At 64.2% G+C, this 224,271-nt stretch carries 231 protein-coding genes, 3 pseudogenes and 1 riboswitch (1 of these 235 only partly in view); of the genes and pseudogenes, 115 read left to right on the top strand and 119 right to left on the bottom strand.

The window, feature by feature from the left end:
- Positions 1-347, bottom strand: the 5' end (the start) of a protein-coding gene (locus N551_RS0115935; RefSeq protein ID WP_027567769.1) for an ABC transporter substrate-binding protein. Its footprint begins 1,261 nt before the window's first position; 347 of the gene's 1,608 nt are visible here — the first part of the coding sequence; its start codon is at positions 345-347; its stop codon lies off the left edge, out of view.
- A gap of 279 nt (positions 348-626) precedes the next feature.
- Here N551_RS0115935 and N551_RS0115930 point away from each other — a divergent pair, with 279 nt between their 5' ends.
- The 8 genes from N551_RS0115930 (at position 627) to N551_RS0115895 (ending at position 10,746) form a co-directional block, all read left to right on the top strand.
- A complete protein-coding gene (locus N551_RS0115930) occupies positions 627-1,757 on the top strand; it encodes a M20/M25/M40 family metallo-hydrolase (RefSeq protein ID WP_027567768.1) in 1,131 nt (376 codons plus the stop codon).
- Positions 1,758-1,925: 168 nt separating this feature from the next.
- Entirely contained in the window at positions 1,926-2,867 is a 942-nt protein-coding gene (locus N551_RS0115925) for an ABC transporter permease (protein ID WP_007602533.1), read from the top strand.
- Positions 2,868-2,887: 20 nt separating this feature from the next.
- The gene (locus N551_RS0115920) at positions 2,888-3,775 is read left to right on the top strand and encodes an ABC transporter permease (protein WP_007611875.1); all 888 of its coding nucleotides are present in this window, start codon (positions 2,888-2,890) and stop codon (positions 3,773-3,775) included.
- 14 nt (positions 3,776-3,789) lie between these two features.
- On the top strand, positions 3,790-5,439 hold the full coding sequence (locus tag N551_RS0115915) for an ABC transporter ATP-binding protein (RefSeq protein ID WP_027567767.1): 1,650 nt from the start codon (positions 3,790-3,792) through the stop codon (positions 5,437-5,439).
- A 212-nt stretch (positions 5,440-5,651) separates the two neighbouring features.
- A complete protein-coding gene (locus N551_RS0115910) occupies positions 5,652-7,157 on the top strand; it encodes a M81 family metallopeptidase (RefSeq protein WP_027567766.1) in 1,506 nt (501 codons plus the stop codon).
- Positions 7,158-7,170: 13 nt separating this feature from the next.
- Complete coding sequence (locus N551_RS0115905) at positions 7,171-8,343, top strand: M20 aminoacylase family protein (protein WP_027567765.1); 1,173 nt, start codon at positions 7,171-7,173, stop codon at positions 8,341-8,343.
- Complete coding sequence (locus tag N551_RS0115900) at positions 8,336-9,757, top strand: amidase (RefSeq protein WP_027567764.1); 1,422 nt, start codon at positions 8,336-8,338, stop codon at positions 9,755-9,757. Before N551_RS0115905 ends, N551_RS0115900 begins: the two co-directional genes overlap by 8 nt.
- A gap of 98 nt (positions 9,758-9,855) precedes the next feature.
- Positions 9,856-10,746, top strand: a complete 891-nt coding sequence (locus N551_RS0115895; RefSeq protein ID WP_027567763.1) for a crotonase/enoyl-CoA hydratase family protein — start codon at positions 9,856-9,858, stop codon at positions 10,744-10,746.
- Between the two features lie 105 nt (positions 10,747-10,851).
- On the opposite strand, the gene N551_RS0115890 is transcribed toward N551_RS0115895, so the two are convergent.
- On the bottom strand, positions 10,852-11,829 hold the full coding sequence (locus N551_RS0115890; RefSeq protein WP_027567762.1) for an NADPH:quinone oxidoreductase family protein: 978 nt from the start codon (positions 11,827-11,829) through the stop codon (positions 10,852-10,854).
- Positions 11,829-12,437 carry a 2-hydroxychromene-2-carboxylate isomerase gene (locus tag N551_RS0115885; protein ID WP_027567761.1) on the bottom strand — a complete coding sequence of 203 codons (609 nt, stop codon included), beginning with the start codon at positions 12,435-12,437 and terminating at the stop codon, positions 11,829-11,831. Before N551_RS0115885 ends, N551_RS0115890 begins: the two co-directional genes overlap by 1 nt.
- A gap of 110 nt (positions 12,438-12,547) precedes the next feature.
- On the opposite strand from N551_RS0115885, the gene N551_RS0115880 reads away from it, so the two are divergent.
- Positions 12,548-13,570: a methionine synthase gene (locus tag N551_RS0115880; protein ID WP_035961417.1), complete on the top strand. Its 1,023-nt coding sequence runs from the start codon at positions 12,548-12,550 to the stop codon at positions 13,568-13,570.
- 138 nt (positions 13,571-13,708) lie between these two features.
- Here the strand turns inward: N551_RS0115880 and N551_RS0115875 are convergent, their stop codons facing one another.
- The 3 genes from N551_RS0115875 to N551_RS0115865 form a co-directional block, all read right to left on the bottom strand.
- Positions 13,709-14,326 carry a hypothetical protein gene (locus N551_RS0115875; RefSeq protein WP_027567759.1) on the bottom strand — a complete coding sequence of 206 codons (618 nt, stop codon included), beginning with the start codon at positions 14,324-14,326 and terminating at the stop codon, positions 13,709-13,711.
- A gap of 107 nt (positions 14,327-14,433) precedes the next feature.
- Positions 14,434-14,961 carry a xanthine phosphoribosyltransferase gene (gpt, locus tag N551_RS0115870; RefSeq protein WP_007602504.1) on the bottom strand — a complete coding sequence of 176 codons (528 nt, stop codon included), beginning with the start codon at positions 14,959-14,961 and terminating at the stop codon, positions 14,434-14,436.
- Between the two features lie 36 nt (positions 14,962-14,997).
- Positions 14,998-15,735 carry a molybdopterin-binding protein gene (locus N551_RS0115865; protein ID WP_027567758.1) on the bottom strand — a complete coding sequence of 246 codons (738 nt, stop codon included), beginning with the start codon at positions 15,733-15,735 and terminating at the stop codon, positions 14,998-15,000.
- Between the two features lie 277 nt (positions 15,736-16,012).
- Here N551_RS0115865 and N551_RS0115860 point away from each other — a divergent pair, with 277 nt between their 5' ends.
- The 5 genes from N551_RS0115860 (at position 16,013) to N551_RS0115840 (ending at position 20,963) form a co-directional block, all read left to right on the top strand.
- Entirely contained in the window at positions 16,013-17,431 is a 1,419-nt protein-coding gene (locus N551_RS0115860; protein ID WP_027518749.1) for a circularly permuted type 2 ATP-grasp protein, read from the top strand.
- A gap of 4 nt (positions 17,432-17,435) precedes the next feature.
- Positions 17,436-18,380, top strand: a complete 945-nt coding sequence (locus N551_RS0115855; RefSeq protein WP_027567757.1) for an alpha-E domain-containing protein — start codon at positions 17,436-17,438, stop codon at positions 18,378-18,380.
- A gap of 68 nt (positions 18,381-18,448) precedes the next feature.
- Positions 18,449-19,297 carry a transglutaminase family protein gene (locus tag N551_RS0115850; protein ID WP_027567756.1) on the top strand — a complete coding sequence of 283 codons (849 nt, stop codon included), beginning with the start codon at positions 18,449-18,451 and terminating at the stop codon, positions 19,295-19,297.
- Between the two features lie 122 nt (positions 19,298-19,419).
- Positions 19,420-20,178: a proteasome-type protease gene (locus N551_RS0115845; protein WP_027567755.1), complete on the top strand. Its 759-nt coding sequence runs from the start codon at positions 19,420-19,422 to the stop codon at positions 20,176-20,178.
- Between the two features lie 26 nt (positions 20,179-20,204).
- The gene (locus N551_RS0115840; protein ID WP_027567754.1) at positions 20,205-20,963 is read left to right on the top strand and encodes an SDR family oxidoreductase; all 759 of its coding nucleotides are present in this window, start codon (positions 20,205-20,207) and stop codon (positions 20,961-20,963) included.
- 240 nt (positions 20,964-21,203) lie between these two features.
- Here N551_RS0115840 and N551_RS0115835 read toward each other — a convergent pair whose 3' ends face one another.
- Positions 21,204-22,442 (bottom strand): MFS transporter, encoded by a 1,239-nt coding sequence (locus tag N551_RS0115835; protein ID WP_035961439.1) that lies wholly within the window; start codon positions 22,440-22,442, stop codon positions 21,204-21,206.
- Positions 22,443-22,599: 157 nt separating this feature from the next.
- Here N551_RS0115835 and N551_RS0115825 point away from each other — a divergent pair, with 157 nt between their 5' ends.
- Positions 22,600-23,850, top strand: coding sequence for a NupC/NupG family nucleoside CNT transporter (locus N551_RS0115825; RefSeq protein ID WP_027567752.1), 1,251 nt, complete (start codon positions 22,600-22,602; stop codon positions 23,848-23,850).
- Positions 23,851-24,057: 207 nt separating this feature from the next.
- Here N551_RS0115825 and N551_RS0115820 read toward each other — a convergent pair whose 3' ends face one another.
- Both N551_RS0115820 and N551_RS0115815 read right to left on the bottom strand, forming a co-directional pair.
- Complete coding sequence (locus N551_RS0115820) at positions 24,058-25,128, bottom strand: low specificity L-threonine aldolase (RefSeq protein ID WP_027567751.1); 1,071 nt, start codon at positions 25,126-25,128, stop codon at positions 24,058-24,060.
- A 27-nt stretch (positions 25,129-25,155) separates the two neighbouring features.
- Positions 25,156-26,208 (bottom strand): amino acid ABC transporter substrate-binding protein, encoded by a 1,053-nt coding sequence (locus tag N551_RS0115815; RefSeq protein WP_245287782.1) that lies wholly within the window; start codon positions 26,206-26,208, stop codon positions 25,156-25,158.
- Between N551_RS0115815 and N551_RS0115810 the strand changes: the two genes are divergently transcribed.
- Entirely contained in the window at positions 26,191-27,150 is a 960-nt protein-coding gene (locus N551_RS0115810) for a LysR substrate-binding domain-containing protein (protein ID WP_245287781.1), read from the top strand. The two genes, N551_RS0115815 and N551_RS0115810, sit on opposite strands and share 18 nt — an antisense overlap.
- Before the next feature lie 121 nt (positions 27,151-27,271).
- Complete coding sequence (locus N551_RS0115805; RefSeq protein ID WP_027567748.1) at positions 27,272-29,398, top strand: tetratricopeptide repeat protein; 2,127 nt, start codon at positions 27,272-27,274, stop codon at positions 29,396-29,398.
- A 12-nt stretch (positions 29,399-29,410) separates the two neighbouring features.
- Here the strand turns inward: N551_RS0115805 and N551_RS0115800 are convergent, their stop codons facing one another.
- A complete protein-coding gene (locus tag N551_RS0115800) occupies positions 29,411-29,950 on the bottom strand; it encodes a cupin domain-containing protein (protein ID WP_027567747.1) in 540 nt (179 codons plus the stop codon).
- Between the two features lie 102 nt (positions 29,951-30,052).
- Positions 30,053-30,340: an usg protein gene (locus N551_RS0115795; RefSeq protein ID WP_007602477.1), complete on the bottom strand. Its 288-nt coding sequence runs from the start codon at positions 30,338-30,340 to the stop codon at positions 30,053-30,055.
- Between the two features lie 376 nt (positions 30,341-30,716).
- On the opposite strand from N551_RS0115795, the gene N551_RS0115790 reads away from it, so the two are divergent.
- Together N551_RS0115790 and groL are read left to right on the top strand one after the other, a co-directional pair.
- On the top strand, positions 30,717-31,031 hold the full coding sequence (locus N551_RS0115790) for a co-chaperone GroES (protein WP_027518760.1): 315 nt from the start codon (positions 30,717-30,719) through the stop codon (positions 31,029-31,031).
- A gap of 44 nt (positions 31,032-31,075) precedes the next feature.
- Positions 31,076-32,716, top strand: a complete 1,641-nt coding sequence (gene groL, locus N551_RS0115785) for a chaperonin GroEL (protein ID WP_027567746.1) — start codon at positions 31,076-31,078, stop codon at positions 32,714-32,716.
- A 226-nt stretch (positions 32,717-32,942) separates the two neighbouring features.
- Here groL and N551_RS39680 read toward each other — a convergent pair.
- From N551_RS39680 to N551_RS0115775, 3 genes and pseudogenes are all read right to left on the bottom strand, one after another.
- Positions 32,943-32,996: pseudogene (locus N551_RS39680) on the bottom strand (hypothetical protein); the annotation flags it as partial.
- Positions 32,986-33,585 (bottom strand): signal peptidase I, encoded by a 600-nt coding sequence (gene lepB, locus N551_RS35530; RefSeq protein WP_371180063.1) that lies wholly within the window; start codon positions 33,583-33,585, stop codon positions 32,986-32,988. The pseudogene N551_RS39680 and the gene lepB, both read right to left, overlap by 11 nt.
- A gap of 108 nt (positions 33,586-33,693) precedes the next feature.
- Positions 33,694-34,527: a LysR family transcriptional regulator gene (locus N551_RS0115775; protein ID WP_027567745.1), complete on the bottom strand. Its 834-nt coding sequence runs from the start codon at positions 34,525-34,527 to the stop codon at positions 33,694-33,696.
- A 131-nt stretch (positions 34,528-34,658) separates the two neighbouring features.
- Between N551_RS0115775 and N551_RS0115770 the strand changes: the two genes are divergently transcribed.
- The 3 genes from N551_RS0115770 to N551_RS0115760 all read left to right on the top strand — a co-directional run bounded on the left by N551_RS0115770 (position 34,659) and on the right by N551_RS0115760 (position 37,368).
- Entirely contained in the window at positions 34,659-35,252 is a 594-nt protein-coding gene (locus N551_RS0115770) for a cysteine hydrolase family protein (RefSeq protein WP_027567744.1), read from the top strand.
- Between the two features lie 13 nt (positions 35,253-35,265).
- Positions 35,266-35,904 (top strand): glutathione binding-like protein, encoded by a 639-nt coding sequence (locus N551_RS0115765; protein ID WP_027567743.1) that lies wholly within the window; start codon positions 35,266-35,268, stop codon positions 35,902-35,904.
- Between the two features lie 111 nt (positions 35,905-36,015).
- Entirely contained in the window at positions 36,016-37,368 is a 1,353-nt protein-coding gene (locus N551_RS0115760) for a caspase family protein (RefSeq protein ID WP_027567742.1), read from the top strand.
- An 18-nt stretch (positions 37,369-37,386) separates the two neighbouring features.
- On the opposite strand, the gene N551_RS0115755 is transcribed toward N551_RS0115760, so the two are convergent.
- The 7 genes from N551_RS0115755 to N551_RS0115725 all read right to left on the bottom strand — a co-directional run bounded on the left by N551_RS0115755 (position 37,387) and on the right by N551_RS0115725 (position 44,251).
- Positions 37,387-38,823 (bottom strand): NAD-dependent succinate-semialdehyde dehydrogenase, encoded by a 1,437-nt coding sequence (locus N551_RS0115755; protein ID WP_027567741.1) that lies wholly within the window; start codon positions 38,821-38,823, stop codon positions 37,387-37,389.
- A 12-nt stretch (positions 38,824-38,835) separates the two neighbouring features.
- Positions 38,836-39,495 (bottom strand): ATP-binding cassette domain-containing protein, encoded by a 660-nt coding sequence (locus tag N551_RS0115750; protein WP_027567740.1) that lies wholly within the window; start codon positions 39,493-39,495, stop codon positions 38,836-38,838.
- Positions 39,495-40,196, bottom strand: coding sequence for an ABC transporter ATP-binding protein (locus tag N551_RS0115745; protein ID WP_027567739.1), 702 nt, complete (start codon positions 40,194-40,196; stop codon positions 39,495-39,497). Before N551_RS0115745 ends, N551_RS0115750 begins: the two co-directional genes overlap by 1 nt.
- Entirely contained in the window at positions 40,193-40,936 is a 744-nt protein-coding gene (locus tag N551_RS0115740) for an ABC transporter ATP-binding protein (protein ID WP_027567738.1), read from the bottom strand. Before N551_RS0115740 ends, N551_RS0115745 begins: the two co-directional genes overlap by 4 nt.
- Positions 40,933-41,976 carry a branched-chain amino acid ABC transporter permease gene (locus N551_RS0115735; RefSeq protein ID WP_027567737.1) on the bottom strand — a complete coding sequence of 348 codons (1,044 nt, stop codon included), beginning with the start codon at positions 41,974-41,976 and terminating at the stop codon, positions 40,933-40,935. Before N551_RS0115735 ends, N551_RS0115740 begins: the two co-directional genes overlap by 4 nt.
- Before the next feature lie 4 nt (positions 41,977-41,980).
- Entirely contained in the window at positions 41,981-42,901 is a 921-nt protein-coding gene (locus N551_RS0115730) for a branched-chain amino acid ABC transporter permease (protein ID WP_027567736.1), read from the bottom strand.
- A 105-nt stretch (positions 42,902-43,006) separates the two neighbouring features.
- Positions 43,007-44,251, bottom strand: coding sequence for an ABC transporter substrate-binding protein (locus N551_RS0115725; protein ID WP_035961416.1), 1,245 nt, complete (start codon positions 44,249-44,251; stop codon positions 43,007-43,009).
- A 184-nt stretch (positions 44,252-44,435) separates the two neighbouring features.
- Between N551_RS0115725 and N551_RS0115720 the strand changes: the two genes are divergently transcribed.
- Positions 44,436-45,269, top strand: coding sequence for a MurR/RpiR family transcriptional regulator (locus tag N551_RS0115720; protein WP_027567734.1), 834 nt, complete (start codon positions 44,436-44,438; stop codon positions 45,267-45,269).
- A 22-nt stretch (positions 45,270-45,291) separates the two neighbouring features.
- On the top strand, positions 45,292-46,116 hold the full coding sequence (locus tag N551_RS0115715) for an SDR family NAD(P)-dependent oxidoreductase (protein WP_027567733.1): 825 nt from the start codon (positions 45,292-45,294) through the stop codon (positions 46,114-46,116).
- 73 nt (positions 46,117-46,189) lie between these two features.
- On the opposite strand, the gene N551_RS0115710 is transcribed toward N551_RS0115715, so the two are convergent.
- On the bottom strand, positions 46,190-47,263 hold the full coding sequence (locus N551_RS0115710) for a DUF2778 domain-containing protein (protein ID WP_027567732.1): 1,074 nt from the start codon (positions 47,261-47,263) through the stop codon (positions 46,190-46,192).
- Positions 47,264-47,918: 655 nt separating this feature from the next.
- On the opposite strand from N551_RS0115710, the gene N551_RS0115705 reads away from it, so the two are divergent.
- Both N551_RS0115705 and N551_RS0115700 read left to right on the top strand, forming a co-directional pair.
- Positions 47,919-48,443 (top strand): FecR domain-containing protein, encoded by a 525-nt coding sequence (locus N551_RS0115705; protein ID WP_027567731.1) that lies wholly within the window; start codon positions 47,919-47,921, stop codon positions 48,441-48,443.
- Positions 48,444-48,519: 76 nt separating this feature from the next.
- Positions 48,520-50,409, top strand: a complete 1,890-nt coding sequence (locus N551_RS0115700) for a CHASE2 domain-containing protein (RefSeq protein WP_027567730.1) — start codon at positions 48,520-48,522, stop codon at positions 50,407-50,409.
- Between the two features lie 26 nt (positions 50,410-50,435).
- Here N551_RS0115700 and N551_RS0115695 read toward each other — a convergent pair whose 3' ends face one another.
- From N551_RS0115695 to N551_RS0115680, 4 genes are all read right to left on the bottom strand, one after another.
- Positions 50,436-51,938, bottom strand: a complete 1,503-nt coding sequence (locus N551_RS0115695) for a glycosyltransferase family 39 protein (RefSeq protein WP_027567729.1) — start codon at positions 51,936-51,938, stop codon at positions 50,436-50,438.
- A gap of 6 nt (positions 51,939-51,944) precedes the next feature.
- The gene (locus tag N551_RS0115690; protein WP_027567728.1) at positions 51,945-53,078 is read right to left on the bottom strand and encodes a glycosyltransferase family 2 protein; all 1,134 of its coding nucleotides are present in this window, start codon (positions 53,076-53,078) and stop codon (positions 51,945-51,947) included.
- A gap of 289 nt (positions 53,079-53,367) precedes the next feature.
- Positions 53,368-53,571 carry a hypothetical protein gene (locus tag N551_RS0115685; protein ID WP_027518781.1) on the bottom strand — a complete coding sequence of 68 codons (204 nt, stop codon included), beginning with the start codon at positions 53,569-53,571 and terminating at the stop codon, positions 53,368-53,370.
- A gap of 88 nt (positions 53,572-53,659) precedes the next feature.
- A complete protein-coding gene (locus N551_RS0115680; protein WP_027567727.1) occupies positions 53,660-54,040 on the bottom strand; it encodes a hypothetical protein in 381 nt (126 codons plus the stop codon).
- Between the two features lie 117 nt (positions 54,041-54,157).
- On the opposite strand from N551_RS0115680, the gene N551_RS0115675 reads away from it, so the two are divergent.
- Together N551_RS0115675 and N551_RS0115670 are read left to right on the top strand one after the other, a co-directional pair.
- On the top strand, positions 54,158-54,979 hold the full coding sequence (locus tag N551_RS0115675) for a DUF72 domain-containing protein (protein ID WP_027567726.1): 822 nt from the start codon (positions 54,158-54,160) through the stop codon (positions 54,977-54,979).
- 22 nt (positions 54,980-55,001) lie between these two features.
- A complete protein-coding gene (locus tag N551_RS0115670) occupies positions 55,002-55,463 on the top strand; it encodes a DUF488 family protein (protein WP_027567725.1) in 462 nt (153 codons plus the stop codon).
- A 32-nt stretch (positions 55,464-55,495) separates the two neighbouring features.
- Here N551_RS0115670 and N551_RS0115665 read toward each other — a convergent pair whose 3' ends face one another.
- The 6 genes from N551_RS0115665 to N551_RS0115640 form a co-directional block, all read right to left on the bottom strand.
- A complete protein-coding gene (locus tag N551_RS0115665) occupies positions 55,496-56,410 on the bottom strand; it encodes a PhzF family phenazine biosynthesis protein (protein WP_027567724.1) in 915 nt (304 codons plus the stop codon).
- 249 nt (positions 56,411-56,659) lie between these two features.
- Entirely contained in the window at positions 56,660-57,967 is a 1,308-nt protein-coding gene (locus N551_RS0115660; protein ID WP_027567723.1) for an adenylate/guanylate cyclase domain-containing protein, read from the bottom strand.
- A gap of 30 nt (positions 57,968-57,997) precedes the next feature.
- Positions 57,998-59,161 (bottom strand): ABC transporter permease, encoded by a 1,164-nt coding sequence (locus N551_RS0115655; RefSeq protein WP_027567722.1) that lies wholly within the window; start codon positions 59,159-59,161, stop codon positions 57,998-58,000.
- Positions 59,158-60,090 (bottom strand): ABC transporter ATP-binding protein, encoded by a 933-nt coding sequence (locus N551_RS0115650; protein WP_027567721.1) that lies wholly within the window; start codon positions 60,088-60,090, stop codon positions 59,158-59,160. Before N551_RS0115650 ends, N551_RS0115655 begins: the two co-directional genes overlap by 4 nt.
- Positions 60,087-60,875 (bottom strand): HlyD family secretion protein, encoded by a 789-nt coding sequence (locus tag N551_RS0115645; RefSeq protein ID WP_027567720.1) that lies wholly within the window; start codon positions 60,873-60,875, stop codon positions 60,087-60,089. The genes N551_RS0115650 and N551_RS0115645 overlap by 4 nt, the downstream gene beginning before the upstream one ends.
- Entirely contained in the window at positions 60,872-61,540 is a 669-nt protein-coding gene (locus N551_RS0115640; RefSeq protein WP_027567719.1) for a TetR/AcrR family transcriptional regulator, read from the bottom strand. Before N551_RS0115640 ends, N551_RS0115645 begins: the two co-directional genes overlap by 4 nt.
- A gap of 109 nt (positions 61,541-61,649) precedes the next feature.
- Between N551_RS0115640 and N551_RS0115635 the strand changes: the two genes are divergently transcribed.
- The 3 genes from N551_RS0115635 to N551_RS0115625 are packed head-to-tail and all read left to right on the top strand — an operon-like array spanning position 61,650 to position 62,871.
- A complete protein-coding gene (locus tag N551_RS0115635) occupies positions 61,650-61,985 on the top strand; it encodes a helix-turn-helix transcriptional regulator (protein ID WP_007611986.1) in 336 nt (111 codons plus the stop codon).
- Complete coding sequence (locus N551_RS0115630) at positions 61,982-62,446, top strand: SRPBCC domain-containing protein (RefSeq protein WP_027567718.1); 465 nt, start codon at positions 61,982-61,984, stop codon at positions 62,444-62,446. Before N551_RS0115635 ends, N551_RS0115630 begins: the two co-directional genes overlap by 4 nt.
- Positions 62,447-62,457: 11 nt before the next feature.
- Positions 62,458-62,871, top strand: coding sequence for a GFA family protein (locus N551_RS0115625; protein WP_027567717.1), 414 nt, complete (start codon positions 62,458-62,460; stop codon positions 62,869-62,871).
- Positions 62,872-62,914: 43 nt separating this feature from the next.
- On the opposite strand, the gene N551_RS0115620 is transcribed toward N551_RS0115625, so the two are convergent.
- From N551_RS0115620 to N551_RS0115575, 10 genes are all read right to left on the bottom strand, one after another.
- Positions 62,915-63,325 carry a DUF2000 family protein gene (locus N551_RS0115620; RefSeq protein WP_027567716.1) on the bottom strand — a complete coding sequence of 137 codons (411 nt, stop codon included), beginning with the start codon at positions 63,323-63,325 and terminating at the stop codon, positions 62,915-62,917.
- Between the two features lie 63 nt (positions 63,326-63,388).
- Complete coding sequence (locus N551_RS0115615; protein ID WP_007611990.1) at positions 63,389-63,778, bottom strand: DUF4189 domain-containing protein; 390 nt, start codon at positions 63,776-63,778, stop codon at positions 63,389-63,391.
- A 162-nt stretch (positions 63,779-63,940) separates the two neighbouring features.
- Positions 63,941-65,545, bottom strand: coding sequence for an NTP transferase domain-containing protein (locus tag N551_RS0115610; protein ID WP_027567715.1), 1,605 nt, complete (start codon positions 65,543-65,545; stop codon positions 63,941-63,943).
- A complete protein-coding gene (locus N551_RS0115605; RefSeq protein ID WP_027567714.1) occupies positions 65,542-66,243 on the bottom strand; it encodes an XdhC family protein in 702 nt (233 codons plus the stop codon). The genes N551_RS0115610 and N551_RS0115605 overlap by 4 nt, the downstream gene beginning before the upstream one ends.
- 2 nt (positions 66,244-66,245) lie before the next feature.
- Entirely contained in the window at positions 66,246-66,569 is a 324-nt protein-coding gene (locus N551_RS0115600) for an XdhC family protein (RefSeq protein ID WP_007602422.1), read from the bottom strand.
- Positions 66,570-66,578: 9 nt separating this feature from the next.
- Positions 66,579-67,781, bottom strand: coding sequence for a VWA domain-containing protein (locus N551_RS0115595; protein WP_027567713.1), 1,203 nt, complete (start codon positions 67,779-67,781; stop codon positions 66,579-66,581).
- 128 nt (positions 67,782-67,909) lie between these two features.
- On the bottom strand, positions 67,910-68,830 hold the full coding sequence (locus tag N551_RS0115590) for a MoxR family ATPase (protein WP_027567712.1): 921 nt from the start codon (positions 68,828-68,830) through the stop codon (positions 67,910-67,912).
- A gap of 62 nt (positions 68,831-68,892) precedes the next feature.
- Positions 68,893-69,699, bottom strand: a complete 807-nt coding sequence (locus N551_RS0115585) for a xanthine dehydrogenase family protein subunit M (protein WP_027567711.1) — start codon at positions 69,697-69,699, stop codon at positions 68,893-68,895.
- A gap of 33 nt (positions 69,700-69,732) precedes the next feature.
- Positions 69,733-70,218, bottom strand: a complete 486-nt coding sequence (locus tag N551_RS0115580; protein WP_027567710.1) for a (2Fe-2S)-binding protein — start codon at positions 70,216-70,218, stop codon at positions 69,733-69,735.
- A 135-nt stretch (positions 70,219-70,353) separates the two neighbouring features.
- Positions 70,354-70,800: a carbon monoxide dehydrogenase subunit G gene (locus tag N551_RS0115575; RefSeq protein ID WP_018455582.1), complete on the bottom strand. Its 447-nt coding sequence runs from the start codon at positions 70,798-70,800 to the stop codon at positions 70,354-70,356.
- A 183-nt stretch (positions 70,801-70,983) separates the two neighbouring features.
- Here N551_RS0115575 and N551_RS37975 point away from each other — a divergent pair, with 183 nt between their 5' ends.
- From N551_RS37975 to N551_RS0115560, 3 genes are all read left to right on the top strand, one after another.
- Positions 70,984-72,339, top strand: a complete 1,356-nt coding sequence (locus N551_RS37975; RefSeq protein WP_027567709.1) for a 3-carboxy-cis,cis-muconate cycloisomerase — start codon at positions 70,984-70,986, stop codon at positions 72,337-72,339.
- 36 nt (positions 72,340-72,375) lie between these two features.
- Complete coding sequence (gene pcaD, locus N551_RS37970; protein ID WP_027567708.1) at positions 72,376-73,158, top strand: 3-oxoadipate enol-lactonase; 783 nt, start codon at positions 72,376-72,378, stop codon at positions 73,156-73,158.
- 86 nt (positions 73,159-73,244) lie between these two features.
- Positions 73,245-73,637 (top strand): carboxymuconolactone decarboxylase family protein, encoded by a 393-nt coding sequence (locus N551_RS0115560; RefSeq protein ID WP_027567707.1) that lies wholly within the window; start codon positions 73,245-73,247, stop codon positions 73,635-73,637.
- Here the strand turns inward: N551_RS0115560 and N551_RS0115555 are convergent.
- Positions 73,599-74,135 (bottom strand): hypothetical protein, encoded by a 537-nt coding sequence (locus N551_RS0115555; protein WP_027567706.1) that lies wholly within the window; start codon positions 74,133-74,135, stop codon positions 73,599-73,601. The two genes, N551_RS0115560 and N551_RS0115555, sit on opposite strands and share 39 nt — an antisense overlap.
- A gap of 343 nt (positions 74,136-74,478) precedes the next feature.
- Between N551_RS0115555 and N551_RS0115550 the strand changes: the two genes are divergently transcribed.
- The 5 genes from N551_RS0115550 to N551_RS0115530 all read left to right on the top strand — a co-directional run bounded on the left by N551_RS0115550 (position 74,479) and on the right by N551_RS0115530 (position 79,571).
- Positions 74,479-75,396: a branched-chain amino acid ABC transporter permease gene (locus tag N551_RS0115550; RefSeq protein ID WP_007602412.1), complete on the top strand. Its 918-nt coding sequence runs from the start codon at positions 74,479-74,481 to the stop codon at positions 75,394-75,396.
- 11 nt (positions 75,397-75,407) lie between these two features.
- A complete protein-coding gene (gene livM, locus N551_RS0115545) occupies positions 75,408-76,727 on the top strand; it encodes a high-affinity branched-chain amino acid ABC transporter permease LivM (RefSeq protein ID WP_027567705.1) in 1,320 nt (439 codons plus the stop codon).
- Positions 76,724-77,557, top strand: a complete 834-nt coding sequence (locus N551_RS0115540; protein ID WP_027567704.1) for an ABC transporter ATP-binding protein — start codon at positions 76,724-76,726, stop codon at positions 77,555-77,557. The genes livM and N551_RS0115540 overlap by 4 nt, the downstream gene beginning before the upstream one ends.
- Positions 77,554-78,294: an ABC transporter ATP-binding protein gene (locus N551_RS0115535; protein ID WP_027518807.1), complete on the top strand. Its 741-nt coding sequence runs from the start codon at positions 77,554-77,556 to the stop codon at positions 78,292-78,294. The genes N551_RS0115540 and N551_RS0115535 overlap by 4 nt, the downstream gene beginning before the upstream one ends.
- A 158-nt stretch (positions 78,295-78,452) precedes the next feature.
- Complete coding sequence (locus tag N551_RS0115530; protein ID WP_007602405.1) at positions 78,453-79,571, top strand: branched-chain amino acid ABC transporter substrate-binding protein; 1,119 nt, start codon at positions 78,453-78,455, stop codon at positions 79,569-79,571.
- An 83-nt stretch (positions 79,572-79,654) separates the two neighbouring features.
- Here the strand turns inward: N551_RS0115530 and N551_RS0115525 are convergent, their stop codons facing one another.
- Positions 79,655-80,041, bottom strand: coding sequence for a response regulator (locus N551_RS0115525; RefSeq protein ID WP_027567703.1), 387 nt, complete (start codon positions 80,039-80,041; stop codon positions 79,655-79,657).
- A gap of 224 nt (positions 80,042-80,265) precedes the next feature.
- Here N551_RS0115525 and N551_RS0115520 point away from each other — a divergent pair, with 224 nt between their 5' ends.
- From N551_RS0115520 to N551_RS0115510, 3 genes are read left to right on the top strand one after another with little or no spacing between them, the layout of a single operon-like run.
- Positions 80,266-83,091 (top strand): PAS domain S-box protein, encoded by a 2,826-nt coding sequence (locus N551_RS0115520; protein WP_155809720.1) that lies wholly within the window; start codon positions 80,266-80,268, stop codon positions 83,089-83,091.
- A gap of 58 nt (positions 83,092-83,149) precedes the next feature.
- Positions 83,150-84,145, top strand: a complete 996-nt coding sequence (locus tag N551_RS0115515) for a P1 family peptidase (RefSeq protein ID WP_027567701.1) — start codon at positions 83,150-83,152, stop codon at positions 84,143-84,145.
- A 50-nt stretch (positions 84,146-84,195) separates the two neighbouring features.
- Complete coding sequence (locus N551_RS0115510) at positions 84,196-84,408, top strand: KTSC domain-containing protein (protein WP_027567700.1); 213 nt, start codon at positions 84,196-84,198, stop codon at positions 84,406-84,408.
- A 12-nt stretch (positions 84,409-84,420) separates the two neighbouring features.
- Here the strand turns inward: N551_RS0115510 and N551_RS0115505 are convergent, their stop codons facing one another.
- Positions 84,421-85,215, bottom strand: a complete 795-nt coding sequence (locus N551_RS0115505) for an EF-hand domain-containing protein (RefSeq protein ID WP_027567699.1) — start codon at positions 85,213-85,215, stop codon at positions 84,421-84,423.
- A gap of 251 nt (positions 85,216-85,466) precedes the next feature.
- Here N551_RS0115505 and rpe point away from each other — a divergent pair, with 251 nt between their 5' ends.
- From rpe to N551_RS0115490, 4 genes are all read left to right on the top strand, one after another.
- Positions 85,467-86,168, top strand: a complete 702-nt coding sequence (gene rpe / locus N551_RS0115500; protein WP_027567698.1) for a ribulose-phosphate 3-epimerase — start codon at positions 85,467-85,469, stop codon at positions 86,166-86,168.
- Between the two features lie 149 nt (positions 86,169-86,317).
- Complete coding sequence (locus N551_RS38805) at positions 86,318-86,458, top strand: hypothetical protein (RefSeq protein ID WP_162847284.1); 141 nt, start codon at positions 86,318-86,320, stop codon at positions 86,456-86,458.
- 4 nt (positions 86,459-86,462) lie between these two features.
- Entirely contained in the window at positions 86,463-86,639 is a 177-nt protein-coding gene (locus tag N551_RS38800) for a hypothetical protein (RefSeq protein ID WP_197031140.1), read from the top strand.
- A gap of 21 nt (positions 86,640-86,660) precedes the next feature.
- Complete coding sequence (locus N551_RS0115490) at positions 86,661-86,852, top strand: hypothetical protein (protein WP_007602380.1); 192 nt, start codon at positions 86,661-86,663, stop codon at positions 86,850-86,852.
- Positions 86,853-86,876: 24 nt separating this feature from the next.
- On the opposite strand, the gene N551_RS0115485 is transcribed toward N551_RS0115490, so the two are convergent.
- From N551_RS0115485 to N551_RS0115465, 5 genes are all read right to left on the bottom strand, one after another.
- Entirely contained in the window at positions 86,877-88,301 is a 1,425-nt protein-coding gene (locus N551_RS0115485) for a bifunctional serine/threonine-protein kinase/universal stress protein (RefSeq protein ID WP_027567697.1), read from the bottom strand.
- A gap of 5 nt (positions 88,302-88,306) precedes the next feature.
- Positions 88,307-89,047, bottom strand: coding sequence for a metallophosphoesterase (locus N551_RS0115480; RefSeq protein WP_027567696.1), 741 nt, complete (start codon positions 89,045-89,047; stop codon positions 88,307-88,309).
- Between the two features lie 116 nt (positions 89,048-89,163).
- Positions 89,164-89,769: a hypothetical protein gene (locus N551_RS0115475; protein WP_027567695.1), complete on the bottom strand. Its 606-nt coding sequence runs from the start codon at positions 89,767-89,769 to the stop codon at positions 89,164-89,166.
- Entirely contained in the window at positions 89,762-90,448 is a 687-nt protein-coding gene (locus N551_RS0115470; protein WP_027567694.1) for a hypothetical protein, read from the bottom strand. Before N551_RS0115470 ends, N551_RS0115475 begins: the two co-directional genes overlap by 8 nt.
- Positions 90,445-91,245, bottom strand: a complete 801-nt coding sequence (locus N551_RS0115465; RefSeq protein ID WP_027567693.1) for a MotA/TolQ/ExbB proton channel family protein — start codon at positions 91,243-91,245, stop codon at positions 90,445-90,447. The genes N551_RS0115470 and N551_RS0115465 overlap by 4 nt, the downstream gene beginning before the upstream one ends.
- A gap of 179 nt (positions 91,246-91,424) precedes the next feature.
- On the opposite strand from N551_RS0115465, the gene N551_RS0115460 reads away from it, so the two are divergent.
- From N551_RS0115460 to N551_RS0115440, 6 genes and pseudogenes are all read left to right on the top strand, one after another.
- Entirely contained in the window at positions 91,425-92,795 is a 1,371-nt protein-coding gene (locus N551_RS0115460) for a sensor histidine kinase (protein ID WP_027567692.1), read from the top strand.
- A gap of 7 nt (positions 92,796-92,802) precedes the next feature.
- Positions 92,803-93,453 (top strand): response regulator transcription factor, encoded by a 651-nt coding sequence (locus N551_RS0115455; RefSeq protein WP_027567691.1) that lies wholly within the window; start codon positions 92,803-92,805, stop codon positions 93,451-93,453.
- 234 nt (positions 93,454-93,687) lie between these two features.
- Positions 93,688-94,725 carry an MBL fold metallo-hydrolase gene (locus N551_RS0115450; protein ID WP_027567690.1) on the top strand — a complete coding sequence of 346 codons (1,038 nt, stop codon included), beginning with the start codon at positions 93,688-93,690 and terminating at the stop codon, positions 94,723-94,725.
- A 101-nt stretch (positions 94,726-94,826) separates the two neighbouring features.
- Positions 94,827-95,126 carry a hypothetical protein gene (locus N551_RS0115445; RefSeq protein WP_007612080.1) on the top strand — a complete coding sequence of 100 codons (300 nt, stop codon included), beginning with the start codon at positions 94,827-94,829 and terminating at the stop codon, positions 95,124-95,126.
- Positions 95,127-95,221: 95 nt separating this feature from the next.
- Positions 95,222-95,329 (top strand): annotated as a pseudogene (locus N551_RS39285) (DNA-binding response regulator); the annotation flags it as partial.
- Positions 95,330-95,521: 192 nt separating this feature from the next.
- Positions 95,522-96,712, top strand: a complete 1,191-nt coding sequence (locus N551_RS0115440) for a calcium-binding protein (protein WP_027567689.1) — start codon at positions 95,522-95,524, stop codon at positions 96,710-96,712.
- A gap of 141 nt (positions 96,713-96,853) precedes the next feature.
- On the opposite strand, the gene N551_RS0115435 is transcribed toward N551_RS0115440, so the two are convergent.
- Entirely contained in the window at positions 96,854-97,441 is a 588-nt protein-coding gene (locus N551_RS0115435; RefSeq protein WP_027567688.1) for a TetR family transcriptional regulator, read from the bottom strand.
- Positions 97,442-98,024: 583 nt separating this feature from the next.
- Between N551_RS0115435 and purB the strand changes: the two genes are divergently transcribed.
- On the top strand, positions 98,025-99,332 hold the full coding sequence (gene purB, locus N551_RS0115425; RefSeq protein ID WP_027567687.1) for an adenylosuccinate lyase: 1,308 nt from the start codon (positions 98,025-98,027) through the stop codon (positions 99,330-99,332).
- 108 nt (positions 99,333-99,440) lie between these two features.
- Complete coding sequence (locus N551_RS0115420; protein WP_007612084.1) at positions 99,441-100,613, top strand: M20 aminoacylase family protein; 1,173 nt, start codon at positions 99,441-99,443, stop codon at positions 100,611-100,613.
- 106 nt (positions 100,614-100,719) lie between these two features.
- Here the strand turns inward: N551_RS0115420 and N551_RS0115415 are convergent, their stop codons facing one another.
- The 4 genes from N551_RS0115415 to N551_RS0115400 all read right to left on the bottom strand — a co-directional run bounded on the left by N551_RS0115415 (position 100,720) and on the right by N551_RS0115400 (position 107,956).
- On the bottom strand, positions 100,720-102,045 hold the full coding sequence (locus N551_RS0115415; protein WP_027567686.1) for an LVIVD repeat-containing protein: 1,326 nt from the start codon (positions 102,043-102,045) through the stop codon (positions 100,720-100,722).
- A gap of 135 nt (positions 102,046-102,180) precedes the next feature.
- Positions 102,181-103,983 (bottom strand): caspase family protein, encoded by a 1,803-nt coding sequence (locus tag N551_RS35525; RefSeq protein ID WP_035961413.1) that lies wholly within the window; start codon positions 103,981-103,983, stop codon positions 102,181-102,183.
- Positions 103,984-104,022: 39 nt separating this feature from the next.
- Positions 104,023-105,882, bottom strand: coding sequence for a caspase family protein (locus N551_RS0115405; protein WP_027567685.1), 1,860 nt, complete (start codon positions 105,880-105,882; stop codon positions 104,023-104,025).
- 166 nt (positions 105,883-106,048) lie between these two features.
- A complete protein-coding gene (locus tag N551_RS0115400; RefSeq protein WP_027567684.1) occupies positions 106,049-107,956 on the bottom strand; it encodes an acyl-CoA synthetase in 1,908 nt (635 codons plus the stop codon).
- A gap of 260 nt (positions 107,957-108,216) precedes the next feature.
- Between N551_RS0115400 and N551_RS0115390 the strand changes: the two genes are divergently transcribed.
- A complete protein-coding gene (locus N551_RS0115390; protein ID WP_027567683.1) occupies positions 108,217-109,314 on the top strand; it encodes a preprotein translocase subunit SecD in 1,098 nt (365 codons plus the stop codon).
- A gap of 279 nt (positions 109,315-109,593) precedes the next feature.
- Positions 109,594-110,400, top strand: coding sequence for a Crp/Fnr family transcriptional regulator (locus N551_RS0115385; protein WP_027567682.1), 807 nt, complete (start codon positions 109,594-109,596; stop codon positions 110,398-110,400).
- An 18-nt stretch (positions 110,401-110,418) separates the two neighbouring features.
- Here N551_RS0115385 and N551_RS0115380 read toward each other — a convergent pair whose 3' ends face one another.
- Complete coding sequence (locus tag N551_RS0115380; RefSeq protein ID WP_027567681.1) at positions 110,419-111,060, bottom strand: glutathione S-transferase family protein; 642 nt, start codon at positions 111,058-111,060, stop codon at positions 110,419-110,421.
- A 169-nt stretch (positions 111,061-111,229) separates the two neighbouring features.
- Positions 111,230-111,781: a cytochrome b gene (locus tag N551_RS0115375; RefSeq protein WP_027567680.1), complete on the bottom strand. Its 552-nt coding sequence runs from the start codon at positions 111,779-111,781 to the stop codon at positions 111,230-111,232.
- A 173-nt stretch (positions 111,782-111,954) separates the two neighbouring features.
- On the opposite strand from N551_RS0115375, the gene murI reads away from it, so the two are divergent.
- The 7 genes from murI (at position 111,955) to N551_RS0115340 (ending at position 117,153) form a co-directional block, all read left to right on the top strand.
- The gene (gene murI / locus N551_RS0115370) at positions 111,955-112,752 is read left to right on the top strand and encodes a glutamate racemase (protein ID WP_027567679.1); all 798 of its coding nucleotides are present in this window, start codon (positions 111,955-111,957) and stop codon (positions 112,750-112,752) included.
- A gap of 61 nt (positions 112,753-112,813) precedes the next feature.
- Complete coding sequence (locus N551_RS0115365) at positions 112,814-113,587, top strand: HpcH/HpaI aldolase/citrate lyase family protein (RefSeq protein WP_027567678.1); 774 nt, start codon at positions 112,814-112,816, stop codon at positions 113,585-113,587.
- 86 nt (positions 113,588-113,673) lie between these two features.
- The gene (locus N551_RS0115360; protein WP_027518835.1) at positions 113,674-114,057 is read left to right on the top strand and encodes a cupin domain-containing protein; all 384 of its coding nucleotides are present in this window, start codon (positions 113,674-113,676) and stop codon (positions 114,055-114,057) included.
- A 103-nt stretch (positions 114,058-114,160) separates the two neighbouring features.
- Positions 114,161-114,928, top strand: a complete 768-nt coding sequence (locus N551_RS0115355; protein ID WP_027567677.1) for an acyltransferase — start codon at positions 114,161-114,163, stop codon at positions 114,926-114,928.
- 197 nt (positions 114,929-115,125) lie between these two features.
- On the top strand, positions 115,126-115,743 hold the full coding sequence (rpsD, locus tag N551_RS0115350) for a 30S ribosomal protein S4 (protein ID WP_007602315.1): 618 nt from the start codon (positions 115,126-115,128) through the stop codon (positions 115,741-115,743).
- Positions 115,744-115,806: 63 nt separating this feature from the next.
- Positions 115,807-116,022: a hypothetical protein gene (locus tag N551_RS0115345; protein ID WP_245287780.1), complete on the top strand. Its 216-nt coding sequence runs from the start codon at positions 115,807-115,809 to the stop codon at positions 116,020-116,022.
- 63 nt (positions 116,023-116,085) lie between these two features.
- Positions 116,086-117,153, top strand: coding sequence for a low specificity L-threonine aldolase (locus tag N551_RS0115340; protein WP_027567675.1), 1,068 nt, complete (start codon positions 116,086-116,088; stop codon positions 117,151-117,153).
- Here N551_RS0115340 and N551_RS0115335 read toward each other — a convergent pair whose 3' ends face one another.
- Genes N551_RS0115335 through grxD form a run of 4 tightly spaced genes read right to left on the bottom strand, consistent with a single transcriptional unit; the run spans position 117,154 to position 120,632 of the window.
- A complete protein-coding gene (locus N551_RS0115335; RefSeq protein ID WP_027567674.1) occupies positions 117,154-118,416 on the bottom strand; it encodes a serine hydrolase in 1,263 nt (420 codons plus the stop codon).
- Between the two features lies 1 nt (position 118,417).
- Positions 118,418-119,704 carry a serine hydrolase gene (locus N551_RS0115330; RefSeq protein ID WP_027567673.1) on the bottom strand — a complete coding sequence of 429 codons (1,287 nt, stop codon included), beginning with the start codon at positions 119,702-119,704 and terminating at the stop codon, positions 118,418-118,420.
- A 46-nt stretch (positions 119,705-119,750) separates the two neighbouring features.
- On the bottom strand, positions 119,751-120,302 hold the full coding sequence (locus tag N551_RS0115325) for an O-acetyl-ADP-ribose deacetylase (RefSeq protein WP_027567672.1): 552 nt from the start codon (positions 120,300-120,302) through the stop codon (positions 119,751-119,753).
- A gap of 3 nt (positions 120,303-120,305) precedes the next feature.
- Positions 120,306-120,632, bottom strand: coding sequence for a Grx4 family monothiol glutaredoxin (gene grxD, locus N551_RS0115320; protein WP_007612111.1), 327 nt, complete (start codon positions 120,630-120,632; stop codon positions 120,306-120,308).
- A gap of 241 nt (positions 120,633-120,873) precedes the next feature.
- Here grxD and egtB point away from each other — a divergent pair, with 241 nt between their 5' ends.
- The gene (gene egtB, locus N551_RS0115315) at positions 120,874-122,166 is read left to right on the top strand and encodes an ergothioneine biosynthesis protein EgtB (protein WP_027567671.1); all 1,293 of its coding nucleotides are present in this window, start codon (positions 120,874-120,876) and stop codon (positions 122,164-122,166) included.
- Positions 122,167-122,218: 52 nt separating this feature from the next.
- Complete coding sequence (egtD, locus tag N551_RS0115310) at positions 122,219-123,190, top strand: L-histidine N(alpha)-methyltransferase (protein WP_027567670.1); 972 nt, start codon at positions 122,219-122,221, stop codon at positions 123,188-123,190.
- A gap of 25 nt (positions 123,191-123,215) precedes the next feature.
- Here the strand turns inward: egtD and N551_RS0115305 are convergent, their stop codons facing one another.
- Positions 123,216-124,409 carry a low temperature requirement protein A gene (locus N551_RS0115305; RefSeq protein WP_027567669.1) on the bottom strand — a complete coding sequence of 398 codons (1,194 nt, stop codon included), beginning with the start codon at positions 124,407-124,409 and terminating at the stop codon, positions 123,216-123,218.
- 24 nt (positions 124,410-124,433) lie between these two features.
- A complete protein-coding gene (locus N551_RS0115300) occupies positions 124,434-124,670 on the bottom strand; it encodes a BolA/IbaG family iron-sulfur metabolism protein (RefSeq protein ID WP_007602284.1) in 237 nt (78 codons plus the stop codon).
- A gap of 212 nt (positions 124,671-124,882) precedes the next feature.
- On the opposite strand from N551_RS0115300, the gene N551_RS0115295 reads away from it, so the two are divergent.
- A complete protein-coding gene (locus tag N551_RS0115295; protein ID WP_027567668.1) occupies positions 124,883-125,242 on the top strand; it encodes a DUF427 domain-containing protein in 360 nt (119 codons plus the stop codon).
- A gap of 136 nt (positions 125,243-125,378) precedes the next feature.
- On the opposite strand, the gene N551_RS37015 is transcribed toward N551_RS0115295, so the two are convergent.
- A complete protein-coding gene (locus N551_RS37015; protein WP_007602280.1) occupies positions 125,379-125,552 on the bottom strand; it encodes a DUF1328 domain-containing protein in 174 nt (57 codons plus the stop codon).
- Positions 125,553-125,742: 190 nt separating this feature from the next.
- Here N551_RS37015 and N551_RS0115285 point away from each other — a divergent pair, with 190 nt between their 5' ends.
- Positions 125,743-126,921: an acyltransferase gene (locus N551_RS0115285; protein WP_035961412.1), complete on the top strand. Its 1,179-nt coding sequence runs from the start codon at positions 125,743-125,745 to the stop codon at positions 126,919-126,921.
- Positions 126,922-127,045: 124 nt separating this feature from the next.
- On the opposite strand, the gene purL is transcribed toward N551_RS0115285, so the two are convergent.
- Positions 127,046-129,256, bottom strand: a complete 2,211-nt coding sequence (gene purL / locus N551_RS0115280; RefSeq protein WP_027567666.1) for a phosphoribosylformylglycinamidine synthase subunit PurL — start codon at positions 129,254-129,256, stop codon at positions 127,046-127,048.
- Positions 129,257-129,439: 183 nt separating this feature from the next.
- Between purL and N551_RS0115275 the strand changes: the two genes are divergently transcribed.
- Positions 129,440-129,919, top strand: coding sequence for a PaaI family thioesterase (locus N551_RS0115275; protein ID WP_027567665.1), 480 nt, complete (start codon positions 129,440-129,442; stop codon positions 129,917-129,919).
- A 75-nt stretch (positions 129,920-129,994) separates the two neighbouring features.
- A complete protein-coding gene (locus N551_RS0115270; protein ID WP_027567664.1) occupies positions 129,995-130,951 on the top strand; it encodes a DMT family transporter in 957 nt (318 codons plus the stop codon).
- A 3-nt stretch (positions 130,952-130,954) separates the two neighbouring features.
- Here the strand turns inward: N551_RS0115270 and N551_RS0115265 are convergent, their stop codons facing one another.
- Both N551_RS0115265 and purQ read right to left on the bottom strand, forming a co-directional pair.
- Positions 130,955-131,926, bottom strand: coding sequence for a tripartite tricarboxylate transporter substrate binding protein BugD (locus N551_RS0115265; RefSeq protein ID WP_027567663.1), 972 nt, complete (start codon positions 131,924-131,926; stop codon positions 130,955-130,957).
- The gene (gene purQ / locus N551_RS0115260; protein WP_018455524.1) at positions 131,923-132,624 is read right to left on the bottom strand and encodes a phosphoribosylformylglycinamidine synthase subunit PurQ; all 702 of its coding nucleotides are present in this window, start codon (positions 132,622-132,624) and stop codon (positions 131,923-131,925) included. Before purQ ends, N551_RS0115265 begins: the two co-directional genes overlap by 4 nt.
- Positions 132,625-132,789: 165 nt before the next feature.
- On the opposite strand from purQ, the gene N551_RS0115255 reads away from it, so the two are divergent.
- Complete coding sequence (locus tag N551_RS0115255) at positions 132,790-133,806, top strand: magnesium and cobalt transport protein CorA (protein ID WP_018455523.1); 1,017 nt, start codon at positions 132,790-132,792, stop codon at positions 133,804-133,806.
- 10 nt (positions 133,807-133,816) lie between these two features.
- Here the strand turns inward: N551_RS0115255 and purS are convergent, their stop codons facing one another.
- Positions 133,817-134,059, bottom strand: a complete 243-nt coding sequence (gene purS / locus N551_RS0115250; RefSeq protein WP_007602264.1) for a phosphoribosylformylglycinamidine synthase subunit PurS — start codon at positions 134,057-134,059, stop codon at positions 133,817-133,819.
- 12 nt (positions 134,060-134,071) lie between these two features.
- Entirely contained in the window at positions 134,072-134,839 is a 768-nt protein-coding gene (gene purC, locus N551_RS0115245; protein ID WP_171944915.1) for a phosphoribosylaminoimidazolesuccinocarboxamide synthase, read from the bottom strand.
- 309 nt (positions 134,840-135,148) lie between these two features.
- On the opposite strand from purC, the gene N551_RS0115240 reads away from it, so the two are divergent.
- Positions 135,149-135,472, top strand: a complete 324-nt coding sequence (locus N551_RS0115240; RefSeq protein ID WP_027567662.1) for a DUF1476 domain-containing protein — start codon at positions 135,149-135,151, stop codon at positions 135,470-135,472.
- A gap of 52 nt (positions 135,473-135,524) precedes the next feature.
- On the opposite strand, the gene cynS is transcribed toward N551_RS0115240, so the two are convergent.
- The 4 genes from cynS to N551_RS0115220 form a co-directional block, all read right to left on the bottom strand.
- Complete coding sequence (gene cynS / locus N551_RS35520) at positions 135,525-136,007, bottom strand: cyanase (RefSeq protein WP_051462744.1); 483 nt, start codon at positions 136,005-136,007, stop codon at positions 135,525-135,527.
- Between the two features lie 64 nt (positions 136,008-136,071).
- Positions 136,072-137,004, bottom strand: coding sequence for an ABC transporter ATP-binding protein (locus tag N551_RS0115230; protein WP_027567661.1), 933 nt, complete (start codon positions 137,002-137,004; stop codon positions 136,072-136,074).
- 4 nt (positions 137,005-137,008) lie between these two features.
- Complete coding sequence (gene ntrB / locus N551_RS0115225; RefSeq protein ID WP_027567660.1) at positions 137,009-137,851, bottom strand: nitrate ABC transporter permease; 843 nt, start codon at positions 137,849-137,851, stop codon at positions 137,009-137,011.
- A gap of 187 nt (positions 137,852-138,038) precedes the next feature.
- Positions 138,039-139,418, bottom strand: a complete 1,380-nt coding sequence (locus N551_RS0115220; RefSeq protein WP_027567659.1) for a CmpA/NrtA family ABC transporter substrate-binding protein — start codon at positions 139,416-139,418, stop codon at positions 138,039-138,041.
- Positions 139,419-139,577: 159 nt separating this feature from the next.
- Between N551_RS0115220 and N551_RS0115215 the strand changes: the two genes are divergently transcribed.
- Positions 139,578-141,506 (top strand): sigma 54-interacting transcriptional regulator, encoded by a 1,929-nt coding sequence (locus N551_RS0115215; RefSeq protein ID WP_027567658.1) that lies wholly within the window; start codon positions 139,578-139,580, stop codon positions 141,504-141,506.
- 6 nt (positions 141,507-141,512) lie between these two features.
- On the opposite strand, the gene N551_RS0115210 is transcribed toward N551_RS0115215, so the two are convergent.
- From N551_RS0115210 to N551_RS0115200, 3 genes are read right to left on the bottom strand one after another with little or no spacing between them, the layout of a single operon-like run.
- Positions 141,513-142,391: a sulfurtransferase gene (locus tag N551_RS0115210; protein WP_027567657.1), complete on the bottom strand. Its 879-nt coding sequence runs from the start codon at positions 142,389-142,391 to the stop codon at positions 141,513-141,515.
- A gap of 46 nt (positions 142,392-142,437) precedes the next feature.
- Positions 142,438-143,571, bottom strand: a complete 1,134-nt coding sequence (locus N551_RS0115205) for an acyl-CoA dehydrogenase family protein (protein WP_027567656.1) — start codon at positions 143,569-143,571, stop codon at positions 142,438-142,440.
- A 35-nt stretch (positions 143,572-143,606) separates the two neighbouring features.
- Positions 143,607-144,149 (bottom strand): OsmC family protein, encoded by a 543-nt coding sequence (locus tag N551_RS0115200; RefSeq protein ID WP_007612153.1) that lies wholly within the window; start codon positions 144,147-144,149, stop codon positions 143,607-143,609.
- Positions 144,150-144,394: 245 nt separating this feature from the next.
- Here N551_RS0115200 and N551_RS0115195 point away from each other — a divergent pair, with 245 nt between their 5' ends.
- Entirely contained in the window at positions 144,395-145,060 is a 666-nt protein-coding gene (locus N551_RS0115195) for a TetR/AcrR family transcriptional regulator (protein ID WP_027567655.1), read from the top strand.
- 77 nt (positions 145,061-145,137) lie between these two features.
- On the opposite strand, the gene N551_RS0115190 is transcribed toward N551_RS0115195, so the two are convergent.
- The gene (locus N551_RS0115190; RefSeq protein WP_027567654.1) at positions 145,138-146,697 is read right to left on the bottom strand and encodes an alpha/beta fold hydrolase; all 1,560 of its coding nucleotides are present in this window, start codon (positions 146,695-146,697) and stop codon (positions 145,138-145,140) included.
- Positions 146,698-146,844: 147 nt separating this feature from the next.
- Between N551_RS0115190 and mddA the strand changes: the two genes are divergently transcribed.
- The 5 genes from mddA (at position 146,845) to N551_RS0115165 (ending at position 151,946) form a co-directional block, all read left to right on the top strand.
- On the top strand, positions 146,845-147,645 hold the full coding sequence (gene mddA, locus N551_RS0115185; RefSeq protein WP_027567653.1) for a methanethiol S-methyltransferase: 801 nt from the start codon (positions 146,845-146,847) through the stop codon (positions 147,643-147,645).
- A 23-nt stretch (positions 147,646-147,668) separates the two neighbouring features.
- Positions 147,669-148,319 (top strand): helix-turn-helix transcriptional regulator, encoded by a 651-nt coding sequence (locus N551_RS0115180; RefSeq protein WP_051462742.1) that lies wholly within the window; start codon positions 147,669-147,671, stop codon positions 148,317-148,319.
- Entirely contained in the window at positions 148,316-149,293 is a 978-nt protein-coding gene (locus N551_RS0115175; RefSeq protein ID WP_027567651.1) for an NADPH:quinone oxidoreductase family protein, read from the top strand. The genes N551_RS0115180 and N551_RS0115175 overlap by 4 nt, the downstream gene beginning before the upstream one ends.
- A gap of 28 nt (positions 149,294-149,321) precedes the next feature.
- The gene (locus tag N551_RS0115170) at positions 149,322-150,071 is read left to right on the top strand and encodes a hypothetical protein (RefSeq protein WP_027567650.1); all 750 of its coding nucleotides are present in this window, start codon (positions 149,322-149,324) and stop codon (positions 150,069-150,071) included.
- A 171-nt stretch (positions 150,072-150,242) separates the two neighbouring features.
- Positions 150,243-151,946, top strand: coding sequence for an amidohydrolase (locus tag N551_RS0115165; RefSeq protein ID WP_027567649.1), 1,704 nt, complete (start codon positions 150,243-150,245; stop codon positions 151,944-151,946).
- 61 nt (positions 151,947-152,007) lie between these two features.
- Here N551_RS0115165 and N551_RS0115160 read toward each other — a convergent pair whose 3' ends face one another.
- Positions 152,008-153,207: a TrmJ/YjtD family RNA methyltransferase gene (locus N551_RS0115160; RefSeq protein WP_027567648.1), complete on the bottom strand. Its 1,200-nt coding sequence runs from the start codon at positions 153,205-153,207 to the stop codon at positions 152,008-152,010.
- Positions 153,208-153,575: 368 nt separating this feature from the next.
- On the opposite strand from N551_RS0115160, the gene N551_RS0115150 reads away from it, so the two are divergent.
- Together N551_RS0115150 and N551_RS0115145 are read left to right on the top strand one after the other, a co-directional pair.
- Complete coding sequence (locus N551_RS0115150; protein WP_027518867.1) at positions 153,576-154,790, top strand: NADP-dependent isocitrate dehydrogenase; 1,215 nt, start codon at positions 153,576-153,578, stop codon at positions 154,788-154,790.
- Between the two features lie 99 nt (positions 154,791-154,889).
- On the top strand, positions 154,890-155,384 hold the full coding sequence (locus N551_RS0115145) for a DUF3455 domain-containing protein (RefSeq protein WP_027567646.1): 495 nt from the start codon (positions 154,890-154,892) through the stop codon (positions 155,382-155,384).
- Positions 155,385-155,388: 4 nt separating this feature from the next.
- Here N551_RS0115145 and N551_RS0115140 read toward each other — a convergent pair whose 3' ends face one another.
- Positions 155,389-156,615 (bottom strand): cyclic nucleotide-gated ion channel, encoded by a 1,227-nt coding sequence (locus N551_RS0115140; protein WP_027567645.1) that lies wholly within the window; start codon positions 156,613-156,615, stop codon positions 155,389-155,391.
- 4 nt (positions 156,616-156,619) lie between these two features.
- A complete protein-coding gene (gene alaS, locus N551_RS0115135) occupies positions 156,620-159,313 on the bottom strand; it encodes an alanine--tRNA ligase (RefSeq protein ID WP_027567644.1) in 2,694 nt (897 codons plus the stop codon).
- A gap of 222 nt (positions 159,314-159,535) precedes the next feature.
- Positions 159,536-159,624, top strand: a riboswitch (glycine riboswitch).
- 143 nt (positions 159,625-159,767) lie between these two features.
- On the opposite strand from alaS, the gene gcvT reads away from it, so the two are divergent.
- From gcvT to gcvP, 3 genes are all read left to right on the top strand, one after another.
- The gene (gene gcvT, locus N551_RS0115130) at positions 159,768-160,916 is read left to right on the top strand and encodes a glycine cleavage system aminomethyltransferase GcvT (protein WP_027567643.1); all 1,149 of its coding nucleotides are present in this window, start codon (positions 159,768-159,770) and stop codon (positions 160,914-160,916) included.
- An 11-nt stretch (positions 160,917-160,927) separates the two neighbouring features.
- Positions 160,928-161,296: a glycine cleavage system protein GcvH gene (gene gcvH, locus N551_RS0115125; RefSeq protein WP_027567642.1), complete on the top strand. Its 369-nt coding sequence runs from the start codon at positions 160,928-160,930 to the stop codon at positions 161,294-161,296.
- Positions 161,297-161,476: 180 nt separating this feature from the next.
- A complete protein-coding gene (gene gcvP / locus N551_RS0115120; RefSeq protein WP_027567641.1) occupies positions 161,477-164,341 on the top strand; it encodes an aminomethyl-transferring glycine dehydrogenase in 2,865 nt (954 codons plus the stop codon).
- Positions 164,342-164,572: 231 nt separating this feature from the next.
- Here the strand turns inward: gcvP and N551_RS35515 are convergent, their stop codons facing one another.
- The 3 genes from N551_RS35515 to recA form a co-directional block, all read right to left on the bottom strand.
- Complete coding sequence (locus tag N551_RS35515; protein WP_245287779.1) at positions 164,573-165,394, bottom strand: hypothetical protein; 822 nt, start codon at positions 165,392-165,394, stop codon at positions 164,573-164,575.
- Positions 165,395-165,522: 128 nt separating this feature from the next.
- Positions 165,523-166,500: a hypothetical protein gene (locus tag N551_RS35510; protein ID WP_027567640.1), complete on the bottom strand. Its 978-nt coding sequence runs from the start codon at positions 166,498-166,500 to the stop codon at positions 165,523-165,525.
- 98 nt (positions 166,501-166,598) lie between these two features.
- Entirely contained in the window at positions 166,599-167,687 is a 1,089-nt protein-coding gene (recA, locus tag N551_RS0115105) for a recombinase RecA (protein WP_027567639.1), read from the bottom strand.
- Positions 167,688-167,939: 252 nt separating this feature from the next.
- On the opposite strand from recA, the gene N551_RS37960 reads away from it, so the two are divergent.
- A complete protein-coding gene (locus tag N551_RS37960) occupies positions 167,940-168,107 on the top strand; it encodes a hypothetical protein (protein WP_197031139.1) in 168 nt (55 codons plus the stop codon).
- 696 nt (positions 168,108-168,803) lie between these two features.
- Here N551_RS37960 and N551_RS0115090 read toward each other — a convergent pair.
- Positions 168,804-169,085: a DUF2798 domain-containing protein gene (locus N551_RS0115090; protein ID WP_027567638.1), complete on the bottom strand. Its 282-nt coding sequence runs from the start codon at positions 169,083-169,085 to the stop codon at positions 168,804-168,806.
- 297 nt (positions 169,086-169,382) lie between these two features.
- Between N551_RS0115090 and N551_RS0115085 the strand changes: the two genes are divergently transcribed.
- Together N551_RS0115085 and N551_RS0115080 are read left to right on the top strand one after the other, a co-directional pair.
- On the top strand, positions 169,383-169,571 hold the full coding sequence (locus N551_RS0115085) for a hypothetical protein (RefSeq protein ID WP_027567637.1): 189 nt from the start codon (positions 169,383-169,385) through the stop codon (positions 169,569-169,571).
- A gap of 203 nt (positions 169,572-169,774) precedes the next feature.
- The gene (locus N551_RS0115080; RefSeq protein ID WP_027518878.1) at positions 169,775-170,008 is read left to right on the top strand and encodes a hypothetical protein; all 234 of its coding nucleotides are present in this window, start codon (positions 169,775-169,777) and stop codon (positions 170,006-170,008) included.
- A gap of 9 nt (positions 170,009-170,017) precedes the next feature.
- On the opposite strand, the gene N551_RS0115075 is transcribed toward N551_RS0115080, so the two are convergent.
- Complete coding sequence (locus N551_RS0115075) at positions 170,018-170,272, bottom strand: hypothetical protein (RefSeq protein WP_027567636.1); 255 nt, start codon at positions 170,270-170,272, stop codon at positions 170,018-170,020.
- A gap of 104 nt (positions 170,273-170,376) precedes the next feature.
- Positions 170,377-170,688, bottom strand: coding sequence for a hypothetical protein (locus tag N551_RS0115070; protein ID WP_027567635.1), 312 nt, complete (start codon positions 170,686-170,688; stop codon positions 170,377-170,379).
- A 360-nt stretch (positions 170,689-171,048) separates the two neighbouring features.
- Between N551_RS0115070 and N551_RS0115060 the strand changes: the two genes are divergently transcribed.
- Positions 171,049-171,513, top strand: a complete 465-nt coding sequence (locus N551_RS0115060; RefSeq protein ID WP_027567634.1) for a PaaI family thioesterase — start codon at positions 171,049-171,051, stop codon at positions 171,511-171,513.
- A gap of 106 nt (positions 171,514-171,619) precedes the next feature.
- Here N551_RS0115060 and N551_RS0115055 read toward each other — a convergent pair whose 3' ends face one another.
- A complete protein-coding gene (locus tag N551_RS0115055) occupies positions 171,620-171,913 on the bottom strand; it encodes an HdeA/HdeB family chaperone (RefSeq protein WP_027567633.1) in 294 nt (97 codons plus the stop codon).
- A gap of 180 nt (positions 171,914-172,093) precedes the next feature.
- Here N551_RS0115055 and N551_RS0115050 point away from each other — a divergent pair, with 180 nt between their 5' ends.
- On the top strand, positions 172,094-172,336 hold the full coding sequence (locus tag N551_RS0115050) for a PilZ domain-containing protein (RefSeq protein ID WP_027567632.1): 243 nt from the start codon (positions 172,094-172,096) through the stop codon (positions 172,334-172,336).
- A 253-nt stretch (positions 172,337-172,589) separates the two neighbouring features.
- On the opposite strand, the gene N551_RS0115045 is transcribed toward N551_RS0115050, so the two are convergent.
- Positions 172,590-172,823 (bottom strand): hypothetical protein, encoded by a 234-nt coding sequence (locus tag N551_RS0115045; RefSeq protein ID WP_027567631.1) that lies wholly within the window; start codon positions 172,821-172,823, stop codon positions 172,590-172,592.
- Between the two features lie 183 nt (positions 172,824-173,006).
- Here N551_RS0115045 and N551_RS0115040 point away from each other — a divergent pair, with 183 nt between their 5' ends.
- Both N551_RS0115040 and N551_RS0115035 read left to right on the top strand, forming a co-directional pair.
- Positions 173,007-173,411, top strand: a complete 405-nt coding sequence (locus N551_RS0115040; protein WP_027567630.1) for a hypothetical protein — start codon at positions 173,007-173,009, stop codon at positions 173,409-173,411.
- 109 nt (positions 173,412-173,520) lie between these two features.
- Positions 173,521-173,850: a hypothetical protein gene (locus tag N551_RS0115035; RefSeq protein ID WP_035961409.1), complete on the top strand. Its 330-nt coding sequence runs from the start codon at positions 173,521-173,523 to the stop codon at positions 173,848-173,850.
- Between the two features lie 57 nt (positions 173,851-173,907).
- Here N551_RS0115035 and N551_RS0115030 read toward each other — a convergent pair whose 3' ends face one another.
- Both N551_RS0115030 and N551_RS0115025 read right to left on the bottom strand, forming a co-directional pair.
- Positions 173,908-174,375 (bottom strand): DUF6691 family protein, encoded by a 468-nt coding sequence (locus tag N551_RS0115030; RefSeq protein WP_027567628.1) that lies wholly within the window; start codon positions 174,373-174,375, stop codon positions 173,908-173,910.
- Between the two features lie 5 nt (positions 174,376-174,380).
- Entirely contained in the window at positions 174,381-174,809 is a 429-nt protein-coding gene (locus N551_RS0115025; RefSeq protein ID WP_027567627.1) for a YeeE/YedE family protein, read from the bottom strand.
- Between the two features lie 171 nt (positions 174,810-174,980).
- Between N551_RS0115025 and N551_RS0115020 the strand changes: the two genes are divergently transcribed.
- Positions 174,981-176,144: a GNAT family N-acetyltransferase gene (locus N551_RS0115020; RefSeq protein WP_027567626.1), complete on the top strand. Its 1,164-nt coding sequence runs from the start codon at positions 174,981-174,983 to the stop codon at positions 176,142-176,144.
- A gap of 8 nt (positions 176,145-176,152) precedes the next feature.
- Here the strand turns inward: N551_RS0115020 and N551_RS0115015 are convergent, their stop codons facing one another.
- Both N551_RS0115015 and N551_RS0115010 read right to left on the bottom strand, forming a co-directional pair.
- Positions 176,153-176,818, bottom strand: a complete 666-nt coding sequence (locus tag N551_RS0115015) for a DsbA family oxidoreductase (RefSeq protein ID WP_027567625.1) — start codon at positions 176,816-176,818, stop codon at positions 176,153-176,155.
- A gap of 67 nt (positions 176,819-176,885) precedes the next feature.
- Positions 176,886-177,707 carry a helix-turn-helix domain-containing protein gene (locus tag N551_RS0115010; RefSeq protein WP_027567624.1) on the bottom strand — a complete coding sequence of 274 codons (822 nt, stop codon included), beginning with the start codon at positions 177,705-177,707 and terminating at the stop codon, positions 176,886-176,888.
- Positions 177,708-177,808: 101 nt separating this feature from the next.
- On the opposite strand from N551_RS0115010, the gene N551_RS0115005 reads away from it, so the two are divergent.
- Positions 177,809-178,039: a hypothetical protein gene (locus N551_RS0115005; protein ID WP_027567623.1), complete on the top strand. Its 231-nt coding sequence runs from the start codon at positions 177,809-177,811 to the stop codon at positions 178,037-178,039.
- Positions 178,040-178,077: 38 nt separating this feature from the next.
- Positions 178,078-178,476 carry a hypothetical protein gene (locus N551_RS0115000; protein ID WP_018456396.1) on the top strand — a complete coding sequence of 133 codons (399 nt, stop codon included), beginning with the start codon at positions 178,078-178,080 and terminating at the stop codon, positions 178,474-178,476.
- A 143-nt stretch (positions 178,477-178,619) separates the two neighbouring features.
- Here N551_RS0115000 and N551_RS0114995 read toward each other — a convergent pair whose 3' ends face one another.
- Entirely contained in the window at positions 178,620-179,180 is a 561-nt protein-coding gene (locus N551_RS0114995) for an SET domain-containing protein (protein ID WP_027567622.1), read from the bottom strand.
- 165 nt (positions 179,181-179,345) lie between these two features.
- Here N551_RS0114995 and N551_RS0114990 point away from each other — a divergent pair, with 165 nt between their 5' ends.
- Entirely contained in the window at positions 179,346-179,966 is a 621-nt protein-coding gene (locus tag N551_RS0114990) for a hypothetical protein (RefSeq protein ID WP_027567621.1), read from the top strand.
- Between the two features lie 51 nt (positions 179,967-180,017).
- On the opposite strand, the gene N551_RS35505 is transcribed toward N551_RS0114990, so the two are convergent.
- Both N551_RS35505 and N551_RS0114980 read right to left on the bottom strand, forming a co-directional pair.
- Positions 180,018-180,611, bottom strand: coding sequence for a DUF6321 domain-containing protein (locus tag N551_RS35505; protein ID WP_245287778.1), 594 nt, complete (start codon positions 180,609-180,611; stop codon positions 180,018-180,020).
- 49 nt (positions 180,612-180,660) lie between these two features.
- Positions 180,661-181,386, bottom strand: a complete 726-nt coding sequence (locus N551_RS0114980; protein WP_027567620.1) for a TetR/AcrR family transcriptional regulator — start codon at positions 181,384-181,386, stop codon at positions 180,661-180,663.
- 106 nt (positions 181,387-181,492) lie between these two features.
- Between N551_RS0114980 and N551_RS0114975 the strand changes: the two genes are divergently transcribed.
- The 6 genes from N551_RS0114975 to N551_RS0114950 all read left to right on the top strand — a co-directional run bounded on the left by N551_RS0114975 (position 181,493) and on the right by N551_RS0114950 (position 185,754).
- Positions 181,493-182,890: a carotenoid oxygenase family protein gene (locus N551_RS0114975; RefSeq protein ID WP_027567619.1), complete on the top strand. Its 1,398-nt coding sequence runs from the start codon at positions 181,493-181,495 to the stop codon at positions 182,888-182,890.
- 38 nt (positions 182,891-182,928) lie between these two features.
- Positions 182,929-183,198, top strand: coding sequence for a hypothetical protein (locus N551_RS0114970; protein WP_027567618.1), 270 nt, complete (start codon positions 182,929-182,931; stop codon positions 183,196-183,198).
- A gap of 77 nt (positions 183,199-183,275) precedes the next feature.
- A complete protein-coding gene (locus tag N551_RS0114965; protein WP_027567617.1) occupies positions 183,276-183,851 on the top strand; it encodes a hypothetical protein in 576 nt (191 codons plus the stop codon).
- Positions 183,852-183,863: 12 nt separating this feature from the next.
- A complete protein-coding gene (locus tag N551_RS0114960; protein WP_027567616.1) occupies positions 183,864-184,418 on the top strand; it encodes an inner membrane-spanning protein YciB in 555 nt (184 codons plus the stop codon).
- A gap of 104 nt (positions 184,419-184,522) precedes the next feature.
- Entirely contained in the window at positions 184,523-184,819 is a 297-nt protein-coding gene (locus N551_RS0114955; protein ID WP_027567615.1) for a hypothetical protein, read from the top strand.
- Positions 184,820-184,833: 14 nt separating this feature from the next.
- A complete protein-coding gene (locus tag N551_RS0114950; RefSeq protein ID WP_027567614.1) occupies positions 184,834-185,754 on the top strand; it encodes an SH3 domain-containing protein in 921 nt (306 codons plus the stop codon).
- Between the two features lie 156 nt (positions 185,755-185,910).
- Here N551_RS0114950 and N551_RS0114945 read toward each other — a convergent pair whose 3' ends face one another.
- Entirely contained in the window at positions 185,911-187,566 is a 1,656-nt protein-coding gene (locus N551_RS0114945) for a fumarate hydratase (RefSeq protein WP_027567613.1), read from the bottom strand.
- A gap of 225 nt (positions 187,567-187,791) precedes the next feature.
- On the opposite strand from N551_RS0114945, the gene N551_RS0114940 reads away from it, so the two are divergent.
- The 3 genes and pseudogenes from N551_RS0114940 to N551_RS35500 all read left to right on the top strand — a co-directional run bounded on the left by N551_RS0114940 (position 187,792) and on the right by N551_RS35500 (position 189,480).
- A complete protein-coding gene (locus tag N551_RS0114940; protein ID WP_027567612.1) occupies positions 187,792-188,265 on the top strand; it encodes a hypothetical protein in 474 nt (157 codons plus the stop codon).
- Between the two features lie 251 nt (positions 188,266-188,516).
- Positions 188,517-188,690, top strand: a complete 174-nt coding sequence (locus N551_RS38795) for a hypothetical protein (RefSeq protein WP_197031138.1) — start codon at positions 188,517-188,519, stop codon at positions 188,688-188,690.
- A gap of 116 nt (positions 188,691-188,806) precedes the next feature.
- Positions 188,807-189,480, top strand: a pseudogene (locus N551_RS35500) (isoprenylcysteine carboxylmethyltransferase family protein).
- A gap of 33 nt (positions 189,481-189,513) precedes the next feature.
- Here N551_RS35500 and N551_RS0114920 read toward each other — a convergent pair.
- The 10 genes from N551_RS0114920 to flgB form a co-directional block, all read right to left on the bottom strand.
- A complete protein-coding gene (locus N551_RS0114920; RefSeq protein ID WP_027567611.1) occupies positions 189,514-190,221 on the bottom strand; it encodes a glutathione S-transferase in 708 nt (235 codons plus the stop codon).
- Between the two features lie 78 nt (positions 190,222-190,299).
- On the bottom strand, positions 190,300-190,980 hold the full coding sequence (locus N551_RS0114915; protein WP_027567610.1) for a lectin: 681 nt from the start codon (positions 190,978-190,980) through the stop codon (positions 190,300-190,302).
- Positions 190,981-191,124: 144 nt separating this feature from the next.
- On the bottom strand, positions 191,125-192,117 hold the full coding sequence (locus tag N551_RS0114910) for a Tim44 domain-containing protein (protein WP_027567609.1): 993 nt from the start codon (positions 192,115-192,117) through the stop codon (positions 191,125-191,127).
- A 205-nt stretch (positions 192,118-192,322) separates the two neighbouring features.
- On the bottom strand, positions 192,323-194,905 hold the full coding sequence (gene cckA, locus N551_RS0114905) for a cell cycle histidine kinase CckA (protein WP_027567608.1): 2,583 nt from the start codon (positions 194,903-194,905) through the stop codon (positions 192,323-192,325).
- Positions 194,906-195,059: 154 nt separating this feature from the next.
- Complete coding sequence (gene flhB / locus N551_RS0114900; protein WP_018456412.1) at positions 195,060-196,139, bottom strand: flagellar biosynthesis protein FlhB; 1,080 nt, start codon at positions 196,137-196,139, stop codon at positions 195,060-195,062.
- Positions 196,140-196,150: 11 nt separating this feature from the next.
- The gene (gene fliR, locus N551_RS0114895; RefSeq protein WP_007602155.1) at positions 196,151-196,921 is read right to left on the bottom strand and encodes a flagellar biosynthetic protein FliR; all 771 of its coding nucleotides are present in this window, start codon (positions 196,919-196,921) and stop codon (positions 196,151-196,153) included.
- A gap of 17 nt (positions 196,922-196,938) precedes the next feature.
- On the bottom strand, positions 196,939-197,202 hold the full coding sequence (gene fliQ, locus N551_RS0114890) for a flagellar biosynthesis protein FliQ (protein ID WP_007612284.1): 264 nt from the start codon (positions 197,200-197,202) through the stop codon (positions 196,939-196,941).
- A gap of 174 nt (positions 197,203-197,376) precedes the next feature.
- The gene (gene fliE, locus N551_RS0114885) at positions 197,377-197,685 is read right to left on the bottom strand and encodes a flagellar hook-basal body complex protein FliE (RefSeq protein ID WP_007612285.1); all 309 of its coding nucleotides are present in this window, start codon (positions 197,683-197,685) and stop codon (positions 197,377-197,379) included.
- A 16-nt stretch (positions 197,686-197,701) separates the two neighbouring features.
- Positions 197,702-198,127 carry a flagellar basal body rod protein FlgC gene (gene flgC, locus N551_RS0114880; RefSeq protein WP_027567607.1) on the bottom strand — a complete coding sequence of 142 codons (426 nt, stop codon included), beginning with the start codon at positions 198,125-198,127 and terminating at the stop codon, positions 197,702-197,704.
- A gap of 18 nt (positions 198,128-198,145) precedes the next feature.
- Entirely contained in the window at positions 198,146-198,550 is a 405-nt protein-coding gene (gene flgB / locus N551_RS0114875; protein ID WP_027518914.1) for a flagellar basal body rod protein FlgB, read from the bottom strand.
- Between the two features lie 351 nt (positions 198,551-198,901).
- Between flgB and N551_RS0114870 the strand changes: the two genes are divergently transcribed.
- From N551_RS0114870 to N551_RS0114860, 3 genes are all read left to right on the top strand, one after another.
- Positions 198,902-199,873, top strand: a complete 972-nt coding sequence (locus N551_RS0114870; protein ID WP_027567606.1) for a flagellar biosynthetic protein FliO — start codon at positions 198,902-198,904, stop codon at positions 199,871-199,873.
- Positions 199,870-200,631 (top strand): flagellar type III secretion system pore protein FliP, encoded by a 762-nt coding sequence (fliP, locus tag N551_RS0114865; RefSeq protein WP_027567605.1) that lies wholly within the window; start codon positions 199,870-199,872, stop codon positions 200,629-200,631. The genes N551_RS0114870 and fliP overlap by 4 nt, the downstream gene beginning before the upstream one ends.
- A 198-nt stretch (positions 200,632-200,829) precedes the next feature.
- Entirely contained in the window at positions 200,830-202,035 is a 1,206-nt protein-coding gene (locus tag N551_RS0114860) for a multidrug effflux MFS transporter (protein ID WP_027567604.1), read from the top strand.
- Positions 202,036-202,127: 92 nt separating this feature from the next.
- On the opposite strand, the gene N551_RS0114855 is transcribed toward N551_RS0114860, so the two are convergent.
- The 5 genes from N551_RS0114855 to fliL form a co-directional block, all read right to left on the bottom strand.
- Positions 202,128-205,937 (bottom strand): hypothetical protein, encoded by a 3,810-nt coding sequence (locus tag N551_RS0114855; RefSeq protein WP_027567603.1) that lies wholly within the window; start codon positions 205,935-205,937, stop codon positions 202,128-202,130.
- Positions 205,938-206,000: 63 nt separating this feature from the next.
- Positions 206,001-206,759: a MotE family protein gene (locus N551_RS0114850; protein WP_027567602.1), complete on the bottom strand. Its 759-nt coding sequence runs from the start codon at positions 206,757-206,759 to the stop codon at positions 206,001-206,003.
- Positions 206,760-206,768: 9 nt separating this feature from the next.
- Entirely contained in the window at positions 206,769-207,215 is a 447-nt protein-coding gene (locus N551_RS0114845) for a DUF6468 domain-containing protein (RefSeq protein WP_027567601.1), read from the bottom strand.
- Positions 207,212-208,414 (bottom strand): flagellar motor switch protein FliM, encoded by a 1,203-nt coding sequence (gene fliM / locus N551_RS0114840; RefSeq protein WP_027567600.1) that lies wholly within the window; start codon positions 208,412-208,414, stop codon positions 207,212-207,214. Before fliM ends, N551_RS0114845 begins: the two co-directional genes overlap by 4 nt.
- Before the next feature lie 19 nt (positions 208,415-208,433).
- Positions 208,434-208,934, bottom strand: a complete 501-nt coding sequence (fliL, locus tag N551_RS0114835) for a flagellar basal body-associated protein FliL (RefSeq protein WP_027567599.1) — start codon at positions 208,932-208,934, stop codon at positions 208,434-208,436.
- Between the two features lie 379 nt (positions 208,935-209,313).
- On the opposite strand from fliL, the gene flgF reads away from it, so the two are divergent.
- From flgF to flgH, 4 genes are read left to right on the top strand one after another with little or no spacing between them, the layout of a single operon-like run.
- Positions 209,314-210,075 carry a flagellar basal-body rod protein FlgF gene (gene flgF, locus N551_RS0114830; protein ID WP_027567598.1) on the top strand — a complete coding sequence of 254 codons (762 nt, stop codon included), beginning with the start codon at positions 209,314-209,316 and terminating at the stop codon, positions 210,073-210,075.
- A gap of 16 nt (positions 210,076-210,091) precedes the next feature.
- Positions 210,092-210,880 (top strand): flagellar basal-body rod protein FlgG, encoded by a 789-nt coding sequence (flgG, locus tag N551_RS0114825; protein WP_007602131.1) that lies wholly within the window; start codon positions 210,092-210,094, stop codon positions 210,878-210,880.
- 10 nt (positions 210,881-210,890) lie between these two features.
- A complete protein-coding gene (flgA, locus tag N551_RS0114820; protein ID WP_027567597.1) occupies positions 210,891-212,030 on the top strand; it encodes a flagellar basal body P-ring formation chaperone FlgA in 1,140 nt (379 codons plus the stop codon).
- A gap of 3 nt (positions 212,031-212,033) precedes the next feature.
- The gene (gene flgH / locus N551_RS0114815) at positions 212,034-212,801 is read left to right on the top strand and encodes a flagellar basal body L-ring protein FlgH (RefSeq protein ID WP_027567596.1); all 768 of its coding nucleotides are present in this window, start codon (positions 212,034-212,036) and stop codon (positions 212,799-212,801) included.
- A 254-nt stretch (positions 212,802-213,055) separates the two neighbouring features.
- On the opposite strand, the gene N551_RS0114810 is transcribed toward flgH, so the two are convergent.
- The 3 genes from N551_RS0114810 to N551_RS0114800 form a co-directional block, all read right to left on the bottom strand.
- A complete protein-coding gene (locus N551_RS0114810; protein WP_027567595.1) occupies positions 213,056-213,835 on the bottom strand; it encodes a 2-keto-4-pentenoate hydratase in 780 nt (259 codons plus the stop codon).
- Between the two features lie 518 nt (positions 213,836-214,353).
- Complete coding sequence (gene dksA / locus N551_RS0114805; RefSeq protein ID WP_008554760.1) at positions 214,354-214,719, bottom strand: RNA polymerase-binding protein DksA; 366 nt, start codon at positions 214,717-214,719, stop codon at positions 214,354-214,356.
- Between the two features lie 216 nt (positions 214,720-214,935).
- The gene (locus N551_RS0114800) at positions 214,936-215,547 is read right to left on the bottom strand and encodes an NAD(P)-dependent oxidoreductase (RefSeq protein WP_027567594.1); all 612 of its coding nucleotides are present in this window, start codon (positions 215,545-215,547) and stop codon (positions 214,936-214,938) included.
- A gap of 149 nt (positions 215,548-215,696) precedes the next feature.
- Here N551_RS0114800 and N551_RS0114795 point away from each other — a divergent pair, with 149 nt between their 5' ends.
- Positions 215,697-216,068 carry a helix-turn-helix domain-containing protein gene (locus tag N551_RS0114795; protein WP_027518927.1) on the top strand — a complete coding sequence of 124 codons (372 nt, stop codon included), beginning with the start codon at positions 215,697-215,699 and terminating at the stop codon, positions 216,066-216,068.
- Between the two features lie 4 nt (positions 216,069-216,072).
- On the opposite strand, the gene N551_RS0114790 is transcribed toward N551_RS0114795, so the two are convergent.
- A complete protein-coding gene (locus tag N551_RS0114790; RefSeq protein WP_027567593.1) occupies positions 216,073-216,486 on the bottom strand; it encodes a flagellar assembly protein FliX in 414 nt (137 codons plus the stop codon).
- A 270-nt stretch (positions 216,487-216,756) separates the two neighbouring features.
- On the opposite strand from N551_RS0114790, the gene N551_RS0114785 reads away from it, so the two are divergent.
- From N551_RS0114785 to N551_RS0114770, 4 genes are all read left to right on the top strand, one after another.
- The gene (locus N551_RS0114785; RefSeq protein WP_007602120.1) at positions 216,757-217,881 is read left to right on the top strand and encodes a flagellar basal body P-ring protein FlgI; all 1,125 of its coding nucleotides are present in this window, start codon (positions 216,757-216,759) and stop codon (positions 217,879-217,881) included.
- Positions 217,881-218,246 carry a flagellar assembly peptidoglycan hydrolase FlgJ gene (flgJ, locus tag N551_RS0114780; protein WP_027567592.1) on the top strand — a complete coding sequence of 122 codons (366 nt, stop codon included), beginning with the start codon at positions 217,881-217,883 and terminating at the stop codon, positions 218,244-218,246. The genes N551_RS0114785 and flgJ overlap by 1 nt, the downstream gene beginning before the upstream one ends.
- An 11-nt stretch (positions 218,247-218,257) precedes the next feature.
- Complete coding sequence (locus tag N551_RS0114775) at positions 218,258-218,755, top strand: hypothetical protein (RefSeq protein WP_027518929.1); 498 nt, start codon at positions 218,258-218,260, stop codon at positions 218,753-218,755.
- A 159-nt stretch (positions 218,756-218,914) separates the two neighbouring features.
- Complete coding sequence (locus N551_RS0114770) at positions 218,915-219,274, top strand: hypothetical protein (RefSeq protein ID WP_027567591.1); 360 nt, start codon at positions 218,915-218,917, stop codon at positions 219,272-219,274.
- A 3-nt stretch (positions 219,275-219,277) separates the two neighbouring features.
- Here the strand turns inward: N551_RS0114770 and N551_RS37955 are convergent, their stop codons facing one another.
- From N551_RS37955 to N551_RS0114745, 4 genes are all read right to left on the bottom strand, one after another.
- Positions 219,278-219,421, bottom strand: coding sequence for a hypothetical protein (locus N551_RS37955; RefSeq protein WP_155809706.1), 144 nt, complete (start codon positions 219,419-219,421; stop codon positions 219,278-219,280).
- The gene (flaF, locus tag N551_RS0114760) at positions 219,418-219,786 is read right to left on the bottom strand and encodes a flagellar biosynthesis regulator FlaF (protein WP_007612319.1); all 369 of its coding nucleotides are present in this window, start codon (positions 219,784-219,786) and stop codon (positions 219,418-219,420) included. The genes N551_RS37955 and flaF overlap by 4 nt, the downstream gene beginning before the upstream one ends.
- 290 nt (positions 219,787-220,076) lie before the next feature.
- Positions 220,077-222,365, bottom strand: coding sequence for a DUF1522 domain-containing protein (locus N551_RS0114750; RefSeq protein WP_027567590.1), 2,289 nt, complete (start codon positions 222,363-222,365; stop codon positions 220,077-220,079).
- Positions 222,366-222,580: 215 nt separating this feature from the next.
- A partial coding sequence (locus tag N551_RS0114745) for a DUF1522 domain-containing protein (RefSeq protein WP_027567589.1) occupies positions 222,581-224,271 on the bottom strand: 1,691 nt, incomplete at its 5' end.

Genomic DNA, 224,271 nt, shown 5'->3' with positions numbered 1-224,271 from the left:
CAGTCCTCCGCCGTCACCGGCGCACCGTCATGCCACTTCAGGCCGTCGCGCAGCGTGAACGTGTAGGTGAGCTTGTCGTCGGAGATCTTCCAGTCCGCCATCTGCGGCTGGATCTTGAAGTTCGAATCGGGCGCCAAGAGCGTGTCGTAGATCATGTAGCCATGATCGCGCGTGATGTAGGCGGTGGTGAAGATCGGATCGATGATGCGCAGATCCGAATGCATCACCGCGGTGATGGTCTTGCCGGCCGCAAGCACCGGCGAGGCCAGTGCGGTCGAAAGCGCGACGACCGACAGCGCAAGTTTGGAGGCGAACGCGCGAGGCCCCCGGCGCATCAACTTAAACATAAAAGTTCTCCTGACGTGAAACTGTTCAAAGGCAGGTTATTGATTGAGCATCCGGTTCGTTCTTTAGGCGAACTAACCTCATGCAATGCCTTTATCTTTTCGAGAGTTGCAGACAGTGCCGAGCGCGTCAATCCGGTTTCGCTGCAAGCCCAAGCGGCGCGCGCACGGGCTCCACAACGATCGGTTTGGCTCTACAACGCTCTCCGCCTGTCCTGCCCCGCGCCGATGCAATGCGCGTTCCATGTTCCGAGGCCCAAGAGACATTCGAGAGACATTGAGATGAATCCAGCCAATCTTCCCTTCGATTCCGAAGCGATGCTCCAGGGCCTGCGCGGCTGGGTGGAATGCGAAAGCCCGACCTGGGACGCGAGCGCCGTGAACCGCATGCTCGATATCGCAGCGCGGGAGATGGCGATCATGGGTGCGACGATCGAGCGCATCGCCGGTCGCCAGGGCTTCGGCGGCGTGATCCGCGCACGCTTTCCGCATCCGAAGCAAGGCGAGCCCGGCATCCTGATCGCCGGACACATGGATACCGTCCACCCCACCGGCACCATCGAGAAGCTGAAATGGCGGCGCGAGGGCAGCAAGTGCTACGGACCCGGCATCTACGACATGAAGGGCGGCAATTATCTATCGCTGGAAGCGATCCGCCAACTGGCCCGCGCTTCGTTCACGACGCCGCTGCCGATCACCGTGCTGTTCACGCCCGACGAGGAAGTCGGCACACCCTCCACGCGCGATATCATCGAGGCGGAAGCCGCGCGCAACAAATACGTGCTGGTGCCCGAGCCCGGCCGCGCTGACAATGGCGTCACTACCGGACGTTATGCCATCGCGCGTTTCAATCTCGAGGCGACCGGCCGGCCCAGCCACGCCGGCGCGACCTTGTCGGCGGGCCGCTCTGCTATCCGCGAGATGGCGCGGCAAATCCTCGCCATCGACGCGATGACGGGCGAGGACTGCACGTTCTCCGTCGGAGTCGTGCACGGGGGTCAATGGGTCAATTGCGTTGCCACGACCGCCACCGGCGAAGCGCTCTCGATGGCCAAGCGCCAGGCCGACCTCGATCGCGGCGTCGAGAGGATGCTGGCGCTCTCCGGTACAACCAATGACGTCACCTTCAAGGTGACGCGCGGCGTGACACGTCCGGTCTGGGAGCCCGATGCCGGCACCTTGGCGCTGTATGAAAAGGCGCGCGGGATCGCCAAGTCGCTCGGCGCAGAACTGCCGCATGCGAGCGCCGGCGGCGGCTCCGACGGCAATTTCACCGGCGCAATGGGCATTCCGACTCTCGACGGCCTGGGCGTGCGTGGCGGCAACGGCCACACGCTCGAAGAGTATATCGAGATTGAAAGTCTGGTCGAACGCGGCCGGCTGATGGCGGGGCTGCTCGCGACTCTGGAGTAACGGCGCGAGCCACATCGCCAAGACCGGGCCAGGTCACCGAAACAAGCTGACCGCACTGCAAAAACGGCGGCCCGGATGGCATGGGAATTGCTGAAATGTTAGGCTGGTGGCAGAACCCCAGGCTCCAGCCGCTCTCTCTGATTTGACTCTAATCTGACGGGATCCAACTTGCTCGGATATCTCCTTCGCCGAATTCTCGCCGCCGTGCCCGTGATGGGCGTGGTGGCGCTGTTCGTCTTCCTCCTGCTCCGCCTCACCCCGGGCGATCCCGCCGCGATTCTTGCCGGCGACAACGCTACGCCGGAGCGGCTCGAGCGCATCCGGACCTCGCTCGGCCTCAACGAGCCGCTGATCGTGCAGTTCATCACCTGGCTGAACAAGCTGCTGCATGGCGATCTCGGAACTTCACTCATCTCCAACCTTCCGGTGATGAAGATGATCGGCCAGCGGGTCGAGCCGTCGATCTCGATTGCGCTGTCGACCATCATCCTCGCCGTCATCGTCGCTGTTCCCCTGGGCGTGATCGCGGCCTGGAAGCACGGCACCTGGATCGACCGCTTCGTGATGGGCCTGTCCGTGCTCGGCTTCTCGGTGCCGGTGTTCGTGGTCGGCTACATCCTGATCGAGGTCTTCGCGATCGACCTGCGCTGGGTGCCGGTGCAGGGCTTCCGCAGCATCTCGAACGGTTTTGGCCCGTTCTTCGAGCGCATCATCCTGCCCACCTGCGCACTGTCCTTTATCTACATCGCATTGATCGCGCGCATGACGCGCGCGGCGATGCTCGACGTGCTCGGCGAGGACTACGTCCGCACCGCGCGCGCAAAAGGCATCAACGAAGTCGCCGTGATGATGCGCCATGCGCTGCGCAACGCCGCCGTGCCCGTGATCACCGTGATCGGGACCGGCTTTGCGCTTCTGATCTCCGGGGTCGTCGTCACCGAAAGCGTGTTCAACATCCCCGGCATCGGCCGCCTCACGGTGGATGCGGTGCTGGCGCGCGACTATCCGGTGATCCAGGCGATGATCCTGCTGACGTCGCTGATCTATGTCGTCGTCAATCTCCTGATCGACGTCGCCTACACGCTGCTCGATCCCCGGATCCGGTACTAGGGCTAAGGATAACAACAAGAATGTCTGTCGATACCCTTCCCCAGTCCTCCATCCCGATCACGTCGCCGCTGCGGCCGCGCTTCGGATTCCTGACCTCGACGCCGATCATCGCGGCAGCGACCATCTGTTTGGCGTTGGTCGTGCTGATCTCGATCCTGGCGCCGTTGATCGCGCCGTATGATCCGATCCAGCTTGCGCCCTCGCAGCGGCTGAAGCCCTCTTCGGCGCAATTCCTGCTCGGCACCGACGCCTATGGCCGCGACCTGCTGTCGCGCGTCATGTATGGCGGACGCATTTCGCTTCTGATCGGCATCGGCTCGGCGATCATGTCGATCGTCATTGGGTTGGCGATCGGCCTCGTCTCCGGCTTCTTCAAGCTGGTCGATTCCGTCATGATGCGGATCATGGACGGCCTGATGGCAATGCCGAGCATCCTGCTGGCAATCGCCGTGGTGTCGCTGTCCGGCGCCAGCCTCTGGACCGTGCTGATCGCGATCACGATCCCCGAAGTTCCGCGCGTGGCACGCCTGGTGCGCTCGGTCGTGCTATCGGCGCGCGAAGAACCCTATGTTGAAGCGGCGATCTCGGTCGGCACATCCCTGCCAAAGATCATGTGGCGGCATTTGATGCCGAACACGATCGCACCGCTGATCGTGCAGGGCAGTTACGTCTGCGCCTCCGCGATCCTCACCGAGGCCATCCTCTCCTTCCTCGGCGCCGGCATCTCGCCGGAAACGCCGACCTGGGGCAACATCATGGCCGAGGGCCGTCAGTACTTCCAGCTCAAGCCGACGCTGATCTTCTGGCCGGGCCTGCTGCTCTCGATCGCCATCCTCAGCATCAATTTGATCGGCGACGCCGCCCGCGACGCACTCGATCCGCGCATGAAGCAGCGGGAAGGCAAATGATGACCGATCAAGTGATGACCAGCCCGATCCTCGACATCAACAACCTCGTCGTCTCCGTCGGCAAGAAGCCGAATGCTGCAAACATCATCGAGGGCATCTCGATCCAGGTGCATGAGCGCGAGACGCTGTGCCTCGTCGGCGAAAGCGGCTCGGGCAAGTCCGTGACCTCGCTGACCACGATGGGTCTGCTGCCGAAGGGCACGCTGATTCCGACCGGCGGCAGCGTCAAGCTGGTCGGCGAGGAGATTCTCACCGCGACCGACCGCCGCCTGCGGCAGCTCCGCGCGACGCGGATGGCGATGATCTTCCAGGAGCCGATGACGGCACTCAATCCGGTGATGCCGGTTGGTCGCCAGATCGACGAGGTTCTCCGCGCGCACACCAAACTCGATGCGAAGGCGCGCAAGAAGCGCATCCTCGACATGATGGAGCAGGTGCGCCTGCCCCAGGTCGAGCGCATCTTTGCCTCCTACCCTCACCGACTCTCCGGCGGTCAACGCCAGCGCATCATGATCGCGATGGCGCTCGTGCTCGAACCGAAGCTTCTCATCGCCGACGAGCCGACCACCGCGCTCGACGTCACAACGCAGAAGCAGATTTTGACACTGATCCGCGACCTCCAGCGCGATCACGGCACCGCCGTGCTGTTCATTACCCACGACATGGGCGTGGTCGCCGAAATCGCCGACCGCGTTGCGGTGATGCGGCAGGGCCGATTGGTCGAGACCGGAACGCTGGATTCCATCCTGCGCAATCCGACCATGGAGTACACCCGCAACCTGCTCTCGGCAGTGCCGAGCCTGGTGCCGCGCGCAGCGCGGCCCGAGACCAAGGAACCGGTGGTGCTGGAGGCCAACGAGCTCGGCAAGGTCTATCGCGAGCGCGCGTTCTTCGGTAAAGGCCGCGAAGTCGTCGCCGCCGACAAGGTCACGCTGACGCTGCGCAAGGGCCGCACGCTCGGCATCGTCGGCGAGAGCGGCTCAGGCAAATCTACCGTGGCGCGCTGCATCGTCCGCCTGATCGACCCGACCTCCGGCGGCGTCCGCCTCTCCGGCCGCGAGATCTCGGACATCTCGCGGCGGCTGTTGCAGCCGCATCGCAAGAAGATCCAGATCGTATTCCAGGACCCCTACCGCTCGCTCAATCCGCGCGTCACCATCGGCGAAAGCATTGCGGAAGGCCCGGTCAATTACGGCGTGTCGCATACCGACGCAATGAAGCGTGCCCGCGAATTGCTCGAGCTGGTCGGCCTGCCCGCCGATGCGGTCGCGCGCTATCCGCACCAGTTCTCCGGCGGCCAGCGTCAGCGCATTGCGATCGCCCGCGCGCTCGCGCTCGATCCCGACGTGCTGGTCGCGGACGAGGCGGTCTCCGCCCTCGATGTCTCCGTGCAGGCGCAGGTGCTGGAACTGTTCGACGAGATCCAGAAGCGGCTCGGCATCGCCATCCTGTTCATCACTCACGATCTGCGCGTCGCCGCGCAGATCTGCGATGAGGTCGTGGTGATGCAACACGGCAGCGTCGTCGAGCAGGGCCCGGCCGCCGAAGTGCTGACGCATCCGAAGGAGGCGTACACCAGAGCCTTACTCGAGGCAGCGCCGGGCCGCGGCTGGGATTTCGCGAACTTCCGGCCGGTGTCGGAGGGTGTGGCCGCCAGCACCTAGTCTCTCGCCTCGTCATTGCGAGCGCAGCGAAGCAATCCAGAATCCCTCCGCGGGGACAACCTGGATTGCTTCGCCGCGTTCGCAATGACGGCGGTTGCGACAAGCATTCCCAAAACGGCTTGACGCCATGCATGGCGCGATTGCTTCCCGGCTTGCTCTGGCCGCAAGCACAGGGCTAACGTCGCGCACTTTCAATTGCTGGACTTGAATTGATGACACGTATCGCCGTCGGTGGCTTCCTGCATGAGACCAACACCTTCGCTCCGACGAAGGCGACGTTCGCGGACTTCCAGCACGGCGGCGGCTGGCCGGCGATGACGCAAGGACCTGACGTGCTGAAGGTGATGCGCCGCATCAATGTCGGCCTCGCCGGTTTCGTCGACAGCGCCGAGGCCCTCGGCTGGGAACTCATCCCGACCATCGCTTGCGGCGCCAGCCCCTCGGCGCATGTCACCAGGGACGCCTTCGAGCGTATCGTCAAGACGATGGTCGACGGCATCGCAGCCGCCGGCCCGATCGACGCCGTCTATCTCGATCTGCACGGCGCGATGGTCACGGAACATCTCGACGACGGCGAAGGCGAGATTCTGGCCCGCGTGCGCCGCGTCATCGGCAAGGACGTTCCGCTGGTCGCGAGCCTCGACCTGCACGCCAACGTCACGCCCGAGATGATGGAGCATGCGGACGCGCTGATCGCCTACCGCACCTATCCCCATGTCGACATGGCCGAGACCGGCCGTGCCTCCGCGCGACACCTCGCATTGCTTCTGAAGACAAAGCAGCGTTTCGCAAAGGCCTTCCGGCAATTGCCGTTCCTGATTCCGATCAGCTGGCAGTGCACCAACGACCAGCCGACCAAGGGCATCTACGAAAAGCTTGCCGCGCTGGAGAGCGACGCGGTTCCGACGCTGTCCTTCGCGCCCGGCTTCCCCGCCGCCGATTTCCGTGATTGCGGGCCGAGCGTGTTCGCCTATGGCAAGACCCAAGCCGATGCCGACCGCGCGGCGGATGCGATCGTGAAGCTGATCGAAAGCCACGAGGACGATTTCGACGGCAAGATCTGGTCGCCCGACGACGGCGTCCGCCACGCCATGGAGCTTTCCAAGAGCGCGAGCAAGCCGATCATCATCGCCGACACCCAGGACAATCCCGGCGCCGGCGGCGATTCCGACACCACCGGCATGCTACGCGCGCTGGTACGCAACAAGGCGAGTGCCGCGACCGGCGCGATCTACGATCCGGAATCGGCCAAGGCCGCGCATGCAGCCGGCGTCGGCGCCACCGTGACGCTGTCGCTCGGCGGCAAGTCCGGCATTCCCGGCGACGAGCCATATCGTGAGACCTTCGTCGTCGAAAAACTTTCTGACGGCCGCTTCATCGCGCCCGGTCCCTACTATGGCGGCCGCGAGATGGAGATGGGCCCGTCGGCCTGCCTTCGCATCGGCGACGTCCGCGTCGTCGTCTCCTCGCACAAGGCGCAGCTCGCCGATCAGGCCATGTACCGCTATGTCGGCATCGAGCCGACCGAAGAGAAGATTTTGGTCAACAAGAGTTCGGTGCACTTTCGCGCCGATTTCGAGCCGATCGCAGAAAAGCTGATGATCTGCGCTGCCCCCGGTGCGATGCCGGCTGACACGGCCACGCTGCCATGGACGCGCCTGCGGCCGGGCATCCGCATCAAGCCAAACGGCCCGGTTTTCACTCCCTCCTCACGCTAACTGGACAGAACACATGCCCACGATCGACCGCATCGACGGCTATGCCGACGAACTCACCGCCATCAGGCGCGACCTTCACGCCCATCCGGAAATCGGCTTCGAGGAAGTGCGCACCTCCGGCATCGTCGCCGACAAGCTGAAGAGCTGGGGCATCGAGGTGCATCGCGGTCTCGGTGGCACCGGCGTGATCGGCGTCATCAAGGGCAAGGGTTCGAGCGGCAAGCGCATCGGGCTTCGCGCCGACATGGACGCGCTGCCGATGGAGGAGAACACCAATCTGAAATGGAGCTCCAAAATCCCGGGCCGCTTCCACGGCTGTGGCCATGACGGCCACACCACCATGCTGCTCGGCACCGCGCGCTACCTCGCCGAAACCAAGAACTTCGACGGTACAGTGCACCTGATCTTCCAGCCGGCCGAGGAAGGCCTCGGCGGCGCCCGCGCGATGATCAAGGACGGGCTGTTCGAGAAATTTCCCTGCGACGAGCTCTACGGCCTGCACAACGCGCCCGACCTGAACCATGGCGAGATCGCGATCCTGCCCGGCCCCGCGATGGCCAGCGCCGACTTCTTCGATCTCCGCATCACTGGCTACGGCGCGCATGGCGCGATGCCCGAACGCTCCAAGGACGCTGTGATCATCGCGACCACGCTGGCGCAGGCGATCCAGACCATCGTCAGCCGCAACGTCGAGCCGCTGCAGGCCGCAGTCGTTTCGATCACGCAGATTCACGCCGGTTCCGCGTACAACGTCATCCCCGGCGAGGCGCATCTTTGCGGCACCATCCGCACTTTCTCGAAAGAAGTCCGCACCCTGATCAGCGAACGCATTCGCACGATCTGCGCTGGCATCGCGAGCGCCTATCAGTGCGTGATCGACGTCGACATCCGCGACACGTTCGATGTGCTGGTCAACCAGGTCGAGCAGTCCAAGGTGGTCGAAGACGTCGCGCGCACCATCGTCGACCCCGCCAACGTGATCACCCGCGCCCAGCCGAAGATGGGCAGCGAGGATTTCGCCGACATGCTGCAAACCATTCCGGGCGCCTATTTCTGGGTCGGCCACGACGGCTCGGTGCCCGTGCACAATCCCGGCTTCGTGCTCGACGACAAGATCCTGCCGATCGGTGCCAGCATGTTCGCCCGGATCATCGAGACCCGGATGCCGGTGGGTGCCCATGCATAAAAAGGGTGTCGAAGAGGAAGTCACCTCGCTGCACGATCTCTCCGCGGTCGATCTGATCGCGGGCTATCGCGCCAAGCAGTTCTCGCCAAGCGAGGTGCTGGAAGACGTGCTCGCGCACGTCGCCGCGTGGGAGCCGCACCTCAACGCGCTTTATGCATTCGATCCCGACGGCGCGCGCGAGGCCGCGAAGGCCTCGACCGCACGCTGGTCCGGGGGCGAGCCCTCCGGAGCGCTCGACGGCGTGCCGGTGACGGTGAAGGACAACATCGCGACCAAAGGCGTGCCGGTGCCGCTGGGCGCGGCCAGCGTCAAGCTCGTGCCGGCCGAGAAGGACGCACCACCCGCGGCGCGCCTGCGCGAAGCCGGTGCGATCATCTTCGCCAAGACCACCATGCCCGACTACGGCATGCTGTCCTCGGGGCTGTCCTCTTTCCACGCGCTGGCGCGTAATCCCTGGGACCTCTCCAAAAATCCAGGCGGCTCCAGCGCCGGCGCGGGCGCCGCGGCCGCGGCCGGCTATGGCCCGCTGCATCTCGGGACTGATATCGGCGGCTCGGTCCGCCTGCCTGCGGGCTGGTGTGGCCTCGTCGGACTGAAGCCGAGCTTTGGACGCGTGCCGATCGATCCCGCCTATGTCGGCCGCGTCGCCGGTCCCATGACCCGCACCGTCGACGATTGCGCGCTGATGATGAGCGCGATCGCGAAACCCGATCGGCGCGACGGCACGAGCCTGCCCGCGGAGCCCCTCAACTGGAAGGGGCTGGAGAAATCCCCGCGCAAACTCCGCATCGGATTGATGCTCGATCCCGGCGTTGGCCTGGCGCTGGAGAAACCGGTGCGCGAGGTCGCTGTGAAGGCGGCGAAAGCGTTCGAATCCGCAGGGGCCGTCGTCACCGAAGTCGACGGCATCCTCACGCGCGAGATGCTCGACGGCCTCGACAACTTCTGGCGCGCACGGATGTGGGATGATCTGTCGAAGCTGACGCCCGCCGAACAGGCAAAGGTGCTGCCCTACATTTTCAAATGGGGCGAGTCCGGCGCGAAGCTCTCGGGCGTCGACGTCATCCGTGGTTTCAACCAGACCATGGCAATCCGCGCGGCGGCATCAAAGCTGTTCTGCGAGCTCGACTATGTGATCTCGCCGACCGCGCCGAACGTGAACTATCCGGCGGAGTGGGCCTCGCCGACCAACGATCCCATGAAGCCGTTCGAGCACATCGCCTATACCGTCCCGTGGAATATGTCGGAGAACCCGGCGATCTCCATCAACGGCGGCTTCGACGCCAAGGGTTTTCCCATCGGCGTGCAGATCGTCGGCCGCCGCTTCGACGATATCGGCGTGCTCGGCATGGCCAAGGCTTTTGAGAGCCTGCGCGGGGCGCAGAAGCCCTGGCCGAGCCCGCCGGCGAAGTAGAGCCTGGCCAACAAACGCCCAGTCCGCACAAGACGGACGCTGGCGTTCATGCATGACGTCTCTTAGAGACAGAATTCAGGACAGGGAAGGAAACCACCATGGCGTATGAGACGATCAAATACGATGTCGCCGAGCAGATCCTCACCATCACGCTGAACCGGCCCGACAAGCTCAACGCCTTCAACGCGCAGATGCAAGGAGAGCTGATCGACGCGTTCGACGCAGCCGACAAGGACGACGACGTCCGCGCCATCATCGTCACAGGCGCCGGTCGCGGTTTTTGCGCGGGCGCAGACCTTTCGTCGGGCGCGGATACGTTCGATCGCGACGCCCGGCGCGGGCCAGTGAAGCGCTTTGCCGATGGCAAGGTCGACTACAGCGATTCCCAGGTGCGCGACGGTGGCGGCCAGGTGACATTGCGCATCTTCAAATGCCTCAAGCCTGTGATTGCTGCGGTGAACGGTCCCGCGGTCGGCATCGGCGTCACCATGCAGCTCGCGATGGACATCCGCATCGCCTCCGACGCCGCGCGCTTCGGCTTCGTGTTCTCCCAGCGCGGCATCGTGCCGGAGGCCGCCTCGAGCTGGTTCCTGCCGCGCATCGTCGGCATCTCGCAGGCGCTGGAATGGTGCTATTCGGGCCGCGTCTTCCCGGCGCAGGAAGCCCTCGCCGGACGCCTCGTCAGCAAGGTCGTAGCCCCCGATGATCTGCTGCCGACCGCCCGCGCGCTCGCCAAGGAATTCGCGGCGAAGACGGCACCGGTGTCGGTGGCACTGATCCGCCAGATGATGTGGCGCATGATGGGCGCCGACGATCCGATGGAGGCCCACAAGGTCGACAGCCGTGGCATCTACGCCCGCGGCCGCTCGGACGATGTGAAGGAAGGCGTGGTGTCGTTCCTGGAGAAGCGCCCGGCTCAGTTCAAGAACAAGGTGTCGAGCGACATGCCGGATTATTTCCCGTGGTGGACGGAGCGGGAGTACAAGTAAGGCATCGTAGGGTGGGCAAAGCGAAGCGTGCCCACCATTCTTGTCACGGCTGCCGATAAATGGTGGGCACGGCGCTCACGCGCCTTTGCCCACCCTACGACACCGTCACTCCATCAACAACGCCACGCGCCCGATCGCCTTGCGGTCGAGCAACAGCCGCATCGCCTTCGCAACCTCCTGCAGCGGCAGGCGGTGCGAGACGTTAGGCCGGAGCTTGCACTCTTCGGCCCATTGGAGCAACGCCTTCAGCCTGCTCTCGCCGAGCGCGGGATTTTTCCGTACCGCTTCGCCCGCTCGCACGCCGAGCACGCTGGCACCCTTGATCAGCAGGAGATTGGTTTTCGCCGAGCCGATGCCGCCGGTGAAGCCGATCACCAGCAGCCGTGCGCCCCAGGCGATGCAACGCATCGAATTCTCGAACACTTCGCCGCCGACGGGATCGAACACGACGTCGGCACCGCGACCGTCGGTGATCCGTTTGACGGCATCACGAAACGGCTCGCGGTCGTAGCGCACGAGATGATCGGCGCCCCGCGCCTTGGCGATCGCGAGCTTTTCGTCGCTGGACGCCGTCGCGATCACGGTCGCGCCCAGCATCTTGCCGATCTCGACGGCAGCAAGGCCCACGCCGCCGCCGGCGCCATGCACCAGCAGCACCTCGCCCGGCTCGAGCCGGCCGCGGTCGATCAGCGCGTGATAGGCGGTGCCGTGCCCGGCGAGATAGGTCGCGGCTTCCGCATAGTCGAACGTCGATGGCATCGGTGTGAGCTGCGACGGTGTCACCACGGCTTCATCCGTGAAAGCGCCGTGCCGCATCTTGACGATGACCTTGTCGCCGACGGCGACGCCGCTCGCGCCCGCGCCGACCTCGGTCACGTCGCCGGCTGCCTCCACGCCCGGCGTGAACGGCAGCTCCGGCTTGAGCTGGTATTCGCCGGCCGCCATCAGCACGTCGGGAAAATTCAGGCCGGCGGCACGGATCGCGACGCGCACTTCGTCCGGCTTCAGGTCGCGCGACGGAAACTCTTCAAGCTGCAATTTTTCGGGCGCGCCGAGCGCGCGGCAGACGACAGCCCGCACCATCAGGCCGCGCTCGCCTTGCCGCGCAGCAGCGCCTCGCGGATCAACGGCAGGCGGTCATTGCCGAAATACATGTCGGTCTTGCCGACAAAGATCGTCGGCGAGCCAAAGCCGCCGCGGGCGACGACTTCTTCGGTGTTGGCCTTGAGCTGATCCTTGATCCCCTGCCCCGAAATGCCCGCGAAGAATTTCTGCTCGTCGACGCCCACCTTCCTGCAGAGCTCGGCGAGCACCGCGTCCTGCGAGATGTCCTTGTCCGCGCCCCAATAGGTCTCGAACACCGCCGTGGCGAAAGGCACCGAGTCCTGCCCGAGCCAGATGCAGCCGCGCATCGCTTTCACGCTGTTCACCGGAAATACCGTCGGCGGCATCTTGATCGCGAGACCGGCCGAGCGCGACCAGTCGGCAAGGTCCTTTTTCATGTAGCGCGCCTTCAACGGCACCGGTGTCTCACGCTGCGCATAGACACTTGGGTTGACCGTATTGAAGATGCCGCCCACCAGGATCGGCCGCCAGACGATCTCCGCGCCAACCTCCCTGGCCAGCGGCTGGATGTTGTGGAAGGCGAGATAGGTCCAGGGGCTGGAACAGTCGAAGAAGAATTCGATCATGGCGTTTCCGGTCCGGCGCCGCCGGTTTCAAGGCGACTTTTGTTGTTCTGTACCTCGACGTTAAGACATGGCAGGAAGGGGCGCAATCATAACCCGCCGTGAGGGCCGCCATGCTGTTTCCAACCACGATCGCCGGCTCCTTGCCGAAGCCGGAATGGCTCGCCGAGCCCAACATGCTCTGGGCGCCCTGGAAGTCGCAGGGCGAGGAGCTTGTCCGCGCCAAGCGCGATGCGACGATGCTTGCCGTCAAAGTCCAAGAGGATGCCGGCATCGACATCGTCACCGAGGGCGAGCAGGCCCGGCAGCATTTCGTCCACGGTTTCCTGGAGAAGATCGAGGGCATCGACTTCGCCCACAAGGTCGAGATGGGCATCCGCAAGGATCGCTACAAGGCGATGGTGCCGCAGGTCGTCGCCCCGCTCCGGCTGAAGAGCCGCGTCCACGCCGACGAGGCGCGCGTCGCCCGCGCGCACACGAGGAAGAAGCTCAAGTTCACCCTGCCCGGCCCGATGACCATCATCGACACCATTGCCGATCGCTACTATGGCGACCGCGTCAAGATGGCCTTTGCGTTCGCCGAACTCCTGAACGAGGAAGCCAAGGCGCTGCAGGCCGACGGCGTCGATCTCGTGCAGTTCGACGAGCCCGCGTTCAACGTCTACATGGACGAGGTCAACGACTGGGGCATCAAGGCGCTGGAGCGCGCCGCGCAGGGCCTGACCTGCGCCACCGCCGTGCACATCTGCTACGGCTACGGCATCAAGGCCAACACCGACTGGAAGGAAACGCTCGGCGCGCAATGGCGGCAGTACGAGCAGATCTTTCCCGCGATCGACGCCAGCCCGATCCAGCAGGTCGCGATCGAGTGCCGCAACTCGAAGGTACCGCTCGACCTGCTCGCGCTGCTCAAGTCCAAGATCGTGCAGGCCGGCGTGATCGACGTCGCCAGCGACACGGTCGAGACCGCCGAGGATGTCGTGCAGGTGATCGACGCAGTGTCGAAATTCGTGCCCAAGAGCAACATCATCGCCACCACCAACTGCGGCATGGCGCCGATGCGGCGCGAGATCGCCGAAGCCAAGCTGATGGCGCTCGGGGCCGGTGCCGCGCTGGCACGCGAGAAGCTGGGTTAAGGCTGTGACCGATCCGCTTTCGTTATTGCGACGCTTGCGGCGATCGCGCTGCCGGCGTGCGGTGAGGATCGTTCCGTGCTTCTCAATTGCGAGGCGATGGTGGAGCACGACAGTCGATGAAAACGGTAAGCCGCTGCGCTAGGGGCGTGCGGTCGGATGCAGCACAGGTTGATATCCAGCGATGATCGCGCGCAAGGTGGAAGGCGGCGTCAGCAACAGCGGGTGATCGAGGGCGCTGCTATGCGGGGCGTAGCCCGCGGGTGACCACAGCAGCGTCCTGCCCTGCGCGACGAGGAAGCAATCATCGCCCTGTTGGACCATCGCGCCGTCCGGCAATTCCACGAGCGGCCTCGGCAGCGCATGCAGCCGTTTCTTGCCGCGATCGAGCCGTTCCCGATGCAGTACGGCATCCATCGCCTTGGCGCTGATGCCGCTTGCACTGTTGCCCATCTCCCATGCAACGCGAAAGCGCGTGGCATCATCGCGGCGGCAGAAGAAGCAGGGACGGTGGCCTGCGGCAAAGGCCGTGGCTTCGTCAAGAAAGAACAGCTCGGTCCAGCTCCGTCGCGCCATAACCGGCCGCCGCCAGCCGCGGAATTCACACAGGCAAACGATCCAAGCCGGCGACGACCAGCGCTTTTTCAATAGCGTCTTGGTCGCGGGATCATGGATGATGCCGCGGTTACCGGTGAACAGGCCGCGGTGCGGTGTCGCGATAATCTCGCCGGTCGGCGTGACGCGGTTTTGCAGGGGCATGGTCGCCTCCGCCCGTCATTGCGAGGAGCGAAGCGACGAAGCAATCCAGACTGTTTCCGCGGACACATTTCTGGATTGCTTCGCTGCGCTCGCAATGACGGCGATAATCACGCCGCTCCGTCGCGAAGCGGCGGGTGATAGGACAGCGCGGTGTCCCAGGGGAAGAAGATCCAGGTGTCCTGCGAGACTTCCGTGATGAAGGTATCGACCAGCGGACGTCCCTTCGGCTTGGCGTAGACGGTGGCGAAATGCGCGTCGGGGAGCATCGCGCGCACCAGCTTGCCGGTCTTGCCGGTATCCACGAGGTCGTCGACGATCAAAAGCCCCTTGCCGGTGCCGCCGCCGAGCTTCATCACGTCTTCGGAAATGCCCTTCAGCACTTTGAGGTCGCCCTGCTTGTCGTGGTCGTAGCTGGCGATGCAGACCGTATCGATCACGCGCACGCCAAGCTCGCGCGCCACGATAGCGGCCGGCACAAGGCCGCCGCGGGTGATCGCGATCACCGCATGAAACGGACCAACCTCATTGAGCCGCCAGGTCAGTGCCCGGCAATCTCGGTGGAACTGGTCCCACGAGACCGGAAAGGGGCGGCCCGCCCGTTCCTCCGCACTTAATTCCGGTGCTTCACCAGCCATCGTCGTCTCCTGCTTCGTCTGCCGGCAGCTAGGTTGCTAGCGGGTGATGTTCAATCCCGCCAGCATTTCCTTCACCGCCGCCATTGCGGCTGCGAGCTTGTCCGCATCGCGCGAGCGCACCACCAGATTGGTGTTCGGCTTCTGCTCTTCATCCATGAAGGGATAGCTGCCGATGATGGTGTCGGGATGTTGGGCGGCAATCGCCCGCAGCGGGCTGCCGATGTCACCTTCCCGCGCATTGGCGCGGACCGATTCGGAGAGCATGCGCACGCCCGATTTCAGCTTGGGCGAGACGATGTCCATCATCGCCTGCATGATCGAGGGCACGCCCGCCATCACGATGACATTGCCGATCTTGAACCCGGGGGCGAGGATGGTGGCGCTCTGGATCAGCTCGGCACCATCGGGAATGCGGGCCATGCGCAGGCGGGCCTCGTTGAGGTCCTGCTCGCTCCAGCGCTCGCGGAAACGGGCGACCACCTCCGGATGATGGTCGATCCCGACGCCGAACGCCTTGGCGACGCTATCAGCGGTGATGTCGTCATGGGTCGGCCCGATGCCACCGGTGGTGAAGACATAGGTGTAGCGATGCCGCAGTGCATCCAACGCGGCAATGATGTCGGGCTCGTCGTCGGAGACGACCCGGACCTCCTTCAGGTCGATGCCGATATTGGTCAGGTATTCGGCGATGAAGCCGATGTTCTTGTCCTTGGTCCGGCCGGACAGGATTTCGTCCCCAATGACCAGAATACCCGCCGTGACGATCTCGCTCATACCTCAAGTCCCTCACCTATCGGCCCGACTTTGCCGAGGTAACGCGTTGAAGTCACGCGCTTTTGCTGCCGAAATAAGCAGTCCTCAGCCATTTTTTCAGGCAAGCCGCCGGCCGTCCCCGGCAAATGTCCTCTCCCCATGCTTATCGCGCTGGCCCGGCCCTTGCTACCGCATGAAAGTCATGCACTCTTGCCGCATGGCCAGGACGTTGCGGTCTTCACCAAGGCCTCGCGGCCTGTCGAATGGCGCAACGCCTTGCGAAGACAAGTCGGGATCTATGGCAGTCGCGTTTGATGAAATGAACATTCCCGGTGGGGACCTTCGCCCCGCCTATCAGGAGCTGGCGCGCTGGCTCAAGGAGACGCCTCCCGAGGCGCTCGAATATCGCCGCCAGGAGGCCGAGCTCCTGTTCCGCCGTATCGGCATTACCTTCGCGGTCTACGGGGACTCCGAGTCCACGGAGCGCCTGATCCCCTTCGACGTGATCCCGCGGATCATGTCCGGCAAGGAATGGTCGCTGCTGGAGAAGGGCCTGAAGCAGCGCGTGCGCGCGCTCAACATGTTCCTGCGCGACATCTATCACGGCCGCGACATCCTCCGCGCCGAGATCGTGCCCGACGACCTCATCTTTCAGAACCCGGTCTTCCGCCCGGAGATGAACGGTCAGCAGGTGCCGCACGACGTCTACGTGCACATCGCCGGCATTGACATCGTCCGGGTCGATGCCGAGGACTTCATCGTGCTGGAGGACAATGCACGCACGCCCTCGGGCGTGTCCTACATGCTGGAAAACCGCGAGATCATGATGCGGCTGTTTCCGGACCTGTTCGCCCGCCACAGGGTGGCGCCGGTCGAACGCTATCCGGACGAGCTGCTATCCGCCCTGCGCTCGGTGGCGCCGCAAAGCGCCTCCGGCGAGCCGACCGTCGCGCTGCTCACGCCGGGCGTCTACAACTCGGCCTATTACGAGCACTCCTTCCTCGCTGACAAGCTCGGTATCGAGCTGGTCGAGGGCCGCGACCTCATCGTCAAGAACAACGAAGTGTTCATGCGGACGACCGAGGGCGTGAAACGGGTCGACGTGATCTACCGCCGCGTCGACGACGACTACCTCGATCCCCTCACCTTCCGGCCCGACTCCGCGCTCGGGGTGCCCGGGCTGATGTCGGCCTATGCGGCCGGCAACATCACGCTCGCCAACGCCGTCGGCACCGGCATCGCCGACGACAAGGCGATCTACTCCTACATGCCGGACATCGTAAAATTCTACCTCGGCGAGGAGCCGATCCTGAAGAACGTGCAGACCTGGCGCTGCCGCGAGCCGAAGGACCTCGCCTATGTGCTGGACCATCTGAGCGAACTCGTCGTGAAGGAGGTGCACGGCTCGGGCGGCTACGGCATGCTGATTGGTCCTGCCGCGACCAAGGCGACGATCGAAGCCTTCCGCGAAAAGCTCAAGCGCGAGCCCGAAGGCTTCATTGCGCAGCCGACGCTGGCGCTCTCGACCTGCCCGACCTGCACGGCATCCGGCCTTGCGCCGCGCCACGTCGACCTGCGGCCGTTCGTGCTCACCGGCAGCAAGAGCACCACGATCGTGCCCGGCGGGTTGACACGCGTTGCCCTGAAGGAAGGCTCCCTGGTGGTGAATTCGAGCCAGGGCGGCGGTACCAAAGATACCTGGATCCTGGACGAGTAGAGAGATGCTGTCGCGTACCGCCGAAAACCTCTATTGGCTCGCCCGTTACGTCGAACGGGCCGAGTATCTCGCGCGCACCATCGATGCGACGCTGCGCGTGACCGCGCTTCCCGCCGCCTATATCGGCAAGACCAACGAATGGGACTCGGCGCTTTTGACTGCCGGCGTCGCCGCAAGCTTCTATCAGCAGTACGAAGAAGCCAACGAGCACAACGTCGTCGATTATCTCTCGTTCTCGGCGGACAATCCGTCGTCGATCAGGAATTGCATCGAGGCGGCGCGGCTGAATTCGCGCTCGGTGCGCACAGCGCTGACGAGCGAGATGTGGGACACCATCAACTCGGCCTGGATCGAATTGCAGGAGGTCTGGAGCAGAGGGACCTCCACGCGCGAGGATCTCGCAAAGTTCCTGCGCTTCGTGCAGGAAACCTCGCTGCGCTTCGACGGCTCGGCCTACCGGACCATGTTGCGCAACGACGCGTACTGGTTCTCGCGGATGGGCCTGCATCTCGAACGCGCCGACAACACCGCGCGCATTCTCGACGTGAAATACCATGTGCTGCTGCCCGAGGAGGAGCATGTCGGCGGCCCGCTCGATTTCTACCAGTGGACCTCGATCCTGCGCTCGGTTTCGGCACTGACGGCCTATCACTGGGTCTATCGCGAAACACTGAAGCCCTGGCTGATCGCGGATTTGCTCATCCTCAACGATTCGCTGCCGCGTTCGCTCGCAAGCTGCTACGGCAATCTGGTGCGCAATCTCGATCAGATCGGGGTCGCCTATGGCCGCCAGGGCCCGGCCCAGCGCCATGCCCGCGGCATCCGCAACCGGCTGGAACACAGCAATATGAACGACATTTTCCAGCATGGCGTGCATGAATTCATTCAGGAATTCATCTCGGACAATTCCAGACTGGGCGAAATCATCACGAAGCAGTATTTGATCTGATACTGCTGTCATTCCGGGAACGCCCGCAGGGCTAGCCCGGATCGATGACGCGACAACAACGGTTCACCATGCGCCTGCGAATCCTGCACACCACGACCTATCGCTACGAGCCGCAGGCCACGAGCGTGATCCAGATCCTGCGCATGACGCCCGGCAGCCATGACGGGCAATATGTGGCGGAGTGGCAGATCGACGTGTCGACCGACACCAAGCTCGACACCCACGAGGATGCGTTCGGCAACGTCACCCATGTCCTGTCCTGCGGACCCGTCGGCGACATCAAGATCACCGCCGAGGGCCTGATCGAGACCCACGACACCGGCGGCGTTCTCCGCGGCGCCGATGAGCGCTTTCCGGCCGGCATGTTCTTGCGCGCCACCGACCTCACCACGGTCAATCCGGCGATGCATGCGGTCGCGCGCCAGCTGCGCAGCGAGGCCGAGAGCGACACGCTCGGCTTCCTGCACACGCTGATGACGCAAATCAGCGATCACATGACGTTCGACGAGGACCCGACCAACAGCGGCACGTCGGCGGCGGAAGCGTTCACGCTCAAGCGCGGCGTCTGCCAGGACTACGCGCACATCTTCATCGCCTGCGCCCGCAGCGGCGGCGTGCCGGCGCGCTTCGTCTCCGGCCATTTCCTGCGCTCCGACGGCACGGTGCATCAGGACGCGGGCCATGCCTGGGCGGAGGCCTATGTCGACGGTCTCGGCTGGGTCGGCTTCGATCCCGCCAACAGCATCTGCGCCACCGACGCCCATGTCCGCGTCGCGATCGGGCTCGATTATCTCGGCGCAGCCCCCGTGCGCGGCACCCGCTATGGCGGCGGCGCGGAGACGCTGTCGGTGACGGTCAAGGTCGAGCAGGCCGGCCGCGGCGGCCAGTCGCAATCGCAGTCCCAGCGGCAGAACTGAACCGCGCCAAGCAAGCCCCTCGCCCGCGCACAGCTCCACCCTGCCGCCCCTCGGCAATCGGGGGTTGGAGCGGCCCTTGAAATTGGCTAGTAATTCCGCGCAAACGCGTTCGGGGACTGGAAATGACCTATTGTTGCGGAATTCTGGTTCGGGACGGTCTGGTGATGATCGCCGACACCCGCACCAATGCCGGCCTCGACAACGTCTCGACCTTCCGCAAGCTTCACATCTTCTCCAAGCCCGGCGACCGCATCATGGCGATCGCCAGCGCCGGCAACCTCGCGATCAGCCAATCGGTGCTCTCGACGCTGACCGAGGGCCTCGAAGACCCCAACACGGGTGAGATCGAGACGCTGATGAACGCGCCGACCATGTTCCAGGCCGCGCAGCGCATCGGCCGGGCGATCCGGGCCGTGCACGCGACCGAAGGGCCGGCGCTCAAATCAGAGGACGTGTCGTTCGACGTGTCCTTCCTGTTCGGCGGCCAGATCAACGGCGCGCGCATGCGCCTGTTCATGGTCTACACCGCCGGCAATTTCATCGAATGCACCACCGACACGCCCTATTTGCAGATCGGCGAGCACAAATACGGCAAGCCGGTGCTCGACCGCGCCATGCATTACGACGTCGAACTCTACGAGGCGCTGAAGACCGGGCTGATCTCGATGGATTCGACCATGCGCTCGAATCTCGGCGTCGGCCTGCCGATCGACGTGCTGGTGGTGCGCGCCGACGCCTGCGAGGCCGATCTCAATCACCGCATCGAGGCGGGCGAACCCTATTTCCACGATTTGCGCTCGCGCTGGTCGGCGGCCTTGCGCGCCGCGCATCAGAACATTCCGCGGCCGCCCTACAAGAACGAAAAAGAATCCAAAACCTGACAGCTCAAGAGAAAAGGCAGGAAACGATGAGTGAAGCGAAAAAGATCGCAGTGGTGACGGGCGCCGGCACCGGAGTCGGGCGCGCTGCGTCATTGGCCCTGATGAACACAGGCTTCACCGTGGTGCTGGTCGGGCGCCGGCCCGACATGCTCGAGGAGACGGCCAAGCTCGGCCCCGCGGGGAAAAGCCTCTGCGTCACCGCCGACATGACCAAGCCGGACTCGATTGCCGCGCTGTTTGACAAGGTCAAGGCCACCTACGGCCGGCTCGACGTGCTCTTCAACAATGCCGGCATGGGCGCACCGCCAGTGAACTTCGAAGATCTCAGCCTTGAGCAGTGGCAGGCGGTGGTGAACACCAACCTCACCGGCCCGTTCCTGTGTACCCAGCACGCCTTCCGCATCATGAAGGATCAGACCCCGCGCGGCGGCCGCATCATCAACAACGGCTCGATCTCGGCGCATGCGCCGCGGCCGTTCTCGGCCGCCTATACCTCGACCAAGCACGCCATCACCGGCCTCACCAAGGCCTCCAACCTCGATGGCCGCATGTATGATATCGCGGTCGGCCAGGTCGACATCGGCAACGCCGCAACGCCCATGACCGACCGCATGGTCAACGGCCCGGGCGTGCTGCAGCCCGACGGCACGTCGAAGCAGGAGCCGCGCATGGATGCGAAAGCGGTCGGCGATGCCGTTGCCTACATGGCCGGCCTGCCGCTCGACGCCAACGTGCTGACCATGACCGTCATGGCAACCAAGATGCCGTTCGTGGGACGGGGCTGAATAAAAAACGCGAAAACAACCCCATGCACAGTAGGCGGCATGGGGTCTGCAGCCTCGCTCCGCAAGCGGACGTGAAGTCGGCTAAATCTCCGCACTGCTTCAACAATTGTCATTGCGAGCGCAGCGAAGCAATCCAGACTACCACCGCGGCAAGATTCTGGATTGCTTCGTCGCACCAGCGCAAAATTGCTTCGCAATTTTGTCGCGGGCTCCTCGCAATGACGGGGAGAGAGCGAGCTCCTACTCCAAGCTTTCCACCTGCCGCAGGCTCGGAAACAGCTTCATCCACAGCAGCGCCACCGCGACCGTGCAGACCCCGCCCAGCACGGCTGCGGGCATGGCGCCAAACAATGCGGCGGCGACCCCGCTCTCGAACTGGCCGAGCTGGTTCGAGGCGTTGATGAAGAGGAAGTTCACCGCACCGACCCGGCCGCGCATCTCGTCGGGGGTCGCGAGCTGCACCAGCGAGAAGCGGATCACGACGCTGATCGTATCGGCCGCGCCGAGAACGGCGAGCGCGAGCACCGACAGCCACATCCAGGACGACAAAGCGAACACGATTGTTGCGACGCCGAACACGATCACGGCCTGAAACATGCGCAGGCCCACATGCCGCGAAATCGCGTGACGAGCCAGCACCATTGTCATCAGCAGCGCGCCGACCGCCGGCGCGGCGCGCAGGATCCCGAGCCCCATCGGACCGGTCTGGAGGATGTCGCGGGCATAGATCGGCAGAAGCGCGGTGACGCCGCCGAACAGCACCGCGAACAGATCGAGCGAGATGGTGCCGAGGATCGCCGGATTGCTGCGGATGAAGCGGACGCCGGCGAAGATATTGTCGGCGCCCGCGATATCCTTGGCGATCGCCTGCGGGCGCGGCCGGATGAAGCCGGTCAGGATCATCCCGAAGATCCAGAACAGAACCATCACCGCGTAGGCGAGATGCGGCGCAACCGCGTAGGCAAAACCGCCGAGCGCCGGCCCCGTAATAGTCGCGACCTGCGCCGCTCCGCTGGAGACGGCGGTGGCGCGCTGGAGCGAGCCCTGCGGCGCGATCGCCGGCAGCAGCGCAGCAGTGGTCGGACTTTCGAAGGCCCCGGCAATGCCCAGCACGAAGGTCGCCACGAAAATCTGAACTTCGCTGACCAGGCCGAGATAGGTGATGACGCCGAGATAGAGCGCGGTCGCGGCTTCCACGAGCTGGCAGAGCTGGACCACGCGCTTGCGCTCGTAGCGGTCGGCGGCATGGCCGGCGACGAACACCAACAGCGCCGTGGGCAGGAATTGCACGAGGCCGACCATGCCGAGGTCGAAGGCCGAGCCGGTGAGATCGTAGATCTGCCAGCCGATCGCGACCGCCGCAATCTGGCTGGAGAAACGCGACAGGCTGCGCGAGAGCAGAAAGAACAGGAAGGCGCGATGGGAGAGGAGCGCGCGGGCACTGACCGGCGGGTTTCCCGATATTGGCTGGTCTGGCATCGCCTGTTCGGTCACCCTCGGACTATCCGGCTCCTGATGTCGACGTGCTCCGCGTGGCTGACGCGGACCTGCTTGTCAACAGCGGGACGCTCCGACAATCTCCGGCATTGCGTTTGCAACGCAGGGGTGGCCATAATCATCGGGGTTTGGGGACATCATGCTGCGGCTGCAATCGGCACTCGGCGTTTTCGCATTGCTGTTGATCGCCTTGGTCCTAAGCGAGAACCGCCGCGCGGCCTCGCTGCGCCAGGCGGCGATCGGCCTCGTCGCCACCTTCGTCACCGCGATCGTTCTCCTGAAGGTGCCTGTCGTCGCGCGCGCCTTCGGTGCTATCAACGACGCCGTGGGCGCGATCTCGGCGGCCTCGCGCGCCGGCTCCTCTTTCGTGTTCGGCTATGTCGGCGGCGGTCCCCTGCCCTTCGATCTGAAAGCACCGGGTGCCGATTTCGTCCTGGCATTCCAGGCGCTGCCGATCGTGCTGGTCATGAGCGTGCTGACGACGCTCTTGTTCTATTGGCGCATGCTGCCGCCGGTCGTGCGCGGCATGGCCTGGCTGCTGGAGCGGACGCTCGGCGTCGGCGGCGCAGTCGGGCTCTCGACCGCCGCCAACATCTTTCTCGGCATGGTCGAGGCGCCGCTGTTCGTGCGGCCTTATCTCGCGCAGATGACCCGCAGCGAGTTGTTCCTGGTGATGACCGGCGGCATGGCCGGCATCGCCGGCACGGTGCTGGTGCTGTATGCGACGCTGCTTGCTCCCCTCATTCCCGACGCAGCCGCGCATTTCGTCATCGCGTCGGTGCTGGGCGCGCCGGCCGCGATCCTGGTCAGCCTAATCATGGTGCCGGAGACATCCGACAAGCGCACCGGCGGCGCACTGGAAGATCCCGAGACGGAAGTCTCCGGCACGATGGACGCGATCGTGAAAGGGACCGGCGCGGGGATCGAGCTGCTGATCAACATCGTCGCGATGTTGCTGGTGCTGGTGGCGCTGGTCTATCTCGTCAATGCGATCCTCGGCCTGCTGCCTGATATCGGCGGCGCCGCGATCTCGTTGCAGCGCCTGCTCGGCCTCGTGATGGCGCCGGTGTGCTGGCTGATGGGATTGCCGTGGGACCAGGCGATCACCGCCGGTAGCCTGATGGGCACGAAAACCGTCCTGAACGAGTTGATCGCCTATGTCGACTTCTCGAAGCTGCCGCCCGGCACGCTCGATCCGCGCTCGCGCCTGATCATGCTCTATGCGATGTGCGGCTTCGCCAATTTCGCCAGCCTCGGCATCATGATCGGCGGGCTCGGCGTGATGGCGCCGGAACGGCGCGAGGAAATCAACGCGCTCGGGCTGAAGTCGATCGTGTCGGGGACGCTGACAACGTGTCTGATGGGAGCGGTGGTGGGTGTGCTGGCCTAGGCTCTCTCCGCTCGTCATTGCGAGCGCAGCGAAGCAATCCAGAAATGCATCTTTGGAAACAGTCTGGATTGCTTCGTCGCAAGGGCTCCTCGCAATGACGGCGGAGAGAGTCGAGCGCCTAAGCCTTGGAATCTATAAACACGAACATGAGCCTGGCTTCGCGACGGTTGAGAAACCGCGTTCGGTTCGTTCACGCTGACGGATGCTCTAAACCAAAGCTCCAGCCACGGTGCGAAATGCCATGACCGCGCGATCAATATCCGCATCATCGATATGGCGATGGGTCACACAGCGCAATCGACGCCTGCCCCAGGGCCTCGCCCTCAGGCCCTCCCTCTCCAGAGCCCCCGACCACGCGGCGCTGTCGCGCCCGGAGAGAGAGACATCAATCTGCACGATATTCGTCTGTGGGATTGTCGCGCTGATCTTTGGATGCATCCCGTTCAACGCATCACTCAGGACCCGCGCACGCCGGTGATCCTCCGCCAGACGCGTCCCCATGACCTGAACCGCCTCCAGGCCGGCCGCGGCCAGGACGCCGATCTGACGCTGCGTGCCTCCCAGCATGCGGCGAAACCTGCGGCTGCTGTCGATCACTGCGCGTGGCCCGGCGAGCACGGCACCGGCGGGTGCGCTCAGGCCCTTCGACAAACACAGAGAAACCGTGTCGCAATGTCTGGCAATTTCGGCCGGCGCCGTTTCAAGCGCGACGGCGGCGTTGAACAGCCGCGCGCCGTCGAGATGCACCGGGACACCGCGGGCCGAGGCCATGGCGTGCACGGCCTGCATATGATCCAGCGGCAATACGGCGCCGCTCGCGTTGTTGTGCGAGGTTTCCATTGCGACAAGAGCGGTCCCGAGCTTGAGCCCTTCGCCCTGCAGGGCATCCTCCAGCAAATTCAGATCCATTGCGCCGGCGGTGCCGGCAATTGCGAGATAGAACTGCCCCGTAAACGTCGCCGCCCCTCGTTCCGAGGTGTACATATGGGCATTCGATTCCAGCACGATCTGTTCGCTGCGCTGCGACTGCGCCAGCGTCGCCAGCAGATTGGCCATGGTGCAGCTCGGCACAAACAGGCCGGCATCCTTGCCCAACGCCGCAGCCGCGACGGCCTCCAGCTCCTGCACCGTGGGATCACCGTCCAGCCCGTCATCGCCGAGCGGCGCAGAGACCATGCGGGCATACATCGCCTCGGTCGGCTTGGTGACGGTATCGCTGCGCAGGTCGATGGGTGGCAACCCGGCGCCCGCCGGACTCGTGTCGTGTTGATGTGCCATTGCGAGACCTCTAGAGCGCTTGTCGCATCATTCGTAGACTGCCGGATCGCCGGAATCGGTCGGGTTGGCCAGCGCCCGCTTGAGGGCGGCGCTCATCGGGAATTTCAGGTTGAGGCCATGCGGTGGAATCGGTGAATTGAAATATTTGTCGTAGAGCGCCGCAATCTGCCCGCTCTTCATCAGGTCGATCACGGCATCGTCGACCATCTTCTTGAAAGCAGGATCATCCTTGGGTTGGACGATACCATAGGGCGCCGTCTCCAGACTCTTGCTACCGATCAGGAAGTCATCCGGCGTTCTGGACGAGGCGACCGTGGCATAGGCAAGACCGTCATCGTTGGCGGTGCCGGCCACACGGCCCGTCGATACCAACAAGAAGGTCTCGGCGGTGTCCTTGGCCGGCACTACCGTGATGCTGAGATTTTCCCTGGCATTGATCAGCGTAATCACCTTGAACGTCTGGCCGCCGGCTTGGGCGGCGATGGCCTTGCCGCGAAACGAAGCCGGGTCGTTGACATCGACCCCGCCATCCTTGCGCGCGACGAGGACGACCTGCGCAACGAAGGTGGTGGGAGCAAAGGCAACGAGTTTATGCCGCTCGACATTGTTGGTCGTGTTGCCGCATTCGAGATCGATCGTACCGTTGGCGAGCAGCTGAATACGTGTCGCCGAGGTTATCGGGTTGTAGCGAACCTCGAGCTTGGGGAGCTTGAGGGCCGTCTTGATCGCCTGCACCACCTGCTCACAGATTTCCACGGTGTAACCGATCGGCTTCTGGTTGCCGTCGAGATAGGCGAAGGGCACCGAGGTCTCGGGGTACCCCAATGTGATCGAGCCGCTCTCACGGATCTTGTCGAGCCTGCCCGCACCCTGGGCCATGGCCTCGCTGGAAAGAAGAACAGTAGCGACGGTCGCCGCGGCCAGTGCCTTGATCATCGTCGCTTTCATATGTCCCCTCTTGTCGCAAATGCCGGTGACGCCGTCCACGGTGGGTGAGCAACCCCAGGACAGCTCCGTGCGAACAGCTCCGTGCTCTGGACTATCGTCCAAAAGCCCGATCTGATGAAATTCCAGTTTCATACTCTCCTATACGGATTTGATATGGCCACCAGACGAATGGGCCTGAAGCATGTGGAGGCTTTTCGGGCGGTCTTCGTGACGGGATCGATGACGCAGGCGGCTCAGCGCATGCATACCTCGCAGCCCCAGATCAGCCGCCTGATCGGACAGCTGGAAGCGATCACACAATTCCCGCTGTTCGACCGCAGTGGCGGCCGCCTCCGCCCGACGGTAGATGGATCGCGCTTTTTCCAGGAGGTCGAGAAGACTTTCATCGGCCTGGCGGGACTGGAGGCCAGCGCAGCCAGCATCCGCTCGTTCGGTATGGGTCGGTTAAGTGTTGCGGCGATGCCGCGCCTGGCCGGCGGCCTGCTGACACGCATCGCGGCACGCTTCAAGGCGGACTATCCGCATGTGATGATCTCGATCCGATCCGGCACGGCGAGCGCCGTGCACGACTGGGTCAGTTCCGGGCTTTGCGACACCGGATTGGCAATGCTCTACGGCGAGGTTGCGGGGGTGCATGTCGAGCCGGTGCTCAAGACGCGTTGCGTCGCGATCATGCCGAAGACGCATCGTCTTGCACAGAAGAAGACGCTGCGCCCTGCCGATTTCGCCGACGAGGCCTTCATTTCCTTCGCCACGGGGAGTCCACTCTACGATCGCATCGATACGATCTTCGCGCAGGCGGGCGTCACGCGCCGCATTGTTGCGGAGACCGATCTGGGCGCATCGGTCTGCGCCCTGGTCGCGGCGGGACTTGGCATCAGCATTATCAACCCGATTGCCGCGCATGACGAAAGCTCTGGCGCGGCTCTGACCACGCGCCCCTTCAACCCGGCGGTCCCCGTTACGATCGCACTGCTCTATCCACCTTATGCCGCTCGCGCCCGGTTGATCGATGCCTTCAGCGAATATGCTCGCAAGGTCATGAGCACGGAATTGGGCTATCTCGAGCGGTAGCGGGTCGATCCGCGGCGAGGCTTGTGCGAGGCTGGCGCCCTCGTAGCTCCGATGGAGCGCAGCGCAATCGCGACAATCCTTCCATGTTAATCTCTTCAGGAGATTCGGGTGGAATTGATTCATGAGCGACAGCGTCGGCCAGCGTGCATTTCAAAATTCCCGGCTTCAGAAACGGCAAAAAGCCGACGTAGGGCCGTTGCTCGCGCGCGCCCTCCAGCTGCACAAAGCGGGACTTCTGCGCGAGGCAAAGACGGCCTATCGCGAACTCCTGGAGCTCGCACCCAACCAATTCATCGCGCTTCATTTGCTGGGCGCTTTGGAGGCTGAAGCCAAAAACTATCAGCAAGCGCAAGTTCTGCTGAGCCGAGCGGTGGCCGTGGATCCGCGATCTGCCGAAGCTCATATGAGCCTGGGTGTCGCGCTCAACGGGCTAAAACGTCACAATGAGGCCCGCGAGAGCTATCGAAAGGCCCTCGCCCTCCGCCCCAACTACGCCTTGGCCCTGTCCAATCTCGGTAACGCGAGCGCGGCCCTTGAACTTTACCAGGAAGCGCTCGAGAGCTACGACAAGGCGCTCGCAATCGACGGAAAACTTTCCGAAGCCCATAACGGCCGGGGTTGGGCGCTCTGCCGTCTGCGCGCCTATGACGAGGCTGTCGCAAGCTTAAACCGCGCGTTGTCGATCAAGCCTGACTATGCCTCGGCGCTGTCGAGCCGTGCCGTTGCATTGCGGGAGCTTCAGCGATTCGACGAAGCCATGGCGGATTGCAATCGAGCAATCGCCCTGGCACCTGACGACGCGAATGGATGGCTCTGGCGGGCCAGCATCTTGCTCCTGACCCGGCAAGTTGCCGAAGCATTGTCCGATTGCGAGAAGGCTCTCGCGATCGATCCCGGCTTCTCTCAGGCCCACAGCCTGCTCGGCCAATGTCTCGCGGCACTTGGCCGGGTCGACGAAGCCCTCGCCAGTTTCGACAGAGCTCTCGACATCGAGCCGGATCAGAGCACGATCTCCAGCAAGATATTCACCCTCGACTTTATGGCCGACGCCAGCGTTGCGCAGCATCAGCAAGCGCGACGTGTATGGTGGGAGCAGATCGGTGCGAAGATCGCCTCAGCAGCGGCGGGACCACATGACAACAGCCGCGATCCGGATCGCCGTCTGGTGCTGGGTTATGTCTCGTCGGATTTTCACGCACATTCGGCGGCGTTCATTTTCAAGCCGGTCCTGCAGCACCATGATCGGGCACAGTTCGAGATCGTGTGCTACGCTTGTTCACCGAAAACGGATGCGACGACCCGCGAATTTCAGGGGATCGCCGATCGCTGGCGCGACGCCTCGCAATGGTCCGACGATCGCCTCGCCGCCCAGATCCGCGCCGATGGTATCGATATCCTGATCGATCTGTCCGGCCATACCAGCGGAAACCGCCTCAGTGTGTTTGCGCGCAAGCCGGCACCAGTTCAACTGCATGGCTGGGGCCACGGCACCGGCACCGGGCTGCCAACGATCGATTATCTATTCTCGGACCCGGTCGCGATTCCTGCCGCGGTTCGGCATCTGTTTGCGGAGACCGTCGTCGACCTACCGTGCTTTGTGACGCTGGCGCCGCTGCCAGCGGGGATTGCGCGGACGCCGACGCCGGCGATCGCGAACGGCTTCATCACATTCGGTGTCTTCAACCGCATCAGCAAGATTTCGAACGAGGCGGTGGACGTCTGGTCCAGGATTCTCGAGCGGGTGCCGGGTTCGCGACTGCTGATCAAGGATACTGCGCTGGACGCTCAGCTGGTCCGCGACAATCTGCTGGCGCGGTTTGCAGCTGGCCGGTTGCCTGCCGAACGCGTCGATCTGCTCGGAGCCACGTCGCGAGACGAACATCTGGCAGCGTTCAATCGCGTCGATATTGGCCTCGACCCATTCCCGCAGAATGGCGGCGTCAGCACGTGGGAAGCCTTGCAGATGGGCGTGCCGGTAGTGGCGAAGCTCGGTCACAGTCTGCCGAGCCGTGCTGCCGGCTCCATCCTCGCCGCGTTGGGCCTGCCGGACTGGGTCGCGGAAAGCGATGAGGCCTATGTCGAGATCGCAGCGAGCCGTGGGGCACAGATCGGCGACCTCGATAAGTTGCGCCGCGAACTGCCCGGACAGATCAGGGCTGCCGCCGCCGGCAACCCCGTCTCATACGCGCAAGCGGTGGACGACGCCTATCGCGCGATGTGGAAACGCTATTGCAACGACGGCGGCTGATCTCCGCTTCACCTACGCCTTCAACTCCACCGTCCTGAACTCGGCCGGCAGGATCACCTCCAGCAGTTCGACGTCGTCCGAATAGTCCAGGATCATGTGCTTGATCTTCGGCGGCTGGGTCCAGGCGCTGCCTTCTTTCATCAGCGTCTCGCCCTCTCCGTCTATATAGGTCTTTACCCAGCCCTTGAGCACGTACACCATCTGGAATTCGACGTCATGGAAGTGCAGCTTCGACACCTCGTCCGGATTGCAGGGGCCTTGCAGCCGGATCACGTGCGCTTGCGCCAGCCCGTGGCTCGCAGCGGCGATGCCGAGATCGCGATACTTCGCGTAGGTGCGCAAACCGTCGGCCTTGAAGTCTTCCTCGCGATGATGGCTGATCGCGATGCGCTGCTTGGGCCGCGCCGGTTTCTTGACGGATGACTTGGCCGGAGTCGCGCGAGCTTTCGCCTTCACCGCCTTGCGGGCCGTCGATCGTGCGGCGGGTTTGGCCCCGCTTCGCTTCTTCACCGCCGCCTGCGATGCGCTACGCGATTTTGCTTTCTTGGCCATGGCGGTCTCCCCTGTTGTTATAGGGGAGAGGTTAGCACGGAATGCGAAATCGTAGGATGGGTTAGCGTCAGCGTAACCCACCCTACAGCACCACGCTCGCCTTCAATGCAGCCGGAATACGCCGTCGACCGCGCGCAGCTCGGCCGGCTTGATCAGCTTGGAATGCGCGACCGTGACCGAGAACAGCGGACCGTCGAGCTTCTTCTGCCAGAACGCCAGGAAATCCGTCAGCGCCGGAAATTTCGGAAACATGTCGTAGTTCTGCCAGACATAGGTCTGGAGCAACGAGCGATGATCCGGCATCCGGTAGAGAATTTCGGCTGTCGTCAGCCCGTAACCCAGCACCTGTTTCCGGAAGTCGTCGGAAACAACCCCAACTCGCGAGACCATGCCAACCTCCTTTGCAGGAGCGCATATTCAAGGGGTGGCTTTCCGGTACGCCCTACGAGCCACCCGGTGGAGATGCGCTCACATGAGTGAAATGTGACGCAAACTGACAATCCATCTCAAGCCCAAAAGTTTAACAAGCTGTTGAAATTCAATGCGTTAGCAGCAGATGCGGCTCCGTGCTAATACGGGCGCGGAGCGCGATTAACGATGGAAAGAGATTTTGGCAGGCGGCGCTTCCGAGTGCTATTTTTCTGCTACAAGCCCTTGCTCCCGCCAAAATCCTGCCTTATCTCAGCTGTGCCTGTGCTAGCACTCGCGGGCGTAGACTGCTAACAACCCAAAATTCCCAACTTGTGCAAAAGCTTAGGAGAACTGCATGAAATTCCGTCCGCTTCACGACCGCGTCGTGGTCAAGCGCATCGACGCAGAAGAGAAGACCGCTGGCGGCATCATCATTCCCGACACGGCCAAGGAAAAGCCCTCGCAGGGCGAGATCGTCGCCGTGGGCCCGGGTGGCCGCGACGAAGCAGGCAAGCTGATCCCGATCGACCTGAAGGTCGGCGACCGCGTGCTGTTCGGCAAGTGGTCCGGCACTGAGGTCAAGATCGACAACGTCGATCTGCTGATCATGAAGGAAAGCGACATCATGGGCGTCCTCGACGTCCCCGCTTCCAAGAAGAAGGCGGCCTAAGAGCCCCTCTCTCCCCCAGCTAAACCTCTCAAGGAAAAATTCAGATGGCAGCTAAAGAAGTCAAATTCGGCGTCGATGCACGCGACAAGATGCTTCGCGGCGTCGACATCCTCGCCAACGCGGTGAAGGTCACTCTCGGCCCCAAGGGCCGCAACGTCGTCCTCGACAAGTCGTTCGGCGCTCCCCGCATCACCAAGGACGGCGTCACCGTCGCCAAGGAGATCGAGCTCGACGACAAGTTCGAGAACATGGGCGCGCAAATGGTGCGCGAAGTCGCCTCCAAGTCCGCTGACGCGGCCGGCGACGGCACCACCACGGCCACCGTGCTGGCCCAGGCGATCGTGCGCGAAGGCGCCAAGTCGGTTGCCGCCGGCATGAACCCGATGGACCTCAAGCGCGGTATCGACATGGCGGTGGAAGCCGTGGTCGCCGACCTCGTCAAGAACTCCAAGAAGGTCACCTCGAACGAGGAAATCGCCCAGGTCGGCACCATCTCCGCCAACGGCGACGCCGAAATCGGCAAGTTCCTCTCCGACGCCATGAAGAAGGTCGGCAACGAGGGCGTCATCACGGTCGAGGAAGCCAAGTCGCTCGAGACCGAACTCGACGTCGTCGAAGGCATGCAGTTCGACCGTGGCTACATCTCGCCCTACTTCGTCACCAACGCCGACAAGATGCGCGTTGAATTCGACGACGCCTACATCCTGATCAACGAGAAGAAGCTCTCCAACCTGAACGAACTGCTGCCGCTGCTCGAAGCCGTGGTGCAGACCGGCAAGCCGCTGGTCATCGTCGCCGAAGACGTCGAAGGCGAAGCTTTGGCCACGCTTGTCGTGAACCGTCTGCGCGGTGGTCTGAAGGTCGCGGCCGTCAAGGCTCCGGGCTTCGGCGATCGCCGCAAGGCCATGCTCCAGGACATCGCGGTTCTGACCGGTGGTCAGGCGATCTCTGAAGATCTCGGCATCAAGATGGAGAACGTCACGCTCGCCATGCTCGGTCGCGCCAAGAAGGTGATGATCGACAAGGAGAACACCACGATCGTCAATGGCGCCGGCAAGAAGGCCGACATCGAGGCGCGCGTGTCCCAGATCAAGGCGCAGATCGAGGAAACCACCTCGGACTACGACCGTGAGAAGCTCCAGGAGCGTCTTGCCAAGCTCGCGGGCGGCGTCGCGGTGATCCGCGTCGGCGGCGCGACCGAGGTCGAGGTGAAGGAGCGCAAGGATCGCGTCGATGACGCGATGCATGCGACCCGCGCCGCGGTCGAGGAAGGCATCGTCCCGGGCGGCGGCGTCGCCCTGCTCCGTGCCTCCGAGCAGCTCAAGGGCCTGCGCACCAAGAACGACGACCAGAAGACCGGCGTCGAGATCGTGCGCAAGGCGCTCTCCGCGCCGGCTCGGCAGATCGCGATCAACGCCGGTGAAGACGGCTCCGTGATCGTCGGCAAGATCCTCGAGAACAAGTCGTACGCTTACGGCTTCGACTCGCAGACCGGCGAATACGGCGATCTCGTCAAGAAGGGCATCATCGACCCGACCAAGGTGGTTCGCGCGGCGATCCAGAACGCGGCTTCGGTTGCGGCTCTCCTGATCACCACGGAAGCCATGGTCGCCGAGCTGCCCAAGAAGGGCGGCTCCGGTCCCGCGATGCCCCCGGGCGGCGGCATGGGCGGCATGGATTTCTAAGTCCAGCCATTCCGGCAAACGACAAAATGCGAAACCCCGGCAGCGATGCCGGGGTTTTTGTTTTCTCCGCTCCTCATTCCAGAGCGGCGCGCAGCGCCGGGCCCGAAATGACGGGACGGCCTCACCACACCTTCCCCAGCCGCTCCATGTGCGGCTCGCCGTGCTGGTCGAGCGACCAGAATATCCTCGTCACCTTGCCTACCAGATTATCCATCGGCACGAATCCGATCGACGACATCACGCGGCTGTCGCTCGAGTTGTCTCTGTTATCACCGAGCACGAAGAAATGGCCCGGCGGCACGGTGTAGACGTCGGTGTTGTCGTAGTAGCCGTTGTCGACGCAGTCCTGCGTCACGTAGGAGGCCGCCGTTCGGCAGCGTCTCGCGCCAGCGCTTGGCCTTCGCAGCGTCATCCGCGCCGCAAGTGGAGCCGGCAACCACCGCCTTCAGGGCAACGCGTGTCACCGCGCGATCGTTGAGGATGAGCTGGCCCTGCCGCATCTGGATGCGATCACCGGGTAGCCCGACCACGCGCTTGACATAGTCGACCGAGGTGTCCTTTGGCGTCCGGAACACGACGACGTCGCCATGCTCGGGCTCGGCGGCCCGGAAACGCCCAGAGATCCATGACGGCGCGAACGGAAACGAATAGCGGCCATAGCCATAGGCATATTTTGCGGCAAAGACGTAGTCGCCGACGACCAGCGTCGGCGTCATCGAGCCGGACGGGATGTTGAACGGCTGGAACAGGAAGATGCGAAACAGGAACGGCGGCGACCACAGCACCGGAATCAGGAGGATCAGGATGACGATCGTCTTCCATTCCCGCACTTTGGCTTGCGGGTGGATGGTTTCCTGAAGAGTGGTCATGCGCCTGCCCTGATCAAGCCCGTGGTCGTCACGAGATTACGCAACCCTCGCGCGCACGCAATCCCATAACTTGGTCGCGCCGCAGCCGTATCGCGTTCACGCTCGCAATCAGCCGCGCGCGAGATCGCTGAAGGAACGGCGGATCCATTCGATGGTGAGCCGCGTCGCCGGATCTCGCTTGAGATGGTTCTGCACCAGCAGCCAGACGTCGCGGCGCCCAGGCAGCAGTGTGGCGCGCAAGCGGCGATCGCCGAGCAAGTCCGCGCAGACATGCTCCGGCAACACGCCGGCGGCCTGATGCGCGCGGATCAGGTTACGGATGACGCGAACGTTGTCGGTGACGCAGCGCGCGTGGGCTTGCTTCATACGCAGGAATTGCATCTCGGGAATGGCACCGAGTTCGTCCGGATAGGCGCACAGCACCGGCTCGCCCTCGGTCGTAATAGGCTCGAAATAATAGAGCTTGACGTCACCGAGCCTGGAGATCGCGAAGTCGCCCTTGTCAGGCTTGCGCAGACGGATAGCGAGATCGGCTTCCCAGCGCGAGAACTTGACGTTCTCGCTCGAGGTGAGGAATTGCAGCGTCAGGCCGGGATTGGCGCGCAGGAAGTCGCTCGCGCGCGGCGACAGAACCTCCTCGGCAACCGTGTTGGTGGAGGCGATACGCAGGCGTCCCACCGGGCCTGCCAGACTCTCGCCGACGCGACCGATCTCGGCGGCATGTGCGGCCATCACCTCGACATGCGCCAGCACCGCCTCGCAACTCCGCGTCGGTCGACGCTGGCCGTCCACCGCATCGAACAGCGGCACGCCGAGATCGCGCTGGATGCGTGCAAGCCTGCGGCCGACGGTGGTCTCGTCGATGCGCAGCCGTGCGCTGGCGCCGGCATAGGTGCCCTCGTCCCTGACCGCGGCGATAATGCGCAGATCGTCCCAATTCATGGCGATGAACCTATCAGGCACGACCAGCTCCTGCAAATTTGCAGCCATATGCTGCAGTAGTCCTGCACATTTGCAGGCCACCGCCGCGCTACTGTCGCGCCATCCGATACCGCCAGGAAAGCCCAACCCGCATGACCGCCCCAAAAACCCTGCTTGAATTGTCCGGCGCAGATCTCAATCCGCCCAGGCTCGCCGATTCCTGCCTCGTGCTGATCGACATCCAGAATGAATATTGCGCCGGCCCGCTTTCCTTGCCGGATGCGGAGCCCGCGATCGCCGCCGCCGCGCGCCTGCTCGCCGGCGCGAGGGCGAGCGGCGCTGCAATCTTCCATATCGCGCACAAGGGACGTGCCGGCAGCCTGTTCGACCGCGAGGCCGCGCGCGGCGCGATCGTCAGGAACGTGGCGCCGCTCGCCAGCGAAGCCGTGATCGAAAAGGCGCTGCCGAACGCTTTTGCCGGCACCGACCTGCAGGTCAGACTCGCCGCAACCGGACGCACGAACATCGTGCTGGCCGGTTTCATGACCCATATGTGCATCAGTTCGACCGCCCGCGCCGCGCTCGACCTCGGCCTGCGCACGACGATCGCAGCCGATGCCTGTGCAACACGCGATCTTCCCGACGGCCGCGGCGGAGCGCTCTCCGCAAGGACCATCCACGAAGTCGCCCTTGCCGAATTGTCGGATCGGTTTGCGATCATCGTGCAAACCGAGGCGCTGACCTGAAGGAGCGTGGGCGATGCTGCAACTCTATTTCTCCCCGATGGCCTGCTCGCTTGCGAGCCGCATTGCGCTGATGGAAGCGGGCCTCGAGGCCCGCTATCATCCGGTCCATCTCCAGACCAAGCAGGTCGTGGACGACGGCAGCGATTTCTTCGGCGTTTCGCCGAAGGGCGCGGTGCCGGTCCTGGTGCTGGAGAATGGCGAACGGCTGACCGAAAGCGCGGCGGTGCTGCAATACATCGCCGATTTGAAGCCCGAGACAGGCCTTGCACCCGCGTTCGGAGATCCCGACCGCTATCGGCTCCAGGAATGGCTCAGCTTCGTCGGGGCGGAGATCCACAAGGCGTTCCTGTTTCCAACCTTCTGGTACAAGGACGACGCCTCGCTCGCCAAGCCGCGTGCAAGGATCGCGCAGACATTGTCGATGCCTGCCACGCATCTGGCGGGCCGCGAATTCCTCGTCGGCAACAGCTTCACCGTCGCGGATGCCCACCTCACCTGGGCTTTGCTGCTGCTTCGTCCGGCAGGCGTCGACATCGCGCAATGGCCATCGTTGTCGGCCTATCTCGCGCGCATGCAGGCCCGACCGGCCGTGCGGGACGCGATTGCGACCGAAATGGCCGTGCGCAAGACGATGGCGGCGAGCCCGGCGTGACAGGATGTCACGGCCGGGAAATCCGCGCGTTTTCTCTGGCAGGGCATTGATGTCGGTGCGGCATGCGCTAATCTGGAGGGATATTTTTCGACATTTCATTGGAAGGCATTCATGCGTGCTCTTTCCAGGTTTTGCCCGGCCGGACTTTGCCTCGCCCTCCTCGCCTGCTGGCTTTCCGTCGCGCCGGCATCGGCGGAAACGCGGGTCGCGCTGGTGATCGGCAACGGCGCCTATGCCAGTACGGCGAAGCTTCCCAATCCGTCTCACGATGCCGAAGACGTCGCCGCCTCGCTCAAGCGCAGCGGCTTCGAAGTGCTCCAGGGCATCGACCTGCGCCAGGCCGACATGCAGGACCTGACCATCCGCTTCGCGCGCGCCGCGAGCAAAGCCGACGTCGCCATGTTCTACTACAGCGGCCATGCGATGCAGTACAACGGCGTGAACTATCTGATGCCTGTCGACGCCGTGCTGAGCGACGAAGCGGATCTGAAGCGCTTCGTGCGGGTCGACGATATCGTGAACGATCTGCAGCAGGCCAAGAACCTGCGCATCCTCATCCTCGATTCCTGCCGCGACAATCCGCTGGCCGAAACCTTGAAACGCTCCGCCGGCATGACGCGCGCTGCCTCGATCGGGCGAGGCTTGTCGAAAGTCGAAGCACCACGCGGCACGATCGTATCGTTCTCAACCCAGTCCGGGCAGACCGCGGCCGACGGCAGCGGCCGCAATAGCCCCTATACGACGGCGTTCCTGAAGCACATCGAGGAGCCCCAGGAGATCGGCGAGGTCTTTCGCGACATCAGCAGCGACGTCTACGATTCCAGCGGCAAGACCCAGCTCCCGGAGCTGTCGCTGTCGATCATCGGCAAGTTCTACCTGAACGGGCCGGTGTCGGTCACGATAGCGCCGGCGGCGCCGCAAGCCGCCCCCCGGGCTGATCCCTGCGCGGCAGCAGAGGCGCACTGGAAGGCCGCGGACGGCATCGGCACGCTTGGCGCATACGAGGACCATCTCACGAGATTCCCAAATTGCATCTTCGCCACGCTTGCCAAGGCCCGAATTGAAGGTCTGAAGCAGAAAGTGGCGCTCGCGCCGGCAAGCGGCAACGCCCGTACCGCGAAGGACTTCGACGGCAATTGGGACGTGACGTTGAACTGCCCGCCTACTGGCAAGGCGCAGGGCTTCACCCGGGCCCTGTCTGCCACGGTTGCGAACGGCGTCTTTCATGCCGACGCCCAGGGCCAGGGCGCCGTCAACCGCCTGGAGATCGATGGCCAGATCCCCGCGGACGGCAAGACGACTTTGAGCGCGCGCGGAACGACGGGGGCGAGCACCTACACTCTCAACAACCTCGCGCCCGGCTCGCCCTACGCCTTTACGGTGGATGCGCAGTTCGATCGCACCCGCGGCACCGGCAAGCGCAACGAGGCACGCGCCTGCGGCCTGGTCTTCGTCAAACGCTGATCGTGCATCGTCCAGCGTTCACACGCCGGTCTGACTGATAAACTTGGTGTTGAAATAGCCCTCCATCGCCTCGGTGCCGCCTTCCGAGCCGTAGCCGGAATCCTTGATGCCGCCGAACGGCACTTCGGGCAGCGCGAGACCAAAACTGTTGATCGACATCATGCCGGCTTCGATCGCCGAACCGATCGCGGCCGCCGTCTTGGCCGAGCTGGTGAACGCGTAGGACGCCAGCCCAAAAGGCAGCCGGTTGGCCTCCTCGACCACCTCGTCGAAGGATGAGAAGCGCGAAATCAGCGCGAGCGGGCCGAACGGCTCCTCGTTCATGGCGCGCGCATCTTTCGGCACGTCGCTCACCACGGTCGGCTCGAAGAAATGCCCCTTGTTGCCGACGCGTTTGCCGCCGGTCTCGAGCTTTGCGCCTTTGCCGACGGCATCCTGCACCATACCTTCGATGGCGGTGACGCGGCGGGGGTTGGCGAGCGAACCCATTTTGGAGTCGGGATCGAGGCCGTTGCCGACCTTGAATGTCTTGGCGCTGTCGACAAAGGTGTCGACGAATTCACGGAACACGTCATCCTGCACCAGCATCCGCGTCGGCGAGATGCAAACCTGACCGGCATTGCGATATTTTGCTGCCGCCAGAATCTTGGCCGCCGATGCGACGTCGGCGTCCTTGAAAACGATCGCCGGCGCATGACCGCCGAGCTCCATGGTGGCGCGCTTCATGTGCAAGCCGGCGAGCGCATTGAGCTGCTTGCCGACATGGGTCGAGCCCGTGAACGAGATCTTGCGGATCACCGGATGCGGAATGAGATATTCGGAGATCTCGGCAGGAACGCCGTAGACCAGGTTGATGACGCCATCGGGCACGCCGGCATCCGCAAATGCACGGATCAGTTGTGCGGGCGAGGCCGGCGTCTCCTCCGGGGCCTTGACGATGATCGAGCAGCCGGCGCCCAGTGCGGCGGAGAGCTTGCGCACGACCTGATTGATCGGAAAATTCCAAGGCGTGAACGCCGCGACCGGGCCGACCGGCTCCTTGATCGCGAGCTGGTAGATGCCCGGCCCCCGCGCGGGGATCAGCCGGCCATAGGCGCGTTTGGCTTCTTCCGCAAACCACTCGATCACGTCGGCGGCGGCCATCGCCTCCATTTTGGCTTCGCCGAGAGTCTTGCCCTGCTCCATCGTAAGCAACGGTGCGATCTCGTCATTGCGCTCGCGCATGATCGCGGCGGCCTTGCGCATGATCCGGCAGCGCTCGAAGGGAGCAACGTTTCGCCAGATCTTGAAGCCGGCGCTGGCTGCGGCGAGTGCCTCGTCGAGGTCGGACCGTCCGGCATGGGCGACGGTGCCGATCACCTCTTCGGTCGCGGGATTGCGCACCTCGATCACCTTGCCCGAATGGGCCGGTCGCCATTTGCCGCCAATGAAAAGCTGGGTGTTCGAATAGGCCAATGGATTCTCCTTTTAGGTCGAGCTGTGAATGGCACCGTGACAAATCGCGTCCGCCGCCCTTGTCATTTCCGGCCCGAGATAAGCGCGACAGTGCGGATCTGCGACGAGCGCGCCGAAATTCGCCATGGGTGTTACGCCGCCGCCGGCCACGAACAGGAATCGTCCGGCGATCTCGGCGAGGATCTCGAGGTGCCAGGCGGCCGTCGGGTGCATGCAGAGCACGACCAGCCGGCCCTCGTCGCGCAGCTTGCGGAAGAAATCGAGCATAAAGCCGATATAACCGTCCTGCAGGTTGAACTGCGGTTCGTCGAACAGGTGCACCAGCGGCGTCGGGGTCGGCGACGGCGCCAGGAAGGCGGACGGAATGCGCTTGCGAAAGCGCCTGACCTGATACGATTGGTGATAGTGGATCGCGAGCCGATCGCGCTCACGATATTTGACGCCATGGATATCGGTGCCCGCGACCAGCACGCGCCCCGAGGTCGGTGCGTTCGAGCCCGTCATCATCTCGAACAAGGTCGTCTTGCCGGCCCCATTCGGGCCGACGACACCGACGATGTCAGGTTCGTCCAGCGACAGGTTCGCCTGCAGCGCGAATGACGGTCGGCGGATCACGCGGCCCCGCGTATAGACCTTCCGAACGTCGTCGAGAACGAGCAGCGGTGCGGCCACTATTGTACTCCCAGCAAGCGCTGACGAAGCCCGCGATCATCCCGTAAGGCCGCGGCCTCCCCGGTCCAGACGATCCGGCCGCGGTCGATCACCGCGGCATGGTCTGCGACCGACAGCGCGATCTCGGCGTTCTGCTCCACGACCAGCGAGGCAATGCCCTCGTCCTTCATGCGCAGGATCGTCGCAAGCACGTCGCCGACGATTTTTGGCGCTAGTCCCTGGCTCGGCTCGTCGAACAGCACCAGTCCCGGCGAGCCGACCAGCGCGCGGGCGATCGCCACCATCTGCATTTCGCCGCCCGACAGGTTTTCGCAGTCGCGCTCCATGAGATATTCGAGCGGTGAGAAGATCGCAGCGGCCTCCTTGAGGCTCCAGTGGCGAAAGCGTGTGCGCTTTTGCGCGATCGACAGGTTGCGTGCGACCGTCAATGTCGGGCACAGCCGGCGGTCGTCGGGCACCCAGGCGATGCCGGCGCGCGCAATCTCGTGGGTTGGATCGCGCGTGACATCGTGACCGTCGAAACAAACGGAGCCGCGGCGTGGACGCGTCAGCCCGAGAATCGAGCGGAGCATTGTCGTCTTGCCGGCGCCGTTGGGGCCGAGCAGCGCAAACACCTTGGCGTGCTCGATCGCGAGCGAGGCGCCGAACAGCGCCTGGGTTTCGCCGTAGAAGGTATCGACCGCGTCCACTTCGAGGATCATGCGAACTTCCCGAGATTGGAGCGCCGCACCCATTCGTTCTGCTGCAGTTCGTGTGGCGTTCCGCGCGCCACCACCTGGCCCCAATGGATGACCGAAATGCGGTCAGCCAACGAGAACAGGAACTCCATATCGTGCTCGATGGCGACGATGGTCAGCCGCCCCTTCAGGCGAGCAATCAGGGTTGCGAGCCGTTGCACCCCATCGGAGCCGAGACCGGAGGTCGGCTCGTCCAGGCACAGCACGCGGGGCGCCTGCGCCAGCGCGACCGCGATCTCTAGCCCGCGCCGGTCGCCATAGGACAGGTCCTTCGCTCGGATGCCGCCCTTGTCGGCAAGCCCGACCGCTGCGAGCGCTTCGGTAGACTTCGCCGCAAACCGGCTGTCGCCTGCCGCTGCGCGCGCGACATCGTGGCCACGGGCGCGAAACTCGGGCAATCCCATCATGACGTTGTCACGCGCGGAGAACTCGTCGAACAGCGTCATGATCTGAAACGAGCGGGCGATGCCCTTGGCGGCGATGCGGTGCGGGCTGAGGCCCGTGACATCCTCGCCGCCGAGCAGGACTCGGCCCCGGTTCGGCTTCACTCGGCCGGTGAGGACATTGAAGAATGTGGTCTTGCCGGCGCCGTTCGGACCCATCACACCGTGAAACTCGCCCTCCGCGACCGCGAGATCGACGCTCTCCAGCACGACGCGATCGCCGAAGCGGACATGAACGGCCGCGGCTTCGATCATGTTCATCGCCCGCTCCCGAACAGCAGCCGCATCGCCGAGGTACCGCGCCGCCGTAAGGCGCCGAGAGAGTGCTGCTGCACGGCAGCGGAGATCGCGCCGGCAATGCCTTCGGGGCGGAACAGCACGATCGCGATGAAGAGCAGACCAAAATAGAGCATCCAGGCATTGGTCAGCGCGCCGATCACGTCGCGGGCGGTGAGGAAGAGAAACACGCCGATTACCGGGCCCCAGAAGCTGATGAGCCCACCGCCGACGAGCGTCATCATCACGACGTAGCCGGATTGATGCAGGCTCATGACGTCAGGGAATGCGGCGAGCTGAGCCATAGCGAACAATCCGCCGGCAAAGCCCGATACGGCGGCCGACAGCGCAAAGACCGCGACCTTGTAGAGCCAGACATTATAGCCGAGATGGCTTGCACGAACTTCGCTCTGCCTGATCGCAGCGACCACGCGGCCATAGGGAGAGTGCACCAGCCGCCACAATGCAGCGGTGCCGACCGCAAAGACGGCGAGCACGAAATAGTAGAACGCGACATTGTCGGTGAGATCGAAAGACACCAGCCCGAAATCGGCTGGCAACCGTTTGATCTTGAGTAGGCCGTCTTCGCCGCCGGTGACCCGGTGCGATTTGATCGCCAGTGTCCAGAAGATCTGGCCGAAGGCAATCGTCATGAAGGCATAATAGATGCCGCGCCTGTGCGAGATGAACAGCGCCACCAGCACGCCGGCGAAGCCCGCCACCGCGGCCGCGGCCATCAGACATATCCAGAGATTTGCAACGATTTCGAGCTGGCAGAGACCGAACGCATAAGCGCCGATGCCGAAATAGGCGCCATGACCGAACGACGGAAGTCCGGCGGTGCCCAGCACCAGGTTGAACGCGAGCGCATAGAGCGACCAGATCAGGATCTCGATCCCCAGATAAGGATAGAGCCCGATCCGCGTGATCCAGAGCGGCACTGTTGCGAGCACGAGCCAGAGCACCAGCATCGTCGGCGTCACGAGGCGCGCGGCGTCCGGTGAAGATTTTGATTCCACAATCATTCCTTTAGGCTTCGAGCACGCTCTTCTTGCCCCAGAGGCCACGCGCGCGGAACGTCACGACGGCAACGAGCAAGATGTACATCGACAACAGCGACCATTCGGACGCGTAGGCACCGGCGAGGCCGACACACAGTCCGACCAAAAGACCCGCCACGACCGCACCCCAAAAACTACCGACGCCCCCGAGCACGATCACCAGGAATGCAGGAATGACGGCATCGACGCCCATATGCGGGCGAATGCCCCAGATCGGCGCGACGATGATGCCCGCGATCGCGGCCAGCATCGTGCCAAACACGAACACCAGCAGCCGCAATCGTGACAGGTTGATACCGAGGGCGCGCACGATCTCACTGTCATGCGCGCCGGCCTTGACCGTCGCGCCGAAGGAGGTCTTTTCGATCAACAGCCAAACCAGGCCGATGACCCCGGCGGAGATGCCCGCTGCGTAGAAGCGATACGTCGACCAGATCAGGTCGCCGAACAGGAAGCCGCCATTGATGGCGGACGGCACCTGCAGCACGTAGTCGCGCGTGCCCCAGACCAGGCGGATCATCTCCTCGATCACCATCGCGGCGCCGAAGGTCAAGAGGAGCCCGTACAGCGGATCCTTGCCATAAGTGCGCCGCATGCAGAGCTCGATCAGCATGCCGACCAGACTCACGATCACGGGCGCGATGATCAACGTGGCAGCATAGCGCCAGCCGAGCGGCAGCGCGAGCCACGCTTTCGCAAGTTCCGCCGGCAATGGCGGGCGCGGCCCCGTAAGCTGCATGGCGACATAAGCCCCGAGCGCGAACAGGGAGCCGTGCGCGAGGTTGATCTGCTCCATCAGCCCGACGATGAGCATGAAGCCGAGTGCGATCAGCGCGAACAACAGGCCGAGCGTCAGGCCGTTGAGGAGATGCGGAAGAAGGTCGAACAAGGTTTTTGGCTCTCGCAACTGGCATGTGTCACCCGGGACGCTGATGGTCCCGGTGCGCGGCGCGCGAGATGCGCGCCGCTCGTTCTGCGACGTGACGCGCCGTCTTCAGGAATCGACGGTCGGCACCTGCTCGTAGGGTGTGAGCTTGCACTTGCCAGGCGCCGCATCGTCAGCGGCGGATTTCGGCTCCGTCCAGCTGATGATCTCGAACAGATCGGTATTGTCGGCCGGCTTGGCATTGCGTCGCGCCAGGTAGATCGTCTGCTGCATCTGGTGCGTCATCGGATCCATATAGGCGTCGAAATGCTGCATGCGGTCGGTCGCCGAGACCTTCAGGTTCTCAAGCTCCTTGATGATCTTGACGTTGTTGGTCGACCCTGCCCGCTCGATCGCACGAAGCAGTTCGCGCGTGGACATATAGCCGTTGTAGGAGACATTGCCCGGCACCGGGATCGGGCCGTCCTTGTTGGCGGCCTGCCACTTCTTGACGAATTCGGCGACGCCGGGCAGCGGCAGCTTGTGATACCAGGTCGTGCCGAACACGCCGAACAGGCTGTCGGGCGCACCCCACACGTCGGGCCAATCCTGCTGGTTGTTGATCCAGGCCGGCTTGCCGTCGAGCTTGAGCTGCGCCACCTGCTCGCGCAATGCCTTGATGTCGTCGCCGCCAACCGCGGTCGCCACAACGTCGGGCTTGGCCTGCTGGATCTTCAGCAGATAGGCGGTGAAGTCGCGCGTGTTCTGCGGCACCAGCAGATTGTCGAGGATCTTGCCACCAGCGCTCTCGACCTGCGTTCTTGTCGCGGCAGACGTCGTGTGACCCCAGACATAGTCGTTGGTCAGCAGCATCCAGTTCTTGCCGATGGAGTCCACCGCATTCTTGACCGACGCCTTGGAAAAATTGGTGCCGTTGCCGTCCCAGACGAATTTCACGCGTGAGCAATTCTCCCCGGCTTCGCTCGGAGCCGAGGAATTGGTGTTCATGTAGATTACACCGTATTTGCTGGCGACCTGCGTGATGGCGTTGGCGACACCCGAATGCAGCGCGCCGATCAGGATGGTGCAGTCCTCGCGGGTGATGAAGCGTTCGGCGACGCGGCTGCCGGTAGCTGGCGTCGTCTCGGTGTCCGCGGTGATGAACGTGACCTGGCGCCCGAGTACGCCACCTTTGGCGTTGATCTCGTCAATCGCCATCTTGATGCCGCGGAAATCATCCTGGCCGCTGTTGCCGTATTGACCGCTGGCATCGCAGGTCAGGCCAAGCTTGATCGGTTTCGCGCCTTGCGCCCAGGCATGGTTCTCCCGCCACGGCCCAAAGAAGCTGCCCGTGCCGCCGATGACACTCGCCATCAAGCTGCCCTTCAGAACGCTTCGCCGTGAGATCTGACGCCCTCTCATCGTGTCCTCCCGTTTTCGAAGTCTTTTGCTTTTTTGTGAGATTAGAATATTCATTCCATCTGTTATGTAAAGTGGAATATTTGATCCAAACGATGAAATGCCGTTAAACAGGCGACCGATCCGGAGATCCGACTCGATGAACAAGGCGGCTGGCGCCATGAGTTATGACGAACTGCGCGGCGCGATTGCGCAGCGGCACCGGGCGCTGTCCGGCCGGCTGCAGCAGATCGCGGAGTTCGTGCTCGATCACCCGACCGATGTCGCGCTCGGCACCGTGGCGGAGGTGGCGCAGCGCTCAGGGGTGCCGCCGTCGGCGATCGTTCGCTTCGCGCATGCGCTCGGGTTCGGCGGCTTCACCGAGATGCAGCAGGTGTTCCGCTCACGCCTCGTTGCCGGCGTCGCGCCAAGCTACAAGGCGCGCCTCGCCCGCATGAAGAGCCAGGAGAAGTCAGTGCTCGGCCGCCAGCCGGCCGCGGTATTGTCGCGCTTCGTGTCCGAAGCGCAATCATCGCTGGTCGCGCTCAGCCAATCCGTCCATGCGCGCGAACTCGACGCCGCAACCGTGATCCTTGCCAAGGCACGTGACATCTATCTGCTCGGCCTGGGCGGCTCGTTCCCGGTTGCGATCCACCTCGCCTACGTGCTGCGCAAGCTCGGACGGCGCGTCGTCCTGCTCGACGGTCTTGGCGGCAGCATCCACGAGCAGTCGCACGCGGCGACATCAGACGACGCGCTGGTCGCGATCAGCTTCCGAAATTACTATCCGGATACGGCGCGGTTGTTTCCTGAACTCGTCGCGCGGGGCGTGCCCACGATTTCCATCACCGACAGCCTTTTGAGCCCGATCGTCGAGGGCGCGAGCGTCGTGTTCGAGATCCAGGATATGCCTGAGCCTGCGCTGCGTACGCTTGTCGCACCGATGTGCCTCGTGCAGGCGTTGGCGATCGGCCTCGACCTCGCAGCAGACTGACATTCACAACAGGAACAAGATCATGACATCGCATGACACCAACAAGCTTCTGGCAGGCAAAGTTGCGCTGGTGACCGGCGCGGGACGCGGGCTCGGCCGCGCTTTTGCAGAGAAGCTTGCCGCGCTTGGCGCTGACGTCGCCATCCACGGCATGCGTGAGAACGGGCCGGCCGAGTATGGCGAGGGCACCACCCTCACCGCGGTCGCCGTCGAGATCGGCCGCGAATTCGGCGTCCGCAGCCAGCGCGTGCTCGGCGATCTCACCAAGGGCGAGGACATCGCACGCGTCATCGCGGAGACCGAAACGGCACTCGGCCCGATCGACATTCTCGTGCACAATGCCGGCGGCGATATCGCGGCCGGCGGCGGCAAGCCCGATCCGAACGATGCGGTGAATATCAAGGAGGCCGATGTGCGCGCGGTGCTGGAGCGCAATCTGCTCTCCACCATCCTGACATGCCAGGCGGTCGCGCGCGGCATGATGGAGCGCCGGCGCGGCCGCATCGTCACGCTTGGCTCCGTCGCCGCTTTCAAGGGACGTACCCAGGGCTCGATCTATGCGGTCTCGAAGGCCGGCGTGACCCACTACACGCGATGCCTGGCCGACCAGCTCCGCCCCTACGACGTCGCCGTCAACTGCATCGCGCCCGGCGATACCCGCACCGGCCGCTTCCTCGGAACGCGCGCAGTCGACCCCGATAGAATGGTCGAGACCGGCACGCTCGACCGGATCGCTACCGTCGACGAGGTCGCGCGCGTGGTCGAATTCTTCGCAGGGCCCATGGGCGCCTTCGTTTCCGGTCAGGTGCTGCGGATCGACGGCGGCGGGCAGTGCTGGCCGGGCTAAAACGCCCTCGCGAAGCGAAACAGAAAAGGGCCGCTGCAAGCGGGCCTTTTGCGTGATCTCGAATTGACTGAGCCTAGTCCACGCGCGCCAGCACCGCGAGCTTGCGGATGCCCTTGTTGCGGTAGGCGTCGAGGAACGCGTAATAATCCTTGAACGACACGCAGCCGTTGGAATCGCCGTTGGGCCCGAGCATGAAGGTGTGCGCGAGCAGGCCGTCGCGGCCGTAGATCGCACTCTCACCGCCAATCGGGGTCAGGCGCAGCGCAGGCACGCCGTGAAACAGTGCCTCGCGCGGCTTCAGCGTGTAGATGTGCGGCGGCGTCACGCCGCGCATGCGGACGCGCGAGGAGCGCGGGTCGTCAAGGTTGGAGCCGAGGCCGGAATGCGCCTCGAGCTTGGTGCCGTCGGGCAAGTAAACCGTTTTAGCGGAGATGTCGTAGACCGCGGTGTCACGCTCATAGGGTGCCGAACCGCCGAGCATGGGGTTCTGCTCCCTCGGCGCGATGGACGCGGTCACGCTGGCGTCGGCCGAGGCATAGGCGAGCAGCCCACCGGACGGCTCGCGCTTGCCCCAGAGCTTTTCCACCATCGACTGGCGCGATCCGGTGATCGACATCACCGCAGCCTTGGCGCGATCGGCAATCGATTTTGGCTTCGCCTCAGGCGCCGGCACGATCTCGGCCGGATCTGCCGAGGCAAGCTGCACCGGCGCGTCAGTGCCGCGCTTGGACTTCGCAGCGTCAGCGATCTTGGCGGGACCCGGCTTCAGGACTTCAGCGACCCTCGCGATCACGCTCGGCTTCGGCGCGTCCTTGGCTTCGGCGACCTTGGTTGCGGGCGCGGCGCTGGCCGCATTCGATGTCACGCCTTGGGTCGCAGCCGCGGCAAAGCGATCGTTGAACATCTCGCGCGAGATCGGCGCTGCCACCTGCAACCGGTCGGGCAAGAGCGCAAAGGCGTCCTTGACGGCCTCACCGGCCTCGCGCAGCGCGACCTTGGGCACCCGCTTGATCACGGGCTCGTCGTAGCCGCTGCTGCCGACGGTCGGATAGACGCTGGCGGCAAAGATGTTGCTGTAGATGGTCCAGCCGGCGCCAAGCACGACGCAGCCGATCACGGCGGCGCCAAGCACGTTTTGGATGGTCATTTTCCGGGAAGGCTTCCGATAAGAAGTGCTCGAGAATCCTTTGGACTTTCGTGCCGCGATGCCTTGCGCAGCGATACTCGTACTCATTCGCCTTGCGTCCAGAACGGTGTCACTCAGTCCCCCTTCGAAGCGCCGCTGGTCACGATCCGGGAACAGCATCTCGCAGAGGGTCGGAGCGTCATTAAGGCCACTTTTAGTTAAATGCGGATTAAGTTCGGGCGGATGTGGGGCAACCCGTTCGGGTGTCCCATTTCGAGAAAAAAGCCCGCAGAATTACGGATTTAAGCGCGTCTGTTAACTATGATTCTCGGCGGGATTTAGCGCTGCCGGCGACCGTCTCTGGCCGCATCTCTAAGGCCATCCAACCAAGTCGTTTTCGTGGTCTTCAATACCCGGAAGATAACGGGGAAACGTTGCGCGAGGCTGGTGCGCACGGCCCCCTCTCGTCCGCAGCCACAGCGCGGTTATCAGCAGCCACATCACAGACCGCGCGCGCGAGCCGGTGCCCTGACCGAAAGTTGATCGCACCGCACTGGAAAAGGCCGCGGCGACAAAATAGCTACGGCAACCGGCACTTTTCAGCAGCCTCTGCGTGTGATACGGTACCGTATCAAGATCGCCTTGAACTGTGCCGAGCACGCAAACGGAGGCTGGCATGAGAGAGTTCGTGCACGCAGGGTTTTTCGCTCTGGCGGGGTCGTTTCTGTTGATCGGACATGCGATTGCCCAGCCTGCCGCCAATGTAGGCTGCACGGCGGCGCCGTCTGCTGCCGGTACGCAGACCTGGCGCTGCGACAACGGCATCACGATCGTTGCCGAAAGCGGTGCCAGATTTGAACTTAAGGACGCTAACCGCGACGGACATATAGACTCCGTGGAGTTGAGCAGCAAAGCGCTGCTGGTCGAGGTGCCCAAGAAGCCCGGCGGCAATCCCTTCAAGGTCCTGACGCCGCAGGCGATCGCCGCGGTGCGCGGCACGAAATGGGCGGTCGATGTCGCGGAGGCCAAGACCTCCGTCTTCGTGGCTGACGGCCGTGTCGGCGTGAGCCGCAGGAGCGGCGGGCGCGGCGTGGTATTGGGCCGCGGCCAAGGTGTCGACGTGGAAGCGACAGGCCCGTTGACGGTCAAGACATGGGGCCAGCCGCGCGTCGACGCATTGATGGCAAGACTTGGTCAATAGGGCCAGGCCAATAAGTTCGAGTCAGCTGGGCTCGGCCAACAGCATTTGGACGATAGAGAAATTGCAACACGACCACATGAGTAGCCGACGCCTTCAGATCCTGGTGGCACTCGTCCTCACCGCACTGTGGGGCGCGGGCATCTATGCCGGGCACGCCAACGGTCATCTGCGCTTTCTCGATCGCCTCGAGGCGACGCTGACCGATTGGCGGACGCAGGTCCGTGGCGTGCGGGTTCCGCCCGATCTCATCACCATCGTCGCGATCGACGACACCGTCGTGAAGCGCGGCGGCAGCTACCCGCTGCCGCGCGCCGATCTCGCCCGCGTCGTCGACACCATCGTGCAGTTCAAGCCGAAGGTCGTCGCGATCGACCTGCTGCTGGTCGACCGCAGCGCTGCGATCGGCGACGCCACGCTGGCAAATACGCTGGCTACGGGTCCCATCGTTCTTGCCGCCGCGGCGATCTTCCCGTCCGCCAGCGAGACCGTGGAGACCAGCGGCCAAGGCCCCCTCGCCGCCCTGCCGCAGGCCGAGCGCTTCCTGCTGCCCTTGCCGGCGTTCGCCGATCATGCCGAGGTCGGCGTCGTCAATGTTGCGACCGGCCAGTCTGGCTCACCGCTCTCGGTCCCGATGCTGTTCCGGACCAGCGACAAGGTCGAGTTGTCCTTTCCGTTGCGGGTCGCGGCGCGCGCGCTCGACAAGTCGCTGACGATCGCGCCGGACCATCTGATGCTCGGCGACCGCGCGGTGCCGACCGATACCGACTTCGCGCTGCCGATCACGTATTACGGCCCGCGCCGGACCATCCGCACCGTCAGCGCACAGAGCATCTTCGACGGCACGTTAAGTCGCGCGGCGATCGAGAACCGGATCGTCGTGATCGGGGCCTCGGTCGCCGGCGGCGGTGATTTTTACCCAACACCGTTCGATTCCCTGATGCCCGGCGTCGAAGTGGTCTCCACCGCGATCACCCATCTCGTCGCCGGCGACAGCATCGTGCGCGACCGCAAGGTCCACATCGCCGACGCGCTCATCGCGATCCTGTTGCCGATGCTGCTGGTAGGTCTGCTCGCCTGGCGGCGCAGCGCGCTTGGCATCGTTGCCGCGGCCGCGGTGATGATCGCCTGGGCCAGCTTCAATTTGTTCGCGTTCACACATGGCGTCTGGCTGAACGCCGCGACCGCGCTCGCCGCAGCAGTGCCGCCGGTTGCGATCTTTGCCGGCGTGCAATTGTGGGCGGGAGGCCGCCGCACGCAATATTTCGCCGCCAAGAGCCGGTCGCTCGCGCAATTCCAGGCGCCGGCCGTGCAGGAGTGGCTGGCGCGCGATCCGAATTTCCTGTCGACACCCGTCCGGCAGGACGCAGCAATGGTCTTCATCGATCTCTCCGGCTTCACGGCGCTGAGCGAGCGGATCGATCCGGGCGAACTCCAGGACATTCTGAAGGCGTTTCACGCGCTGATCGAGAAGACCGCCGTCGATTGCGGTGGCATGATCAGCGGCTTTCTCGGCGACGGCGCCATGATCCTGTTCGGCCTGCCCGGCGCAATGCCCGACGACGCCGCACGCGCACTGAAATGCGCGATCGACTTGCATCGCGGCGTCGAACGCTGGATCGCGTCACTGCCGTCTGCGATCGGGCACCAGCTCGGCTTCAAGATCGGCGCGCATTTCGGCCCGATCGTCGCCTCGCGCCTCGGCGAGAGCCATCAGCACATCACGGCGACGGGCGACACCGTCAACGTCGCGAGCCGGTTGATGGAGGTTGCCGCCCAGAACGGCGCGCGGCTCGCGCTCAGCGATACGCTGCTGGATGCGGCCGACTTCCAGGGCGCTCCCGACGGCGTATTGTCGGGCCCCCTGCTCACGCAGGTCCGCGGCCGCTCCGGCGTCGTGACCGTCTGGTTCTGGCGCGACCAGGACAGGCCGAACCAGGCCGCGACCAAGGCCGAGATGATCGACTGAACCTTCGCCATCGTCCCGACGAAGAGCTACCGCGCTTCCGGCGGCGGCGAGCGATCCAGCACGTCGCCCTTGGCGCCTTCGAGCAGATCGATGCTGTAAGTCTCGATAACGAGCGGGCCGCGCTTGCGCTGCAATTGCGCGACCTGCGTCACCTTGGCAAAGAGGTCGTGGACCGCCGGGTGGCCGTCAGCTCGCAGCTCGTCGACATAGATCAGCTTGCCCGCAAGCAGCTTTGGATCCGGCTCGGGCATGTTGGCCCAGCGGATGCGCTGGTTCTGCTGCGCCACGCAGCTGCCGCGCGGCAGATAGAAGGCGAGCCAGCCCGTCGTGCCGTAGTCCGGGGCAAGTACGCAGGTCGCACCATTGCGGGCGCGCACCGCTTCGATTTCGGCAGCGAGCTCGCGCCAGCCGACGCCGACGCTGCGCACGGTCGCATCGCGGCGATAGCCGGACAGCCAGCCGGTATTGGCCTGCACGATCAACGCGGCAAACATCACGATACCGGTGGGTGCGGCCCAGCGCAGGCAAAAATCCACCAAGCGGCGCTGGCGCGGCTTCCACTGCACGAGATTGGCGGCGGCCGCCGCCGCGATGACGAAAGGCGGATAGACCGGCGCGAACCAGTTGGCCTCGACGCGGGCATGCAGCGAATGCCAGACGAAATAGGCGACGATGGTCCAGAACATCGTCTCGATCAGCACGCGCGAGGCCAGCGCGCCGGCCCGGCGCCAGGTCAGCGCGTGCAGCCCCATCGCGCCGAGGATGAACACCAGCGGGGTTGCGAACGCGATCTGGGTCGGGATCAGCTCGGCAATGAAGACCGGACGAAAATCCTCGATCCTGGCGCGCCCGAGCTGCTTTGCGAACGAGACCCATTGATGATCGGCATTCCAGAGGATCACCGGCGAGAACAGCGCGAGCGCAACGAAACCGCCGAGATACGGCCAGGGCGAGAGAAACCAGTGCCGCAGTTTCGGCACGGCCGCGATCCAGATCAGGATCGCCAGCCCAAAGAACATCGCGGTGTATTTCGACAGGAGCGCCGCGCCGACGGCTGCGCCGACCGCGAGCCACCAGACGCCGCGGCCGCTCTCCAGCACTTTGGCGAGAAAGAACAGCACGAAGCTGGAGGCAACCAGAAGTGGCGCATCGGGCGTGACGATCAGCGTGCCGACTGAGGCCAGCAGCGTCACGTTGAGCAGGATGGCGCTGGTCGCCGCCACCCGCGCGCCGCCGAACAGGATCGCGGCGGAGCGATAGATCGCGTAGCTCATCGGCAGCGCAAGCAGGATCGAGACCAGGCGGACGCCGAGTTCGGTGTCGCCGGCGATCAGTGTGCCGGCGCGGATGACGTAGGCAACCATCGGCGGGTGGTCGTAGTACCCCCCGGCGAGGTTCTTCGACCACATCCAGTAGTAGGCTTCGTCGAAGGTGATCGGCGTGAACGCGGCTGCGACGAGCCGCATGCCGACCAGCGCAAGGATCACCAGCGCCGTATTGCGGACGATCCGCGCGTCAGCCCCGCCCATCGTGAGCTATTTCTTGCGCCAGACGAACAGTCCGGACATCGCGTAGTTCCACACCACGCCCATCAGCGCCCCGGCCGCACCCGCAAGCCACCAGATCGGCTCCTGGTCGTAGACCGAGAAGGCGACGCCGACATTGGCGAGCAGGCCGACGCTGCACACGATGTAGAACGCGATCAGGCCGCGCAGCAGCGCAAAGCCCTTCAACCGCTGGTCGCGATAGGTAAGGAAATTGTTGAGGACGAAATTGCTGGTCATCGCGACGATGGCGCCGGAGGCCTGCGCTTCCGCGAACGGCTCCTTGAATAGTTCGAGCGATATGAACAGGGTCGTGAGATGCACCACGAGGCCGATCCCGCCGACCATCGCGAACAGCAGGAAGCGCAACGAGACAGCGTCGTTGGTGAACTTTGCCAGCACCAGGCCGAGAAAATCCAGCGCGACCATAGAATCGAGCTTGCTTTCGCCGTGCTGGCGCTCACCGAACGTGTAGGGAATTTCGATGGCGCGCAAGCTGCCGTTCGCGCTCGCGACGAGGTCGAGCAGGATCTTGAAGCCGTGCACGGAAAGTTTCGGCGCCAGCTGCTCGAAACGGTCGCGGCGAACCATGAAGAAGCCGCTCATGGGATCGGCGATCTCGACCCGCAGCGCTTTCCTGGCGAGTTCCGTTGCCAGCGCGCTGGCGCCGGCGCGCTGCTTGTTGAAGCCTTCGCTCTTGTAGCCCTCGATGTAGCGGCTGCCGACCACGAGCTCGGCCTGCCCGCTCGCGAGCAGCGACAGCATCTTCGGCAGTTGCGTCTCGTCGTGCTGAAGATCGGCGTCGATCACGGCCGCATAGGGCGCGCTGCAGGCCAGGATGCCCTCGATGCAGGCCCCCGACAGGCCGCGGCGGCCGATGCGGCGGACACAGCGCACGCGGCTGTCGCGCTGGGCCAGCGCGCGCACGACGTCCCAAGTGCCATCAGGCGAATTGTCGTCGACGAACACGACTTCCCAGGCGATGCCGGCCAGCGCGGCCTCCAGCCGCCGGTAAAGCACCGCGACATTGTCGCGTTCGTTGAAGGTCGGGACGACGACCGACAATTCCGGCGCCGGCGAAGCCGCCTTTTGGGTGTCGGAGCCCGGTCTGATCGCTTCATTCATGACGGCAGCGTATATCCGCCGCGTCCCGTGCTGCCAAGAACTTGTGCTGCCAAGAACTTGTGCTGCCAAGAACTTGCGCTCGCAAGCCGGGGTTTCTCTGGGGAGCGGCCCAAAAGGGGCCCAAAAATGCCAACGACCCCGGAACGGCGGGCCGCGCGTACATCCGGCGCAGCCTGTGCTATTCCAAGGTCGTTCTAGCGCCGGAGTTTTTCGCTCAACGTCGCCGTATAAGCTAAATGGGAACGGCAACGCCGCTTTACAAGGGGCGAAAGAGGCCCTTTTCACGCCCTTATTGGTTCGGGACTTCCTTGATCACCGGCCCTCGCGGCACGGGCGCGGCAGGGGCCGCCGGCGCCGTAACGGCGGCCGGGTCGACTTTCGCGGGCCTGGGCGGCTTGCCGTATTGGCCGATCGGCCCGAAGACGACGGCCACCGCAAGCACGATCGCCGCGACGATCGCGCCCAAAATGCCCCCCACCGACTCAGACGACATGGAAACTCATCCCTGTTCCAGATGCGCTCAATAATACCATGGATGAGAGCGCCGCCGGAAGGGCTTGCCGGAGGCACCGGTCCATGGGCTATTTCTGCGGCGGCTTGTGCTTGACGAAGGCCGTCACGATGTCCTTTTGCGCCGCCTCCACCGCCCTGTTCGCGGTCGCGAGATGCGCGCCGGCATCAATATCGGGATATTGCGTGGTGAGATAATCGAGCAGTGCCACCCGGTAGTATTGTCGCTCCGACGGACAGGCTCCGGCGACGGAGCGGCCAAAATCCTGTTCCGACAGGCCCTGATTGCCGTCGCGCGAATATTCCCGCGCCAGGCAATGCCAATAATCGTCGCGGCCCTGCTTGGCGAGCTTCTGCGCACCCTTGGCATCGTCATCGTCGGCCATAACTGAAGATATCATGGCAGCAGATGTCATCATAACGAGCGCCGCTCCCACCATCAGCATCCGCATCTTGTTCTCCTTTTTTCGCAGATCCCGTCGCGAGCTTAGACGGGACGTCGCAACTGGCCAATCACAACTCGTTTGATTAGGATGGAGGCCCCTCCTCCCGTCATCCGAGATCCTCCCGTGGCCAAAGCAAAAACCGCGTCTAAAAAATCAGGCAACATCTTTATCGGCATCGGCGGCTGGACCTTCGAGCCTTGGCGCGGCGTGTTCTATCCGGAGAAGCTGACGCAAGCCAAGGAGCTATCCTACGCCGCCTCGAAACTGACCTCGATCGAGATCAACGGCACCTATTACGGCTCGCAGAAACCGGAGAGCTTTCGCAAATGGGCGAGCGAGGTGCCTGATGGTTTCGTGTTCTCGGTCAAGGGGCCGCGCTTCGCCACCAACCGGCGCGTGCTGGCCGAGGCTGGGGATTCCATCAAACGTTTCTATGATTCCGGCGTGCTGGAACTCGGCGATCATCTTGGGCCGGTGCTGTGGCAGTTCGCGCCGACCAAAAAATTCGACGGCGCCGATTTCGGCAAATTCCTCGAGCTGTTGCCGCGCAAGCTCGACGGACGCGCCCTGCGCCACGTCGTCGAGGTCCGTCACGACAGTTTCTGCGCGCCGGACTTCGTCGCGCTGATCCGCGAATTCGAGACGCCCGTCGTCTTCGCCGAGCACGGCAAATATCCCGCGATCGCTGACGTCGCCGGCGATTTCGTCTATGCCCGGCTGCAGAAGGGCAATGACGAGATCAAGACATGCTATCCGCCGAAGCAGCTCGATGCCTGGGCCAAGCGCTTTCAGCACTGGGCCGAGGGAAGTGAACCCGACGACCTGCCGAAGGTCGACAAGGCCATGCCGAAGAAGGAGCCGCGCGACGTGTTCGCCTATGTCATCCACGAGGGCAAGGTGCGCGCGCCGGCCGGCGCCATGGAGCTGATCGCGCGGGTGAGCTGACGTGTTTCGCTAAAGGTGTCTCATGGCAAAGGCAAAAAAGCTCTTCACCATCGGCTATGAGCAGACGCCGCCCAAGGCAGTGCTCGACGAGCTGGAGCAATCCGGCGTCAAGCTCGTCGTCGACGTGCGCGCGGTGACGTCATCGCGCCGGCCCGGCTTTTCCAAGAAGCAGCTCGCCGCAGGGCTCGACGAACGCGGCATCGCCTATGTCCACCTCGCAGCGCTCGGAACGCCCAAGGAAGGCCGCCTCGCCGCCCGCAGCGGGCAATACGATGTGCTGGAGAAGGTTTTCTCAAAGCACCTGAAGACGCCGGAGGCCAGGGAGCAGATGGACGAGCTCTCGGCGCTGGTGAAGAAAGCAGGTCCCGTCTGTCTGCTTTGCTACGAGCGCGATCACACCCACTGCCACCGCCAGATGATCGCTGAGATCATCGAAGAGCGCGATGGAGTGGCAGTGAAGAATCTGGCGGGACGGCAGGCCTGAACGATCTCTCCGTCATGGCCGGGAATAGAGAGCTACCCCTCCCCCGCGAGCCGGAACGTGCCTTCCATCATCTGCACACAGCTGCCGCCGACATGAGCGGAGACGATGTTGCCGTCCTGCTTGCGCACGCGCGTCAGCAAGAGGCTCGGCCGGCCCATGTCAAAACCCTGGCCGACCGTGAGCTTCAACTCGCCCTCGCCGACAGGATCGAGATCGGCGAACAGCGCGGCGGCCGCGACCGTTGCGCTGCCGGTGGCGGGATCCTCGGTGAGGCCGCTGGCGCCGCGCATGAACATCCGCGCCTGCCGCTCGCAAGGCGCCTCCGCCTCGGGCACGTCGCGCGTATAGAACCAGGCCGCGAACGCGCCGTCGCACGGAAACACCTTGCCGAAGGCCGCCGCGTCGGACCTCGCCCGTTTGAGCGCATCGCGCGAGTGCACCTCAATCACCAGAAACGGCGTTCCAACGCTGACGACCTGTGGAGCGTGACGGTCGACCCTAATGTCGTCTGCACTGAGTGAGATGCAGCTCGCGGCATCAGCGGCAGACAACTGCGACAGGCGGGTCAGAGGCTGCGGCGCGGTGAGCTCGGTGCTGATTACCCGCCCCTGCTCTCGCGAGATATCGACCGGCACCAGCCCCGCCTTCTCCTCGAACCGCAGACGCGGTTTCGGCTCCTTCGCGATCGAGGCCAGCACGAAGGCGGTGCCGACATTGGGATGGCCAGCGAAAGGAAGCTCCCTGACAGGCGTGAAGATGCGCACCTCGGCATCATTCGCCTTGTCACGCGGCGGCAACACGAAGGTCGTCTCGGAATAGTTGAACTCGGTCGCGATCGCCTGCATTTGCGTGGTCGACAACCCGCCGGCATCGAGCACCACGGCGAGCTGGTTGCCGCCGAAGGCGCGGTCGGTGAACACGTCGACGGTGATGTAGCGGCGCTGCATCTTCATTTCCCTTACGCAATCGCAGCCGCAATCGGCCGCGTCGCCGGCACTCTACAAGCCGGCGACATCGTCCGTCATTCCCCAAAATTGAGTGCAATCGGAGCAATCGCGGTGACGCGTTGGAGGCCGAGAAGCGGCTTCCACAATGCAAGACCCAAAAGCTAGCAGAGATATTTCATCACGCGCCTTCAACGAACCCGACCCGCTTCAGCGAAGCGCGACTCACATTTGAAAGCGCAGGAAGCGCCCTCACCCCAGTTGAAACACCGCCACCTTCTGTTCGTAACCGCGCACCTCGACCGCCCCAAGCGAGACCGCATCGTCGCAGTCCTTGCCAAGCGCCTCGCGAACGGCCGCCGAGATCAAGAGCTGCGAGCCGAACTCCTTGTTCAGCGCCTCCAGCCGTGAGGCGAAGTTCACGGTGTCTCCGATGACGGTGTATTCCTTGCGCCGGGGCGAGCCGATATTGCCGGCGACGACCTCGCCGAAATGGATACCGATGCCGATCTTGAGCGGCCAGCTCGTCTGCGCGTTGATGCGCTCCATCGCGGTTAGCATCTCGCGGCCCGCGGCGACCGCGCGGTGCGCGGCGTCGGAAGTCTCCAGCGGCGCACCGAACAGGGCGAGAAAGCCGTCGCCCAAAAACTTGTTCACGATGCCACCCTCGCGGTCGAGAATGTCGACCAGAACGGCGAAGGCGCCGTCGAGCCGGTCGACCACCTCCTGCGGGGTTCGCGACTGCGCGCCCGCGGTGAAGCCGCGAAAATCGACGAACATCACGGCAACGCGGCGGAGGTCGCCGGCGGCGCTCGTCCCCGCCGCCATCAGCCGCTCCACCACCTGCGGCGAAACGTGCTGGCCGAACAGGTTGGTCACCCGGTCGCGCGCGGTCGCTGCGGCAATGCTCGCGGCGAACTGGCGGCGGAGCTGCGCGCCGACCGCGCCTGCAAGCACGCCGCAGATCAGGATGATGGTGCTTCGTACCGCGTGGAAATAGATCTGCGGCTCGCCGCTCCCGCTGGCGGGATCGAAGATCAGCGCCACAGTGAGCAACTCACCCGCAGCGACGAAGCCGGTGAAGGTGGACAGCCAGAAGTCCAGCCGCAAGGTCGAAAGGATGACGAAAATGAAATAGATCAGCGGCACGACGAAGCCGAGCGCCTGGCTCGCGCCCATGCTGCGAATCTGCAGGATCAGGATGACGGTCGGCAGCGAGGTCTCGATCAGCGCACCGATATAGCGCCGGATCACCGGCAGATCGCGGTCGAGCTTGAGGTTTCGCCTGATCTGGCTGTGGACCCAGACCTCGAACAGGATGAAGCCGGTCAGGAGACCATAGACCTCGGCAAGCCCCTCGGTGCCCCGCCAGACCCGCTGCACCACGGAGGAATCGACAAGATAGATCGCAGTGAGAAACACGACGATGACGCAGCCCGTCGTGATCAGCGCCCTCACCCGCACGAGCTCGGTGCGCAGCACTTCGCGCGTCAGCTCGCGCTCGAAGTCTTCGGAGACCAGGGCATGCTGCCGGGCCTTCCTGCTCGCAAAACTGACCATTCCGCCCCCTTGATTCCGGGGCATCTTGCCTCAATCCAGCGTGCGGCGGAAGCGCGTCACGGCGATGGTCATGGCCAGCAGCATCAGGACCGCCAGCGCCAGCGCGTCGAAATGCAAATTTTGCATGCTCGCGCCCTTCAGCATGATGGCGCGGACGATGCGCAAATAATGCGTCAGCGGCAAGCACTCGCCGACATATTGCGCCCAGGCCGGCATCCCGGCAAACGGGAACATGAAGCCGGACAGCAAGATGCTCGGCAGGAAGAACATCATCGACATCTGCATCGCCTGGAGCTGGTTCTGCACCAGCGTCGAGATCGTATACCCGATCGCCAGGTTGGTCGTGATGAACAGCGTCGAGAGCAGCGCCAGCAGGAACAGATTGCCGAGCACCGGCACGCCGAACAGGCCGACCCCGATGCCGATTATGAGGAACGCCTGCACGAACCCGACCAGCACGTAAGGGATGATCTTGCCGAACATCACCTCGACCGGCCTGATCGGCATCGACAGCAGGCTCTCCATCGTGCCGCGCTCGACCTCGCGCGTGACCGAGAGCGCGGTGAAGATCAGCATGGTCATGGTGAGGATGGTGCCGACGAGGCCCGGCACGATGTTGAGGCTCGACGCGGCGGCGGGGTTGTAGCGGGCATGCGCGCGGATCTCGAACGGCATCTCCGGGGGATCTCCGATGTAGAGATCGTGCTTGAGTGCGGTCTGCACGACCATGCCGAGCGAGCCGATCGCCGCGCTCGCCGCCACTGGATCGGTGGCGTCGGCCGCGACCAGCAGCGCCGGCTTATCGCCGCGCCGCACTGCCCGCTCGAAGCCGCGCGGGATCTCGACGCCGAATAGAACCTTGCCGGATTTCAGGAGATTGTCGAAATCCTCGACGTCGTGCACTTCGTAGAGAAAGCGGAAATAGGCGGTGTTCTCCAGTGCCTTCAGGATCGAGCGGGCGAGATCGGAGTCCTCCTGGAGCAGCACCGCGCTCGGCAGATTGTGCGGCGTAGTGTTGATGGCATAGCCGAACAGGAGCAGCTGCATCACCGGCAGCATCACGATCATTGCAAAGGACACCCGGTCGCGCCTGAGCTGGATGAACTCCTTGATCAACATCGCATAGGAGCGCCTCCAGAAGCCGAAGCGCTCCCTGATCGCGTGCTGGGGTTCGGAACGATCGACCGCGCTCATTGGAAATTGTCCTTGGAACGACTCATCAATTCGATGAACACGTCTTCCAGTGACGGCGAGGATTTGTGCCAATGCAGTCCGCTTTTTTCGCGCCACGGCGCGATGCTGGCCTCGAGCGCGGCGACGTCGCGGCCGGAGACGTGCAGCGACGTGCCGAACGGCGCCACCATGTCGATCCCGGGCTTGCCGGTGAGCGCAGCCGTAAGCTCGTTCAGGTCCTCGCCCGTCACGGTGTAGGTCGTCAGCGCGGATTTCGCGATTACCTCGTCCACGGTGCCGTGCACGAGCAGATGGCCATAGGCGATATAAGCGATCTCGTGACAGCGCTCGGCCTCGTCCATGTAGTGTGTCGAGACCAGCACGGTGAGACCGTCGGCCGCCAGTGCATGAATCTCGTTCCAGAAATCGCGCCGCGCCTTCGGGTCGACGCCGGCGGTCGGCTCGTCCAGCAGCAGCAGTTTAGGACTGGGCAATGTGCAGGCGCCCAACGCCAGCCGCTGCTTCCAGCCGCCGGAGAGCTCGCCCGCGAGCTGCTCCTCGCGGCCCGAGAGCCCCAGCCGCTTGATCATGTCGCGCGCGGCGCCGCGTGCATCGCGAAGGCCGTATAGGCGCGCGACGAATTCGAGGTTTTCGCGGACTGACAGATCCTGATAGAGGCTGAAGCGCTGGGTCATGTAACCGACCTGGCGCTTGATCTTTTCGGCATCGCGCCTGATGTCGTAGCCGAGGCAGGTGCCCTCGCCGCTGTCGGGCGTGAGCAGGCCGCAGAGGATGCGGATCGTCGTCGTCTTGCCCGAGCCGTTCGGGCCGAGGAAGCCGTAGATCGAACCCCGCTTCACCTGCATCGACAAATCGTGCACGACCTCGCGGCCGCCGAACGACTTGCTCAGGCCCTTGACGTCGATCGCAATGCCATTGCCGCCGTTCATCGCTTGTCCGCCACGGGGGTTTTTGGATTGAGATGGACGTCGATAGGTTGTCCGACACGCAGCGCATCGGGGCGCGACGGCCGCGCCTGGATCAGGTAGACGAGCTTGTTGCGCTCCTCGAGGCTGTAGATGACTGGCGGGGTGTATTCGGCCGAAGTCGCGATGAAGTAGATCTTTGCCGTGAGATCGGCGGCGCAATTGTCGCACGCGATCCGCACGGTGTCGCCGATCGCAAGCTTCGGCAGCTCGGTCTCCGGCACGAAGAAACGCAGCTTCATGTTGCCGGGAGGCATGATCGAGAGCACGGGCCGCTGCGCTGCCACCATCTCACCCTCGCGAAAATAGATCTGCTGGATGGTACCGGCCACGGGCGCAAAGCCCTTGCGCCGCGCCATCCGCGTCTCCGAGGTCGCCACCCGCGCCTCGGCGACGCGCAACGCAGAGACGGCCGAGTCGAGATTGGCCTGCGTGCCCGAGCCGGTCTTGCTCAGCGAGGCCGCGCGATCATAGGTCTGCTGCGCATTCGCCAGCGTCGCCTTGTTCTGGTTGAGATCGGCGAGCTGGAGATCGTCGTCGACGGAATAGAGGTGATCTCCGACCTTGACCTCGTCGCCCTCGCGGATGTTCAGCTTGGTCACGCGGCCCGCCTCGTCCGGGCTGACGAAGATCATGTCGGCCTCGACCCAGCCCTGGAAGCCGGGCTCGCGCTTCTCCTTGCAGCCGGCAAGCCCGGTTGCGAGGACCGCGACTAATGCGAATATAAAAATTGCTCGCAACGACCTCATGTCGTGCTCCGTTCGCCAAAAATCAAATCGAGATGGACGCGCAGCATGTCCTGCGCGTCGAGCGGCGCGTGCCGCGCGAACAGGCTCTGCCAGATCACCGCGATCATCGCGGGTGCGACCAGGATCTGCGGGTAATGCGCCAGGTTCTTCTGGCGGATCTCGCCGCGGGCAATGCCGAGTTCGATCAGGGCGCGCATGGCGGCCATCCCGCGCGAGACCACCTCGCGGTAGTAGAAATCGGCCACGGACGGAAAGCGCGGTCCCTCGGCCACGATCAGGCGCACGAGATCACCGCGTCTGGTGCCGATCACCTCCTTGAGGAAGTTGCTGGCAAACGTCTCGACGAGATCACGCACCGAGCCCGCCGGCGGCGGCAATGCCGTCAACCGCGTCACCACAGGGACGATCACGGTCCGCACCAGCTCCTCGAACATGGATTCCTTGTCCTTGAAGTGCAGGTAGATGGTGCCCTTGGCGACACCCGCGCGCTTCGCGATGTCGTCGAGCCGCGTCGCGGCAAAGCCGCGCGCGATGAATTCCTCCATCGCGGCCTCCACGATCGCGGCACGCCGTTCCGCCGCGCGCGTGGCGCGGCTCGACGCGGGTGCCGCGTCGCTGGCGCGATCTGTGGACGGAGCGGCGGGTTTGGTCGGCTTCTTGGCCATCCTGATTACATGACTGACCGGTCAGTCATAGTCAAGACAGGATTACAGACCCAACCAGGCCAATAAATTAGTCTTTACTAATTCATTAGTTGATACTAATCTAATTCCCATGATCGAAGCCGCCCCAAATCCCGTCACCACCGTGATGCGCGCCCTCGCCGATCCGACCCGGCGCGCGGTGTTCGAGCGCGTCTTCGAGAGCAAGGAGATCAGCGTCGCCGAGCTCACGCGCGGAAGCGGCGTGACGCAAGGCGCGATCTCGCAACATTTGAAGTCCCTCAAGCAGGCCGGCCTCGTCGCCGAGCGTGCCGAGGGCCGCAACGTCTATTACCGTGCCGCGCCGCAAGGCCTCGAACCGCTGGTCTCCTGGATGGACCATTACGGCGTGTTCTGGCGCGAGCGCTTCCAGAACCTGCGTGACCTCTTGAAGGAGATCGATCCGTGAGTGCCCTTGAATTGAAAGCCGAGACAAAAGACATCGTCCTCGACGAGGTGCTCCCTCACGCGCCGGAGACGATCTGGAAGGCGCTGACCAGCGCCCAGCTCATCGCGCGCTGGCTGATGCCGCCGACCGGTTTCGAGGCCGTCGAAGGCAACACTTTCACCTACCAGACCACGCCGGGCGGCGCCTGGGATGGCGTCATCCATTGTCGCGTCCTTGAAGTCATGCCGAACCGGCGCCTCGTCTACGCCTGGAAGGGCGGCGATGAGCGCAACACCGGCTACGGCGCGCCGCTCGACACTGTCGTGACGTGGTCCCTCACCCCGGTGGAGGCCGGCACGCGGATCCGTCTGGTTCATGCGGGCTTCGTCATACCCAGGAACCAGTCGGCCTACACGGGCATGAGCGGCGGCTGGAAGAAGGTCGTCCGCCAGCTCGACGAGATCAGCGGCGAAGACAAGTAAGGAGTTATCGCATGACCAAGCCCTTTACCGGCGGCTGCGCCTGCGGCGCGATCCGCTATTCGATCGCCAGTGAGCCCCTGTTCAGCAATCACTGCCAATGCCGGGACTGCCAACGCGAAAGCGGCAGCGGGCACGGCTCCTACGTAACCTTCGCGCGCGCCGGCGTCACGCTTACCGGCGAGGCGAAGCATTGGGACATGGTCGCCAACAGCGGCAACGTGAAGACGCGCGGTTTCTGCACGCAGTGCGGCGTGCCTGTTTACATGACCTTCGCGGCACAGCCCGACGTCTTTACGATCCGCGCCGCAAGCCTCGACGAGCCCGCCCGCTACAAGCCGCAGGCGGTCACTTTCGCCGCGCGCGGACATGACTGGGATCGTCTTGACCAGGACCTGCCGAAATTCGCTGGCATGCCGCCGGGGTAAGGCATCGCAAGTGGAAGCGCGCGCAAGACCGCGCGCATTCACGTCAACTATGAAACTTCAGCCCATCAACGATCTTGTCGATCACCTTGCGATCGGCGCGCATCGCAAGTCCAACGAGGTTGAGGTCAGGGCGCGCCACTGCCCTCACCGCCTCGCGATTGGCGGCATCATGCGTGGTCTTGAACATGTCCTCGGTGTAGACCGCCGGCTTGACGCTGCGCGTCAGGGCCCGATCGAGCGCGCGCGTCAATGCGGGACCGTCGGCGCCATAGATCAGAATCGGCTGACCGATCAGCGCGTGATATCTCGTGCCTGACGCATCCTCATAGGGCTCGCCGATGCAGTCGAGAAAAGCAGCCGCGATGCCGCTGGTCAGGAACGAGGCAACGTTGAGCTTCTGCCAGGGCTGAAGATCAGTGCGGATCACAACGGCGATTTTAGTGTCGAATTGCATTGAATTCCCCAACTGTCATTCCGGACTCGATGCTACGCAACATCGGAATGACGGCAACAGGAATCAACCCTTTGCGTCGCAGGCCCAGGCGCGGATCACGCATTCCTTGCCGCCATATTTGTAACATTCGCGCGTCGCGGCATTGAGCGTGGCCGAGATCTTCGGCTTGACGGCATAGCCATAGGCGCCGCAGGGATTGGACAGATCGACCGACATCGCGGCGCAAGCGCGCTTCATGGTCACGGTCGTGCAATCGCCCTTGCACTGCTTCTGCGCCGCCGCACGCGCTTCGTGCTCGGCGCCATAATCAAACGCTTGGCCATAGGCGCCGCACTTGCCGACCGCAAATGCACCGGCGGCGTGCGCATCGGTGATATGGCGAGCGCCCGCAACGCAGACGGACAGCGCAAAGAAAAACATCGCGCAACGGCGCGCGACGACGTTCGAAGCCATGGAAAAACCCCTCCCCCCAAGGCAGGTGAAGTGGACTGTAAGCGCCGGTCGTTTCCAGATGGTGAACGGGGCGTTGAAATTGAGGCGTGCCACCAATTTCAGATCGCAGTCTGGGGAATGGTGGGCATGGCGCTACGCGTCTTTGCCCACCCTACCGCAGGGTCACCCGCGTCTTGCCGCTTCCAACGCCTGCGGCGTGTCGATGTCGAGGAAGGCGCTCTCGCCGTCGACCGGCACTTCGGCGACCGCCTCGGTGTGCTTGGCGATCAGATGGCGCGCGCCGACATCGCCATCGAGCGTCATCAACTCCGTGAAGAAGCGGCGCGACCACAGCACGGGATTGCCGCGCCGGCCTTCGCTGACGGGCACGACGATGAGATTGCCGCGGTCCGGTGCGAACGCGTCGATGAGACGGTCGATCAGGCCGGCATTGATCAGCGGCATGTCGCCGAGGCAGACCACAGCGCCGTCGCAAGCTTCTGGAACGGCCGCGATACCGGCCTTGACCGAGCTTGCGACGCCGCCGGCAAAATCCGGATTTTTGACGAAACGCACCTTCAGGCCTTGCAAGGCTTGCTCGATCAGCTCGGTCTGATGGCCGGTGACCACGATGACCTCCGATGCTTTCGAGGCCAGCGCCTGCTCGGTCGCAATCCGCACCAGCTTCTTGCCGTCGAGCTCGGCCAGTAGCTTGTTCGGCCCACCCATCCGGGTCGAACGGCCCGCCGCGAGCACGATGACCGCGACGTGGTTGTTGCTCTCGATCTCCGGTTTTGCGCGCGGCTGCGGACGCGTGACGATCTCCATCAGGAGGCCGCCGACGCCCATGCCCATCAGCTCGGACCGCGTCACCTTGATGCCGGCCAGCAGCCGCATCAGCACCCAGTCGAAGCCGTTCTCGACCGGGGAGCGCGCGCAGCCGGGCGCACCCAGCACAGGAATGGCGCCGGCCCGGGCAATCAGCAAAAGATTGCCGGGATCGACCGGCATGCCGAAATGCTCGATCTCGCCGCCGACGGCGGTCACGGCCGCAGGGATCACGTCGCGGCGATCGGCGATCGCGGATGCCCCGAACACGATCACGAGCTCGGCGCCAAGTTCCAGCAGTTCGTTGATCGCAGCCGACAGCGCCTGCTCCTCATGGGGGACCCGCCGCTCGGCGATGATGCCAGCGCCGGCTGGCGCAAGCCGCTCGGCGGTGACGCGCAACGTCTTGTCGATCACCTTGGAGGACAGGCCGGGCAACAGCGTCGAGACCACGCCGACACGCTTGATGACGTAAGGCGCGATCTTCAGAACGTCGCGACCCGCGGCCTTCACCGCGGCATCACGCAAGTTTCCTTCGACGCCGAACGGAATGATCTTGACGGTGCCGACCATCTCGCCCTCGACCACCGGCTTGAAGGCGGAGAGCGTGGCAAAGGTAATGGCCTCGTCGATATTGTTGATGCGGTCCACTGCGGCGCGATCGATCACCAGCACGCCCGGGCGCCCGGCGAACAGATTGGCTCGACCGGTAAAGGCACGCTCGACATGAATACCATCGCCACCGACGGCGAGCGCGATGCTGGCGGCAGCGACGTCCTCGGAGACATCGCCCGCCTCCATCCGCACTACCACGACGTCCTTGATGCCGGCGCGCTCCAGCGCCTCGACCTCGGTGGGCCCGATCGTCGTGCCCTTCTTCAGCACCAGCGGTCCCTGGCGCAGGGTGTGGACGGTCACCCCGCCGATCGCATCCCTGGGACTCGCCGGGCCGAACTTCATGCGGCTTCTTCTTTTTCTTTGGGCGGCAGGCGAAGCACCGCCGTGATCTCGGCCATGATCGACACCGCGATCTCGGACGGCGAGACCGCGCCGATCGCAAGCCCGATGGGCGCATGGATGCGCGCGATGTCGCTGTCCTTGGCGCCCTGCGCCCGCAGCCGGTCGCCGCGTTTGGCATGCGTCTTCCGCGAGCCGAGCGCGCCGATATAGAAGCAGTTGCGCTCGAAAGCGTGCAGCAGCGCGGGATCGTCGATCTTTGGATCGTGCGTCACCGCGACGAAAGCGGTGTAGGCATCGACGTTGAGTGGCGGCAGCGCCGTGTCGGGCCATTCCGCGACCAAGGGAACGTCTGGGAAGCGCTCGGGGCTCGCAAAGGCCGTGCGCGGATCGACCACGGTGACGTCGTAGCCGAGCGAGCGCGCCAGCGGCGCCAGCGCCTGACTGATATGGACAGCGCCGACGATGACGAGCTTTGCGGTCGGCGCATAAACGTTGAGGAAGAGCTTCTTGCCGCCGGCCTCGACACTGGCGCTTTTGCCCATGCGAAGCTGCTTGTCGAGTTCAGCGCCCAAGGGATCCTTGGCGAAATCCTTGGCTTTCATAAGGCGCTGCTCGCCGCTCTCGGTGTCCGTCACCAGGATCACCGGGCGGCGCGCGGCGCGCTCGGCATTGAGTTCGTGCAGGATTGCGAGCTTCACGGCTAGCCGACCTTCTCGACGAAGACGCGGATGGTGCCGCCGCAGGACAGCCCGACATTCCAGGCAGTCTCGTCGGCAACGCCAAACTCCAGCATCCTGGGCTTGCCGCTCTGGATCACATCCATGGCCTCGGTGACCACGGCGCCCTCGACGCAACCGCCGGAAACGGACCCCAGGAACGTGCCCTCGTCATTGATGACGAGGCTCGAGCCCGCCGGGCGCGGTGCCGAGCCCCAGGTCTCCACCACGGTGGCGAGCGCGACGCCACGGCCGGCCTTCTGCCAGTCCTCCGCCGCCTTCAGAATATCCTCGTCGCGATCGAGCATGGCTTCCTCTCAGGCTGCGGAGCGGATCAAGCTGCGGTGATGCGGCGGCAGCGGCCGGGAGAGCGTGGTGATCAGCTCCTGGATCGAGCTCAAATTATGTACCGGACGGAATTCGTCAACGTGCGGCAGCATCATTTTGATGCCCTGGGCCTTGGCCTCGAAGCCGCCAAACCGCAGCAGCGGGTTGAGCCAGATCAGCCGCCGGCAGGAGCGGTGCAGCCGGTCCATCTCGAAGGCGAGCTTGGAATCGGCCTCCCGCTCCAGCCCGTCGGAGATCAGCAGCACGATGGCGCCCTGGCTCAGCACGCGCCGTGCCCACAATTTGTTGAAATTGTGCAGGGAGGCCGAGATCCGCGTGCCGCCGGCCCAATCCTCGACCGAGGCCGAGCAGCTCGCCAGCGCCTCATCAGGATCGCGCTGGCGCAGCGCCCGGGTCACGTTGGTGAGGCGAGTGCCGAAAAGGAACACCGAGACACGTTTTCGCGCGTCCCCTATGGCATGCAGGAAATGCAGGAACAGGCGGGTGTACTCGCTCATCGAACCCGAGATGTCGAGCAGCGCGACGATCGGCGCCGGTTTCTCGATCCGCCCGAGGCGATGGATGTCGATGATGTCGCCGCCGGTACGCAACGAGGCGCGCAGCGTGCGGCGGAGGTCGAGGCGCAGGCCGCGGGAATCGGGCCGGTGCCGGCGCGTCAGAAGCTCGGCCTGCGGCAACCGCATCCGCTCGACGGCGCGGAGCGCTTCGGTGATCTCGGCCGCGCTCATCTGCGCAAAATCCTTTTTCTGAAGGATTTCCTTGTCCGAGACCGAAATACGCAAATCCTGCTCCTGGTGCTGCGGCGTCTCCGTCATGCGCGGCTGCGACATCGCCTCCTGCACACGGCGCGAGCCGGCCTGCGGCTTCTTCTTGGCCTGCTCCGGCAACGGCACCGAATCCAGCATGTGCTTCCACTCTTCCGACGCGCGGAAGAACAGGTTGAAAGCCTGTTTGAAAATCAGCGCATGCTCGTGGCGCTTGACGAAGATCGCCTCCAACGTGGTGAAGACGTCGGCGCGGTTGCCGATGTCGATCACCTCAAGCGCGCTCACGGCATCGATGACCGCACCCGGCCCGACCGGCATGCCCGCCAAACGCAGCGCGCGGGCAAAGCCGACGATGTTGTCGGCGAACTGCTCGGTTTGCTCAGGCGCAAGATGGTTGATGGCCATGGTTCATCACTCTCAGCCGTCATTCCGGGGCGCGCCCTCATGGGCGCGAGCCGGGAATCCATTCAATCTACTCACTCTGCGGCCCAATGGATTTCGGGTTCGCGCTTCGCGCGCCCCGGAATGACAAGCTAGTCGCTCGTCGCGTCCTTCAGTACCTTCTGCAAGGTGTCGCCCTGCATCCGCGTGATGTCGTCCTGGTATTTGAGCAGCGCGCCCAGCGTGTCGCCGACCACTTGCGGGGTCAGCGAGCGGGCGTCGAGCTCCGACAGCGCGGTGGCCCAATCGATGGTCTCGGCGACGCCCGGCGACTTGTAGAAATCCTGATTGCGCAGTGCCTGGACGAAGCGCACGACCTGCTGCGACAATTTTGCGGAGATGCCGGGCACGCGCGACTTGACGATCGCGAGCTCGCGGTCGGCGTCGGGATAATCGACCCAGTGGTAGAGACAACGCCGCTTCAGCGCGTCGTGGATCTCGCGGGTGCGGTTGGAGGTGATGATGACGATCGGCGGGCTCGGCGCCTTCACGGTGCCGAATTCGGGGATCGTCACCTGGAAGTCGCTGAGGATTTCGAGCAGATAGGCCTCGAACGCCTCGTCGGCGCGGTCGAGCTCGTCGATCAGCAGCACCGGCGGCCCGGCGACGTCAGGCTCGAGCGCCTGGAGCAGCGGTCGCTTGATCATGTAGCGATCGGCGAAAATGTCGGACGACAATTGATCGCGATCGGTATCTCCGGCGGCCTCGGCCATCCGGATCGCGATCATCTGCGCGGCGCTATTCCACTCGTAGACCGCCGAGGAGACGTCGAGGCCTTCGTAACACTGCAGGCGGATTAGCTTCCGCCCCAGGGCCGCCGACAGCACTTTTGCGATCTCGGTCTTGCCGACGCCGGCCTCACCTTCGAGAAACAGCGGCCGGCCCATGCGCAGCGACAGATAGGTCACCGTGGCCAGCGATCGCTCGGCGAGATAGCCGCGCGACGTCAGGAGTTCGAGCATCGAATCGACCGATGCCGGCAATGCACCGGACGTATTGGCCGCTGAGGTCATGAAAAAGCCAGTCTCGCTACGCCCTCACCGGGGACAAGTTTGGGCCGAGGCGTGAGGATCACTCACTCCTTGGCGTTGGCGGCGTCGAGGGCACGCCGCGTCAGCACACCGATGAGGTGCGCGCGGTATTCGGCACTGCCATGGATGTCGCTGTTGAGGCCGTCCGCCGGCACCTCGATGCCGTCAAGCGCTTTCGCGGCGAAGCGCTTCTTCAGGGCTTCCTCGAACGCGGTGACACGGAACACGCCTTCGGAGCCGGCGCCGGTGACCGCGACCCGCACGTCGGAGGGACGCCGCGCCACGAATACGCCGACCAGCGCGTAACGCGAGGCCTGGTTGCGGAATTTGATATAGGCCGCCTTCTTCGGCAGCGGGAACATCACCTTGGTGATGATCTCGTCGGCTTCGAGCGCCGTCGTGAACAGGCCCTGGAAAAACTCCTCCGCCTTGAGGCGGCGCTTGTTCGTGACGATGGTGGCGCCGAGCGCGAGCACCGCAGCCGGATAGTCGGCCGTCGGGTCGTTGTTGGCGAGCGAGCCGCCGATCGTGCCCTTGTGACGCACGGCGGGATCGCCGATCTGGCTGGCAAGGTTCGCGAGCGCCGGGATCGCCTCGCCGACGATGGCCGAGCTTGCGACCTCGGCATGCCTGGCGGTGGCACCGATCACGAGCGCGCGGCCCTTCATCTCGATCGTGTTGAGCCCATCGATATGGGAGAGGTCGACCAGATGCGGCGGGCTGGCGAGGCGCTGCTTCATGACGGGAATCAGCGTGTGGCCGCCGGCGATCACCTTGGCGTCTTCGTTCTTGACCAGAATGTTGGCGGCCTGCCGAACGGTCCCGGGACGATGATATTTGAAGTCGTACATCTGAATGTCCTGATCGCAGAGTGCGCGCGAGGTTTACGCGAGATCGGATTTCGCCATCGCCTTGGCGCCGGCGGAGATCGAGGTGACGATGTTCTGGTAGCCGGTGCACCGGCAGAGATTGCCTTCCAGCTCCTCGCGGATGGTGTGGTCGTCGAGCTCGTTGCCCTTCCGATGGACGATGTCGATCGCGGTCATGATCATGCCGGGCGTGCAGAAGCCGCACTGCAGGCCATGGTGTTCGCGGAAGGCCTCCTGCATCGGATGCAGCGGCCCGCCGTCGGCGGCCAACCCCTCGATCGTCTTGACCTCGTGGCCATCGGCCATGACGGCGAGCGTGGTGCAGGACTTCACGGCCTTGCCGTCCAGATGCACGACGCAGGCGCCGCATTGCGAGGTGTCGCAGCCGACATGGGTGCCGGTGAGCCGCAGATTCTCGCGCAGGAACTGCACCAGCAGGGTGCGGGGATCGACATTGGCCGTAACAGGATTGCCGTTCACGATGAGGGAGATTTTTGCCATAAGCACTCTCTATCAGCGCCCCGACGGGTCCCGTCGAAGCGGTTCTTATAATTATTCCAACCCATCATATGGGCCATTATGCCCCGGGGCAACATCACCGGGAATGCAAGGCGCCATGCCGAAAGGCGATAGCGTTCAGCCCTGTACCGCCTTGGCGAAGTTCGCGAAAAATTCGTCGGCCAGTTTCTTGGCGGCGCCGTTGATCAGGCGCTGGCCGAGCTGCGCCAACTTGCCGCCGATCTGTGCCTCGACCTCGTAGGACAAAAGCGTGCCGCCGTCCTTCTCCGCAAGCTTGACCACGGCGCCACCCTTGGCGAAGCCGGCCACCCCGCCCTCGCCTTCGCCGGAGATCTTGTAGCCGTTCGGCGGGTCGAGATCGGACAGCGTGACCTTGCCCTTGAAGCGCGCCGACACCGGACCGACCTTCATTTTCGCCGTCGCACGAAAGCCGCCATCGTCGGTCTTCTCCAGCTCCTCGCAGCCGGGGATGCAGGCCTTCAGCACCTCGGCGTCGTTGAGCTTGGCCCACACGGCCTCGCGCGGCGCCGCAAGCTGGACTTCGCCGTTCATCGTCATGGCCATTGGGTGCCTCCCGGATACCGAACTTGGATCGTGCAACTTTAATGCTGCTCAAGTACCGCACGGAGGCGGCAAAAGAAAGGGTGGCCTCCGGTCACGGGCAATGCATATTCGCAACTGCAAAAAGCTTGCGCCGCCGGTTTGGGATTGGCACAGGCGGGCCATGGTGGTTAGGTCCCGCATAATATGAGCACATCCCTCTCCCCCCTGCTCGCGCCGATGCTGTCGAGCGTGGCCATGCGCGCGGTCTGCGACGACCGGTCGACCCTCCAGAACATGCTCGATTTCGAGGCAGCCCTGGCCCGAGCCGAGGCCGCCACCGGTGTGATTCCCGCGTCCGCGGTGGGCCCGATCGAAGCCGCATGCAAGGCCGATACCTTTGACATGGCTGCGCTGGCCGAGGCCGCGACGCGATCCGGCAATCTCGCGATCCCCCTGGTCAAGACGCTGACCGCCAATGTCGGCAGGGCCGACGCAGAGGCCGCCCGCTACGTGCATTGGGGCGCGACCAGCCAGGACGTCATCGACACCGCGACCATGCTCACGCTTCGCGCCGGCATCGATGCGTTGGACGCCGATCTCAGCCGCGCCATCAAGGGCTTTGCCGCACTGGCGCGCAATCATCGCAACACGGCGATGGTGGCGCGGACCTGGCTTCAGCACGCGCTGCCGATGCCGTTCGGCCTGAAGGCTGCCGAATACGCCGCAAGCCTCGCCCGCGCCCGCTGCCGCTTGAGGCGGCTCTCCCGCGAGGGCCTCGCACTGCAATTCGGCGGCGCGGCCGGCACGCTTGCAGCACTCGGCGACAAGGGGCTCGTGGTCTCCGAACGGCTGGCGCGGGAGCTGAACCTGCTGCTGCCCGAAGCGCCCTGGCACACCCATCGCGACCGCATCGCGGAAGCCGCATCGAGCTTTGCGATTCTCGCCGGCAGCTGCGGCAAGATCGCGCGCGACGTCTCGCTGCTGATGCAGACCGATGTCGGCGAAGCGTTCGAGCCTGCCGGCGAAGGCCGCGGCGGCTCCTCGACCATGCCGCACAAGCGCAACCCGGTCGCGGCCGCAAGTGCGCTGGGCTGCGCGACCATGGCGCCTCAGCTCGCAGCGACGATTTTTGCCGCACAGGTGCAGGACCACGAACGCAGCGCCGGTCCCTGGCACGCGGAATGGCCGACGCTGCCGCAATTAATGCTGGTCACCTCCGGCGCACTTGCCGCCATCGTCGACATCGCCGAGGGTCTCGATGTCGATGCCGCGCGCATGCGCAGCAATCTCGATGCGACGCACGGGCTGATCATGGCGGAAGCGGTCACCTTTGCGCTGGCCGACAAGATCGGCAAGAGCGATGCGCATCATCTGATCGAGGCCGCGAGCAAGCGCGCGGTCGCCGAGAAGAAGCATCTGCGCGAGGTGCTCGCAGCCGATTCGCAGGTCACTGGGTATCTTTCGCAGGAAAAAATTGCGGCGTTGTTCGAGCCGATGGCCTATCAAGGCGCTTCCCAAGCCCTGATCGACCGCCTGCTCGACAGCCTCGAACGCGAATAGAGCAGCCTTGAGCGGACATAAAACGGAGACGCCAGCATGCCCATGATCGATGCCGACGGTTGCCTGATCAACGTCTCCGTCGAGGGCCGCGACGGCGGGCCGACGCTGATGCTGTCGAACTCGCTCGGCTGCACGCTGCAGATGTGGGAGCCGCAGATGAAGGCGCTGACGCAGATATTCCGCGTCATCCGCTACGACCGCCGCGGCCACGGCAAGTCCAACGTTCCGCCCGGCCCCTATACGATGGAGCGCTTCGGCCGCGACGTGCTCGCGATCCTCGACGACCTCAATATCGAGAAAGTGCACTGGTGCGGCCTGTCGATGGGCGGCATGGTCGGGCAATGGCTGGGCGCGAACGCGCCGGAGCGCTTCGGCAAGCTCATCCTCGCCAACACCTCCTGCTACTATGCCGAGCCGACCAAATGGCTCGAGCGCATCGATGCCGTGAAGAAGGGCGGCATCGCCGCCGTCGCCGATGCCGTTATTGCCGGCTGGCTCACCCAGGATTTCCGCGAGCGCGCACCCGACATCAGCGCCAGGATGAAGACGATGCTGCTGGCCTCGCCGGTCGAAGGCTATCTCGCCTGCTGCGAAGCGCTGTCGACGCTCGACCAGCGCGCGCTGCTGCCGAAGATCAAAAGCCCGACGCTGGTGATCGCCGGCCGCCACGACATGGCGACGCCGATTTCGGCGGGTGAATTGATCCGCTCAAACATTCCCGGCGCAAGCATGACCATCATCGACGCCGCCCATATTTCCAATGTCGAGCAGCCGCACGCGTTCACCGACGCAGTGGTGGGCTTCTTGACGCAGCGTTAGTCGCAACCGTCATTGCGAGCGCAGCGAAGCAATCCAGAAAATGCCTCCGCGGTGACAGACTGGCAGTGACGAAGGAGGAGAACAGCATGGACGACCAGAAACGCCGCGATGCCGGCATGAACGTGCGCCGAAAAGTGCTGGGCAATGCCTGGGTCGACAAGTCGATCGCGGGCCGCAATGCATTCAACACCGATTTCCAGGACATGATCACACGCTACGCCTGGGGCGAGATCTGGACGCGGCCGCATTTCGACGAGCGCACGCGGCGGGTGCTGGTGATCGGCACCATGGTTGCGCTCGGCCAATGGGACGAATTCCGCCTGCATGTGCGCGCAGCCCTCGCCGAGGGCGGATTCACGCCCGACGACATCAAGGAAATCCTGCTGCAGCAGGCGATTTATTGCGGCGTGCCGGCGGCGAACCACGCCGTCAAGGAAGCCTCAGCGATTGTGCAGGAGCTCGGCCTGCTCAAGACCTAGCGGCGGGGTGGCCTCGACGGTCCTCTGAACGATCTTGGGCGCCGCCGCGGGCCGTTCGATCACCACCACGATGGCGGCACCGAGCAGGAGCAGGAGCTCGGTGGCGTGCAGCCGCAGCGCGGCCATCTCGCCGACCTTCGAGGCCATGATCATGCTCGCAAACGAGATCAGGCTGCCGATCGCAAGCGCAATGCCGAGCGCTTCGTCGCTGCCGCCGTTCTTGCGGATGCGGGGGATGCAGAGCAGCGCAAGGTAGATCGCAAAGAACGCCACCACCGTCAGTCGCCCCAGTGCCAGCAGCCAGGCGGCGCGCACCGTGTCCATCCCCGCCATCTGGAGATGGTCGCTGAGGAAAAGCGCCACTGCGACGCTCGGCCGCTCATAGAGGCCGTGCACCGGCGCCACCATGATGTTGAAGGCAACGAGGGTCCAGGCCGGGATGAAATAGGCCGCCAGAAGTGCGCCGTTGACCGAACCGATCCGCCAGTTTCCGAACATGCCGCTTCCCGCTTCGTTTGGCCCGCGCCTTCGATGGAAGGCTTTGCCGGGAGCTAACTCGCATCAGACTGTGGCGGCAATTTAAACCCTTTGTTTACCTTAACTGCCTCCCGCCAGGCATCCAATTAGGCGCCGGCGGCGCCGGTTCCGGCCATTGCGGGGAACCGGAGCGCCCAAATGATCTCTGTAAAAGCCTTGATGCGGAGGCAGGGCCGGTTGCAGCCGCCAGTTCCCTCCTGTTACAAAACGAGAATGTTTAAGGGCTGCCGGGGCCCGAGAAGAAACCAGCACTCTCTCTCGAAGAGCTCCCTTTGAGCCGCGTCAGATTTGGGTACGGCAGCCTATGGATTATTTCGCCCAGCAGCTCATCAACGGCCTCGTGCTCGGCTCGATCTACGGGCTGATCGCGATCGGCTACACGATGGTCTACGGCATCGTCGGCATGATCAACTTCGCCCATGGCGATGTCTTCATGATCGGCGGCTTCATCGCGCTGATCACCTTCCTTCTCCTGGTCTCGACCGGCCTGACTGCGGTCCCGGTGATCCTTTTGATCGTGATCCTGGTCTCGATGGCGGTCACCGCCCTGTATGGCTGGACCATCGAGCGCATCGCCTACCGTCCGCTGCGCCACTCCTTCCGCCTGGCGCCGATGCTGTCGGCGATCGGCATGTCGTTCGTGCTGACCAACTATTCGCAGGTGGCGCAAGGCGCACGGGTGAAGCCAGTGCCGCCAGTGATCACCGGCGGATATACGCTGCACGAGAGCGCCGATGGATTCGTCATCCAGCTCTCCAACATCCAGATCGTGGTGGTCATCACCACCATCGTGCTGCTGGCGATCTTCACCTGGCTGGTGTCGCGCACCCGGCTCGGGCGCGACATGCGCGCCTGCGAGCAGGACCAGACCATGGCGGCGCTGCTGGGCGTCAACGTCGACCGCACCATCTCCATGACCTTCGTGATCGGCGCTGCGCTCGCCGCGGTGGCCGGCCTGATGTACCTGCTCTATTACGGCCTGGTCGATTTCTTCATGGGCTTCGTCGCCGGCATCAAGGCGTTTACCGCGGCCGTACTCGGCGGCATCGGCTCGCTGCCCGGCGCCATGCTCGGGGGGCTCGCGATCGGGCTGATCGAGACGTTCTGGTCGGCTTATTTCTCGGTCGAGTACAAGGACGTCGCCGCGTTCTCGATCCTGATCGTCGTGCTGATCTTCATGCCGACCGGCCTGCTCGGCCGCCCCGAAGTCGAAAAAGTCTGACGGTCGCGCGCGTGAAAACTCCTTCGAGCAATACGGCCAAAGCTGCATCGGGCATCCCCGCTCTCCTGAAGACCGCCTGCGTCAACGCACTGATCGCGCTGGTGCTGTTCTCGCTGATGGTCGGCGTCCGCACCGAAGCCGGTTCCGACGGCCAGCTCACCTATTGGACGCGCTTCGGCGAGGTCGCCTCCCTCGTCGCCGCGGTATTCGGCGGCTCGATCGTGCTCGAGCTGCTCAAGCAATGGATCGGTCCGACCGGCGCTGAGAAGCTGGTGCCGCCCGCGGTGCAGAGCGGAATGTCGTTCCTCGGCCGCTATCTCGCACCGGCGCTCCTGATCTTCACGCTGCTGGTGCCCGTGATCTTCTATGACCAGCGGTACATCCTCGACCTCGCAATCCTCGTGCTCACCTATGTCATGCTGGGTTGGGGATTGAATGTCGTGGTTGGCCTCGCCGGCCTGCTCGATCTCGGCTACGTCGCCTTCTATGCGGTGGGCGCCTATTCCTACGCGCTGCTTGCGACCAATTTCGGCTGGTCATTCTGGATCTGCCTGCCGCTCGCCGGCGTCCTCGCCGCATTCTGGGGCGTGCTGCTCGGCTTTCCCGTGCTGCGCCTGCGCGGCGACTACCTCGCCATCGTGACGCTCGCCTTCGGCGAGATCATCCGCCTCGTCATCATCAATTGGCAGGATCTGACCGGCGGCCCCAACGGTGTCTCCAGCATTCCCCGCCCCTCCTTCTTCGGCATCCCGCTCGACAACAGCGACAACGGGCTCGCCGCCAGGCTCGGCATCGAATATTCGCCGACCCACCGCATCGTCTTCCTGTTCTACCTGATCCTGGCGCTCGCGCTGCTCACCAACTGGGTGACGATCCGGCTGCGCCGCCTGCCGATCGGCCGCGCCTGGGAAGCTTTGCGCGAGGATGAAGTCGCCTGCCGCGCGCTCGGTATCAACACCACGACGACCAAGCTCACGGCATTCGCGACCGGTGCGATGTTCGGCGGCTTTGCCGGCGCGTTCTTCGCGACTCGCCAGGGCTTCATCAGCCCGGAATCCTTCACCTTCCAGGAATCGGCGCTGGTGCTCGCCATCGTCGTGCTCGGCGGCATGGGCTCGCAGCTTGGGGTTGCGCTCTCCGCGCTCGCCATGATCGGCGGTTTCGAGCTGTTCCGCAGCCTCGAGAGCTATCGCATGCTGGTGTTCGGCATGGCCATGGTGCTGATCATGATCTGGCGGCCGCGCGGCCTGATCGGCCATCGCGCGCCGACCGTGTATCTGACCAAGGCCCACGCGATCTCATCCGACCTCGTCAAGGAGGGACACGGATGAGCCGCGACCAGATTCTCGAGGTCGACCGGCTCACCATGCGCTTCGGCGGCATCGTCGCGGTGCAGGACTTGTCGTTTGCTGCCGAGCGGAACAAGATCACCGCGCTGATCGGACCCAACGGCGCCGGTAAGACGACGGTGTTCAACTGCATCACCGGGTTCTACAAGCCGAGCGGCGGCGCCATCCGCCTCAACCATGACGACGGCAAGGTGATCGCGCTGGAGCGGCTGAACGATTTCCGCATCGCCAAGCAGGCCAAGGTCGCCCGCACCTTCCAGAACATCCGCCTGTTTCCCGGCATGACCGCGCTGGAAAACCTGATGGTGGCGCAGCACAACGCGCTGATGCGCGCCTCCGGCTTCACCTTGCTCGGGCTCATTGGCGCGCCTGTCTACCGCGAGGCCGAGAAGCGCGCGATCGATCTCGCCACCGATTGGCTCAAGCGGGTCAATTTGCTCGATCGCGCCGACGATGCCGCCGGTAATTTTGCCTATGGCGACCAGCGACGGCTCGAGATCGCACGTGCGATGTGCACCGAGCCCGCGCTCTTGTGCCTGGACGAACCCGCAGCCGGCCTCAACGCGCGCGAGAGTGCCGCCCTGAGCGAGCTGCTGCTGTCGATCCGCAACGAGCTCGGCACCTCGATCCTGCTGATCGAGCACGACATGTCTGTGGTGATGGAGATCTCCGACCACATCGTTGTGATGGACCACGGTGTGAAGATCTCGGAAGGCTCCCCGCGCGAGGTTCGCGACGACCCAAAGGTGATCGCCGCCTATCTCGGCACCGATGAGGAAGAGGCGGCGGCCGTGATGGAGGGCGGGTCGTGACGTCGCCCACTGCCTTGCTCGCGATCCGCGGCCTTCGCGCCGCCTACGGCAAGATCGAGGCGCTGAAGGGCGTCGACCTCGAGATCACTGCCGGCGAGATCGTGGCGCTGATCGGCGCCAACGGTGCCGGCAAGTCGACGCTGATGATGACGATCTTCGGCAAGCCGCGCGCCCGCGCCGGCCAGATCCTGTACGAAGGCCGTGACATCACCGAAGTGCCCACCCACGAGATTGCGCATTTGCGCATCGCGCAATCGCCGGAAGGCCGCCGCATCTTCCCGCGCATGAGCGTGGCGGAAAATCTCCAGATGGGGGCGGACGCCACCGAGTGCACTGACGCCGAACGCGAGGCGACGCTACAACGCGTGTTCACGCTGTTTCCGCGGCTGAAGGAACGCTACGCGCAGCGTGGCGGAACCCTGTCCGGCGGCGAGCAGCAGATGCTGGCCATCGGCCGCGCCTTGATGAGCCGTCCTCGCCTGCTCCTGCTCGACGAGCCCTCGCTCGGTCTGGCGCCGCTGATCGCGCGCCAGATTTTCGATGCGATCCGCACCCTGAACCGCCAGGACGGCCTGACCGTGCTGATTGTCGAGCAGAACGCCAACCATGCGCTCAAGCTCGCCCATCGCGGCTATGTCATGGTCAATGGCCTGATCACGCTGGCCGGGACCGGCGCTGAGTTGTTGCAGCGCCCTGAGATTCGCGCCGCCTACCTGGAAGGCGGCCGGCACGGTTGAGGCCGCCCAGGCGAACCCGCGCTGCCGAATGTGGCGAGATATCTCTGCCCATGCCCGTATTTTGCCGGTGACTTCTCCTCGAATTCATTCAAGAATAGCGCCGGTTTGAACCGGGCATGCCCGGTAACTCCCACAGGCGACCACCCTCGAGGTATCTCATGAAATCACTGAAGCTCATCGGTCTGGCATTCGGCGCGTCGATCGCGCTGTCGAGCGCGGCATTCGCGCAGGATGTCACCGTCGCAGTCGCAGGTCCGATGACCGGCGGCGAGTCCGCTTTCGGCCGCCAGATGAAGAACGGCGCCGAGATGGCCGTAGCCGACATCAACGCCGCCGGCGGCCTCAACGGCAAGAAGCTCGCGCTGTCCGTCGAGGACGACGCTTGCGATCCGAAGCAGGCGCGCTCGATCGCCGAGAAGATCGCCGGCGCGAAGATCCCCTTCGTGGCCGGGCATTATTGCTCGTCGTCGTCGATCCCCGCGTCGGAAGCCTATGCCGACGGCAACGTGCTCCAGATTACTCCCGCCTCCACCAATCCGAAGTTCACCGATAGCGGACTGTGGAACGTGGCGCGCGTCTGCGGCCGCGACGACCAGCAGGGCCTGGTCGCCGCCCAGTACATCGCCAAGAACTACAAGGGCAAGAATATCGCCATCCTCAACGACAAGACCACCTACGGCAAGGGTCTTGCGGACGAGACCAAGAAGGCGCTCAACAAGGCCGGCGTCACCGAGAAGATGTACGAGTCCTACAACAAGGGCGACAAGGACTTCAACGCGATCGTCTCGCGGCTGAAGCGCGACAACATCGATCTCGTCTATGTCGGGGGCTACCATCAGGAGAGCGGCCTGATCCTGCGCCAGATGCGCGACCAAGGCCTCAAGACCGTGCTGATGGCCGGCGACGCGCTCGCCGACAAGGAATATGCCTCCATCACCGGCCCTGCCGGCGAAGGCACGCTGTTCACCTTCGGCCCCGATCCGCGCAATAAGCCGACCGCGAAGAAGATCGTCGAGGCCTTCAAGGCCAAGAACATCGACCCCGAGGGCTACACGCTCTACACCTACGCGGCGATGCAGGTCTGGTCGCAGGCGGCCAAGAAGGCCGGCACCACCGATGCCAAGAAGGTCATGGCGGCCATCAAGGCCGGCAAGTGGGACACCGTGATCGGGCCGATCGAGTATGACGCCAAGGGCGACATCAAGCAGCTCGACTACGTCGTCTACAAATGGGACGCCAAGGGCGGCTACGCCGCGATCAGCGGCAACGGCACCTAAGCACGCTTGCCGGGGGCCTGAACGCCTCATTCAATCATCATAGCGCCCCGGCTTGCCCCGGGGCGTTTCTTCCTGCGTCAGAATCAGACGGCTGCAGGCAGCGCGCCGTCCGCCGCAGCTTGGGCGTTCCTTAGTGCCTGAAGAAGATCGTTCGGCCGAAACGGCTTTTGCAGGCAGACCACGTTGGCGAGGTGGGGCGATTGTTCCATGAAGTCCAGTGCCATCATCCCCGACACCGCAACGACCGGGAGACTCGGTGCAAGCTCGCGCAGCGTCGTGATGACCTCGACGCCGCTGGTATCGCCAAGGAAAATGTCCACGATTGCCGCGTCGAAGCAGGTCTCGGTGAAGGCTTTCACCCCGGCTGCGCCGCTATCGGCCTCAACGACGTCGTAACGGTTGACGCGCAGCACGATCGCGACCATCGCACGGACGTCCTTCTGGTCGTCGATGATGAGAACGCGGGGCATAGGGAACAACTCCCGGATCCTGATTCAAAATGCCTGATTCAAACCTGGAACCCGTAGCAGCGGGAGAGCATTATGGCACCGTCCAGTAAAGCGCATCTTACCCGATCCCCCGTGCGCGTTCCCCATAAAATTAAGTAAACTGTAACCTTCGGTTGAGTCGCGGTGGGTTTTGTCATGATGCGTGCCCAGAACCCGCTACCATGGACCAAAATTGATTGGGCCAAATGAGATTGGCGAAGATGCTCAAGACCGATCTGCGAGAGCTTCACGTGTCCGCGCCGACCGATCGGAGCACATTCCTTTCGACGTTGCCGGCCACCCCGAAAGACCGCACCGCAGCATTGGCGATCGTGGGCGTCTCGTCGATCCTGTTCGCAATGGCCGTGCCCTTCGCAGGTATCCCGCTGCTGCCCGTGCCAGCCTTCGTCGCGAGCTATCAATCCGCCCTTGTGGTCGCGGACATCGTCACCGCGGTCCTGCTGTTGTCGCAGTTTGCGGTGCTCAGGACCCGCGCGCTGCTCGTGCTGGCGACGGGCTATCTGTTCACCGCTGCCGCGGCCGTGGTCCATGCCCTCACCTTCCCCGGACTTTTTTCGCCGACCGGGCTGCTGGGAGCCAACCAGCAGACCACGGTCTGGCTCTACATGATCTGGCACGGTGGCTTCCCGCTCTGCGTGCTGGCCTATGCCTGGCTGAAGGAGGCCGACGGCGGCGCCCGGATCGCGGGCTCGGCAAGCAAGGCGATCTACGCCAGCGTGGTCGGCGTCGCCGCGGTCATGGTCGTCTTGACCTGGATCGTCACTGCCCAGCACGACCTGCTTCCGGTCCTGCTGCGCGACGGCCGTTACACGCAGATCATGATCGGCGTGGTGGCCTTTGTCTGGTCCTTGAGCTTTGCCGCGCTGGTCTCGCTGTGGTTCCGCCGTCCGCATTCGGTCATCGACGTCTGGCTCATGGTGGTGATGTGCGCGTGGCTGTTCGACATCGCGCTGTCGGCGATCGTCAACGTCGCGCGCTTCGATCTCGGCTTCTACGCCGGCCGCGTCTACGGCCTCTGCGCGGCGACCTTCGTGCTCGCAGTGCTTTTGATCGAAAATGTCCGCCTCCAGGCGCACACGCTGGGGCTCGTCGGCAGGTTGCGCCAGCAGTCAGCATTGGATCGCGACTACTATGGCAAGCGCCTTGCGCTGTACGGGGCCGTCGTCGAATCCGCCAATGATGCCATCATTACGAAGACCCTCGACGGTGTCATCACGGGCTGGAACAAGGCCGCCGAACATCTGTTCGGCTATGCCGCCGCGGAGGCCATCGGCCAATCGATCGACATCATCGTGCCGGAGGACCGCAAGGCGGAGGTCAGGGGTATCCTGAACAGGGTCGGCGGCAATGAAACGATCGCCCAGCATGAAACGGTCCGGATCCGAAAGGACGGCCGGCCGCTCGACGTCGTTCTCAATGTTTCTCCGCTCAAATCAGCCAACGGACAGATCATCGGCGCTTCCAAGATCGCCCACGACATCACGGAAGAGAAGCAGGCACGAGAAAAACTGCGCCGCGAGGTCGAGGAGCGGCAGCGGATCTTCGAGACTTCGCAGGACCTGATCCTGGTCACCGACGGTTTTGGCAATTTCATCCAGGTCAGCCCCAGCGTGAAGACCATTCTGGGCTTGAGTCCGGACGACATGATCGGGCACAGCGCCACCGAGTTCATTCATCCCGATGACCTCCAGAAGACGCGCGACGAGATGCGCGCGGCGCGGCGTGGCGCGGTCAAGCGCAGCTTCGAGGCGCGCTACTACCACTACGATGGTCACGAGGTCACGCTGAACTGGATGGGCACCTGGTCCGATCCGGTCAAGCGCCATTTCTTCATCGGTCGCGACCTCACCGAGAAGCAGGCCGCCGAGGCGCAGTTCAGGCACGTCCAGAAGATGGATTCCATCGGTCAATTGACCGGCGGTGTCGCGCACGACTTCAACAATGTGCTGACCGTCATCACCGGCACGATCGGCATCCTGGCGGACGCGGTCGCTGACCGTCCCGAGCTCGCTGCCATCACCAAGCTGATCGATGACGCCGCCGAACGCGGCGCGCAACTGACCAAGCATCTGCTCGCCTTCGCCCGCAAGCAGCCGCTCCAACCGCGCGAAATCGACGTCAACGCATTGACGCTCGAGGCCGCAAAGCTCCTGCATCCCACGCTCGGCGAGCAGATCACCATCATGCCGCAACTCACCGAGGATGCGTGGCCGGCACTGATCGACCCGGGCCAGCTTTCCACCGCGATCCTCAATCTCGCGCTGAACGCGCGAGATGCCATGCCCAACGGCGGCACGCTGGTGCTGGAGACCCGCAACATCTTTCTTGACGACGGCTATGCCAGCATGAATCCCGACGTGGTGGCTGGCAATTACGTCATGATCGCCGTCAGCGACACCGGCTCCGGAATCCCGCCGGAATTGATGGACCGGGTGTTCGACCCCTTCTTCACCACCAAGGAGGTCGGCAAGGGCACCGGCCTCGGGCTCAGCATGGTGTTCGGCTTCGTCAAGCAGTCCGGCGGACACATCAAGATCTACAGCGAGGAAGGCCACGGCACGAGCGTGAAGATCTACCTGCCGCGCTCGAGCGGCGTGCAGGAAACCGAATTCGAGGCGCTCCAGAACGCGCCCGTCACCGGCGGCCACGAAAAAATCCTGATCGTCGAGGACGACGCGCTGGTGCGCCAATATGTCGTGACCCAGATCAAGAGCCTCGGCTATGTCGCCCTCGAAGCCGGCAACGCGGCCGAGGCCCTCGTCATTATCGACGCCGACAAGAACATCGACCTGCTGTTCACGGACGTCATAATGCCGGGCAACATGAACGGACGCCAGCTCGCCGACGAGGCGGCTCGCCGCCGCCCCGACTTGAAGACGCTGTTCACCTCGGGCTACACCGAGAACGCCATCGTCCATCACGGACGGCTCGATTCCGGCGTGCTGCTGCTGGCAAAGCCCTACCGCAAGTCCGAGCTCGCCAAGATGCTGAGGACCGCGCTCGCGGGTTGAGCCTGCGGCATCCCTGCGATATCGCTGAAGCGGACGCCTTTCAGCCTGCGGAGCCGCCTTGAAAAACCTTCTCACCGATATCGCCGGCGTCCGTGTCGGCCATGCCGAGGATGTGAAAATCGCCACTGGCACGACTGCGATCATCTTCGACGCCCCCGCGGTCGCGGCCATCGATGTTCGCGGCGGCGGCCCCGGCACGCGCGAAGACGCGTTGCTCGACCTCGCCAGCACCGTCGATCGCGTTGACGCCATTGCGCTGTCCGGCGGCTCAGCCTTTGGAATCGACGCCGGCGGCGGCATCCAGGCCTGGCTCGCCGAACAAGGCCGCGGCTTGCGGATTCGCGAGGCGGTGATTCCGATCGTCCCGGGCGCGATCGTTTTCGACCTGCTCAACGGTGGCGACAAGGCCTGGGGACGCTTCGCGCCCTATCGCGATCTCGGCTACGCCGCAGCGTTGGCCGCCAGCGACGATTTCGCGCTGGGCAGCGTCGGCGCCGGCCTCGGTGCCACCACCGCAACCTTCAAGGGCGGACTGGGGTCGGCCTCCGCGGTCCTGGCCAATGGCATCAAGGTCGCTGCGATCATCGTCGTCAACGCGGTCGGCAGCACAATCGTTGGCGAGGGGCCTTGGTTCTGGGCTGCGCCGTTCGAGGAGAACGGCGAGTTCGGCGGGCGCGGCCTGCCGTCCGCGTTCACGCCGGACATGCTGGCGATGCGTATCAAGGGCGGGCCCGCCGCGAACGCGCGTGAGAACACCACGATCGGCCTCGTCGTCACCGATGCCACGCTGACCAAGGCCCAGGCCAAGCGGCTTGCGATGATCGCGCATACCGGGTTCGCCCGTGCGATTTATCCGGTGCATGCCCCAACCGATGGCGACGTGCTGTTCGCCGCCGCAACGGGCGAGAAGCCGATCGAGCCGCTGGTCGGCCTCACCGAACTGGGAACCGTCGCCGCCAACGTGGTCGCACGCGCGATCGCTCGCGGCGTCTACAATGCGACGGCCCTGCCGTTTGCCGGCGCGCTGCCGGCGTGGAAGGATCGGTTCGGCTAGAAACGAAACGGCTGACACGGCGTTACCCTGACGGGCCAAGGTGCACCGCCATGCCGTCTTCCGTGATCCGGTTTTTCCGTTATGCGCCCGAGACTCGCGAGCTGAAAGTGACTTTCGTCAGCGGACGCCTCTATGTCTACGAGGACGTTCCGCCCGAGGTCGCCGCGGCGTTCAGGAATGCGGGCTCAAAGGGTACATTCTTCAACCGCGAAATCCGCGACCGTTATGTCTACCGTGACATCACTCGCGAATATGCAGGCTAGCCCTGAGCAAGGTTACACGCTCATCGACATGGATGAACCGACAGCCGCTGAGGCGCCTTGTCCCTGCCCGCCCTGCCGCTGCATCAACTGCGCGAACAGATCGTACGCCGAATTACGGGGGCTGGAGGCGCCCGGGACCGTCGTCGACATCTTGAAGCCGTCGGCGTAGGTGACGGTGGTGGTGGTCGAGCCGTCGGCGCCGGTCGTCGAGGTCGAGGTCGAACCGCCGCTGGAGCGCGAGGAGGAATCCGAACCGCCGCCGGACGCATCGCCCGCACCTTGCGCGTGATGGTGGCCGCGATGGCCGCTCTTCAGTGCCTTCGACATCTCATCGAGGCTGACGCTGCCGTCGGTATTCGAATCCAGCTTCGAGAAAACGTCGTCGGCCTGCGCGAGGTTGGTGCCGCCGGCGCCGAGCGCATTCTCGAATTCCGACTTGGTGATCTTGCCGTCGCCGTCGCCATCGATCTGCGAGAACAGGTCCTTCAGGGCGGCGTCGCGGCGCGTCGAGGACGAGGATGTCGAACTGGACGAGGTCGAGCTCGCTGCGCTGCTCGTACTGTCCGAGGATTGGCTCTGCGCGGCGAACAGCGCGTTCATCGTTTCCGGCGAGATCTGCGGGGTCTTGCCCGCATGGACCGACGAGGTCGCGCCGGTCGTGCTGTTGCTGCCACTGTCGATCGCGAACGGATTGGTCGCAGGCTTTTGCGAGGACCCCGTCTTCTGCGTCGAAGAGGACGATTTCGAATTCGTCAGCGACTGGATCGCGTCGAGCGCGCTCGATACGGCCCCAAGAGCGAACAACATTGCACAACTCCAACCGATGCGGCATGCCGCGGCCAATGTTCTGTTCAGGTGAAGTCAGCAAGCGCCGTGCCAGCGCAAAAAGCTCAATGAAATCCGCTTTCACCGCGCTTTGCACGGCCCGGGAACACCGGCAATTCATGCCGGTCGCGGCAGAAATTTCCGCCCACAGGAAGCACGCCGCCCCTGCATTGCCCGGCTGAGAGGCCCATGTTAGGCGAGTCCATCTTTCACGGCCGCCACGGGAAACCGCCATGACCCAAGCCTTCGCTCCCCGCCCCCTGGCAATCGCGCCCTCGATCCTGGCCTCGGATTTCTCCAGGCTCGGCGAGGAGGTGCGCGCCGTGGACGCCGCCGGAGCCGACTGGATCCATCTCGACGTCATGGACGGGCACTTCGTTCCCAACATCTCGTATGGCCCCGACGTCATCAAGGCGATGCGCCCGCACACCAAGAAGATCTTCGACGCGCATCTGATGATCTCGCCCTGCGACCCCTACCTGGAGGCCTTTGCGAAAGCCGGCTGCGACCACATCACCGTGCATGCCGAGGCCGGTCCCCATCTGCACCGCTCGCTTCAGGCGATCCGCGCGCTCGGCAAGAAGGCCGGCGTTTCGCTCAATCCGGGCACGCCGATCAGCGCGCTCGAATACGTTCTGGACCTGGTCGACCTCGTGCTGGTGATGTCGGTCAATCCCGGCTTCGGCGGCCAAGCCTTCATCCCCTCCGCGATCGGCAAGATCCGCGACATCCGCGCGATGACGGCGGGCCGTCCGATCGACATCGAAGTCGACGGCGGCGTCGGCTCCGACGTCGCAGGTCCCCTGGCCGCAGCCGGGGCCAACGCCTTCGTCGCCGGCACGTCCGTGTTCAGGGGCGGCACGCAGGACGCCTACAAGACCAACATCGCGGCGATCCGCAACGCCGCCGCGGGCGCGCGTGGCGAGGCGATCTGAGGGCCCGCTCGGCTCCGCAGACGTGCGGCTTCTACGGGTGTTGCGGCGCGCAATGCCTGAATTTGCAACCTTGATCCGTACTCCTCCGGGCTTCCCTGATTCGCGCAAATCACCGCTAGTGATTCTTGCCTGTTTCGCGGGAGCACATCATGACGACGACCCTGGTTTGGACTGGCGTGGCGTTGTGGCTTGGTTTTTGTGCGTTTGTTGTGTTTGGTCCATCAGCCGGACCGGTGAAGGTCTCGGTACGCTCGGCCCGCATCGCCCGTCGCGACTGGTATCGGGCCTGACCCCATGCAGATCGCGCTCGTAAAGCGTCAGCCGAAGCGCCGGTGCCGCATCCCGCGGCGCCCGCATCCTGACCTCGATTTTTTCTTCGGTCGGCTCGAACGCACCGAAGGCGAGATGCGCGACGACACCGGGCCCGACATGGACCTGGATCATCCGCTCCGGTCACCGCGCCGGCATTGAATTCTTTTCTGGACCAAGCTCATGAAGCCGCATTGCCCGAACTGCCTGAAAGAAATGACCAAGGCGTCCGCGTCGCGTAACCTGTTCAACTGCGAGCCCTGCCGCGAGATCATCCAGTTCTTCGGCGGTAGCGCGGATCACGGCGAGCCCGGCCCGCAATTCTCCTGGCCGATCCGCCGCAAGCGCTCCGTCCACACCGCTCACGCGGCCTGAATCTCCAGGATCCAGAGCGCCGCCCTATCCGGCCTCTTCGCCCACATCCGCAGCCATTCGCGGCGGCCGTACCACGGTAACGGTGCAGGCCGCTTCCGAGGCCACCTTGGCCGAGACGCTGCCGAGCAGCGTGCGCCTGAACGAGCCCTGCCGCGCGCCGATGATGACGTGGTCGACGTGGTTCACCTCGCAAAACTCCAGGATGGCCGCCGCGGGATCGACGGCTTCCAGCACGTGAGCCGACAGCCGGCTCTCATCGAGCTTGAGCGGAGTGGCCCAGTGCCTGAGCGCCACCAACCGGTCGATATGCTTGTTGGAGCCCTGCTCATCCAGCGTCCTGTCAATCGCGATGCGGTTGAGCTTCAGCACGTTGAGACATGCGAGCCGCGCCGACGGCAGCGTGGCGAGAATGCGTTCCGTCGTCATGCGCAGAGCCTCGTTCAACTCCGGCTCGCCTTCCGCCGTATCGAGCGCGACCGCAACGATCGGGCTTGATGCGAGCTGGGCTGCGACATCCGATTTCGCGCGGGGCGCCATGACACCCTGGTTGAACCGGCGGCGCCAGGCGACGCTGAGCGGATCGCGCTTCATTCGCTCCGAGCGCATCGTGAGCCTGATCTGGTCCGGATGGGTCAGATCGAAGGCGAGCTGCGACGCCGTCGGATAGCGCCGCACCGGCTCGATCTCGAGGCACCGCAGCACCACCTCCTGGAGCCAGGGTGGATAGTCGGCGCGCAAGCCGCGCGGCGGGTGCGGATCGCGCCACAACCGGCGCCGCATCGCACGCAGCGTCTCGCCCTCGCCGAACGGCCGCTCGCCGGTCGTGAAGAAATAGAGCAGCACGCCAAGCGAGAACAAATCGCTGCGCGGATCGTCGCGCACCCCTGACAGCCGTTCAGGCGCCATGTAGGGCGCGGTGCCGTAAGGCAGGCGGAATTCCTCCTGCAACAGGTCCGGCAGGTGGTTGTGATGCGACAGGCCATAGTCGATCAGCACCGCCTCGCCGCTCTCGCGGAACATGATGCTGCTCGGCTTGATGTCGTGATGGATCACGTTCTGCCGGTGCAAATCCGCCAGCCCCGTCGTGATCCTGGCGACGAGTTGCCGCGCCTCGTCATACGGCAGCGGCAGGTCGGGCAGCCGCTTGTAGAGCGTTGTCCCGGTGATGCGCTCGATTACGACATAGGCTTGGTGGGCAAAATCGCCGGTGCCGAAGCTTGAGGGCACGTGCGGCCCGGCCAGCCGCGGCAGGATCATCATTTCCATTTCGAAGGAGACGATCGCCGCGGGATCCTCGCCCTCCGACACCCGCGGAATCTTCATCAGCAGCGGCACCTCGATGCCGGGATGGGTGACCGTCCACAGCGTCGCCATGCCGCCGGCATGGACGCATTCGCCAATGGTGTAGCCGTCGATCTCTGCGCCTGATTTGACGAGGGGTTTCGGCATCGCCTCTAGCGCCCCTGCGACAATCGGTCGGCGAGCCAGTGCGGCAGGCCGTTCTCACGGATCCGGTTCGCGGCCGTCTCGACATCGTAGGGCGCGCGGCAATAGGTGATCAGGCACGTGACCGTATCGAACAGCACGAAAGCCGCGGATGGATCGCCATCGCGGGGCTGGCCGACCGAGCCGAGCACCGCTAGCCATTGCCGCCCGCGCAGCAGCGGTACGGAGACGTCGGTCTTGGGCACGAGTCCCGACATCTTCGCCGTCACCGACATCGAATAGATCGCCGGGCGGTGGATGTGGCCGCAGAACGTGACATGAGCGGGCGTCGCGATCAGGCTTTTGGCGGCGTCCACCGTCGATCGGACATAGTGCCAGCTCAGGGGGCTGGAGGCTTCCGAATGCACGAACAGACGATCGCTGTCCTCCACCAGCATCGGCAATTCCGCCAGGAACCGCCGCTGCGCGGTGTCGAGCCGGCCGCGGGTCCATTCGATCGCGATTTGCGCCTCGGCATTCATGGTCTCGGCCGAGGAATTCACCGCCTGGTCATGATTGCCGCGCACAGCGACGGCGCCCTGGGCGACCAGCTCCATCGCGGTATCCACTACCCATTCCGGGTCGGCGCCATAGCCCACGAAGTCGCCAAGCAGGATGAACCGCTCGGCGCCACGCGCCCGCGCGACTTTCAGGCACGCCTCGAACGCCTGCCGGTTGCCGTGGATATCCGAGAAGACAGCGAGAAGCACGCACCCTCCACCCTCGAACCTTATTGGGAGCCGATAAGGCCAAATTGAGGGAGGTCAAGAACATGCGCCAGCGGCGCGCGGTTTGCCAGCGCTGCCCTGTCGCGATGGTGAAGAGCCTATTGCTCGTCCTTCGGCGGCATCCGGGGCGGCGGAATCGGGGTGAACACGGCGCCCTGCGCGCCGGCCGGTGGCGCCAGGAATTCGCCGGTCGAGGAATCGCCTCCGCTCGTCTCCAGGATCGTCTTGGGCGTCACATATTCCCTGACCATGTCGATGAGGCTGCCATCGCCGCCGCCGAAATCGGCAGCCCGGCCGCCTTGCGGATGTCCCAGCGCGATCTCGTTCTCCGCCGCATGGGTCTTGTCGGCCAGCCTGTCATTGTAGGGCACACGAAAGGCGCGCGGTATGCCGCTTGGGCGATTGTCCTCGTCGAGCTGCTCGACCCAGAGATAGATCGAGCCGGGATCGCCTTCCAGCGAATGCGGCTCGACGATGCGGGCCTTCAACAGCTTGAAGGAGGCCGGCAGCCGGTCGGCGCTGGCCCAGCCGAGCAGCCCGCGCATTTCCGTGAAGCTGACGACATAGAAGGCGCTGGTCACGACCACCGCAACGGCCTTGATCGACCAGTGCAGCCGCGCATAGACCAACACGACCAGCAGCAGCGCGCCGATGACGGCGTAAGCTATCGATAGCGTGAGGATGACCGTCTGCAGGCTAGTCACGGCGCACCCTCACAGCGTTCTTGCTCACGCCAGTGCTCGGGTCGAGATCGGCGCCGTTGCGCCAGCCGCTGCGAAACGTCTCCAGCAGCGATTTCGGCCGCTGATCCACATTGACGACCTTGCCCTCGGCATCGAGCCGGAACCGCACCGCGGTCTTCTCGTCGCCGGTGTGATCGACCGTGAACTTGTTGTCGAAGACCACTTGCGCCGTGGGATTGAGCTTCTGCACCTTCACATTGGCTGTGACGGGTTCGCCGGTCGTGGCCACGAAATGTGAGACATTGACGGTGTATTCGCCGGGAACGATGCCCCGCACCGTGACGATCTCCTCGCGGATCGGCGAGGCAATCTTCTTGCCGTTGACCACGATGAAATCGTTGGCTCCGCCGCGGTCGTCGCGGTCGAGCGTGAGGAAACCGGCCTCGCGGTGGCGATACCAGGCGATGTTGCCCACGGGATCCTGCACGAACAGGTCGAGATCGTCGGGATGGCTGTCGGGCCAGTCCAGCGTGATCATGAACTCGGCCTTGGAATCGATCTTGCCGTCCTTGGCGTCCGGTGAGACCGCGAGCAGCGCGAGGAAGAACAGGAAAGCGATCACCTGGAGTGCCTTGAACAGCATCACGCCCAAGGGATCGAACGGCTCCTCGCGCGGATAGAGACCGAAATCATCCATCATGTCGCGATTCCAGCGCCCTTGAGTCCAGAACTCTTGATTCCAGAACCCTTGCGCTCCAGCACCGGCGTCACATAGGTCTCAGTCAGCACCACCGCATCCGAGAACACCTTCTGGGTCGCGGCGTCCAGCATGTAGTACTGGATGCGGACCAGGATCGAACCGACCAGGCCCGCCAGCGTCGTGTACATCGCGACCGCCATGCCGTCGCTCATCAGCCCCATCGAGGACCGCATCGCGACCTTGTCGGCAGCATCCAGCCCCGCGATTGGCGCCAGCATGATGATGAAACCGACGATGGTGCCGAGCAGGCCGAGCTTCATCAGCGTATCCGAGACGAAGGCCCCGAAGCCGTTGGAGCCGCGCAGCCGGTCGGCAAGCGTCCGCAGCAATAGGGTCTGGTCGACCGGGCGGTAGTCCTGCGCCGCGGCCTTGGTCACGAGGCTCTCGATGTGATCACGCACCAGCCCGCGCGGCAGCGCAGCCGCGCCGGCGTCGAGCGCCCTCCCGCCCTCGGGCGCCGCGAGCACCGCGCGGCAGCGCCGGGCCGCCGCGCCCTCACGGGCGATGCCCCGCGTGCGCAAGAAGCAATGACCGCAGGTGAGGACATAGAGCAGCGCGATCACGCTGGAAATGTAGGTCCGGTCCGAGGTCAGCATCAGGCGGATCAGGCCAAACCGCCACAGCAGGACGACGGCGAAGATCGAAAGCCCGGTGAAGATCATCCAGAACAGGAGCGCGCTGCGCTCGGATGGGTCGGCAGCAGGCCCCGCGATCGGCCCAATCGTCATCGAACTCATGCTGCACTGCTCCTGGCCGTGAATTCCGCCCATTAGATCAAAGCCGCCGCGCCCGGTCCAAAGAGCCATGCCCAATCCGGCTTGGGAAATTTGCCCGAGCTGCCATCTTGCCGTGCCTCGCAATTGGCAAGGCGCGGCGGCGTTGTTAGGCTGACCTTACCAAATTTTGGGGTGATCGCATGCGCCTTGTGCTTCAGCTTGTCGCCCGTCTGCTTCTCATCGTCGCGCTTTGCCTCGGGGCGGCGACCATCTGGGCCACGTTCGACGCCTATCGCAGCGTCGACCGGGCGACTGCGGCCTCGGCGCAGCGGGTCGCCCAAGCGCTGCAAGCCCTGTACTGGCGCGAATTCTTGTTGCGTAGCAGCAGAACACGCGAGCAGCTTCTGCCGGTTCCGGAGTGGCGCACGCTGGAGACGATGAAGCTGATCTCACCCGGCGTCTGCGTCGAATTCCAACCGGCCATCGCATTCGAAAAGCCGCTCTGCGGCCAGAGCGAGGGGCTCGGCAAGGCGCCGCCGCGCTGGTTTGCATCGATTGTGCCGACCTTCCTCGGCAGCCATGCCGAAGCGATACGGCCCGTCAGTCCCCGCGCGGCGACCGCCGGAACGGTGGTCGCGACGCCGGATGAAACGGCCGCCATCTCGCTCGCCTGGGAATACATCCTCAACGTGATCGACGTCGCGCTCTTGATGGCGGCGGCGATCGCGCTCCTGGCTTCGCTCGCGATCGCGCATGCGCTGGCGCCGGCGCGCACGATCGTGATCGCCTTGCAGCGCATGGCCCGCGGTCAGTATCGCACGAAACTGCCGCGCTTCCGCTCGATGGAGCTGGCGATGATCGGCAGCGCCGTCGGCGAGCTCGGCGGCCGGTTGGAGGAAGCGACCGAGCAACGCGCGGCGCTGACGCGGCGCCTGATCGAGATCCGTGATGACGAACGCCGCGCGCTCGCACGCGAGCTGCACGACGAGTTCGGACAAAATCTCTCGGCCATCCTCGCCTTCGCCAACACCATCGAGACGGCGAGCACGAAGGCAGACAAGCACAACGATATCGTGCAGGACGCGCGGATGATCTCGCAGGCCACGCATCATCTGATGGCCTCGCTACGCGACGCGCTGAAGCGCCTGCGCAATCCCCTCCCCGCCGAGCTTGGACTGGAGGCGAGCCTCGTGAATTTGGTGGATAGCTGGCGCTCGCAGAGCGCGGCGCGACCGACGATCCAGCTCGATCTCCGGGGCGACTTCACCGACATCAGCGGCCCGGCTGCCACCACCGCCTATCGCGTCGCGCAGGAATGCCTGACCAACGCGTTGCGCCACGGCGTGGCACGCGAGATTTCGCTCAGCGTCGAGCGGCGAGCGGGCGACGACGATGCGTTGCTGATCCGCGTCGAAGACGATGGCGGCGGCGACGCAGCACGCGTAAAGCAGTCGGCCGGCTTTGGCCTCACGGGCATCCGCGAGCGCGTCGCAGCGGCCGGCGGCTCATTCTCGATCCTGCCCGCCCGAGGCGGACTCAGCGTCGCCGCCACCATCCCGCTCGCCGCGTGAGGCCGGCATGAACGAGATTACGCCAACAGGCATCTCCGTGCTGCTGGTCGACGACCATCCGATCGTGCGGCAAGGCTATCGGCGCGTGCTGGAAAGCCAGGGCGATCTGCATGTCGTGGCGGAAGCCGACAACGCTGCGGATGCCTACAGCGCCTTCAAGGCGCGCGATCCCGACGTGGTCTTGCTGGATATCTCGATGCCCGGCGCGAGCGGGCTCGAGGCGATCCGCAACATCCGCGCGCGCAGCCCGCGGGCCCGGATCCTCGTCTTCACCATGCACAACGAGGCCGTGCTGGTGAAGGCAGCCTTCAGTGCCGGCGCCAGCGGCTTCGTCACCAAGAGCAGCGAGCCGTCCGCGGTCGTGTCCGCGATCCGCAGCGTTGCGCGCGGCGAACGCGCCATGAGCGACGACATCGCGCATATCCTGGCCGAGGACAGCCTGTCGACGGGGTCTGCGCTGGATCAACTGGGCGAACGCGAGATCGAGATCCTGCGCCAGTTCGCCGGCGGCGCCACGACCGAACAGATCGCCGCGCATCTCAATCTCAGCGTCAAGACGGTGCAGAACTATCACTATCTGATCAAGACCAAGACCGGAGCGCGTACGGATGCGCAGCTCGTGCGGTTGGCGGCCAATTGTGGGCTGACCAGAATCTAAAGCCTGACGCGAGCGCTTGCTGCGACCAGAATCTGGTTCCGACTGGCCATCCCAACGAAGGTCTCCAAATCTCTCCTAGATTGTGCTAGGCTTCACCACAGGCACGGCATTCAGCACCAAGCCGCCGGCGGATGTGTGTCCGGCTCCGATCTTTCGTCGAGAGCCAGTTTGGACGGCTCTCGAGGCCGCCCTCGTTCCCGTTGTATGTCTTGCACGACAACAGGAGACGCTTTCATGAACATCAGGAACAGTCTTCTTACAGCACTGATCGCCTTCGGCGTTCTTGCGACCGGGCTTACGGAAAGCGCGGCAACGGAGGCGAAAGAACAGATCACGATTCTCTATGACGCCTTCGGCACAGATGAGGCGATGACGAAGGACTGGGGTTTCTCCGCCCTTGTCGAGATCGCGGGAAAACGCATCCTGTTCGATACGGGTAACGATCCCGAAATCTTCGCGGCGAACGTGAAAGCCAAGGGAGTTGATCTCTCGGACCTCGACTTTGTCGTTCTTTCACACCGCCACTCCGATCATATGGCCGGCTTGTCCTACCTCCTGAGCATCAATCCGACGGTCACGATCTACGCGCCAAAGGAAGGATTTGGCATCTACGGCTCGTCTCTGCCGTCCGGCTTCTACCGCAAGGACGAGGCTTTGCCGCCGGAGATGCGGTACTATGCAGGCAAGCCGCCCGCGGTGATGAAGTTCGGCACGGCATGGGCCCACGCGAACTTCGAACTGATCGATCAGACCACCGAGATCGCTCCCGGTATCACACTTATCTCGCTGATTTCCGACGCGCCGGGCACGAGAGAACTCAAGGAGCTGTCCTTGGCCGTCAACACGGCCGACGGCATGGTCCTTCTGGTCGGTTGTTCGCACCCCGGCATAGAGCGCATCGTCGAAGCGGCGACGGGTATCAATCCCAGGATTCATCTCATCGCGGGGGGATTTCATCTGGTCGTCGCACCTGACGAAGCTATCGCGAAAGCCGTTACCGCCCTGAAGGACAGGTTCAAGGTCGACAGCGTAGCCCCGGGACATTGCACCGGTGAGCCGACTTTTGCCGCGCTCAAGAAGGCGTTCGGCGACAACTATCTCTACGCAGGCCTCGGCACGTCGATTCCGGTTGCAACGGTTGCGGGCGTGAATGTCAGGCGCGGGGAAGGTCCGACGCTCGACGACCTTGCGACCTATCGCAAACTCGCTGGGCGCGAAGACCCGTTCGGCATATTGCGCTTGCGCAGCTCGCATTTGGCGCCCGCGCTTTAGGGCGCTGGCCCGCGGCTCGCACTTTAGATCATGCTGTGACCGGTAGGATTGGAACTGACACCGTCGCGTAGTGGTTAGTAGCGGAGTGAGGGAGTTGCGCCATGAGTAAGGCTATTCGCGAAGCCATCCATCATCCCCCGATCATCACTGTCGGCGAGCTCATCGATGAACTCTGCCGTCTGCCAGACACAGCGACGATCCAATTCCACTGCCCCATTCTCGAACAGGAACTTGCGTTCTACCGCCTTCGAAAGCGGTCAAAGGACGTGGTCGAAATCGAAGTCAATACCTATCCGGAAAGCCCGTCGGTCGTGCCATCGGCCAACGCCGCCTTACGTGCGCGAAAAAAGACCCATCATCCGCGCTCGCTCGGCAATGGCAGCGTTGCCCATAAGGTCTGAGATAGAAACCGACAGGTCCCGTCAGGTGTCGCGGCTTCGGACCGCGCGAAGGAAGTCCGGCCGACGCCTTCAGCCCGCGCAATACCAGCGCGAGAGTCAAGACGCTGCAGAACTATCATTATCTGATCAAGACGAAGACCGGCGCGCGCACGGATGCGCAGCTCGCGCGGCTCGCGCGGCTCGCAGCGGCTTGCGGGCTGACGAATTTCTGGCGTCGCTCGAGTTCCGTTACCCCGCGCGCCGAAGTTCCTCCGGCCGCAATGAAATCCAACCCAAAGCAAATCTCCGCCATCAACTCCGAGCAAATTCAACGTTAAGCGCGGCCACAGCGCGTCTCGCAAAGAGCTCCGCTGCTTTCAGGCCCCGCGACTGAGATGAAATCGGAGTGAAGCGACATGCACCAACTGCCAAACGACACTATCGCAGTCACCCTGCCAGAGTTCGGTCAATCCATGACCGTGCTCGGAGATCCCGGGTTGGCAACCGATGACTGGGGCGGAAACGATGCGTTGACGGCAGCCATATCGAGTCTCAACTCGAACGTGACGCTCGTTGGGGAAGACCTGGTGGCCATGCATGGCAATTCTCACGGAGGAAACGACAGTCTCGTGGTGAGCGTGGATGGCGGCTGGGATAGTGCCATCACCGTTGGTGATGCCCAATCCATGGCGGACAATACCCAGGGCGGGAACGACACCCTCAATGTCGATGCCCACAACTCGCTCTACACCAATGTTTATCTCTATGGCGACGTCCAGGGCGACATGTCGGGCAACGCGGGAGGCGGAAATGACACGCTGACGGCGTCGACCGGATGGAGATCGTTCGGGTCGCTCAGCGGAGACGCTGGAGGTGCCATGAGCGGCAATGCGCATGGCGGGAACGATACGCTGAGCGCCTATGGGATAAATGGCGGCGGCGACGCACTCAGCGGCGATGCCACGGGTGCCATGACTGACAACGCGGTCGGCGGAAACGACATCCTGACCTTTGCGGCGAGCAGTGACGCCCAGCTGGGAGGAGGAAGCCTGTCGGGCGATTCCGGAACGTCCATGTCCGACAATACCCAGGGCGGAAACGATATCCTCACTGCCGTCATCGATGGCGAGCGAGCTGCTTTCAGCACGACGTTGTACGGCGACGCTCCCACGATGTCGGGCAATGCTCACGGCGGGAACGACATCCTCACCGGCGGATCGAGCCCCGATCGCCTGGCGGGCGATGCGATGAGCTACGCTCCTTCCTCACCCGGCTCGATCACCGGAGGCACGGATACCCTCAACGGTGGTGGCGGCAATGATCTCTTGTGGGGCGGGCCGAACAACGACACGTTCGTGTTCAACACGGGCTCCGGCCAGGACATCATCAACGACTTCAATCAAGGCAACCAAGCTGTCGGCAGCACCACCAGCGAACATGACCTGATCAACCTGCATGACTACGGCTTCGCAGACTGGGCAGCCCTCTCCAGCCTCATTGGCGACAATAGCGCCGGCGATGCCGTGATCCACCTCACCGCCAACGATACCATCACGTTGGACGGCGTGCACACGGCGGCCCTGCATCCAGCGGACTTCGTCATCTGACGGCGCTCACAGCCAAGCAGGATGATGGGATGGTGGTCACGAGAGAATCGTCGAGGCCAGGCCCGTCATCCTGCCGATCGCCAAAGTCATGAGCAGGAGTGAATCAAGCCCCAAGCTGCGATGTACGCAGGCTCCGCAACCTCACGCCGCCTTCAGCCCGCGCAATACCAGCGCCAGCGTCGCATCGACGCGCGCCGCGAGATCGGCGTCCTTCCATTCGTCGGCATGAGCCGGATGGTGGAAGCGGACGGTGGCATCGAAGATCGCGCGTGCGGTGGCCTTGACGTCGTCCACGGCGAACACGCCCTGCGTCACGCCGTCGGTCAGGATCGCCGCGATCTGGTCGATCATCGTGTCCTTGTGACATTTGACGGCTGCACAGGCCTCGCGCGCCAGGGTCAGATAGGTGTCGAACATCTCGGGGTCGTCGAGCACGCGCGAACGCTTGGCGGCGAACAGGGTGCGCAGCCAGCGGTCGAGCCGCGCCGGGGCCGGGCCCTGCTCTTCGGCGAGCTGGCGTAAGGGCGCGTCGATGCGGTCCAGCCAGCGTTTTGCGACGGCCTCGCGCAACGAGGCCTTGCTCGGGAAATGGCGGTAGACGCTGCCGTGGCTCACATCGAGCGCACGGGCGACGTCGACTACGGTGGCCTTGGCGAGTCCGTAACGCCGCAGCACGTCCTCGGTGACTTCGAGGATCCGCTCCGGCGTCAAGATAACGGCTTCGTTCATGCCAGCACCATGTTCCCGTTGAGGGCTCAGTTACCCGGCGATGGAGCTGCTTCCGAAGCGCCCGTGCCGGTCGTTTCGGAAAGCTCTCGCCTTAATGAGGCAGTTTTGCAGCCTGCGCCGCGATCTGGCGCGCCACCAGTAAATTGAGCCAGTGCCCAATCGTCCCGGTCAAATTGATGATTTCGGTCGTCATTGTCGTAAGTCTCCAATCAATTGGCGGTCCCCGTTGTTCAATTGCGACCCTCAATCCCCCATTTGCTTGGGACGTCGGGCTCCCGGGATGCCGCCAGACGCCCCAATCGGAGCGTCCAGGAACGGATATACACGTCTCGCTGACAGATTTCAATATCTGTCAGTCAATGATCCGTGATTGACAGTTAATATCTGCGAGCTTCTCCCCTGAGGCCGGCTGCCCATCGCCCCGCCGCCGCCGGGCCGATGATCCTGTCCAGCCCAATCATCCCCCGCTACGTTGCCGGCGCCGTTTGTTTCGCCCTCCCCGCTCTGCTAGATCACGGCGTAAAAAGCATTTTGGCAGGTCGCCCCCTTCCGGGTCGCCCGCCCACCTTCCTGGAGCAGTCCAATGATCCCCCGCTATACCCGCCCGGAAATGGCCTCGATCTGGGAGCCGCAGACCCGGTTCAAGATCTGGTTCGAGATCGAGGCGCATGCGGCGGACGCCCTTGCCGAGCTCGGCACGATCCCCAAGGAGGCCGCCAAAACGGTCTGGGCCAAGGCCAAGGACGCCAGTTTCGACGTCGCCCGCATCGACGAGATCGAACGCGAGACCAAGCACGACGTCATCGCCTTCCTCACCCACCTCGCCGAGATCGTCGGCCCAGAGGCGCGCTTCGTCCATCAGGGCATGACCTCCTCCGACGTGCTCGACACTTGCCTCAACGTCCAACTCACCCGCGCCGCCGACCTGCTGCTCGCCGACCTCGACAAGGTGCTGGCGGCGCTGAAGAAGCGCGCCCTCGAGCACAAGATGACGCCGACCATCGGCCGCAGCCACGGCATCCACGCCGAACCCGTGACCTTCGGCCTCAAGCTCGCTTATGCCTATGCGGAATTCTCGCGCGCCAGGGAGCGCCTGATTGCGGCGCGGAAGGAAGTCGCCACCTGCGCCATCTCCGGTGCGGTCGGCACTTTTGCCCAGATCGATCCGCGCGTCGAACAGCATGTTGCGAAGGCCATGGGCCTCGTCCCCGAGCCGATCTCGACGCAGGTCATCCCCCGCGACCGCCACGCGATGTATTTCTCGACGCTCGGTGTGATCGCTTCCTCGGTCGAGCGTTTCGCGGTGGAGATCCGCCACATGCAGCGCACCGAAGTGCTGGAGGCCGAAGAGTTCTTCTCCGAAGGGCAGAAGGGTTCGTCCGCGATGCCGCACAAGCGCAATCCGGTGCTCTCGGAAAACCTCACCGGCCTGTCGCGCATGGTGCGCGCCTATGTGACGCCGGCGCTGGAGAACGTCGTGCTCTGGCACGAGCGCGACATTTCGCACTCTTCCGCCGAGCGCATGATGGGCCCCGACGCCACCGTGACGCTCGACTTCGCGCTGGTCCGCCTCGCCGGCCTGATCGACAAGCTGCTGGTGTACCCCGCTAACATGCAGAAGAACCTCGACCGCCTCGGCGGCCTCGTGCATTCGCAGCGCGTTCTGCTGGCGCTGACCCAGAAGGGCGCAAGCCGCGAGGACGCCTACAAGCTCGTGCAGCGCAACGCCATGCCGGTCTGGCGCGGCGAAGGCGACTTCCTCCAGCTTCTGAAGAAGGACGCTGACGTGAAGAAGTATCTCACCGACGCCGAGATCGAGGAGCAGTTCGACCTCGGTTATCACTTCAAGCACGTCGACACGATCTTCAAGCGCGTGTTCGGCGAGAGCTGAACGTCCTTCGTAGCCCGGGTGAGCGCAGCGATACCCGGGACTTCCCTCACAAAGATCCCGGATGTCGCTTCGCTCATCCGGGGCTACAAATCAAGGCGGACCTTCCTCATGCCCATCGTTAACCGCGTTGCCGCCCTCTCCGACGAAATGGCCGCCTGGCGCCATGACTTCCACGAGAACCCGGAGCTGCAATATGACGTCCACCGCACCGCCGGCATCGTCGCCGACCGCTTGCGCGAGTTCGGCTGCGACGAGGTGGTGACGGGGATCGGCCGCACCGGCGTCGTCGGTGTGATCCGCGGCCGCAAATCCGCCTCGGGCAAGACCATTGGCCTGCGCGCCGACATGGACGCGCTGCCGATCATGGAGACGTCGGGCGTCGCCTACGCCTCCAAGGTCCCCGGCAAGATGCACGCCTGCGGCCATGACGGTCACACCGCCATGTTGCTCGGCGCCGCCAAATATCTCGCCGAGACCCGCAACTTCGACGGCACCGCGGTCGTGATCTTCCAGCCCGCGGAAGAAGGCGGCGGCGGCGGCAAGGCGATGGTCGAGGACGGACTGATGACGCGCTGGAACATCCAGGAGGTCTACGGCATGCACAACATGCCGGGCCTGCCCGAGGGCCATTTCGCGACCACCCCTGGCGCGATGCTCGCCTCCTCAGACAACATCCAGATCACGGTCCACGGCAAGGGCGGTCATGCCGGCGCGGGTCCGCACAAGTCGATCGACAGCGTGCTGATCGGCGCGCAGATCGTCAACGCGCTGCAATCGATCGTCGCGCGCAACGTCGATCCGCTGAAGTCCGCCGTCATCTCGATCACGCAATTCCACTCCGGTACGGCCTTCAACATCATCCCAGAGATCGCCGAGCTCGGCGGCACCGTGCGCACGCTCGACCCTGAAGTGCGCGATCTCGTCGAGCGCCGCATCGGCGAAGTCGCCGACAGCGTCGCGCGCGCCTATGGCGGTTCGGCGGAAACCAAATACACGCGCATGTATCCGGTGACGATGAACCATGCGCGCGAGGCTGGCCTTGCCGCCGACGTCGCCCGCGACATCGTCGGCGCCGAGCGCGTCAACGACAAGTTCATTCCGATGATGGGCGCCGAAGATTTTTCCTTCATGCTGGAAGCGCGCCCCGGCGCGATGATCCTGGTCGGCATGGGCGACGGCAACGAGTGCCACCACCCGGCCTACGTCTTCAACGACAACATCTTGGGCCACGGCGCGTCCTATTGGGCGCGACTCGTCGAAACGCGGATGCCGGCGGGTTAGCGCAGGTCTCGTAGGGTGGGCAAAGCGAAAGCGTGCCCACCAGAGCCTTCTCCGCTGCGAATGGTGGGCACGGCGCTTTGCGCCTTTGCCTACCCTACAACACCACTCATCCCTGATATTGCAGCACGTGCATGCCGGCGTTCCAGTCGGAGACGAACATCAGCCCGTCCGGCCGGACATAGGCGTCGCAGGTCTTGGCCGCGAGCGCGACGTTCGGGCGGGGGTCGATGAGCTTTTTCGGTGTCGGCGGCACCCAATACGCGATCTCCTTCGGTACGAAGGCGTCCCTGATGTCGAACACCCTGACGCCGGCATTGTTGTAGGTCGCGAAGATCGTCTCCTCGCTCTGGAACGAGCCCGGGCGGTTCTCGTGCAGATTATGCGGCCCGAAGGTGCCGTTCGTGCAGAAGTCGCGGTCGCGCGGGGTCGGCAGGGTCGCGATCGGCACCGGGTTTCCAGGCGCGCGCACGTCGAGGACGAATGTATGGAACAGGCCTTTGGCGCACTGATCCGCATTGGCTTCGTCCGCGACGATCGCAAGCTGTCGCTTGGGCAGCGGCAGCGGCGTATGCGTGCCGCCGGCGAAGGGCGGCGACCAGTTGATGTGGGACAACAGCTTTGGATTCACGGGATCGCTGATGTCGTGGATGGTGAAGCCGCCATCGCGCCAGGCGGCGTAGCCGCGATCGCCCGCCGTGATCATGTGATGCAGCGCAAAGCGCTTGCCCTTGGGCGTCGCCGGCTCGCCGACCGCGCGGTTCATGCCCGGCAGCCACCATTTCGCGACGATCTCAGGCTTGGTGATGGTCTTGAGATCGACCACGCAAAGGATGTGGTCGGTGAACCCGTCGAGATGCGCTGACACATAGGCATAGCGTCCGCCTGGCCACCACAGCCGGTTGATGCCGAAGCCGGGCATTTCGAGGAACGCGATCTCGCGCATCTCGTTCGGTTTGGAGATGTCGTGGATCGAGAGACCGCAGCGGAATTTCTTGGCCTTGGTGATGCTGTCGACCAGCGTGTTCTCGAAATAGCCGCGCATGTTGTCGTACGACTGCATCGCGACGATATTGGCGCCGTTGGCAAGCAGCAGCAGGTCTTCCGCCACCTGTAAATGATGGGTGCGGGTGTATTGTCCTGCGGTGAAGAAATTGACCGGCTTCAGCGCACGCGGATCGGATGCGTCCAGGATCGTCACACCGTCACTGAACATGTGTCCGACATAGACGTGCTGCCGGTTGAACATCACCTGCACGCTGTCGGGCCGTCCGCCGATGTCGCTATAGGAGATGTGCTTGATGCCCTCGCCGATGCCTTCGGGGGGAATGTCTGCCTCCGAAGCCCCTGCGGACCTCGACCACCCAGGCAGCGCGGCGGATCCGAGCACGGCCGACAATTGCTGAAGGTGGCTGCGGCGCGAGAGTTGTGGCATCTGTTTCCCCCATTTTTGTCGGGATGATGCTCGCCTGCGACGAGGCATGCAAGCCTCGTGTCGTCCGCCCTCATCCACACGCGCACGACTCGCGCCGGATTCATGAGCGGACCGCGACGACGATCCGGCGGGGGGCTAATTACATATCTCGGTTCGTACCATGACGCCGGCGTTGTTCTTCACATAATCCATGTGACAGCCCTTTGCGACCGGTCTGCAGCCGGCGCCGTTGCAGACCATCTGGCCGGAGACTTGTGACTTTGGTGCCGTTGACTCGGTATTTCTGCGGTCGCTATCGCGCCTCCTCGAGTCCTCGCGCGTCGCGACCGGCTTCTTCTCCGGCACCTTCTCGCATTCGTTGTCATCGCCGACGCGATAGCCGGCGCGGCAGGTGATCTTCGCACATTGATCGCCGTCGGCCTTGAAGCCAAAATTGCATACGAGCGGGCAGACGCGTCCCGGCTTCGCCTTCAGCGCATCGAGAGCGTCGACACTCGCGAGCTTCGCGTCGAACTGGGTGCCGGCATATTTGTTGAACAACGTCAGAGAGCGCTGCGTTGCGGCGTTCCAGTCGCCGTCGGGGGCGGCCGAAAGACAGCCGACGCGGCGCAGTTCGCTCTGAACCGATTTCGCGAGATCGCCGGGCAGCGGGGAGCTTGGCGGCGACGCCAGCGCGGCCACCTTCCTGCTCTCGGCATCAGCCGCCTGCTTGTCCGCCGCCTGCTTCACTGCGGCATCGGTCGCCGCCTTCTCGAGCGCCCGCTTCTCCGCGAGCGACTTGGCCGCGGCGGCTTCCGCCGCCTTGCGATCTCGTTCGGCCGCTTCCGCTTTGGCCTGCTCGATCTGCTTGGCCTTCTCGGCCGCGATCCTCGCCTCTTCCGCGGCTTTCGCCGCGGCGGTGGCTTTCTCCAGCTCGGCCTTCTGGGCTCGGTCGGTCGCGAGCCTCGCCTTCTCCTGTTCGGCCACGCGAGCCTTCTCGGTCGCCGCCGTGCGATCCTCCTCGGCGGCAATCTTCTTCAGCTGCACGCGAGCGAGGTTGGCGTAAAAGCCGTCGGGATAGGTCTGGAGGAATGCTTCCCAGGCCTCGCGCAGGCCGGCCTGGAGGGCGAGCTCGTAGTCCTTGCGCACACTGTCCTGCGGATTTGCCTGCGGTCCGGCTGCGGCGACCGGCCTCACCGGCACCAGCGACACATCGCTGCCGCCCAGGGAGCCATAGACATACGGCTCCTGCTTGTTGCCGGTCTTCTTCAAGACGTCGTCACGGACAAAGCCGAACGCTTTGCGCAGGTCGAGCCCGGGCTTCGGCAGATGATCGGTCAACGCGACCGCGAACGGGCTGTTCCGGGAATCGCCATCCGATGCCGTCGACCCCGCCTTGGCCGCAAACGCAATCATCGTGTTCGGACTGGTCGGCTCGACCTTGGCAAGCCCGCCACCAATCGCGCGCGAGGCCAGGGTGCGCTTCATCGTCTTGGCGAATGGGTTGTCGCGGCACGCATCGAGGATGACAAGACGAAGTTGTTTGGCCGGTTCGACCGCATACAGCGCCCGATCGAGTGCGATCGTCTCATCGAGGACATCGCCGTCGGTTTCCAGCATGGCGTCGGTCGGAACGAGATAGTTGCTGCCGTCCAGCTCGATGCCGTGGCCCGCATAGTAGATCACGGCCATGTCGGCATCGCGCGTCCTGGCCGCGAACTCGCGTAGGGATCGCCGCATTTCGCTGGCGTTGAGGTCCAGCCTGATCTCGACCGTATCGAAGCCCGCATTCCTGAACATGCTGCCGACCAGCCCGGCGTCGTTCACCGGGTTCGCGAGCCGCGGCGCGTTCTTGTAGGCGGAATTGCCGATCACGAGCGCAACGCGCTTGTCCGCGAGGGCAGCGCCGCACCCGAACCAAATGCCGAATATCAAAATCAATAGGCTTCGAACAATCATGAAAAACGCCCAGGCCTATGCGGCCATTCCGATGATACCCTAATTGCAGACTTCTTTCGTCCGGCCAGACATCACTGAGCTCGCATCAGAAGTACTGGCCCGTTCTATTCTGCATCCCTTGCCGACAGGACGGCAGCCAGCGGAATTGCAAAATATCTGGCCAGATGCTTGCGGCTTCGATGGCGTCGACTCTGTGTCCTTGCGATCCTGGTCACGCTTCTTCGAATCCTCGCGCGTCGCCACCGGCTTCTTCTCTGGGACCTTCTCGCAGTCGTTGTCGTCACCGACGCGATAGCCGGCGCGGCAGGTGATCTTCACGCATTGATCGCCGTCCGCCTTGGAGCCGAAATTGCAAATGAGCGGGCAAACGCGTCCGGGCTTTGCCTTCAGTGCATCCAGCGCGTCGACGCTTGCGAGCTTGGCGTCGAATTGGGTGCCGGCATATTTGTTGAACATGGCCAGCGAACGCTGCGATGCTGCGCTCCAATCGCCGTCGGCGGTGGCGGACACGCAGCCGACGCGGCGCAATTCACTCTGCACGGATTTTGTCAGATCAGCCGCCGACAATGTGGATGCCGGCGCCGGTGAAAGGGCTGCAACTTTTTGCTCGACCTCAGGCATCTGCCGATCGACCGTCGGCTTTGCCACCTGCTCCGCCTTCTCGGCGGCCTGCTTGGCGGCCTGCTTGGCGGCAAGCTCGGCCTTGGCCTTCTCCGCCGCCTGCTTCTCGGCCTGTGCTTTCGCCGCGGCAGCTTCGGCCAGCTTGCGCTGCTGCTCGGCCGCATCCGTCCTCGCCTGCTCGATCTGCTTCTGCTTCTCCGCCGCGATCCGGGCCTCTTCGGCGGCTTTGGCCGCCGCGGCCGCCTTGTCCTGCTCGGCCTTCTGGGCACGTTCGGAAATGAGCCTTGCCTTCTGCTGCTCGGCCGCGTTCGCCTTTTGCTCGGCCGAGGCGCGCGTCTCTTCAGCGGCGATCTTGTTCATCTGGCCCTTGGCGAGATTCGCATAGAACCCCTCGGGATATTGCGCCAGGAAGGCTTCCCAACCGTCGCGCGTGGCCAGCTGCAGCGCGAGCTCGTAATCCCTGCGAATAGAATCCTGCGGGTTGGCCTGCGGCCCGGTCGCTGCGGGCTTGGTCGCGACCAGCGGTACGTCGTCGCCACCGAGCGAGCCATAGACGTAGGGCTCCTGCTTGTAGCCGGTGCTCTTGAGCACGTCGTCGCGCACGAAGCCGAACGCCTTGCGCAGGTCGAGGCCCGGCTTGGGCAGGTGCTCGACCAAAGCGACGGCGAACGGGCTGTTCCTGGAGTCACCGTCAGACGCGGTCGAACCGGCCTTCGCGGCGAAGGCGATCATGGTGTTGGGGCTGGTCGGCTCGACCTTGGCAAGCCCGCGTCCGATCGCGCGCGAGGCCAGCGTCCGCTTCATGGTCTTGGAAAACGGATTGTCGCGGCACGCGTCCAGGATGATCAGGCGCAGCTGCTTGGCCGGCTCGACCGCGAACAGCGCACGCTCCACCGGGATGGTCTCGTCGAGCACGTCGCCATCCGTCTCCAGCGTCGCGTCGATCGGAATGAGATAGTTTGTGCCTTCCAGCTCGATGCCGTGGCCGGCGTAATAGATTACGGCCATGTCGGCATCGCGGGTCCTGCCGGCGAACTCACGCAACATGCGCCGCATCTCGCTCGCGCTGAGATCCAACCTGACGTCGACGGAATCAAAGCCGGCCTTCTTGAACATGCCGCCGACCAGAGTGGCATCGTTGACGGGATTGCCGAGCTTGGGCGCACTCTTGTAGGCGGAATTGCCAATGACAAGCGCCACCCGCCGGTCCGCATGGGCCGGTCCGCAGGCGAGGCCAATGGCCAAAATCAACAAAGCAAATATCCGAAACGGAATCACTTGCGTCCCCCCGGATGCAATTCCATGAGACTATTCGGTAGCATCGCCGATTGCCAATTCTTCCTATGTGATACTTGTCACATAGGGGGCTCTATCGGGGGTATGGCTAATGCAGCGAAGCGTCGCCCTGCTTTCGAGCTGACACCGAAGCCGTCCGTTGGGTCCGTTACATCTGCACCACCTCGTGGCGCATCACGAACGGTGCAAGCAGTGCGTGCACCTCGCGCGCAACCGCTTCGCGCTGATCCGCCGGCAGGCCCGCCAGCGTTACGGTGGCGATCGAGCCGTGGCTGCCGTGAGCGCCGACCCTGACCTTGCAGTCGATGCCGCGCTCAGTGAGCGGTGTCAGCACCTTCGTGAACACGCGCTGGGCTGCGTCCCAGCGCAGCTGCGGCTTGAACACTTTGCCGACGCCGGTCACCGGCATCGGATCGATCGGGATGACCTGCACCGGGACAGCCGCGCGCTCCGGAGTACGCTCGCGCACCCACGTCTCCAGCTCCCCCGGCTCGACGGTCGCGCCCGGCTTCAGCTGCACATATCCCACCGGCAGTTCGCCGGCATAGGCGTCGGGTTGGCCGACCACCGCGGCAAAGCCGACGGCGGGATGGCGGAACATGATCTCCTCGATCGGTGCCGGATCGATGTTGTGACCGCCGCGGATCACGAGATCCTTGGCGCGACCGGTGATCCAGAGATAACCGTCAGCATCGAGCCGGCCAAGATCGCCGGAATTGACCCAGACCTCGTCGACGAAAGCACCCTTGTTGTGCTCGTCGTGGAGATAGCCGCCGAACACGCCGGGCCCGGCCATGATGACGACGCCGATCTCGTCCGGCGCGCAGTCGCGGATCAGCTTGCCGTCAGCATCGAGCTGGACGATGCGGACCCGCGCGTAAGGCATGGGAAGGCCGACCGAACCGAGTCGGATCGGGCGCGACGGATAGGCCAGCGTGTGAACGCTCGAGGTCTCGGTCATGCCGTAGACCTCGACGACAGGCAGCTTGAGCTTGTCCTGGATCGCAGACCCCACCGCGACCGGGATCGCGGAGCCGCCACCGGCTGCATATTTCAGGCTGGAGATGTCGGCATTGCCAGGCGGCACCGCGAGCGTTGCGGCGAGCACCGTCGGCACGCTCGACAGCGCTTCGGGCTTGAAGCGCTCGACCAGTTGCCAGATGTTCTTCACCGCATTCGGATTGCGCCATCCGCTCGGCGACAGCACGACCAGCGAACCGCCGGCCGACAGCGTCGTCAGCACCTGCGTCAACGAGCCCCCGACGTGAAACAGCGGCATGCCGAACAGCATGTTGGCGCCCGGCTTCGACTCCAGCAGCAGATTGAGCGCCCAGGCTTGATACACTTGGTTGGCATGCGTGTGCCGCACCAGCTTTGGCGTGCCGGTGGTGCCGCCGGTGTGGAAATAGGCGGCGATGTCGCTGCCCAGAATCTTGCGCCCACTGATAAGGCGGTCCGAAGGCTGCTGCTTGATCAGGTCGTTGAACGCAAGGATTCCCCTCGCTGGATCGCCAGCACCGAACACCTGCACGATCGCCTTGAGGTGCTTGAGTTGCGGCCTGATCTGCTCGACTTTCTGCCAGATGTCGGTGCCCGGCATCGGCCCGAGCGCCACCAGGACTTTTGTGTTCGCGGCCTCCAGAATTTCCGCGATCTGGTGCGGCTCCAGGAGCGGATTGACGGGATTGGCGATGCCGGCGGCCTCCGCTCCGAACAGGGTTACGAAGGCGTCCGGTACCAGCGGCAGCATGAAGCTGACGACGTCGCCCTTCTCCACGCCAAGCGCGTGAAACATGTTAGCGGCCTGCGTGACGCGCGCGATGAAGTCGCGGTACGTGACCACGACCGGCGAGTCGGCGGGATCGGCGTTTTGCAGGAACTGGAGCGCCGGTCCGTCGGGGTTACGGGCCGCACCCAGCCTTATGGCATCGTAAGTGCTCTCGGCCGCGACGCGATCGGCGTAAGGGACCTGCTCGAAGGCCCGAACCTCTGCGTCCGTCGCCAGGTCCGGATAGTCGTTGCCGATGAAGCGATCGAGCGCGTGGATGCCCGCCATGGAATTCCGTCCTCCCTCAGATGCATGTCCCCGCGCCCTGTCTTTTGACTTTTTGGGTTGGCGAGACCTCGACCGATGGCCGGCCGAGCACGGGCAGAATGATGGATGATTTGGCGTTCGTCCATGACCTAACGGCCGCCGTAATCGGGCTCTGGTGAGAGGCTTTTGAACCTGCGCGCCAGATCCGGGGACCAAGAACTGGCATTGGACTCACATACCGGTGTCCTTGCCAGCGCCCTGGCGCAAGACTTGAGGTGATCATGACTACGCTCCCGCGGGATTGCGCTACCCGACTGTTCATCGCGCTCGCCGTGACAGCAGGGATCATGACATCGGTGCTCGCCCTGCCCCGCGCCGCACACGCCGAGGACGGCCAGATCGACAAGATGCGCGCCAAGATATCGGCCTTCATCAGCGACAAGATGGAGAAGCTCGGCGGGTCCCGCATCGTCTACAAGGTGGACACCGATGGCCTGCGCGAGAGCGTCGTCACGGATTTGCGCGACGACGTCTACAAGAACCTGCGCGACGGCAAGATCGCCTTCTCCGGCCTTGCGATCCGCGACGGCGGCGTCGAGTTGAAGATCGCGGACGCCAAGGGCCGCGAGCAGCTTGCGCGCAAGCTCGCGTCAGCCGCGGAGGGATTGCCGTCGCATGCACTCGCCGTGACCGACGGCGGCGACGGACTGGTCAGGCTCGCGCCGACCAATGCGGCATCCGCCGCGCGGCTGCACGAACTCGTCGAAGATGCCATCGCAATGATCGAGCAGCGTCTGAAGGAGGCCGGCGTCCAGCTCGCCAGCGTCCAGCCCGATGGGACCGACCGCATCCGCATCTTCCTGCCCGGTGTGATGGAGCCCGAGCGCGTCACCGCGGTCTTCGCCCGAAGGGTCAAGGTCGGCTTCCGCCTGATCGACCTCTCGATGCCGCCGGACCAAGCGCAATCCGGCACGCCGCCGGCTGGCACGGAAGTCCTGCCCGGCTTCAAGGACAAGAGCCTTTATCTGGTCGCCAAGGACAGCGTGCTCGACGGCGACGACATCAGCTATGCGGGCCCGGGGTTTGCGAGCGCCACGAAAGAGCCGATCGCCTCGTTCCGCTTCAACGGCCGCGGCACGCGGCGCTTTGCCCACATCACCGAAGAGAATATTGCAAAGCCCTTTGCCATCGTGCTCGACGGCAAGGTGATCTCCGCCCCCGTGATCCGCGAGCCCATCACCGGCGGCTCGGGCCAGATCTCCGGCAATTTCACCCTGGAGGAAGCAAACAGCGTCGCCATGCTGCTGCGCGCCGGTTCGCTGCCCGGGCACCTCAGCCTGGTCGAGCAGCAGGTCGTGCAGCCCGCCGCCAAACCCTAAGAGCGGGGATCGCCCCACGCCCACGCCTGGTCCCGCCCCCGCCCTATCCGGCGCCGAGGTCCACCACGCCGAGGCTCGTACCCGGTGAGCCCCGAATCGCGGGCGCACCACGGCCATACCCACCGCCAAACAGGCAATTGCCGAAACGCCCGATCAGGCTAAAATTTGCCTCTTGCGGCACGGCGGCCCAAAGCTTCATTCAAGCGGTCGTCGTTCGATTTCGGCTATAGGTGTCGAGAAGACCGACCGTGACTGAAGGCCTTACGCGGGGATAGTACCATGCCGTCCGGCAGCGCAGACATTTCGTCGATCCTCGACCGCATTCTCGAGGCGGCGACGGATAACCTCAGGATCGCGAAGATCCTGGTCCAGATGGGCCTCGATCCGAACAACGTCACCTATGACTCGATCTTCAATCGGATGCTGGAGATCTTCGTCCAGAACATCACGCTGGCCAATATGTTTGCCGCGGTCGGCGCCGGCTTCTTCGTCGCCACCCTCCTGATGCGGACGATGGTTCCGCTGCGCGTCGCCAACATGGTCGGCTGCGCGTTCTTCGCCGTCTTCGGCGCGCTCTCTGCCAACGTCTCGACCTTCCTGCTCTATCTCCTGCTGCTACCGATCAACGCCTTGCGCCTGCGGCAGATGCTCAAGCTCGTCAAGAAGGCGCGCCATGCGGCCGAAGGCGACATGTCGATCGAATGGCTCAAGCCGTTCATGACCGAACGCAAATATCGCCGCGGCGACACGCTGTTCAAACTGGGCGACCCAGCCAAGGAGATGCTCCTCACGGTCACCGGCAAGTTCCTGGTCAAGGAGATCAATATCGAGATCATGCCGGGCGCGCTGATGGGCGAGCTCGGCTTCCTCACGCCGGGCAACCGGCGCACCGGAACGATCGAATGCATCGAAGACGGGCAGGTATTGACGATTACCTATGACCGGTTGCTCGAGATCTACTTCCAGGATCCGCAGTTCGGCTACTACTTCCTGGTGCTGACCAGCCAGCGCCTGCTGCAGAACATCGAGCGCCTCCAGAAGCAGCTGGCGTCGGAGCGCGCGGCCACCACGAACAGGATCGCGTGATCGATTGCCCCTCGCCGCTCAGTTCAACAGCAGCGCCATGCCCGGGTCGCCCTTCTCCATCGCACGCCGATAGCCCGCCCGCGCGCCGATGCGGCCGAGATATTTGACCACATTGGGACAGCGCGACACGTCATAGGGCTGGAAGTAGCGCATGGTGGTGAGTGAGAACACCGTCATGATGTCGGCGGTCGTGAAGGCGCTGCCCGCAAGGTATTCGGCCTCGCGAAGCCTTGCGTCGAGAAGATCGAAGGCCCGATCGAGACGCCCCTTCATCGCGAGCAGGGTCGGATTCTCCTTGGCGAGATCGAGCCGGCTCAGGATCATCATCCGCCCCATGCCGGGTTGCAGGGTGCCATTGGCGAAATGAAGCCAATACAGAAACTGCGCAAAGGCGGGATCAGTGGGCCCGAGCACGAGTCGGCCGTTGCCATATTTTGCAACGATGTAGTCGACGACCGCGCCGGATTCCGCGAGCACCAGTTCGCCGTCGGTGATCACCGGCGCCGCCCCGATCGGATGCAGCGCCTTGTACTCGGCCGGAGCCAGCATGGTGACGGGATCGCGCGCATAGCGCTTCAGCTCGTAGGGAATCGCCAGCTCCTCGCACAGCCAGACTATACGCTCGGACTGCGACTTGCCGAGATGATGGACGGTGAGCATGAGGCCTCCTGCGATCGCAATCGGATAGTTCGTGGCCCACATCTTATCCGTCATTGCGAGCGCAGCGAAGCAATCCAGACTGCCACAAAGGAAAGATTCTGGATTGCTTTGCTGCGCTCGCAATGACGATGCGGAGGCAGCAGGCCCGATGCTTCCTCCCATGTCCGCCCTACCCCGCCTCGTCTGTCACCATCCGCGCCACGACGCGGTCGCGGCGGATGAAGTGGTGCCAGAGCGCGGCGATCACGTGAACCGCGATCAAGGCGAGCAGCACATAGGCAAAAAGGATGTGGCGGTCTTCATAGGCGCCCGCCGCCACGCGGTCGGGGGCGGTGAATTGCGGCACGTGAAACAGGCCGAAGAAGTCCGAATAATCAGGTGCGTGCGCACCGGAATGCGCCCAGCCGAGCATGGTGACGACGATGACTGCGAGGTAGAGCGCGCCGTGGCTGACATGGGCGGCGACCTTCTGCCACCGCGAGGTCTCGGCCGGCATGGCGGGCGTCGGGTTGACGAGGCGCCAGACCAGGCGCACCACCGTGAGCAGCAGGATCACATAGCCGATATCGGCGTGGATCGAACGGTAGAAAAAGCGGTCGGGACGCGCCGGGATGTGGTTCATCCACCACCCGAAGCCGATCATGCCGATGATGGTCAGCGCCAGAACCCAGTGCAGCCATCGGGAAATGCTGCCCCAGCCGTGGCTGGTATTTCTGATCATGTCGGCTCTCCGGAGTTTTGCGGGCCTGTCCCTATCCGCGCCGCAGTCCGGCAGCTGATATCGGGTCCATGCGGCAATCGCGAAATCGAATCGGTCCAAATTAGCCCTAAGCGCCCCTGCCGCAAAACCGCCCCAAAAACCGAATGGTAACCATGTCCGGCTAGAGTGATCACGTGACCAATTCCCCGACGATTCTGGTGTTCGATTCCGGCCTTGGCGGGCTCACGGTCCTGCGTGAGGTCGTGGCCGCGCGCTCCGACGCGCATTACGTCTACGTCGCGGACGACGCCTTCTTTCCCTACGGCCACCACAGCGAGGACGAGATCATCGCCCGCGTGGTGCCGCTGATAGGGGAATTGGTCGGCACGCATGATCCTGACCTCGTCGTCATCGCCTGCAACACGGCGTCCACCTTGGTCCTATCGCATCTGCGCGCCGCTTATTCCCTGCCCTTCGTCGGCACTGTGCCGGCGATCAAGCCGGCCTGCGCGCAATCGAGGAGCCGCCGGGTGTCGGTGCTCGGCACCAAGGGCACGGTGAAGCGCGAATACACCAAGGCGCTGATCCGGGATTTCGCGCAAGGCTGCGAGGTGACATTGGTCGGTTCGCCCGAGCTGGCTGCGCTGGCTGAAGCCGAGCTCAGCGGCTCTCCCGTCAGCGACGACGCCATCCTCGCCGAGCTCGCCCCGTGTTTCGTCGGCGATGCCGGGGACGCAGGCGCACGCACCGACACCGTGGTGCTCGCCTGCACGCATTATCCACTGCTGCTCGACCGGCTGAAAAAACTCGCGCCCTGGCCGGTCGACTGGATCGATCCGGCGCCTGCGATCGCCCGCCGCGTCTCGGATCTGCTCGGCCCGCACACCGGTAGCACCGCGCAGTCCGGCGCCGAGATGATCTTCACCTCGAACCGCGTCCATGGCCTTTCGGCCAAGCTGACGCCGTTCTTCGGCGGCCGCATTCCAGCCTGACCTTGCGCCTCGACGGCGCGCTGCTAGGCTCCGCCCTCGTCGTTTCCTGCAGGTTCTTCCCATGTCCGTCCCGACCACGCCGCTCAACCGTCTCCGCCAGCTCTGGCGCGAGGACCGTCCCGCCTTCGGCGCGATCGCGACGATCCCGAGCGTGCAGACCGTGCAGATCATGGCGCGCTCACTCGACTGGATCATCGTCGATCTCGAGCATGGGCCGATTGGACTGACCGAAGCACATGCGATGATCGCGGCCACCACCGGCACACCGTGCACGCCGCTGGTGCGGATCGCGGCGAACGAACCGTGGCTTGCGAAGGCACCGATGGACATCGGCGCCTTCGGCATCAATTTTCCGATGATTACCAATCGCGCGGAGGCCGAGAAAGCGGTGCGCAGCGTGCGCTATCCACCACGCGGCGATCGGCTCTGGGGTCCGTTCCATGCACCATTCCGCTGGGGCCAGTCGATGCCGGACTACATGGCCAGCGCCGACGACGAGATGATCTGCATGATCACCATCGAGCACGTCGACGCCGTCAACCGCATCGACGAGATCATGGCCACGCCCGGCATCGACGTCGCTGTGATCGGCCCCGGCGATCTCGCCACCTCCATCAACAAGCGCGGCCAGATGGACGATCCGGAATTGCTGGAGCTGGTGGCCCGGGCCGAGGGCGGCATCCTCAGGAGCGGCGTACCGATCGGCGGCGTGGCGCGTACCGCGGACCAGGCCAATGCCCTGGTCGATCGCGGCTACCGCGCGATCGCGCTCGGCTTTGACTGGTCCCTGTTCCAGCGCGGCATCATGGCAGCGTTCGAGGGGATCAAGCGCTAGCCTTGAGCCTTTGCCGGGAGTTTTGCCGAGAGTCTTGCCGGGAACCACCGCGCTGCTAGGGTCGGTCGTTCCAGGGAGGAAAAACCATGCTCAAAAAGACTTTGCTCGCTCTCGCGTTCACCGGCCTCGCTGTTGCGGCCTTCGCCCAGCAGCCCGGCATCAAGCGCACCCCGCTCCAGAAGGTCGAATTTCCCGATGGCTACAACACCATCACGGCCATCGCGGAGGTCCCGGCGGGCGGCGCGGCGGGACGCCATACCCATCCGGGCATCGAGACCGGCTACGTGCTCGAAGGCGAACTCAATCTCCTCATCGACGGGCAGCCGGAAAAGACGCTGAAAGCCGGCGATTCCTACCAGATCCCGGCAGGCGTCGTGCATGACGCCAAAGCCCACGGCGACAAGGCTATGAAAGTGCTTGGGGTTTACGTCGTCGACAAGACCAAGCCGCTGGCCTCGCCGGCGCCCTGATGCGGCGAACCGACCGGCCCCATGCGGGTTGGTTCGTGCTAGAGCAGGCGGCGAGCGGGAACCGCTCGCTGCACAAACTTTAATCAGGGGAAACCAAAGAGCGATGCGCGGGACGCCCAAGACCATTTCGCTGCCGCGTCGCCTGATTATCGACCTCATGCAAGCCTCGATGGGCGTGCCCTTCGTGTCCCTGTCCCGTTCGCTCGATATCGGCCCCTTGCTGGAGGCCCGCGCGGGCGCGATGGCGCCAGCCGGCTGGGCGGCCATGTTCGTCAAGGCTTTTGCCCTGGTCGCCAGGGACGAGCCGGTCCTGCGTACCGTCTATGCCAAATGGCCCTGGCCGTCGCTCTACGAGTTGCCGAAGAGCGTGGCGTCGGTGGCCATTGCCCGGGTCGAGGGCGGCGAGGAATGCGTGATCCCGCAGCGAATCGTGGCTCCCGAGGCCATGACCCTGGCTGAGGTCGACGCCGAGATCCGGCGCGCCAAGACCGCCCCGATCGACGAAATTCCCATGTTCCGCAAGATCATGCGGGTGACCCGTCTGCCGCTGCCGCTGCGGCGGCTGTCCTGGGCGATAGGACTGAATTTCGGCCGGCAGCGAGGCAACTGGTTCGGCAGCTTCGCGGTGAGCTCGGTGGCCGCCTATGGTGGCGGCGAGCTTCACCCGATCACGCCCGGCCCCTTCATCGTCAGCTATGGGATGGTCGGGCCTGCCCAGACCATCCATGTCGTGATCCGCTGGGATCACCGGGTCACCGACGCCGCCCCGATCGCCCGGGTCCTGACCCGGCTGGAACAGGTCCTGAACACTGAAATCGCTGCCGAATTGCGGGCGGCCGGGTCGAAGCCGATCCGCGCGGTCGGGACGTGAGTCCGGGCCATTCGCATTGACAGCGAGCCCCAAATCCCCCTAAAAGCCGCTTGCTCGCGGGCCGATTTCGGCCCGCGAAGCGTTTCGCGACCCGTGGTCCTGTCCCTTAAGCTTTGGGGATCGGACCTGTCAGTGCCGGGCTAGCCCGTCACACAGGAGGGCGCGTTTCCTCAAACCAAGTACCTGAAGAGGACGCGATGACTAAGCGCAGTGAGGCGAAGTACAAACTCGATCGCCGTATGGGCCAGAACATCTGGGGCCGCCCGAAGAGCCCCGTGAACCGCCGCGAATACGGCCCCGGCCAGCACGGCCAGCGCCGCAAGGGCAAGCTCTCCGACTTCGGCGTGCAGCTGCGCGCCAAGCAGAAGCTGAAGGGCTATTACGCCAACATCTCCGAGCGTCAGTTCCACAGCATCTATGTCGAGGCCAGCCGTCTCAAGGGTGATACCGGCGAGAACCTGATCGGCCTGCTCGAGCGCCGTCTCGACGCCGTCGTGTACCGCGCCAAGTTCGTCTCGACGATCTTCGCCGCGCGCCAGTTCATCAACCACGGCCACGTCAAGGTGAACGGCCGCAAGGTCAACATCTCGAGCTATCTGGTCAAGCTCGGCGATGTGATCGAGGTCAAGGAATCCTCCAAGCAGCTCGCTCACGTCCTCGAAGCCAGCCAGCTCTCCGAGCGTGACACCCCCGACTATCTCGAAGTCGACCACGGCAAGATGACCGCGAAATACATTCGCATCCCGCACCTCTCCGACGTGCCGTTCCCGGTGCAGATGGAGCCGCATCTGGTCGTCGAATTCTATTCGCGCTGATAATTGCAGCATCGACAAAGGCCCCGGTTTTCCGGGGCCTTTTTGTTTGTTAGCATGCCATTGATGTCTCGCACGGCCGACCAGCTCGCCAACACTCATCCTTCGGCAACGCCGACTGAAGCGGCGCTCGGAGCGTGGGAGGCCCTCTCCCGCGACGAGCAGATCTGCCGATATCAGGGGCTGTTCGCTCAGCCCGATTGCAATATCTTCGCTGCCGACACGCCAGACGACATCCTGCTCGCCGCGCGACAGCGCGTCGCTCAACGTTCTCGTGGCTAGTTCAGGTCATTGGGACACGCACGCAACACGTTGCCATTGTTCGACTAGAGAATGAGACCAGCCATGCTCTACACCCCTCCCCCGATCGATCCCAAAGCGCCGCCAGTGCGCATCAATCTGCTCTCTGACACGCAGACAAAGCCGACACCCGCAATGCGCGAGGCGATGGCGCGGGCGGAGGTCGGCGACGAGCAGGTCGGCGACGATCCGACCGTGAATGCGCTGTGCGAGCGCGTCGCCGAGCTGCTCGGCAAGGAAGCCGCCGTGTACATGCCGTCAGGCACGATGTGCAACGTCACCGCAACGCTGGTGCATTGCCACCCCGGCGACGAGATCCTCGCCCATGAGAGCGCCCATATCATCGCGCGCGAAGGCGGCGCGCATGCCGCGATCGGCGGCTTCCAGGTCACGCAGCTGAAGGGACCCGACGGCCAGTTCACGCCGGAGACCTTTCGCAGAGCGCTGCATCCGCGCACGCGCTACCAACCGCCACAGACGGTGGTCAGCGTCGAGCAGACCGCCAATATCGGCGGCGGTACGGTCTGGAAGAAGGCCGCGCTCGACGAGATCGTCGCGATCGCGAAACAACATGGCCTCGTCACCCACATGGACGGCGCGCGCCTGCTCAACGCCACTGTCGCGAGCGGCATCTCCCCGCGCGACATGACCGCGGGCTGGGATTCGGCCTGGATCGACTTCTCGAAGGGCTTGGGCGCGCCGATCGGCGGCGTGCTGGCGGGCTCGCGCGCCTTCATCGATGCGGTCTGGCAGTGGAAGCAGCGGCTCGGCGGCTCGATGCGACAGGCCGGAATCTGCGCGGCGGCTTGCATCTACGCGCTCGACCATCATGTCGAGCGGCTCGCCGACGATCACGCCAATGCGCGCGCGCTCGCCCGCGGACTGTCGCAGATCGCAGGCGTCGAGGTGCAGGAGCCCGAGACCAATCTGGTGTTCTTCAAGCCCGATGGCGCCGGCATTCCCGGCGACAAGATGGTTGCGGCGCTGCGCCAGCGCGGCGTGACGCTTGCGATGATGGACGGCCGCATCCGCGCCTGCACGCATCTCGACGTCAATGCGAGCCAGGTCGAGGAGACGATCGGATATATCCGCGAGATCGTGCGCGGAGCGTAATCACCGCCCCATCGCCTGGTAGATCAACGTCTTCAGCGCCAGCTGAATCCGGCCGCGCTGCGTCGGAGTCTGCACCATGAAGATCCCGAACAGATCGTCCTCGGGATCGATGAAGAAGAACGTGCCGCCGACGCCGTCCCAGCGATATTCGCCGAGCGGCCACGTTGTTCCAGGGGGCACCGAGGTGCGCACGGCGAAGCCGAGACCGAAGCCGGAAGACCCGCCCGGATAATAGTTCTGGTCGCGCGCGATCTTCGTCTCCGGCCCGATATGATCCGAGGCCATCAGCGCGATGGTCTCCGGTTTGAGATAGCGCCGGCCGTCATAAGTGCCGCCGTTGAGCAGCATCTGGGCGAAACGGGCGTAGTCGCCGACCGTGCCGATCATACCGCCGCCGCCCGATTCCCATGTCGCGGGCCGCCTGATGTCGCGGACCTGCGTCGTCGGATTGATATTGCGATCCCCTGGCATCGGCTCGGCGATGCGCGGGAATTTGGCGGGATCGGCGACGAAGAAGGCCGTCTCGGTCATGCCGAGCGGATCAAGCAGCCGCTCCTTCTCGAACTGCAGCAGCGTCTTTCCCGCGATGATTTCGACGACGCGGCCGAGCACGTCGGTGGAATAGCCATAGTTCCACACCGTGCCGGGCTGCTCGACCAGCGGCAGCGTGGCGATCTTGGCGGCGAATTCGGCGTTGGTCAGATTGCTGTTGAAGAGATTGGCGTCCGCGTAGAGCTCGCGCACCATACCGCCGCCGTAATAGCCGTAAGGCAGCCCCGAGGTGTGGCGCAGCAGATCCTTGATCGCGATGGGTCGCTCCAGCGGCTCCAGCGACAGCGCGACTTTGCCGTCCTCGGCCTTCTTCTCGATGCCGACCTTCATGCCGGCGAAGGCCGGAATGTATTGCGAGACGGGATCGTCGAGCGACAGCCTGCCCTCCTCGACCAGCATCATCGCCATGACTGAGGTGACCGGCTTCGACATCGAGTAGAGGCGGAAGATCGTGTCCGCGCTCATCGATAACTCGGTCGCGACGTCGCGGACGCCGAAATCCTGGTAATACACCGGCTTGCCGTGCTGCTGAAGCAGCAGGATGGCGCCGGGAATCTTGCCGGTGGCGACCTCGTTGCGGATGTAATCGGAAACCTTCGCCAGCCCCGCAGGCGAGAGCGTGCGGGCCGCAGGTCTCTCCGAGCCTGCCTTCGTAACGATGCCGCCGGCGAGAAGGACGAGCGCCGCGATCAATGCGCGGCGCCCGAACATGTCAGTTCTCCATCGCTTCATAAACCAGCTGCTTCAATGTTCGCTGCACGCGCTGGCGCTCGGTCGGGGTCTGCTCCAGCAGCACGAAGAACATGTCCTGCTTGGGATCGATCACGAAATAACAGCCGGAGGCGCCGTCCCATTTTAATTCGCCGAGATCGCCGGGCGGCGGCGGTTTTGCGTTGCCGGGGTCGGTGCGCACCGCAAGTCCAAGACCGAAGCCGAAACCATCGCCGGGGAAATAGAAATAATCGCGATCGACGCCCGACTTGGGGCCGATCTGGTCGGTCACCATCAGCTTGAACGTCTCGGGCTTGAGAATCGTCTTGCCGTTGAGACTGCCGCCCTTGAGCAGCATCTGCGTAAAGCGCTCATAATCGGCCATGGTCGTCACCATACCGCCGCTGGCGAACTGGATCTTCTTGATCACCGTCGGATCGTTGATCCGCCCGACGCGGAAATCGCTGTCGTTCGGCACCGGCTGCGCCAGCAGCTTCTGCTTCTCGGGATCGGTGACGAAGAAGCCGGTATCGACCATGCCGAGCGGGTCGAGCAGCTTCTCCCGCTCGATCTCGATGAGCGGCTTGCCGGCCGCCACTTCCATGACCCGCGCCAGGATGTCGGTGGAATGGCCGTATTGCCACAGCGCGCCCGGCTGGTTGTGCAGCGGAAGTTTTGCGATTCGCTCGGCGAACTCCGCGAGGTCGAAATCGCCGGCATAGATGTTGGCATCGCGATAGGCCTTGCGGACCAGGCTGTCGCCATAGAAGCCGTAGGTGACGCCCGAAGTGTGCGTCATCAAATCGTGCACCGTCATCGGCCGGCTCGGCGGCACGAGCTCAAGCGACTTGGTGCCGTCCTCGGCCTTCTTCTCGACGCCGACTTTCACATTGGCGAAGGACGGAATGTATTTCGAGACGGGATCGTCGAGCTTGATCGTACCTTCCTCGATCAACTTCACTGCGACGACGGAGGTGATCGCCTTGCTCATCGAGAACAGGCGGAAGATCGTCTTGTCCGTGATCGGCGCCTTGCTGACCGCGTCCTGCACGCCGAAGACTTCGTGGTAGACCGGCTTGCCATGTTGCTTGATGAGGACGTTTGCCCCTGCGATCTTGCCGGTCGCGACCTCGTTCTTGAAGAACTCGGTGATCCTCGCGAGCTTGTCCGGATTGAAATGCGCGCCGGCCGGAATCTCGTAGGTGCCCTCCGCCCGCGCAAGCGACATCGTACCCAACGACACAAGCGCGGCGCAGACCAGCGCGCGCAGTCCAGACTGTGAAATCATCTCCCCTCCCCGGAACATGGCCCGGCGGAGTGTACCGACCGCGTCATCAGGCACAAGGGCCGCCGTACCGCGCCAAAACGTCCGCGTGCAGAGTCGAGCTCTTTTCCGAGAAACAACAAAATATGACGTCGACGACCAGCGGCGCGGCGGGAAGGGCTTCAATGGTCGCATGGACCGCAATCTTCGCCGCCTGGTCGGCCGGAAAGCCGTAAACCCCGGTCGAAATCGCGGAGAACGCCACGGAGGTCAGCCGATTGGCCCCGCAGAGCTCAAGCGTACGGCGATAGCATGAGCCCAGCGCCTGCGCCTCACCGCGAGTGCCGCCGTGCCAGACCGGGCCGACCGCATGGATCACATGGGGTGCAGGGAGAAGGTAACCCTTCGTGATCTTGGCATCGCCGGTCGGGCATCCTCCGAGCTTCCGACACTCGGCCAGAAGCTCGGGCCCGGCCGCCCGATGGATCGCCCCATCGACGCCGCCCCCACCCAGCAGCGACGTGTTGGCCGCGTTGACGATGGCGTCAACGCTCAGCGTAGTGATGTCAGCGACGATGACCTTGAGCTCCGCGCCGCCGATCCGGCGCGTCAGCTGGGTCACGTATCAGGCCGCGATAGCGACGCCCTTTTCGGAGAACAGCTGCTGCAATTCACCGGCCTGGAACATCTCGCGGACAATGTCGCAGCCGCCGACGAACTCGCCCTTCACATAGAGCTGCGGGATGGTCGGCCAGTTCGAAAAGTCCTTGATGCCGTTGCGCAGTTCGGCGGATTCGAGAACGTTGAGGCCCTTATAGCCGACGCCGATGTGGTCGAGAATCTGGACGACCTGGCCGGAGAAGCCGCACTGCGGAAATTGCGGTGTGCCCTTCATGAACAGAACCACGTCGTTCGACTTCACTTCGTTGGCGATGAATTCCTCGATGCTCATATCCGTGTCCTTCTGGGGCGGAGCCCACTCCAATTGCTTCGGGCTGGCTCAGCCGATTTAACCCGATCCCTGCCTATATATGTAGCCCAAACCGTTGTGCATCCAAAGTAAAATGGCGGCGAGCGGCCCCTGGGCGGACCGTTCTCGGCAGCAGCGGCCCATTGCATGATGGCACGAATATCATAGCCGGGGAGGACTTTCATACCGTCACGGAGCCCCTATCTAGGACGAACCCGGCGTTTTGGAACCCGACAACGCCAACAACGTTCTCTTGTCCTGTCTGGAGAAAAACGTGACGAAACCAGCCTCCGCTACGGCCCCCGCTCCGTCACCGTCGGCCGATTTGGGCGGCCTTGCCCAGAGGCTGGAAGACGCGTTTCTCAACGTCCGCGACGAGACCGAGCGCCGGGCCGCACCGCTGTCGCCGGAGGATCAGCAGATCCAGTCCATGCCGGACGCGAGCCCGACGAAATGGCACCGGGCGCACACCACCTGGTTCTGGGAGCAATTCGTGCTCGGCGAGCACTGTGCGGGCTACCGGCCCTTTCACCCTGACTTCGCCTTCCTGTTCAATTCCTATTACGTCAGCGCCGGCCCACGCCATTCCCGCAATCACCGCGGCGATATCACCCGTCCGAGCGCCGATCAGGTCGGCGCCTATCGAAAACATGTCGACGCTGCCGTCGTGAAATTCTTCCGCGACGCCGGCGAGGACAAGCTTGGCGAGATCGCGCCGCTGGTCGAGGTCGGCCTCAACCACGAGCAGCAGCATCAGGAATTGATGTTCACCGACATCCTGCACGCCTTCGCGCAGAACCCGATCCCGCCGGCCTATGATCCGGACTGGCGCTTCCCGGCCGCAACGCCGGCCAGCGAGGATTGGCTGACGCTGAACGAAGGCATCCACACCGTCGGTCATGTCGACGAGAGTTTTCATTTCGACAACGAGAAGCCGGCGCATCGCGCCCTCGTCGGCCCGGTCAAGCTCGCACGCAATCTCGTCACCAATGGCGAATGGCTCGCCTTCATGCGCGACGGTGGCTACCGGACCGCAACGCTGTGGCTGATGGACGGTTTTGCGGCCGTGAACAACGATGGCTGGGACGCCCCCGGCCATTGGCGCGAGATCGACGGCCAGTGGCATGTCATGACGCTGGCCGGCCTCAAGCCGGTCGATCCCGACGCGCCCGTTTGCCACGTCAGCTATTACGAGGCTGACGCCTTTGCGCGCTGGGCCGGAAAACATCTGCCCACCGAGATGGAATGGGAGGTCGCGGCCCGCGCGGGCCAGCTCAACGATGCGTTCGGCATCGTCTGGCAGTGGACGCGGTCGTCCTACTCGCCGTACCCCGGCTATCGCGCCATCGAAGGCGCGCTCGGCGAATACAACGGCAAGTTCATGGTCAACCAGCTGGTGCTGCGCGGCTCCTCGCTTGCAACCCCGGAGGGGCACAGCCGTATCACCTATCGTAACTTCTTTTATCCGCACCACCGGTGGCAATTCACGGGACTGCGGCTCGCCGACTACGAGTAAAATTCTTATCCGACGACAAATGCGCGCCGGACAGCGCGTTCAGGAGAGTATCATGAATGTGCACGCCAGCGCTTTGGCCGAAGCCCATCTTCCCGACGAACAAACCACCGCCTTTGCCCGCGAGGCCATCGAGGACCTCTCGCAGCAGCCCAAAAAGCTGTCGCCGAAATATTTCTACGATGCGGCCGGATCGGAATTGTTCGAAGCGATCACACGGCTGCCGGAATATTACCCGACGCGCACGGAGCTGGCGATCCTGAAGGAGCGTGGCAGCGAGATCGCAAAGATCATTCCGGAGCACGCGGCGCTCGTCGAATTCGGCGCGGGCGCGACCACAAAGGTTCGCCTGCTGCTCAACCACTGCAAGTTCGCGGCCTATGTGCCCGTCGACATCTCCGGCGACTTCCTGACGGCGCAGGCGAACGGCCTGAAGCGGGATTTTCCGTCACTCGGCATCTACCCGGTGGCGGCCGACTTCACCACGCCGTTCGAGCTGCCCAAGGCGGTGGCGACCATGCCCAAGGTCGGGTTCTTCCCGGGCTCGACCATCGGCAATTTCGAGCCGCATGAAGCGCAGGCGTTCCTGAAGAGCGCGCGCGCTATCCTGGGCCGGGGTGCGCAGATGATCATCGGCGCCGACCTCGAGAAGGAGGAGCGCCTGCTTCACGACGCCTATAACGATGCCGCCGGCGTCACCGCGCGTTTCAACCTCAATGTGCTGGTACGGATCAATCGCGAACTCGGCGGCAATTTCGACCTCTCCGCCTTCACCCATCGCGCGATCTACAATCGCGAGCGGCACCGCATCGAGATGCACCTGATCAGCAAGAAGAGCCAGACCGTGCGCCTGCTCGGCACCAGCTTTTCGTTCCGCGCGGGCGAGAGCATCCACACCGAGAACAGCTACAAATACAGCATCGAGCGCTTCGCCGCGCTGGCGCAGGGCGCAGGCTGGCGGGTGCGCGAGAGCTGGACGGATGCCGCGAAGATGTTCTCGGTGCATGCGCTGGAGGTGGCGGAGTAAGCGCTCCGGCGCCAATGGCGCCGGCTCAATGCTCCTCGGCTTGTTCCGGCGTCGATCCCAGGGAGACCGACTCCCACACCGCAACGACGATCATGATCACCGTCGCGGCGACCGACAGCCATAGCGGGGACAGTTCGGCGGCGAACCACGACAGCACCAGAAGCAGAATGATGCCGATGCCGTGCGAGAGCTGGAGGAAGCCGCGGATCGCATGCTTGAACAGGATGGTGCCGACCAGGAACAGCAAGGGACCGCCGATCGTGCTCACGATGATCCTGATATCGGAATGCCCGACCGGATGCTTCAGCACCAGTTCGTCGGAGACCGCGGTCAGGATGATGCCGGCGACGATCGGCATGTGCAGATAGGTGTAGGCGAGCCGCGCCAAACGGCCGGATTCGGCGGATTTCGAGATGCGCTCGGCGCCGGCCTCGGCGCCCTTGTGGAAATAGACCCACCACATCGCGATGCTGCCGACCAGCGCGGAGACGAAGGCCAAAATGTTGTCCGCGGTCCAGTCCAGTTCGGCAAAGGTGGCGCCGTTGACGACGACGGCCTCGCCAAGCGCGATGATGACGAAGAGCGAGCAGCGCTCGGCCATGTGGCCGCCTTCGACCGCCCAGGCCTCGACCGACGAGAAGCCCAGCTTGGGGACCCAGAAGCGCACTGCCGGCGAGATGTATTCGATCGTCAGCGCCACGATCCAGAACCATAGCCGCACCTCGTCATGGGCGAGGCCGCCGAGGATCCAGAAGATCGCGGAGACCGAGAGCCATGTCAGGATGCGGATCGCATTGTGCCGGACCGCCGTTCGGTGGCGCGGAGTCGCAAACATCCAGAAGGCGGTGCGCCCGACCTGCATCGTTGCGTAGGCGATCGCAAACCACAGGCCCCGCCCCTCGAACGCGGTCGGGATCGTCGTGGACAGCACGAGGCCACCCAGCATCATCAGGAAGATCAGGATGCGGACCGGCGTCAGTTCGGGATCGAGCCAGTTGGTGACCCAGGCGGTGTAGACCCACACCCACCATACCGCGAGAAACAGCACCGCGACGTGCACCGCACCGAGCGGCGTGAAATGGTGCAGCAGTGTGTGGGAGACCTGCGTGATCGCGAAAACGAAGACCAGGTCGAAGAACAGCTCGGCATTGGTGACGCGGCTGTGCTGGTTCGGCAGGATGACGCGAAACATCGCGCCGCGAGGATTGTCCGCAGCCATCGTCATGCCCCCGTCACGATCGCATCAGGCGCCCGGCACCCCGGTTTGCAGCGCCAGCGCATGCAACACGCCGCCCATCTGGCCGCGCAGGGACTGATAGACGATCTGGTGCTGCTGGACGCGGGACTTGCCGCGGAAGGTCTCCGAGATCACGGTCGCGGCATAGTGATCGCCGTCCCCGGCGAGGTCACGGATGGTCACCTCGGCATCGGGGATCGCCGCCTTGATCATCGCCTCGATATCGTGGGCGTCCATTGGCATTCGGGTCGTGCTCCTGTCTCGGCTGCAATCAGCCTTGTCGTCGAATCGCTGCCGGGGTCCGGGATCTGCAAAGCCAAACTTGCCGGCGGGGCCAAACTTAGCGTGAACGGCCTTCTACGTCACGCCTTCCGGCACTATATCGGTGATCCGATCTGGATAAAGCCACGACAAAGTGCCGCGCGCGGCAGAGTGATCGAAAAAGGCGTGAAATCATGAAGCTTCCAGGGCCCGACCACCCCATCACCATCACCCCAAATCCCCGGCGCGTCCGGGTCACGGCCGGCGATATCGTGATCGCCGAGACCACCAAGGCGCTGACGCTGAAAGAGGCGAAATATCCGGCGGTGCAATATGTGCCGCGACAGGACGCCAACATGGCGCTGCTGGAGCGCACCGACCGCGTCACCCACTGCCCCTACAAGGGAGATGCGAGCTACTACAGCGTCAAGGCCGACGGCAAGACGCTGGACAACGCGATCTGGACCTATGAGGCGCCATTCCCCGCGATGACCGAGATTTCCGGTCACCTCGCCTTCTATCCGGACAAGGTGAAGATCGAGGAAGTGGGGTAAGCCCACATAGGGCCTGCCGTCATGGCCGGGCTCGTCCCGGCCATCCACGCCCTTGGCTGCCGCGGATACAAAGAACGTGGATGCATGCCCGGGGCAAGCCCGGGCACGACGACTGGGAATGCCGACGCGAGCCCCGCTACGCCCTGAAGATCGTGAGCCCCAGGATCAGCAGCACCAGGAAAATCGCGACGAACACATAGAACAGGAAGCGGGCGATGTCGGCGGAGGCGGCCGAGATGCCGGTGAAGCCGAGCACGCCGGCCACGATCGAGACAAGTAAGAAGATCAGCGCCCATTTCAGGATCGTCATCGCCAGCTCCGAAATTGGACCGCCTGTCGCGGCCCTCAAGCCCTTTTGGCGAACGCTAACTGCGTCGCAGGGAACTGGTTCCTAGCGGCAACGGGCCCTGCGGGCGTCCCAAACGACCCTTGCTGAATCCGGTTCCCGGCAGCAAAGTCCCGCTGGGACGGAAAGCGCGACCGGGGCGGCCACGATGACGATGTCACATTCAGCGACGATCGGAGCAGAGGCGCATGCGGCGCCGAAGGCCAAGGCGCGCAATCTGTCGCTCGATCGCGCCCGCACCTTCCTCACGCTGGTGGTGCTGCTGCACCACGCCGTCATTCCCTACACCTATTTCGGGCACACCGATCCGGCGTCCTGGGCCGGTTTCGACGTGGTCGTGCTGGCCACCGACAGCTTCTTCATGGCGATGTTCTTCTTCCTGTCGGGACTGTTCACCTGGCCCGGCATCGGGCGCAAGGCGCCGTCGGTCTTTCTCCGCGACCGCCTGTTGCGGCTCGGGCTGCCGTTCGCGATCGCGGCGTTCACCGTCATCCCGCTCGCCTATTACGCGATCGCGCTGCGGCACGATCCCGGGCTGAGCTTCACGGCATTCTGGTGGAAGACGATCACGGTTGGCCCGTGGCCGAGCGGCCCGATCTGGTTCGTGTGGGTGCTGCTGGCATTCGACCTGACCGCAAGCCTGCTCTACCGGGTCTCCGCGCATCTGGTCGATCCGGGCAACCGCGTGTCGCTGCGCGGATTCGACCAGCCGGCCGTATTCTGGCTGCTGCTCGTCGTCGTCACGACAATCGCCTACGTGCCGGCGCTGCTCTATTTCGGCGGCAGCAAATGGTTCGAGCTCGGGCCGTTCTCGGTGCAGGCCAGCCGCATCCTGCTCTACTTCGCGTATTTCTTCATCGGCGTCAGTGTTGGAGCTGCGAATTTCGATCGCGGCATCCTCAGCGCCGGCGGCCAGTTGCCGAAACAGCGCTGGCTCTGGGTGCTCGCCACGCTGATCCCCTACTGCCTGATGTGGGTCATGATCTACATCAAGCGCGAAGTTCTCGGTAATCCCGACCCACAGCCGCACTGGTACCAGGCGATCTACGGCACGTTCTTCGTGCTGTTCTCAGGCTCGATCCTGCTCGCGATCCTCGCCTTCTTCCTGCACCAGAAGTCGCCGGGACCGAACCTGCTCGACCGCATGCAGGCGGATGCCTACGGCATCTTCCTGGTGCACTACCCGATCGCGCTGTGGATTCAGTACGCGCTGTTCGATTACAGCTGGCCTGCGATCGTGAAAGCCGCGATCGGCTTCGTGCTCACGGTGATCCTGAGCTGGGGACTGACGGCGGGCTTACGGAAAATTCCGGGGGCCTCGCACGTGTTGTGAGGCCGAGCTCTTTCCATTCGTCATTGCGAGGAGCTCTTGCGACGAAGCAATCCAGAGTGCCTCGGCGGTGAGGCTCTGGATTGCTTCGCTGCGCTCGCAATGACGGAGTTTGCGGAAGCGCGTCCTACGCCGCCTTGCCGCCCATATACTCCGGCAGCCAGCGCTCGAACGAGGTCCGCAGCGCCTCTATCGTCACAGGCGCCTCGCCCGCGATCGCGATCGCGTCGCCGCCGGTGGTGCCGATCCGCACGCAGGGCACCTCGCAGCCGCGCATCTTGGCGAGCACGCGGCCGGCCTCGGTTTCAGGCACGATGACGAGATAGCGCGCCTGGTCCTCGCCGAACCAATAGGCCTGAGGCACCAACGAGGTTGGCGCCGCGAGCAGTTTGGCGCCGATACCGCTCGCCATCGCCATCTCGGCAAGAGCGATCAGCAGGCCGCCGTCGGAGAGATCGTGCACGGCGCTCGCGGTGCCCGCATGGATCATGCCGCGCACGCAGTCGCCGTTGCGCTTCTCGGCGGCGAGATCGACCGGCGGCGGCGCCCCTTCCTCGCGACCGCAGATGTCGCGCAAGTAAACCGACTGGCCGAGCCAGCCGTGAGTTTCGCCGATCAGGAGGATCGCCTCGCCTTCGGCCTTGAACGCGAGCGAGGCTGACTTGGTGAAGTCGTCGAGCAAACCGACGCCGCCGATCGAGGGCGTCGGCAGGATCGCGCGGCCGTTGGTCTCGTTGTAGAGCGAGACGTTGCCGGACACGACCGGGAAGTCGAGCATGCGGCAGGCTTCCGAGATGCCCTTCAGGCAGCCGACGAACTGGCCCATGATCTCGGGCCGCTCGGGGTTGCCGAAATTGAGATTGTCGGTGATCGCGAGCGGCTTGCCGCCGACCGCAGTGATGTTGCGCCAGGCTTCCGCCACGGCCTGCATGCCGCCCTGATAGGGATCGGCCTCGCAATAACGCGGCGTCACGTCGACGGTCAGCGCCAAGCCCTTCGGGCCGTCCTGCACGCGGACCACGGCGGCATCGCCGCCGGGACGCTGCATGGTGTTGCCGAGAATGACGTGGTCGTACTGCTCCCAGACCCAGCGCTTGCTGCACATGTCGGGCGTGCCGATCAGCTTTTCGAGCGCGGCACCGAGACCCATCGGCGCCGCCACTTCGCGCGCATGCACGACCGGCAAAGCGGCGGAAGGGACATGCGGGCGGTCATAGAGCGGCGCCTCGTCGCCGAGCTCCTTGATCGGCAAATCGGCCATGACGTCGCCGCCATGCTTGACCACAAAGCGCTTGCTCGGCGTGGTGTAGCCGACCACGGCGAAATCAAGGCCCCACTTCTTGAAGATCGCCTCGGCCTCTTTCTCCTTCTCGGGCTTGAGCACCATGAGCATGCGCTCCTGGCTCTCCGAGAGCATCATCTCGTAGGCGCTCATGCCGATCTCGCGCGTCGGCACCGCATCGAGATCGAGATCGACGCCGAGGTCGCCCTTGGCGCCCATCTCGACCGCCGAACACGTCAGACCCGCCGCGCCCATGTCCTGGATCGCGATGACGCAGCCCTTCTCCATGATCTCGAGACAAGCCTCTAACAGCAGCTTTTCGGCGAAGGGATCGCCGACCTGCACGGTCGGACGCTTCTCTTCGGACTTGTCGTCGAACTCGGCCGAAGCCATCGAGGCGCCGTGGATGCCGTCGCGGCCGGTCTTGGAGCCCAAATAGACGATCGGCATATTCACGCCGGAGGCGGCCGCATAGAAGATCTTGTCGGTATCGGCGAGGCCGACCGCCATCGCGTTGACGAGAATGTTGCCGTCATAGCGGGTATGGAAACGGACCTGGCCACCGACCGTCGGAACGCCGAAGGAATTGCCGTAGCCGCCGACCCCGGCGACGACGCCGGAGACGAGATGGCGCGTCCTGGCATGCTCAGGCGCGCCGAAGCTCAGCGCATTGAGGCAGGCGATCGGACGCGCGCCCATGGTGAAGACGTCGCGCAAGATGCCGCCGACACCGGTGGTGGCGCCCTGGTACGGCTCGATGTAGCTCGGGTGGTTGTGGCTCTCCATCTTGAAGACCACGGCCTGGCCGTCGCCAATGTCGATCACGCCGGCGTTCTCGCCAGGACCCTGGATCACCCAGGGCGCCTTCGTCGGCAGACCCTTCAAATGGAGGCGCGAGGATTTATACGAGCAGTGCTCGTTCCACATCGCCGAGAAGATGCCGAGCTCGGTGAAGGTCGGCTCCCGCCCGATCAGCTTCAGAATGCGCTCATACTCGTCGGGCTTGAGCCCGTGGGCGGCAATCAGCTCGGGGGTGATCTTGGGTTCATTCTTCATGGATTCGAGGCTTTCGACGGCGGTGGGCCGTTCTTAGGAACATCGGACGGCTTGGAAAAGCCCTTTATGGCGCATTTTCCCGCTGTCCCACGTTTTGCGGCCGGGGGCTGCGGGAACAGGAATTGCACAGCGCGGACAGATCGGATTTAAGGGCAAACGACCCGCAATTGAAGGCCCATTTCCTTGCACGAATTGACCAAAGCGCCCCCGCCTCGCCGCCCCGACCTCCACGTCGCCACCGATGGGGAATTCCAGGGCTGGCGAACCTGGATTCGCGACAGTTTTGAGAGCCATGTCGGCCCGTTCTGGCACAAGATCGAGGACGACGGCAGCGTGCGCTCGGCGTTCCGTGTCGAGAAAAAGCACCTCAACGGCTCCGGAAACGTCCATGGCGGCTGCTTTATGGCGTTTGCCGACTACTGCCTGTTCGCGATCGCCACCCACGAGCTGGATGGGCCGGCGGTGACCACCAATTTCGCCTGCGACTTCCTCGACGCGACGCGCGAGGGCGAGCTAATCGAATGCGTCGGCGAGGTCTCCCGCGCCGGCGGCTCGCTGATCTTCCTGCGCGGCAAGCTGACATCGGGCGGGCGGCCGCTGTTCACCTTCTCCGGCACGATCAAGCGGGTGAAGCGGAAGCCGGCACCGCAGCCAAACGCATAGCTCGCCGCCTTCCCTTTTGGCGCCCCCTCGCCCAGACTTGTGTCGAGCGCTGTCGCGCCGGGGAGCAATATCAAGGTGCCGCAGAGCACACCGCCGACGGCTCGCGCCACGGCCTCGCAATTGCCGTCCATGCCCGCCACAGGCGCGCGCAACTGGCGCGACTATGCGCTGCTGGTCGCGCTCGCCTGCTGCTGGAGTTCAACCTATCCGCTGGCCAAGCTCGCGCTGGATACGATCCCGCCCGTGACCTTCATCTCGGCGCGTTCGCTGATCGCCGCCGCCTTCCTGTTCGCGATCCTGTGGATGCGCGGCGTCAGGATCCCGACCGATGCGAAGGCCTGGAAGCTGTTCGCGGTCCAGCAATTGATCAACTCCACCTTTCCATTCCTGATCATCACGGGGTCGCAGCTCTATGTGCCGGCCTCGAACACGGTGGTGCTGGCCTCGACCACGCCGATCTTCGCCTTCCTGATCACCTCGTTGATCACGCGCCACGAGCCGGCAACGCTGCTGAAGCTCTTGGGCGCGCTCTTCGGCCTTGCCGGCACCATCGTCATCGTCGGCCTCGATGCGCTGCGCGGCTTCGGTAGCGAGATCGTGGCGGAGATCGCCATCCTGCTCGCCACCATCTCCTTTGCCTGTGCCACGATCTTCGGCCTGCGGCTGTCCGAATACGACCCGATGGTGGTGGCGGCCGGTTCGCTGCTGTTCGGCGGGCTGGTGCTGCTGCCGCCTTCGCTGATCATCGACCAGCCCTGGACGCTGCACCCGACGCCGACGGCGATCATAGCCACCGTCGTCATGGGCATCGTCTCCAGCGCCCTGGGGCTGATGCTGTTCTACATGTGCCTGGGACGGCTCGGCACGCTGACGACGAACGCGCAAGGCTATCTGCGCATCCCGATCGGCGTCGGCCTCTCCGTGCTGCTGCTCGGCGAGGGCGTGCCCTCGAACCTGGTGCTGGGCCTGGTGCTGGTCATGGCGGGCGTCGCCGCGATGACGGTGCCGACGGAGCGGCTGAAACGACGCTAGCTATTACTTGGCGTCGTCAGCCAGCATCTTGCGGTACTTCTCGACGTCGCGCGTCACGAGCTTTTGCAGCACCTCGGGCGTGTGCTCGTCGGCATCGGGTGCAACGGTCGAGAGATCGGCGAACCGTTTCTTGACCGCGTCGGTTTCGACCGCCGTGCGTGCAGCTGCATTCAGCCTGGCGATGACCGCCGGCGGGGTGCCCTTGGGCGCGAACAGGCCATTCCAGCCCTGCGCCTCGAATTCGGGCAGGCCGGCTTCGGCCGACGTTGGCAGGTCGGGCACTGTGGCGAGCCGGACGGTCGAGCCGACCACGAGTCCGCGCGCCAGCTTCTCGTTGATCGACTGCGAGACGGAGGCTGCCGCATCGCAGACGCCGTCGATCTGGCCGCCGATGGCATCGGTGAGCGCGGGCGCGGCGCCGCGATAGCCGACCAGCGTCGCGTCGATCCCGGCGGCCGTGACGAAGCTCTTGCAGATCAGGTAGTTCGAAGAGCCGACGCCGGCATGGCCGAGATTGATCTTGCCGGGATTAGCCTTGGCGTAGGCGATGAACTCTTTCAGGTCCTTTGCCGGAAAATCCTTGCGCACGGCGATGATGCCGAACGTTTTCGCCACCATGGCGATCGGTACGAAGGAGTCCGGCGTGAACGGCAGCTTTGGATAAATCGTATAGGTCGCGGCGTTGGTGCCGGCATTGCCGATCGCAATGGTGTAGCCGTCGGGCTCGGCGCGGGAGGCGCGCGCCAGTGCGGTCGAGCCGCCGGCGCCGGCGACGTTCTCGATCACGATGGTCTGGCCGAGCGCGATGCCCATCTGCTCGGCAACGGTGCGCGCGATCACGTCGGACGTGCCGCCGGCCGCGAACGGCACGATCATGGTGACGGGACGCTTGGGGAAGTCCTGCGCGAACGCGGCCGTCGCGAATGCAACGACGGCGACAGCGGCCGCCAGCCGCTTCAGCACGAACGCAATCACGCGGCCTTTTCCAGATGCGCGGTGAGGCCGGCGAACAGTCCGCGGCCGTCGGTGCAGCCCATGATGTCTTCGACGTGGTTTTCCGGATGCGGCATCATGCCGAGCACGTTGCCCTTGTCGTTGACGATGCCGGCGATGGATTGCGCGGCGCCATTGATGTTGCTGATGTCGTCGATCGCGCCGTCGGCCGAGCAATAGCGGTACAGCACGCGACCCTCGCCTTCGAGCCGCTTGATGGTCTCCGCGTCCGCCGCATAATTGCCCTCGCCATGCGCGATGGGCACGCGGATCACCTGCCCCGCATTGTAGCCGCGCGTGAACGGCGTGTCGGAGCGCTCGACGCGGAGATGCACGTCGTGGCAGATGAATTTCAGCCGCGCATTGCGCATCAGGACGCCGGGCAAGAGCCCGGATTCGCAGAGGATCTGAAAGCCGTTGCAGACGCCGAGCACGAGGCCGCCCTTGGCCGCATAGTCGCGCACCGCGTCCATCACCGGCGCCCGCGCCGCAATCGCGCCGCAGCGCAGATAATCGCCGTAGGAGAACCCGCCGGGCACCACCACGAGGTCGGTGCCATCAGGTAGCGACGTCTCGGCATGCCAGACCATCGCGGGCTCGCTGCCCGAGATCAGCCTCAAGGCACGCGCCATGTCGCGCTCGCGGTTGATTCCGGGAAAGACGAGGATGGCGGCTTTCATGGCAGAGGTTCCGAACGAGGATTAAAATGGGGCTGGCACGGCTGCCAAATCGGCAGCAGACATAACCATTTGACGGGGATTTTACCAGTGCTAGCCTTGCCCGCGAGCGTTGTGCACAGGCCATAGCCCGCCATTCGGCCGATCGATTCGCCCGGGATTAAAGCCATGAATGTCCCCTCGCTGCCCGCATCCCTCTCCGAGCCGGTGTCCACCGAGGGCGTCATCGCCGCCGGTGCCTATGTCGACGGCCGGCGCGTCGCCAATATCGCCATCAGCGAGGCTTCGAGCTGGCGGGCGAAGCCCGGCCACGTGGTCTGGATCGGGCTGCACGAGCCCGACATGGCGCTGCTCAGCGCGGTGCAGAAGCAGTTCGACCTGCACGAGCTCGCCATCGAGGACGCCAACCACGCCCATCAGCGACCGAAGATCGAGCAATATGGCGAGGCCCTGTTCATCGTGGCGCGCACGGCGCAACTGATCGAGGGCCGGATCGCCTTCGGCGAGACGCACATCTTCGTCGGCGAAGGCTATCTGGTCTCGGTGCGCCACGGCGCGTCGACGTCCTACACGCCGGTGCGCGAACGCTGCGAAAGCTGCCCGCGCGCGCTCGCGCGCGGCGAGGACTACATCCTCTACGCCATCCTCGATTTCATCGTCGACAACTACTCGCCCGTGCTCGAGAGCATTCACGAAGAGGTCGAGAGCATCGAGGACGACGTGCTCTCCAAGGCGATCAGCAAGGCGCAGATCGAGCGGCTCTACATGCTGCGCCGCGACCTGCTGCGGCTCAGGACTGCCATCGGACCGCTGGTGGAGGTCTGCCGCCGGCTCGAGCATGACGAACTGGCGATGGTGCGCGCGACGATGCAGCCGCTGTTCCGCGACGTCACCGACCACGTCAGGAACATCCAGGAGCGGATCGATTCAATGCGCGAGGTGCTGGCCTTCGCCTTCGAAGCAAGCCTGCTGGTCGGCCAGGCCCAGGAGACGGCGGTCTCCAAGAAACTTGCCTCCTGGCTCGCGATCATCGCGATCCCGACCGCGCTTGCCGGCATCTACGGCATGAACTTCAAGCACATGCCGGAGCTGGACTGGGAGTACGGCTATTACACGCTGCTCGGCGTGATGCTGACGGCCTGCGGCGCGCTGTACTGGCGTTTTCGTCGGGTCGGATGGCTGTGAGCCATCCTGTTCACCCGATCAGCTCGACCCGATAATTCTCGATCACGGTGTTTGCCAGGAGCTTGTCGGCGGCGTCCTTCAACGCCGCCTCTGCCTTGGCCTTGTCCGCGCCGGCGAGCTCGATGTCGAACACCTTGCCTTGGCGAACGCTGGCGACGCCGTCGACGCCGAGCGACTTCAACGCACCCTCGATCGCCTTACCCTGCGGATCGAGGATGCCCGTTTTCAACGTAACGGTGACACGTGCCTTCACGTCAGATCCCTCTTAGCTCTTCACCAGCACCGGGCCGGAACCGGCCGGACGCTCGTTCTCCATGAGAATGCCGAGACGCTTGGCGACTTCGGTATAGGCCTCGAGCAGCCCACCGAGATCCCTGCGGAAACGGTCCTTGTCGAGCTTCTCGTTCGACTTGATGTCCCACAGACGGCAGCTATCCGGCGAGATCTCGTCGGCGACGATGATCCGCATCATGTCGTTTTCGAACAGCCGGCCGCACTCCATCTTGAAGTCGACGAGGCGGATGCCGATGCCGAGGAAGAGACCGGTGAGGAAGTCGTTGACACGGATGGCAAGCGCCATGATGTCGTCGATCTCCTGCGGCGTTGCCCACCCGAAAGCGGTGATGTGCTCTTCCGACACCATGGGGTCGTTGAGCTGGTCGTTCTTGTAATAGAACTCGATGATCGAGCGGGGCAGCTGCGTACCCTCCTCGATGCCGAGGCGCTGCGACAACGAGCCGGCGGCAACGTTCCGCACCACCACTTCCAGCGGCACGATCTCGACTTCGCGAATCAACTGCTCGCGCATGTTGAGGCGGCGGATGAAATGGGTCGGCACCCCGATGTCATTGAGGTGCTGAAACAGGTACTCCGAGATCCGGTTGTTGAGGACACCCTTGCCCTCGATCACCTGATGCTTTTTCGCATTGAACGCGGTGGCGTCATCCTTGAAGTGCTGGATCAGGGTACCGGGCTCCGGGCCTTCGTAAAGAACCTTTGCCTTGCCTTCATAAATGCGACGCCGACGGCTCATGGGGATGTACCGTGTTTTGTTGAAATCCATGTATCTGGTGTGCTCCGGTTGACGAGACTACGACCCACAGCGGAGCTGCCGTGAACGGCCCGGAACCCCTGGAAACAGAACGGGAACCCAGCCTTAGGCAACCTATCCGATTGGCCGTCCCAGCACAATCGATCCGGCCGTCCGGCATCAAACTTATACCGTCTTGCCTGCGGCTTAACGGCTCGTTGTTTTGCCGATTCGTGCCCCCTATCTAGGCATGCACCGGGGCTCTCGCAACGAGGGCCAGCCGGGTCCATTCAGCAGGGAATTGGAAAAGGCATGAGCACGTTGGACAAGCGCGAGGAAGGCTTCGAGAAGAAGTTTGCCCTCGACGAGGAGCAGAAATTCAAGGCGGAAGCCCGCCGCAACCGGCTGCTCGGTCTGTGGGCGGCCGAAAAGCTCGGCATCACCGGCGATGCCGCCGCGGCCTATGCCAAGGAGGTGGTCGCGGCCGATTTCGAGGAAGCCGGCGACGCCGACGTCCTGCGCAAGGTCATGGCCGATTTCGCCGCCAAGAACGTCGCCATCACCGAACAGGTGATTCGCGCCAAGATGAACGAGCTGATCGCGGTGGCGGCGGCCGAGGTGAAAGCCGGGAAGTAAGGCGAAGCGTCATTCCGGGGCACGTCTGCGACGCACCCCGGAATGCCACCAGCTATCCCTCCTTGAACCCATACTCCGGCACATTGCCGCTGGCGCCGTAATATTTGTACGGCAGGAATTTGCCGCTCATGGTGATCTTGACGCGGTCGCCCTTCGGGTTGGGCAGGCGCTCCATCACCATGTCGAAATCGATCGCCGACATGATGCCGTCGCCGTACTCCTCCTCGATCAGCGCCTTCCACGCCGGACCGTTGACCATGACCAGCTCGTAGAAACGATAGATCAAGGGATCGGTCGGCGGCATCGGCATGCCGCGCATCGGCGTCTCGTTCAGCATCGCGGTCTCGGCCTTCGTCAGGCCGAAAAGTTCAGCGGCGTTTGCGGCCTGCGGCTTGGTCAGTTTCATTTGGCCGAGGATCGCGCCTGTTATCAGCACCTCGGAATAGCCGCCGATCTTTTCGCAGATGTGTTTCCAGCTCCAGCCCTTCTCGCGCTTGATGTCGAGCAGCTTCTCGGTGAGGTCTTCGCGTTTCATGTCAAGGTCTCCTTGGTTGTCGTCATGCCCGGGCCTTGTCCCGGGCATCCACGTTCTGGCTGCACTAGAAGGACGTGGATGGCCGGGCCAAGCCCGACCATGACGTCTCGTTGAGTGGCTCCGACTTGGCATCAGAGGCGACCGTCAGTCCGGGCTTGCCGATATGCACCACCGGCACATTCCGCGGATCGTGACCGGGCGTCTCGGCCGTGAAAGTCTTGCTGCGCGTTACCAGGAAATCAACGATGTGGTTGCGCAGCGCGTAGTACAGCGGATGGCGGTGCAAATCGGTGCGGCCGCGATCCCGCGGCAGCGGGTTCTCGACGACCTCGGCCAGCACCGCGCCGGGACCGTTGGTCATCAGGAAGATCTTGTCGGCGAGATAGATCGCCTCGTCGACGTCATGGGTGATCATGAACGCGGTCTGCCCGGTCTCCAGACAGATGCGCCGCACCTCGTCCTGCAGCGTGCCGCGCGTCAGCGCATCGAGTGCCGAGAACGGCTCGTCCATCAGCATCATCTTTGGCGTGATCGACAGCGCACGCGCGATGCCCACGCGCTGCTTCATGCCGCCGGAAAGCTCGGAAGGTCGCTTGTGTTCCGACCCCGTCAGGCCGACGAGATCGATAAATTTCTGCGCATGCGCCTTCACCCTGGCGCGATCCCAGCTCCGCCATTTCGAGCTGACGGCGTAGGCAACGTTACCGAGCACGGTGCGCCAGGGCAGCAGCGCATGGCTCTGGAAGATCACGGCGCGATCGAGGCTCGTCCCTGAAATGGCCTGCCCGTCGACGATCACCGCGCCCTCGCTCGGCGCATCGAGGCCGGCGAGGATGTTGAGCACCGTGGTCTTGCCGCAGCCGGAATGGCCGATCACGCAGCAGAACTCGCCGCGCGCCATCGACAGCCAGAGATTCTCGAAGACCGCCGTTGTCGCGCCGCCTGCGCCCGGATAGCGCTTTGCGATGGCTTCGATCGAGATGAATTTTTCGGTCACGGCCCTACTCCGGAAACGTGACCATGCGCGTGAAGCGCGCGAGGATCTGGTCGAGCAGCATACCGACAATCCCGATCAGCAGGATCGCGATGATCACGTTGGTGATCGAGAGGTTGTTCCACTCGTTCCAGACGAAATAGCCGATGCCGGTGCCGCCGACGAGCATTTCGGCCGCGACGATCACGAGCCAGGCGATGCCGATCGAGATGCGCATACCGGTCAGGATCGTCGGCGCCGCAGCCGGCAGGATCACGGTGAAGGCGCGCCTGATCGTTCCGACCTCGAGCGTTCGCGCGACGTTGATCCATTCCTTGCGTACGCTCGCGACCCCGAACACGGTATTGAGCAGCATCGGCCAGATCGAGCAGATGAAGATGACGAAGATCGCGGAGATCGAGGAATCCTTGATGGTGTAGAGCGCGAGCGGCATCCACGCCAGCGGCGAGATCGGCTTCAGCAGCTGGATGAAGGGATCGAGCGCCTGGCTGAGCAGCGGCGACATGCCGATCAGGAAGCCGAGCGGGATGGCGACCAGCACGGCGAGCAGATAGCCGGTGCCGACGCGCGCGATCGAGTAGCCGAGTTGGATGCCGAGCCCCTTGTCGTTCGGCCCGTTGTCGTAGAACGGCCTCCTCACATGCTCCCAGAGTTTTGCGCCGACATCGACCGGCCCCGGCATGGCGGATTTGCCCTGCGTCGCGGTCAGGCCCATCAGCTTGGCGTATTCCGGGCTCATCGTGGCCACCGGTGCCGTCGAGCGCACGGCGAGATGCCAGACGCCGAGGAACGCGACGAGCAGCACGATCGAGACGAGGCCGGCGCGGAGACGGAGGGAGCTGGTGGTCATCGCGCAAAACCTCTCCCCCCGTCGTCCCGGCGAAGGCCGGGACCCATAGCCCCAGGGAGAAGTTTGGCGGAGATTAGTTGTTCGGTACTGCTACCTTCCGCGATCGACAAATCACGCGGTATGGGTCCCGGCCCCCGTGCGCAGCGCGCACTAGGCCGGGACGACAGCGGAGGCACAGCGCGGCCCATCACGACGCCTTCCTGATCTTGAAGCCCGCCAAATAATCCTCGGGCTTGGCCGGATCGAAAGTCTTGCCCATCACGGCGAACGATTTGTAGCTGCTGGCTGGCGGCGCCAGGCCCATCTCCGTCATCAGCTTCCTGGTGTCGGTGGCGAGATACACCTGCTCGGCGACCGCCTTGTAGTCGACATCGCCCTTGATCTGACCCCAGCGCTTCATCTGCGTCAGCATCCACACCGCAAAGGACTGCCAGGGGAACGGGTCGAAATCGACGCGCTTTTCATCCGTCTTCACGCCGCCGAGGCCGTCGGCATAGGTGCCGGTCAAGACCTGTTCCAGTACCGTGACCGGCGCGTTGATGTAGTTCGCCGGCGCGATCGCCTCGGCGATCTGCTTGCGATTCTCCGCCTTCGACGCATAGGCCGTGGCATCGACGATCGCGCGCGTCAGCGCGGCAAAGCTGTTCGGCGCCGTGGTGATGAACTCGCGGCTGGCGGCGAAGCTGCAGCAGGGATGGCCGTCCCAGATTTCCTTGGACAAAAGATGCATGAAGCCGACGCCGTCATAGATCGCGCGCTGGCAGATGTTGTCGGGCGCGAGAAAGCCGTCGATGTTGTCGGCGCGCAGGTTTGCCACCATTTCCGGCGGCGGCACCGAACGCAGCTGCACGTCGGTGTCGGGGTCGATCCCGTGTTCGGCGAGATAGTAGCGCAGCAGATAATTGTGCATGGAATAGTCGAACGGGATGGCGAACTTCATGCCCTTCCAGTCCTTCGGATCGCGCTTGTCCTTGTGCTTGCTCGCCAGCACGATGCCCTGCCCGTTGATGTTCTCGATCGCGGGCACGGCGAATGGAATGGCGTTGGCACCTAAGCCAAGCGAAATCGCCAGCGGCATCGGCGCCAGCATGTGCGCGGCGTCGTATTCCTTGTTGATGGTCTTGTCGCGGATCACGGCCCAGCCGGCGGTCTTGACTACGTCGACGTTGAGGCCGTGCTTGGCGTAGAAGCCCAGCGGCGCCGCCATGATGATCGGCGTGGCGCAGGTGATCGGGATGAAGCCGACCTTGAGGTCCTTCTTTTCCGGCGCGCCGGCTTGCGCAAAGACTTCGGTGGCGGTCTGAAGCGGGAAGAACTGCGACAGCGCGGCCAGCGCGGTGGAGGCCCCGACCGATTTCAAAAACGCGCGCCGCGCCACATCCTGCGGAAACATCGCGCGCATCACGGCAGAGGCGACGGCGCCCTCGTAGCGCTTCTCTTCGCTCTCGACGGGATCACAGCGCAACGCGGTGGCCTGCTCATGCTCCGCCGCGGATTGATGCTGACCACAGGCACAGCCGGCTCGCAGGTTGCGATCGGGATCAAACGGATTGTCGAAAGTGGACATCGGACCTCCTGCGCGTCGTTGCGAGGAGAATTACGCAAGGAGCATGCCATCACCTTCAGGCTGGCCAGTGCCTTGATGACGCGGCACTTTCGCTCGCACTTGGTCGTTACGAAAATTCGTGATAAACGATATTTCGTAGCTTAATAACGAGATTTCGTAATGGCAACGACGCCACTACTCGCCCACGATGATGTGGCCCCGACCATCGATCCGCGCGTCGCGGCCTTCGAATCCTCGGTCGAAGCGACGCTGCTGGTCGATCCCTTCGGCGACCAGATCGTCGATGCCAATCCCGCTGCTTGCACCCTGCTCGGCTACGACCGCGCGCTGCTGCGCCAGACCAAGGCGAGCACGCTGCATGCCGGCGAGCTTCCGGCGCTGACCGTGTTCACCCAGGCCGTGCTGCACAAGGGCGCCTACTGGACTACGGCGCTCAACCCACGCCATGCCACCGGGCAAAATCTCCGGCTCGAATATGCCGGCTGCGTCCTGCCCCATGACGGGCGCACGCTGGTCCAGCTCACCCTGACCGATCTCGACGCGCGCCGCCGCCGCAATGTCGATGCCGCCGCTGAAGACCATATGCGCAGCGGCATCTCGACCTGGCAGCGGGTCGAGCGCGTGTTCCAGGACATCGAGCGCGAGAACCAGCTGATCCTGCGCGCCGCCGGCGAAGGCATTTACGGCGTCAACGCGGAAGGAAGGACCACCTTCGTGAACCCCGCCGCCGAGCGGATGCTGGGCTGGACGGCCGAGGAGCTGGTCGGCAAGGAAATCCATCCCATCATGCACCACACCCACCATGACGGGCGGCACTATCACAACCATGACTGCCCGATCTACGCGGCGTTCCGCGACGGCGCGGTGCACCAGGTCGACGGCGAAGTGTTCTGGCGCAAGGACGGCTCGCCGGCCTGGGTCGAATACACCTCCACGCCGATCCGTGATCGCGGCGTGGTGGTCGGTGCCGTCGTGGTGTTTCGCGACGTCAGCCAGCGGCGCGAGGCCGACGAGAAGCTGCACGCCGCGCTCGCCGAGGTCGGTCGCCTGCGCGAACGTCTCGAGCTCGAAAACGCCTACCTCCAGGAAGAAATCCGGATCGAGACCAATCCGCGCGGCATCATCGGTGGCAGCGAGGCGATCCAGACGACGCTGCGCCAAGTCAAGCTGGTGGCGCCGACCAGCGCCGCGGTGATGATCACCGGGGAATCTGGCACCGGCAAGGAGCTGATCGCGCGCGCCATCCACGAGGATTCCACCCGCAGCGACCGGCCGCTGATCCGCGTCAACTGCGCAGCGATCCCGCGCGAATTGTTCGAGAGCGAATTCTTCGGCCATGTCCGCGGCGCCTTCACCGGCGCGACGCGCGACCGCATCGGCCGGTTCGAACTCGCCGATGGCGGCACGCTGTTCCTCGACGAGGTCGGCGAGATCCCGCTCGAATTGCAAGGCAAGCTGCTGCGCGTCTTGCAGGAGGGCAATTTCGAGCGCGTCGGCCAGGAGCGCACGCGCGCGGTCGACGTCCGCGTCATCGCCGCGACCAATCGCGACCTCAAGCAGGAGGTGCAGCGCGGCCGGTTTCGCGAGGACCTCTATTTCCGCCTCAACGTCTTCCCGATCGAGACCGTGCCCCTGCGCGAGCGTCGCGAGGACATTCCCCTGCTCGCTCAGCACTTCCTCACGCGCGAGAGCAAGGCGCTGAAATCGAATCTGCGCTTGTCGGAGGGCGATGCGCGTCGGCTGACGCGCTATGACTGGCCGGGCAATGTCCGCGAACTACAGAACGTAATCGAGCGCGCTGCGATCCTGTCGCAGAACGGCCGATTGCGGATCGATTTGCCGGACACCTCCGGCGCGCAGGCCCCAGCCGGCGCCGCGCGGCAGAAGACCGACGCACGGCCCGCTGTGATGACGTCATCCGAAATGCGCGACCACGAGCGCGCAAACATCCTGGCCGCGCTCGAGGGCTGCGCCGGAAAAGTGTTCGGCCCCGGTGGGGCGGCCGAGATGCTGGATATCAAGCCGACCACGCTGGCCTCGCGGATCAAGGCGCTGGGGATTACGCCCCGTCCGCGAGCCCTCGGTTAGTGGCGATCACGCCGCCTTGGTCGTGACCTCCGATGCGATCGGCAGTCCCTGCTCGATCGGCAGCGACGGATCGCGCGACCATTCGTTCCAGGAGCCGAAATACATCCGCACGTCCTTCACGCCGGCGTTCTTGAGCGCCAGAAACGTGTTCGAGGCGCGCGCTCCCTTGAAGCAGTAAAGATAGACCGGCGTGGACGGTGAAATGCCGACCGTGGCGCATTCCGCCAGGATCTCGTCCTTGGATTTGAAGCGCGGTCCCTCGGCGGTCGGTTTCATCATGCGATACCATTCCAGCCACACCGCACCGGGGATGCGACCCTTGCGCGGGCAGAAATCCTTGCCATACGGAGAAGAGCTGTCGCCGATCCATTCGTCGACGTCGCGTACGTCGAGAATGGCGACGCCCGGCTTGCCGACGGCCGCCAGCATGGTCTTGGCGTCGATCAGAATCTCGCCCGCTTCAGGCACGATTCCGAACGACGCCTTCATCGGCGCCGGCACATCTTTCGTCACCGGAAGACCTGCGGCAGCCCAGGCGTCGAAGCCGCCATGCAGCACTTTGATCTTGGGATAGCCGAGCATGGTGAGCAGGTAGTAGCCGCGGCAGGACTGGCCGAAGCCGGAGTTCATCGACTGCTCGTAGATCACGGCCGTCTCCTTGCCGGACAGACCCGCGCCGCCGAAGGCATCGGCAAACTTGGTCTTCAGCTCGCTCATGCCTTCCGGCGTCGAGGTCGCAAGAAACGTGAATATCTCATGCACGTTCACGGCGTTGGGAAGGTGCCCGGCGCCATAGGCGTCGGGGTTGCGGGTGTCGATCACGACACAGGGCTCGGTTTTCAAGAGATCGGCAAGTTCGCTGGCAGAGATCAGAACGTCCGTCATTGGCAGCCTCTCCGTTGAGGTTAGATGGTGGGTGGGCTCGTAAAACTCAGGAATCGGCAAGCATCTTGCGCAGCTGCTTGGTGGCAGGCGTGACGATCGCGACGAAATAGGCCTCGCGCAGGCGGCGCTGCGCGCGGTGGCTCTTGAGGTAGCCGCGCGCACCACAATGCAGCATCGCCGCGTGCGCCGCCGCGACGCTGGCTTCACCGGCGCGCAGCCTGAGCGCGATCACCTTGCGCCAGTAGGTCTCCTCCTCGTTGTAGGGATCACGCGCCAGCGCCATGGTCTCGGCCTCGAGCTCGGCGGCGAGATCGCGGAAGTGCACCGGCTGTTGCGGCAGATAGCGGTTGATGTGGCCGAGGGGATTGTCGACCTCGTCCATGATGTTGATGCAGTCCTTGATGAGCCCGAGCGCCATGCCGGCCTGCAGCAGGATGAAGCCGGCGCGGATCTTCTTCACGAAAGGTGCGGCGGGATCGGCCAGGATCAGCTCGTCAGGCACGAAGGCGTCCCGGAACTGCACGCCATAGGTGCCGGTGCCGTCCATGGCGAGGAACGGCTTGCATGGCGTCAGTGTGATCGCGGGATCGGAGCAGTCCGCCAAAAACATCACTTGGCCGGGCTCGCCACTTGCGATGCCCGGCTCGTCCTCGCGTTCGAAGATGGTGCCGAAATAATGATCCGGTCCGAGATTGGACACCCAGGGCAGCGCGCCGCGCACGATGTAGCCGCCTTCGACCTTGCGCCCCTTCAGCTTGAGCTTTTCGATGCCGAAAAAGCTCTTCATCGGATTGGAGAGTCCGGTGCCGCCGAGCACGCGACCGGTCGAGAACGCATCGCCGAAGCGCTTTGCCAGCTTCATGTTGGTCGAGTTGGCCGCGTACCAGACCAGTGTGTTCTGGCACCACGCCATGAAAGCAGTGCTGCCGCAGACCTCACCGATCTCAGCCATCGCCTGAATGGCACAGCGCAGATCGGCAGGCCCTTCGTGCGGCACGTGACTGCCCCAGGCACCGACCTCGCCGAGCTTGTGCAGCACATCGGCCGGATAAATGGTGCCGGCATCGATGCCGGCGGCGAGCGGCGCGAGCTGCTCCCGCGCGATCCGCGCCACCTCGCCTGCAATGGACGGTGCGGGCTGATCCAAAACTTCGGCCCGTGATAAAGCCAGTGAACCCATGATCGTCTCCCGCACCTTGTCCTGTTGCCGTCAGCTCAGATGCCGACCTCGAGATTGACCGGGCGGGTGAAGGTGTTGGCGACTGGCGACCATTGCTTCACATGGGCGACCAGCGCATTGATTTCGTCCGGCGAGATCCCCTCACATTCCATGTCGACCTTGACGCGCACGTCCGTAAATCCAACGGGCTTGTCGGAGACATCGCCGGTGCCCCAGACGGCGGTAATGTTGAGATCGCCCTCGAGCTCGAGCTCGAGCTTGTTGACGATCCAGCCGCGATGCACGGCGTTGGCGTGCAGGCCGACGGCGAGGCAGGAGCCCAGCGCGGCGAGCGAAGCTTCGGACGGATTGGGCGCAGTGTCGTCGCCGAGCAGACCGGGCGGCTCGTCGACGATGTAGGGCTGCAAATTGCGGATGTAGTTGGCGTGGCGGAATTTTCCTTCCGCGACCGTCTTGCACTTCAAGGTCTTGATGACCTTCGGATTGGCCTTGCCGTTGGCGATCAGTTGCTCGAGGCCATTCTTGTCGATGGGCGCGAGGCAACCCGTCAGCACTGTCTTTTGAACGACGGCAGTCATCATCTTCTCCCTGGCAGAAGTGGAAATCGGTAGGATACCGAACGGTCTGTTTCCTTGCATGGAGCGTGCCAGAGCCGACCAAAATCAAAAGGCGAAGTATTGGAGCCGCTTAGCGAACGCTGCCTGCGAATTGATCAGCCGCCGTTTGCTCAAAGGCGATGCAGACGGGCTTTCCCGTGCGAATCTTTTCAGCGCGGACAGATGCGGCTTGCTGATGCGGCGCGGCTGCGGGTAAGTTTGGACTCATGGCCAAGCCCTCACTGAACAAGACGTCAAAGAAGAAGTCTCATTCGCCGCACGGCGGCGCCAGTGACGACGAGTCCGCGCGCGGACGCCTGCTCAGCGCGGCGACGCATCTGTTCTGCAAGAACGGCATCAACGCCACCGGCATCGACGCGATCATCGCGGAAGCCGGCACCGCGAAGACCACGCTCTATAAATTATTCGGCTCCAAGACCAATCTCGTCAACGCGGTGCTGGAGAGCGAAGGCAAGCAGTGGCGCGAATGGTTCATCGGCGCCATGGAAGACGGCGGCGGCGACGCGCAGGCCAAGCTCACGCGCATCTTCCCGGCCCTGAAGAGCTGGTTCGCGGAGGAGCGCTTCTACGGCTGCCCCTTCATCAATGCGGTCGGCGAGCACGACAAGGACGCCAAGCAGTTCCGCAACATCGCGATGAAGCACAAGAAGATCGTGCTCGGCCACATCGAGAAGCTCGCTGGCGAGCTCGGTTCGAACGAGCCCCTCGTGCTCGCACATCAGCTCGGGCTGTTGATCGACGGCGCCATCGTCGCGGCGATGGTGTCGCGCGATCCGGGCGTGGCCGATACGGCGGCGCTGACGGCAGGTTCCCTGCTCAGCCAGCCCAAGGCAAAGAAGAAGCGCGCGGCGGATCAGCTCGAGGCGGTGTGATCGCTCCCATCCCGTGGCCTCATGAGCGCAGCGACATGCGGGACGACCGTCCCCGGATGTCGCTTCGCTCATCCGGGCTACGGCACTCGCAGCCGCTCCCTCGGTAACGCAGCGATGAACCGCCCGATCGCACCGAGTACCGGTCCCTGATCACCCGCAAAGAACCAGTGATCGTTGCCGTCGAGCTCGACGAATTGCGCACCTTTGATCCGGCTCGCCACATCGCGGCCGGCCTCGATCCGTACGGCCTTGTCGTCACGACGATGCAGCACCAGTGTCGGCATGGCAATCTGCGGCAAAAGGTGCCGCACGTCGGCATCGCGAAACGCCTCGAGCACCGCCGAGATGCCGCCGGGACTGGAGGCCGCGCGCAATAGCCCCGCCCACCAGGCGCGTGCCTGGGGATCGCTCGCAAGGCTGGGCGCGAACGTCTCAATCTCCACCGGACCTCCCCATTGCGCGATGAGGTGCTTGCTCCAGGCGTCGTACTGGCTGGCGCGCAGCGCGTGCGGATAATCCTGCGACCAGCAGCCCTTGGCCAATGCACCGAACAGGATGAGTCCGGCCACGAGACGCGGTTCATCGACTGCAAATTTGATGCAGGCTGGTCCACACTCGGATGCGCCGAACAGCACGACGCGGCGCGAGCCGGTCGCCCGTAGCACCGTGCCGATGTCCTCCGCGGTGACGTCGATATCAGGCGCAGATCCAACCCGGTCGGACAACCCGATGCCGCGACGATCGAACACGATCAGGCGCCCAAGCTTCATCAGCGAGGCCAGAAACGCCCGGCTCGCGGGGTGCTCCCAAGCGCGCTCCACATGCGACACGAAGCCGGGCATGACCAGGATGTCGAGCGGGCCGCTGCCGTAGGTCTGATACGCCAGATGCACACCAGCGCCCTTGACGTAGCGCGTCGCTGGAACGTCGGCTGCCGCCGCAGGACTCATCAACGCCTCGGTCTCGGCTTCGGGCGTAACACCAAGCTCGTCACGCAGCCGCTGCCTCAGTGCCGCGTGGTGCCGCTCTGCCGCACTGCGGTCACCCGCCAGCAGCAGACTGCGGATCAGATGCCGGCCGTAGACCTCGCTCAAAGGATCGAGCTCGACCAGACGGGTCGCATGCGTGGCCGCGGAAAAGTAGTCGCCGGCGGCGGTCTTGTCCTGCACCAGGCGCTCCAGCGCGTGCATCAGCCGTCCCCGCAGCGCCTCGCGGCGGAAGAACGCCCAGTCGTCGAATTCCGGACAGTCCTCCGGGGAGAACCCTGCGAGGAAATCTCCCCGATAAATCTGGCAGGCCTCGTCAAAGTCAGCGCGATCGCAAGCGCCCTCGAACAGATGCGCATCGACCTGCAGCGCGACTGCCGGAGACCATCGCAGGCTGGTGCGGTCGGTCTCGAACACCTGCTGACCGAGCGTCAGCTCGATGCGGTGAAGCAGCCGCCGCAATCGCGCAAGCCCGGTCTCGCGGTCAGTTTCAGGCCACAGCAGCGTCGCCACGATTTCGCGGGCCACGGCGCCCTTGGCCTCCGCGAGATAGACCAGCAGCGCGAGGCCCTTGCGCAAGGCCAATTTGATCGGGCGGCCGTCGGCGTGGACCTCAGGGAACCCGAACGTCCCCAGCGAGAAAACCGTCATGAAAGTCCTCCCTCCCCTTGCGGCGCCCCGGGGGACGCGCAGGGGACGGTCCAGCAATAGCAGTGGGGGCAGATCGAGCCTGCTCGCGGGCGAGCAATTCAGGCTCCTCCATGCGGCACGGCTCCATCAGGCACAATAGGAAAAAACATGATCTCGCGCCTCCTGATCCTGCTCTACGCCATCGTGAGCTACGTGATCTTCACGGTCTCATTTCTCTATGCGCTCGGTTTCGTCGGCAATTATGTCGTGCCCAAGTCGATCGACATGTCGATCGATAGGTCGATCGACGTCGGCAACCCGATGGACCTGAGCGTGGCTATCGTCGTCAACCTGCTGCTGATGGGCCTGTTTGCGATCCAGCACAGCGTCATGGCGCGCCCGGTCTTCAAGCGATGGTCGGCCAAATTCCTTCCCCCCGGCTGCCAGCGCAGCACCTATGTGCTGCTCTCCAGCCTGATCCTGCTGTTGCTGTTCTGGCAGTGGCGCCCGATTCCGACGCCGGTCTGGCAAGCGAGCGGAATAGCGGCCTGGTTGCTGATCGGCGTGCATTGGCTTGGCTGGCTTGTCGCGTTCGCCTCGACCCACATGATCGATCATTTCGATCTGTTCGGCCTGCGCCAGGCCTTCGTCGCGTTCCGCGGGAGCGAGATACCAAATCAATCGTTCAGAACACCGCTGCTCTATAAGATCGTGCGCCATCCCATCATGCTCGGCTTTCTGCTCGCGTTCTGGGCCACGCCCGAGATGACCGTCGGCCACCTTCTGTTTGCGCTCGCAAACACCGCCTACATCCTGGCCGCGCTTCAGTTCGAGGAGCGCGACCTGATCGCCGAGTTCGGCGCGACCTACCAGGATTATCGCCGGCGCGTTCCCATGCTGCTGCCGCGTCTTTTCGGTCGTCGGACGGAAGATCGCCAGCCGCCTCGGCCTGCTGGAGCGTCGCAATGAATGCAATATCAGCTATTCCCCGGATGTCGGCGGAGGCCGCCACGTTTGCCGATACGCTGGATGGGCTCGACGTCGGTCTTTGTCTCGTTGACGCGGAGGCGCGTCTCATTCACGCCAATACTGCCGGGCAGGACATGATCGAAGCGCGCGACATCCTGCACGAAATCCGCGGGCACCTCGCGGCTTGCGATCCGACGGTCAACCGGACCCTGCAGCATTTTTTCGCAGCCGCCGGGCAGGAAAACGCGTTCCTCGGCGCCGACGGGCTCGCGGTGCCGATGATCGGGCGGGACGGGAAGCGCCACGTCGCCCATGCTCTGCCGTTGACTTCCGGCGCGCGCCGACGTGGGGGCGTCGCCTACAGCGCCGTCGCAGCGTTGTTCGTCCGCAGGGCGGCGCTCACGATACCGCCTCGTTCCGAAGTGATCGGCAAGGCATTCAAACTGACGCCGACCGAGTTGCGTGTGATGCTCGCGATCGTCGAACTCGGCGGCGTTCCCGAAGTGGCGGCGGCACTCGGCGTCGCCAATACGACGATCAAGACGCATGTCCGGCGCCTGTTTGAAAAGACCGGTGCAGCGCGACAGGCAGATTTCGTCAAGCTTGTCGCGGGATATGCGACGCCATTACGCAAACCTGCCGAATGCAGACAATCCGTTGGAGCGACACGATGAGAGCAATTCTATGCAGCTCATTCACCGGCCCCGCCGATCTGCGCCTCAGTGAAATCGACGAGCCGAAGCCCTCCGGCGACGAGATCCTGATCGACGTCCATGCAGCCTCCGTCAGCTTCATGGACCAGTTGGTGATCTCGGGCCTCTACCAGATGCGGCCGCCGACGCCCTTCGTGCCCGGCACGGAAGCATCCGGCATCGTCGTCGCGGTCGGCGACGAGGTCACTGCATTCGCTCCCGGCGACCGCGTGGCATGCAGCGCCTGGACCGGCGGCTACGCCGAACGGATGATAGCGAAGGACTCAAAGTGCGTGCTTCTGCCGGAAGGCGTCGCGTTCGAGGCAGCGGCGACGGTCCTGCACAATTACGGCACGGCCTATTATGCGCTGGTCGAGCGGGCCAGGGCGCAGCGCGGCGAAACGCTGTTCGTCACCGGCGCTGCCGGCGGAGTTGGCCTTGCCGCCGTCGATCTCGGCCGCTATTTCGGTCTGCGCGTCGTCGCCGGGATCGGCTCCGATGACAAGGCCGCCCTGGTTCGCAATTATGGAGCCAGCGACATCGTCAATTATCGTAGCGAGGATCTGCGCGACCGGATCAAGGCGATCACCGGCGGCGAAGGGATCGATATCGGCTTCGACAATGTCGGCGGCGCGATATTCCAGCAGATGGCCCGGTCGATGAAGTGGGGCAGCCGGCTGATGCCGATCGGCTTCACCAGCGGCGAGATTCCCCAGCTCCCGATGAACCTTCCGCTGCTGAAGAACTATTCCATCCTCGGGGTCTTCGTCGGCGCCTGGGCGGAGAAATTCTCGCTCGAAGCGGCGCGCATGAACGCCACGCTGATGCAACTGCTGGCCGGCGGGCAAATCCGCCCGCACATCGATCGCGTCCTCCCTTTGGAGGAGGCCGGCGAAGCCATGCGTGCCGTGGCCAACCGAACGGTTCAGGGGCGAATTGTCCTCAAGATCAGGTAAAGTGCACGGGGAAGAGAGAACAAAACCGATGACAAAGATCATCATCGACAAACGCTTTTGCGGTCCTCCGAACTCCGGCAACGGCGGCTATGTTTGCGGCCGGTTGGCCCGCCACATTCCCGGCGCCGCGGAGATCACGCTGCGCGCACCGCCGCCGCTGGACACGCCACTCGATGCGGTCGCAACGGACGACGGCGCATGGCAGCTTCGCGATGGCGACAAGATCGTCGCGACCGGGCGGCCGGCAAGCGTCGAGCTTGCGCGCGTGGAAACAGCCAGCTTCGAGGAGGCCTGCGCCGCCGAATTGTTGACGCCGGTGAAGCCGCACGAGCATCCGCTGCCGACATGTTTCGTGTGCGGCCCCGCAAGGGCCAAGGGAGACGGCCTGCGCATTTTTGCCGGCTCGCTCCGTGGTCACAACGCCGTTCTGGCAGCGAGCTGGACACCGGATAAGAATCTCGCCGCCGACGACGGCCTCGTCGCGCCGGAATTCCTCTGGTCGGCGCTCGACTGCCCCACCGGCTTTGCCTGCAATTGCGATCCGCAGACCGGCAGTTTCGACCGGACGCCGCTGCTGCTTGGCCGCATGTCGGTCCGAATCGAAGCCCGCCCCCGCCCCGACGACCGCTGCGTCATCACGGCGTGGCCGACCGCCCGCGACGGCCGCAAGCGCATGGCCGACGCCGCGGTGCACGATCGAGTCGGGAAGTTGCTCGCGGTGGCGCGCACGACATGGATTGCGGTGGAGCGCGAGGTGCAGCTCGGGCGTCGTTCGTAGAGGGGACATGGGCGCCCGGTACCGGGACGGCCAGCTTTCCAGCTAACCACGGGAGCACTCCACTTTGCCATCCGTGCGACGCTACCAACCGTCGAGAAGCGTTGAACCCACGTTTAATCAAAGATACTCTTGCAGCTGTCGCCAAGCAAAAAAGATCCAAGAGGGTACGCGATGGTCCGCAAGTTAAAGGCATTTGCAATCCTTGCTACGGGCATGTTCGTCGCTGGCGTCGCAAATGCCGAGGCACAGCAGCCGGAGCTCAATGCGCCTGACCTCGTCCTCGTTAATGGCAAGGTTCTGACCTTAGACGACCGATCGACCGTCACGGAGGCAGTCGCCGTCGCGGATGGAAAGATCATCGCGACCGGAACCAGTGCTTCGATCAAGGCGCTTGCAGGCGCCCGGACCCGCGTGCTCGACGTGTCCGGCAAGACCGTCATCCCCGGATTGATCGATACACACGCTCACTTCAAGGCCGCTGGTCTGGGCGACTATGTCGTAAGCCTGGGCCGAGCCAAGACCGTCGCGGACGCGCTCGAGGCCATCAAATCATTCGCCACCAAGAAGAAGCCGGGTGAGTGGATTGTAGGTGGCGCGTGGCATCCGCCCTCACAATTGGCCGAGAAGCGCTATCTCACGAGGCAGGAGATCGATAGTGTTGCTCCGAACAACCCGGTCTATCTTCGCACCGTCGGGCATTTCTCGATGGCGAACACCATGGCTCTACAAGTGGTCGGTGTCGACAAGACCACCGCGGACCCGAGTGGTGGTAAGTTTGAACGCGACGCAGCCGGTGACTTGACCGGCGTGCTCGTGGAGACGGCGATCGATCGGGTCGAGAAGGCCGTACCACCTTGGACAGAAGACGACGAAATGCGGCAATTCACCATTGCCGAAGGTGTGCTGAACAGCTTCGGCATCACCAGTGTGATCGAAGGCGCAACAGAGCCACGTGATGTCCGAACGCTGCAGAAGCTTGTCGCAGCGGGGAAAGCCACTTTGCGCACCGGCGTGATGTTTCGACCGGAGCCCCCCGCCGATCTGACCGCATGGGAAGCGATCATGTCAGGCAATGGCGCCTCCTCAGGGTTCGGTGACGATTGGCTCAAGTTCGCCGGCATCAAGATCTTTTACGACGGCGGCATGACGCTGAAGACGGCGCTCATGCGTGACGTGTACCCCGATTCACACGACAACTATCACGGCATCACGCAGCAGACACCTGAGCGGCTGAAGCAACTCATCTCCGTCTGCAACCGTTATGACTGGCGTGTCGGAGTCCACGTCGTCGGCGACCTGGGTGTTGACCAGGTGCTCGATGCCTTCGAGGCAGCGGATAAAGAAAAATCGATCCGCGACCGTCGCTTCGTCCTCATCCACGCCAGCCTGATCCGGCCAGAACAGATGGAGCGTGCGCAAAGACTAGGAGTCCGCATCGATTTCCAGAACGTTTTCATGTGGGATAAGGGAGCGACCGTCGAACGATTTCTCGGGAAAGCGACCGCTGACCGCGCCGTGCCGACCAGGACGTTGATCGAAAAAATGGGACTCAACAGCCTCGGCGCCGGGACGGATTTTCCGGTCAACCCGATCAACCCCTTCCTCAACATGTACATCATGGTGACCAGGAAGGATCCCAACGGAAACATCTACGGCTCGGCAGAAGCTATTACGCGCGAGCAGGCCCTACGGCTCTACAGCAGCGCGGCTTCGCGCTACAACTTCGATGAAGCCCGCAAAGGGACCATTGAGCCCGGAAAGCTGGCGGACATCGTGGTGCTCTCCGCTGACTACGCGGCCGTGCCCGAGGAGCAGATCAAGGACATCAAGGCGGACCTGACGCTGGTGGGCGGCAAGGTTGTCTTTCAGCGCTGAACCGGCGCTGATCGGCCAAGGTGAGCGAGAGCGACAATTCGCTCTGCTTCCCGACGAAAATCTACACGCCCTGCTCGATCATCCCCTGCAACCGCACCAGCTCCGCCTCGATATCCCGCTCGACATCCGCCGCCCGCATCTCGATCACCCGATAGTCCCTTGCCTCGAGCCACGCCCGCCGCGACGCGCGATCCGCGACGATCGTCTCGTTCTCACCCGTGTTGACCAGCTCGATCGCGATCCGGTGCGGGAACGAGACGAAGTCCGGGATGTGCCGCCCCACAGGGGTCTGGCGCTTGAACCCGCCTGCGAAGCGGCGGTCGCGGGTGAGGGCCTGCCAGAGCAGGCGTTCGGCATCGGTCGGGTTGCGGCGGAGCAGGCGGGCGAGGCCGCGCACGGTGGAGCCGCTGTCGGGAACGCCGCCGCCCTGACCGTGCTCGGCCAAAAGCGCACGCAGCCGCGTTGCCTGCTCGCCGTCGAGCACGCCGCCCTTGGCCGGGCCCTTGCGCCCTTCTGCGATCGCCATCACCACCCCATGGAGGGTGTGCATGTCCTGCTTGGTCGGCTCCATCCGGGTGAAGATGTTGCGCAGGTTCACCAGCATGGTGTCGCGCTTCTCGGCCGGGCGCAAAAATTCGACCCGGTCGAGTTCGCGGATGAGATTGTCGAAGAAGGCCTGCATCTGATGCTGCGAGGCGCGCTCGGAGCGCTCCGGCATGGCGTGCGGCAGCTCGCCGGAGGTCGCCCGCTTGAACCATTCGTAGCCGACCAGCAGCACGGCCTGGGCGAGGTTGAGCGAGGCAAAGCCCGGATTGACCGGAAAGGTAATGATGCGGTTGGCGAGCCCGACCTCCTCGTTAGTCAGCCCCCAGCGCTCCCGGCCGAACAGGATACCGGCCTTGCCGCCCGCCGCGACGTGCCCGGAAATCTCGCTAGCTGCGGCTTCCGGCCCCACCACCGGCTTGGCCTGGTCGTGAGGGCGCGCGGTGGTGGCGAACAGCAGGTCGAGGTCGGCGACGGCCTCACCGACCGTGTCGAACAATTCGACCTTGTCCAGAATATAGTCGGCCCCGGCCGCGGCGCGCTGGGCGGCGATGTTGGGCCAGCCGTCGCGAGGATTGACGATACGCAATCGGCTCAGCGCGAAGTTGCCCATGGCGCGCGCGGCCATGCCGATGTTTTCGCCAAGCTGCGGCTCGACCAGGATGACGATGGGACCGTCGAGGGAAAGGCCCGCCTTGCTCTTGTCAGTCCCCGACATCTCGCTTCGCTTTCACACTGGTTCTCAAGGCCTTGGAGAGGCGCTCTTCATGAATTGATTCAAGGCCGGTCCTGACCTGGTCTCGACCCGGATTGGCCCAGTCTTGGGCCGGCTGCCCGTCCGCCTGTCGTTTGCCTGTCCTGACGAAATTCTCAAGGGAAATAATGGGTTGGATTCGACTTTTGAATCTCGCCTGAAACCTCAGCCCGGTCCCCGCGGCAGGGCTGCTCCCGCCCCCCATCTGCGGAGGCTGGATGAGCTAAAAGTGCATAATCCCTTGGCTTTCGCCCGCTGCTATCAGGTGCTAAGAGGCGGCGGATATTCCCGTGGCGCGCCACAAGCGCCGTTCCGAAGAGGCTTCCCCGATCATGGCAAAAATCAAGGTGTCCAACCCCGTCGTCGAACTCGATGGCGACGAGATGACCCGGATCATCTGGCAGTACATCAAGGACAAGCTGATCAACCCGTTCCTCGATGTCGAGCTGCTCTATTTCGACCTGGGCATGGAGTACCGTGACGAGACCAACGATCAGGTGACGATCGACGCTGCCGAGGCGATCAAGAAGGTCGGCGTGGGCGTCAAGTGCGCCACCATCACTCCGGACGAGGCACGGGTGAAGGAGTTCAACCTCAAGCAGATGTGGAAGTCGCCGAACGGCACCATCCGCAACATCCTCGGCGGCGTGATCTTCCGCGAGCCGATCATCTGCAAGAACGTGCCGCGCCTGGTTCCCGGCTGGACCAAGCCGATCATCATCGGCCGCCACGCCTATGGCGACCAGTATCGCGCCACCGACATCAAGTTCCCGGGCAAGGGCACGCTGACGATGAAGTTCGTCGGCGAGGACGGCACGGTGATCGAGAAGGAAGTGTTCAAGACCCCGGGCGCCGGCGTCGCGATGCAGATGTACAATCTCGACGATTCCATCATCGACTTCGCCCGCGCGTCGTTGAATTACGGCCTGCTGCGCAACTACCCGGTCTATCTCTCGACCAAGAATACGATCATGAAGATCTATGACGGTCGGTTCAAGGACATCTTCCAGGACATCTACGAGCGCGAGTTCAAGAAGGAATTCGACGCCAAGGGCCTGACCTACGAGCACCGCCTGATCGACGACATGGTCGCCTCCGCGCTGAAATGGTCCGGCGGTTATGTCTGGGCCTGCAAGAACTACGACGGCGACGTGCAGTCCGACACCGTGGCGCAGGGCTACGGCTCGCTCGGCCTGATGACCTCGGTTCTCCTCACCCCCGACGGCAAGACAGTGGAAGCCGAAGCCGCCCACGGCACGGTGACCCGCCACTATCGCGAGCACCAGAAGGGCAAGGAGACCTCGACCAACTCGATCGCGTCGATCTTCGCCTGGACCCGCGGCCTGTCGCACCGCGCCAAGCTCGACAACAATGCCGAGCTCGCCAAGTTCGCCAACACCCTGGAGAAGGTCTGCGTCGACACCGTCGAGGAAGGCTACATGACCAAGGACCTCGCGCTCCTGGTCGGCGCCGACCAGCGCTGGCTCTCGACCACCGGCTTCCTCGACAAGGTCGCCGAGAACCTCGGGAAGGCGCTGGCGGCGTAAGCCGTCCTCAATTTCGCCCGACTGGGCCGGACATCATCACGGGCCGCGTCGCAAGCGCGGCCCGTTCGCTTATTTGGACCTTTGCGTGGAGATGCGACCATGTCGATCAAGCTTGCCGTCCCCTGCCTGTTGCTGCTCGCTGGACCGGCTCTGGCCGCCGACCCACTCCCCGACGCCATCGCGGCGCCCGGCGAGAGCGTCGTGCTCAGCGTCCACGCCGAGGGCGCGCAGGTCTATGAGTGCAAGGCCGGCACCGACGGCAAGCTCGCCTGGGGTTTTCGCGAACCGATCGCCACCCTGCTGTCTGAGGGCAAGACGATCGGCCGTCACTATGCCGGACCGAACTGGGAGCATGCCGACGGCAGCGCCGTGGCCGCCAAGGCCGCCGGCAATGCCCCGGGTACCACCGCGGCCGACATTCCCTGGCTGAAGCTGGAAGTGACGACCCACCGGGGCAGTGGCGTCCTCACGCCGGTTACGACGGTTCAGCGCATCAACACCCATGGCGGCAAGCTCGAGGGTTCTTGCGACAAGGCCGGCGATTTCAAGAGCGCGCCCTATTCGGCCGACTACGTCTTCCTGAAGAAAGGCTGAGCGCTCAGCGGTCGGTGCCTTCGCGCTCCGCCTGCGCCAGCTCCGCCACCGCAAGATCGCCGCTGCCCTCCAGCCGCGCCTTTGCCGTCTTGTGGACGTGCGCGGCGAGCGTCGGCATGCGTTCGATCAGGGCGTGAAAGTCCTGGGCGTCGAGCACGAGCAGCCGGGTCTTGCGCGTCGCCGTCACCGTGCCGCTTCGTTTTGTCTTATGCAGCAGCGCGATCTCGCCGAAGAAGGTGCCATCCGCGAGCCGCACCTGCTGGTTCGGCAGCGCGATCTCGACCTCGCCGGCGGTGATGAAATACATCGACGAAGCCGCATCGCCCCGCCGCACCAATATCTCGCCCTGCTCGATCGTGCGCGCCCGCAGCAGCCGCATGATGTCGGCGATCTCGGAAGCGCTGAGGTGCGAAAACAGCGGCACCCGCGCCAGCATGCCCCAGGTGACCACGAAGTCGCGCCGCTTCACCTCTTCCGCAAAGGCCGTCGAGATGATCGCGACCGGCAGCGCGATCATGGCAAATCCGCTGATGATGGTGAAGACGGAGATGAACTTTCCGAGCGCCGTCACCGGCACGACGTCGCCGTAGCCGACCGTGCCGAGCGTCACGATCGCCCACCACATCGCCTGCGGAATGGTGCCGAGCTTGTCCGGCTGCACGTCGCGCTCGATGGCGTAGAGCAGCGAGGCAAACGTCAGCACCGCGCCGATCAGGATGACGATGCAGCCGATCAGCGCCCGCCGCTCGGCGTGCACGGCCGCGAGCAGCGAACGCATCGCCGGCGAGTAGCGCACCAGCTTGAAGAACGGCAGCACGCCGAGCGCTGCCAGCGTCGCATGCCGGCCGGTGGCGAGCACGACCGCGGCGGGCAGGAACGCGAGCAGATCGATGATGCCGAGTGCGGAGAAGACATAACTGAGCCGATCCGACAATGCGGACGCCGCGCGCTGGGTATGGCCCGCCACCGTCCACAGCCGCGCCGCATATTCCAGCGCAAACACGATCACGGACAGAATGGTGATCGCCGAAAACAGCGCGCCGAATTCCGCGTCCAGCTCCGGCACCGAGGCAAGGATCATCGCGACCACGTCGAGCACTATGACGCCGATGATCAGCTGGATGAAGCGCGACCCGACCGAGTAGGCCAGCGGATCGTGCTCCAGCAATTCGTAGAGGCGATCCCTCAGATCGGGATCGGCTGAGCCACGTCCTCGCGGAACGGGGCGCACCTGCCTACGCGCCGGCCGATTTTTGTTCGATCATGGCTTTTTCGATCGCCGTCAGCGCCGCGGCCGCATTCGCGCCATCGGGGCCGCCGGCCTGGGCCATGTCGGGCCGGCCGCCGCCGCCCTTGCCGCCGAGCGCTTCGGAGGCGATCTTCACCAGATTGACCGCATTGAAACGCGAGGTGAGGTCCGCGGTGACGCCAACCACGACGCCGGCCTTGCCATCCTCGGTGACGCCGACGATGGCGACGACGCCGGAGCCGATCTGCTTCTTGCCGTCGTCGGCAAGGCTCTTCAGATCCTTCATCTCGATGCCCTCGACCGCGCGCGCCATCAGCTTGACGTCGCCGACTTCGCGCACGCCTGAGGCCGCGCCGTTGCTCGAAGCTGCACCGCCGCCCATCGCCAGCTTCTTGCGGGCGTCGGAGAGTTCGCGCTCGAGCTTCTTGCGCTCCTCCATCAGCGCGGCAACGCGCGCCGGGACGTCGTCGATCGAGGTGCGCAGCTCGTGAGCCGCGGTCTTCGCCAGCGCCATGGTGTCGTTGGCGTGTTTTCGCGCGTAGTTGCCGGTCAGCGCCTCGATGCGGCGCACGCCGGAGGCGACCGCGCTCTCGCCCGTCAGCGTGATCAGCCCGATGTCGCCGGTGCGCTTCACATGCGTGCCGCCGCACAGTTCGACCGACCAGCCGAGTGCGTTGGCGCCGCGCTCGCGCGCGGTCCGGCCCATCGAGACGACGCGAACCTCGTCGCCATATTTCTCGCCGAACAGGGCGCGTGCGCCGGCTTCGCGGGCTTCGTCCACGCCCATGACGCGGGTCGAGACTTCGTCATTCTCCAGCACCACGTCGTTCGCGATGTCCTCGACCCGCGCGAGCTCTTCCGCCGTGATCGGCTTCGGATGCACGAAGTCGAAGCGCAGCCGATCCGGCGCAACCATCGAGCCGCGCTGGGCGATGTGGTCGCCGAGCACCTGGCGCAGCGCCTCGTGGATTAGATGCGTGGCCGAGTGATGCGCGCGGATCGAAAAGCGCCTGCCGTGATCCACTTCGAGCTGCAGAGCGGTGCCGAGCTTCAGCTCGCCGCTCTCCAATGTGCCGACGTGAACGAAGAAATCGCCGAGCTTCTTCTGCGTGTCGGTGACGCGGAATTTGATGCCTCCCTCGCCGGTCAATACGCCGGTGTCGCCGACCTGGCCGCCGGACTCCGCATAGAACGGCGTCTGGTTCAGCACGATCGCGCCGGTGTCGCCGGCCTTGAGGCTCGTGGCTTCCTTGCCGTCCTTGACCAGCGCGGTCACCACGCCTTCAGCGCTCTCGGTCTCGTAACCCAGGAATTCGGTTGCGCCCAGCTTCTCACGCAGCGGGAACCAGATCGCCTCGGAAGCAGCTTCGCCAGACCCCTTCCAGGATTCGCGCGCCTTGGCCTTCTGACGCTCCATCGCATCGGTGAAGGACGCCTGGTCGACGCTGATGCCGCGCGACTTCAGCGCGTCCTGCGTCAAATCGAGCGGGAAGCCATAGGTGTCGTACAGCGTGAAGGCGACGTCGCCGTCGAACATGTCGCCCTTCTTCAAGGACGCGCTCTTCTCGTCGAGAATGGCGAGGCCGCGCGTCAGCGTCTTGCGGAAGCGGGTCTCTTCCAGCCGCAGCGTTTCCTCGATCAAATTTTCCGCGCGCATCAGATCCGGATAGGCCTGGCCCATCTCGCGCACCAGCGCCCAGACCAGCCGATGCATCAGCGGCTCTTGCGCACCGAGCAGCTGCGCATGGCGCATCGCGCGGCGCATGATCCGGCGCAGCACATAGCCGCGGCCCTCGTTCGAGGGCAGCACGCCGTCGGCGACCAGGAAGGCCGACGAACGCAGATGGTCGGCGATGACGCGGAACGAGGCCACGGTCTTCTCGTCCGGTCCGCTTCCGAGAGCGGACGCCGTCGCGTCGATCAAATGACGGAACAGGTCGGTCTCGAACACGCTGTCGACGCCCTGCATGATGCAGGCCATGCGCTCCAGCCCCATGCCGGTGTCGATCGAGGGACGCGGCAGCGCCACGCGCTCCTCCTTCGTCACCTGCTCGTACTGCATGAACACCAGGTTCCAGAATTCGAGGAAGCGATCGCCGTCCTCCTCCGGGGAGCCCGGAGGCCCGCCCCAGATGTGCTCGCCGCGATCGATGAAGATTTCCGAGCACGGGCCGCACGGGCCGGTGTCGCCCATCGCCCAGAAATTGTCCGAGGTCGGGATGCGGATGATGCGGTCCTCGGAGAAGCCCGCGATCTTCTTCCACAGTCCGGCCGCCTCGTCGTCGGTGTGGTAGACCGTGACGAGCAGCTTGTCCTTCTTGAGCCCGTATTCCTTCGTGATCAGCGTCCAGGCCAGCTCGATCGCGCGCTCCTTGAAATAGTCGCCGAACGAGAAGTTGCCGAGCATCTCGAAGAAGGTGAGATGGCGCGCGGTGTAGCCGACATTGTCGAGGTCATTGTGCTTGCCGCCGGCGCGCACGCATTTCTGCGAGGTGGTGGCGCGCTGGTAGGGCCGCTTCTCGACGCCAGTGAAGACGTTCTTGAACTGCACCATGCCGGCATTGGTGAACATCAACGTCGGATCGTTGCGCGGCACCAATGGCGAGGACGACACGATCTCGTGGCCGTTCTCGGCAAAGAAGTTCAGAAAGGTCGACCTGATCTCGTTGACGCCGCTCATGTTCATCCAATCGGGTGTGCTTGCACCCGCCTTCCAGCCATCCAAACCGCGAGTTTGGGCTGATATCTGCGGGTCAAAGCGATTTTAGACAAGGCCAGCTTCGCTGTCCAGAAACTGTGCAGCCAGATCAAGGCGTTGCCGCAGTCGCGTAATCCGTTGGAAAGCCGCCGATGCCGCGTTGACAGGCTTGGCCGGCCTGTGGTCTTTACCCGTCTGTATCGTACGGCCACGTCGGGAGAGACCGGCACTGGTGCCGGCGCCGAAGGAGCAACCGCCCCGGAAACTCTCAGGCAAAAGGACCGCGTGGCTTTGACAGCATCTGGAAAGAGGCGCCGACGGGTTTAGGTCCGGACAGCGTCCGCCGACGGGATAATACTCTCAGGCACAGCGACAGATGGGGCTTCGACTGGTGTCCACGGGAAATCGTTCCCGGGGAACCGCCGAGGGCCCCCCGATGCTTGCGCGTGACGACAAAGACTCCCTGAAACGTACCCCCCTTTACGATCTTCATGTCTCGCTCGGCGGCAAGATGGTGCCGTTCGCGGGCTATGACATGCCGGTGCAATATCCGGCCGGAGTCCTGAAGGAGCACCTTCATACCCGCAACGCAGCCGGCCTGTTCGACGTCTCCCACATGGGCCAGATCGCGCTCCGGCCGAAATCGGGCAAGGTCGAGGACGCCGCCCGCGCGCTGGAACGGCTGGTGCCGCAGGATATCATGGCGATCGCGCCTGGCCGGCAGCGCTACGCCCAGTTCACCAATGCCGAGGGCGGGATTCTGGATGATCTGATGGTCGCCAATTTCGGCGATCACCTCTTCCTGGTCGTCAATGCCGCCTGCAAGGCCGAGGACGAGGCGCATCTGCGCGCGAATCTCTCGGACGACTGCGTCATCGAGCAGCTGGCCGACCGCGCGCTGATTGCGCTGCAGGGGCCGAAGGCGGAATCGGCGCTGGCGAAATTATGTGCAGAGGCGCCCGACATGAAATTCATGGATTCCGGCCCGCACAAGGTCGCCGGCCTCGACTGCTTCGTCTCGCGCTCCGGCTATACCGGCGAGGACGGCTTCGAGATTTCGGTTCCTGCCGGCGATGCCGAACGGCTCGCCAAGGCCCTGCTGGACAATCCGGACGTCATGCCGATCGGGCTCGGCGCCCGTGACAGCCTGCGGCTCGAAGGCGGGCTTTGTCTTTACGGCCACGACATCGACACCGCGACCACGCCGGTCGAGGCCGCACTGGAATGGTCGGTGCAGAAGAGCCGCCGCACCGGCGGCGCGCGTGCCGGCGGCTTCCCCGGCGCGGCAAAGATTCTCGCCCATTTCGACCATGGCGCGTCCCGCCGCCGCGTCGGCCTGCGCACCGAGGGCCGCGCGCCGGTGCGCGAGGGCGCGCTGCTGTTTGCGGACGCGACCTCCGCCGAGCCGATCGGAAAGGTCACCTCGGGCGGTTTCGGCCCGAGCCTGAATGCGCCGGTCGCGATGGGCTATGTGCCCACGGCATCGAGCGCGATCGACACAAAACTCTTCGCCGAAGTGCGCGGCCAACGCCTGGCCGTGCAAATCGCCGCCATGCCCTTCGTGAAAAACACCTACAAACGCTGAGGACCGAGAAAATGACCACGACGCTCTACACGTCCGACCACGAATGGCTCGCGATCGACGGCGATGTCGCCACCGTCGGCATCACCGACTACGCGCAATCGCAGCTCGGCGACGTCGTGTTCGTCGAATTGCCCAAGCTCGGCCGCACGCTGAAGAAGGCCGAACCCGCCGCCGTCGTGGAATCCGTGAAGGCCGCATCGGACGTCTACGCGCCTGTGACCGGCGAAGTGCTCGAGACCAACGCTGCGCTCGCCGCCGAGCCCGCACTGGTGAACTCGGATGCGCAAGGCGCGGCCTGGTTCTTCAAGATCAAGATTGCCGACAAGAGCGAGCTCGGCGGTCTGATGGACGAAGCGGCGTACAAGGCCCACACGGCGTGAGATGATGCGAACTCCGACCTCATATTCGGTGTCATCGTCCGCCTTGTGCGCACTGCGCACTGGGGCGGACGATCCAGTACGCCGCGGCCCATCGGCCCCAGCCGAAGTGGCTGCGTTTACTGGATGCCCCGCCTTCGCGGGGCATGACGGCGACAAGAACATCTGAAGCGAGGACCCATGATGACCGCGCACCGCAAATCCAACGGCGACACCACCAGCTTCGTCCGCCGCCACATCGGCCCCTCCGCGCGCGACGTCACCGCGATGCTCGAGGCCGTCGGCGCGAACAGCGTCGATACGCTGATGGCGCAGACGCTGCCGGCCTCGATCCGGCAGGCCGCCCCGCTCGATCTCGGCAAGCCGCTCAGCGAGACCGAGGCGATCGCGCATATGGGCGAGCTCGCCGCCCAGAACCAGGTCTTCACCTCGCTGATCGGCCAGGGCTATTCCGGCACGATCCTGCCTGCGGTGATCCAACGCAACATTTTGGAGAACCCGGCCTGGTACACGGCGTACACGCCCTACCAGCCCGAAATCAGCCAGGGCCGGCTCGAGGCGCTGCTCAACTTCCAGACCATGATCTGCGACCTCACCGGGCTCGACGTCGCCAACGCCTCGCTGCTCGACGAGGCCACCGCTGCCGCCGAAGCGATGGCTCTTGCGGAGCGGCACTCACGGGTCGAAGCAAAGGCCTTCTTCGTCGACAAGGACGTGCATCCGCAGACGCTCGCGGTGATGCGCACGCGCGCGGAGCCCCTGGGCTGGACCCTGGTCGTCGGCGATCCCCTCACCGATCTCGACAAGACGGACGTGCTTGGCGCGCTGCTGCAATATCCGGGCAGTTCAGGCGCTGTGCGCGACCTCAGGCCCGCGATCGCCAGCCTGAAGGCCAAGGGCGCGCTCGCGATCATCGCCGCCGATCTGCTGGCGCTGACACTGCTCGCCTCGCCCGGCGAGCTCGGCGCGGACATCGCCATCGGCTCGGCGCAACGTTTTGGCGTGCCGATGGGCTATGGCGGACCGCACGCGGCCTATATGGCGGTGCGCGATGCGCTCAAGCGCTCGCTGCCCGGCCGCATCGTCGGCCTCTCCGTGGATTCGCGCGGAATGCCGGCCTACCGTCTCGCGCTGCAGACCCGCGAGCAGCACATCCGTCGCGAGAAGGCGACGTCCAACATCTGCACCGCGCAGGTGCTGCTCGCCGTGATCGCCTCGATGTATGCGGTCTATCACGGCCCCGAAGGCCTTTCGCAGATCGCGCGCAACGTGCATCGCCGCGCCGCCGTGCTGGCGGCCGGCCTGCGCAAGCTCGGCTTTACGCTTCAGTCCGACAATTTCTTCGACACGCTCAGCGTGGATGCAGGTGGCAAACGCGCCGAGATCGTCGCGCGCGCCGCTGCCGACAAGATCAACCTTGGCCTCGGCGAAACCGCATTGCGGATCGCGCTCGACGAGACCACCACGCCCGCAACGGTCGAAGCGGTCTGGCGCGCCTTCGGCGGCCAGCTTGCCTATACCGAGATTGACGCCACCACGCGCGAGGCGCTGCCGGAGACGCTCAAGCGCGCGACCTCTTTCCTCACCCACCCCGTCTTCCACGCGCATCGCTCGGAAACCGAGATGCTGCGCTACATGCGCAAGCTCAGCGATCGCGACCTCGCGCTCGACCGCGCGATGATCCCGCTCGGCTCGTGCACCATGAAGCTGAACGCGACCACCGAGATGATGCCGCTGACCTGGCCCGAGTTCGGCTCGCTGCATCCGTTCGCCCCGCGCGAGCAGGCACGCGGCTATCACGCGCTGTTCGCGCGCCTGGAGAAGTGGCTGTGCGACATCACCGGCTATGACGCGATCTCGCTGCAGCCGAACTCGGGCGCGCAAGGCGAATATGCCGGGCTTCTGGCCATCCGCGGCTATCACGCGGCGCGTGGCGAGACGCATCGCAAGATCTGCCTGATCCCCTCCTCCGCCCACGGCACCAACCCGGCCTCGGCCGCGATGGTCGGCATGGACGTGGTGGTGGTCGCCTGCGAAAAGAACGGCGACGTCGACGTCAACGATCTCCGCGCCAAGGCCGAGAAGCATTCGAACGACCTCGCCGCCGTCATGATCACCTATCCCTCGACCCATGGCGTGTTCGAGGAGCACATCCGCGAGATCTGCGACATCGTGCATGGCCATGGCGGCCAGGTTTATCTCGACGGCGCCAACCTCAACGCGCAGGTCGGCTTGTCCCGGCCCGGCGACTACGGCGCCGATGTCAGCCATCTCAACCTGCACAAGACCTTCTGCATTCCGCATGGCGGCGGCGGCCCGGGCATGGGCCCGATCGGCGTCAAGGCGCACCTTAAGCCGTTCCTGCCCGGTCATCCCGCGACGGATGGGAAAGCGCCCGTGGGGCCGGTCTCGGCCGCGCCGTTCGGCTCGGCTTCGATCCTCACCATCTCCTACATCTACATTCTGATGATGGGCGGCGAAGGCCTCAAGCGCGCCACCGAGATCGCGATCCTCAACGCCAACTACGTCGCAGCAAGGCTCGATGCGCACTTCCCGGTTCTCTACAAGAACGAAAAGGGCCGCGTCGCGCACGAGTGTATCGTCGATCCCCGCGCGCTGAAGACGACCTCAGGCGTCACCGTCGACGACATCGCCAAGCGCCTGATCGACTACGGCTTCCACGCGCCCACCATGAGCTTCCCTGTGCCGGGCACTCTGATGATCGAGCCGACCGAGTCGGAATCCAAGGCGGAGCTGGATCGCTTCTGCGATGCCATGATCGCGATCCGGAAGGAAATCGCCGAGGTCGAAGCCGGCCGTTTCAAGATCGAGGCGTCGCCGCTGCGTCATGCCCCACACACCGTGCATGACATCGCGGACGACGATTGGAAGCGCGCCTACACCCGCGCCGAGGGCTGCTTCCCCGCAGGCACCTCGCGCACCGACAAATACTGGAGCCCGGTGGGGCGCGTCGACAACGTCTATGGCGACCGCAATCTGGTGTGCTCGTGCCCGCCGGTGAGCGATTACGCGGAGGCGGCGGAGTAAGACGCGACGGAGGTTTCGTAGGGTGGGTTAGCTGGCGGCGGCGCGAAGGCGCAGACCGCCGGCGTAACCCACCGCTTTAGCTTCCGCGGCGACGAACAGTGGTGGGTTACGCCGTGCGAACTGCGCTGCGCGCAGTCGCAGGGCTAACCCACCCCCTACGGCACTGAACGCGCATCTAGGGCGCAACCAACGATCGGCTTTCGCGATCCCACCGCCACAGCCGTTCATTGGTCAGCTCAGTCCCACCCCACCATCGGTGGATCGGGTTATGACGGAGGAAATCGTCTTCTCCTGCCAGCACCGCCTTCCCAAAATCGGTGAGCGACAAACGGGACTGCTTGTATCGCGCGTGACGGAGAGGATCGTTGTGCATGTCGAGCGTAAACGGCCCCTCGTCGAGCCCCGATATCGCCGGCTCCGGACATCGCACGAGGCCATCGAGCAGCGCTCCGACTTCCCAGTAGTCGAAACGCGCCGCTCATTGCGTTTCTGCTCACCCGGGAAAACGTCAAAGGGATGCACGTCGCCCGGTGCGATCAACTCCAGCATTCGCGTTTCAGTCGCTCCAAGACCGATGGCGACACTCGGAAGCTCGTCGAGGAGGTCCGCCACACACTGACCGAGTTGCGGCAGCAGGCCTAAATCCGCCTTGAGGAGATCAAACCAGTCCTGCGGCGTCGGCGCGCGATAGGCGCGCCACGCACGGCCGGTCAGATCAAGGTGATCTTTCGTGGGCTTGACGGTCGGCGGGTTGAGCGCTGCAAGTCGCTCGGCATCGGCGCCGCCAACGGAGATGTCCAGCTGACGCATGACGAGCTTGGGAACCGCCGATTTCTCGCGCCAGCAGTAGTCGAGCAACCGGAGCAGAATCAATTGCGCATTCGGCTCTGACTCCATCCACAATTCGACGGAGTCGCATTCAGCGAACAATTCGATCAATCCGCGATCCTTCGCACCCGATCCTTCGAGACGCCAGCGGCGGCGTATCATCCAGCCAATGAAGGCCATGTGGCTGCTTGGTGCGTGGCGCAAAAAACGCATCGAGCTCGACATCGGACGGCAACGGTCCCCAGACCAGCCGGCGCTCGATCGCAATCACGAGATCAGCAAGGCCGGCGCGTTGGATCGCGCCGGCCGTGGACGAGTCCGTTGTCACAATGAGCCGCATCATGCCGGTGGCCTCAAGGCTTCGTCAAAGAAGGGCCGTAGCGCCACAGCCGATCGTTGGTCAGCCGCGTGCCGCCCCACCAGCGATCGATTGGATTGTGGCGGCTGAAATCTTCCCTGCCCGCCAGCACCGACCTCCCAAACTCCGTTATCGACAATCTGCTCCGCAGATAAGCCTCATCACGGTCCCTCAGATTCTCTCGGCGGATATTCCGCAGTTCATCGTCGAGTCCGGCAATCGCGGGTCTCGGACCTAGCGCAAGTCCGTGCAGCAACCACCCCAGCTCAAACTCGCTAAAAACACGCGTACGGCGAAGACTACGCAGATGGAACAATGCATTCGTCCGTTCGTAACCCCGTGCAATGAGTTCGAGGAATCGCATTTCCGTCGCGCCGAGCCCCGTTGACGGAAGCTCCGCCAGCAAGTCGATCAAGGCCGGCTTCAGCATCGGCAGGGCACTCAGATCGTTGTCAACGAGGCCGACACAGGCCTCGGGCGTCGGCGCGGCGTAGGCCAGCCAAGCCTTCCTTGCCGTTGCGAGTTCATCCGAGGTGATGTCGACAGCCGGAATGTAGGACAGCGACTTACTAATGTTCGCCGCCTCCTGTGAGATGAGATCGAAGGCAATCAGTCGGAGCTTTGACTTGGCCACGGTCTCTGGGTGGGAGCGGAGATATTCGAGCAGCCAGATCAGCTGGAGCTGATCATTTGGGGTCCGATCGAACCACAATTCGACCAGGTCGTAGGATTGGCAGAACTCGACCAGCGAAAGATGTCTGCGGTCTTCGGCAGCCGACGGCCGGCGTCCAACGAAGTCCGACCAGTGCGTCCCCGGACCCGCTCCCCCCGAGCGGGCGGGGACATAGACTGCAAGTTCGTTAAGAGGCGGAGGCCCATCGACAAAGCGGAACGTGAAGGGGATGACCATTTCGGCAAGGCCCGAGCGCATGAGGTCGAAGCCGGACGAACTCGTCAGAAACGCACGCTTCATCGCCTAAATACTCCAGGCAAAACGAAACGGGCACTGACGACGTCGGCAACTCAACGTCCTCAGCGCCCGCTCCTCGCGAAAAACTTTACTGTTGAAGCTTACTCGTCCGCCGGCTCCTCGCCGTCGGCGTCACGCTCGGGGCTGCCGGCGAGAATCTGCTCGGCGATCAGGCCGGAGTTCTGGCGGATCGAGGTCTCGATCTTGGCGGTGATGTCGGGGTTGGCCTTCAGGAACGCCTTCGAATTCTCGCGGCCCTGGCCGAGGCGCTGGCTGTCATAGGAGAACCAGGCGCCGGATTTCTCGACGATGCCGGCCTTGACGCCGAGATCGAGGATCTCGCCCATCTTGGAGACGCCCTCGCCGTACATGATGTCGAACTCGACCTGCTTGAAGGGCGGCGCCAGCTTGTTCTTCACGACCTTGACGCGGGTGGTGTTGCCGACCACTTCGTCGCGCTCCTTGATAGCGCCGATGCGGCGGATGTCGAGACGGATGGAGGCGTAGAATTTCAGCGCGTTGCCGCCGGTGGTGGTCTCCGGCGAGCCGTACATCACACCGATCTTCATGCGGATCTGGTTGATGAAGATCACCATGGTATTGGACTTGTTGATGGACGCCGTCAGCTTGCGCAGCGCCTGGCTCATCAGACGGGCCTGCAGGCCCGGCAGCGCGTCGCCCATCTCGCCCTCGAGCTCGGCTTTCGGCACCAGGGCCGCGACCGAATCGATCACCAGCACGTCGACCGCGCCGGAGCGCACCAGCGTGTCGCAGATTTCCAGCGCCTGCTCGCCGGTGTCCGGCTGGGAGATCAGGAGCTCGTCGATGTTGACGCCCAGCTTGCGCGCATAGACCGGGTCGAGCGCGTGCTCGGCGTCGATGAAGGCGCAGATGCCGCCCTTCTTCTGCCCTTCCGCAACCGTGTGCAGCGCCAGCGTGGTCTTGCCCGAGGATTCCGGCCCGTAGATCTCCACGACGCGCCCCTTCGGCAGGCCGCCGATCCCGAGCGCGATATCGAGCCCCAACGAGCCCGACGAGATCGCCTCGACATCCATCGAACGGTCGTTCTTGCCCAGCTTCATCACCGAGCCCTTGCCGAACTGCCGCTCGATCTGGGAGAGCGCGGCGGCGAGAGCTTTACTCTTGTCCATGGAGGATCCTTCGACGATACGCAGGGCAGTGGTGGACATCGGGTCGTGCTCCTTATGACGAGGATTCGCGTGAGGGACAAACGATTGGCGAGGCGGCGCGGCGATAAAAGCAATGTACCCTATTTGTTCTAGGTTCGCAATATGTTCTTTTGGGAATTTGCACGCTCTGGCTGACGCGCATCAAAGACCGATGACCCGCACGCCGTCAGAATTCCGTAATCCTGCGGCACCGAACCTTTCGCGATCTGCGGCCTTCTCTTGGATGAGACTGCAACTCTGGGACTTCCAATCATGACGGAAAATACGCATCACGATACGAGCCGGCGCACTCCGCTGCTGGAGGCCGCGCGGGAGGAACTGAGCAAGTTCGAGCGCAAGGAAAACGAGTTCCGCAAGAAGGATCGCGAAGAGCGTGCCGCCGAACTCCATCTGCCGCTGGACGCGATCAAGGTTCACTAAGGCCGCGGGGACGAGGGCTTAGGAGCTGACAGGCCGGCTGGCTGGGCAGGCGGCGGCGGTGTTCGCCAGCGGCAACGCGCCAGCGACGAGGCCGGAGCGGCGCCATTGATCTCAAAAAGATCGGCACGGGAATCGGGATTCGGATGGCCGTGGAGGCGAGTCCGAGTCGATATGGTATCTAATTACTACCAGTAAACCATTAATTGAACGAGAGAATTTTCCGGCGGGCTACTGTGCATGGGGTTGTTTTCGTGTTTTTGAAAGGCGCGCATGGGCCTTTCCACGCCCAGAGCCGTCTCCCGGCACCCAACACCGCCTACAGCAGAACCAGCAACCCGATGCCGATCACAAGCACTACGAAGCCAGCCGCCGTCGCGGCGGCGAATGACCGCTCTACGTTGTCCATGATGCCACCCCGTTGCCGGTGCGCCACGTTTCCCCCATGGCAGCACCGTCGCTGCGAAATCTCGCCTGCGGTTGTGTCCTGAGTTGTGCGAACGGATGTCGAAATTGGGACCGGTGCGGGGCCAGTCTGCGGCCCGCCGCGCTCAGGCTTTCGCTGCCACCGCAGCCTTGTCAGGCTGTCGTAAGCTGAGCCGGCTAGGTTCGCCTGGCTATGGTGTTGCAGCCCAGCACCTCAGCCTCCAATAACCTTTCCCCGCTTGGTTCTTCCAAGCGGGGTTTTTCATTCCGATTTCATTCCGATTTTGATGCCGATTTCCATGCCGGCCGGCCGGTTTGCGAACCGCCCTCCTCCTGCGTCAGCCGCAGCGAGAAGGCGCGGATCGCCGGCGCCGCGAGCAGCACGATCGGCAGCATCGCCGCCCATGCGATCAGCCACGACACCATCCAGTGCGCGAGGAAGTCCAGTGCGTTCCCTGCCGGAAAGCTGGCGATGCCCGCGGCGATCAGCGAGGTCAGTCCGGACTGGATGATTCCGAACACGAAATGAGAATAGCGGCGGGGAATGCCCGGCATGACGCGCCCATGTTGTTGACCGTCATCGGGCCAAGCAAGGCATATGCCGCCGCGTTCCGGAAGGTGCCCTTACCCATCCCAGGAACTCTGTTCTTGGTCGGAGAACCACGGGCATGAGGTCTCGCGCCGCCGCGCGTGGCCGGCGTCTTTCGACATCCGATTTCGAATGTTTCGGCGCGCCTGCGTCTGCGAGATAGCCGTGAGCTATCCGGGGCTTACCGACAGATTTGGCTTTCCCTGGAATATTATGCCGCCCAGCATGTTCTCAGTGATGGAAGTGAATCGTGGGAGAAGGCCATGAATCACAGGGGCGTCGAGTTCACCGTCGCCAAGACGGCACTTCCCGGCATCTGGCAGTGGCAGTTCCGGATCGGCGAGCAGATCAAGACCGGCCGAACCGAGACCAAGATCGATCTGTTGGCGATCCGGCGGGTGCAGCTGCGCATCGATCGGGAGCTGAAGGCGATCGGGCGCAAAACCGCCTGAGCGGCAGGCCTAAACGGCAGGGCCGAGATCGGCGGCGGGCTGGCGCGCCCCGGCGCGCCGCAGCCGTCATGGCCTATAGGACGCAGCGGCGCCCATGGGGCTATTCCGTAGCCGACCGGAATTGATCTGGCGACGGTTTGGGATTGGACTGCCCGCGATTATGGCCGTGGGGACGGAGCCATCAGGCGCGATCGGTGCGAACCATGCCGCTCTACTTCTTTCGAATCCGGAACGGCAGCTATTCCGGCTGTGCCGACCAGGCGTCGGAATTTGCCGATCGCGATCTGGCCTGGAAGGAGATGACCAGCGTCTGCGCCGACATGGCTGCCGGCATCGCCCGCAAGCTCCAGGAAAATTCCGAATGGAATATGGAGCTGCTGGACGAGGCCAAAGAGCCCGTGTTCCGGATCCGCATCACATCGGAAACCTTCGAATAGGGGCCAAGCCTAATCCGCGCTGGGCAGCCGCCGCATCGTGAATTCGATGTCGCCGCCGGGCAGCTCGCGCCAGGTCTCGACCGCGCTCATATAGCCGGCCTTGGGGTAGCGGGTGAAGAAGGCCTGCGCCCTCTCCCGTGCCGCCGCGCGTGGCAGCGTGAAGGTTTCGCGCAGATAGCCGTCGCCGGCCCTCGCGCCGGGCTTGCCGCCCATCTTGCGCCGGCGCGCCATCCGCTCGGCGAGATCTCGCGGACGATCGGCCATGTCCCGCCTCCTTTACGCAATACGCTCTCGCGCAATGTAGGAAGCGGGCCGGCCGAAATGGAGTCCCGGCCGGAGGCATCAGCCGCCTCCGATCGGACAGAAGGTCAATTGGCAGTCGTGCCGGACTTCTTCTTCGGCGCACCGGTCGCGGCCGACGCCTTTGGCGCCGCCGCCTGCTTCGGCGGGTCGGAGCGCATGCCGCCCCAGGGATCGTTGGAGGCCTTGGAATCCGGAATCTTCTTCAGCGTTTCCTTGTAGGCCTTGTCACGCTCGGCTTCCGCGGCCTTCTCCTCAGGGGTCTTGCCCGGACCGTCCTGCAGCAAATTGAGATTGGGCATTTGCGCAGAGGCCGGTCCCGCCAGCACGGTCGGTCCCGCCAGAACAGCCAGCACCGCGGCCATACGGAAAAGCTTCATCATCGACTCCTTGATCATCCATGGCGGCGCGGGTCGCCCGCGCCTTGTCACCCCTGGCACAACCGCAGGGGCCGCTCGGCCCGCTAGAGCCGGTCCGATTTGCACGATTTCGGCGCGTGGAGCCAGTCGTCCCAGATCGGGCCGCACTTGGTGCACCCGTTCAGCAACAGTCCGAGCCCGGCCAGACAAAACACGAGGACATACCGACGCAACATCACCCACCCATACCCACTCCGTGGCATCATACCGGGCGAAGTCAGGCATTTTCAAGCCGACGGGACCCGCGGCAGTCCGGGTGACTTTGCCGCGCCGGTCCGCTCGGAATGCCGAACATCCGGCAACACGGAGGAAACGACAGCAATGCCATCGCAGCCAGAAGCCGAGTTCGGCATCACTGAAGCCAGACGCATCCTCGGCGAGGTCTTTGCGCCCTGGGTCCAGGATCTCAACCTGTCGGTCGAGCGCATCGAGCACCTGCCGCCGCCGGACGTGCCGGACTGGCAGCCGGCAGCGCTCTTGCGCATGCCGTTCTCGGAGCGCCTGTGCCGCAACGGCGGCGTGGTCTGCGGCCAGGCGCTGATGGCGCTCGCCGATACCGCCATGGTGATTGCGAACCTCGCCGCCAACCGCGGCTATCGTCCGATGACGACGGTCGACCAGACCACGCATTTCATGCGCGCAGTCTCCTCGTCGGACGTGCTGGCCGACGCCCGCGTGGTGCGACTCGGGCCCACCATGAGCTTTGGCCGGGTCACGCTGCTCTCGGCCACCGACAACAAGCCGGTGGCGATGGTGTCGAGCGCGTTCGCGATGCTGCCGGGGTGAGCATCAAAGAAGAAAGCCGCGTGGGCGCACAGCGCACCGCGGCTCTCGATAGCGTCATGTCGAGGCAGGAAACGCGATCGCGCGTCGCGCCGTCACGCGGGAGAGGTCACTTGCCGAGCACTTCGTCAGCCGCCGTGACGATGCTGACGTTCGGATTCTTTCCGCAATAGCTGCCGAACTGCTTGGCGTTCTCGACGAACACGTCGGTGTCGATGATCGCGTTCTCTTCATCTCCCTTGTACCAGCCGTCCATCCAGGTCAGCACCATCTTGATGGTGTCGTCGCCGCTCTCCAGGAACTGTTTGCAGCTCATGGTCGCGAGATCGAGCTTGGTGGCGTGGGCGGGCATGGACGACAGCGAGAGCGCTGCGGCGAACAGAAGCGAAAGCGTGGTCTTCATCAATATCTCCATCGGCGCGTAGCGCCACAAAGGAACGGCTTGGGGGAAAATCCGCGGAGTGACTTCCGCTTCGACGTCGTAAACGAAATCTGAAGCGCTGTGCAAGTAGCGCCAGTATTGAGTTTAGTTCAACGTAATTTCTATGCACTACTTCACAAATAACATTATGGATTAACGCGGATGATCGAGAAGCGTGCAGCGCAGCGTTACCGTGTTTTCAAGGGTGGAACGATCGCCTTTGAAAATTGCGGCATCACGTGCACGGTGCGAAACATGTCGGCGAACGGCGCCGCAATCGACCTCGATACCCTCGTCGCAGTGCCGCAATCGTTCACGCTCGCGATCGCGCGCGACAATTTCGTGCGCAAATGCCGCCCCGTCTGGCGCAGCGAGAGGCGCATCGGCGTCGCTTTCGTACAGTAGTGCATACGGTGTGAATGATCATTCGCATCACATCCACAACACGATGATGATTGCTTGATGCGACGGCGGCGGCTCGCGCAGACTCACATGAGCTTGCCGGTGTCGCGGTCGAGCACGACGACGTAACCTCGCCTGGCCAGCAGGCTCGCTATGGGCCAGCCGTTTGCCGCCCAATGCTTGGCTGCGGTGACGATGCGAGGAGCGTGATGAGAGCGGCCAAATAGCAGGAGCGGGTCGCCAGCGCCCGCCTCACCTATTTCGGCTTCTTGGCAGGTTCAGGCGGACGCGCCCCGCTCCACGGATCGTACTTCTCCTTGGACTCGGGAATGCGTTCGAGTGCGGCCTTGTAGGCCTTCTCGTCGACCTTGGGCTTGTTGTCCGCCTTCTGGCTGCCCTCGTTAGGCTGACGCCTGCCGCCGCCCATCTGCGCCTGCGCGGAGGCAACCGCCAGCGCCAGCACCGCGGCCGCTATGACCAAAACCCTCATGGACGCAATCCCCCTCGTCTGGCGCACAAACTAGCCGGCAATTATGGAATAGCCAATGCTGCTGGCTCCAAGGGCCTGAGGAAATCTTGGCTTCGGGAAATGCTGGCTTCAGCAAATCTTGATCGGCCGGGTCTTCGTCGGATCGCATTCGTGCCTATTTTGGCCCGCAGGGGACCTTCACGGATGTTGCGGATCATTATTCATGCCGCGCTGCTGGCCAGCGCGCTCGCGCTCGGGGCCTGCGGCTTTGCGGACAGCCGCGCACCGGTGCCCGAGTTCATGCGCATGAAGGAGGCCGAGCAGCCTCCGCCCGAAGCGCCCCCTGACGTCAAGCGCGTCGTGCGCGAGCAGATCGAATTCGTCTTCCTCAGCACGTCCTATCCGCGTGAGGTGCATGTCGCCACGCCTCATCGTGAGGTGCGGGGACCGGGCTGGACAGCTTGCGTCCGCGCCCAGCTCACCTCGGCGACCGGCTCGCCGCTCGGCCCACAGACCTACATCGTGACCATATCGGGCGGAAAGGTAATCGATCGCCGCCGCGCCGAAGCGGACGACATCTGCGGATCGGAAAGCTACGAACCGATCTAGGAACAAATCACACCGACAAGCGATCCGGTTCCGGGAAAAACCTGTAGTTCTGCCGGAACGATCGCCGCCTCCCCTTCTTGTTACCGCCGAGGGCAGTTTCGAGGAGGACATGATGAGGACATTCACGATTGCATTGCTGGCTGGCGTCGGAGCCTTGGCAGCGGTGAGCGGCGCGAAGGCCGCCGACGTCTACACGACCAGCGAGTACACCAGCCCCGATCTCGTCCAGGAAGTGCGGCTGGTCTGCGACGATTCCGGCAATTGCTATCGCACCCGCGGCGGCTCGCGCGTGATCGTGCGCGACTCCTACGCGACCATGCCGCGCGACCGTTACTACGAGCGCCGCACCTATCGTGACTGGGACGATGGTCCGCGCGGCGGCGTCGGCATCCGCGCGCCCGGCGTCAGTGTTGGCGTCGGTGTCGGCGATCGCTGGTAGTCGATGAAGCCATGACAGGCAGGACCGGACGAGACAACTCGCCCGGTCCTGTCCATGTCAGGTTTCGAGCGGATCTGCCGGCGTGACGACACGTGTTGCCGACGGAAGCTGCGCGATGAAGCGGGCGAGCACCATGCCAGCACACATCGCGGCGACGAAGATGAATGCGGACGCCGAGCCAAATCCGAGCGCGGTCAACGCCGGGCCTGGACAAAAGCCTACAAGGCCCCAGCCGATACCGAAGATGGCGGGACCGGCGAGAATTCTCCGATCGATATCTTTTCGCGTTGGGACATGGAAGCGATCGGCGAAGGCAGGCCGCGCCAGTTTCAAGACGCGGCCGAAGCCGATGAAGGTCACCGCGATCGCACCGGCCATCACGAAAGCGAGGCTTGCATCCCACGTTCCTGCCGGGATGCCGCCAACGTCCAGGAAATTGAGGACCTTTGCCGGGTTCGACATACCTGAGACGATGAGGCCAAGGCCAAAGACCACACCGATCCCGAATTGAATGAGGATTGTCATCGCGGTCAGCTCCAGTGCCGCATCACGAAGACGGTCGCCATGCCGGCCGCCATGAAGGTCATGGTCGCGACCACCGATCGCACCGACAACCGCGACAAGCCACAGACGCCGTGGCCGGAGGTGCAACCGCTACCCCACACCGCGCCAAAACCGGTGAGCAGTCCCGCGACAATCAGAAGCGGCGTTCCGGCGGCGATCGTTTGCGCCGGCAGGCTTCCGGTGACAAGGCGCACCAGGACGGGCGCGATGACGAGGCCCGCGACGAAGGCGAGCCGGCCGGCGAATTGCCGATCCTCGTAAGGCGGAAACAGCCGCGCCGCGATTCCGCTGACTCCCGCGATTCGCCCCGTCGTCCACATCAGCAGCACGGCGGACAGACCGATCAACGCGCCGCCAAAGAGCGACGCAATCGGCGTAAAAGGTGTGACGACCATGATGATCCTCCGGGTCGAGAGCAATTCTGTCGTATCCATCGGGACATCCGGCGGCTCGCGGCCGGATGCTCAACGAGACGTTAATATTACCACTCGAATTGAAGCGGCGTCCCAACGGTATTTTTCCAATCTTTGCGCTAAGCATGGCCTCCTGAATGGGGACGACGGGACGTGGTCGACATCGCGCACCAGGCTGCGATCAATCCGGCATCGGCAAAGCCTGCCGCGACGGCGCGCGCGCGCGTCCCGCTTACGGCGATCGAAGCCGGCCAATGGCGCGCACTCGCGCAGCGCGCGATCGAGCCGAACGGATATTACCTGCCGGGCTGGGAGCTCGCTGTCAGTGCAACCGCGCGCGGCCGCACCGATGCCTCGGCGCTTCCCGCATACGATGGATCGCGGTTGATCGGGCTTATGCCAGTGATCTCGCTCTGGCGCGCATGGAAGATCCCCTTGCCCGCGCTGGTGAGCGCCCATCCCTACGGCACGCTGTGCAGCCCGCTGATCGACCGCGATGCCCCGACCGAGGCAGCGACGCGCCTGTTGCAGCAGGCCCGCGCGACCGGAGCGCATGCGCTCGTGCTGAACGATGTCGCGCTCGATGGGGCGGCAATGACCGCCCTCAATCAGGTTCTGAATCGCGACGGCCTCAAGCCGCGCCTCCTGAGCTCCTACACCCGCGCCAGCCTGGACGCGACGCTGGATGGTGAGACGCTGCTACTCAACGCGCTCGGTACCAAAAAGCTCAAGGAGCTGCGCCGCCAACGGCATCGTCTCGAAGACCACGGCACCGTCGTGTTCGAGGTCGCGCACAGCCCCGACGAGATCGGACCGGCGCTCGAAACATTCCTGCAGCTCGAAGCCAGTGGCTGGAAGGGCAAGCGCGGAACCGCGCTGGTCCAGCATGCCGGCGATGCAACCTTCATCCGCCGCGCCGTTCCCGCGCTGGCAGAAACCGCGCAATGCGAGATCATCACCCTTCGCGCCGGCACCACGCCGGTGGCCGCCGGCATCGTGCTGCGCCATCAGGATCGCGCTTTCTTCTTCAAGCTCGGTATCGACGAGCGCTTTGCCAGATATTCGCCGGGCGTGCAGCTCACGCTCGAGCTCACCCGCCGCCTTTGCGCCGATCCGGCCATCGCCAGCGCGGATTCCACGGCGAGCGCCGATCACCCCATGATCAACCCGATCTGGCGCGGGCGCTTCGCCGTCGGCGACGTGCTCATACCGTTGCGGCGGAACGACCCCATCGTGGCGCTCGTTCACGGAGCGCTCGCGGCGCACGGCATCGCCTACACGGCGGCGCGCCGCGCAGTTCGCCTGCTTCGTAAATAGGATAACTCCTACTCCGCCGCCTGGGCGTTGATCTCCGCCGAGACCTCGCGGATGGCGCGCGCGAGCATGTTGGGATCCTGCGCGCCGGAGACGGCGTATTTTTGCGCGAACACGTAGGTCGGCACGCCGGAGATGCCCTTGTCGGCGGCCTCCTGCGCATCCGCCGATACGCGCGCAACGTCCTCGTCGGTTACAAGGCGCTTGCGCACGTCGTCGGCATCGAGGCCGACATCGGCAGCCGCCTTTACAAGCACGTTCAAATCGGTGAGGTCGCCGCCGTCGCGGAAATACAGCTCCATCAGGCGCTGCTTCATCTCGGGCGCCTTGCCGATCGCCTCGGCCCAGAGGATCAGGCGGTGGCAGTCGGTGGTGTTGGGCTGACGCGCGACAAGCTCGGGCCGATAGACGAGCCCCTCTTCGCCCGCGGCCGCAACGACGCGTCCCGCAATGCCCTTATAGGCCTCGACCGAGCCGAACTTCTTGGTGAGATACTCCTCCCGGCTGATGCCCTCGGACGGCACCCAGGGATTGAGGAAGAAGGGACGGAAATTGAGCTTGACCGGAACGTCGGGCACCAGCGCCAGCGCACTCTCGATCCGGTGCTTGCCGATATAGCACCAGGGGCACACCACGTCGGAAACGACGTCGATCTGGAGCGGCTTTAGGGTGCTCATGAGCGCCTCCTTCGGGCGTTGCGGGGTGCGCCCAAAGATAAGCCGAACCCGTTCCAAGGCAAGGCCGCTAGCTCATGGCTGCTGCCATTTGTCGGAGCCGCTCGGCAGTGCGCTCGTCGGCCGGGAAGAAGGTTTCCAGAGCCAGCTCCGACAGCGTGATGTCGACGGGCGTACCGAACACCATGGTGGTGGAGAAGAAACTGAGTATCTCCCCGTCGTGGCGCAGCTTGAAGGGGATCGCGACATTGTCGCTCGACAGCGGCGCCGCGCGCGCCGGGATCCGATAACTCTTCAGGTCGTTGTACAGCTTGATCAGCTCGGGATCGGCCGTCGCCTCGCATTGCCGGTGCAACCGCTCCAGGAGATGCCCGCACCATTCCGCGAGATTGACCGTGCGCGGCGCCAGCGCCTCCGGATGGAAGGCGAGCCGCAGCACGTTGAACGGCTGGCCGAGCAGTCGCTGCGGAATGCCGGCGAGCAGCGGCGCCAGCATGCGGTTGGCGGAGACCAGATTCCAGTGCCGGTCATAAGCCAGCGCGGGATTGGGCTCGTGCGCCCTGAGGACGAGGTCGATCGCCTGGCGGGCTGATTTCAAGGCGGGATCCTCCAGCGGGCGCTGCGGAAAGGCCGGGGCATAGCCCGCGGCGACCAGCAGCACGTTGCGTTCGCGCAAGGGCACGTCGAGCCGCTCGGCGAGTCTGAGCACCATGTCGCGCGAGGGTGCGGCGCGGCCGGTCTCGACGAAGCTCAAATGCCGCGCCGAGATTTCGGCCTCGCCGGCGAGATCGAGCTGGCTCATGCGGCGGCGCTGCCGCCATTCGCGCAAATGGTCGCCGATATGGATTGGTTGGCTGCGTTCGGCCTGTGCCGTGGATGCATGTGCGTTCATGGTCGAAAACCTAACACGCAGATTTCGGCCCTTCCATTACGTCGGAGGTAATCGAATTGGTCCGCGGGCCGGCGCACCTTGGGTCGCAACAGGAGACGACCATGATCGCACTGCTGCTCTACCGGACCGTCACAGACCAGCTAGTTCCCTGGGCCATGGCGCTCGCAACCCGGATGCTGGCGCGCAGCCTCAACATGCCGGAGCCGCTGGTGCATTCGACTGGCGACTACGTCGTCGCGCAGGTCATGGCCTTCGAGCACGGCGTCGGCAGGAGCCTCTGCCCGTTCCGCCTCGCCCGCCTGCTTCGGGGCTGGTGGCGCGGATTGCACTGAGTTTCACCTCGAGCCCACCCCAACAATGGAGACCCACGATGATCGACGCATCCACCTTCCTTCGCCGCGCGCTCCTTGCCGACGCGATCTTCAGCGGCGTCGCCGCTCTCGGCTTCACGTTCGGCGCCAGCGCGTTCGCGTCGCTGTTCAACCTGCCTGAAGCGCTGCTGCGCGAGACCGGCCTGTTCCTGATCGCCTACACGGCACTCGTCGGCTGGCTCGCCTCACGCGCCTCCGTGGCAAAGCCGCTCGTGCTGCTGGTCGTCGTCGGCAACGCGGCCTGGACGGTCGGCAGCATTGCGCTGCTGCTCTCGGGCGCGGTGTCGCCGAACCTTGCCGGCGAGCTCATGGTCGTGGCACAGGCGATCGCGACCGGCGTGTTTGCCGAACTGCAATATGTGGGATTGCGCAGGAGCGGGAGTGTGCTGGCTGCCTGAGGCCACATCACTCGCTGTCGTCGCCCGGCTTGATCGGGCGACCCAGTATTCCAGAGGCAGTCGTCGCATACGGAAAGGCCACGGCGTACTGGATGCCTCGCTTTCGCGGGGCAGGACAGTTGTGCGAGAAGCTCGAACTCAGGCTACGCCCGCGCGCGGCCGTTCGCCTTGCCAACAGCGACGCCGTTGAGCTTCTTCTTTTTGGCGGCCTTCGCACCCGCCTTCTGCGCTTTGCGCTCCGTGCGCGCCTTCACCTTGGCGCGCTCGGCCCGCGCCTCGGCGCGCAGCTTCTTGCGCTTCTTCTCGCAAGATTCGCACTTGCAGCCGATCGGCTTCAGGTAGGCTTTGAAATAATCGGTGCCGTAGTCGTAATTGATCTCGTCGCCCGGCTCGATGTTCTTGATGGCGCGGATGAAGACCTTGCGCTCGCGCGGCCGAACGTCGGATTCGGCGTTGGGCCGGCACGAATGGTTGATGTAGCGCGCGAGGTTCTTGCGCACCGAGCCGTCGATGGTCCAGCGGCCGTTGAGCTCGAACAGGTATTTGTTCTCGATGTCGTCGTGCTCGGGAATCCGGGAGTCCAGGATCGGTCCGTAATAACGGATGATCCGGGTGCCCTTCTTGATCGGCTTGGTGGCGAAGAGGCCGAGCCCGGTTTTCGAGCGGCCGACGCGATAAGGTTTGTTGGACGAGGTGGCTGGCATGATCACGAAAAACGAGGACGCGAACGAGGCTGAAAGAGCCCAAGCGAAGCCGCTCTTCTAGAACGATTCCGCGCCGCTGTCAGGTGTCTGTCGACCCTGTTTGAACCTTGCCCACAATCAAGACGTCTGATGGTACGGAGTTCCCGCTCGACCAAAGGCATCGTCATGTTCCGCATCACCACCGCAGCTCTGGCCATATTGCTCCTGGCCATGTTGCTGATGTGCAGCGGTCTCGGCCGCGCCGACGCCCAATCCGTGGGCAGCCAATATACCTCGACGGCCCCGAAGGATTGCCGCCAGATCGGCAAGCCCAGCGAGCTCGACGGCAGCACCACGCGGGTTTGCAAGGGCAAGGATGGCCTCGTGGTCCTGATCGCCGAGGATGATCTTCGCGAGGTCGTCTCCGTCGGCCGCAATCGCAAGGCCGCGGCCGAGGAACCGGCGGCAAAAGTCTGGTTCGCTCCGTTCAACTCGTCCGAAGCCACCGTCGAATGGCTCACCGCGGGGGCCAAGCCGTTTGCGATGATCCAGCGCTGGCACATCGCCGATGGCACCGATCCCGACAAGCAGGGGCGGCCGAACACCAAGGCCATGCTCATCGTGACCCGGCTGCCACCCGGCCCCGTCTGCCACGTCGCCTATGTCGACGCGATCGCCAACCGGAACGCCAATGAGCTGGCGCGCAAGGCGGCAGACGAGTTCGCCCGCAGCTTCATCTGCGGCAAGGACAGGGTGAAGATCGTTGGTGCCAGCGGCCGCGCGGTCGAGCTGGCGACGATGCGCTAGGCTTTCGTCTTCGCCCGCGTCTTGGCGCGGCGGTAGCGCGCCAGCAGGCGCTCACCTTTTGCGGCGATGCGCCGTGCCGCCGCCACCGTTCTCGGAACCGGCTCGCGCCAGGCATGCGCCGACAAGGCGCCGGGTCGGCCGGCCCTTGGCATCGACGAGGGGCGGCAACTTGGCGCGACCATAGAAACGGACGGCCCAGCTTCCCTTGCGCCGCATCTCCTGCGGTGTCATCTCGGATGCCGTCTTGGTGACGCCCGGCCGCAGATGTGCGCCTTGCTTGCGCGCGAAAGCCTTGCGGCCCGCGGCGGTCAAGCCGCCCCGCGGATCCTTTTCGGGTGCGGATGCGCGGCGCTTGCGCGACGTCGTTGCAGCTTTCTTCTTTGCAGACTTTTTCCTTGCGGCCTTCTTTGTAACCTTGCGCTTGGGCGTCTTCTTCTTGGCGGATTTTTTCTTCGAAGCTTTCGCCTTGGACGGTTTCTTCGCTGCCATGCGCATGTTGTCTACGAGGTTGGGATAGCTGCGCCCGGCGCGGCGAGCACGCGCCTTGGCCGCCGATTTCTGCGCAGGCGTGAGATGCTTGGACGCCTTGCCGGCGCGCTTGCGCGGGTTTGATCGTTTCCAGGGGGCACGGGATGATTTTGCCATGCGGCGTCAACGCCTCATCACGGCTGCGGTTGCGCTCGTCCTGACCGAATCAGGGACCCGGCAACTTCCCCGTCACCGGCGACATCAGCATCGCCTCGAGCAGGCGTTCGGGCGTCGTGCCCTCGGGCAGGCGCCCCAGAATATCCTTAAGCCGCCCATCGAGCAGCAGCATGGTAAAACCGTGCACCATCGACCAGGCGCGCGCGATCGCGGCGCCCTGATTGAGCGTCAGCGCGTCGCCGCGGATCTGTTCCTGCCGCATCATGCCGACGGCATTGGCAAGCCCCGCGAAGGACGCCTCGGCGGCCTCGTGCAGCGACGGCCTGGAATAGTCGAGGCGCTCGGTGCGGAACATGATGCCGTACATGCCAGGATGAGCCTGGGCATAGGCGACATAGGCTTTCGGCCGCGCCAGCGCGCGCTCGAGCGAGGTGGTGGCGCTGTCAGAGGACGAGGCCATCGCCGCATTGAATTGGCGGAAGCCGACTGCCGCGAGCTCACTGAGAAGCCCGGTGAGGTCGCCGAAATGATGGGTGGGCGCCGCATGCGAGACGCCCGCTTCGCGCGCCACCGCGCGCAATGTCAGGCCGGCGAGCCCGTCCCGCTCCAGCACCCGTTCGGCGGCCTGGAGCAGCGCCTCGCGCAGCGCGCCGTGATGATAGGGCGCCACGGACTTGACGCTCGCCGGTTGTCGCGCGGGACGCGCCGGCGCGCTCGCCTTTTTTGAGGTGCGCGCACCGCGCGCGGTTTCTGTCCTGATTTCACTCTTGCCCATCGGCCAGCTATAGGACGCCATATTGACAGTGTAAAGATTTCCCTTGACCAAGCCCCCTCACATGGCTATTTCATCTTTACGATGTAAAGATAAGGAGGGATACGCTGTGCAGCAGGACGCCGTTGCCGAACGCCGCCACAACCTCGGTCCGATCCCGTTCGAGGCCGACGCGCCCTTCCTGAAAATCATCGGTGAATTGCCGCGCGACCTGAACGGCACGCTCTATCGCAACGGCCCCAATCCGCAGTTCGACTCGCCCGGCGCGCACTGGTTCGTCGGCGACGGCATGCTGCACGCCTTTCACCTTGAGAACGGCCGCGCCAGCTATCGCAACCGCTGGATCCGTACGCCGAAATGGCTGGCCGAGCACGATGCCGGCCGCACGCTGTTTGGCGGCTTCGGCCGCAAGCTGCCGGATGCGCCGGCGAACCTGACCGATAGCGGTGTCGCCAACACCAACATCATCTTCCATGCCGGCAAGCTGCTTGCGCTGGAAGAAGCGCATCTGCCCACCGAGATCGAACCAGGCACGCTCGCAACGCGCGGCTATCACAATTATCATGGCCGCGTCGCCGGCAGCTTCACGGCGCATCCCAAGATCGATCCCGTCACGGGCGAGCTGGTGTTCTTCGGCTACAACGCCGCGGGACCGCTGACGCCTGCTCTCTCCTACGGATCGATCGATGCGTCCGGCAAGGCGACGCGCTTCGAACGGTTCGAGGTGCCTTATGCCAGCATGGTGCACGACTTCATCGTCACCGAGAACCACGTGCTGTTTCCGATCCTGCCCCTCACCGGCAGCATGGAGCGCGCGATGAGCGGACGGCCTCCCTACGCCTGGGAGCCGGACAAGGGCGCCTATGTCGGCGTGATCAAGCGCAAGGGAAGCGCGAACGACATTGTCTGGTTCCGCGCTGAAGCCTGCTACGTCTTTCACGTCATGAATGCGTGGGAGGACGGCAATCAGATCATCGCCGACGTCATGCAGTTCGAGGAAGCGCCGCTGTTTCCGCATCCCGACGGGCGGCCGACCGATCCGGAGAAGTCGCGCGCCCGCCATTGCCGCTGGACGTTCGATCTCTCAGGCGACACCGACCGCTTCCAGCAGAGCTATCTCGACGATCTCACCGGCGAATTCCCGCGCATCGACGACCGCCGCGCCGGATTGAACAGCCGTCATGGCTGGTACGCCTGCGCCAATCCGAAGCTGCCGATGTTCGGCGCGCTATCCGGCGTCGTCCATGTCGACGGCAATGGCAAGCGCCTCGGCCATTATCTGCTGCCGGCCGGCGACACCATTTCCGAACCGGTGTTCGTCGAGCGGTCGAAAGATGCGGCGGAAGGCGATGGCTGGCTGCTGGCGGTGGTCTGGCGCGCGCGGGAGAACCGCAGCGACCTCGCCGTGTTCAATGCCGGAGATGTCGAGGCCGGCCCCGTCGCGCTGGTGCAGCTCGGCCATCGCGTGCCCGACGGTTTTCACGGCAATTGGGTCGGCGCGCGCTAGCTCCTCTCGACATCGCTGATGTCACCAAAAGGTCTCTCATGCCTATGCCCTCGATCGCCGCGGACCGCCTCGCTGTCCTGATCCTGTTCCTGATCTGCGCCGGGATCACGCTCCAGATGATCCGGCCGCGGCGGAGCGGCCAAATCGTCTTCAACGGGGGTATCCTGCTCGCCTTCGTCCTCTCGACCGCTTGTGCGTTACCTGTGCTGTCGCACCTGCCCTGGGCCGGCGTCGTCGACGAAATGGCCGACCAAGCCGTTGCAGCAATTCAATTTTTGGAAGTCGCTTACATCATTTTGACACTGTAAAGATATTGCTTGACCCCAGCGCGCTCCTGACCTATTGATCTTTACACCGTAAAGATAAGGCCCGACCGAGGCGAACCATGGCGATCTTCCTGATCCTCGCGCCCTACGGCGCCTTTACTTTCCTGATGCTGGTGACCTCGGCTACGATCAGCGTCTTCGTAGCCTCGGCAATCTGTCTCGCGACCGTCGCGATCGATGTCATGCGCGGCCGCACGGTGAAGATCCTGGCTATGGGCTCGGCGCTGCTGTTCGCCGCAATCGGCCTCCATCTCGCGCTGTTCGACCCAGCGCTCGGCACACTCGGTGTCAAGCTGTCGGTCGACATCGGCATCTTCGTCATCTCGCTCGGCTCGATGCTGGTCCGCCGTCCCTTCACGCTGCAATACGCGCTCGAATCCGTACCGGCCGAGATCGCGGCAATGCCAGGCTTCCACTATGCCAACTACGTCATCACAGGCGCATGGACCGCGGCTGCACTGCTGATGGCGGCCGCCAATCTCGTGCTGCTCTACGTCCCTGGCCTGCCGCTCTGGTCGAGCCTTGCGGTCGCCTTCGCCGCCCGCAACAGCGCGATCTATTTCACAAAATGGTATCCCGAATATCGGCAGATCAAGTACGGTGCGCCGACCAGCGCACTGCCCCACACTCGCTGAACAGGATCGACGATGAAGGACGTATTCGCCCGCCTCGCCTCCGACCTCTTCTCCGCCATCGTCTTCCTGGTCATCTACCTCGTGACCGACAACGTCGTCCTGGCAACGTCGGTCGCGATTGCCGGAGCGATCGCGCAGGTGATCTACGCGCGCGTCAAGGGGCAGCAGCTCAATTACATGACCTATGCGAGCGTCGCGCTCGTCGTCGTGCTGGGCACGGTCACGCTGCTGACCAACGACCCCCGCTTCATGCTCGCAAAGCCCTCGATCGCACATTTCGCGATCGGTGCCATCATGCTCAAGCGCGGCTGGATGCTGCGCTACATGCCATCGATCGTCGTCGAGACCGTTCCGGAGTACGTGACGGCAGCGGGTTATGCCTGGGCCGCGCTGATGTTCGTGATCGGTGCCGGCATGATCGCCGTCGCCTCCACAGGCGATCTGAAGCTGTGGGCGTTCTACATCACCGTGGTCGCGGGCGGCGCCAAGATCGTCGCCTTCGCCGTGCAATATGTCGTGCTCCGTCTCATCGTCACCAGCCGACGGCGCGCCGCCGCCCGCGCCTAAATGCCTCCAACGGAGCGTTAGGCGCGGGCGGCGAGTTGCGCTATACGCTCGGCCGGGACTGGTCCGCGGATCGTCGCGGTCCGCCGGGATCTTGGGAGACGCGAATGGCCGTCGACGGCAACTGGGCTCTGACCCTGACGACACCCATGGGCGAGCGTAAGGCGACGCTGAGCCTGACGGCTGCCGGCGGCACGCTCACGGGGACGCAGGGTGCGGAAGGCGATACAGCCGAGATTTTCGACGGCACCGTCAGCGGCGATGCCGTCAACTGGAAGGTCTCGATCACCAATCCGATGCCGTTGACGCTCGAATTCATCGGAACCGTCTCCGGCGACAGCATGAGCGGTGAGATGGGCATCGGCCCGATGGGCAGCTTCCCGTTCACCGGCACGCGCGCGTAAGCCGCGCGGCAACCGTGCGCGCGCTCGGTTTCATCGCGGCGACGATCCTGTGTGTCGCGAACCAAGCGGCGCGCGCGGACGATGCCGAACCGGCGTGGCGGACTAGCGCGCTCGCCATGCTACCGGCAGGCTATGTCGCCGGCACGGCCTATCGAACCGAAGGTTCGACGGGCTACCTCGCCGTCTATCCGGCCCCATCGAACGATCCGAAGTCACCTGCAAGCGTGTTCGTCGCGCGCCAAGCTCTCGTGGTCGCGCTGACGCCGGATGCGACGCGCGCAGTCTCGGCCGAATTGAAGCCGCGTAGCGGGCCGGATCCTGACAACGACGACACTGAGTTCGCAAAGCTGCACGCCGATCTCGCCGCCAGGCGCTCAACGCTTCCCGACGGCACCGAGCCCTGTGATTTCGGCGCATGGTCCGTCGACAAGGATCCTGACGGCCTCAACGTGCGTGCTGAACCATCGATCAAGGCGCGTGTGCTCGGCACGCTTCCGCCGCCTTACCGGCTCAAGCTCGGCGGCAGCGAGAACACGCCCGATGGCGGCTGGCTCACTGAATTCCGCATCATCGGCTTCAAGAACGGCTGGTTTCTGATCGAAGGCGCCAAGCCGCCGGGCAAGGACTACGAGGACGACAAGAAATATCCGCGCAGCGCGCCAAAGCCCTATGCCGGACGCGGCTGGGTCGCCTCCAACAAGGTCGGCGCGTCCTACGCCAATGGCGCGACACGCATGGGCGGTCTGTTCCAGGCGCCCTTCGTCGATGCGAAATGGATGCCGGCCCAGCGCGAGCTCGGCGGCCCGATCGACACCGACGGCGGACCGAAGCACATCTTTGCTTGCAGCGGTCTCTGGGGCCTTGTCGAGAGCCAGGACGGCGTCCGCGGCTGGTGGCGCGGGCTGTGCTCCAACCAGGTCACGAATTGCAGCTAGCACGCTGAGGCATCCGCATCGTCATGGCCGGGCTTGTCCCGGCCATCCACGTCTTCCTCGCCGCACCAAGAACGTGGATGCCCGGGACAAGCCCGGGCATGACGATCGTGATGGGGGGCATGCACAATTACTCGCACGCAGGTGCGAGTGAGGCAGCTAACCCAGATTCAACTCCTTGAAGAAGTCGTTGCCCTTGTCGTCGATGATGATGAACGCCGGGAAGTCGACGACCTCGATGCGCCAGATCGCTTCCATGCCGAGCTCGGGATATTCGAGCACCTCGACCTTCTTGATGCAGTGCTCGGCAAGGTTCGCCGCGGCACCGCCGATCGAGCCGAGATAGAAGCCGCCATATTTCTTGCAAGCCTCACGCACGGCCGCCGCCCGGTTGCCCTTAGCCACCATCACCATCGAGCCGCCGGCGGCCTGGAACTGATCGACGAAGGAATCCATACGGCCCGCAGTGGTGGGGCCGAACGCACCGGAGGCGTAGCCCTCCGGCGTCTTGGCCGGGCCCGCGTAATAGACCGGATGGTTCTTGAAATAGTCCGGCAGCGGCTCGCCCTGGTCGAGCCGCTCGCGCAGCTTGGCATGCGCGGAATCGCGCGCGACGATCATGGTGCCGGTCATCGAGACCCGCGTCTTGGTCGGGTACTTCGAGAACGTGGCAAGGATATCCTTCATCGGCTGATTAAGGTCGATCTTGACGACCTCGCCGCCGAGCGACTGCTCGACCTCAGGCAGATACTGCGCCGGGTTGTGCTCGAGCTCTTCGAGATAGACGCCGTCCTTGGTGATCTTGCCGAGCACCTGGCGATCGGCCGAGCAGGACACGCCCAGCCCGATCGGCAGCGAGGCACCGTGACGCGGCATGCGGATCACGCGCACGTCGTGGCAGAAATATTTTCCGCCGAACTGCGCGCCGACGCCGAGCGACTGCGTCATCTTCAGGATTTCCTGCTCCATCTCGAGATCGCGAAACGCGTTGCCGTCGGGCGAGCCGTGGGTCGGCAGCGCGTCGAGATAGCGAGCCGACGCCAGCTTCACCGTCTTCATGCAGAGCTCGGCCGAGGTGCCGCCGATCACGATCGCGAGGTGATAAGGCGGGCACGCCGCAGTGCCCAGCGTCAACACTTTCTCCTTGAGGAAGGCGAGCAGCCGGTCCTTGGTCAGCACCGAAGGCGTCGCCTGGAACAGAAAACTCTTGTTGGCGCTGCCGCCGCCCTTCGCCATGAACATGAACTTGTAGGCGTCATCACCTTCGGCGTAGATCTCGCACTGCGCCGGCATGTTGTTGGCGGTGTTCTTCTCCTCGTACATCGACAAGGGCGCGACCTGCGAGTAGCGCAGATTGCGGCGCAGGTAAGCATCGCGCGCGCCTTCCGACAGCGCCGCCTCGTCGTCACCGTCGGTGATGACGTTGCAGCCCTTCTTGCCCATGATGATCGCGGTGCCGGTGTCCTGGCACATCGGCAGCACGCCGCCGGCGGCGATGTTGGCGTTCTTGAGAAAGTCCAGCGCGACGAACTTGTCGTTCGGGCTCGCCTCGCCGTCCTCCAGGATCGCGCGGAGCTGCTTCAGATGACCGGGCCGCAGATAGTGGTTGATGTCGCCAAAGGCGGCTTCCGACAGGTCCCGCAGCGCCTCGCGCGACACCACCAGCATGTCTTTCCCCAGGACCTTCTCGACCCGCACGCCCTCGGCCGTGATCTTCTTGTAGGGCGTCTCGTCCTTGCCCAGCGGAAACAGCGGCGTGTGCTTGTAGGGCGGAACGGGCTTTGCGGGGTCGGGGAAGGCGGTGGGAGCGTTCATGGGCTGGAATCTCGGGGTTTTGGAGCCCTCGCATGGGCCCCTTTCATAGAAGCGTTCTAAGCTTTTTTGCCGCAAAGGGAAGGCGCTCTGGTGCGGTCGGGGCATCCGGATTCGGCGGCTGGCCGCGGACACCAGGCCCTCATGATGCCAGTGAAGACCCTGGGTGCACCCCTTGCGCTACGCGCGGGACGACGATTGAATGCGCCCGCTAAGGGGCTTTTCATCATGACATTGAACTTGCACGTCCGCGGCGCGATCCTGGTTGCCGCCGCCATCACCGGCCTTGTGACCCTCGTCTCGCCCGCTCGCGCGGACCGCTGCGATGACAGCGCCAAGGAGCTGGCGAACCAGGTCGATCGCCTCAAGGTGAATTTCCGCGCCGCGAATGTCGTCTATCTGACTCATCCCGCGGCCAAGGAATTGTCCGTGGCTTGCCGTGGCGACAAATATTCGATCGAGCTCTATGCCAAGGGCGATCGCAAGCCGAAACCGGAGTTCTTTACGCTGGTAGGGTCGATGGCGGCGATCGTCTTCACCGTGACCAAGGACGATACGACGACGGGCGCGACACGCTGCCTGAAACGGATGGGGCTCTTGCGCGGCGACAAGATCAGCATGCGTTACCGGCGTCTCAACATGGAATGCACCCGCACCAAGACGGATGCGTCCATCGCGATCACGCGCGGCAAGGACGAATAGGCGGTCCCCCGCGCGGTGTGCGTCTGACAGCACACCGCCCACTACAGACTCCGTCATTCCGAGCGAAGCGAAGCAATCCAGAATCCCTCCGCGGAGACAGACTGGATTGCTTCGCTGCGCTCGCAATGACGAGGAGAGGTCCGAGAGCACATCCCACCGCACCAGATCCCTCGCATTTTAACGATTGGCTTGAAGGAAATTTCGGGTCTCGCGGCGCAGGATCAATTGTTTCCATATGTGAGGATTTGTGGATGAGCGTTTCTACCGTTTCGCCGCCGCCGATCGCGATCGTGGTGCCGAGCTACGACACGAACAAGCAGCAGGACGACCAGATCAAGACCAAGGACAACGACCCGACCTATAAGCCGCCGCCGCCCGCGCCGCTGCCGCCGGGTCAGGGTACGCGGATCGATCAGCTCGCCTGATCAGCCGCGTCGAAGATGAAATGCCCGATCCGGTCGATCGGGCTTTTCGCGTGTCCGGCCGTATCTTCGCCGGATAGCGGGACCAATATCGTGCGCGGCTACCCTGAGACCTGCGCATGATCGCAAGACTCCTGTTGCAGAGCACGATCACCACCGCCGCCATGGGCGCGCTGCTGTTCGCGTGCGCCGGAACCCTGCACTGGCCGTCGGCCTGGGGGTTCCTCGCGATCTCCGCCCTGCTCGGCCCGCTCTGCGGCTGGTGGCTTTACCGGGTCGACCCCGCACTGCTCGCCGAACGCCTGCGGCCGGTCCTGCAAAAGGACCAGCCCGCTGCCGACAAGGCGTTCATGGCCGTCTTCGTCGTCGCGATGCTGGTCTGGCTGGCGGCGATGGGGCTCGACCGGCGTACGCTAGCCTCCGATATGCCGATGGCGGCGCAGATACTCGGCCTCGCCCTGTTCCTGCTCTCGACACTGTTCATCCTCTGGGTCTTCCGCGAGAACTCGTTCGCGGCGCCCGTGGTGAAACTGCAAGCCGAGCGCGCGCAGCGCGCGATCTCGACGGGGCCTTATGGCCATGTGCGCCATCCGATGTATAGCGGCATGATCCTGTTCTTCGCCGGCGTGCCGCTGCTTTTGGGCTCATGGTGGGACTTATGATGGTGCCGCTGTTCCTCCTGTTGTTTGCCATCCGCACTCGCATCGAGGAGCGCACGCTGCGCGAGGGCCTGCCAGGCTATGCCGACTATGTGACGCGCGGGCGCTATCGCCTGTTTCCTGGCGTATGGTGAGCGCGCACCCCCCCCTCGGCACCTCCGGACCGGCTAACCATCCAATTCGCGGTAGCGGCGGAAGATGCCCTGCTCGTTGAAGGCAATGCGGCGGCGGCTTTCGAGATAGGCCTTGATGTTCGGCCGCGCCGCGACGCGGTCGTGCAGGCCGACGAGGCCTGGGATATCTGTCTCGAACGCCTTCATCCGCTTCGGAAACGCATAGCGCAGCCCCGCGACGATCTGGAACAGCGAGAGATCGACATAGGACAGCTTGCGGCCGGTGAGATAGGCGCCGCCATTGTTTTGAAGCAGCTGCTCGAAATAGCCGAGATATTTCGGCACGCGCTCGCCCCAGAAGTCGGCCGTGCGCTTCTTCGCCGGCGGCTTCTGATCTTCGTAGTAGAGCGAGGGCCCGAGCGGATGATGGGTATCGTGAATCTCGACCACGAAATCGGTGATCGTGAGCTGGAGCTGATGCACCCAGAGTTGACCCGCTTCCGATTTCGGGGCGAGAGCGTGGCGGGCGCCGAGATAGAGCAGGATGTTCGCGGTCTGGCCGATGACGACCTTGCCGGCTTTGAGGAACGGCGGCGCAAAGGGCGGCGTGCCCTTGTGCGCGTCGATCATCTTCATCATCGCAGCTGTGCCGCGTGGGCCACGCGCCACGTCGATGTAAGCCGCGCCCGCCTCCTCCAGCGCCAGCCGCACATATTCACCGCGGCCCTGGATCTCGGGCCAATAATAGAGCTCGTATTTCATGAAAGGGGTCCGTGATTGCGTGGCGGCGAGTGTAGCACGCAACCACGAACTCCATGAGGGCGGAGCGAGTTCCGCGTCTCAATTCGACGCGAAGCAATACAGCAGGCCGTCGCCGCCGGTGCTCTTCAGATCGGCCTGCGAGCAGCCGCCATCGGGGCCGCGCGAGGGATGCGAGCTGTTCCACGATTTCGACGGCTCGTCATCGCGCAGGCCTTGACGATCGGCATGGCCGACGACCGCCGCGCCTTGCGTGCTCGACGTCCAGTTCTTGCAGGTCTTGTCGTCACCCGCGGGAAATGCGCTGCCGTCGGCTTGCGAACCCGTGAGGATGTCGTGCCGGTTCGGCGTGTCGCCGCGGCCGTTGATGACCTCGCCCTTCTCGCTGAGCGCGGTCTGCTTGGTGAGGTTGTTGGCCGCCCCGTGCAGGTCGGCAACGTCCTTGGCGATCACAGCGCCCTTGGCGTTCTGCCACGGTCCCTTGCCGATGCGGTCGCGCGCGTTGACGGCCGGCTTGCCGTCGGCGGTCTGCGTGGAGAGATAAGCGCGCCAGGTCTTGCTGCCGGCGCCGCCGGCCTGGGCCAACTTCTGGCACTGCGCATCGGCCCCCTCCAGGCCACCGAGATCGGCGCCCTTGCCAGGACCATTGGAAGTCACGAAGAACGTCATGTCGGCCGACTGCGCCTGCGCAGATGGTGCTGCGAACAAGGCCGCGGCGAGCGCGAGGCCTGAAATCGTCACGGATCTCTCAATGCGGATCATCCTGTCCTCCCTTTGTGTTTTCGTTGGCCGCCAGATTTCAACCCGACGCAGGCCCGCTTATTCCGGTGCCGCGATGCGAGAGGCCCAAAAGAAAAAGGCGCCGTGCAAGAAGCACGACGCCTTTGTTATTCATGTCGCCTGCGATCAGTTGGTCTGCTGGATCGCCGACAATTCCCAGGCGCCGCCCGGACGTCGGGCAAAGGTCCAGACTTCGGTGGCCTCGCCCGGCTGCTCGCTGCCGGCGACAATTGCGCCGGTATTGCGGTCGAGCGTCTTGTCGGTGAGCGCGAAGCGCAGCGCCACGGTCGCGTAATCGGTCTCGCCTTCGCGCCAGGATTCCGCGAGGTCGCCCTGCAACAGCTTCACATCGCTGACCTTGTTGACGACATTGCGCGCGCGGTTCTGGCCGAGGTCCTGCTCGAAATAGGAGACCATTTCCGGCGTCGCGAGCGTGTGCAGCTTGGCCACATCCTCGTTCGACCAGGCGGACTGGACGTCGCCGAGCAGACGCTCGAACGCCTCATAGTCGTCCGGCTTGATCTCGAGCGGCGCGTTGTTGGCGCCGAAGCCGAAGCCGCCACCAAGGCCACTACGGTTGTTCGCCTGCGGTCCCGGACCGGCACCGGCGTCAGCGTTGGCATAGGCCGCCTGCGGGGTGTGGCGGCGCTGCCACCAGGACATCGCCAGCCGAACCACGAGCACCACGAGCACGATCTGGATGATCAGACCGATGATCGACGATAGGCCGCCGAGCCCGCCGAACAGGCCACCGCCGAACAGCATGCCGAGCAGGCCTGCGCCGAGGAAGCCGGCCGCAAGGCCGCCCATGAAACCGCCGGCCCGGCCGAACAGGCCGCCGCGCGCGGGTGCGGCGGCAGCCGAATTCATGCCTGCGCCCGGCTGGGTGTAGGTCCGATTGAACTGCGAGGTCGAACCCGGCGCGGTCGTGGTCGATGGCGGGGCCGAATAGGTGCGCGAACCGCGCGAGCCCGACGACATGCCGCCACCGACGCGCGCGTCGGCGGACGAGATCGCCAGCGCAGTCGGCAGCGCAAGCGCCAGCACGACGGCAATCGTCTTGAAGAGACTGCGGGAGCGTTGCGAGAAATTCATGTTGGTTTCCCAGATCCCCGGCATGGGGACGTGCCCCTAAGATGGGCAGCCTTCCGTAAAAAGGAAGCCACTATCGGAACTTATGGCTGCGGCCCTCAGTCGCGGGGATGTGGCAAAAGCCCATCTTTGGCGGCAGCTTGGCTGCGTGTGCGAAGGGGCCGCGGTCGCGGGTTACCGGTGGCTTTGGTGCCGGCAATTCCGCTTTTCCGTCGTCATTGCGTTGAGGCCCTCACCCCGCCTTTGCTATCGTCTCCTTCACGGCCGCCACGAGCTGGCTCAGCGTGAACGGCTTGGGCAGGAAGTCGAACTGCTGGCCTTCGGGCAGGCTCTTCTCGAATGCGTCTTCCGCGTAGCCGGAGACGAAGATGAACTTGATGTCGGGGTTCTTCTCGCGCATCGCCTTGAGCAGCGTCGGGCCGTCCATCTCCGGCATCACGACGTCGGACACGACGAGATCGATTCCGCCGCTCTGCTCTTCCAGCACCTCCAGCGCCTCGACGCCGTTCTCGGCCTCGACGACGGTGTAGCCGCGCGAGCGCAGACCGCGTGCGTTGAGCGCGCGCAGGCCCTCTTCGTCCTCGACCAGGAGGATGGTGCCCTGTCCGGTGAGATCGGTGCGGGGCTTGGCGTCCGCCGTGGACCCAGCTTCCTTCGCGGCACCATTGCTGGCGCCAACGGCCGGCGCCGGCTGCTCGACCTGCACCTCCGGCTCGGCATGATGGCGCGGCAGGAAGATCTGGAATGAGGTGCCCTGCCCCGGCTCCGAGTCCACGTAAATGAAGCCACCGGTCTGCTTGACGATGCCGTAGACGGTCGAGAGCCCGAGGCCGGTGCCCTTGCCGACTTCCTTGGTCGAGAAGAACGGCTCGAAGATTTTGTCGCGGATATCGGCGGGGATGCCGGTACCGGTGTCGGCGACCTCGATCCGCACGTAGTCCGCGGCCGGCATGCCCTTGTAGGCCAGCCTGGCCGCCTCCTCGGCGGTGACGTTGGCGGTGCGGATGATCAGCTTGCCGCCGTCGGGCATGGCGTCGCGCGCGTTGACCGCAAGATTGACGATGACCTGCTCGAACTGGGAGACGTCGACCTTGACCGGCCAGAGATCGCGGCCGTGGATGGTCTCGTGCTTGACCTTCTCGCCGATCAGGCGGCGCAGCAGCATGGCGAGGTCGGAGAGCGCATCGCCGAGGTCGAGCACCTGCGGCCGCAGCGTCTGCCGCCGCGAGAACGCCAGCAACTGCCGCACCAGCGTGGCGGCCCGCGTCGCGTTCTGCTTGATCTGCATGATGTCCTGGAACGACGGATCAGTCGGCTTGTGCGCGTTCAGCAGGAAGTCGTTCGCCATCATGATGGCGGAGAGCACGTTGTTGAAGTCGTGGGCGATGCCGCCGGCGAGCTGGCCGACAGTCTCCATCTTCTGCGACTGGTTGATCTGGTTCTCCAGCGCGCGCCGCTCGGTGGTCTCGAGCATGTGCACGATGGCGGCTTCCGCGTCGTTCTCACCCCCGTCGACCGGCGTGACGAAGAACTGGCCCCAGCGCTCCTTGGAGCCTTCCAGCGCGACCTCGACCGGCGCGATGTCGGCCTGATTCTCGGCGGCCTGGTTGATGGCCGCGATCAGCAAATGACGGTCGCGCGAATTGACCGCGCGGAAGATCGACTTGCTGGCGCTGTCGAGCCCCAACGCCTGCCCGAGCTTGGCGTAGCGCGCATTGGCGCGCACGACGTTGCCGCCGCGGTCGACGGTGGCGATCGCCATCGGCGTATGGTCGAAGAAGCGCATGAAGCGCACTTCGGCGGCGCGGTCCGGATCGCTGCGCTCGTCGCGGGCGCGGCTGATCACCAGCGTGCGCGACGGGCCTGGCGCACCGTCGGCGCCGAAGGCGAGCTTGTGATAGAGCCGTACCGGCATGGTCTTGCCGGTACGCATGCGCAGGTCGATGTCGAAGACTTCCGTCTTGACCTCGCCCGGGACCGCCACGATCGCAGTCAGAAGCGAAGCGCCGTCGCCGGAGACGATGTCGGTGAGCTTCAGCCCGCCCGAGCCGATCTCGGCAAGGTCGTAGTCGAGCCAGTTCGCCAGCGTCGCGTTGACATAAGCGAGCTCGCCGGCTGGATTGACCGAGAAGAAACCGCAAGGCGCGTGATCGAGATATTCGATCGCGTGCTGGAGTTCCTGGAACACGTCCTCCTGGCGCTCGCGGTCGCGGGTGATGTCGGCGATCGACCACACCGCGTATCTCGTCTCGCGCTTGCCGGTGCCGAGGGGCCGCACCCGCATGCGCAGCCAGCGGCCCTGGCTGCCGTCATGGCCGGAGATGCGCACCTCTTCCTGCTGCCGCTTGCCTTCGCGCGCGGCTTTCAACAGGCGGAACACCGCTTCGGAGACGTCGGGGTTGCCGATGAAGACGCGCTCCACGGGACGCACGTCCTGTGGGCCGGCAGCGCCGGTCAGCGTCAGATAGGCCGCATTGGAATAGACCACATGGCCGCGCGGATCGGTCACGGCGAGGCCGTCGAAGGCGTGGTCGGCGATGCGCCCCATCACGGGATCATCGAGATTGCGATCGACGAAGCGGATGATGCCGGCGGCAAAGGCGAACAGGTTGAACAGGCCGACCATCGCCAGCACGGCGAGGATGCCGAGAATATAGGGCTGCGCCTGCGCGCGCCCGAGCGTCATCAGCCCGACGGCAACGGCGACGAGGCCGGCGGCCACCAGCAGCACCAGGGCAATGCTGCCCGAGCGCGGCGACGGCTCGTGCGCCGCAACGGGCTCGCGTGTGAGGTCGTGGTCGGTCTCGGCAGTCATCTCAAGCTGGCACAGCCTGTCGGCAGAGAATCAACGCGCTACAGGGCGCGCAGGGTCCTCCCTGCCTGAATCGGACCCGCAGGCGCAAGGGCAGCAGGGGCGAAAGGTACGCTGATTCCCAGATTACGGCCATTTCCAGTACTTTTCAGGGGTTTTATTGCCGGCTGGCACCGAATCCGCTCTTCAGACGCATGACGTAGCCGATGACTTCGGCGACCGCATGGTAGTGCTCGGTCGGGATTTCCTCGTCGATCTCGACGGTGGCGTAGAGCGCGCGGGCGAGCGGCACGTTCTCGACGATCGGGATGTCGTGCTCGCGCGCGATCTCCCGGATCTTGAAAGCGAGGTTGTCGACGCCCTTGGCGACGCAGATCGGCGCCGACATGCCGCGCTCGTAGGACAGCGCGATCGAATAGTGGGTCGGGTTGGTGATGATCACGGAGGCCTTGGGAACCGCCGCCATCATGCGCTTCTTGGAGCGCTGCTGGCGCAGCTGCCTCAGCTTGCCCTTGATGTGTGGGTCGCCTTCGGACTGCTTGTACTCTTCCTTGATCTCCTGGAGCGACATCTTCTGCCGCTGGAACCAACTGCGATACTGGAAGAAATAGTCGCCGATGGCGATGATGGCGAGCGCCGCGACCACCGCGCCGAGCAGGTGAATGGTCAGGCTGGTGGAGGCACCGAGCAGGGCGGCCGGATCGAGCCTGACCATCGCCTCCATGCGATGCCGCTCCGGCCACAGGATCACGGTCATGACCGCGCCGAGCACGATCAGCTTGCCGAGACCCTTGAGGAAATTCGCCGCCGCTTGCTTGCCGAAGATGCGCTTGAGGCCCTCGGCAGGCGACAGCTTGCTGAACTTGGGCTTGAGGGATTCGGCCGACCAGACCAGGCGGTGCTGCAGCACGTTGCCGGCAATTGCCGCGAGTACCAGCATCAGCAGCGGCACGCCCACCGCCGCGAGCACCGCGACTTCGATCTGCTGCATCAGGGCGAGCAGAGCCCTGCCGTCGGTCTTGATCATCCAGGAATTGGCGAGCAGGTTGCGCATCGGCGCCAACAGCCCGCTGCCGACCGATCCCGAGAAGCTCGAGACCACGAGCGTGGCGCCCGCGATCATGAACCAGGTGTTGATCTCCTGGCTCTTGGCGACGTCACCGCGTTCGAGCGCCTCTTCGAGACGTTTTTGCGTCGGGTCTTCTGTTTGACTCTCTGGATCGTTGTCTTCCGCCATCGATCACCCGGTCACTTGAGTGGCATCATCTGGTGCATGACACCGATGAAATAGTCGAGATAGGTGCCCATCATCGCCGTGAGCACGACGGCGAGCACCAGAAAGCCGGCGAAGATCGAGAGCGGCACGCCGACGAAATAGACCTGCATCTGCGGCATCAGCCGCGCCAGTACGCCGAGCCCGATGTTGAAGACGAGGCCGAACACCAGGAACGGGCCGGAGAGTTGCAAGCCCAGGCGGAACGCGGCGGCAAAGGCGCGCGTCGCCAGCGCGGCGACATCGCCGCTCGACACCGTCTCGCCCGGCGCGAAGATCGTGTAGCTGTCGTTTAGCGCCGCGATCACCAGATGATGGCTGTCCGTGGCGAACAGCAGCGTGACCCCCAGTATCGTCAGGAAGTTGCCGACGAGCACGCCCTGCTGTCCCTGCGTCGGATCGACCGACGTGACGAAGCCGAGCCCCATCTGCTGTGCGATCACGGCGCCGGCAACCTGCAGCGCCGACAACGTCACCCGCGCGGTCGCCCCCAGCACGATGCCGATGACGATCTCATGCAGCATCAGGACCAGCAGCGGCGCGATCGAGCCCATGTCGACCTGATAGGCGTTGCGATGCAGCGGCAGGATAATCAGCGTGAGCAGCAGCGCGATCGACAGTTTGATCCGTGTCGGGATATTGGTCTCGCCGAGGCCCGGCAACAGCATCACCATCGCGCCGACCCGGGCAAAGGCGAGCATGAAGGAGGCGGCAAGCGCCGGCAGCAGCGAGACGTCGATGCGCATGACGGGCGCATAGTGCCTCAGCCGCCGATGATTCGCGACGATATCCGCAGCATGTGGGAATGCAGCGCGTCGGCCATGAACGGCAAGGCCAACAGCATTGTGGCAAAGATGGCCAGGATCTTCGGCACGTAGATCAGCGTCTGCTCCTGGATCTGCGTCAGCGCCTGGAACAGCGACACGACGACGCCGACCACGAGGCCGACCACCATCAGGGGCGACGACACGATCACGATGGTCCAGATCGCATCACGCGCGACGTCGAGGGTTTCCGGTCCGGTCATTTCGCAGTTCCTTTGTCTTATTCCTCGCCTCCCACCCCTCTTGTGAGCGATGCGAAGGCCTATCCCCGGTCATTGCGAGCGCAGCGAAGCAATCCAGACTGCCGCTTCGGAAAGACTCTGGATTGCTTCGCTGCACTCGCAATGACGATTGGGGCGGGGCGCGAGCGCCAAAAATCAGATCGGCATCTTCATGATGTCTTCATAGGCCGCGATCACGCGGTCGCGGACCGAGACCAGCGTGGACACGGCGACGTCGGTGTCTGCGACCGCCGTCACCACGTCCATCACGTTGGCCTTGCCGGCGGCCATCGCCACCGTCTGCGCATCGGATTTGCGGCCGGACTCCAGGACGCTGCCGACAGTGTCTTTCAGAAGAGAGGCGAAGGACTGCCCGCTCGGCTCGCTGCCCTTGCCGGCACCGCTGTTCTCCAGCACGCGGGCAAGGTTTGCATAGGCGTTGGCGGCAATTGTCGGTGTTGCCATGGTTCAAATGTCCTGTTCAGCTCTTGAGGATGTCGAGGGTGCGCTGGATCATCCGGCGCGTCGCGCTGATGATGTTGAGATTGGCCTCGTAGGACCGCTGCGCGTCGCGCATGTCGGTCATCTCGACCACCGAGTTCACGTTGGGATATTTGACGTTGCCGGTTGCATCCGCCGCCGGATTGTTCGGCTCGTATTTGGTGCGGAAATTGGACTGGTCGGGTTTGATCCTGCCGAGGGTGACGACCTGCGCGTCGAGTGTACGGTCGAGCGCGGAGGAGAAGGTCGGCACCTTGCGCCGGTAAGGATCGCCGCCGGCGCTCTGCGAGGTCGAATCCGCATTTGCGATGTTCTCCGAGATCACCCGCATGCGCCCGGCCTGCGCCCGCAGACCGGAGGTCGCGATCGCCATCGAGCGGGCAAAGTCGCTGCTGTCATTCGCCATGATGCGCTTCCTCTAGCTCTAGCCTTTGCCGATCGCGGTCTTGAGCAGGTGCAGGCTCTTCGAATAGAGCGAGGTTGCCGCCGCATAATCCATCTGGTTGCTGGCGGCCTTCATCATCTCCTCTTCGAGATTGACGGCGTTGCCCGCGGGGCGGGTCTCAAAACCGGCATTCTTGTTCTGGTCGAATCCGGAGGCCGCGCCTGACGGCGCCATGTGGGAACCGCTGGTGCGGGTAAGCGCCAAGGGGCCCATCGAACCCGTGACGGCGCCAGCCTTGTCCAGCTTCGGCTCGACCAAGTCGCGCGGCCGGAATTTGGGCGTGTCTGAATTGGAGACGTTCTCGGACAGGACGCGCTGGCGCTCCTGGTGCCATTGCATCTTGGTGCGAAGCGCCGATAGCACCGGAAGATCGTTGATGGACATCGTTGCGGCTCCTTCCGCCTCGCAGGACCCGTGGTCCGAAGCTAGGCAGAATTTGCCGCCTGTATGGTTAACAGCTGGTTAAGGAGGTCGCAGGCAGTTGTCCCCCGCCGGGACACGAATGCGCATGCCCCGTGATTCTACGCCTCCAAAAGCGGCATTAACCCAACCGCTTGGCGGCGCGTGCACAGGCCAAGAAGTCGTTTTGGATCGAGCGATTCATGGGTTATTAAGAGTTGGGGACGGCAAAACTTGCCGTGGGACGTTAAGAAATCGCAGTTTGGGGCAACGTAAGCCGGTGGTTGGCGCATCTGACCACGGGCCCGAGACAGGCGCCATTTGTCGGGGACAAGTATGCAAGGCAGCCCTATCACCTTCATCGTCGCGTTCATCGTCGTTCTGGCGTTGATCGGCGTCGCTGCATGGCTGGTTCGCCGATTCGCCACCAGCCGGCTCGGCGCCAACACCCAGCGCGGCCGGATGCCCCGGCTCGCCGTGATCGATGCCGCCGCGGTCGACGGCCGCCGCCGCCTGGTGCTGGTCCGGCGTGACAATGTCGAGCATCTTCTGATGATCGGCGGCCCCACCGATATCGTCGTCGAACCCAACATCGTGCGCGCGGCGCCCGGCCGCGACCAGCTCCCGCAGCGCCCCAACGCGGCCGAGCCGCCGCGTCTTGCGCCGATGCATGATAGCAGCAGCTGGGCCGACGAAGCACCGCGGCCCGAACTGCTCGATCATCCCGAGCCGCACATGCCCGAGCCGCCACCGCGACCCACGCGCCCCTCCTTCGCCGACGAAGTGCGCCGGCCGGCTCCCGCGATGGCCGAACGCCGCAACGAGCCGCCATCGGGCGGCTTCACCTCCGAGCCGATCGCGCCGCGCCCTGAGCGCGAGCTGCGTCCCGAACCTGTTCCGCCGCGCGTTGCGCGCAACGAACCCCCTCTGATGCCGCGTCCGCCGCGCCAGAGCGAGCCGGTGAAGGCGCCTCCGGTGCGCGCCGAGCGCGTCGCCGCGCCTCCTCCGCCTGTACCGCAGGCTCCGCCCGTTCCGCCGCCGGCGCCCGCTCCCGCGGCGCCATCGAGCGCCGAGCAGAATCTCGCCGAGATGGCGCAGCGGCTCGAAGCTGCGCTGCGCCGCCCCGCCGGCGAGACGCTTGCCCCTCCGGTCGCGCCGGAGCCCCCGGCCGCTCCCCCGCGTGTGGCCCGCAGCGAGCCGCCTGCACCACCGGCCCCTCCCGCAAAGCCGGCCCCGGAAAAGACCAGCTTTGAAAATCTCGAAGACGAGATGGCCTCGTTGCTCGGCCGTCCGAAGCCGTCTTCGTGAGGCTGCCGGCCCTCCCGCGTAGAGTTTTTTTTCTTTCTGTCCTGATCGGCGCGGCTTCGCTCGCGATGCCGGCGCATGCGCAGGACATCAGCATCAATCTCGGCGGCGGAGGCGCTGGCGGTGGCGGCGTCACCGAGCGCGCGATCCAGCTGATCGCTCTGCTCACCGTGCTGTCGATCGCCCCGTCGATCCTGATCATGATGACCTCGTTCACGCGCATCGTGGTCGTGCTGTCGCTGCTGCGCACCGCGATGGGCACCGCGACCGCCCCGCCGAACTCGGTGATCATCGCGCTGGCGATGTTTCTCACCTTCTTCGTGATGGGACCCGTCCTGCAAAAATCCTACGACGAAGGCATCCGTCCGCTGGTCGCCAATCAGCTCGGCGTCGAGGACGCGCTTCAGCGCGCCTCCGTCCCCCTGCGCGGCTTCATGCAGAAGAACGTGCGCGAGAAGGACCTCAAGCTGTTCCTGGATCTCTCCGGCGAGCCGCCGCCCGCCACTCCCGACGACCTCGGCTTACGCATCCTCGTCCCCGCCTTCATGATCTCGGAGCTGAAGCGCGCCTTCGAGATCGGTTTTCTGCTGTTCCTTCCGTTCCTGATCATCGACCTCGTCGTCGCCTCCGTGCTGATGTCGATGGGCATGATGATGCTGCCACCGGCAACCATCTCGCTGCCGTTCAAGCTGATCTTCTTCGTGCTCGTCGACGGCTGGTCGCTGGTGGCAGGGAGCCTGGTGCAGAGTTACGGGGGGTAGCGGGCCCGGGGAGCGGTCACCGCCCCCATCCTCTCTGACCCAAGGCTTGTAGGCGTACACTTCAGCTTACCAGCGCAAAGGGGGAAGCCTGCCACCGTGAGCGCGTTCGGCGGTTCGTGACATACCGGACTATGCTCAGGTTGCGCATTCAATGGGTGGTTGATATGATGATTATCATCCATTGATCCGAAGCGGCTTATGACCAGCAACGTCGAAGACCGTCCGCTCGCTCGAGCCGTGCCGCTTGGTCTTCAGGTCGCCGTTCTTGCTGCGTTGTCTGCGAGTGGCACGTTGGCCACCAACATTCTGTTGCCTTCGCTACCGAGCATCGCCGTCGCGGTAGGCGTCTCCAGCGCTCAGGTAACGTCAGCTGTCACGATATTCCTCGCGATGTTCGCGGTCGGACAACTTGTTGTCGGTCCGTTGTCGGATCGTTTCGGCCGGCGCGTACCCGTGATGATCGGATTTGCTGTATTTTTCGCAGGTAGCATATGGTGCGCGTTAGCCAATGATTTGGCGGCACTATTGATTGGTCGCATTGTGCAGGCCGGTGGCGCATGTGCCACGTCTGTCCTTTCGCGAGCTATCGCAAGAGATCTTTTTCAGGGCGAAAAGCTAGCGCGCGTGCTCACGTTTGTTATGGTTGCGATGGCAGCGGCGCCCGGATTCTCGCCCCTGGTCGGTGGCGCGCTGGATCATTTTTTTGGCTGGCGTTCAGCATTTGTGTTCGTCGGAATCTTCGCCGTCGTCGCCGCCTCAGCATTTCTTGCGGCTTTCGGAGAAACGCACCACGCGCCACGCGCCGAGTTCGATTTCTCGACAATCGCCAAGAATTACTGGTCGCTATCGACTGACCGCCGTTTCTTGGTTCCTGCCGCAACCGTTAGCCTCATCTTAGGTGCGCTGTTTGCAATGTTTTCGGCGTTACCGCGTGTCTTGATAGAAGGCCTCGACTTCACACCCATGCAACTCGGCCTGTTCTTCGCAGGCACTGTCATGATCGTCTTTAGCGCTGGCATTACCGCTACAAAAATCGTTCCGCACCTTGGTCTCGACCGATCGATTTGCATCGGCCTCGCGCTGGCCTGTGTCGGCGGCGGCATCGTGTTGGTTTTCGCGCTTTTCGACGGGCACTTTTTGCCATTTCTTGTCGGCGCATGCGTATTCCTGCTAGGCATGGGCATGGTCAATCCGCTCTGCAGTGCGCAAGCTCTTTCGCCATTCGGCGATCGCGCCGGTGCTGCCTCGGCCCTGTTGGGTTTCTGGCAAATGTTGGCCGCGGCGCTGGGGGTATCGCTTGCGGCGGTGATCGCAAGGAATCCCATGATCGGGCTTGGTCTCGTGCTAGTGCTTGCCTCGACCTTGGCCTCGGCAATTTATCAGGTCCGGGTAAAGCTCAATTAAGCCCGCGCCCCGGGCGATAGGATTCGGCGCTGCCCGTCACTTCGAGAGCTTGCTCACGAGACCTGTCGCAAGGCCCGGAAGGAGCAGCGATCCTACCGCGTCATCTTGATCTGCCGCACCACCGGGATCGTGGGCAGCGAGCCGGTGTGGTCGGATTCGTCCTTGGCCTGCGGAGAGGCCGGCGCGCGGGCGGTGGCGTCGGGGAAGCGCTGCTTCATCTCGCGCAGGAAGCCGTCGAGCGTGTCGACGCTGGCAGCCAGCTTGGCGATATCGGCAAATTCGGCGCTGGAGGCGCCGGTCGGTTTGCTCGCGATGTCGAACGCGAGCCGATCGGCGCTCTCGCTCATCAGCGGCGCATATTTCTCGCGGAAGCGCGACATGCCGATCGAGTCGTCGGCGAGCGCATAACCGACGGCCGCGCGGATGATGTCGCTTTTCTCCACCGCGTTGAGCGGCTTGAAGTCGCGGAAGCGCTCGCCGTAATAAAGCTCGATCTGCTCGGCGGATTCACGCCAGCGCCGCGCCGCCCAGAAGATGTCGGAGCGTAGGCGCAGCACTTCGCGCCCTGTAACGTTGGAGACGATGTCGAGCGCGAGATCGTGGCGGCCGACGTCGCTCTGGGCACGCGCCTCCAGCAGCAGGCGTTGCTGCCTGAGCTCGCCTGAGAGGTCGCTGATACGGCTCGCGCGCAACGCCGTGATCGCCATGTCGGGTCTGCGGTTGGCGAGATAGATCATGGACAGGCGTGCGGCGACTTGTGCACGCGCCGCGCCTTCGAGGCGGTGGTCCACCTGGTATTGCAGGAGCTCGGCGGCCTGATCAAGCAGGTCGATCGAGGCGAGACGGTCGGAGAGGCGTCGGATCAGTTCGTCGCCGCGGCGGCCGATCGGCGTCAGCTCGCGGAACTCGTAGAACATCCCCAGCGCTTCGATCGGCGGCAGCTCGTCGCCCTTAGGCCCCAGGAAGATCTGCGTGAACAGGTCGGAGGCGAGGTCCTGCGCCTGGCGCGAGGCTTCCGCGTTCGGCTGCAGCTTTGTCGCGGTACGCGCCGCGGTGAGCGCGTCCCGGTAGCGCCCGTTCTCGGCAAACATCTGCGACAGCATCTGGAGCGTCTTGACCTCGATCGAGTCGCCGCGCCAGGTCATCGAGAGCGTTTCGAGCTCGCGCAGCGCGTCTTCCTTGCCGATATCGTCGCGCTTCTGCCGCAGCGCGACCTCGAGCTGCTTGGCCTCGGCCGCAGCCGGCCGGTCCGACGAGCCGACCGCGAACTTGTAGTCGTCGAGCGCGTCCTTGTCGTGGCCGAGCGCCTCGGCGAGCCGGCCGCGCAGCACTGCAAAGCCGGGCGCGGCCTCGGGCGAGACGCCGACCACCTCGAGCTCGCTGCGGCGCTTGGAGGCGCCGGCATAGTCCTTCACCTCGAGCGAAGCGCGCATCGCCTCCATCGTCACGATGCGCTGGATGTCGAGCGGCAGCGAGGCAATGGCGAATTCGACGTTCTTGAACTTCTCGCGGGCGTCCGCCCATTTGCCCTGGCGCGCATAAGCGAGAGCCTTCCAGAGCTGGGAATCGTGGCTGTTGCCGATCACGGGGTTGGCGAGGTCCTTCAGGCCCTGCGCCGGCCGGCCGATAAGGATGCTCGCGATCGCATGCATGATCAGCGCGCCGCTTTCCTCCTTGTTGAGAGGATCGGCCAGCATCAATTCGGTGACTGCCTTGGCCTCGTGATACATCGCGCGCGACATGTAGAATTGCGCAAGGTCGAGCCGCGGCAGCGAACGCATCGCCGGTTCGACGTTGGAGATCGCCGTGATCAGCTCGTTCTGGCGCGCTATGAAATTTTCCGACTGTCCCTTGCGCCAGCCTTCGGGGCTGAAGACCGGCCGCACCGCGGTCGGCGCGCGCTCGGCCGAGATGTCGACCGGCGACAGCGTCAGCCCGCCCTTCTTGCCGAGGATGACCTTGTCGGCCCCGACCTCGACGCCGACCTCGTCGGAATTTGGCCGGATCGCGATGCCATGCGCGGATTCCAGCAGCGCGAGATCGACGAGATCCTGCCGCTTGATGAAGCCGCGCACCGGCCGCTGCGCGGTGATGACATAGAGCGTATCGCCGGCATCGGGATCGGTGAGCTTGTGCAGGAGCCCCGGATTGGCGAAGGGGATCGCGATGTTGGCAAGCGCCGGGTCGGTGATGTTGCGCGAGATCATCAACGGCAGCGGCGTCGCCTGGATCTTGTCGGCGAGGGTCAAGAGCCAGTTGGTCTGCTTGCCGACCTCCTCGCTCGTCAGCGAATAGACCAGCGGCCGGGTGAGACGGATGCGCACCGCCTGTCCCTTCTCGAGCGGGACGCGGCCGACTTCCCCGATCATCGCACCGCCCTTGGTGCGGATCGCCTCGACGTCGATCGGCTTCGCCGTATCGAACACCAGCCAGACGGTATCGCCACGGCGGAACGCCGCCGCAGGCGTTGCGACCTGAAGCGGAAAGGTCACGCGCAGGCCGTCGCTGTCGCGGCGGACATCGACGCTGGCACCACTCGGCTGCGGAGCTGCGGGCGCCTCTGCTGGAGCAGCCTTGAGGGCCTCCGTGGCCGGCTCCTTGACGGGTTCCTTGGCAGCTTCCTTCACGACCTCTTGAGGCGCTTCGGCCATGACCGGCTTGGCGGGCGCGACCGCAGTTTCTGCAACTGGCGCGACCGTCTTTGAAACTTCCTTGACCGCTTCCTTGACCGCTTCCTTGGGCGCTTGCGCAGCGTGCGCAGCTTCGACCGCGGGAGCTGGCAGCGATTTCGGCGCTTCAGCGGGCGGCATGGAGGCTGGCGCTTCCGGCTTCACCTCGGGTTTGACGTCGATCCTGGCCTCGCGCGCGATCGTCTCGGATGTCGGCGGCGCGATCTCGCGATGTGCGTCCTTCGGCTTCTCGACCGCCGGCTTTTCAGGCGCAGGCGCCGGTCCATGGGCGGCGGGCTTGGCCTGCGCGATCGCCGCCTCGGCTGAATTGGCCATCTTGCCCTTGTCCGGCTGGAAGGAGATGTCGACGACGTAGTTCTTCTCGTCACGGAACGAATGCACGTCGGAATCGCCGATCAGCGCGATCTCGACACTGGTCTGGTCGATGTCGGCCTTCTGCTTGATCGACGCGACGTTCGGCGGCGCTGCGACGACCGCGTCCGCCAGATCGAAATTGAGGTTGGCGTTGAAGGCGAGCGTGAGCTTCTGCTCGTTGAGCACGGAGGAGACACCGACGCCGTCGGGCATCTCGAACACGAAGCGGACGAAGGTCGGCTGGACCGAGGCGCGCACGCGGATCTGCGGACGCTTCTTGCTCTCCGCCGCGGCGCGCTGGGCGCGTAACGCGCGTTCGGCGACGCGCGCGCGCTCGGCGAGTTCCTTGACGACGTCCATCGGCAGGCTCGGCGGCGGCCCCTTCCAACCCTCCGGCAAGAGGTCGATGAAGGTTCGCTCGCCGGCATTCATGGTGTTGACGGTGACGCGCCGCGCCAGCGACAGCCGGATGGCGCCGCCGTCGGGATCGCGGCGGGCGGAGTTGACGTAGTCGGGCGCGCCTTCCGGGACGCGGTCGACGGGCACGTCGACCGCCCGGTCGAAGCGGATGACGAGAATGGAGCCGGCCGTCGTCACCTCGGAGGGGACGTCCTCTCCGAGCTTGATCACGAGACGGGCAAAGCCGCCGCCGGCCGAGAAAGTCGCCTCGCCCCGGATCGCATCGGCCGCCCGGACAGGCGTCGTGAAGCCGATCAGCAGGCTCGCTGCCAGCAGCGGCGCCGCGCGGACATGACGCGACAGCCTCCGCGCCAGGGCGCGGGCTCGCGACACAAATCCAGCGGCAGCCTCTCGCGCCATTGGCGGCATTTCTTCCGGTTCGACGGTCCACGCCGGCATTGCTGCCGGCCCCTGCCCCAGACTGTAGATTTTGGCAATTAAGGACTTCTTAAGTATGAGCCCTCAATTCGGCTTTTGCGTCGGCTTGCCGTCGATCTTGGGCAGCTCGCCGGCCGAAGCGGACTGATCGCCGCCGCCATTGGCCCGGCGGGCCATCTCGACCGTCAGCCGCTCGGCGGCCTCCGGGGACATCAATCCCATGATGTCTGACATTTTTCGTGGCGCGATCTGCGAGGCGATCTCGATCAGCACGCCCATCTCGAGCCGGTCAAAGACTCGCGCGGCGTCCTTGGGTTTCATGCCCTCATACATGGTCACGAGGCCCTTCATGCGCTGGGCTTCGGCGGCCTTCTGCTCGGCCTGCGTCGCGGAGATACGGGTTTCTACCGCCTTCATCTCCTCGACCTTGTTTTCGATGCGCTTTTCGGCGGATTTCAACAGGCTCTCGCGGATGTCGATCTCGCGCTGGCGGGCCTCGATCTCCTGGCGACGCGACTGCAGGCGTTCCAGGATCGCGCGCTCCGACGCGGAGATCTGCGGCTGGGCTTCCTCCTTGACCGCCGCGCCTTCGGACTTGGTGTCCGGTGCGGCCGGCTTCGGCGCCTCCTTCGGCGCGCCATGGGTCGAGCCGGTGATATCGGGATCTTCGCGGCTGGCCGGGAAGTTCAAATTCTCTTGCGCCCAGGACTTCTTGGTCGGGCTCTGCTTGTAGTCGAAGACATAGCCGCCATTGATCACAAGACCCGTGACCTTCAGCGTGGCGAGGCCAGCGACGGCAACCAGCACGATCGGAATGACGCGGATGTTGCGAAAAGACTTCATACCCTGACTTTATGCGGCAAGACCGTTGGATCGTCGGCGTTCGGAGAAGGCTTCGGCCGCAGCCGCCACCGCCTTCGCCGACGAGGGCTTGGCTGCGGGCGCGGCGAGCATTTCCGGGTTCGTCACGGGGCGCGCGGCGATTGCGATCTTGGACAGCCGCCGCACCACGTTGTCGGCTTCGCCGAGTTGCTTGTAGAGCTGCTCGGACATCTGGGTCGCCGACGCAAGCTGGCTGCCGAGGTTCTCGTTGACGTCGCGCACGGCGAGCTTCAGTCCGCCGATCGCGCGCTCGGCGATCTCGGTTGCGGTGATCAGCTCACCGATGACCGCCTTCAGCGAATGCTCGTCCGCCTTCAGCCGCGTCAGTCGCTTGTTGAGCGTGACGCAGTAGACGATGGTCAGCATCAGCAGGATAGCCACCAGCGTCTCGATCGCCATTCCTAGGGAGTGGTTCATGGGGCCTCCATCATCTTGTTCTGCTCGTCGACCTTTTCGAACATCGCAAGTGTCGTACTTGGCTTGCGCAAGGGTTTCGTCACCCGGATCGCGACGCGGTCGCCGACCCGGCCCATGCGTCCTTCGGTGATGGTGACGTCGCCGCAGCGAACGGTGACGTTGGCATCCGCGCGCATGTCCAGCGGCAGCGTGTCGCCGACCTTGAGCCGCATCAGCTGCTTGAGTGGGATGTCGGCTTCGTAGAGCACGGCGTCGACGGAGATCTCGGCCTGGACGATCTCGGTGGCGAAATGACCTTCCCAGATCTGGTCGCGGCCGAACTTTTCGCCCATGAACATCTGGAGCAGGACGCCCCGGATCGGCTCGATGGTCGCGTAAGGCAGCAGGAGCTCGATGTTGCCGCCGCGATCTTCCATGTCGATGCGCAGGCGCACCAGGATCGCGGCGTTGGCAGGACGGCTGATCGCGGCGAAACGCGGATTGGTCTCGAGCCGGTCGATGGTGAAGGTCACCGGCGACAGCGGCCTGAACGCCTGTTCGGCATCGGCCATGACGACTTCGACCAGCCGCTTGACCAACTCAGTCTCGATCGTGGTGTAGGGCCGGCCCTCGATGCGCAGCTGGCTCGAGCCGCGGCGGCCGCCGAGCAGCACGTCGATCATCGAGTAGATCAGGCTGGAATCGACCACGGCCATGCCGAAATTGTCCCACTCTTCGGCCTTGAAGACAGTGAGGACGGCGGGCAGCGGGATCGAGTTCATGTAGTCGCCGAAGCGCACCGAGGTGATGCGGTCGAGCGAGACTTCGACGTTGTCGGAGGTGAAATTGCGCAAGGAGGTCGTCAGCAACCGCACCAGGCGGTCGAAGACGATTTCGAGCATCGGCAGACGCTCGTAGGAGACCATCGCCGAATCGATGATGGCGCGAATGCCGGAATGATCGTCGAGCGTGACGTCGCCGACCGCGAAGCCGAGGAGGTTGTCGATCTCCTCCTGCGACAGAACCCGTTCGCCGGAATTCTTGCCGGCGCCGAGATCGCGGCTGCCATCCTCGACCATGGCCGCCCATTGCAGGGCCATGGTCTCCGATAGTTCGTTCTCGGCAGCAGCTTTCGCGGCCTCGGCGGGATCCTCGGAATCGAGCGAGGCCTCCCATTGGGCGGCAATTGCATCCTGGTCTGGTTGGTCGGTGCCTGCCATGATCCCTAGCCCGTCATGCTCACTGGATCACGACTTCCTTGAACAGCACCGCGCTGACCTGGACCGGAGCGACCGCCGCGTTGACGCGCTTCGTCAGCTCTTCCTTGAGACGGAAGATGCCGGCGGAACCGTTGAGGTCGGAGGAGCGCAGCTCGCGCGCATAGGTCTGGAAGATGTCGGTGATGCGCGGCATCGTCGGCTTGATCGCCTCGACCTGCTTCTCTTCCTTCAGCTCCAGCACGATCTTGAGCTTCAGATATTGCACGCGCTCGCCCGGCGCGCCGGCGAGGTTGACCATGATGTCGGGAACCTCGACGAAAGACGGCGGTTTGGGCGGAGGCGCCGCCTCGGCGTGATGCTCGTCGTCGCCGTGACGGAAAAAGAAGAACCAGGTCGCGGCGCCGCCGCCGAGGATGGCGAGCAGGCCTACCGCCATGATCATCAGCTTGAACTTGTTCTTGGGCGGAGCAGCTTGCGCGCCCTCAGCGGCTGCGCCGCCTTCCGCTTCATTCTCTGCCATGATCGCCGCGCTCGCTCATCTCTCAAAGGGGTCGAAAGAGCGAAGCTCCTGGCAGACAGTGACGCGATACAAATGCCCCAGCGCAGTGCTCCTCTTACGCCCAAACGCTACGGTAATAATGGTTAACGGAACCTTTCGATTGGGCCTTCGCTAGGAAAAATCTGCCGGGCAAACATGGCTAACAGACCGTTTCTGCCGCCTCCCCGCGCCCTCGAAAAATAGACAAGTCGCTGAAATTACAATCTTTTTCGGTTTGGCACGAGTTTCGCTGAGAAAGGATCGAGACCCAGGGTTTGGGAGAACCCGAGGTCTCGTTCACGGGATCGGCCAATGCGCTTGGGAGAGCGAGCTGGCGGATCTCACTCAGGGGAGATTTCCGATGCAGAACGCGCTTCTGATCGGCTTGTCACGACAGATGACGTTGGAACGGCAGATGGATGTCATCGCCAACAACGTCGCCAACGCCAACACCAACGGCTTCAAGGCCGACCATTCGTTGTTCGAGGAGTACCTCAACTCGAACGCGCGTGAGGACAATTTCGTCGGCTCCGACCGCCGGGTCTCCTATGTGCAGGACCGCGGCACCTTCCGCGACGTCGGCCAGGGGCCGATGGAGCCGACCAAGAATCCGCTCGACATGGCGATCAGCGGCAACGCCTATTTCGCCGTGCAGGCCAATGGCGCCGAGCGCTACACCCGCGACGGCAAATTCTCGCTCAACAGCACCGGCCAGCTCGTCACCTCCGACGGCAACCTCGTGCTGGGCACCGGCGGCCCGATCACCTTCCAGCCGACCGATCACGACATCAACGTCGCGCCGGACGGCACCGTCACCGTGCTCGAGGGCACGGCCAAGAACGACTCGATCCGCGGCAAGATCCGCATGGCCTCGTTCGACAATCCGGCCAAGCTTACGAAGCTCGGCGCCAACCTTTACAACATCGGCTCCGCGGTCCCGCAGGCCGACACCAAGTCGACCGTGCAGCAGGGCTATGTCGAGAAGTCGAACGTGAACTCGGTCGGTGAGATGAGCCGCATGGTCGAAGTCATGCGCAGCTACACCGCCATCGCCAACCTGCTCCAGCAGCAGAGTGACATGCACAAATCGGCGATCGAGAAGCTCGCCGACGTTCCGGCCTGATTGAGGGAGAACTGACATGCAGGCGCTTCACACCGCAGCAACCGGAATGGCGGCACAGGAACTCAACGTTCAGGTGATCTCCAACAACATCGCGAACCTGCGCACCACCGGCTTCAAGAAGCAGACCGCGGCGTTCCAGGACCTGATCTACGAACACGTCCGCCGGGTCGGCGCCCAGTCATCCGACCAGGGCACGATTCTGCCGGTCGGCGTCGATATTGGCGGCGGCGTCAAGACCGTCGGCACCCCGCGCAGCATGACCCAGGGCACGCTGTCGCAGACCGGCAACGACCTCGACATGGCCATCACGGGCGAAGGCTTCTTCAAGATCCTGATGCCCGACGGCAGCTACCAGTACACCCGCGACGGCACCTTCCAGATGGACAATCAGGGGCGCATCGTCACCGCGCAGGGTAACCCGGTGCAACCGACGATCACGATCCCGAACAACGCCTCGGGCCTCACCATCAACGTGCAGGGGCAGGTCTCGGTGACGCTGCCGGGTTCGTCGACCTCGGCCGTCCAAGGCCAGATCGGCCTGACCCGATTCATCAACAAGGCGGGCCTCCAGCCGGTCGGAAACAATCAGTTCACCGAGACGCCCTCCTCCGGCCCGCCGCAGGACGGTACCGCGAGCTCCGAAGGTTTCGGCAATATCACCCAGAGCAGCCTCGAGCAGGCCAATGTCGACGTCGTCTCGGAAATGAGCGACCTGATCGCCGCCCAGCGCGCCTACGAGATGAACGCCAAGGTGATCAGCGCCGCCGACCAGATGATGCAGTCGACCACGGCGCTGTTCCGCTGAGGTGATGACGATGATCCGCACCACCCTCGCCACCATCTCCGCTCTCCTCGTGCTGGCGCTGCCCGCACGGGCCGCCGACGACTTCATCGCGACGCCGACGCTGCGCGCGAGCATCACCGTGACCTCGGACGTGGTGCGGGTCGGCGATCTCATCGACAATGCCGGCTCGGCCGCGCTGATCCCGCTCTACCGCTCGCCCGATCTCGGCACCACCGGTGCGCTGCCGGTCGCGCAAGTGCTGGCGGTGTTGCGCGCAAAGCAGGTGATCGGCGTGATGACCGGCGACATCAGGGAGGTCCAGGTCACCCGTCTCGCCCGCACGCTCGTGAACAAGGACCTCGAAACCGCGGTCGCCACGGCGCTCGAGCGCCGCTTTGGACTTGGCGATGCCGCCAACATCACCGTCACGTTCGACCGCGGCATCGCCGACATGCGGTTGGATGCCTCCAACACCGGCGTGCTGCAGCCGGTCGCAACCCGCTACGACGCCCGCAGCGGCCGTTTCGACATCGCCTTCGAGATCAACAACGACAACAATCCGGCACCGACCAAGCTGCGTTTCACCGGCAACGCGATCGAAACGGTGGAAGTGGCCGTGCTGACGCGCGACATCGATCGTGTCGATCTCCTGAAGGCCTCCGACGTCGCCGTGGAGCGCCGACCGAAGGCCGAGGTCACGGGTGAGGCCGCCTCGCGCGATCGCACGCTCGGCATGCAGCTCCGCCGGCCGATGCGGGCGGGGACGCCAATCCGCGTCGCCGACATCGTCAAGCCCGACTTCGTGCAGCGCGACCAGAACGTCACCGTCATCTATCAGGTCCCCGGGATCTATCTCACCACGCGCGGCAAGGCGATCGAGAGCGGCGCCGAGGGTGACACCATCAGTGTGCTCAACCTGCAGACCAAGCGCACGCTGAGCGGCGTCGTCACCGGCCGCGGCCAGGTGACGGTCCAGGGCGCCAGCCAAGCCGCGCCGATGCCGGCTGCGGTCGAGCAGACCTCCTCGCTCAAGCGCGACGAGGCGCCCGCCCCCGTCGATACCGCAGCCCTTGTCCGGAACCTGGTCCAGACCCCGGCATCCCCGGCCCAGATCGCGCAAGCCCAGATCCCGCAAGTTCGCGTCTCGCAAGCTCCAGCCAAGTCAGAGTAAGTCATGTCCAGGTTCAGTTCGGCTTTTCGTCCCCGTCGCATCGCGATCTCTGCCCTGCTGCTGGCGACTTGCGCGCTGGCGAGCGGCTGCTCATCGATCGACCGTTTGTCGCAGATCGGCGAGCAGCCGAAATTGTCGGCGATCGACAATCCGACGACGCAGCCCGGTTACAAGCCGGTGCAGATGCCGATGCCGAAGCCGGAAGTCGCCTCCTACAATCCGAACTCGCTGTGGCGGAACGGCAGTCGCGCCTTCTTCAAGGACCAGCGCGCCCATCAGGTCGGCGATCTCCTGACGGTGGCCGTGAACATCACCGACAAGGCCAACATCGAAAACGACACCCAGCGCAGCCGCACCAACAAGGAAGATTCCGGGATCACCGACTTTATCGGCGCCAAGACATTGGGCGCCCAAGCGCAGAAGGTGTTGCCCGGCCGCATCCTCACCGCCGACTCGACCGCGTCCAGCGAGGGCAAAGGAAGCGTGGACCGCAAGGAAGCGTTGCAGACCAACGTCGCGGCCGTCGTCACCCAGGTCCTGCCCAACGGCAACCTCGTGGTCGAAGGCAAGCAGGAAATCCGCGTCAACTACGAAATCCGCGAGCTCATCGTCGCCGGCATCGTCCGTCCCGAAGACATCCAGAGCGACAACACCATCGATTCCACCAAGATCGCGCAGGCCCGCATCGCCTACGGCGGCCGCGGCCAGATCATGGACGTGCAGCAACCGCGCTACGGCCAGCAAGTCATGGACGTGCTGCTGCCCTTCTAAGCTTCTCCCGAGCTCCCACATCGTGTTCGCGAACCTAGGCGCGGACGACGATGTACAACGCGGCCCTCGCTAGCTCCCCTGGCGAGGGCCGCATGTATTTTGGCGATGGTGCCGCTGCGTACAGCTGACCAGATGCGCGATCGTATCGGCACAGCTGCCCAACCTCCGTCATTGCGAGCGAAGCGAAGCAATCCAGACTGCCACCGCGGAGGGACTCTGGATTGCTTCGCTCCGCTCGCAATGACGCGGAGAGATCACGTAAACTCCGCCTCCACCGTCCCCAGCCCGTCCAGCTCCATCCGAACCTTGTCGCCAGCCTTCAGCCACAGCGTCTTCACCAGGCTCCCGGTGAGAACGAGCTGGCCCGCGTGCAGACCCTTGCCCTCGGCGGCGAGATGGTTGGCGAGCCAGGCGAGTGCGTTGTGGGGATGGCCGAGCACGTCGGCGCCGGTGCCGTGGCTCACCTCTTCGCCGTTGACGATGGCGCGGCCTTTGACCGCCTTCAGGTCCGGCACCGACGAGCGCGGCACGACCTGGCCCAGCACGCAGCCGGCGGCGAAGAAATCGTCGGCGATCAGCGTCGGCGCGCCCATTGTTTCCCACTTCACATAGCGGTCGTCGACGATCTCGATCGCGGGATGATAGGCCTCGACGGCTTCGCCGACCCATTCGGCCGTGAATGGCGCCTCGCCGGCGGCGAGATTGCGCTTCAGCCGCACCGCGATCTCGCATTCAACGCCGACGCGGACAAAATCGGCAGCCGCGAGCCGCACGCCGCTGTCGTGCACGCCCTTCTGGAACACGCCGCCGCCGCAGGGGTGTGGAATGCCGATGTAATCTTGCATCACCTGGCTGGTGCAGCCGATCTTGTAGCCGACGAGCGGGCCGGCATGCGGCAGCAGCAGATCGTGCAGCGCGCGCTGGACCTGATAGCCCTCGGCTTCATCGGCGGGAGGAACTTCGAGCGCCGCGAGCGGCGCATGGTTGCGGCGCGCCAGCGCGATCGCCTTTGCGGCTGCGAGAATTCTGTCCATCGGCGCCCGCTCCTACACACCACAATCGAGGGCGGCACTTCAGCATCCCCGCCGGGGCGTGACAAGCGAGGGGGCCGCGCGGCAGCACGTCATTGCCGGCCCAAGCTGGATGAGATGCGGACGCTGGCCGGCCACATCACGGCAAGCCTCACGGGCGGCGCCGGCGTTTAAGGAAATATTGAACTGGTCCGGGCTTTATGGGGATGCGCACCCTGCAGCGTCGCACCAGGCCTGATTGCAGCAACGCGTGAAGCTGCTGGATCAGTGCCTCAGCATTCGAGTCGATGTCCTTGATGCGACTCGCAAAACCTCCCGCACCTGAAGTGAAGGCTGTTTCTCATCCGAACTCACGTGAGCTCGGAGGAGTTGAGTCTAGCCCATTGATCGCGATTCACTTTTCGTGATTGCGCTCGCGCGTCGAACGCGCGGTTGCAAGCGACAGGCAAAATGCTGATCACGGCGCGAAAAGGCGCACCTTGCGTTCAAAAACAAAGAGCCGCATCGCTGCGGCTCGGACTCTATTCGTCGCGATAGACCTTCTCGCGTTTCTCGTGGCGCTCCTGCGCCTCCACCGAGAGCGTCGCGATGGGACGGGCCTCGAGCCGCTTCAACGAGATCGGCTCGCCGGTGTCCTCGCAATAGCCGTAGGTGTTGTCCTCGATACGCTGGAGCGCGGCGTCGATCTTGGCGATCAACTTGCGCTGGCGGTCGCGGGCACGGAGTTCGATGGCGCGGTCGGTTTCGGACGATGCCCGATCGGCGAGATCGGGGTGGTTCACGTTCTCCTCCTGCAGGGCTTGCAGGGTGAGCTTGGACTCTTTGAGGATCTCATCCTTCCAGGCGAGGAGCTTCAAGCGGAAGTATTCCTTCTGCCTGTCGTTCATGAAAGGCTCTTTTTCGGTCGGTCGGTAGTTTTTCAACTTTTCCAAGGGCGGCCTATCTGTCTAAGCAACGACTCGTACGCGGAACGGGGTCCGCTGAGCGGGGCGTTATATAGCGGCCTCCTGTGACAGACAATGTTTCCCTGATAGCCCGACCGGCGCCCCCAAGCCCTTGCACAGGAAAGGTTTATCCTGAAGGGCCCGGGAGCGGCCGTAGGCCTAGTAGCCGACCGTGAAACGTTGCCTCTCATGGGCCGGCCGCTCGATCTCGTCGGCGAGCGCGATGGCGTAATCCGCGAAGGTGATCCAGCTTTTGCCGTTCGCATCTGCGAGAAGCTGATCGGTGCCAAGCCGGAACTTGCCGGTGCGCTCCCCCTCGATGAACAGGGCCGACGGCGAGATGAAAGTCCAGTTCAGCGCCTTTTCCTGCCGCAGCAGGTCGAGAAAGGCCGAACCCGCCTCCGCCTCAGCCTTGTACTGAGGCGGAAACCCGGGAGTTCTCACCAGTTTGACGCCCGGAGCGACCTCCAGGCTACCGGCTCCGCCGACGACGAGGTAACGACCAACCTTCGAGTCCTTGGCCGCGCCGATCAGCTTGAGCGCGTCGCTGGCCAGGAAGTGTACGGAACTCACGGCGACGTCGTGCCCGGCCCATAACTTGGCAAGGCCTGACTGGTCGAGCACGTCCCCCTTGGTGGGCGTGACGTTCGGCAAGGCCGCGATCTTCTCGGGGTTGCGGGCGATGGCCGTAACCGTGTGGCCGCGATGGGACAGTTCTTTGGTGATCTCCGACCCGGCCCGGCCCGAGGCGCCGGCAACTGCGATTTTCATGGAAGGCTCCTTCGCTTCTGTAGTAACCAATGGTGACTAGATATCGCAAAGAGCGCTGGTGTTAAGAGAGCACTTTGTGCTTACCTGATTACGCAGGGGTAACCGGCGGCGGCCGGCAAATGAGCGGAATGGATCGTGAGGACCCGACGATGAAGCCAGACGTCTATGCAGCGAACTGCCCCACGCGACAGATCCTCGACCGCGTGGGTGACAAATGGGCGGTGCTGATCCTGCTGCTGCTGCGCGAGGAGCCGATGCGCTTCAATCAGTTGCGCCGCACGATCGAAGGCATTTCGCAGAAGATGCTGAGCCAGGTTCTCAAGTCGCTCGAGCGCGACGGATTGATCAAGCGTCACGCCATCGCAACCGTGCCGGTGACCGTGGAATACTCGATCACGCAGCTCGGCGTGACGCTCGCCGCAGCCGTCGATCCGCTGCGCGATTGGGCCGAACAGAATCTGAAAGACGTGCTCGCCGCCCAGCGCCGCTACGACGCGCAGTTGAAGGATGAAGCGGCGTAGGACGCTATGCCTGCCCGGCCTTGGCGAGCTCGACCTCGACTCGCAGCTCGATCTCCGACAGCACCGAATCCAGGCCGGAGTCGCCGGAGGACGATTTCAGGTTCGCCGCGGCGTCACGCAGCCGCATCACGGTCGAGGCGTCGAGCTTGCCGGAGAGAAGTCCCATTTTGAGATCGTCGAGCACGTCGAGCGCGGTCTTTCCGCGCACGACCGAGCGCTTGCGACGCTCGATCGGATCCTCTTCGATGCCTTGCAGCGCCAGCAGCCCGTCGATGTTGGCGGCCGCCTTCGGTGCGGCGGCGCCTCGCGTCTCCGGCGCCGACGAGGTGTCGGGTAGCACGAAGCCGCCGGAGCTCGTCCGCCTGGCCTGGTTGGCCGGCGTTCCAAGCATGGTGCCGTTCGGTCCGTAGATGCGCATCGGAAGCAATCCGGGTGATCGATGCGCCACATTCGCCGTTTTATGGTTAACGGCCCGTAAACAGCCCGGCAAAATCTGCCGACGGGCGGCAGTTTCGCTCCTCAGGGACAACACCGGCTGAGGTCGCTCGAAACAGATTTATTCAACCTATTCAGCGACCTACCCCCGCTGCCCCGAGTTGGCACAGCGCTCGCAAGGACAGCGTCGGACCAGCTCGTCATGGGAGTGTCGTGATGGTCCTTTGATTTGAGGAGCCTCGGGGAGCAGAGGATGCCAAGCGTTCGTTGGGTGAGACTTGTGGGGGTGGCCTGCGCCGCGCTGTCAGCGCTGGTGCTCTCGGTCAATTCTGCAAGCGCGACATCGCGCATCAAGGATCTCGCCAACATCGAAGGCGTGCGGCAGAACCAGCTCATCGGCTACGGACTCGTCGTCGGCCTCAACGGCACCGGCGACACCCTCAACAACATCCCCTTCACCAAGCAGTCGCTGCAAGCGATGCTCGAGCGCATGGGCGTCAACATCCGGGGCGCCACCATCCGTACCGGCAACGTCGCCGCCGTGATGGTGACGGGCAATCTGCCGGCCTTCGCCACCCAGGGCACGCGCATGGACGTCACCGTCTCCGCGCTCGGCGACGCCAAGAATCTCCAGGGCGGCACCCTGCTCGTCACCCCACTCCTCGGCGCCGACGGCAACGTCTATTCGGTCGCACAGGGCTCACTCGCGATCTCCGGCTTCCAGGCCGAGGGCGAGGCGGCGAAAATCGTGCGTGGCGTGCCGACGGTCGGACGCATTGTCAACGGTGCCATCATCGAGCGCGAGATCGAGTTCGCGCTCAATCGCCTGCCGAACGTTCGGCTTGCGCTGCGCAATGCCGACTTCACCACGGCCAAGCGGATCGCCGCCGCGATCAACGACTATCTCGGCGTCAAGACCGCCGAGCCGATCGACCCATCGACCGTGCAGCTTGCGATCCCGCCGGAGTTCAAGGGCAACGTCGTCGCCTTTCTCACCGAGATCGAGCAGCTCCAGGTCGATCCGGATCTCGCCGCCAAGATCATCATCGACGAACGCAGCGGCATCATCGTGATGGGCCGCGACGTCCGCGTCGCCACCGTTGCGGTCGCACAGGGCAACCTCACCGTCACGATCTCCGAGAGCCCGCAGGTCAGCCAGCCCAACCCGCTGTCCCGGGGCCGGACCGTGGTCGCGCCGCGCAGCAGCGTCAGCGTCACCGAGGACGGCAAGAAGTTCGCCGTGGTCAAGGACGGCGTCTCGCTTCAGCAGCTCGTCGACGGCCTCAACGGTCTCGGCATCGGCCCGCGCGATCTCATCAGCATCCTGCAGGCGATCAAGGCCGCCGGTGCGATCGAAGCCGACATCGAGGTGATGTGATGCAGACCGGCATGGTCAACACCGCACGGGTCGCCAGCTCCGCCTTCTCGGTGGAGAGCCGCAACGGCCGGCCGGACTTCGATCTCGCCGCGGCACTGCAAAAGGTCCCGCCGAAGCAGCAGGCCAAGGCGCAGAAGATCGCCACCGACTTCGAGGCGATGTTCCTCAACAGCATGTTCTCGCAGATGACCTCGGGCCTGAAGGGCGAAGGCCCGTTCGGCGACACCCCTGGCACCGGCGTGTGGCGCTCGATGCTGACCGAGCAATATTCCAAGAATTTCGCCAACGCCGGCGGCGTCGGCATCGCCACCGACGTCTATCGCACCCTGATCATGCAGCAGGCAAAAACGATCCGCACGGCATAAGGTCAAACGAGATGAACCACTTCAACGCCTCGCGTCAGCCGGTGCAAGCGCAGCGCCCGAACACCGCACCCGGCAGCGCCGAGGCGCGCAAGATCGCCGAGCAGTTGATGGATGCGATGAGTGCGCTGCTCGGCCTGATCGAGCGCGAGACCGAGCTGGTACGTGCCGGCCAGGTCCGCGAGGCGATGACCCTCGAGAGCAAGAAGCAGGAGCTGTCGCGAAACTATGTCGGCGCCGTCACCCAGTTGAAGGCGAACCAGGCGCAGCTCGCCAAATCCGCGCCCGAGCTGCTCTCGACGCTGCATCGGCACCACGATGCATTCCGCGCGATGCTCCAGGTCAATCTCACCGTGCTCGCAACCGCTCACGCCGTTTCGGAGAGCGTCGTGCGCGGCGTCAACGCCGAGATCCAGAAGCGCAACGTGCCGAACACCTACACGGCCGCGGGACGCCGCGCCACGCCGGGCCCACGCCACATCACGCCGCTCGCGGTCAGCCGCTCGCTCTGAGCGCGCGCAACAACAAACGACAATTTTACGAAAAACCGCGCGGCAACATCGTCGCGCGGTTAGGCACGTTTCCTTACCGGGTGTTCAATCCTGGTGTTCCATGGTTGCGTATTGAGAGGGGTTGGGATTTGACTCACGTGAGGCAACCAGGAGGCTGCCATGAGTACAGATTTCAGCATCAGGCCGGTGGGGATACCGGTCGCCGTGCAGATCGTAACGACGTCCAATGCGGCGGCGAACGAGGCCGTGCAAACCGATCTGCCCGTGAGCCAGACAGTGGCCGCTGGCGAGGCGAGCGCGCCCGCACGTAATGATTTGCGAAGCAGCGAGAACGTCTCACGCCAGGTCGTGTTCGACCAGGCGGCGGCGTCGTTCGTCTTCCAGGTCGTCAACGACAGGACCGACGCGGTGGTCAACCAGTTCCCCGACGAAGCAATGCTGCGCCGGCGGGCCTATTTCCATGCGCAGGATTTGAAATCCGAGCCCTCCCGTCCGGCCAGCACGGACCGCAGCGCCTGACCATCAGGCGTCGAGCCTCGCAACGGCAACATCGAGATCGCTCGAACCGGTCGCGGGACCGGTGACGACGTTCCTGATCTGCGTCTTGCCGGTATCCGTCAGCGTGGATTTGGTGTTGCCGAAGCGGAACGAGCCGTGCTCGATCACGGACGGCCGGAGAGACCAGCGGCGATATTGCGGTTGATCTCGATCAGCGGACGGAAGTGATCGAACTGCGGGCTCATCTGCAGCGCGGCGGTCTGGCTCAGCACGAACACGCTGATGTTGGCGATCTTCTGCCGGACGTCGATCGGCTGCGGATTGTTCTCGCGCATGGCCTCGCTCAGGAAAATCGTCCAGAGCTTGCGATTGAACATCAGGGCCTGCGTGGTCTGCTCGCTGAACGGCTCGGCGCTGTTGATCGCATCCTGAAGCTTGTTCGCGGCCTTGAGCAGGGTCTGCGCTTCGATGTCGCGAGGAGATGCGGTGGTCGTTGCAACACGCGCGTAGGCCGAGGCAGCGGAATTCGACATCAATCACACCCTGGAGGTTACCTAGCGCGTTGAACGCGCTTAAGGATTTCTTTCCTGACCCTAGGCAGCACCGCTTAAGATTTGCTTACATGTGTGCTTGGAAGCACTCCGGATTATTACGGGTCTCGGAGTTCTTCGTCATCGTGAAGCTAGACGCGCATGTGCACGCTGTAAACACGTCGCGCGTGGTGCGCGTCGATCTCAGCTAATCCTGCCTTAGCGATCTCAGTAAAATGAACGGCGGAGCGTTAGCCCCGCCGCGAAATCGATGAGCGACCTGCGCCGCGAAATTAGCGGAGCAGCTGCAGCACGCTCTGTTGCGACTGGTTGGCCAGCGACAGCGCGGACACCGCGATCGACTGGCGGGTCGACAGCGCCTGGCTGTTCGCCGCTTCCTCGTTGGTATCGGCCAGCGTCAAGTTGGCCGAGCCGGTCTGCAGAACGTTGATCAGGTTCTTGGAGAAGTCCTGACGCACCTGCACGATCGATAGATTCGAACCGAGCGAAGAACCCTCGGAGCGCAACGTGCTCGAGGCGGCATTCAGGCTGGCCAGCACCTTGTTCGTGGCACCGTTGTCGATGAAGTCCGTGCCTGGAACGAGATTGCTGAGACCGAGGCCGGCCGCGTTGAACACTACGCCGTTGATGCCGAGCGTCGAGCTGCCGTTCTCGTTGAAGACCAGCTTCAGCGTGTCGCCGTTGAGCAGGTTGACGCCGTTGAAGGACGAGTCCTGCGAGGTCGTGTCGATCTGCGCCAGGATGTTGTTGAACTGACTGACCAGGCCGGAGCGCGCGGTCTGCGCGACGGGATCCTGAATCGGTGGCTGCGCGGTGGTAAAGGCCAGCACGCCGGTGAGCGTACCGCCGACCGTACCGCCGGCGGCAGTCGAGCCGAGGGTCGAGGATGCGTACTCGTTGACGGTGGTGACCGTCAGCACGCCGTTGGCGTCGATCGTCGCCGTCAGGTGGTTGGCCTGAAGCTGCACATTGAGCTGGTCGAGCGTCTTGACGGTGCCGTTGGTGCCGTCGCCGAAGGTGACGTTGACCGGCGTGCCGCCGTTGAAGGAGGTGAAGGTCAGCGTCTTGCCGGCGACGCCACCAACACCGGAGTTGCGCGCCGCGGCGAAAGCGGTCGCCGTTCCCGTATTGCCGCTGAGACCGAACGCGTTGAGCGCATTGCCCGTGCCGGTGATCGACAGGTCGGCGTTGATGCCGGTGGAGAGCGCAAGCTGACCGCTGCTGTTCACCGACGAGGGGATCTGGCCCGCGGTGGTCGACAGCGTCGCCGAGCCGTTGAAGATGCTGGCGGTCTTGACGCCGGTGGCAAGGTCGATCGAGTTGAGCAGATCGGAGAGCGTCGCGCTCTGGAGGTAGACGGTCGAATTGCCGTTGCCGTCGGTGACGATGTTGCCGTTGACGCCGCCGGAGGTGACGCTCAACGCCGACTGGGGCGACTGGGCGTTTTTGAAAGTGATGGTGTGGCCGTCGATGTTCAGCGTCGAGCCGTCCTGAACGAGAGAGCCGAGCGAGCCCGCGGTGGTCGATCGGTCCGCAGTCACGCTCGCATTGCCTGCGCCGGTCGCCGCGGTCAGACCGAGCTTGTTGAGGAAGTCGGCCTTGCCCGTCAGGCTCAGATCGGCGCCGGTCGAACTCTTCAGCGTGACCTGGCCGCCCGTGACGGACGACGCCACCTGCAGCGTGCCGATCGGACCGCTCGAGCCGCTGACCGTAATGGTTGCCGCGCCTGCACTGATTGCCGCGGTCTTGACGCCGCTGGCGAGGTCGATCGCGCTGAGGACGTCGTTGACAGTCGCGCCGGGCGCAGCCGGCGTTCCCTCGTAGACGATCGAATTGCCGTTACCGTCGGTGGCGATGTGCCCACTGGGGTTGAGGCCCCAGCCGGTCGGCTGCGTCGTCGGCGCGATACCGGTGCGGAAGGTGATGGTCTTGCCGTTGACCGTGATGGTGTCGCCGTCCGCGGGCGGCGCGCCGAAGGTGGTGGATGTCGTGGTGCCGACCAGTGTGGTGGTACCGGATAGTGCAGTCGTGCCGTCGGCCGCGGTCGCGGCAAACCCGACATTCGTGCCGGCGTTCGAGCCCAGCGAGGCGCCGAGCGCGGCGGTTCCCGTGACCGGGGTTACGCCACCGGCTGCGCCGGTATAGAGCACATTGCTCTTGGCGGTCGCGCTCGCGTAGGAGGTCGTACCGCGCAGGTCGGCGGGCGTCGCACCGGGAATCGTGGTGGAGACGTTGGACTTGGTCGAGTAGCCGACCGTGGTCTGGAGCGCCTGGTTGGCGATCGACTTGGCGCTGTCGATCAGCTTCTGCAGCGAGGTGATGCCGGTGTTGGCGGCCTGGAGCACCTGCACACCGTTGTTGATGCCATCCAGCAGGTTGCCGATGTCGCTCGCCCGGTTGTCCAACCCCTGGGCCGTGAAGAAGTTGGTGGGATTGTCGAGCGCCGTGTTGACCTTCTTACCGGTCGACAGCCGCTCCTGCGTCGTGGCCAGCAAGTCGGCCGTCGACTGCAGCGACAACAGGTTCTGGCGAACGGACGCCGAGAGAACGATGTTGGACATTGGCGAGTCTTCCTCTTGAACCAGGTACGAATCGGCCGCGCGGTTTTGGAAGCGGGCTTTTGTCCAGTCTTAGAGGCTGTCCTTTAAAGTATGGTTAACGCCGGTTTAAGGGATAGGGTTAATGGGCGGTGAACGTCCCTGCCCCCCTCCGGACGCAAAAAAGCGGCGGGGCAAATGACCCCGCCGCTCTTATTTTATTTAATGATACCAGCTACTTAGCGGAGCAACTGGAGCACACTCTGCTGCGAAGTGTTGGCCAGCGACAGCGCGGAGACCGCGATGGACTGGCGGGTCGACAGCGCCTGGCTGTTGGCCGCCTCGACGTTGGTATCGGACAGGGTCAGGTTGGACGAACCGGTCTGCAGCACGTTGATCAGGTTCTTGTTGAAGTCCTGACGCACCTGCACCACCGAGAGGTTCGAACCGAGCGCCGAGGCTTCCGAGCGCAGCGTGCTCGATGCGGCGTTCAGGTTGGTCAGCACGCGATTGGACGCGGCGTTGTCGATGAAGTCGACACCGACGGTCAGGGCAGCGAGGCCCAGACCCTTGGAGTTGTAGGTCACGCCGGTGATGTTGAGGCTCGACTTGCCGGTCTCGTCGAACACCAGCTTGAGTTGATCGCCGTTCAGCAAATTGACGCCGTTGAACGAGGAGTCCTGCGAGGTCGTGTCGATCTGGTTCAGGATGTTGTTGTACTGGCTGACCAGGTTCGAACGCGAGGTCTGGGCAACCGTGTCCTGGACGGGGCTGGAAGCCGTCGAGAAGGTCAGCGCCGAAGTCAGCGTGCCGCCGATGCCACCGCCTGCGACGGTCGAACCGATCGTCGAGGACGCGTAGTCGTTGGTGGTCGAGACCGTCAGCAGGCCGTTGGCGTCGATCGTCGCCGTCAGGTTGTTGGCCTGAAGCTTCGTGTTGAGCTGATCGAGCGTCTTGACCGTGCCGTTGGTGCCGTCGCCGAAGGTGACATTGACCGCCGTGCCGCCGTTGAAGGAGGAGAAGGTCAAGGTCTTGCCGGCAATGCCGCCGACCCCGGAGGTGCGCGCCGCGGTGAATGCCGACGCACTGCCGGTGTTGCCGGCCAGCCCGAATACATTCAGTGCATTGCCGCTGCCCGTGATCGTCAGATCGGCATTGATGCCGGTCGAGAGCTTGAGCTGACCGGACGTATTGATCGTCGAGTTCGACTGGCCTGTGGCGGTCGCAAGCGTCGCGGTGCCGTTGGCGTTGATCGTCGCGGTCTGCACGCCGGTGGCAAGGTCGATCGCCTTCAGCACGTCGTTGACCGTGCCGGCCTGCAGATAGACCGTCGAGTTGCCATTGCCGTCGGTGAGGACGTTACCGCTCGTACCATAACCGCTCGGAACGCTCGGAGCACCGGTCGAGCCCGGGATCGGCGCGTTCTTGAAGGTGATGGTATGACCATCGACGTTCAGCGACGAACCGTCCGTAAGGGTTGCACCCAGCGAGGCGGCGCTCGTGGTCCGTGCGACGTTGACGGTGGCGTTGCCGCCACCCACAGCCGTCGTCAGGCCGAGAGCCTTGAGCAGGTCAGCCTTGCCGGTGACGCTGAGATCCGCACCCGTCGAGCTCTTCAGCGTGACGGCGCCACCTGCAGCGGTCGAGACGGCAGCACCTGGCTGGCTGTTGCTCACGGCGATCGTCGCAGCACCCGCGGTGATGGATACGGTCTTGACGCCGCTTGCCAGATCGATCGCGGACAAGAGATCGTTGACGGTCGCGGTGGCGAGATAGACGGTGGTGTTGCCGCTGCCGTCGGTGACGAGGTTGCCGCTGACGCCGGAACCGCTCGGAACGGCGGTCGACGCCGGAGCCGCGCCGCTGCGGAACGTGATGGTCTTGCCGTTCACGGTCACCGTGTCGCCATCGGCAGGCTGGGCGTTGCCGG

The organism is Bradyrhizobium sp. URHA0013 (assembly GCF_000518345.1).
Taxonomy (GTDB): domain Bacteria; phylum Pseudomonadota; class Alphaproteobacteria; order Rhizobiales; family Xanthobacteraceae; genus Bradyrhizobium.
This window is presented reverse-complemented; position numbering and strand designations above follow the sequence as displayed.

Coding starts and splice junctions, on each gene's coding strand:
- N551_RS0115930 (WP_027567768.1), top strand. CDS start 627: ATGAATCCAGCCAATCTTCCCTTCGATTCCGAAGCGATGCTCCAGGGC.
- N551_RS0115910 (WP_027567766.1), top strand. CDS start 5,652: ATGACACGTATCGCCGTCGGTGGCTTCCTGCATGAGACCAACACCTTC.
- lepB (WP_371180063.1), bottom strand. CDS start 33,585: ATGACCACTCTTCAGGAAACCATCCACCCGCAAGCCAAAGTGCGGGAA.
- egtD (WP_027567670.1), top strand. CDS start 122,219: ATGAATGTGCACGCCAGCGCTTTGGCCGAAGCCCATCTTCCCGACGAA.
- N551_RS0115615 (WP_007611990.1), bottom strand. CDS start 63,778: ATGGCTTCGAACGTCGTCGCGCGCCGTTGCGCGATGTTTTTCTTTGCG.
- groL (WP_027567746.1), top strand. CDS start 31,076: ATGGCAGCTAAAGAAGTCAAATTCGGCGTCGATGCACGCGACAAGATG.
- N551_RS0114845 (WP_027567601.1), bottom strand. CDS start 207,215: ATGAACCACTCCCTAGGAATGGCGATCGAGACGCTGGTGGCTATCCTG.
- N551_RS0115035 (WP_035961409.1), top strand. CDS start 173,521: ATGATGAGGACATTCACGATTGCATTGCTGGCTGGCGTCGGAGCCTTG.
- N551_RS0115575 (WP_018455582.1), bottom strand. CDS start 70,800: ATGGCCATGACGATGAACGGCGAAGTCCAGCTTGCGGCGCCGCGCGAG.
- N551_RS0115705 (WP_027567731.1), top strand. CDS start 47,919: ATGAGAGAGTTCGTGCACGCAGGGTTTTTCGCTCTGGCGGGGTCGTTT.
- N551_RS0115420 (WP_007612084.1), top strand. CDS start 99,441: ATGCCCATCGTTAACCGCGTTGCCGCCCTCTCCGACGAAATGGCCGCC.
- N551_RS0115765 (WP_027567743.1), top strand. CDS start 35,266: ATGCTGCAACTCTATTTCTCCCCGATGGCCTGCTCGCTTGCGAGCCGC.
- N551_RS0115660 (WP_027567723.1), bottom strand. CDS start 57,967: ATGGTCAGTTTTGCGAGCAGGAAGGCCCGGCAGCATGCCCTGGTCTCC.
- N551_RS0115070 (WP_027567635.1), bottom strand. CDS start 170,688: ATGAAGCTTTTCCGTATGGCCGCGGTGCTGGCTGTTCTGGCGGGACCG.
- N551_RS0115015 (WP_027567625.1), bottom strand. CDS start 176,818: ATGAGCACCCTAAAGCCGCTCCAGATCGACGTCGTTTCCGACGTGGTG.
- N551_RS0115455 (WP_027567691.1), top strand. CDS start 92,803: ATGAACGAGATTACGCCAACAGGCATCTCCGTGCTGCTGGTCGACGAC.
- flgF (WP_027567598.1), top strand. CDS start 209,314: ATGCAGAACGCGCTTCTGATCGGCTTGTCACGACAGATGACGTTGGAA.
- N551_RS0115640 (WP_027567719.1), bottom strand. CDS start 61,540: ATGGCCAAGAAGCCGACCAAACCCGCCGCTCCGTCCACAGATCGCGCC.
- N551_RS0115085 (WP_027567637.1), top strand. CDS start 169,383: ATGAATCACAGGGGCGTCGAGTTCACCGTCGCCAAGACGGCACTTCCC.
- N551_RS0115200 (WP_007612153.1), bottom strand. CDS start 144,149: ATGACTGCCGTCGTTCAAAAGACAGTGCTGACGGGTTGCCTCGCGCCC.
- N551_RS0115450 (WP_027567690.1), top strand. CDS start 93,688: ATGAACATCAGGAACAGTCTTCTTACAGCACTGATCGCCTTCGGCGTT.
- N551_RS38805 (WP_162847284.1), top strand. CDS start 86,318: ATGACGACGACCCTGGTTTGGACTGGCGTGGCGTTGTGGCTTGGTTTT.
- flhB (WP_018456412.1), bottom strand. CDS start 196,139: ATGGCGGAAGACAACGATCCAGAGAGTCAAACAGAAGACCCGACGCAA.
- N551_RS0115220 (WP_027567659.1), bottom strand. CDS start 139,418: ATGTCCACTTTCGACAATCCGTTTGATCCCGATCGCAACCTGCGAGCC.
- N551_RS0115645 (WP_027567720.1), bottom strand. CDS start 60,875: ATGAGGTCGTTGCGAGCAATTTTTATATTCGCATTAGTCGCGGTCCTC.
- N551_RS0115635 (WP_007611986.1), top strand. CDS start 61,650: ATGATCGAAGCCGCCCCAAATCCCGTCACCACCGTGATGCGCGCCCTC.
- N551_RS0115195 (WP_027567655.1), top strand. CDS start 144,395: ATGGCCAAGCCCTCACTGAACAAGACGTCAAAGAAGAAGTCTCATTCG.
- N551_RS0114940 (WP_027567612.1), top strand. CDS start 187,792: ATGACATTGAACTTGCACGTCCGCGGCGCGATCCTGGTTGCCGCCGCC.
- mddA (WP_027567653.1), top strand. CDS start 146,845: ATGATCTCGCGCCTCCTGATCCTGCTCTACGCCATCGTGAGCTACGTG.
- N551_RS0115875 (WP_027567759.1), bottom strand. CDS start 14,326: ATGCCCCTGCAAAACCGCGTCACGCCGACCGGCGAGATTATCGCGACA.
- N551_RS0115165 (WP_027567649.1), top strand. CDS start 150,243: ATGGTCCGCAAGTTAAAGGCATTTGCAATCCTTGCTACGGGCATGTTC.
- N551_RS0115510 (WP_027567700.1), top strand. CDS start 84,196: ATGCCGTCTTCCGTGATCCGGTTTTTCCGTTATGCGCCCGAGACTCGC.
- N551_RS0115375 (WP_027567680.1), bottom strand. CDS start 111,781: ATGATCAGAAATACCAGCCACGGCTGGGGCAGCATTTCCCGATGGCTG.
- N551_RS37975 (WP_027567709.1), top strand. CDS start 70,984: ATGAGCACATCCCTCTCCCCCCTGCTCGCGCCGATGCTGTCGAGCGTG.
- N551_RS0115305 (WP_027567669.1), bottom strand. CDS start 124,409: ATGGCTGCGGACAATCCTCGCGGCGCGATGTTTCGCGTCATCCTGCCG.
- N551_RS0115040 (WP_027567630.1), top strand. CDS start 173,007: ATGTTGCGGATCATTATTCATGCCGCGCTGCTGGCCAGCGCGCTCGCG.
- N551_RS0115365 (WP_027567678.1), top strand. CDS start 112,814: ATGTCCGTCCCGACCACGCCGCTCAACCGTCTCCGCCAGCTCTGGCGC.
- N551_RS0115045 (WP_027567631.1), bottom strand. CDS start 172,823: ATGAGGGTTTTGGTCATAGCGGCCGCGGTGCTGGCGCTGGCGGTTGCC.
- flgC (WP_027567607.1), bottom strand. CDS start 198,127: ATGGCGAATGACAGCAGCGACTTTGCCCGCTCGATGGCGATCGCGACC.
- N551_RS0114990 (WP_027567621.1), top strand. CDS start 179,346: ATGTTCCGCATCACCACCGCAGCTCTGGCCATATTGCTCCTGGCCATG.
- N551_RS0115050 (WP_027567632.1), top strand. CDS start 172,094: ATGATCGAGAAGCGTGCAGCGCAGCGTTACCGTGTTTTCAAGGGTGGA.
- fliE (WP_007612285.1), bottom strand. CDS start 197,685: ATGGCAACACCGACAATTGCCGCCAACGCCTATGCAAACCTTGCCCGC.
- N551_RS0115850 (WP_027567756.1), top strand. CDS start 18,449: ATGCGCCTGCGAATCCTGCACACCACGACCTATCGCTACGAGCCGCAG.
- N551_RS0115820 (WP_027567751.1), bottom strand. CDS start 25,128: ATGGCACATCAACACGACACGAGTCCGGCGGGCGCCGGGTTGCCACCC.
- N551_RS0115720 (WP_027567734.1), top strand. CDS start 44,436: ATGAACAAGGCGGCTGGCGCCATGAGTTATGACGAACTGCGCGGCGCG.
- N551_RS0115810 (WP_245287781.1), top strand. CDS start 26,191: ATGAAATTCCAGTTTCATACTCTCCTATACGGATTTGATATGGCCACC.
- N551_RS35510 (WP_027567640.1), bottom strand. CDS start 166,500: ATGAAGCGTGCGTTTCTGACGAGTTCGTCCGGCTTCGACCTCATGCGC.
- N551_RS0115825 (WP_027567752.1), top strand. CDS start 22,600: ATGCTGCGGCTGCAATCGGCACTCGGCGTTTTCGCATTGCTGTTGATC.
- N551_RS0115145 (WP_027567646.1), top strand. CDS start 154,890: ATGTCGATCAAGCTTGCCGTCCCCTGCCTGTTGCTGCTCGCTGGACCG.
- N551_RS0115845 (WP_027567755.1), top strand. CDS start 19,420: ATGACCTATTGTTGCGGAATTCTGGTTCGGGACGGTCTGGTGATGATC.
- N551_RS0115670 (WP_027567725.1), top strand. CDS start 55,002: ATGGCAAAGGCAAAAAAGCTCTTCACCATCGGCTATGAGCAGACGCCG.
- N551_RS0115610 (WP_027567715.1), bottom strand. CDS start 65,545: ATGAAGTTCGGCCCGGCGAGTCCCAGGGATGCGATCGGCGGGGTGACC.
- N551_RS0114785 (WP_007602120.1), top strand. CDS start 216,757: ATGCCAAGCGTTCGTTGGGTGAGACTTGTGGGGGTGGCCTGCGCCGCG.
- N551_RS0115215 (WP_027567658.1), top strand. CDS start 139,578: ATGGCAACGACGCCACTACTCGCCCACGATGATGTGGCCCCGACCATC.
- N551_RS0115760 (WP_027567742.1), top strand. CDS start 36,016: ATGCGTGCTCTTTCCAGGTTTTGCCCGGCCGGACTTTGCCTCGCCCTC.
- N551_RS0114860 (WP_027567604.1), top strand. CDS start 200,830: ATGACCAGCAACGTCGAAGACCGTCCGCTCGCTCGAGCCGTGCCGCTT.
- recA (WP_027567639.1), bottom strand. CDS start 167,687: ATGTCCACCACTGCCCTGCGTATCGTCGAAGGATCCTCCATGGACAAG.
- N551_RS0115740 (WP_027567738.1), bottom strand. CDS start 40,936: ATGAACATGATCGAAGCCGCGGCCGTTCATGTCCGCTTCGGCGATCGC.
- N551_RS0115415 (WP_027567686.1), bottom strand. CDS start 102,045: ATGCCACAACTCTCGCGCCGCAGCCACCTTCAGCAATTGTCGGCCGTG.
- N551_RS0115460 (WP_027567692.1), top strand. CDS start 91,425: ATGCGCCTTGTGCTTCAGCTTGTCGCCCGTCTGCTTCTCATCGTCGCG.
- N551_RS0115190 (WP_027567654.1), bottom strand. CDS start 146,697: ATGACGGTTTTCTCGCTGGGGACGTTCGGGTTCCCTGAGGTCCACGCC.
- N551_RS0115650 (WP_027567721.1), bottom strand. CDS start 60,090: ATGAACGGCGGCAATGGCATTGCGATCGACGTCAAGGGCCTGAGCAAG.
- N551_RS0115485 (WP_027567697.1), bottom strand. CDS start 88,301: ATGCCGAAACCCCTCGTCAAATCAGGCGCAGAGATCGACGGCTACACC.
- N551_RS0115560 (WP_027567707.1), top strand. CDS start 73,245: ATGGACGACCAGAAACGCCGCGATGCCGGCATGAACGTGCGCCGAAAA.
- pcaD (WP_027567708.1), top strand. CDS start 72,376: ATGCCCATGATCGATGCCGACGGTTGCCTGATCAACGTCTCCGTCGAG.
- alaS (WP_027567644.1), bottom strand. CDS start 159,313: ATGAGCGGCGTCAACGAGATCAGGTCGACCTTTCTGAACTTCTTTGCC.
- N551_RS0115030 (WP_027567628.1), bottom strand. CDS start 174,375: ATGACAATCCTCATTCAATTCGGGATCGGTGTGGTCTTTGGCCTTGGC.
- N551_RS0115550 (WP_007602412.1), top strand. CDS start 74,479: ATGGATTATTTCGCCCAGCAGCTCATCAACGGCCTCGTGCTCGGCTCG.
- flgH (WP_027567596.1), top strand. CDS start 212,034: ATGTCCAGGTTCAGTTCGGCTTTTCGTCCCCGTCGCATCGCGATCTCT.
- N551_RS0115900 (WP_027567764.1), top strand. CDS start 8,336: ATGCATAAAAAGGGTGTCGAAGAGGAAGTCACCTCGCTGCACGATCTC.
- N551_RS0115490 (WP_007602380.1), top strand. CDS start 86,661: ATGAAGCCGCATTGCCCGAACTGCCTGAAAGAAATGACCAAGGCGTCC.
- cynS (WP_051462744.1), bottom strand. CDS start 136,007: ATGAAACGCGAAGACCTCACCGAGAAGCTGCTCGACATCAAGCGCGAG.
- flgG (WP_007602131.1), top strand. CDS start 210,092: ATGCAGGCGCTTCACACCGCAGCAACCGGAATGGCGGCACAGGAACTC.
- N551_RS0115585 (WP_027567711.1), bottom strand. CDS start 69,699: ATGTACGACTTCAAATATCATCGTCCCGGGACCGTTCGGCAGGCCGCC.
- fliL (WP_027567599.1), bottom strand. CDS start 208,934: ATGGCAGAGAATGAAGCGGAAGGCGGCGCAGCCGCTGAGGGCGCGCAA.
- N551_RS0115800 (WP_027567747.1), bottom strand. CDS start 29,950: ATGGCCAAGAAAGCAAAATCGCGTAGCGCATCGCAGGCGGCGGTGAAG.
- N551_RS0115295 (WP_027567668.1), top strand. CDS start 124,883: ATGAAGCTTCCAGGGCCCGACCACCCCATCACCATCACCCCAAATCCC.
- N551_RS0115745 (WP_027567739.1), bottom strand. CDS start 40,196: ATGATCCTCGAAGTGGACGCGGTCGATACCTTCTACGGCGAAACCCAG.
- N551_RS0115595 (WP_027567713.1), bottom strand. CDS start 67,781: ATGGCCATCAACCATCTTGCGCCTGAGCAAACCGAGCAGTTCGCCGAC.
- N551_RS0115075 (WP_027567636.1), bottom strand. CDS start 170,272: ATGGCCGATCGTCCGCGAGATCTCGCCGAGCGGATGGCGCGCCGGCGC.
- flaF (WP_007612319.1), bottom strand. CDS start 219,786: ATGTCGAATTCCGCTGCCTCGGCCTACGCGCGTGTTGCAACGACCACC.
- N551_RS0115005 (WP_027567623.1), top strand. CDS start 177,809: ATGATCGCACTGCTGCTCTACCGGACCGTCACAGACCAGCTAGTTCCC.
- N551_RS0114955 (WP_027567615.1), top strand. CDS start 184,523: ATGGCCGTCGACGGCAACTGGGCTCTGACCCTGACGACACCCATGGGC.
- N551_RS35525 (WP_035961413.1), bottom strand. CDS start 103,983: ATGATTGTTCGAAGCCTATTGATTTTGATATTCGGCATTTGGTTCGGG.
- N551_RS0115010 (WP_027567624.1), bottom strand. CDS start 177,707: ATGAACGCACATGCATCCACGGCACAGGCCGAACGCAGCCAACCAATC.
- N551_RS0115170 (WP_027567650.1), top strand. CDS start 149,322: ATGACAAAGATCATCATCGACAAACGCTTTTGCGGTCCTCCGAACTCC.
- gcvT (WP_027567643.1), top strand. CDS start 159,768: ATGCTTGCGCGTGACGACAAAGACTCCCTGAAACGTACCCCCCTTTAC.
- N551_RS37960 (WP_197031139.1), top strand. CDS start 167,940: ATGACGGAAAATACGCATCACGATACGAGCCGGCGCACTCCGCTGCTG.
- N551_RS0115240 (WP_027567662.1), top strand. CDS start 135,149: ATGAGCACGTTGGACAAGCGCGAGGAAGGCTTCGAGAAGAAGTTTGCC.
- N551_RS0114810 (WP_027567595.1), bottom strand. CDS start 213,835: ATGGACAGAATTCTCGCAGCCGCAAAGGCGATCGCGCTGGCGCGCCGC.
- N551_RS0115520 (WP_155809720.1), top strand. CDS start 80,266: ATGAGATTGGCGAAGATGCTCAAGACCGATCTGCGAGAGCTTCACGTG.
- N551_RS0115440 (WP_027567689.1), top strand. CDS start 95,522: ATGCACCAACTGCCAAACGACACTATCGCAGTCACCCTGCCAGAGTTC.
- N551_RS0115710 (WP_027567732.1), bottom strand. CDS start 47,263: ATGACCATCCAAAACGTGCTTGGCGCCGCCGTGATCGGCTGCGTCGTG.
- N551_RS0114920 (WP_027567611.1), bottom strand. CDS start 190,221: ATGAAATACGAGCTCTATTATTGGCCCGAGATCCAGGGCCGCGGTGAA.
- fliQ (WP_007612284.1), bottom strand. CDS start 197,202: ATGACCGGACCGGAAACCCTCGACGTCGCGCGTGATGCGATCTGGACC.
- purL (WP_027567666.1), bottom strand. CDS start 129,256: ATGAAGAATGAACCCAAGATCACCCCCGAGCTGATTGCCGCCCACGGG.
- N551_RS0115580 (WP_027567710.1), bottom strand. CDS start 70,218: ATGGCAAAAATCTCCCTCATCGTGAACGGCAATCCTGTTACGGCCAAT.
- N551_RS0115835 (WP_035961439.1), bottom strand. CDS start 22,442: ATGCCAGACCAGCCAATATCGGGAAACCCGCCGGTCAGTGCCCGCGCG.
- N551_RS0115150 (WP_027518867.1), top strand. CDS start 153,576: ATGGCAAAAATCAAGGTGTCCAACCCCGTCGTCGAACTCGATGGCGAC.
- N551_RS0115895 (WP_027567763.1), top strand. CDS start 9,856: ATGGCGTATGAGACGATCAAATACGATGTCGCCGAGCAGATCCTCACC.
- N551_RS0115360 (WP_027518835.1), top strand. CDS start 113,674: ATGCTCAAAAAGACTTTGCTCGCTCTCGCGTTCACCGGCCTCGCTGTT.
- N551_RS0114965 (WP_027567617.1), top strand. CDS start 183,276: ATGGCGATCTTCCTGATCCTCGCGCCCTACGGCGCCTTTACTTTCCTG.
- gcvP (WP_027567641.1), top strand. CDS start 161,477: ATGACCGCGCACCGCAAATCCAACGGCGACACCACCAGCTTCGTCCGC.
- cckA (WP_027567608.1), bottom strand. CDS start 194,905: ATGACTGCCGAGACCGACCACGACCTCACACGCGAGCCCGTTGCGGCG.
- N551_RS0115880 (WP_035961417.1), top strand. CDS start 12,548: ATGCTGTTTCCAACCACGATCGCCGGCTCCTTGCCGAAGCCGGAATGG.
- N551_RS0114970 (WP_027567618.1), top strand. CDS start 182,929: ATGCCTATGCCCTCGATCGCCGCGGACCGCCTCGCTGTCCTGATCCTG.
- N551_RS0115775 (WP_027567745.1), bottom strand. CDS start 34,527: ATGAATTGGGACGATCTGCGCATTATCGCCGCGGTCAGGGACGAGGGC.
- N551_RS0115060 (WP_027567634.1), top strand. CDS start 171,049: ATGCCATCGCAGCCAGAAGCCGAGTTCGGCATCACTGAAGCCAGACGC.
- N551_RS0115465 (WP_027567693.1), bottom strand. CDS start 91,245: ATGAGTTCGATGACGATTGGGCCGATCGCGGGGCCTGCTGCCGACCCA.
- N551_RS0115300 (WP_007602284.1), bottom strand. CDS start 124,670: ATGCCAATGGACGCCCACGATATCGAGGCGATGATCAAGGCGGCGATC.
- N551_RS0115795 (WP_007602477.1), bottom strand. CDS start 30,340: ATGGTCTCGCGAGTTGGGGTTGTTTCCGACGACTTCCGGAAACAGGTG.
- N551_RS0115920 (WP_007611875.1), top strand. CDS start 2,888: ATGTCTGTCGATACCCTTCCCCAGTCCTCCATCCCGATCACGTCGCCG.
- N551_RS0115175 (WP_027567651.1), top strand. CDS start 148,316: ATGAGAGCAATTCTATGCAGCTCATTCACCGGCCCCGCCGATCTGCGC.
- N551_RS37015 (WP_007602280.1), bottom strand. CDS start 125,552: ATGACGATCCTGAAATGGGCGCTGATCTTCTTACTTGTCTCGATCGTG.
- N551_RS0115385 (WP_027567682.1), top strand. CDS start 109,594: ATGCCGTCCGGCAGCGCAGACATTTCGTCGATCCTCGACCGCATTCTC.
- N551_RS0114775 (WP_027518929.1), top strand. CDS start 218,258: ATGAACCACTTCAACGCCTCGCGTCAGCCGGTGCAAGCGCAGCGCCCG.
- N551_RS0115555 (WP_027567706.1), bottom strand. CDS start 74,135: ATGTTCGGAAACTGGCGGATCGGTTCGGTCAACGGCGCACTTCTGGCG.
- N551_RS0115355 (WP_027567677.1), top strand. CDS start 114,161: ATGCGCGGGACGCCCAAGACCATTTCGCTGCCGCGTCGCCTGATTATC.
- N551_RS0115620 (WP_027567716.1), bottom strand. CDS start 63,325: ATGCAATTCGACACTAAAATCGCCGTTGTGATCCGCACTGATCTTCAG.
- fliM (WP_027567600.1), bottom strand. CDS start 208,414: ATGGCAGGCACCGACCAACCAGACCAGGATGCAATTGCCGCCCAATGG.
- N551_RS0114795 (WP_027518927.1), top strand. CDS start 215,697: ATGAAGCCAGACGTCTATGCAGCGAACTGCCCCACGCGACAGATCCTC.
- N551_RS0115345 (WP_245287780.1), top strand. CDS start 115,807: ATGTCTCGCACGGCCGACCAGCTCGCCAACACTCATCCTTCGGCAACG.
- N551_RS0115700 (WP_027567730.1), top strand. CDS start 48,520: ATGAGTAGCCGACGCCTTCAGATCCTGGTGGCACTCGTCCTCACCGCA.
- N551_RS0115690 (WP_027567728.1), bottom strand. CDS start 53,078: ATGAATGAAGCGATCAGACCGGGCTCCGACACCCAAAAGGCGGCTTCG.
- N551_RS0115000 (WP_018456396.1), top strand. CDS start 178,078: ATGATCGACGCATCCACCTTCCTTCGCCGCGCGCTCCTTGCCGACGCG.
- purC (WP_171944915.1), bottom strand. CDS start 134,839: ATGAGCCGTCGGCGTCGCATTTATGAAGGCAAGGCAAAGGTTCTTTAC.
- N551_RS0115625 (WP_027567717.1), top strand. CDS start 62,458: ATGACCAAGCCCTTTACCGGCGGCTGCGCCTGCGGCGCGATCCGCTAT.
- fliR (WP_007602155.1), bottom strand. CDS start 196,921: ATGCGCATCGACGTCTCGCTGCTGCCGGCGCTTGCCGCCTCCTTCATG.
- N551_RS0115540 (WP_027567704.1), top strand. CDS start 76,724: ATGAGCCGCGACCAGATTCTCGAGGTCGACCGGCTCACCATGCGCTTC.
- N551_RS0115680 (WP_027567727.1), bottom strand. CDS start 54,040: ATGCGGATGCTGATGGTGGGAGCGGCGCTCGTTATGATGACATCTGCT.
- N551_RS0115210 (WP_027567657.1), bottom strand. CDS start 142,391: ATGACGGACGTTCTGATCTCTGCCAGCGAACTTGCCGATCTCTTGAAA.
- N551_RS0114800 (WP_027567594.1), bottom strand. CDS start 215,547: ATGAAAATCGCAGTTGCCGGCGCCTCGGGCCGGGCCGGGTCGGAGATC.
- purB (WP_027567687.1), top strand. CDS start 98,025: ATGATCCCCCGCTATACCCGCCCGGAAATGGCCTCGATCTGGGAGCCG.
- N551_RS0115815 (WP_245287782.1), bottom strand. CDS start 26,208: ATGAAACTGGAATTTCATCAGATCGGGCTTTTGGACGATAGTCCAGAG.
- N551_RS35505 (WP_245287778.1), bottom strand. CDS start 180,611: ATGGCAAAATCATCCCGTGCCCCCTGGAAACGATCAAACCCGCGCAAG.
- N551_RS0115905 (WP_027567765.1), top strand. CDS start 7,171: ATGCCCACGATCGACCGCATCGACGGCTATGCCGACGAACTCACCGCC.
- N551_RS35515 (WP_245287779.1), bottom strand. CDS start 165,394: ATGTCGAGCTCGATGCGTTTTTTGCGCCACGCACCAAGCAGCCACATG.
- N551_RS0115390 (WP_027567683.1), top strand. CDS start 108,217: ATGACTACGCTCCCGCGGGATTGCGCTACCCGACTGTTCATCGCGCTC.
- N551_RS0115655 (WP_027567722.1), bottom strand. CDS start 59,161: ATGAGCGCGGTCGATCGTTCCGAACCCCAGCACGCGATCAGGGAGCGC.
- N551_RS0115055 (WP_027567633.1), bottom strand. CDS start 171,913: ATGAAGACCACGCTTTCGCTTCTGTTCGCCGCAGCGCTCTCGCTGTCG.
- N551_RS0115885 (WP_027567761.1), bottom strand. CDS start 12,437: ATGATCGAATTCTTCTTCGACTGTTCCAGCCCCTGGACCTATCTCGCC.
- flgJ (WP_027567592.1), top strand. CDS start 217,881: ATGCAGACCGGCATGGTCAACACCGCACGGGTCGCCAGCTCCGCCTTC.
- N551_RS0114790 (WP_027567593.1), bottom strand. CDS start 216,486: ATGCGCATCTACGGACCGAACGGCACCATGCTTGGAACGCCGGCCAAC.
- N551_RS0114945 (WP_027567613.1), bottom strand. CDS start 187,566: ATGAACGCTCCCACCGCCTTCCCCGACCCCGCAAAGCCCGTTCCGCCC.
- N551_RS0115695 (WP_027567729.1), bottom strand. CDS start 51,938: ATGGGCGGGGCTGACGCGCGGATCGTCCGCAATACGGCGCTGGTGATC.
- N551_RS0114750 (WP_027567590.1), bottom strand. CDS start 222,365: ATGTCCAACATCGTTCTCTCGGCGTCCGTTCGCCAGAACCTGTTGTCG.
- N551_RS0115380 (WP_027567681.1), bottom strand. CDS start 111,060: ATGCTCACCGTCCATCATCTCGGCAAGTCGCAGTCCGAGCGTATAGTC.
- N551_RS0115470 (WP_027567694.1), bottom strand. CDS start 90,448: ATGATGGATGATTTCGGTCTCTATCCGCGCGAGGAGCCGTTCGATCCC.
- N551_RS38800 (WP_197031140.1), top strand. CDS start 86,463: ATGCAGATCGCGCTCGTAAAGCGTCAGCCGAAGCGCCGGTGCCGCATC.
- gcvH (WP_027567642.1), top strand. CDS start 160,928: ATGACCACGACGCTCTACACGTCCGACCACGAATGGCTCGCGATCGAC.
- purQ (WP_018455524.1), bottom strand. CDS start 132,624: ATGAAAGCCGCCATCCTCGTCTTTCCCGGAATCAACCGCGAGCGCGAC.
- N551_RS0115180 (WP_051462742.1), top strand. CDS start 147,669: ATGTCGGCGGAGGCCGCCACGTTTGCCGATACGCTGGATGGGCTCGAC.
- N551_RS0115205 (WP_027567656.1), bottom strand. CDS start 143,571: ATGGGTTCACTGGCTTTATCACGGGCCGAAGTTTTGGATCAGCCCGCA.
- grxD (WP_007612111.1), bottom strand. CDS start 120,632: ATGAGCATCGAGGAATTCATCGCCAACGAAGTGAAGTCGAACGACGTG.
- N551_RS0114980 (WP_027567620.1), bottom strand. CDS start 181,386: ATGGGCAAGAGTGAAATCAGGACAGAAACCGCGCGCGGTGCGCGCACC.
- N551_RS0115530 (WP_007602405.1), top strand. CDS start 78,453: ATGAAATCACTGAAGCTCATCGGTCTGGCATTCGGCGCGTCGATCGCG.
- dksA (WP_008554760.1), bottom strand. CDS start 214,719: ATGAACGACAGGCAGAAGGAATACTTCCGCTTGAAGCTCCTCGCCTGG.
- N551_RS0115080 (WP_027518878.1), top strand. CDS start 169,775: ATGCCGCTCTACTTCTTTCGAATCCGGAACGGCAGCTATTCCGGCTGT.
- N551_RS0115435 (WP_027567688.1), bottom strand. CDS start 97,441: ATGAACGAAGCCGTTATCTTGACGCCGGAGCGGATCCTCGAAGTCACC.
- flgB (WP_027518914.1), bottom strand. CDS start 198,550: ATGTCCATCAACGATCTTCCGGTGCTATCGGCGCTTCGCACCAAGATG.
- N551_RS0115090 (WP_027567638.1), bottom strand. CDS start 169,085: ATGCCGGGCATTCCCCGCCGCTATTCTCATTTCGTGTTCGGAATCATC.
- N551_RS0114960 (WP_027567616.1), top strand. CDS start 183,864: ATGAAGGACGTATTCGCCCGCCTCGCCTCCGACCTCTTCTCCGCCATC.
- N551_RS0115685 (WP_027518781.1), bottom strand. CDS start 53,571: ATGTCGTCTGAGTCGGTGGGGGGCATTTTGGGCGCGATCGTCGCGGCG.
- N551_RS0115400 (WP_027567684.1), bottom strand. CDS start 107,956: ATGGCGGGCATCCACGCGCTCGATCGCTTCATCGGCAACGACTATCCG.
- N551_RS0115860 (WP_027518749.1), top strand. CDS start 16,013: ATGGCAGTCGCGTTTGATGAAATGAACATTCCCGGTGGGGACCTTCGC.
- N551_RS0115335 (WP_027567674.1), bottom strand. CDS start 118,416: ATGTTCGGGCGCCGCGCATTGATCGCGGCGCTCGTCCTTCTCGCCGGC.
- N551_RS0115890 (WP_027567762.1), bottom strand. CDS start 11,829: ATGGTGCGGGCTGTCGTCTGCCGCGCGCTCGGCGCGCCCGAAAAATTG.
- N551_RS0115770 (WP_027567744.1), top strand. CDS start 34,659: ATGACCGCCCCAAAAACCCTGCTTGAATTGTCCGGCGCAGATCTCAAT.
- N551_RS0115340 (WP_027567675.1), top strand. CDS start 116,086: ATGCTCTACACCCCTCCCCCGATCGATCCCAAAGCGCCGCCAGTGCGC.
- N551_RS0114915 (WP_027567610.1), bottom strand. CDS start 190,980: ATGATCCGCATTGAGAGATCCGTGACGATTTCAGGCCTCGCGCTCGCC.
- N551_RS0115590 (WP_027567712.1), bottom strand. CDS start 68,830: ATGACCTCAGCGGCCAATACGTCCGGTGCATTGCCGGCATCGGTCGAT.
- N551_RS0115525 (WP_027567703.1), bottom strand. CDS start 80,041: ATGCCCCGCGTTCTCATCATCGACGACCAGAAGGACGTCCGTGCGATG.
- N551_RS0115855 (WP_027567757.1), top strand. CDS start 17,436: ATGCTGTCGCGTACCGCCGAAAACCTCTATTGGCTCGCCCGTTACGTC.
- ntrB (WP_027567660.1), bottom strand. CDS start 137,851: ATGACCACCAGCTCCCTCCGTCTCCGCGCCGGCCTCGTCTCGATCGTG.
- N551_RS0115725 (WP_035961416.1), bottom strand. CDS start 44,251: ATGGCGAGTGTCATCGGCGGCACGGGCAGCTTCTTTGGGCCGTGGCGG.
- N551_RS0114850 (WP_027567602.1), bottom strand. CDS start 206,759: ATGAAGTCTTTTCGCAACATCCGCGTCATTCCGATCGTGCTGGTTGCC.
- N551_RS0114870 (WP_027567606.1), top strand. CDS start 198,902: ATGCAAGGCAGCCCTATCACCTTCATCGTCGCGTTCATCGTCGTTCTG.
- N551_RS0115330 (WP_027567673.1), bottom strand. CDS start 119,704: ATGATTTCACAGTCTGGACTGCGCGCGCTGGTCTGCGCCGCGCTTGTG.
- rpsD (WP_007602315.1), top strand. CDS start 115,126: ATGACTAAGCGCAGTGAGGCGAAGTACAAACTCGATCGCCGTATGGGC.
- gpt (WP_007602504.1), bottom strand. CDS start 14,961: ATGGCTGGTGAAGCACCGGAATTAAGTGCGGAGGAACGGGCGGGCCGC.
- N551_RS0115805 (WP_027567748.1), top strand. CDS start 27,272: ATGAGCGACAGCGTCGGCCAGCGTGCATTTCAAAATTCCCGGCTTCAG.
- N551_RS0115285 (WP_035961412.1), top strand. CDS start 125,743: ATGTCACATTCAGCGACGATCGGAGCAGAGGCGCATGCGGCGCCGAAG.
- N551_RS0115255 (WP_018455523.1), top strand. CDS start 132,790: ATGAATGTCCCCTCGCTGCCCGCATCCCTCTCCGAGCCGGTGTCCACC.
- N551_RS0115505 (WP_027567699.1), bottom strand. CDS start 85,215: ATGTTGTTCGCTCTTGGGGCCGTATCGAGCGCGCTCGACGCGATCCAG.
- N551_RS0114995 (WP_027567622.1), bottom strand. CDS start 179,180: ATGCCAGCCACCTCGTCCAACAAACCTTATCGCGTCGGCCGCTCGAAA.
- N551_RS38795 (WP_197031138.1), top strand. CDS start 188,517: ATGAGCGTTTCTACCGTTTCGCCGCCGCCGATCGCGATCGTGGTGCCG.
- N551_RS0115865 (WP_027567758.1), bottom strand. CDS start 15,735: ATGAGCGAGATCGTCACGGCGGGTATTCTGGTCATTGGGGACGAAATC.
- N551_RS0114910 (WP_027567609.1), bottom strand. CDS start 192,117: ATGCCGGGGATCTGGGAAACCAACATGAATTTCTCGCAACGCTCCCGC.
- N551_RS0115790 (WP_027518760.1), top strand. CDS start 30,717: ATGAAATTCCGTCCGCTTCACGACCGCGTCGTGGTCAAGCGCATCGAC.
- N551_RS0115160 (WP_027567648.1), bottom strand. CDS start 153,207: ATGTCGGGGACTGACAAGAGCAAGGCGGGCCTTTCCCTCGACGGTCCC.
- N551_RS0115600 (WP_007602422.1), bottom strand. CDS start 66,569: ATGCTCGATCGCGACGAGGATATTCTGAAGGCGGCGGAGGACTGGCAG.
- N551_RS0115915 (WP_027567767.1), top strand. CDS start 3,790: ATGACCAGCCCGATCCTCGACATCAACAACCTCGTCGTCTCCGTCGGC.
- N551_RS0115025 (WP_027567627.1), bottom strand. CDS start 174,809: ATGGTCGTCACACCTTTTACGCCGATTGCGTCGCTCTTTGGCGGCGCG.
- N551_RS0114770 (WP_027567591.1), top strand. CDS start 218,915: ATGAGTACAGATTTCAGCATCAGGCCGGTGGGGATACCGGTCGCCGTG.
- rpe (WP_027567698.1), top strand. CDS start 85,467: ATGACCCAAGCCTTCGCTCCCCGCCCCCTGGCAATCGCGCCCTCGATC.
- N551_RS0115665 (WP_027567724.1), bottom strand. CDS start 56,410: ATGCAGCGCCGCTACATCACCGTCGACGTGTTCACCGACCGCGCCTTC.
- N551_RS0115735 (WP_027567737.1), bottom strand. CDS start 41,976: ATGATTGTGGAATCAAAATCTTCACCGGACGCCGCGCGCCTCGTGACG.
- N551_RS0115840 (WP_027567754.1), top strand. CDS start 20,205: ATGAGTGAAGCGAAAAAGATCGCAGTGGTGACGGGCGCCGGCACCGGA.
- N551_RS0114855 (WP_027567603.1), bottom strand. CDS start 205,937: ATGCCGGCGTGGACCGTCGAACCGGAAGAAATGCCGCCAATGGCGCGA.
- flgA (WP_027567597.1), top strand. CDS start 210,891: ATGATCCGCACCACCCTCGCCACCATCTCCGCTCTCCTCGTGCTGGCG.
- N551_RS0115715 (WP_027567733.1), top strand. CDS start 45,292: ATGACATCGCATGACACCAACAAGCTTCTGGCAGGCAAAGTTGCGCTG.
- N551_RS0115445 (WP_007612080.1), top strand. CDS start 94,827: ATGAGTAAGGCTATTCGCGAAGCCATCCATCATCCCCCGATCATCACT.